The following is a 227686-nucleotide window of genomic DNA, read 5'->3' on the forward strand; positions in this document are numbered from 1 at the left end:
TGCATCACCTTGCAGACGGCGACTGGTTTTGTGTCGGCGAGGTTTCCGTGGACGCACTGGACCTGAACGCGCAGCTTCAAACGTTGCGCGAACAGGGATTCGCCCTCGAAAACAACCTGCGTTGCAAAATTGTCCTGCCCGCCAGTCAGGTGCGCTTTCTTGCCGTGGAGTCCGCAGCGGATGACCCTGCGCTCCTAAACCAGCGTGTTCAAGCGGCGTTGTCAGAAGCCACACCCTATGCTCTGGACGAACTGGTTTATGATACAGCCATAGACGGCCCCAAAACCCATATCGCGGCGGTTGCCAGGCAGACGCTGCAAGAGGCGCAGACCTTCGCAGTCGAACACGGATTTATTCCTGTTCAATTCACAGCCCCAACCGATGAGCAGGAATATCCAGCAGAACCCCAGTTTTCCTTGGAAGTTCCAGCTCAGGTGGACGCAAAAGAGGAAAGCAAGCCAGAGGAATCCGGGGCACATCCTGTCCATGCGATCGCCGCGTCTTCTGTACCTGCCGATTTCCGTTCAGCCCCTTCCCCTAAGCCACAAGGCTACCGTGTCTTTTCGCGCAGTACATCGCTCGGTGGGTATGCGTTGCCTATCGGCGCTGCTGTTTTTGTGGGTGCTGCGTTGATAGCCTGGGCTTTGATCGCACCCGATGGGGACAATTCCCCTGAAGTCGTGACCGCGCAGACCGAGGAAACGCCATCAGATCCGGTGCTGCTGCCTGAAAAAGTCACAGCGCCAGATACGGTTGCCTTGGAAACGCCCCCAACGAACCCGCCAACGCAAGCCGAAGACAACGAACCCGACCTATCCCCAACGGATGCCGCGATTCTGGAGGCGTTGAAAGTCGCGCCGACGATCGTCGAACAAGTGGCACGGGACCCCGACCCTGAGCCTGTTCAAAAACATGCCGGTGCGCGAATTGTAACCCCCGAACCGTTGGCAGAGCCTGCTCTTGAGCCGGATGAAAGCCAGTCCAACGAATTTTATCTGACATCAATTGACAGGTCTGATCTGTCGCGTGATGCGCTCGCCTTGCCAGCGGTCAGCAGTTTTGACACTGACACTGCGTTCGTTCCCGTAGCGCCGATAACCGAGCGCGAAGACCCGGAAACGCAGTTTGACCTTGATGATCGAGGGCTCGTGACCGCGACGGCCGACGGCACGCTAAACCCGGACGGCGTGGTTGTTTATCTTGGACGCCCAACCAAGGTGCCGCCTGAAGCCCCCGTTCGCTTTGAAGAAGAACCTATTCTCGAGGATACGAGCGCGCGTTTGGCTCTACTTCGACCCAAGCCCAGACCCGCCGATCTGATTGAACGCTTTGAACGCCAGCAGCTAGGCGGACGCACACGTGAAGAACTGGCCAGCGTAAGACCGAAGCTGCGACCCAAGTCCGTACAGGACCGGCCGCAGGTTGACGAAACACCCACGGCGCTGGCCGTGGTGCGCGTGCCTCGGCCCAAGCCCCGCCCCGCCGGGCTGACACTTAAGCCGCAGACCTCCACCGCCAAGCTGGGCTCGACTGCGGCGGTCCCTCAAAAAGGTGACGAGGCGGGTTCGTTCCAGGCGAAGTCTGTTGCGCCCAAAATACCATCATCTGCATCGGTCGCGCGGCAAGCAACTATCGACAACGCGATCAATCTGCGAAAGCTGAACCTGATCGGCGTTTATGGCACACCGTCAAATCGGCGGGCACTGGTCCGGCTGCCAAGCGGACGCTACAAGAAACTGAAAGTCGGAGATCGCATTGACGGCGGCAACGTGATCGCCATCAGCGACAGCGAGTTGCGATACCAGAAACGAGGCCAGAACGTCACGCTAAGAATGCCGCGAAGTTGACGGGAACGTGGTCAGAGGCAAGTGTGATCCACCACCTCTGACCGGCTTTAAACACCAACCTTAAGCTGCTGAAATCTCGCCGCTTTCGATCTGTTCGCGCTCGATGGATTCAAACAACGCCTGAAAGTTGCCTTCCCCGAAACCATCATCGCCTTTTCGCTGGATAAACTCGAAAAAGATCGGGCCGATTACGGTTTTCGAGAAGATCTGCAGCAAAATTCTGGTTTCGCCGCCGTCCAACACGCCCTCACCGTCGATAAGGATGCCGTGCTTCATCATTCGGTCCAGAGGTTCCTCGTGATCGGCAACCCGTTCCGTGGACATGTTGTAGTAGGCTTCGTTCGGGCCGGGCATAAACTTCAAGCCCTTTTCCGCTATCGCGTCTGTCGAGGCATAGATGTCCTCGCTCCCGACCGCGATATGCTGAATGCCTTCGCCCTTGTATTTTTTCAGATACGAGACGATCTGCCCTGTCTCACCCCGGTCTTCATTGATCGGAATGCGAATTCGCCCACAAGGAGACGTCAAGGCACGGCTGTAGAGGCCCGTGAACTTGCCCTGAATGTCAAAAAAGCGGATTTCGCGGAAATTGAACAAGTCGCCGTAGAACTTGAACCACTTGTCCATGTTGCCCTTGTAGACGTTGTGCGTCAGGTGATCGAGGTAATAGAACCCATCTCCCCGAGGTTTGGACCGCTTGGTCCAAGTGAATTCGCGGTTGTAGGGCGAAGTGTCGTAGTACTGGTCAATGAAATAGATCAGCGACCCACCGATTCCCTTGATGGCAGGGACGTCCATTGTTTTGTCGTCGGCATCGTAAGGCTCTGCCCCTTTGGACACCGCGTGCTCATACGCTTTTTGGGCATCCACCACGCGCCACCCCATCGAAGGGGCGCAGGGGCCGTGCTCAGCCACAAATTTCGCGGCAAAGCTATTTTCGTCCGCATTCAGAATATAGGTCACATCCCCTTGCTGCCACAGTTCGACGGCTGGTCTGTCCTTGTGGTGACCGATCAGTTCAAACCCCATTTTGGCAAACAGATCGCGCAGCTCCTGAGGGTCTGGGTGGGCGAATTCGACAAACTCGAACCCGTCAGTTCCGGCGGGGTTTTCTGGGCTGATGACAGATTTCGGGGCGTTGTGCGGGAAGGGTCCCATGGCGCGTCTCCGTAAAACAGGAATTTCTTTGCTGATTCCAAAATACGCCTTATCCAACGCTGTTTCTGCGCATTGTTTTCGTGTAACCTAACAGCAGGCGCGCAATTTGCGCACCCCTTGGACAAACCGTGGAGATTTTCCGCATATGCTGGATTCGACTGATACTCGCCTGTTGTCCGCCCTGCAGAAGAATGCACACCTGACCGCGCACCAGTTGGGTGAAATGCTGAACCTGTCACCCAGTCAGGCTGGACGCCGACGGCAAAGGCTGGAGGCCGAAGGCTATATCACTGGCTACGCGGCCAGATTGGACCCGCTAAAGCTGGGGCTTCAGGTTCAGGGCTTCATTCAGGTTCATCTGGGCACGCACGGCCCGGAACAGTCCGAGGGCTTTGCCCGCATGGTCGACACCCGCCCCGAGATCACCAGCGCCTGGACGATGACTGGAGAAGCGGATTATTTGCTCCATGTTTATTGCGACGATCTATCCGCCCTCAATCGCTTGCTTCATCAGGTAATACTGCCGCATCCTGCAGTGGCGAGGGTTCAAAGCCAGATCGTTATGGACCAACTCAAGCGCGACGCGCCCCTGCCCACCTGACCCGAGCAAGAGGACAAACATGGACAACTTCCTTTATCAGGCGACGATCTATCTGGCTGCCGCTGTGATCGCTGTGCCGCTGTCGGCGCGCCTGGGGTTGGGCTCTGTTCTTGGTTATCTTGCTGCAGGCATCGTCATTGGGCCAATGTTCGGTCTGGTCGGTGCCGAAACCGAAAGCCTACAGCATGTGGCAGAGTTCGGCGTGGTCATGATGCTGTTCCTGATCGGGCTGGAACTCGAGCCTCGGGCGCTGTGGGATATGCGCGACAGGCTCTTGGGGCTGGGTGGTTTGCAAGTACTGCTTTCGACCGCGGTGATCGCCTGTGTTGCCATTTACGCAAACCACCCGTGGTCGGTAGCTTTGGCCGTCGGGCTGACATTGTCGCTATCATCGACCGCAATCGTGTTGCAGACGTTATCCGAGAAGGGACTGATGCAAACCAACGGTGGCCGAGCCACCTTTTCCGTGCTTTTGACACAGGACATCGCGGTCATTCCCATTCTCGCGCTGCTGCCGCTATTGGCCCTGCCTGCCCTTCCGCATTTCGAGGACGACGGCTCCATCGATCGCGGAGTCAAAGACCTGCACGACACAGCCCATCGCAGCCTTTCGCTGGTTGAAGGGCTGCCCGGCTGGGCCGTAACGCTGGTTACCATAGGCGCGATTGCGTTTGTCATTCTTGCCGGGGTCTATCTGACACGCCCGCTATTCCGCTTTATCCACGCGACACGACTGCGCGAGATGTATACCGCACTTGCCCTGATGATCGTGGTTGGTATTTCGTTCCTGATGACGCTTGTTGGCCTTTCGCCTGCTCTGGGAGCGTTTCTGGCGGGCGTCGTGCTGGCCAGCTCGGAATTCCGGCACGAAATGGAAAGCGATCTGGAACCATTCAAGGGGCTGTTCCTTGGTCTGTTCTTCATCACGGTCGGCGCTGGCATTGATATCGCCTATTTCTTCAACGATCCGCTCGATCTGATCGGGCTGGCCTTGTTGGTCATTCTTGCCAAAGGGATCATCCTTTATCTGGTTGGCCGCGCTTTCAAACTGCGCGGTCGTGACCATTGGTTATTCACACTTGGATTGGCGCAGGCTGGCGAGTTCGGCTTTGTTCTTCTCGCCTTTTCGACCCAGCAGAACGTGATCCCGCCTGACCTGTCGCAAAAGCTGTTGATGATCATCGCATTGACGATGCTGATAACCCCGCTTTTGTTCATCATCTTCGACCTGCTCTCACGTCGGATCGGAGAAGGCGCGCCGGTGCCGGAACCGGATGAGATCGACGAAAAAGGTCCAGTAATTATTGCGGGTATCGGTCGCTTTGGTCAGATTGTGAACCGACTGGTTCGCGCCAGCGGGTTCAAGACGATCGTCCTGGATCATGACATCGAAACGGTTCAACTTATGCGTCGGTTTGGGGTCAAGGGCTTTTTGGGCGACCCAACCCGCCCCGAGCTTCTGCGGGCAGCTGGCCTTGAAAAAGCGGCGGTTCTTGTTGCTGCTATGGATGATCCCAAACAAGTGACACGCCTTGTCAGCTTCGCCCGACGTCAGCGACCCGATCTGCACATCGTAGCACGCGCACATGATCGCACACACGTATACGAGCTGTATCAGGCAGGCGCTGATGACATCGTGCGCGAGATGTTCGACGGCTCATTGCGGGCGGGTCGCTACGTGCTTGAGAACGTCGGCCTCAGTGAATATGAGGCGGCGCAGGCCGAACAGACCTTCTACCACCATGATCGGATGTCAGTCCGTGAACTTGCCGAGCTGTGGATTCCGGGAATGCCCACCGCCGAGAACAAGAAATATATCGAGCGCGCGCAGCAGCTTGAAAAGGATCTTGAGACCGAACTTCTGGAGCTTGCAGAAAAGCACGCCAAGAAATCCGCCTGACCCAAGCCGGATCAGGCCAACTAGATTATCCGTCCGAGACGCCAGCCTCAGCGAATGTCGCCATTCCAGAGTGGCAGGCTACGGCGCTTTTCAGGATGTTGATGGCAAGCGCGCCACCGGATCCCTCACCGAGACGCAGCCCCAGATTCAATATCGGCTTTTTGCCGAGGCGCTCAAGAACAGCGCCATGAGCGCCCTCGGCGCTCTGGTGCCCGGCAATCGCGTGATCCAGCGCTCCGTCAAAGGTTTTAGCCAAACAAGCGGCCGCCGCCGAACAGATGAACCCATCAAGTATGACCGGAATACGCAACACACGAGCCGCTGCAATCGCACCCGCCATGGCCGCAATTTCACGCCCCCCAAGTCTGCGCAGAATTTCCAGCCCATCCCCCGAACCGGAATGCAGGGCTACGCCCTGTGCTACGACACGGGTCTTGTTGGCGAGCCCGGCGTCATCGACACCGGTTCCGCGACCGGTCCAATCGGACGCGTCCCCACCAAACAACGCGCAGGAAATCGCGGCTGCCGGCGTTGTGTTGCCTATACCCATTTCGCCCACGACCAAAAGATCAGCCTTGGGATCAACGGCCGCCCAACCAGTTTGCAATGCCTGCAACAACTCGCCTTCGGACATGGCCGGTTCAACGGTAAAGTCCTTGGTCGGACGATCCAGATCCAGCGCGTGCACATTCATTGACGCCCCTGCCGACTTGGCGAGCTGGTTGATCGCTGCACCGCCGTGTTCAAAGTTCATGACCATTTGAACAGTCACTTCTGGCGGAAAAGCGGACACACCCTGTTGCGTGACGCCGTGATTTCCGGCGAACACGATGACCTGCGGCGAGGCGATGTGCGGACGCGCGTCCCCGCGCCATCCTGCATACCAGATCGCAAGATCCTCTAGCCTTCCCAGCGCTCCGGGTGGTTTCGTCAACTGGCCGTTGCGTTCAGCCGCGCCTTGCAACGCATCACTGTCGGGACCACGCGCTTGACCAAGAGCGTCACGGAAGGAATCAAGATCATTCAGTTCGGGCAGCATCCAAAGCCTCGTTGCATCACAGTGGTCCTGCGTGTTTAACCGAAGCGACCAAAGCAACAAGACCTAGAAAGGCGCGGGAGTGCTAAAAAACGACACCAAGCTCATTTCCCTATGGGATATCCCGCTTGCGCTGGTTCTGTTGACGCGCCTGCCGGTCCCTCGCTTGCCAGAACACGTCTTTGCGCGACAGGCAGAGTCCGTATGGGCCTTTCCGCTTGTGGGGCTGGTTGTCGGGTTCTTGGCTTGCGCTGTGGGTTGGGTTTCCGAGACCTCGAACCTGCCCACTATAGTCAGCGCCGTTCTGATCGTATCCATTCTGGTCATAGCCACGGGCGCGATGCACGAAGACGGTCTGGCCGACAGCGCCGATGGGTTTTGGGGAGGGTTCACTCGGGAACGCCGTCTGGAAATCATGAAGGACAGTCAGATCGGAACATATGGCGTCCTGACGCTGATATTGTCTCAGACCCTCAGGGTCGCCCTGATAGCCACGGTTCTGACAGCCGGAGGGTTTGCCGGTGTCCTCGCCGCCTGCATCGGATCACGTTCAGTCATGCCGGTATTGATGGCTGCGCTGCCGAATGCACGAAGCTCTGGCCTCAGCCACTCTGTCGGAGCCCCAGGTGCTGGTGCCGTTATTTTGGGGGTCGGTGTCGCTCTGGCACTTTCCCTTCTATTGGTTGGAGCGGCGGCCTTGGCCCCGGTTTTGGCGTGTGCCATCTCGACCGCAGCAGTCGCGGCTCTGGCCACAAGCAAGATCGGCGGACAGACTGGCGACGTGCTTGGCGCTGCTCAGCAACTATCTGAAATCGCATTTCTGCTGGCTCTGGCAGTTATTCTCTAGGACGCACCACCTGTTTCGATCCTAAGAGCCTCACCGCAGTGTTTGCAGTGCACCGCATCCGGGTCATGGCGGAACAGGCCACAGCTTGGGCATTTGTAGCGCACTTTCTGAGGCATGAAGATCGCTTGCGCCAGCCTAACGAACAGAGCCACGCCAACCACCATGATGAACACCGAAAACAACTTACCCCCCGGTGTCGCCAAGGTGATATCCCCGAACCCAGTGGTGGTCAGCGTCGCCATCGTGAAATACAGCGCGTCGATATACGCCGTTTGGCTGTTTTCAGGAATGAAAAAGACCAAAACCGCAGTCGAAGTCACGAACACGAAAACCAATAGGTTGATCGCGGCAATGACCGCGTCTTCATGTGTCCTGAAAAACTCGCTGTCGCGGCGTAAGTCTCTGAGCAGATGGTAAGAATGGATCAATCGCAACGCCCGCAAAATGCGGAGGAAAGCCAGATTCCCGGAAATGAAGGGATCCAGCATCAACGAAACGATCACGACCAGATCGGCAAGTGTATAAATCTTGAAAAATAGCTTCCAGCGATCTTTTGCGATCCACAAACGCGCGGAAAAGTCGGCAAGGATCAACAGCCCGATGACCATGCTTAGAATTGTAAGTCCCGGCCCATGTGGAACATGTGCGGTGGCGACAAAAAATACGATCGTCACCAGATCGAACAGGATTAACCCGTACCGAAACCAGACGGAAACTGGGTCGTGTCCGATGTAAAGATATTTGAGAGTCCGCTTTACCTTAGCCATGTACCCGCCTCTGTTTACAGGAAAATTAGCCGCAAATAGACAATTCACCAAGCGTTCGGGCACGAAAAAGGCCGCTCTGAATCCAGAGCGGCCTCAAATTTGTGTTCTGCAACGTCAGGCGGCTGCTGCGCGTGAGGTCAGAACTTCGTCCACTTGTTTGGCGGCCGAAACCTCTCCGGCACCGGAAACAGCGGCGACTTCGCGGGTCAGACGTTCCAGCGCGGCTTCATAAAGCTGGCGCTCGGAATAGCTCTGCTCGCGCTGATCGTCGGTGCGATGCAGGTCACGAACAACCTCGGCGATCGAGATCAGATCACCGGAATTGATCTTCTGTTCGTATTCCTGCGCGCGACGGGACCACATGGCGCGTTTCACCTTTGCCTTGCCCTTGAGTGTTTTCATCGCCTGGCTGATAACATCAGGCGAACTGAGCGACCGCAAACCGGACTCGGTTACCTTGTTGGTCGGAACCCGCAGGGTCATTTTGTCTTTTTCAAACGAGATAACGAACAGCTCGAGTGAATATCCCGCGACTTCCTGTTCTTCGATCGAAATGATCTGACCCACGCCATGCGCGGGGTAAACAACGTAATCGTTTGGGCGGAACTCAAGCTTTTTCGACTTAGACATACAGGTTCATCCTTAGTTACTGAGCGAAGGACAGACAAAAAAACACACCAGCCCGCGCCCATATTCGGCCCGGTCAGGCGGTCTATTTGTCACTAAATCAGAACTCCAAAGCGCACATACTTACGGAGCACATCCCCAACTCATTCATCATTCAGGTTCTGATTATATCACAATATTGAGGCCTGCGAAAGTCGCAGCCGACTTACAGCCAGCAATCCCCTTTGTGTCCAAGGGATTACGCCACCTTTTTGCATTTGACCAACCGGTTCAAAAACGCGAATCGGTCAACCGCCTTCGCCGGGCGCTTCAGAGAAATACTTCTCCATTTTACCTTCTTCACCGTCGCGTTCTTCTGCGCCGGGCAGAGGGTCTTTCTTGGTCACGATAACCGGCCACTGTTCCGAGAACTTCCGGTTGAACTCTACCCACTGATCCATTCCGGGCTCGGTATCGGGTCGAATTGCATCGGCAGGGCACTCAGGTTCGCAAACACCACAGTCGATACACTCGTCGGGGTGGATGACCAACGTGTTCTCACCTTCATAGAAACAATCGACCGGGCATACTTCGACGCAGTCGGTGTATTTGCAGGCGATGCAGTTTTCGGTGACAACATAGGTCATTGTGGACTTCCTGTTTGCGCTTTGGGCGTCTAGCTAAATCAGTATGGCCGGGTCTTCAAGATAAGATCAGCTATCTTGAGTGCGAGAAAGATCAAGCGCGCGCCGTTCTTTCTTTGTGGGACGACCTTTTCCCTCAAATCCGGGATTTCTGGGCGGAGCGTCCTGTTTTTCGGTCAAATCAGTATAAAGCGTTTGAGCCTCGGTGGCCGGGCCTCGCCGCTCACCCAGCAATTCAACACGGACCACCCGGACAATGCGACCCTGCGGAAAGGTTAGAACATCCCCAATCACAACTGATTGCGAAGGCTTCTGCACCCGATTTCCATTTAGTCGCACATGTCCGGCGCTGACCTGCTTGGCGGACAGGCTACGAGTCTTGAAGAACCGCGCCTGCCACAGCCATTTGTCGATCCGCAGCTTGGCATCCGCCATCCGCGTTTAGTTGCCGTCCTTCAGGCCCATAAGCGCCGCAGCGAATGGGTTATCGGGATCAATGGCTTTCTCTTTCTTGGGCGGACGGGCCGAGAAGGATTTCGCGCCTTGCGGCTTGCCGCCCTTCTTGCCTTGCGGCCTACGGTTATCCTGAGGCTTGCCACGCGGCTTGCCCTTGCCCTGCCCCTGCTCACGGCGAGGGCCACGGTTCTGCTGCCGCTGGCGACCCCATGTGAACGTGAAGAACACCTCAACTTCTGGCTCATCCGCAGCCTGAGCCTCGGCTGACGCCTCGGTGCTTTCGGTGGCCTCGGCTGGCGCCTCGGCGGGTGCGGCGACTTCGTCGGTGAGCGCTTCGGGGGCCGGGGTTTCCTCGGTTACGGGTTGCTCGGCCGCTTCCACCTCAGGCTGTTCAGCCAGCGCAGGCTTGATCTTTTCACGCTCGCCGCGTTCGGCCTTGTAGCCCAAGCCCTGCATCAGGTCCGCGAATTGTTCTAACGTCATACCGGTGATCGAAAGCATGTCGGGCTTGGCCTCAAACCCGCCTCGGCTGTCTTCGGCACGCAGCATATCGGCCAGACGTTCCAGCATGTCGATGCGGATCGAGCGTTCGCCGGCATCGCGGTAGCCGCTCATGGTGTCATAGCCCTGCGGGGCGTCCTTGGCGACGGGCACCGTGACCAGACCCGGGGGCGGTGCCTCGGGGAATTCCTGCAACCCGCTGGACAGCGCCCACAGCACCAGACGCAGGCGCGTGGGTGCGGGTTTCAGCAGCAGTGGCATGAAGATGGTGAACTGGCCAAACCGAATACCATGCTTGCGCAGCGCACCACGGGCGTCCTGATCCAGATCCTTGACCTCTTGCGCGACCTGTGCGCGGGGCAGAACGCCCAGAGCTTCAACCATGCGGAAGGCAAAGCCCTTGGCCAGACCGCTGAGTTCCTCGTCCCGCGACAGGTTCAGCAGCGGTTCAAACAGCGCGGCAACTTTGCGGTCGATGAAGTGCTGCAACCGGCGCTGCACTTTCTGTTCGACATCGGGGCCAGCGGCCTCATCCACAAACACCTCGACCATCGGCTTGAGAGGTTCAGCCCCGGCAACCAGCTTGCCGACGGCATATTCGCCCCACATCAGGCCACCTTGTTCGGTGAAATCAATTTCGGTATCGGGCGCGTTGTAGAAGCGGTCGGCGCGCAGATGGAATTGCGGCGCGAGAGCCTGCAAGGACGCCGATTTCAAGGCTTTCGCCTCGGTCCCCTGCGCGGCTTTGTCCGGGATAAACCGGAACCCTTCCAGACGACCGACGAATTCGCCTTCGACGGTCACTTCACCCTTGTCATTTACTTCGGCCAAAAGGGCCTCCTTCTGTTTGAGCCGCCGCAGCAAAACGGATGTGCGCCGGTCCACAAATCGTTGGGTCAGACGGTCATGCAGAGCGTCCGACAGCCTGTCTTCTACAGTGCGCGTTTCGCCACGCCAATGGGATTCGTCACGAACCCACCCGTTTCGTTGCGCAACATATGTCCAGGTGCGAATATATGCCAGCCGTTTGGACAGCGCATCAATATCCCCATCGGTTCGGTCGATCCGGCGGATTTGCCGCGCCATGAAGTCATCTGGGATCGATCCGCGTTCATGCAAGTGGCCGTAGATCACCTCAAGCAGGCTGGCATGTTCGGCATGGCTAATGCCGCGAAAATCGGGGATTCGGCACACATCCCACAGCAGACGGATAGATTGCGGGTCGCTGGCGCGGGCCATCACCTCGGTCACTTGCGAGAGCGACTTCAGCACGTTCAGGTCATCGGCGGGACGCGCTTTGAGCAGGTTTTCATTGTCCGGACTAACTTCAAGCGAGTCGATCAGTGCCTCAATCGAGCCGAACCGCAAAGCGGCATTCCGCCAGTTCAGCTTTTTCATCGGCGTAAAGCGGCTGTCCATGATCGCTTGCGCCACCCCCTCGTCCAGCGGCGGAGCCTCGCCGGTGACGCCAAAGGTGCCGTCCGACATGCCGCGTCCGGCCCGACCTGCGATCTGCGCCAGTTCATTCGGCGCCAAGGGCCGCATGCGCCGACCGTCGAATTTGGTCAGCGAGGAAAACGCCACATGGTTTACATCCAGGTTCAGCCCCATACCGATGGCGTCGGTGGCGACCAGATAGTCGACCTCGCCATTCTGATAGAGGTCCACCTGCGCGTTGCGTGTGCGCGGGCTGAGTGCCCCCATGACGACCGCCGCCCCGCCCTTTTGACGGCGCAGCAACTCCGCGATGGCATAGACGTTGTCGACCGAGAACCCGACGATGGCGCTGCGCGGGGGCATCCGGCTGATCTTTTTCGACCCGGCATACACCAGCTGAGACATCCTCTCGCGCCGCACAAACTGCGCCTCAGGCACAAGCGCTGCGATGGGTCCACGCATGGTGTCCGAGCCCAGAAACAACGTCTCATTGGTCCCACGCGACCGCAGCAGGCGGTCAGTGAAGACATGGCCACGCTCGGGGTCGGTACAAAGCTGGATTTCGTCGATGGCTACGAAGTCGGCCCCCATGCCCTCGGGCATCGCCTCGACCGTGCAGACCCAATATTGGGTGCGCGGCGGCACGATCCGTTCCTCGCCAGTGACCAACGCCACGACGGACGGTCCACGAATGGCGACGATCTTGTCATAAACCTCGCGCGCTAGCAGACGCAGCGGCAGGCCGATCACACCGGTCCGGTGTCCCAACATCCGCTCGATCGCGTAGTGGGTTTTACCTGTGTTGGTTGGGCCCAGTACGGCCACGATTCGGGATGACCCGCTCACTCTTGCCCCCTGCCCCGGCGCTTTAGAGGGCCGAGCCCTCGACCTGAGGCTTAAGTCGATTCACCGCATTGGTTACTTCTTCATGATGGGGATGTATAGCCAAGGCGCGTTCATAGGCCGCCAGCGCCTTGTCAGGCTTGCCGACAATTTCAAAAATCAGACCCAAGCCATAAATGGCCTCGTAATTATTCGGGTTCAAAGCGAGAGCTTGCCGTAAATCGGCCGCCGCCATGCCAAAGCGTTCGATGCCAAAAAACGCCGACGCGCGGACATGCCAACCCTCTGCGAATTCGGGCGCGTGATCGGTCAAGGCCGTCAGGTGGTCAATCGCGGCCTGCGTATCACCGTCGTCCAACGCCTCGCGTCCACGCTCTAACAGCAAATCGGCCGATGCGGACCCGGACAAAGCCCACAGCGCCTTGAGTTGGCGATCCAGCCCCGTCGCTTGTTCCGGCGTCGATTGTGCCAGTTGTTCCAGCAGTTCAGCCTCGTCCCTGGAATCTGCGGTCTGCGCAGCACAAGGAATGGAAAACGTGACTAGCAATGCAGTTGCCGCAACGATACCTTTGAGATTTGTGCAAGTAGTGATCATAACAGCGTTCAGTGTAGCGTAGCGCAAAGGGATGTCCATTCCTCGCGCTCAAATCAATGTGAGGAGAATCATGAGCGACACTCTGGAAAAAGCCGCAGCAGCGCTGAACGAAAAACTGGCCGACAGCGGTTTTGCAGCATCTGCCAAGTTTGCAATCGCGGATCTGGGCTCGATCGTACTGGACGGCAGCGGCGCACGCGTCAGCGACGAAGACACCGACGTAACGATGAGCGCGGATGCTGAAACTTTTGAACAAATCCTGAGCGGCGAACTGAACCCGACCGGTGCATTCATGTCCGGCAAACTCACTGTAGACGGCGACATGGGTATCGCCATGCAGTTGGCGTCGGCTCTGGCCTGATGAATCTGTTGCCGGCCCTTTTGTTTGAAGATGTGGCCGGCGCACCCCCCGGCGGTCAGGCTCATTGGCTGAACACCGCGGATGATACACGTATTCGGGTTGCGCATTGGACGCCCGAAGGTAATGCCTGCGGAACAGTCATGATGTTTCCGGGGCGAACCGAGTATATCGAGAAATACGGCGACGCAGCATCCGAATTCGTGGGGCGCGGGTTTGCTTTTCTTTCAATCGACTGGCGTGGACAGGGGCTGGCGGATCGACTGTTGGATGACCCTCGGGTTGGCCACGTTGACAAGTTCACCGACTATCAACAGGACGTGCGGGCCAGCCTTGAATTGGCGGAACATCTTGAGCTGCCACGGCCTTGGTACGTTATCGGACACTCGATGGGCGGCGCAATCGGACTGCGCGCCGTTTTTGAGAACGACTGCTTTGCAGCTTGCGCCTTTACTGGGCCCATGTGGGGGATTTTCTTTACGCCCCTGATGAAACCTCTCAGCCGATTGACGGCCTATTGGGGGCCACGTTTTGGCCTTGGGGAAAAGACGCCTCCGACCACGTCGCTAGAGAGTTACGTTTTATCGCAGCCCTTCGAGGGCAACGTTCTGACACGCGATCCTGGCATGTATAAAATGATGCAGGACCAGTTGATCGCCTATCCGGATCTGACCTTGGGCGCGCCTTCGACCATCTGGCTGCGCGAGGCACTGGAGGAGTGTTCGTGGCTCATGGCGCAAACCGCCCCTGCAATCCCATGCATGACTTTCCTCGGCAGCCATGAGCAGATCGTCGACCGCAAGGCGATCCGTGCGCGTATGGCGAATTGGCCCAGTGGAACGCTGGTCGAGATTCCAGATGGCGAACACGAAGTCCTAATGGAAGCGCCCGATATACGCGGGCCAGTATTCGACCAACTGGCAGCGCATTTCAAAGCTGCAAAAACCAATCCAAAGTCGGAACCGGCACTGTCAAGCTAAGACCCTGCTTGTGATCCTTGAGCGTCGCGCCTAGATGTTTGCAAATGCAGATTTTCGAGGTGATCCATGCGCGACCTTCCCTTTCCCGTCCGTGACGCAAATGCAGTCGGAGGAGCCGACAATCTTGGCGACCTGCCGGAATGGGACCTGACGGACCTTTACTGCTCTGAGGACGCGCCTGAACTGGCTGCCGATCTGGAATGGCTGGAGGGGGAATGTGCTTCTTTTGCCGCCGACTACGAAGGCAAGCTGGCCGATCTGGATGCCGACGGCTTGCTGCACTGCGTCCTGCGCAACGAAAAGATCAACGCGATTGCCGGGCGGATCATGTCCTTTGCCGGACTGCGCTATTACCAACTGACCACGGATGCCGAGCGTGCCAAATTCCTGTCGGACATGCAGGAAAAGATCACGATCTTCACAACTCCGCTGGTTTTCTTCACCCTGGAAATCAACCGTATCGACGACGATGTGCTGAAGACGCATTTCGGGTCGAACGCTGATCTGGCGCGATACGAGCCCGTATTCCGCCGTATCCGCGCGATGAAACCCTACCAACTGTCTGATGAGCTGGAAAAGTTCCTACATGACCTCGGTGTGGTCGGTGACGCGTGGGAACGTCTTTTCGACGAAACCATCGCCGGATTGACCTTTACGGTCGATGGCGAAGAACTAAACATCGAAGGCACTCTGAACTTCCTGACCGAGCAGGATCGCAGCAAGCGCGAAGCCGCCGCGCGAGAGCTGGCCTCGGTCTTTCAGGACAACATCAAAACCTTTGCCCGCGTTCACAACACACAGGCCAAGGAAAAGGAAATCGTGGACCGCTGGCGCAACATGCCGACCGCCCAAACCGGTCGCCACCTGTCGAACGATGTCGAACCCAAAGTGGTCGAGGCACTGCGCGAGGCGGTCGTGGCCGCCTACCCCAAGCTGAGTCATCGCTATTACGAGCTGAAACGCAAATGGCTGGGGCTGGACGTCATGCAGGTCTGGGACCGCAACGCGCCGCTGCCGATGGAAGATACGCGCGTCGTAGGCTGGGACGAGGCCGAGAAAACGGTGATGGATGCCTACAACGCCTTCGACCCCCGGATGGGCGAGATCGCAGCGCCCTTCTTCTCAAAAGGTTGGATTGATGCGGCGGTAAAACCGGGCAAAGCGCCGGGCGCGTTTGCGCATCCGACGGTGACGGACGTCCACCCTTACGTGATGCTGAACTATCTGGGTAAACCGCGCGATGTGATGACGCTTGCGCATGAGCTGGGCCACGGCGTGCATCAGGTACTGGCCGCGGATCAGGGTGAGATGCTGTCCTCGACCCCACTGACTCTGGCCGAGACAGCGTCGGTGTTCGGCGAAATGCTGACCTTCCGCAAAATGCTGGATCAGGCCGAAACGCCGGAACAGCGCAAGGTTCTGCTGGCCGGAAAAGTCGAGGACATGATCAACACGGTCGTCCGGCAGATCGCCTTCTACGACTTTGAATGCAAACTCCACGCCGCCCGGCGCGAGGGCGAACTGACCCCCGACGACATCAACGCCCTATGGATGAGCGTTCAAGCCGAAAGCCTTGGGCCGGCGTTTGAATTCATGGAAGGGTATGAGACCTTCTGGGCCTATATCCCGCATTTCGTCCACTCGCCCTTCTATGTCTACGCCTATGCGTTTGGCGATGGCTTGGTGAACGCGCTGTACTCGGTCTACGAAAGCGGATCAGAAGGGTTCGAGGATAAGTACTTTGAAATGCTGCGCGCCGGTGGATCAAAGCACCACAAGGACTTGCTGGCCCCGTTCGGGCTGGACGCCAGCGATCCCAAGTTCTGGGACAAAGGGCTAAGCATGATCTCGGGCTTCATCGACGAATTGGAAGCGATGGAAGGCTGATCACCTCTGATTTTTGGTTGTCAGAAAGACAGCGGCCACAATCAGCACTGCACCTGTGGCCGCGATCGGAGTGATCGCGGCCCCCAAGAAAATCGCCGCATTGATGAATGTGAACACGACCGAGGCTGCGAACATGAGTGTCGCGGTCAGGGTCGAGACGCGTGCTGCGGCCTCGTACCAAAGGTAATAGGCCAACGCGGTCGGCAGAACGCCAAGAAGGATAAGGAACAGCAAGTCCGTTGCTGTCGGCACTCGCATGGACAGCGCCGCCAACGGCAGCAATAGAAGTCCCGAGCACAAGAATATCCCGAACAGAAAATTCAGACGCTCACCAGTGGTTTTTGATGCCCTCATTGCCCGGCTGCTCGCGATCAGGAACACGGCCCAGCTCAAGCCCGCGCCTATTTCAAGGATATCGCCGAATAAAGGCTCCCCACCGCCCTGGAAGTCCCGAAAAACGGTCAGAAACACTCCCAAAATCGCCAAACACGTTGCCAGAACATCGGTTCGGGTAACGGGTGTTTCGGCGAAAAAATACAGAAACACCAATACGAAGAACGGTGCCGTGTTCTCTAGCACCATGGCATTTGCGGCCCCGGTATACTCCAGCCCGATATGAAAGAGGATGTAGTTGATAACGGTCGACAGGACTGCAAGCTGAAAATAGCGGTCGCGCCATCGGATCGACGCCGGAACTTTCAAAATACGCAACAGGCCGTAGATCGCCAGCGCCGCAATAAACAGGCGCGACACCGCGATCTGCATTCCACCAAGATCGTTGGTCAGAAACCGAACGATGACACTGTGCGTGCCCCACAGGAACGCCGCCATAAACCCCAGAAACAGCCCATTTTGCCATATTGACGGCTGTGCGCGGGTGTCGGCCAAGCTGTTCCTCCGGCGTTATTTGAGTTGGCTGTCTTTGGACCCGCGCCGATTGATCCCGGCGCGCGACTTGTAAGTCCCGTCACGCTCCTGCTGACAATCCAGACACAGTTTCACGCCCGGTATGGCGATCCGCCGCTTTTCAGGGATCGGTTCTTCGCACTCGGCGCAATGGGTCAGGCTTTGACCCACAGGGCTCTTTTGGGCCTGCATGCGGGCAAGCTCGTCTGAAATTGACGCCTCGATCTGTTCACTCACCGCGCCGTCGCGCGCCCAGCCACCAGCCATTTGCACCCTCCTGATCCGGTACCCGGCAGGTTAGTCCACTCAGGCAGCGGCGCGCAAGTCAGAGGGGTTCCGCGCCCTCGAAAACGCGGTCAATTACCACTTGCGTGCCGCGCGAGAATTCAAGTGGGCATGGGTAATCGGCACCGTCACGTACCGATCGGCTGAACGCTTCGACCTGCAGCTTATAGTGGTCATCCCCGGGAAAGCGCGTGACCTGCACTTCAAGACCGGGGCGATGCAATTCCACACGCGCCTCGCCAAATACCCGCGCGTTGAACGGGGCGGTCAGCCGTATGACCCCGCCTTCGCCATGAAATACCATCTCTTGGTGTGGGTGCATTCGGATGGAGACATAGCTGGAATAGGTGAAACCCGGGAACTGCGCGCGAATTTCGGTGAAGGCATCAATACCGTCTTCCCAACGGATCGCGGACTGCACCGAAACGGGCTCCTGCCCCGTCGCAAACCGAGCACTTCCGATCACGTAGACGCCGATATCGCGCAGGCCACCGCCGCCAGTCTCGGCCCGATTTCGGATATTTCCTGTGTCGGTGCGGTTGTCGAAACTGAACGCGCCGGTCACATGCGCCAGCTTACCGATCGCGCCCTCCGCAATGAGTTTGCGCGTGAACTGCCACTGCGGGTGATGCACGATCATATACGCCTCTGCCGCCAGCAACCCTGTTTGGTCGCGTTTGGCGATCAACGTGTCAAATTCAGCGGCCTGCATCGTCATCGGCTTTTCGCACAGCACATGCTTTCCAGCTTCAAGCGCCTTCAAGCTCCATTCAACGTGCAGATGATTGGGCAGCGGGATATAGACCGCTTCGATGTTCGGATCACCCAGCAACGCCTCATAGTCATCATAGATTTTCAAGTCGGGGCAAAACGCCTGAAACGGCTCGGCCTTTTCCGCGCTCGACGTGGCAAGCCCCGCCAAACGCGAACCATTCGCTGCATGGATCGCCGGAGCCATATGGCGACGCGCAAAGTTGGCGGCGCCCAAAACGCCCCATTGAACAGATTTTTGCATGTGTCTCCTCCCAACCCAAACGCGGCCTTTTGCTGCGTGTCCAAACCTCTTTATCAACCAGTGGACGCTAAGTCAGGCTTTTCTCGGCAGGCATTCTCCGTAACCTATCCGCCAATAAAGAGAGGGAGAGCAAATGCGCAAATTCTTGAAATGGGTCGGTATCCTGATCGCCGTCACGGTATTTGTGGGGGCGTTGGTTTTCTTCGTATTTCTGCCACCCTACATCGAAGCAGAACGAAACAGTGTCATCGCGCACGGCCCTTACAACGTGACGGATGATGCCGCCGCATTGCACGAGACCCTCATCGTCGGTGATCTTCACGCCGACCCTTTGCTGTGGAGCCGGGACCTGACCGAGCGTGGCACGCGCGGACAGGTCGACATCCCGCGCCTTATCGAAGGAAACGTGGCCTTGCAGGTTTTCACCGCTGTGACGAAATCTCCGGCGGGTCAGAACTACGAAGCCAACTCCGCGGACTCGTTTGACAACATCACCCTTCTGGCCGTGGGTCAGTTGTGGCCGCTGCGTACCTGGAACAGTCTGAAAGAGCGCGCGATTTATCAGGCAGAAAAGCTCCACCAGTTCGAGGCCGCGTCCGACGGTCAGCTCAAAGTCGTTAAAACACGCGGTGATCTGGAAGACGTGCTTGAGGCGCGCGCCGAAGGCAAGCCAATCGTGGGCGGCATTCTGGGCATCGAAGGTGGTCACCCATTGGAAGGTGACCTGTCCAATCTGAAAGAGATTTTTGACGCCGGGCATCGGGTATTCGGGCTGCACCACTTTTTCGACAACGAACTGGGTTCCTCACTTCACGGTCAGACAAAAACCGGACTGTCTGATTTCGGGCGCGAGGTTGTGGCAGAGCTGGCGGCAATGCCCGTGGTGATCGACCTTGCGCATTCCAGCCCGCAGGTCGCGCGTGACGTGATCGCGATGACAGACGTGCCCCTGATCGTCAGCCACGGTGGGTTGCATGGGTTCTGCCCCGTCAAACGGAACTATCCCGACGATCTGATGCTGGAGATTGCCGCCACCGGGGGCGTCATCGGCATGGGATACTGGGCGGACGTCACCTGTGGGGACATCACGCCAACCGGCATCGCCAAGATGATCAAGGCCGCCGTCGAAACGGTTGGCGAAGATCATGTTTCGCTTGGGTCAGATTATGACGGGTCAGTCGAGACCGCGTTTGACACATCCGAACTGGCGGCCCTGACCTCGGCGCTTTTGACCGAGGGATTGACCGAGGATCAAATCCGTAAAGTGATGGGCAAGAACATGGTGCGCGTGTTCAGGCAACAGCTCGCCCAGTAACAAAAAAAGCCCGCCGGTTTCGGCGGGCTTTACCAGAATTGGGGTGGTTTACACCGTACCCAACATTCCCTTTTCACGCGCGAGATCGCGCATCTTTTTCTGCAGCTTTTCAAACGCGCGCACCTCAATCTGACGAATGCGTTCGCGGCTGACATTGTACTGCGTGCTCAGCTCTTCCAGCGTGACAACCTGATCCATGAGACGGCGCTGGGTCAGAATGTCCTTCTCACGGTCATTCAGAACTTCCAAGGCAGCGGCCAGCAGTTCGCGCCGTGCGTCCAGCTCATCCCGCGCCTCGTAGTCGCCAGCTTGGTCGGCATCCTCATCCTCAAGCCAATCCTGCCACTGCATAGTGCCTTCGCCCTCGGACCCAACCGTCGCGTTGAGCGAGGCATCGCCACCGGACATCCGGCGGTTCATGCTGATCACTTCCTCTTCGGTCACGCCCAGATCATTGGCGATCTGTGTCACGTTTTCGGGGCGCAAGTCGCCCTCCTCCAACGCGCCGATACGAGCTTTGGCCTTGCGCAGGTTGAAAAACAGCTTTTTCTGCGCCGAGGTCGTGCCCAGTTTCACCAGAGACCAGGACCGCAGGATATATTCCTGGATCGAAGCGCGAATCCACCACATCGCATAGGTCGCCAGACGGAAGCCCTTTTCCGGGTCAAACCGCTTGACCGCCTGCATCAGGCCCACATTGGCCTCCGAGATCACCTCGGCCTGGGGCAAGCCATAGCCGCGATAGCCCATAGCGATCTTGGCCGCCAGTCGCAGGTGCGATGTGACCATTTTATGCGCAGAATCAGTATCTTGCTCCTCCACCCAACGCTTGGCGAGCATGTATTCTTCTTCCGGCTCCAGCAGAGGAAACTTGCGAATTTCCTGCATATAGCGGTTCAGTCCGCCTTCCGGCGTCGGCGCGGGGAGATTTGCGTAATTTGCCATGTTTCATGTCCCTCCGACAAATGTTTAATTCGTTAACATAGGATATGGGAGGTCATCCCGATCCATTCAAGAGGTACCGTTAACAGTTTGGAATTAACAATCGATAAAGGAAAGATAAGAACGCGTTACTCACAATGGTTTGCACATTATGACAGTGGCGCGCGAAGCCGATCAATCAGATTTTCCATGTCTTTGGGCAAATTTGCCTCAAACCGCATGGATTCGCCTGTGACCGGGTGCTCGAAACCCAAAACTGCAGCGTGAAGCGACTGTCTGGGAAAGGCGCGCACCGCCTCGGCGGTTTCTGGAAGAAAGGCTTTTGCAGCCAGCTTACGCTTGCCACCATAGACCGGGTCGCCGACCAAACCGTGCCCCGCATGCGCCAAATGAACCCGGATTTGATGTGTGCGACCTGTTTCCAGCCAACATTCGATCAAGGCCAGCCCCGCAGGAGAGCCAAAGGTCTCAACGACGCGCGCCCGTGTCACCGCATGCCTGCCACCATGAAACAACACAGCCTGCCGTTGCCGGTCCGTCTTGTGGCGGGCAAGTTGCGTGGTCAGACGCATGACGTTTCCGGGCTCAAAACTAACCCCTTTGACCCCGCGCAGCCTGGGGTCGTTCGCGTCCGGCACGCCGTAACAGATGGCGCGGTAGTACCTTTCGACCGTATGCGCCTCAAACTGGGCGGCCAAACCGTGATGCGCTGCATCTGATTTAGCAACGACCAACAAGCCACTGGTTTCTTTATCTATTCGGTGAACAATGCCGGGGCGCTTCACACCGCCGACGCCAGACAAATCCGATCCGCAATGATGCAGCAGCGCGTTCACAAGCGTCCCGCTCGGAGACCCCGGCGCCGGATGAACCACCATCCCCGCCGGTTTATTGATGACGATCAGATCGTCGTCCTCGAACACAACATCCAAGGGAATATCTTCGGGCCCGATATGGCTGTCCTCGGCTTTTGCAACGGTGACTGTGACCACCGCCCCTTCTTTGACCTTGGCCTTTGGGTCCGTGACCTGAGTACCGTCAATCAGAACAGCACCGTCTTCGATCAAACGCGCCAACCGTGTGCGCGAAAGGCTTTCCTCGGCTGGCACATCACGCGAAAGCGCCTTATCAAGGCGTGACGGCGGATCAGCCGCGATGTGAAATTCAATCTGGCGAGTGCCCATGACTGTCCCTTCCGAACCCCAAGAACCGCTGGAAACGCCGCAGATCAGATTGTTGCGGCGGATGGTCATGCTGCTGACCGCGGTGATGATTGGCGGCGTTCTAGTGACATTCGCCCTGATTGTCATCCGGCTAACTGATCGAACCCCTACCCTACCCGATCAGGTTGAACTGCCGGACGGCGCGAAAGCGCAAGCGGTGACAATCGGTAGTAACTGGTACGCCGTGGTCACTGATGACAACCGAATACTGATCTTTGACAAAACAACAGGCCGTCAGCGGCAGGAAATTGTGATCGAGTAGTCAGAGCCTAACCTTCCAAAGCCATTCGGAACACGATTTCGGACGCTTTGCGAAATGCTTCATATTCCTCGGGTGTATCCCTGCGGAATCGGGCATCCTCAGCACTCAGCCCGACCGGATTGAACAATCGAGGGCGATCGGGGAAGAATTCCTTCTGAAAGGCCACGTCCTCCTGGGCCATTAAGTCATCCAGCCACGCCCTTTCGTCAGGCTCCAATACGTCGTAGCGGCGCAACATGACCGGGTCCGAAACTGACATCCGCCTTAACTGACGGCCTTTCTTTCGCCCTATTGCGCGCGCAACGATGCCAAATGCCTCGCTTGCTGCGCGTGATTGCGACGGATTTGACAGTTTGTCATTCAATAGGTCGTCAGGCGCCGATACGCCGATCCGGGACAGAAAATCACTCTCCACGCTTCCGCGGATCATTTCCGAGCGGTCGTACAGCAGCGGCACAACGGTCACACCGGGAAATGCCTCGCGAATCTGGGCTGTTTTGGCCGAAAAACTCAGTTTCGAGGGCTGCTGCTCAATCTGCGATAGCTGCGATTTAATGTAGCTTGAGCCACCGTGCGCCAATCGCCCGTTCTTGGCCCGCTGTTTGTAATCGGCCTCAAAAAAATCCGAATAGCGACGGCAGTAAAACGTGATCTTCATCTCGCGCGCCGGGATGTCAGCAAAAACCTCGGCCAACCTGTTGAGATCACACCCATAGAACATCTCTGACGAAACAAGGCATGTCTGATCAGAATGCGCGTCAAACTCGCTGGTCATGGACGCGCGGAACGGGTCCATCGGCTGATTGGTCTGGTTGATGTGAAAAGCAATAATGTTGTGACTGCTCGCCAAACGAGAACTACCTTCCAGACGGCGGCGACCAGCCTCCATGTAGTGGAGGCCAACGTCCGACAAGGCGGCACCATTTTTCCTAAGAAAACCCTGAAGCGCCGTCGAACCGGTTTTCGGCATCCCCAAGTGCAGCCAAAGCATTAGCGGGCTCCTGTTCGTGATAAATTGACAGTCATTCTGTCTGACTGGCCGTGAAGCCCGCAGTCATTTTTTGCATTAAGTCCTGCATTTCAGGGTCGTCGCGCAGGGTTGCGATTTGCTGTCGGTGCAGATCGCAGGACATGTGGTGCAGGCGCGCGGTCTCCGTGTCTGACAGCAATTCGTAGTAGTGGTCGCGCTTCCGATCCAACACTGCGTCGATCGAGGTGTCCGTCTTGGCGTTCTGGTTCATCATATTCCAGTAGTCCATCCCAAGGCTTTCACCCAGGTGGTGCGCACGCCCACGCAATTTCTTGACCAGATAACTTTCACATGACTTCAACGCGTAGTGGTTCACCTGAACCAGATCATAACCCACCGAGTCCCGCGCTGATCGCCAACTGCTTGTGAAATAGCGGTCCGGCATCGGCTGGCCCGAGCCGTTGTACCAGTGACACTCCTCCATCGTCTCAACTGTGGGGCGCTTGGGTCTATGCACGCCAAGCATTCCCCACAAACCCTGCTGGAACATCGTTTTTATACCCCAAGCCTGGGGCGGACGGTGCATTCTGACCTGCGCGGCTTGGCGAAATTGTTCGGATAAAAAACGATCTTCGTATCGAACCACCCCAGCGTTTCCAAACAGGCGCCAAGTCATTGAAATGGTTTTCGCATCCGGTATTGCATCGGTCAGCGCGCGCAGCGTGTTGTCGCCGGTTTTCACATTGATAAGTTCGTCCGCATCGATAACGATGACCCAGTCCTGCGGCCGGGCGATCTCCATCTTCAAGAACTTTTTGTACGCGCGTTTTTGCGGGCTGGCCTGCCGCCCCGAATTATTGTCAATGTGGGTAACGATCCCCCGTTCGTCCAAGCGCTGAAACAAGGCGTCTGTGCCGTCGGTGCAGTCATTGGTCATCACCACGATCTGATCCACGCCAATTGCCCGATTATGCGCGACCCATTCCAATACAAACGGCCCCTCATTCTTCATCGGGGTTACACTGATATATCTGGGGTCTGCACTGATCATAAGCTGCTGCTCTGTTCGTTTCTTGTCACCGCTGAACTACCAGAGGTTTCGTTTGGATTTTGGAAATAAATTACGTTCATTTGTCAAAGCCACCAAGGGGAAGTCCAGCCTTTTCAACCGCCCGCGCGTTTCAGTTGATTGGAAAATCGGTTGAAACTGGGGCACAGGTCTCGGGCCTTTTGCAAATAGACGCGCGCCTTCTCTTTGTCTCCGCGTTGCAGCAGAAGCCGACCGGCCTCGCCCTGAATTGCTGCGGTGTCATCATCGATGTCTGCGGCCTGCAGGATTTGGTTCTGCCCCTGCTCAACAGCTTCGTTTTGCACAAGAAACTGCCCCATCGCAAATATCAAAAACGGGTTATTCGGGTCGCAAGCCAGTGCATCCGCCACGGCCAGACGCGCCGATCCTGTATCGCCTTCGGCGGCATAAAATTCGGACAGGCGCTTGTGGTAAAGGGGATTGTCCGGAACCTTGGCCAAGACTTTGCGGGTTATATCGACAGCTTGCGCTGTAGACATTTCCCCCATGTGCACCTTCAGTTTGGCAGAAAAACTCTGAACCCGCGGATCGTGATCCGGGATCTCGGTCATGCGCATGAGATCTATGTGCAGTTGCTCCAATCGGGACGGAGCAGACAACAGCCTGCGCGCCTTTTGGTCCAGAGACAATTCTGACCAGTCCAAAAGTAGAAAATCAAAGTTACAGGGGAGCCGCTTCAGTACTTTGCTCTGCGCTACATGCAAATTAGTACTGAAACGAGGCCGACGGATCACCTTTTGCAAAGACCAGTCAGCGGGGGGGAACAGGCGCAGAGAAATCTGATCGCGATACAGAAGTCGAGATCCAAAGACCAAAACATCTGGTCGAATGGATTTGGCCCAAAACGCCTGGCTGAACGCTTGACCTGCCTGCCAACGCTTGCGTTTCTCACCCAGCGCTGCTGCCTTCAGCGCCCCGGACACCGCGTAGTCCTCGGGCCAAACATGGGGGTTGTCCATCACCACACCTGTAAGCTCGACAACCCGATCCCACTGGCCGCCATAAAACAGGTTTAACGCCTGAAGCAGAGGCATGAAGGCATTGTCAGCCCCTGCGTCCAGAAGGCTCTCACCCATCTCGACGGCCTCGTCGGTTCGATCCTCACCGTTTAGGCGGTTGATGTGAAACAGCAGCTTGGCGTAGATATGAGCCGCCTCAGACAGGTTCAAAAATCCGCCTAAACCGCCTTTCAGCCTGTCGATCGCAGCTTCGTTGGCTTGATGGATCTCACCCTCGGTCAAGACATCTCGGAACACCTTTCGTTGCTGCCCGGAAATCCGCGCAGCAGCCATCGAAAAGGCGGATATCACCGGCGCAATAACATGATCCGCCCGGGACATTGTGAACAGTTCCAGAAAGTCGCGTTTCGCGCGCGTCATGCCAGACAGGTCCGCGACATCCGACATTTGCAACAAATTCGGGTATCGCTTTTGAAACCGTGAAATCAACTCGGGCTGATCCGAAAACATAATCGCGGTCTGCCCCGCATTTTTGTCGAGATGCGCCTCGTAAAGTTCTTCAATCTCGATCTTGGCGGGCCAGGTCGCATGCTTCCAAGGCAACCCGTTTAAAATGTCGCCGCGACGGATGTGATATGCGGCCACCCCGCGCCCCGACAACATACTGTCCGCGCGGTCCATGATGGATCGAATTTCATCCGTAAACCCGATCCGGTGAATAAAGTCGTGGTACCTTGGGCGGATCGCCTCAATATCTTCCCAAGGAAAGGCCAAAACCTCAAACCCTTCCTCAACCAGAACCGAGCGCCCGGATTCCAGGTGCGCCTTCAAGCGGTCCGGAGAGCTGTCCCCCAGAAAAGACCAAACCGGCACAGCATCCCGTGTCAGCTTGTCAAACTTCTTAGGGTTCAGGAAATGCGTGTTCATCCAGCCCTTGCTGAACAGTTCGCCCGGATTGCCGAGTTCCGGCGCGTCCGCGCCCTTTGGAAACCAGTTCACCTTGTAGGTAGTGCCATAGTCTTCGGCCAGGCGAATACATGTCAGCATCATCAGCAACCGGGCGCCCATTCGGTCCTTGCGCTGACCGATAAAGACCCCCTTGTCGACACTCATGAGGAGTCCTTTTCGGCTTGCGCCATAGCCATTCGGCGCAACCTACGGAACCTCTGGCGCGCCTGCGGCACCAGAACAGGGTGACGGTCTGCGCCCATCGCCTCAATTCCGCGCATATACATGGGCAGACGTCGGCGCGCGCGCATCAATTTGTAGTAGTCACCCGGTTCCAACGTGCCATTCATAGCCCCCAACATAACGGGCTTGAGGATATCCAGCTTGCGCAGCATCGGCGCCGCGAAGTGGTTCGAGAACCAGGTCTTGAGCAAGACAACATTCTCACCTTGCAGACGCTGAACCTGTAGCTTGTCCAGATCAAAATAGGGATCGTAGAATACATACGCTCTGCGCGCGACCCCTACGGTCTGCGCTGCGTCGCCATAGGGCAAATCCCAATCCTGCACCCGACCAAACCGGTATCTGGTTTCCCAAGGAACCAACCTTTCGTCCAGCGTGGTCTGAGGGTTGAACGCAACCACGTTCGAGCCGGGTGCGACCTTAGAGAACGTCAAGGCACCGAAACCTCCCATCGATGCTCCGGCGAACACGACATTTTGGTATTGGTCAAAGAACCCTGCGGCAGCCTTGTCTTCAAAATACGAGATGATCTCAGGATCCCGATACCATGCCTTGGTGCGCGCAAAGACGCCCATATGGGACCATCCTTCATCGCGAAAGAACTTCCACCCCCATGGTTCGCGCGCAAATGAAAGGTCGTTGGCATTGGCAATGTTGTCGAAGCTGACCACCAACTGAGCCGCTGAACGCCGGTGAAAGAGGACGGAATGTCTTTCCAACTTGTCCAGAAATCCAGTTCCATCACCACCGGGGTAAAGCTCGACAAACCAAGGGGGTGCGGGGTCTGTCAGTATGCGTTCATATCCCGTCTTGCGATCGGGGTGATCCGGTTGCAGTTGGTCTTTGGAAAGCTCATCTGCCATGACGGTTATATCAAGTTATCCGCCAGCCAAACGCGAAAGTTCACCCAGTCAGGCCGCATCTTGATTTCGGCGACCTTAGCCCGATGCCAGTCGCAGGCTTGCTCGTGCAGGCGCTTGAGCTCGGCATCTGCCTTCAACTCGTCCAGCAAGGGCGCGGCGCGGCGCGCTGTCGGCAGGATGGACTGGTCCATTTCCTTGTTTACGTTCATGTCCTGCCAATAGGATTGGCCCTGATCCACCAGAATATGATTGGTCCGCCCTCGGTCGCGTTTTACCAAGAAACCGTCCATTGACCGAACCGAATAGTGATGCAAGCGCCCCAGCGAATGGTCGAACTTGCGCCATGCCCGCCAGCCAACCTTGTCCGCTGGGAACAGGTTTCCACCCGCGTCAGACCACGCAATATCCGCGGCTTGTTCTTCGTCGAACCCTTTCGGGCGATGCGGTCCAAATCGGTTGAATTTCCCATTGTTCCGAAACAGCGTCTTCAGACCGGAGGCCCGGCCAGAGTGATAGGGAAACGGCTGATCCCCCATTGGAAAGGCTTCGGTCACCGGCTTGTCTTCAAAGCTGATGTTGCCAGAGCTGCCAAACAGTTTCCACGCGAACGAAATTGCATCCACTGGCTGACCGGCTCTTTGTTCAACTTCGGCGATCAACGCGCCAAAGCTGTTGTCGCCACACTTAATGTTCCAGAACTCATCAACATCCATGCAAAGCAACCAGCCAGATTCCTTCACTCTGGGCTGGCGCCGCGCGCGCCAAAGCATCTGGTGCTGAGGGTTCCCGCCATCCTTCACTTCATTCGGGACATGTGTCGCAAGTCCAAGGTCTTGCAATCTGCGCGCGATGTCGTCCGTGCCATCTTCACAGTTGTTGGTAAAGATCAGAAAGTGGTCAACACCGATGCTTTTGTGGAATGCCACCCATTCCAGCATATAGGGACCTTCGTTCTTCATAGTTGTGAAAACGGTAACGGCCTGAGACATTTGCACCTTTCCCGAGCAATCCTTTCACCCGTCATACACATCCACGCGAATATGCGCGAGATGCGAAATCGAGGTATCGGCAATACAAACAGAACTGGTGCAACCCTACACGCACAGACAAGAATAGATTGTAAACGCCGAACTACAGCATGATACGTGTCAGGTCGCCTACATTGGGGCGCTGCAGATGCTCGCCGGAAGAAAAGGAAAAAACGCACCGCGCCACGACGATCACAGGGTACCGCAACCCTCGCTGCGCAGCCCTTGCAACCCTAAAAGAGGCTCCTTGCCATAGGCAGCCCAGCTCAGATGGCTGCATCTACCGTGGTATTCTGCGCGAAGGGAATACTTGATTGTTGCAAGGGGTAAATGCGTTGACCACCAACTTAAAGTGAATACCCGGTAAACTGATTAGAGCTGGAAAACGCATCATAAATCGCTCTTTTATGGCGCTCTGAAACATCAATATCCTGACGAAATCCTGCCTTTGCCTTAGCCTTTAAATCAAGGTTAAAACCAAGCATTTCTCCAACTGCACTTAACTCTTCGGATAAGTTTTCGTACTTCAAAATCTTATCGACGATTAGGGCGCCATGCTTGTCTGTATATTTTCCAGTATCCACAGGAAACTTTTTCATTTCGACATAGTCATTCCAAGATAAATTCTCGTTACCGGAATTATGGTCCGGGCTGTTCTTAATCATGCTGTAGTGACTTATGCACTTATCCAATGGCTCTCGTTCAACGCAAAAAACAAAATAATCGCTGAATGTACGGCTCCCTACTATTTTCTTAACGTCGGCCGCGCCCATATGGTTCCGAAATCTTTTAGTAAAAATACCAAACTTCTTGAATTCAAAATTCTGCGCTTTGTGACCAGATACGACCGGAAAAATTGGTGTTGCAACGTCACTCTCTCCCAGAACTTTATTCAAATCGACTTCGATAGAAGTTCCCGCAGTCTTGACTGTCTTAATGAAAATAAATTTGAATTTGTGAGAGATTATCATTTACTTTTTAGCCCTTACCGGCAAGCCAAGATTACCTTTCCCTTTAAGCAATTCTGCTACTTTTGGAAAGGCGGCTTACAAGAACACGATCTGTATGAGTTGCTATTCACGGTTCGCCGCTGGCTACCATGCGCCGAGTGTTGACACCACCCAGCCAAAACGTTTTCGACGAACTATTTTGGCCCGAAATTCGTCTTACCTAAGGCTTTCAGCCAAAACCTCTTTCCGCTGAACCAAAGCCTCAGCCAAATCCTGCGCTCCGCCCCCGCACGATCTCTTACTTACCGATGATATCTTGATAGATATTGGGTACCGCGACTCTTACCGCGTAGCTCCTACTTCTATAAAAGAGCCGTTTGGCGCCAGCAAAGCACCTCAGAAGGCTGCATCTACCGTAATATTAGGTGATTAGAACTGCTGGACATGAAGTAGTTGGTGCGGTCGAGAAGACTCGAACTTCCACGGGAGTTACCCCACAGCGACCTCAACGCTGCGCGTCTACCAATTCCGCCACGACCGCACTGCCCATGACTTAGTAGAGGCGCGTATAGACGGTGCGGAACGGGATGTGAAGAGGCAAAAACACGCCGGATTGAATTCCTTTTCAGCTTTCATATCTGTACCACAGATATCCTGTTGCCGACGTCGCCCGGAGCCGAACCATGACCACGCCAGATCAGCGCCCCATCATCCAAATCGATATCGTTTCTGATGTCGTATGCCCTTGGTGTGTAGTTGGTTTCCGGCAGCTCGATCTTGCCTTGCAACAGGAAAACGTGCTGGCGCAGCTCAGGTGGCACCCGTTCGAGCTGAACCCCACCATGCCACCAGAGGGACAGAACCTGCGCGAACATATTGTCGAGAAATACGGCTCGACCGCAGAGCAAAGCCAACAGGCGCGCGACCGGCTGACCCAGATCGGAACCGGGCTGGGCTTTGACTTCAGGTTTCACGACGACAGCAGAATGGTTAACACATTTGCAGCGCACCAGTTGCTGGACTGGGCCGAAACACAGGGCCGCCAGCATCCGCTGAAGATGGAATTGTTCAAAGCCTACTTCACCGATCAACGCGATGTCTCGGACATTGAGGTTTTGCTGGAGGCCGTCGAAGCGGTCGGCCTGGGCCGGGCCGCCGCGCAGCAGGCTCTGGCATCCGGCGCACATGTAGCACCCGTCCGCCAGAAACAACAGTTCTGGACCAGTCGAGGAATTTCAGGCGTACCCTCAATGGTTTTCGGCGGCAAATACCTTCTGACCGGTGCGCAGGGAACCGATACATACGTTCAGATACTTAAGCGCTGTCTGGCTGAAGCCGCCTAAACCCTTTTCCAATTTGTCCACGCACGGTAAGAGGCCCGCATGGAGTGGAAAATCACAGACGGTTTGACCGACTATGACGAGGCTGTTGCCTTTATGGAATCGCGTGTGGCGGCCATTGCTGCGGGCGAGGCTGATGAGTGTGTCTGGCTGTTGGAGCATCCCCCCTTATATACGGCCGGCACATCCGCGAAAATCGAGGATCTGACGGACCCTGACCGCTTTCCGGTTTATGAAAGCAAGCGCGGTGGAGAATACACCTATCACGGCCCCGGCCAGCGCGTTGCCTATGTCATGCTCGACCTGAACAAGCGCGGCAAAGATGTCCGACGCTTTGTCAAACAGCTCGAAGAATGGGTGATCGCGTCCCTCGCTGAATTCAACGTTCAAGGCGAAATCCGAGACGGGCGCGTCGGTGTCTGGGTGCGGCGGGATGACAAACCGCTGACTGCCACTGGGCAACCCGCCGAAGACAAGGTGGCCGCCATCGGCCTGCGTCTTCGCAAATGGGTCAGCTTCCACGGAATCTCGATCAATGTCGAACCTGACCTCGACCATTTTACCGGGATCGTACCCTGCGGCATCTCGGAATACGGGGTCACGTCGCTCGTGGATTTGGGTTTGCCGGTGACCATGGCGGATGTGGACTCAGCGTTGCGAAAAACCTTCACCGAGGTGTTCGACTCGGTCTCGGCCTGACCGAAATCGAATCGACGTTGCGTACAATTTAATCAACAATAACGCAGATTTGACCGTTTCTGTTTCCCAAAAGACCCACAATTCGACGGTAAGCCGGGTATGTTTGGGCCAAATTCATCTAAAATTAATTCTTGGGGATACAGGATAGCCGATTGGGGGTATTATATATTCACCGTTCTAGAGTGAGTGGTGTGTTAAACCGGTACTCGTGGGTCAACCGCGAAACGGAAAAGTCTTTTATAGAGTGTCTGCCGTTCCGACTCCAAATCGGAACGGCAATTCTATTTAGTGGCCTCCAAACAGACGCGCCTATCCGCCACCGCACTTTCTTTCCGCTCCAGCCTTAGGACGAGGGTAGGCAAAACGCCGGCCCCACAGCCCACACAACCGAGGCAATATCGTCCACCGCTGCGACGCATGTCGTAGACAAAGCGCGACACGACTCAACCAAGCGCGGTTTTGATCTTTTCGGCATGTTCCGCGATGAGGTCAAAGTCACCCATTTTCCCCGGCGCACGGACCGAGACCCCTTCGTGGCGTGGCAGAACATGGAAATGCAGGTGAAAGACCTCCTGCCCGCCTGCAGCTTCGTTGAACTGCTGGACGGTTACACCATCTGCGTCAAATGCCTTGACCACCGCCTTAGCGAGTTTCTGAACTGTGGCGGTGACAGAGGCCAACTGTTGGGGTGATGCATCCAGGATATTTCGGCAAGGGGTCTTAGGGATCACCAGAAGATGCCCATCCGCGCGCGGCATAATATCCATGAATGCAAGTGTTTCATCGTCCTCGTAGACGCGGGTCGCGGGAATTTCCCCACGCAATATCTTGGCAAAGATGTTCTCTGGGTCATAGGCGGTCATATCAGCTCTCCGATTGCGGTGTTGACTACAGTTCTGCGGCCCGACCCTCGAAGGGTCAAGTCGAGAAACAACACAGAAATTCCGGCCTTGAAATTCCGCTGCCAGTTCCCAGATTGACGATGAATTTGAATGGAAACGCGCGGGTCATGCCTCTACCCGCGACAATTAATCTTGATCCAGATCAAACTCGACCATTGAAGGCACCCTCTCCACATTCTAAAACCAGCAGGAATCCCGCGCGCCGGAGAGGTCCGGCTGCGCGGTAGAATTGTAACAGGAGGCACCTAATGGCAGACGCAGCCATTCATGGTCACGATCATGAAGACCAGCGAGGGTTCTTTACCCGCTGGTTCATGTCGACCAACCACAAGGACATCGGGATTCTCTACCTGATCTTCTCGGCGCTGGCCGGGTTTATCTCGGTAGCGATGACCGTCTACATGCGGCTCGAGCTGATGCACCCCGGTGTGCAGTATATGTGCCTTGAAGGGTTCATGGCGGACCCATGTACCCCGAACGGTCACCTGTGGAACGTTATGATCACCTATCACGGTGTTCTGATGATGTTCTTCGTGGTCATCCCTGCCCTGTTTGGCGGATTTGGCAACTATTTCATGCCGTTGCAGATCGGTGCGCCGGATATGGCGTTCCCGCGGATGAACAACCTGTCCTTCTGGCTTTATGTTGCCGGTACCTCTCTGGGTGTGGCCTCGCTGCTGAGCCCCGGTGGCAACGACCAGCTCGGTTCCGGCGTTGGCTGGGTGCTTTACCCGCCGCTGTCCACGACCGAGGGCGGCATGTCCATGGACCTTGCGATCTTTGCCGTTCACGTTTCGGGCGCCTCCTCGATCCTTGGCGCGATCAACATGATCACCACCTTCCTGAACATGCGTGCCCCGGGCATGACCCTGTTCAAGGTGCCGCTGTTCAGCTGGTCGATCTTCGTCACCTCGTGGCTGATTCTTCTGTCGCTGCCGGTTCTGGCGGGCGCGATCACCATGCTGCTGATGGACCGCAACTTTGGTTTCACCTTCTTTGATCCGGCTGGTGGCGGCGATCCGATCCTGTATCAGCACATCCTGTGGTTCTTCGGCCACCCGGAAGTGTATATCGTGATCCTGCCCGGTTTCGGCATCATCAGCCACGTGATTGCCACCTTCGCGCGCAAGCCGATCTTCGGTTACCTGCCGATGGTCTGGGCGATCATCGCGATTGGTGTTCTGGGCTTCGTCGTGTGGGCACACCACATGTACACCGTTGGCATGTCGCTGCGTCAGCAGGCGTACTTCATGCTGGCCACGATGGTCATCGCGGTGCCAACCGGCGTTAAGGTCTTTTCGTGGATCGCAACCATGTGGGGCGGCTCGATCGAGTTCAAAACCCCGATGCTGTTTGCCTTCGGCTTCCTGTTCCTGTTCACCGTTGGCGGTGTGACTGGCGTTGTGCTGTCGCAAGCCGGTGTGGACCGTGCCTATCACGACACCTACTACGTCGTTGCGCACTTCCACTATGTGATGAGCTTGGGCGCAGTCTTCGCGATCTTTGCCGGAGTGTACTTCTACTTCTCGAAGATGACCGGTCGTCAGTACTCGGAATTCTGGGGCAAGGTACACTTCTGGCTGTTCTTCATCGGCGCCAACCTGACCTTCTTCCCGCAGCACTTCCTGGGTCGTCAGGGCATGCCGCGCCGCTATATCGACTATCCCGAAGCGTTCGCTCAGTGGAACTTCGTGTCGTCGATTGGTGCGTTCATCTCGTTCGCCTCGTTCCTGCTGTTCTTCGGCATCGTGATCTACGCCCTGCTGCGCGGCGCGAAAGAAACACGTCCGAACCCGTGGAACGAATATGCGGATACGCTGGAATGGACCCTGCCCACACCGCCGCCCGAACATACGTTCGAGCAGCTGCCCAAGCAGGAAGACTGGGATAAAGGCCACGCGCACTGATCCCCTTTCGATACCCTAAGAAAACCCCGCCCAACTCGGCGGGGTTTTTTCTTTGCTCGCTTCCCTCGATGAGAAATTCGCCAGAACAGTCAAAATGCGCTATTCTATTTAGGGCACACATCCGGCAACCCGGAGGGGTAAGATGCCCGAAATTGATTTTTGGTATTCCATTGGCAGCACTTACAGCTTCCTGACGATCATGCGAATTGACGATTGGTGCGCCGAGAATGGCGTCTCAGTGACGTGGCGCCCATTCAATGTGCGCACAGTTATGTCCAAACAGCAGAACATCCCGTTTGCTGGCAAACCTGTTAAGTCGGAATACATGTGGCGCGATATCGAACGTCGGGCAGCCAAGTATCATATTCACGCCCAACTGCCCGCGCCCTACCCCATCTCAGACCTCGCACTCGCGAACCAGATAGCGCTTTTGGGCTTGCAGGATGGCTGGGGCAAGGATTTCACTCAGAACCTATACCGCATTTGGTTTGAAGACGGGGTCGAGGCCGGCAGCGAGGCGGCTCAATCCGAGGCTTTGTTGCGATGCCAGCAAGATCCTCGCCTGACACTGGCTCGCGCACGAAGCCCCGATGCGGTAACGGCTCTGGAATTCCAGACCGACCGAGCAACCCGGCTTGGAGTATTTGGCGCGCCCAGCCTCGTCGTCCGCGGCGAGGTTTTCTGGGGCGACGACCGGCTCGACGACGCGCTGTCCTGGGCGCGCGTCGGTCATGTTGTTTGATCATTTACCTTCGACTTCGAGAACCCGTACGCTATTTTCCGAACATGCCATACCAATGGACTCAAACCTCTGGCTCAGAGCTGGAACTGCGACTTTGGCCGCACAACTCATTGCCGCCGCGATGGGCTGTGCGCGTGGTGTTGTCGGTCTTTTTGTTCGGCCTCATACCCTTGATGGCGGTGCTGGGGTCCGCGCTGCTGTGGGGGCTGCTGCCATTTTTGTTGCTGACGGTGCTGGGCCTGTGGCTTGCACTCCAGTCGAATTATCGGTCGCGCAGCGTTTTTGAAGTATTCACCCTGACCGGGACGCAAGCACGCCTGGTCCATCATCATCCCGGCCGAGGTCAGCAAGAATGGACCTGCAACCGATACTGGGCGCGGCCAGCAATGCACAAGCAAGGCGGTCCAGTCCCCAACTACGTCACTCTGACCGGAGACGGGCGCGAAGTCGAAATTGGTGCATTTCTGACCGAGGAGGAGCGGATCGCCCTGTTTGACGACCTAACAAAAAAACTGCGCGAACCAGTCGCGCAGTAAATATTCCAAGGCTTAAACTGTGTCAGCAGCCGCCAGCAGAGGCCGAGCAGAGCTGATCCTTGACCATCGGGCCAACTTTTCCAAAATCCATCTGGCCAGTGTAACGCGCTTTTAGTTCGCCCATCACTTTGCCCATATCGCGGATCGACCCAGCCCCGGTCGCGGAAATTGCCGTTTGGATGGCCTGAGATACCTCATCATCATCCAGTTGCTTGGGCAAAAACTCCTCGATCACCTCGACTTCACGAAGTTCCCGCTCAGCGAGGTCAAGCCGCCCGCCTTCTTCATAGGCCCGAGCACTTTCCTTGCGCTGCTTGGTCATTTTGCCAAGGATTTCAAGAACCTCGGCATCGCCGCAGCCCTTCGCCTCTTCGTTGTCAGAGGCGCGTGACGCGATGTCACGATCCTTGATTGCGGCATTAATCAGCCGCAGCGTCGACAAACGCTCGGCATCCTTATCTTTCATTGCTTGCTTCAGGGCAGAGTTCACCCTTGATCGCATATCCATATGATCTGTCCATCCCCATGGAAAAGGAACCACGACCATATATAAACAAAAAGCGTGATACAACAGGGAACGAATACAGCTAACCCATTGATTTTCCAAAATAGCCCAAAATTTGAACAGGCTTGACCCAAGCGCCCAACCCCCTTAGGTATGCGCCGATTTACCCTGCAGGAGAGTCGCCCAATGGCACAGAACCCCCCGACCAAGCCCACCGCATGTCTGGCATTGGCCGATGGAACACTGTTCTACGGAATGGGCTTCGGCGCTACCGGACAGACCGTAGCGGAACTGTGCTTCAACACCGCCATGACAGGCTATCAGGAAATCATGACCGACCCGTCCTATGCGGGGCAGATCGTGACCTTCACTTTCCCGCATATCGGCAACGTCGGAGTGAACCCCGAAGATGACGAAACCAACGATCCGGTTGCGGCTGGCATGGTTGTTAAATGGGATCCGACCGATGCTTCAAACTGGCGCTCTGCTGAGGAGTTGAAATCCTGGCTGGCGCGTCGCGGTCGTATCGCGATCGGCGGCGTTGACACACGCCGCCTGACCCGCGCTATCCGCCAACAAGGTGCGCCGCACGTTGCACTGGCCCATGACCCCGAGGGCAATTTCGATATTGAGGCGCTGGTTGCTGCCGCACGCGGGTTCTCAGGTTTGGAAGGGATGGACCTGGCCAAAGAAGTTACTTGCGCGCAAAGCTACCGTTGGGACGAGATGCGGTGGGCATGGCCCGATGGCTACACACGCCAGGAAGCCCCTGCTCACAAGGTTGTCGCCGTCGATTTCGGCGCAAAGCGAAATATCCTGCGGTGTCTGGCAACAGCCGGATGCGATGTGACCGTTCTGCCAGCGACAGCGACTGCAGCCGAAGTTTTGGCGCACAATCCCGACGGGGTATTCCTGTCCAATGGCCCCGGCGATCCGGCGGCAACCGGCGAGTACGCCGTGCCGATGATCAAGGAAGTTCTGAATACGACCGACCTGCCGGTCTTTGGCATCTGCCTCGGTCACCAGATGTTGGCATTGGCGCTAGGTGGCCAGACGGTCAAAATGAACCACGGTCACCATGGTGCGAACCACCCGGTAAAAGACCTTGAGACTGGAAAGGTCGAAATAACCTCGATGAATCACGGTTTTGCCGTCGATGCGCAGTCCCTGCCCGAGGGCATAGTGGAAACGCATCGCTCGTTGTTCGACGGATCGAACTGCGGAATTCGCATGACGGATCGTCCGGTCTATTCGGTGCAATACCACCCCGAGGCTTCGCCTGGTCCACAAGACAGCTTTTACCTGTTCCAGCGCTTTGCCGAGGCTATGGCAAGCAATAAGGCGCAAGCGTAAACGCTTTCACGCCTAAAGTTAACGGGCTGTTAACCTTAATTGATCAACCCTGACGCCGGTAAAACGTGTCAGGGTTTTTTCATGGTCGAGCTGAACCAGCGGCGCTTTGTGCACGCCCCGCCGATATCTGCGCAGGTCAGAAAACCTCTGGGCGCCTGCCTGATTGATCGTGGCCTGATCACGCAAGCGCAGCTCGACTCTGCCCTAGATCTAAGGTCCGGACAGGATGCTCCGCTGGGTGAGATCCTTGTGGCGAAAGGATGGGTGAGCCGCCAGGATGTGATGAACGCGCTTGCCGACCAAAATCATCTTCAGTTCGCTGACCTAACGAATTTACCCCCTTCCGAAGAACTGTGTTCCATCAAGCCAGTCAGCTTTTGGCTTGAGCACAACGTCGTCCCCTGGATGCGTGTCGGGCCAATCCTGCTGGTCGCGACCGCACGGCCCGACCGCTTTGCCACCGTTCGAGAACATCTGAATGACGCTGATTTTACTGCCGTACCCGTTCTTGCCGCGCCCAACGAGATAGACCGCGCGATTGCAGCCACCTTTGCGTCAACCCTTGCGGCCGCTGCCGAGACGCGCGTGAGCGAAAGGCACAGTTGCCGAACCTGGACGCCCCGCGCACGTGCCGGACCTACGGCGGTACTGATTGGCGTGGCCGCCCTGTTCATCTGCTTTCCAGATGCGGGTCTTTTGTTGCTTTTGACGGCCGCAATAGGTTCGTTGATCCTTTTCTTTGGGCTTCGCCTGTGCGGACTGATCGCTTTTCTGGTTCATCAAACCATGCGCAATACAAGTGACCGCCACGTTTTGCCCGACCCGCTGCCCTGCGTGTCGATCATGGTTCCTTTGTTCAAGGAAAAGGAAATCGCCAACGCCCTGATACAAAGGTTACAACGCCTGACGTACCCAAAGGCACTGTTGGATGTCATTCTGGTACTGGAAGAAACTGACGAGGTGACGCGCACAGTTTTGGCCAACGTGGACCTACCCTCGTGGATCAGAACTATAGAGGTGCCCGCGCTGAATGGGCTGACCACCAAACCCAGAGCCATGAATTACGCGTTGGATTTTTGCCGAGGGGACATTTTGGGCGTGTGGGACGCCGAAGATGCGCCTCAGCCCGATCAGATCGAACGGGTGGTGGCGCACTTCGCCAACGCGGACAAAGACGTTGTCTGCCTTCAGGGGGTGCTGGACTATTACAACCCGCGCACCAACTGGAGGTCGCGCTGCTTTACAATCGAATATAACAGTTGGTTCCGCGTTCTGCTGCAAGGCATCGCGCGCATGGGCCTTGTGGTGCCGCTGGGAGGTACGACATTTTTCTTCCGGCGTGACAAGCTGTTAGAGCTGGGTGGATGGGACGCCCACAATGTTACGGAAGATGCCGATCTTGGCGTCCGGTTAAGCCGTGCGGGATACCGCGCCGAGATGGTGGATACCACAACATTCGAGGAGGCCAATTTCCGCGCCTGGCCTTGGGTGAAGCAGCGTTCTCGCTGGCTCAAGGGGTTCATGGTCACATATCTCGTTCACATGCGCGCCCCGGTTCGGCTGTGGCAAGAGCTCGGGTTTCTGAAATTCCTGGGCTTTCAGGCGTTCTTTCTAGACACAATCGGGCAGTTTCTGCTGGCTCCGGCGCTTTGGGTGTTCTGGCTTACTGCCCTTGGGGTCAACAGTCCCCTGGACGCATTGATGCCGCACGGCATCATGGTTTGGCTGATTTACCTGTTTATGGCGGCAGAACTCACAAACCTCGTTGTGGGCATTCTAGCGGTCTGCGCGCGCGAGCGGCGGTTCCTTGTACCTTGGGTGCCGACCATGCCGCTGTATTTTCCACTTGGAGTCGCAGCAGCGTACAAAGCCCTGTGGGAATTGATCGGAAACCCGTTTTTCTGGGACAAAACCCAGCACGGTCAGGCCAGCGAAGAGAATACCCCTTGATGGGGCTCAGTTTTCTCGGCGCACAGCGTCCTGTTTAAGGCGGGTCATGAAAGCAACCGAGATATGCTCTTTCAGAGCTTGTGCCGCTGCGACCTCATCACGGGCGGCAATCGCTTCAACGATGCCCTTGTGTTCGCTCTGAGCAATTTCACCGCGCCCTTGCACGGCCAAAGAAGTCGTCGCCATCAAAGCCATCGTTCGGTGTACCAGATCCAGTTGCTGAACCAGATATCGGTTGTGCGAGGCCAGGTGGATCTGTTCGTGAAAACGGCGGTTGGCACGAGACAGCGCCGTCGGGTCGTCTACCAAAGCGTCGTCTGCCGCCACCATGTCCTGCAGAACCTTGATTTCTTCCTCGGTCGCGTGTTTTGCCGCCAGGCTTGCCGCCAGACCTTCCAACTCGCGTCGCACCACGTAAAGCTCGGCCATCTGGTTGTGGTCCAGCGAGGCCACGATCAACGACCGCCCGTCCCGTTCCAGCAGCGACTGCGTTTCCAGACGTTGCAGAGCTTCGCGGATCGGCGTCCGGGATACCCCGAACCGTTCCGCCAGTTCGCTTTCAACTAACCGGTCGCCGGGTTTGTAAACCCCGACGTCGATCGCTTCCAATATTAGGCTGTAGGCGTCCCTGTTGGACTGTTTGGACTGGGGCATTGGATGGTTCGTCTCCTCGTTCGGACCTGTCTATCCGTCTCAGCCCCCACCAATCAAGTGCAGCATTGAAAACGAGTTCACAGCGGCCTAAACCCTAGGCATGGTCAAACCTGCTTTTGTTCACGTCACCCAATGGGTGTTCGACCTCGACAATACACTGTACCCGCCCCATATGCGCCTGTTCGATCAGATCGAGGTGCTGATGACCGACTACGTGGTGCAGGCCATTGGCGTGGACCGGGCCGAGGCGGATCGGCTGCGTTCGCAGTACTGGCGTCAATATGGCACGACGCTGGCGGGTTTGATGGCAGAGCATGATCTGGACCCCGATCCATACCTGCATGCCGTACATCAAGTGGACACGAGCCACATGGACCCCGATGCAGAACTGGCGGATCACATACGTTCGCTACCCGGCCGACGGATTGTTTATACAAACGGCAGCGCACCATACGCGGAACGTGTGCTTGAGGCCCGCGGCCTGAGCGGACTTTTCGACGCGATTTATGGCGTTGAACATGCAGGCTACCGCCCAAAACCGGAAAAAGCCGCGTTTGAAGCGATTTTTCAGCAGGATGGCATCGACACGACCAAGGCGGCCATGTTCGAGGATGATCCCCGCAATCTGGCGGCTCCGCACGAAATGGGAATGCGCACTGTCCACGTCGCGCCCGAGCCGCACAAAGCCGACCACATCCACCATCACACGGACGATCTGACCGCGTTTCTCGCCCGGCTGCGATAGGCTGTCGCACTGCGACGTTCTGCACATTTTGCAGGTGCAGCATCGCCCCTATATGCGCCTCAGCGACGAACAGAATCGGAGATATCCATGAGCGCGATCGAGGCCCCTCGGCGCCTGCCAATCTGGCAGCGCCTATTGTTTGCAATTCCCCTGTTTGGCTGGATGGCCAAAGACGCCGCCCATGGCGAGGCCGAAGATTGGGGCTATACCGCCTTGGCGATCTTCAGCATGTGGGGCTGTTCGGCCCTTTTGTTCGGTCTGCCGGGCCTCTACATCCCTGCCGTGATGATGGTGCCGGTAATGTTCCTGATCCTCATCCTCATTTCACGAGGCTGAGACACGGGACAGGATGTCACTTGGCGCGTGCCTTGGAACCGCACTAGGTTCTGCCCAAGATACGGAGACCGAGGCCATGACTGACAGCTGTGACATCCTGATTTCCGGCGGCGGGATCGCCGGGTTGACTGCTGCGGCAGCCTTTGGGACCGCCGGATTCGACGTAGTATGCGTCGACCCCGCCCCACCTATTACCGAACGCGATGTCGACGGGTCTGACATGCGGACCACGGCGTTTCTGCAGCCCGCGCGTGGGCTGCTTGAACAGTGCGGGCTGTGGGAGAAACTGGCCCCACATGCGGCCCCTCTGCAGATCATGCGTATCGTGGATGCAGGCGGCGACGTTCCTGAACCGCGCGTTGTACGAGACTTTGACGCCGCCGACATTTCGGATCAGCCGTTCGGGTGGAACCTGCCGAACTGGTTACTTCGCCGCGAGATGGTGAACCGTCTGGCCGAACTTCCAAATGTCGATTTCCGTCCCGGCACCGGAACCGTCAGCCTTTTCACGCGCACGGCTCACGCCCGTGTTGGTCTGAGTGATGGCAGCCGCGTTTCCTGCAAACTTGTTGTGGCCGCCGATGGGCGCGGCTCTCCGATGCGCGAAGCAGCCGGAATTTCTGTACAAACAACGCGTTACGGGCAAAAGGCGTTGGCCTTTGCGGTTACGCACCCCATTCCGCACGACAACATCTCGACCGAGATTCACCGTTCCGGCGGTCCCTTCACACTGGTCCCCCTTCCAGACTGGCAGGGCCAACCTTCGTCCGCAGTCGTGTGGATGGAGCGTGGACCGCGCGCCGTTGAATTGCTGAACACCGAACCACAGGCGTTTGAGGCCGCCATGACCGAACGCTCTTGCGGATTGTTCGGGCCGCTCAAACTCGCGTCACGGCGAACCATATGGCCGATCATCAGCCAGTCGGCGGAACGTCTGTCCGGGGAAAGGATCGCTTTGATGGCCGAGGCCGCGCATGTCGTGCCGCCTATCGGCGCGCAAGGTTTGAACATGTCGCTGGGCGATCTGCGCAGCCTGCTGGACCATGCACAGGCACGGCCGGACGGTCTGGGTGACACGCAAATGCTGGATGCCTACCACAAAGCCCGCCACACCGAGATCGCGATGAGGGTCAAAGGCATCGACCTTCTCAACCGCGCCTCCATGATCGAAACGCGCCCGCTGAGAGATGCGCGGGCGATGGGTCTGAATGCCCTCTATTCCTTGCCGCCGGTGCGCAAGACACTGATGCAGATGGGTCTTGGCGTGCGCTGAAGCCCGGCGCTTATAGAACCTGATCCAGAACACGCCTCAAACGGGCAATCGTTCCATCAACGTCATAGAGCTTGTCCAGGCCAAACAGACCCAGCCGGAAAGTGCTGAAACCTTCTGGTTCATCACATTGCAGTGGAACACCGGCTGCAATCTGCATGCCCAAGGCAGCAAATTTCTTACCGTTTTGAACTTCGGGATCGGCAGTATAGCTGACCACAACGCCCGGCGCGCCAAAGCCGTCTGCGGCGACTGACATCACGCCTTTGTCCTGTAGCATCGCGCGAACACCGTCCCCCAACGCCCATTGCGCATCGCGCAGCTTTTCAAACCCATAGTCTTTGGTTTCAACCATCGTATCGTGGAAATCGCGCAATGCGTCCGTCGGCATTGTGGCGTGATAGGCATGTCCACCGGATTCATAGGCCTCCATGATCTGACGCCATTTCTTTAGATCAATCGCAAAGCTGTCGGACGATGTTTCGTTCAGCCGCCCTTCCGCGCGTTCTGACATCATGACCAAACCGGCGCAAGGCGACGCGCTCCAGCCTTTTTGCGGAGCCGAGATCAAAACATCAACGCCAGTAGCCTTCATATCGACCCAGGCGCACCCGGACGCGATGCAGTCTAGAACCATCAACGCACCAACTTCATGAGCGGCACTGGCCATCGCCGTCACATACTCATCGGGCAGAATGACACCCGCCGACGTTTCCACATGGGGCGCAAAAACCACTTCGGGCCGCTGTTCACGAATGGCCGAGACAACCTCCTCAATCGGGGCTGGGGCAAAAGGCGAAGGGCTGGAGTTCCCCACCTGCCGAGCCTTGAGCACCGTCGCTGACGCCGTCAGACCACCAGTCTCGATGATCTGGCTCCACCGATAAGAGAACCACCCATTCCGAACAACCAGCACATTCTTGTCGCGCGCGAACTGGCGAGCAACGGCTTCCATCCCGAAAGTACCCCCGCCGGGAATAATCGCGACGGCATCCGCGTTGTAGACGTCTTTCAACATCCCCGAAATACCACGCATAATCTGTTGAAATTGGACAGACATGTGATTCAAGGACCGATCCGTGAAAACGACCGAGAACTCCTCGAGCCCGTTGGGATCAACGGTATCCAATAGCGCTGGCATGATTTGTCCTTTCAAATTGTGTCGGCGACCAGGGGAATGAAACCATCCTCGACAGGCCACCCCCTTACTTTCGCCACTTGACCCCAGGGAAGGTGGTAACATCAACAGAAAATTCACCCTTACCGCACGGAAATTGCCCGATAAACAACGCCAAGCAGGGCCAGCGACCTTTACACTGTTACGTGTTTCTGACCAGATAAGCTCACTTTATAGAAGAAAGGTATTTTTGGACGTGACGGCACAAAAACGGATAAGTTTTCAGGTTGTACGTGACGAGGTTAAAAGGCGGATCGAAACGCGTGTGTGGCCACAAGGCTCATTGCTGCCTACCGAAACGCAACTCGCAGAAGAATTTAGTTGTGCGCGCGCCACTGTGAACCGTGCTTTGCGCGAACTGGCTGAACAAGGGTTCGTCGAGAGAAAGCGCAAAAGTGGAACGCGCGTCAAGAAAGAGCCCAGCAAGCACGCGAAACTTGAGTTTTCTCTGGCGCGACAGACGGTTGAAAACCAGAACTCCACCTACCGCTACTCACTGGTGGAAAGAAACGTCGAGACAAGCCCCGGCTGGCTGGCGTCGCAACTTGGCGTTTCGCCCGACGTACCGGTCCTGCATGTTATTTGTATGCACTACGCAGATAACCGCCCGTTTCAGCTGGAAGAACGCTGGATCAACATCAACGCCGTTCCAGAGGTTGAGCACGCCGATTTGGGCACGCACGGCCCGCATGAGTGGTTATTGAGCGCCGCGCCATTCACCGAAGCCGAAGTCGCATTCAGTGCAGTTTCGGCAGACAGTCGCCTTGCCGAATTCATGGGAACAACGGCCGGGGCGTCGATGATCCAGCTCGAACGCACCACTTGGAAAGATGGGCAACCGATGACCTTTGCGCGGATGACCCATCATCCGGGGTATTGCATCCGCACAAAATACTGACCTATCCGATTGGTCCGGGCAGGCGTTCTTCACTCAGAAGAACGTTTGCTTCCACGTCTCCGGCACCGGGCAAGGTCATGATCCGCCGTCGCAGAACACGTTCAAAGTCCGCCAAATCGCGCGCGACGACCCGTAGGCGGTAATCATACAGCCCCAGAACATGCTCGACTGTTTGGACTTCGGGGATCGCGCTTACCGCGCGTTCAAAGTCCTCAAGACTGACCTGCCCTTTGCGTGCCAATTTAACCCCAAGGAACACGGTCACGCCAAAACCCAGCGCTTCTGCGTTCAAACGCAGACGACGCCCCTTTATCACTCCGGCGTCTTCTAACCTGCGAATCCGGCGCCACGTCGCAGGTTGCGATAATCCCAGCTTGCGCCCCAACGCCCCTGCGCTTTGCGATGCCTCTTGCACCAAAGCGCGGAGGATTTTGCGGTCGATCTCATCCAATTCGGTCATACCGGAAGAACCACTTCGCTTTTGACGCGCGCGATGTGCATCAGAGCCTCGATATCCGCGATATGCGGCAGGGTCAGAATCTGATCCCGGTAGAGCTGCTGATAATGGGACATATCTCGCGCCAGTACCGACAAGCGAACGTCCACCCGGCCAAGAAAGGTCTGAATCTCAATGACCTCGGCGACCTGACGTGCGGCTGCTGTGAACTCGTCAAATGCGCGGGGTTGCGTTTTATCCAGCGTGACCCGGAGCGACACCTCCACAGCATATCCAAGCGCGGCCCAATCGATGACGGCCTCCTGCCCTTCGATCACGCCGGCTTCCTGCATCTTCTCTATGCGACGCCAACACAGGCTTGCGCTAATGCGGCTGCGTTCGGCCAATTCCGCAGTGGACAAGCTGGGATCAGATTGAAAGTGGCGCAGGATTCGCCGATCTATGTCATCAAGCATGATTTTTCGCAATTATTGCTATCGAGCGAATAAATTCTCACAAACTAAGCGGAATAACAAGGGAAACGCTATCGCCATCCCTAAAGATGACAAGTAGAACCGTCGCCAAGTTAAACAGAAAGGACCAGCGACATGCGCGTCTATTACGATCGCGATTGCGACATCAACCTGATCAAAGACAAGAAAGTGGCCATCCTGGGCTACGGCAGCCAAGGCCACGCCCACGCACTGAACCTGCGTGACTCGGGCGCCAAAAACCTGGTCGTCGCGCTGCGCGAAGGCTCGGCCTCGGCCAAGAAAGCCGAAGCCGAAGGTCTGACCGTGATGGGCATCGCCGAAGCCGCTGCTTGGTGTGACGTCATCATGTTCACCATGCCCGACGAACTGCAGGCCGAAACTTACAAGAAATACGTGCATGACAACATCAAGCCCGGCTCGGCCATCGCCTTCGCCCACGGCCTGAACGTCCACTTTGGCCTGATCGAGCCGAAAGAAGGCGTCGACGTCATCATGATGGCCCCCAAAGGCCCAGGTCACACCGTGCGCGGCGAATATGTCAAAGGCGGCGGCGTTCCCTGCCTGGTTGCCGTGGACAACGACGCGACCGGCAAGGCGCTGGAAATTGGTCTGTCCTACTGCTCGGCCATCGGTGGCGGTCGCTCGGGCATCATCGAAACCAACTTCCGCGAAGAGTGCGAAACCGACCTGTTCGGCGAACAGGCTGTTCTGTGCGGCGGTCTGGTTGAGCTGATCCGCTGCGGCTTTGAAACGCTGGTCGAGGCAGGCTATGCGCCTGAGATGGCTTATTTCGAGTGTCTGCACGAAGTGAAACTGATCGTTGACCTGATCTATGAAGGCGGCATCGCGAACATGGATTACTCGATCTCGAACACCGCTGAGTACGGTCAGTACGTCACCGGCCCGCGTATCCTGAAATACGACGAGACCAAAGCGCGTATGAAAGAGGTTCTGAACGACATCCAGCAGGGTAAATTCGTTCGTGACTTCATGCTGGAAAACGCCGTTGGCCAGCCGACCATCAAAGCGTCGCGCCGCGCGAATGACGAGCACATGATCGAGGAAACCGGTGCCAAACTGCGCGCCATGATGCCTTGGATCTCGGCCGGCAAAATGGTCGATAAGGAAAAGAACTAATCCTTTTGGGATAGTGCGAAAGGGCGGCCCACGGGTCGCCTTTTTTGTCGGGGCCGGAGGGCGCAAATGGTCGATCAACCCACATCCCGCGACTGGAGCGGCGTATTCTCCCTCGGCCTGATCTGGGGCGGCACATTCATGGTCGTCGCCATGGCGCTTGAGGGGTACGGCCCGATCACTGTCGCAACCGCCCGCACCACTTTGGGCGCGGTGACATTGCTGGGGCTGATGGCCGTCACAAAACGACAATTGCCGGGATTTTCCGTGGAGCTGTGGTGGTCGATAGTGATCATCGGCATCCTGTCCTCGGCCCTGCCCTTCCTGCTGCTGAGTTGGGGTCAGCAATATGTACCATCAGCCTTTGCCGGCCTGTCGATGGCCGCGATTCCCCTGATGGTTCTGCCGCTGGCGCATTTCTTCTCGGATGAGCCAATGAATGCACGACGGTTCCTGGGGGTCTGCCTGGGGTTTTCTGGCGCGCTGGTGCTGATCGGACCGGGATTGGCGCAAATCGGACAAGGCACTGAACCCTTGGCGCAATTGGCCTGCGTCAGCGCCGCACTGTGCTACGCCTGCGCGTCCATTTTCACACGACGGTGCCCACCGATTGACCCTGTGGTTCTGGCTGCCCTGACACTATTGGTTGGCGCGATCATATTGCTTCCCATCATGCTGATGACCGAAGGGCTACCGGCTTGGGAAGGCGCTCGGCCAAGCCTCGCCATCATCGCACTGGGCCTCGTGCCAACGGCGCTCGCCACATTGCTGCGCGTTTCAATCATTCGCAGTGCGGGATCGGTCTTTCTGACGCTGGTGAATTACCAAGTGCCGATCTGGTCGATGGTTTTTGGCGCATGGATTCTGTCCGAAGCGCTGCCACTTCGGTTCTTTGTCGCCCTTGCCATGATCCTGACGGGATTGGCGATCAGCCAGTGGTTCAGCCTGCGCAAGATGTTGTTCGGCCGTTAACCTGCGACGGCCTCAACTTCCGCGACAATACCATCCACAACTTGCGTCAACAGGGCGTCATCCTCACACTCTGCCATAACGCGGATCAGAGGCTCAGTACCGGACTTGCGGATCAGCAAACGACCTTGCCCGTTCAAACGCGCCTCGGCGTCTGCGATCGCTGCTTGAACGCTTGCGACTTCAAGCGGAGTTTGCCCGTCTGCGTAACGCACGTTTTTCAGCAATTGCGGAACGGTCTCAAACTGGACCGAAAGCTCTGACGCCTTGCGACCGGATTGAACCATTTCAGCAAGGAAATGCAGCCCAGCCATCAGACCGTCGCCGGTCGTAGCATAGTCGCTCATGACGATGTGGCCGGATTGCTCGCCACCCAGATTGAACCCGCCTTCGCGCATCCGCTCAACCACATAACGGTCACCGACCGCCGTTCGCTCCAACCGCAAACCCTGAGAGGTGAGATGCCTCTCCAACCCGAGGTTGGACATGACGGTCGCAACCAAAGCGCCGCCCCGCAGCAGGTCCGACTTGGCCCAGCACGTAGCGAGCAGAGCCATCAATTGGTCACCGTCAGCCACCTGCCCGTGCTCATCAATCATGACAACGCGATCAGCATCACCATCGAGGCATATCCCAACGTCCGCGCCATGTGCCACCACCGTTTCGGCGGCCAGCCGGGGCTTTGTTGAACCGCAATTCAAGTTGATGTTCTTACCGTCGGGCGTGACGCCGACCGGAATGACTTCGGCCCCCAGCTCCCATAGAACTTCGGGGGCGGTTCGGTGCGCTGCGCCGTTGGCGCAGTCAACCACAACTTTTAGCCCATCCAGACGCAAATCGCGGGGCAGCGACGACTTAACACGTTCACCATAGCGAAAACGCGCGTCATCTACTCGCCTGGCACGCCCGATGTTCTGCGCTTGCGCGGGCCTTACCCCTTCTTCGATCAACTTCTCGATCTCAACCTCTGCCTGATCGGACAACTTGAACCCGTCAGGCCCAAAGAACTTGATCCCGTTGTCCTCGGCCGGATTGTGACTGGCTGAAATCATAACGCCCAGATCAGCGCGCATCGACCGAGTCATCAGGCCCACGGCAGGCGTAGGAACTGGTCCCAACAGCAACACGTTCATACCTGTCGAGGTCAGACCCGCGGTCAGTGCGTTTTCCAGCATGTACCCTGACAGCCGAGTATCTTTTCCAATTACAACGCGGTGCGCGCGGGACTGGTCCCTGCGAAAATACCGCCCGGCCGCTGCTCCGATACGTAGAGCCATCTCAGCGGTTATCGGATGCGTGTTCGCGGTGCCCCGCACCCCGTCGGTTCCGAACAACTTACGCATAGATGTCACTCCGTAATTTCTTGCCTGTAGATGGCTTACCGGACGGCGGCCCAAAGACGCAAGGCTTGAGCCGTCTCGATGACGTCATGAACCCGCAGGATCTGTACCCCTTGTGCCAGACCTGCCAACCCAACCGCAATCGACCCCGGCGCACGGGCGTCCTTGCGCGTCTCTTTGCCGATCTGACCGATAAAGCCCTTGCGTGATACACCCAACAGGATCGGGCAACCCAGCCCGTGAAACAGGCTAAGGTTTTGAAGCAGCGTCAGGTTATGGGCCTCAGACTTGCCAAACCCGATCCCCGGGTCAACCAGAACCTTGCTTCGATCCAGCCCTAAACCCTCAAGATAAGCCACTTGGTTCTCTAGAAAATCATACACGTCCAGCAGCACGTCGTCATAGGTGGGATTATCCTGCATCGTGGCCGGATCGCCCTGCATATGCATCACGCAAACCGGCGCACCGACCTCGGCACAAAACGGGGCCAGTTGCGGATCAAAAGTAAAACCCGAGACATCGTTGATCAGCCCCGCGCCAGCCTCCCACGCGACCTTTGCAACAGCAGATTTGCGCGTGTCGATGGAAATCAGCGCGCTCGTTTCAGCCCGAATTGCCCTGATCAGAGGTTCAGTCCGCGCGATTTCCTCGGCTTCTGGCACAAAAGAGGCACCGGGTCGCGTCGATTCACCGCCGATATCCAGAATACTTGCGTCATGGGCGACCATGGCACGGGCAGCCGCCTGCGCCGCGTGGACCGAGTTGTGCACCCCACCGTCCGAAAAACTGTCTGGTGTGGCGTTCAGGATGCCCATGATCTGCGGACGGTCCATCGCCAGACCTGCAACCGGCTGGTGTGGCCTCGTCAAGCGATCCAAAACCTGATCGGGCACTTCGGCTGCGGGCAGGACTATAGGCGCATCCGTGCGGCTTAGCCGTTCCACATGAGAAAACCAAATCTGCTGCCCGGCCAAGGCCACTGCCCCATCGGGACGAGCCGGTCCGTGCTGAACCAGAGGTCGGTAGTACGCTGTCACAGTCGGGCCTGATCCACGGGTACTGCACGTAACGGGGTTTTTGGCGCTTCGGGCAAATCGCCGCCAATCACCATCATCTCGCTTGCCTCGAAGGTCGCGGCGAACCACGCAGCCAATGCAACCGCATCAGACGGAGCCGCAGACGGTCCATCCACCGCATCCAGAACAATCTTGGACGGTGCCCAAACGCAGATTTGGCCGTTCTTCATCGCCCAGTCCAACTCGGTTCGGGTCGAAACGACGACGCAACGGTGATCACGCGCAGCCAGCACCCACGCATTCTGTTCGATGGCAAGAAGGTCGATCCGGCGCTGTGTCATCGCGTGCCCTGTTTGCGAAACCGCTATATCCGCAGCGCCAACACACAGGATCAACGGACGTTTGCGGTTTTCCAGCTGATCAATCCAACCAGTCAGATTTTCAGATGCTATGGCCTCGTTCGACAGGAATACTAGCCGGGGATGCGGGCGTTCTTCCTCGACCAGATCATGGTGAACCATGTCCCGACCACGCACGATCTCGACACCCAAAGCCCCCGGTCCTCGATCAAGTTTTTCTATTCTAACAAAAGCTCTTACAGCCTGAGGTTCAAGCAAAATCCGTTCCGCAATTCGATCGGCCAGAGTCTCCAACAGGTTCAGACGCTCGGCGGCCAGTTCGTAGGCGATCGCCTCAGTCACACGGTCATAGGACAGAATCCGGTCAACATCATCGTCAATAGGATCCGTCAGAGGGCGCACTTCGACCACGATGTTAAAACAGATGCGCTGCGTCGTCCCGCGTTCTGCCTGAAACGCGCCGATCTCAACCTCGACAATATGGTCGCGCAGGGAAATGCGGTCCAATGGCCCCCGAGTGGCAGTTGCCTCGGACCTCTCAGAGGGGTGCGCAAAAGCAAGACGGATTTCGGAACTCATGCAACGGACCTTTTCGGACTTTTGGGACAGGTTTACCCAAATTAGACGATGCAGGCGCGTATAACACCGCAACAAACGCCTTTCTAGTCGTCGAATGCGGCGTCAGGTGACACGGAACCAGCTCATCATGCCCGAAGCCGCATGCCCAAGCATATGACAATGCAGCAGCCAGTCCCCCGGATTATCGGCCACCAGTGCAATTTGGCGGGTTTGCCCACGCTCAACCAAAACAGTATCGCGCCACGGGCCCAAAGTTCCGTCCTGAAGGATCAGGCGAAAATGGTGACCGTGTAGGTGCATGGCGTGCGGAAACGCAGTCTCGTTGACGAACTCAATCCTATGAGTAGTTCCCTTTTGAGCATCCAGAAACGGCTCTGCCGGTCGCTCGGCATCGCCGTTTAACGCCCAGAACCGCCCGAGTTGAGCCAATTCCTGCCCCGAAAGCTCTGACTCACCGATCCTTGCCGATTCCAGCCAACGCATCGCGCCGCCCTGCATCTCCATTCGATGCAACGGCACATTTTCCGCCGAGGCGTCGGGCATCTGGTTCGGGACCAATGGGGTAATTCCGGCTCGTGCAGTTTTCGACGGGCCGGTCACGTCGAACCGAACCAGCCCATAGCTACCGTCCCTTTCAAAACTCACGAGGTTCGCAACTGCGGAAGACTCTGCCCGGACATCCACGATCAGGTCCGCCCTCTGCGCCGGCGCCAAGGGAAACCTGTCGTTGACCTCTAACGGAACCTCTAACGGCATACCGTCAAGCGCAACAATCCAACCGCTCAGTCCATCCAGTCCAAGATCAAATATTCGAGCATTGGAGGCATTGATCAGGCGCAAACGCAGCCTTTCACCACCGCCTACCGAATAGACAGGATCAAACCGGCCATTGACAGAAACCAGGTTGCCCAGTCGTCCCGCGTGGCTCAGGTCATGACCATTCCCAAAATCGTCCATGATTTGCGCGGTTTCAGGGTCCAACCGCCAATCATCCAACATCAAGGTCAGATCACGGTCAATGTCCGGCGCGACTGCTTCTTCAACGATCAACGGCCCGTACAGCCCCCGCGCGACCTGCTCCATCGAGCGATTATGCGCATGATACCAATATGTTCCGGCATCCGGCACCTTGAAATCATAGTCAAAATGAGAGCCCGTCGGAACAACGTCCTGAGTCAGGCCCGGGACCCCGTCCATTGCGTTGTCGATGCGAATCCCGTGCCAATGCACGGTCGTCGGTTGCGGCAAAGTGTTCGACAATCTTCGCTGAACCCGCGCGCCTTGCGACACCCGGATTTCCGGGCCAGGCACCTGACCGCCATATGTCCAGACGCGGGTTTCAGAAAACCCGTCCGGGGCGATTTGTTGCGCCGCTTCCTTGGCGACAAGCGCAGGGTAAGAAGCCCACCCAAGATTAGGCAGAGCGACCGCCGCTGCTGTCGTTTGCATGAATTGTCTGCGGTTCAAAGTCATTGCGGGCCTCCCGGCCCGCAACATAAGGCAAAAAACACCCCGCGCCAGTAAGCTTCCAGCGCGGGTGCGTCAGTTAGTTGCTCGCTGTCCGATAGTTGTGACGATAGAAAATGTGCACACCAATGCGCGCCGTTTCCTTGTACACACGCGACCAGGAAGGACGAACCGCGGTGGTGTGATAGTGCGTAGCACCTTCGGTCATGTCGTTCACAACACCGTCAATGGCCGCCCGCGCAACTTTCGATACGCGTTCATAGGCCTTTTTCTCGTTGATCACTTCCTTGAGGCCATCGCAGGTGTAGGTGAACTGGCATTGGTACTTCTTGCCTGTTCCCTGCTTGATCACGCCACACAGAGAATCTGGAAAGCGGCTGCTTTTGACCCTGTTCAGGATCACTTCAGCCACGGCGAACTGGCCGCGAACACTTTCGCCACGCGCCTCAAAGTACAGCGCCTCGGCCAGGCATTTAAAGTGTTCATCCCCGGTTGCGGCCGGAAGTTTATCCAGCCAATCCTTGGAATAGGACATTTTCATCGGTTCATCCGATTTTCGCGGCTTGAACAGATTTAGGTATTCACGGAAATTCTGACCGGGCGGTTCGCTCCGCGTCACAAGTTCACGCTTGGCAGTATCAGTGGATTCCCTCTCAGCGACGGAAACACTTGGCAGCACGGTTGCTGCCAATGTGGCAACAGCCATTATGTATCGTAGCATCAGATAACCTCGCACAGGCACGTTCCGCGCCATACCCTCCCCCGGCGGGCGCGACGAGCCTGATACCGAATTGAATCGGAAACGTCCAGTTTTCGTGCAATGGCAAGTGGAAAATCGCCGTTACGTCAAAAATGATCGACGACGGCGCTCTTTGTTTCCTACTAATCCTAGCGGAAAGGGTGAGTGTCAACCCCCAAGTCTGGACGAAATCGCTAATTGTGCGGCAGCCAGCCGAGCGACCGGAACGCGGAACGGAGAACAGGACACATAGTCGAATCCCAGCTCTCGGCAGATGGCGATTGATTCGGGGTTGCCCCCGTGTTCACCGCAAACCGACAAAGTCACGTCCGGTTGGGCCTGCCTGCCACGCTCGGAGCCCAGTCTCAGCAGTTCGCCTACGCCATCCGGGTCAAGCACATGAAACGGGTCTTCGGCAAAGACGCCCTGCCGGACGTAAGCGGACATAAAGCGCCCGGCGTCATCTCGGGAAAGACCGTAGGTCATCTGGGTCAGATCGTTTGTCCCGAAGCTCAGGAACGAGGTCTGCGGCGCGATCTCGTCCGCTCGCAGACACGCGCGCGGTGTTTCGACCATGACACCCAGACGGTATTCAAACTCCTGCCCTTGCTCGGATGCGACCGAGGCCGCGACGGAATCAATACGGGATTTCACAAGCTCGACCTCACGCTTGGCCGAAACCAGCGGGATCATCACCTCTGGCACGACGGGTGCACCGTTTTTGCTGGCCTCAAGCGTCGCCTCAAAGATCGCACGCGCCTGCATGTCGTAGATTTCAGGGACTGTGACACCCAGACGAACCCCGCGCAGACCCAGCATCGGGTTGTATTCGGTCATAGCCGCAACACGACGCTCGACATCTGAGACCGGCAGGTCCAAAGCCTCGGCCAATTCGCGTTGCCCACCGCGCGTTGTTGGCAAAAACTCGTGCAAGGGCGGGTCAAACAGGCGGATGCAGACAGGCTGCCCCTCCATGATACGGAAAAGCTGAACAAAGTCCTCTCGCTGCATCGGCAACAGCCGTTCCAGCACCGCAGCGCGCCCGGATGACGTTTGTGCAAAGATCATTTCGCGCATCACGATCAGACGGCCCGGGTCAAAGAACATATGCTCGGTCCGGCACAGGCCGATCCCCTGCGCCAAGAAATTGCGCGCAGTTTGCGCGTCGGCGGGCGTATCAGCGTTTGCGCGGATTGCGATGTCACGTTCGGCATCGGCCCAGCCCATGAGGGTTTGGAAGCAATCGTCCAAAGCAGCCTCTAGCATGGCCGGTTGCCCCGCCAGAACTTGCCCGGACGAACCGTCGATTGTCAGGATGTCGCCGGTTTTGAACGCACGCCCATCCGGGGCCGTCAGCAACTTTTTCTTGGTCTGGAACCGCATCTCTGACGCGCCGACAATACAAGGCAACCCCAATCCGCGCCCGATAACCGCGGCGTGGCTGGTCATCCCACCCTTTTCCGTCAGAACGGCCACGGCTGCATGCATCCCACGCACGTCCTCGGGCGAGGTTTCGCGGCGGACCAAAATACAAGGCTCTCCTCGGGCCGCGCTCGCCTGCGCTTCGGCAGCGGTAAACACGATCTTGCCTGTCGCAGCGCCGGGGCTGGCGGCGATGCCGGTTGTAAGAACATCCCGTCGCGCTTCTGGGTGAACCTGACGGTGCAGCAATTCGTTCAAAGAGTGCGGATCGACCCGCATTACCGCCTCTTGCGGTGGGATAATGCCATCTTCAGCCAGACGCACGGCAATGCGCATCGCAGCCCTCGCGCTGCGCTGGACGCGGACGCCATCCAGAATATGAATATGGCCGTTCTCGATGACGAACTCGACCTGCATTTCCTCGCGCAACTTGATACGCATCAGTGCAGCATGGGTTTTGAGCTCTGCAAAAGCCTCGGGCGCAACGTCCTCTAGCGATTTCCCACGTGGGTCTTTTTCGAGGTAGAGCGCAGCGACACCCTCGCCCAAAGCGTCCCTGCCCTGACTCTGGCTTAGATAGCGGCCGGTTAACTGCGGCAAACCGGTCGTCGGATCAACAAGTTGCAGCACACCTGACCCGCACTCACCCTGCCCAACCCCCGGGATCATTTCCTGAATGACCAGCCCCAGTCCAGCGTCCGCTGGCGCACCTTTGGCCTGGCGCAGAAGACGCGCCGATGTTCCATCCCATGCACGGGCCATCGACCGCAAAACCGCAACCAACTGCTCGCCCCGGTCTTGCGGGAAGGCTTCGTCTGTTTCGTCCTCGTATGCGCGCAGCGACTGCCTTAGACCTTCGCGACCGTCAGCGTCGATATCGTCGAACACATCAGCGTCCAGACGCGCAACGTGCACGGCATAGCTTTGAACAAAGCGCAAATACAGCGCCGCCGCTGCTTCGACGCCCATTGAATCCGAAAGATCAACATAGCGGGCGTCATTCATCCCGATGTTCAGGATCGCCCCTGGCCCACCCCAATCAGGGTCTTCAGAACTGGGCCGCACACACAAAAGCGCCGATTGATCGAATTGCTCGAGTATTGACTCGATATCGGGAACCTGCCCATTGGCGATCTGTTGAACGGCATCAAACGACAGGGCCACCGTGCGCGGCACCGGCAGGTCCAGACGGACAAGGCGTTGCAGACATTTCGCCCGGCCACCATGTGTCGTGGTGGCGACAGGCGCGGTCGAAGTAATAAGCGTGGTATGCGGGTTATTCTGCACTGCGGCACCTTTCAAACTGACCGCAGCATAAGCCCATGCAATGTTGACGCAAGCGCGTTCTGGTCAGCCTTCGATCTTGGTCAAATCCGCGACACTAGAACACACCTGCCTGATCTGGCTCAGCAGGTTCAGACGGTTACGCCGCAGAATTTCATTGTCGGTATTGACCTGCACATCCTCAAAGAACGCATCCACAGGACCGCGCAGGGCCGCCATCGTCGTCATGGCCAGCGGGTAATCTTCTGCCTTCAGCGCGGCGTTGATCTTGGACTGCGCCGCTTCCAAAGCTGCAAACAAGGCCGTTTCGCTGTCAGTCTCTGCGAATTTCACATCAGCGCCATAAGAGTATTCGACGCCATCCTTTTCCTCAGCCTGAGTAAGGATGTTGTTGGCGCGCTTGAAGCCCTGAACAAGGTTTTCGCCATCCTCGGTCGCGATCACCTCATTCAGTGCACGAGCGCGTTTGACCAACAGGTTTAGGTCATCATTGCCTTCCATCGCGATACAGGCGTCGATGATGTCATGACGAATGCCCTCATCGCGCAAGAAAACTTTGAGGCGGTCGTGGAAGAAAGAGAGGAGATCAACCGAAGTGTCGGGAATCTTCTGTTCCAGTTTTAGGAACTCGGGGGTCGAGATTTCACCCAACTTGTCTTTCACAGTTCGGAACGCCGCGCCAAATACGCCGTGATCTGCGATCTCATCCAACAGCTCCTTGACGTTTTCCGCAGGCAAAGTGTCATTCATCGCAGCCTCGGCCCGAACAAGCTGCGCGTCAAAGTAGCGATCCAATTTCAGACGCAAGTCATTCGTCAATACCAACCGAATTACGCCCAACGCAGCACGGCGCAGCGCAAACGGGTCCTTGGAACCAGTTGGCTTTTCGTCAATCGCCCAGAACCCGGTCAGCGTGTCCAGCTTGTCCGCAAGCGCCACGGTAACAGATACAGGTGCCGTCGGCACATCGTCCGACGGACCCAAGGGAGAATAGTGCTCCTCACTGGCCTGCCCCACTTCGGACGGAAGCTCAGCGGCCTCGGCGTAGTAGCGACCCATCAAGCCTTGAAGCTCGGGGAATTCAAACACCATTTCCGAAGACAGGTCGGCCTTGCACCCCTGCGCCGCCATCATCGCCAAAGCAGGGTCTGCGTTTACGGCCGGGGCCAATTCATGCGCCAGTTCAGCAATACGCGCCACACGTTCGCCTTGCGATCCCAGCTTTGCGTGGAAAGTCACAGAATTCAGTTTGTCCACCCACGGCTTGAAGCCATCTGCCTTGACGATGCGCAGGTCGTTCTCCCAAAAGAACTTTGCGTCCGCCAAACGCGCCGACAACACCTTTTGGTTCCCCGCCAGAATGGTTGCGCCGTTGTCAGAGGTTTCACGGTTGGCGACCGTGATAAAACGTTCAATCCGTCCTGTCTTTGGGTTGCGCACCGAGAAGAACTTTTGATGCTCTTTCATCGAGGTCTGCAGCACCTCGGGCGGCAGGTCCAGAAACTCGTCGTCGATCTTGCCCATCAAAACCACCGGCCATTCGACCAGTCCCGCGACCTCGGCCAGCAGACCCTTGTCTTCAACGACTTCCAGCCCTGCTGCAAAAGCCATATTGTGGGCATCGTTCCAAATATGCTCGGCCCGGTCAGCCGGGTTCAGCACCACGAAAGCGCGTTTCAACTTGGCGGCGTAGTCATCAAACGAAGTGACCGAGAACCGATCGGGCGCCATGAACCGGTGGCCGCCCGTTTTATCACCGGATTTGATCCCCTCAATTTCCAGCGGAACGACCTGCGCACCGGTCTCGTCGCTGAGGATGCACAGGATCGAGTGCAAAGGCCGCACCCAGCGCAATGGGCCACTGCCCCAGCGCATTGATTTGGGCCACGGGAAATTGCGGATCGTGGCTTCAAGAACCTCGGCCACAATCTCGGCCGCTGGACGACCCGTTTTTTCAATAGTGGCGAAGTAGACCGCCCCTTTGGGGGTTTCACGCTCCTCCAGCTGGTCGCGGGAAAGCCCCGCGCCGCGCAGAAAACCTTCGATTGCCTTGTCCGGCGCGCCAACTTTCGGGCCTTTACGCTCTTCCCGGATGGTCGGGCTTTCCGCCAGTAGCCCGTCCACCGCAAGGGTCAGGCGCCGCGGCGTGGTCAGGGCTGCGGCCCCGGCATAGGTCAGACCGGCCTCGACCAGACCGTCGGTGATCCGCTTTTTCAGATCTTCACCAGCGCGGGTTTGCATACGCGCGGGGATCTCTTCAGAAAACAGTTCGATCAGCAGGTCGGGCATTGTCGGTCCTTAGAAATTGACGATCGTCTGGATGACGATGGCATTGGCGATATCCACAAAGAAGGCGGATACAAGGGGCAGCACGATAAAGGCAATAGGTGAAGGGCCATATCTCTTGGTCACGGCGGTCATATTTGCAATTGCGGTGGGTGTCGCGCCCAAAGCAAAGCCACCGAACCCGGCTGCCAGAACTGCCGCGCGGTAGTTGCTGCCCATCACCGGGAATAGCACCCAGATCACGAATACAACGGCAAATATGGTCTGCGCGGCCATGATCACAACGATAGCAAGCCCCAGTTCGGCAATGGTCCACAACTGCAAGCTCATGAGCGACATGGCCAGAAACGCGCCCAACGAAAACTCGGAAATCAGCGCGAGCGACGGTGTGCGCGCCACTGGCGGAGCGGATGGGGTCAGTACGGACCGCAGGTTGGCGATGACGATGCCCATGATCAGGCAAGGCACGAATAGCGGAAGCCGCAACCCAGCGGCCGTAATCGCCTCGTTCAGCATGTATCCAAGGACAATCGCGATATTCAGGTAAAGCATCACCCGCATGATCGTCAGATGGTCAATCTTAGAAGCGGCTTCACTCGGGCTTTCCGGCAGCCCAACCGTGTGCTCTTCGCCCGGACGATCCGGTGTCAGCCCCCTCCCCTCGATCAACAAACGCGCGATTGGGCCGCCGACCAATGCCGCAAGAACCAGACCCAAGGTGGCCACTGCTACGCCAAGTTCGGTCGCTCCGGCCAATCCGGTTACAGCGCCCACTTCTGGCGCCCAAGCTATGGCTGTTCCGTGCCCTCCGATCAGAGCGGCCGAGCCGAACAACACGCCAGCTTGCGCTGGATACCCGAATGTCACCGCTCCGACCGCGCCGACGATGTTTTGGGCAATGATCGTCACCAGCGTCAAAACCAAAAGCAAAACCAGCGGCTTGCCGCCTGATATTAAGTCAGAAAACCGAGCATTCAGGCCGATACCCGCGAAAAAAACCACCAACAGGAAATCTCGCGCCGCCAGGTCGAACGTCAACTCGAAACCGAAAACCAGATACAGAAATAAAAAGAAAACCGCCGCCAACAGGCCGCCCGTTACAGGCTCGGGGATATTGAACTGACGCAGGACAGCCGTTCGCGCATTAATCTCAGCACCGATGAGATAGACGGCGAACCCCAGAGTTGCCGTCAGAAAGCTTGGAATTTCCAGCATTTCCTCAGTCATTGCGATCATTCCTGCGGCCTTGGTGGGCACTCCTCGCCCACTACGGTTCCGTCATAGGCCTTTTCCCCGCAGTTGTTCAGCGCGTGCCAGACATATCCTTTGCCGTCTTTGGTAATGGCGACGATGCGATCAACACCGTAGTGAATGTTTTTAACGCCGACAAACGCTTGCGCCTGTCCGGAGTCCAAAGCGTCCGCCACCGCCGCAGCGTCATAGCAATCAAACCAGCGCGGAGCCGTCAGCGGTTCGGGGTTCTCTATCGGTATAAACCCCGCCAAGTCAGTCACCGCCAGATTCGTTTCAAAACACGCACGATAGCGAATTGGCGAGCTGTCAGCGTCTATCGCTTGAAACGCGGAATATGGGATCGCGACGGGTGCCTGGTCTTCTGCGGCCAACAAAGTCACGTCCTCGCCCGCTTTGGGCTCTACGGAATAGTAGAACCCATACACCTGAAGATAGTACATGGCCGCGCCCGCAAGAGCAGCGGACACAAGCAGAAGGATGGCAAGCAGTTTTCCGGTCATAGTTCCCACATCCTGATCACGCGGCCTCTTTCAAACTTGCGAAAAATGCGACAGGTTTCAATCCAGTACAGGTTAAGTTTAGGCATACGGAATGGATCCCACCCTTGCAGCCGGATTTTTCGGCGCGTTGTTCGCGATCATGAACCCGATCACCAACCTGCCCGTCTTTCTGAGCGTGACAGATGGCCTGTCGCCCACCGATCAGAGAAAGGTCGCGACCAAGACCGCGCTTTATTGCCTGATACTGGGTGGAGCGTTCGCCGCGATAGGCAATAAAACCCTTGGTCTTTTCGGCATCAGCGTGGACGACCTGCGCGTCGCGGGCGGACTGGTCGTCCTCATGATCGGGCTGAACATGCTGAGCGGCACCGAAAGCACCACCCATCACGGCACGGAAGGGGAAAAGCAATCCTACCCCGAACCCGACACCGTGGCTTTTTATCCGCTGGCCTTCCCCATTCTCGTTGGCCCCGGCACGATCACGACGCTGATCCTGTACGCTCACCACGTTTCCAAACCAGTTGACGCCATGATCTACTCGGGCGTTTTCCTGGCGGTGCTGTTCTTGCTGTTCATCACCTTCTGGAACGCCTCGGCGCTGGCCAAACGGCTGTCTGCGAATGCGCGTGTGATCATGAGCCGTTTCATGGGCATGATCCTGTCTGCCATTGCCATCGGGATGATCGCAGACGGCCTGAAGGTTCTGTTGCCCGGATTGGCCTGAACGCCCCATCAGCCCCCGAACCCGGCGGCCTCGGTCAATACAAACGCATCGGCGCATTGCTTGGCCAGAGCTCGAACACGACCGATATAGGCTTGACGTTCTGTCACAGAAATCACGCCACGGGCATCCAACAGATTGAACAAGTGGCTGGCCTTTATGCACTGGTCATAGGCCGGGTGCGCCATCACGATACGCTTGCCGGTTTTCGGGTCGTCATGTTCCTGAGCAAGAATGTTGGCGCATTCGGCCTCTGCCTCCTCAAACTGACGCAGCAACACTTCGGTATTGGCAACGTCAAAGTTCCAGCGGGCGTATTCTTCCTCGGTCTGCTTGAAAATATCGCCGTATTTCAACAGGCTGGGGGACTGTGGGTCATTGAACGGCATGTCCATGACATGGTCGATGCCCAGCACATACATGGCCAGACGCTCCAACCCATAGGTCAGCTCGCCCGAGACCGGCGCACAGTCATGTCCGCCGACCTGTTGGAAATAGGTGAACTGGCTGACTTCCATACCGTCACACCAGACTTCCCAGCCCAGACCCCACGCGCCCAAAGTCGGGCTTTCCCAGTCATCCTCGACGAACCGGATGTCATGCAGATCCATGTCGATCCCGATCGCCTCTAGCGACCCCAGATAAAGATCCTGCAGGTCCGGCGGGCTGGGTTTGATCAGCACCTGATACTGATAGTAGTGCTGCAACCGGTTCGGGTTCTCACCGTAACGCCCGTCCGTCGGACGGCGCGAGGGCTGCACATAGGCGGCTGCCCAAGCCTTTGACCCCAACGCGCGCAGAGTGGTCGCCGGGTGGAACGTACCTGCGCCAACCTCCATGTCGTAGGGCTGTAGAATGGCACATCCTTTCGAGGCCCAATAGGTCTGAAGCCGCAGGATTATCTCCTGAAAAGAGCGAGGTGCACTGGACTGTTCGGTCATGACATTCCCTTTGGGCGACGACGCGCCCGGTTCCGATGGGTTTTGCCCTTCCTATGCAAGGGGCAAAGGGGCGTCAACGTCCCAGTGCGCTTTGGCTGTCACTGCACCGCCACACTGGAAATTCCCCGTAATCGGGGCATAGCGTTTAGCCCCTCAAATCGCGTATTCTGACCGAAAGATAAAACACCGCGGACACGGGCAGACAATGACACGCATATTCACTGCAATTCTGTTTCTATTCTTCTTTGGCGTGCGCGCCGTATTTGCCCAACAAGACGCTGGCGTCTGGGTTCAGGTTGAGGCGCAGCCCTCGCTGCGTGAGGCCCAGGAACGGGCGCAGGCTTACGCCAACGTCCTGCCGGATGTAAACGGGTTTCGCCTTAACTCTGGCTGGTATGCCATTGTAATTGGGCCGTATTTGCAAAGTGACGCCGAACAAGTCCTCCGGGTCTATCGCGCCGAAGGGCAGATCCCCGCAGACAGCTATATCGCATTCTCAAATTCCCTTGAGCAGCAGTTCTGGCCCGTCGGAGTCAATATTCTGGATCGCGGGGTCGTGACCCCTCCGGTCGAGTCTGCGCCCGAGCAGCCTGTAACCGGGCTGACGCCGCAAGTATCTGATGAAAGCCGCGCGCAAGCCCTTCAAAGTGAACGCTTGTTGACTTCTCAGGACCGAAAAGACCTGCAAACTGCACTGCAGGCTGCGGGGTTCTACAACTCGACAATCGATGGCGCATTTGGTCCCGGCACCCGCCGGTCCATGAGCGATTGGCAGCGTTTCAACGGCTATGATGCAACGGGCGTGCTAACCACTGCTCAGCGGCAAGCATTGATAGACGACTTCAATGCCCCCCTGATCAGCGTTGGAATGAAGCGCTATTCTGACCCGCAAGCCGGGATTGTTTTGGACTTGCCGCTGAGCGCGGTTGCATTTGACCGGTATGAGGCTCCATTCGTTCATTTCAACGGCACGTCAAGTTTGGATGCCAAAGTATTGCTGATCAGTCAGAACGGAAGCAAAGCCACACTGCGCGCACTTTACGAAGTCATGCAATCACTTGAGATTGTTCCCTTGGATGGCCCAAGGCAGTTGCGCGGGGATAGCTTTACGCTTGAAGGGCGCGGCAACGGCGTTGTCTCCTATACCGAAGCGCAATTGAAAGACGGGGCGATCAAGGGCTTTACGCTCGTCTGGCCCGACGGGGACGAGGCGCGCCGCGCGCGCGTACTTGCGGCTATGAAGGCCAGCTTCGCCACAAACAGCGCGGTTCTGGACCCCGCAGTTGGTGAAAACGCAGGGCAACGCATCGACCTTGTATCTGGGTTGCAGGTCCGTAAGCCACGCCTCTCTCGATCTGGGTTCTTTGCCGATGCCAAGGGTACAGTTCTTACGGTCGCCGAAGCGGTCGACAGTTGCGCACGCGTGACACTGGACGGCGATCAAGAGCTGCAAGTCGCCTGGACCGACATCGATCTCGGCGTTACGGTCCTACGCCCCAAAGTCGATCTGGCCCCTCTCAGTATTGCGGAATTCCGGGCGGGCACCCCTAGAATACAATCCGAAGTCGCGGTTTCCGGGTTCTCATACGAAGGCGCGTTGGGTGCGCCCACGTTGACATATGGCCAGATTGCCGACGTGCGCGGCCTGAACGGTGAAGAAGGCATAAAGCGCCTTGCATTGGCCGCTCAACCCGGCGACGCAGGCGGTCCGGTATTTGATGACAGCGGCCAAGTCGTTGGCATGCTGTTGCCAACTCCGTCCGAGGGACGCACGCTGCCCGCGTCGGTCAGCCTGGCCGCATCCGCGGATCGGCTGAATGAGGTTTTGGGCAAAGCCGGACTATCAGGCCAATCTGGTCAGGCAACAACACAAGTCACTCCCAACGAACTGAACCGCCGGGCAAATGGAATGACCGTGTTGGTTCATTGCTGGGACTAACCACACCTGCAAAAAACTCAGCGCCGCTTTTGCAAGCGGCGTTGTCGCTCTAAAGTATGTCTGGCGTGACCCGGATCAAAGTTGGGACGGGTGCGTCAAAAGCCGCGCGAACAGCATCCTGCAAATCTTCAAGATTTGACGGGGTCGCCGACAAAGCGCCGTAGGCTTGTGCCAGTTGGCAGAAATCAGGGTTGTGCGCAACGACGGCATTGGGTGCGATCTGACTGCGTATCATGCTGTCTTCGATCTCTTTTAATTTGCCATTGTCCCAAAGAATTATGGGCAGTGACAGTCCAAGTTCAACCGCCGCCCCCAGTTCCATCATTGTGTACTGAAACCCATAGTCCCCCGCGATCACAGCCGTTGGCTTTCCACGGCGGGCAACCGCGCCGCCGATCCCCGCCGGCAACGCATAACCCAGCGTGCCGAAACCCGTCGGGTGATGCCAATGGTAAGGATACGCCATGTCCCAAACTTCTTTGGCGACGTAGGCAAACTGGGTCATGTCCGAATAAATCATCGTGTCCGAGGGCATCGCCGCGCGCAGCGCGTCTATCACTGGAACGATACCCGGACGTTCGGCATCCACTTCGGCGCGCCAGCGGGCCCGCGCCTCGACCACTTCCTCAGCAGTCCAGCCCGTGGCAGGTTTCACGTGATCAACAGAGGCCCAAAGTGAATGCGCAAAACTCTCACCATCCGCTTGCAGCTTTACGGCTGCGCGATGGTGATCAGACAGCACCTTAGGATCGATATCCACCCGCACAAGGTTCGCTGTATGTCCTAGCCGATCTCGCCACAAATCGACCTCGCCAAGCTCGGCCCCGACCGCGATCACGAGATCGGCCGAGGCAATAATATCTGCGCTTCCCGGGCGCGTAAGCGCAGCGCCGAAATCCAGCGCATAGTCCAGCCCTGCCATACCGCGGCCAGCAAATGTCGTGAAACAAGCGGCACCCAACTGCGTCAAAATCTGCCGCCAGAGGTTTGATCGTGTCCCGCCACCCAAGATGAAAAGTGGCCGACGCGCGATATTGAGCATCGACAGAACCGACGCAACATCCGGCGGGAGAGCCTTTGTCCGCAGCCCCGACTGATTGGGAAAAGGCGCTGGGTCGGCCTCGGCTTCAAGCTGGGCTATCGGAACCTGAATGTGCTTGGGGCGAGGACGAGCCAGCTCGAACTCCTCGAATGCGCGCTCGATAAGCCCGTAGGCCGCCTGAGCGGTATTGGCTTGATGAGACCAGTCCGCCACCGTTTCAGCCGCAGCACGTTGGTCTTTCATCTGATGCAACTGGCCATGCAACGCCTGCGTTTCATCCAGACAGGACGAAATCACCAACATCGGAACCGAGTCCGTGAACCCCTGCCCCATCGGTGTCATGACATTGCACAAACCTGGTCCCGTAATCACATATGCCACTCCGGGCTTGCCCGTCGCGCGCGCATACCCGTCGGCCATAAAGCCAGCACCCTGCTCGTGCCGCGCCAAGACATGCGTTATGCCTGCCTCCTCGATGCCGCGGTACATCTCTTGGTTATGAACGCCGGGAATACCAAAGATAACATCGACACCACGGTCCTTGAGCATGTGGGAAATCTGAGCGCCAAGGGGTCTTTTCATCAACTTCTCCAGAATTGCGCCGTGAACAGGGCGTAGACAGCCAGCAGTTCCAGACGCCCGACCAACATTCCGATCGACAGCAGCCATTTCGCCGTATCACTTAGCCCCGAAAAATTCCCGGCGGGTCCGATCTGATCTCCGAGACCGGGGCCGACATTGGCCAGAGCGGTCGCAGCGCCTGAGACTGACGTGATAAAGTCCAAACCCGTCAACGCCAATGCCCAGGCCAAAACGCCCATCGACAGAACGAAGAACATGAAAAAGCTCATGACCGAGGTCAGGACATCCGTACCGATGGGACGCCCGCCGTAGAGAGGCATAAACACGCCGTGCGGTGATCGTATTCGGCGTATCTGCGTCTTTATTGATGCAAACAAAAGTTGATAGCGGAACACTTTGATCGAACATGCGGTCGATCCCGCGCAGCCACCGATCAGACCGATCAGAAAGAACACCATGACCGGAAAGCTACCCCATGTCATGTAATCGACGCTGGCATAGCCCGTGCCTGAAATGATCGACGTGATGTTAAACAGGGATTCCCGGAATGCCTGCTCCCAGTGGCGCGGGAAAACTGACAGTAGAAACACCGTCATGACAACGACGAGCACCAAAATGGTCGCAAGGAAAGCTCGGATCTGGCTGTCCTGCCACAAGGAACTGGTATTTCCGTTTGCAAGCTGCACATACCGAACGAAAGGCAGCGCGGCCAAGATCATAAACACCGATGCGGCGTATTCCGTCGGCCCGGAAAACGTGGCGAACGAGCCGTCGTAGTTTGAAAAACCACCTGTTGCGATCGTCGTCATCGCGTGGACAACGGCGTCAAAAAAGCTCATGCCGAATCCGGCGTACACAAGAACACAGACAAATGTCAGGAAGACATAGATCAGGGAAATCTGACCCGCGATCTCTTGCGCGCGCGGTAGAATTTTGCCCATCGTCTCAAAACCTTCCGAGCGGAAGATCTGCATGCCCCCGACCCGGAGTTCGGGCAGGAACACCATAGCGACAACGATGATCCCAATGCCGCCCAGCCACTGAAGGACACCGCGCCACAACAGTAAGCCCTGCGGCAGGTCATCCAATCCCGAAATCACGGTGGAACCTGTCGTGGTCAGCCCGGACATTGCTTCAAAATAGGCGTCCACAAAACGCAGTTCGGTTTCGCCGAACAAAAACGGTATCGCTCCAAAGAACGGGAGGGCGACCCAAACTCCGGTGGTGAGCAAAAAGGTCTGCCGAATGGTCAGCCCCTCGCCCACTCCGTTCGAGCAGCTCATGGCCAGAACCACGCCGGTCAGGATGGTTATGACACCGCTTTCAAGAAAAACCGGCCATTCGCCGCGACCTTCGATCAGGTCCGCAAGCAGCGGCAGCACCATGGTCGCCCCAAGAATGGCGACCAACAGGCCAATCACATATCCAACCGGGCGCATATCCGTCATGAGGCGCAGCGTTGGCGCGCCTGCACGACGGTGTCAAGCTATAGTCCGGTTTTACTTATCCGTTTTGCGAACCGGGGCAGGCATTGCCGGCGGCTTGGACGGAGACCTTGTACGCCGAACGGGAGCCGCAGGTTTTGGTGTTTCATCCTTTTTTGCGACTGTTTTGGTCGCTGCTTTGGGTTTTGCGGCACTTGCAGCCTTGGGCGCAACAGGCTTGGCCAAAGTGGGTGCTGCCTTAGCTTTGGTCGCGGCGGGCTTTGGTGCCGCTTTTTTCGGCGCTGCCTTGGCAACCGCAGGCGTCGCCTCGGCAGTCGCTGCAGGCTTGGTTTTTGCGGGTGCTGCTTTGGGCGCGGCAGGCTTTGGCGTTGTGGTCCGGCCCGCTCGTGTTGCTGGTTTGGGTGCTGGCGCTTTGGCGGTTGCAGGTTTGGCCGCTGGGCGTTTAGCGGCAGGTTTTGCGGCTGCGCTTGCCGGCTTTGCCTTGGCTGGCGTTGTTTTCGGCGCTGTCGGTGCAGCCGATTCGGGTTTCGGCTTGGCTGATGCGTTTGCCGTCACGACGGGCTTCGGTTTTGCGACCTGAACAGTCTTGGTTTTCGCGGCACGGACCGCAGGTTTGGCTTTTGGCTTGGGCTTCGCCTTCGGCTTTGCCGGTGCCGGAACCGACGACGACGCGTGCAGGGCATGCACCGAGGCAAAGGGCAAGTCCATCGCTGAACGCGCCAAAATTTGCATTATTTTCATCTGGTTACTAACCGCATAGCCAGCCATACGAATGGCAGCAGCCTGAAATTCCAGCGGTTGGGAAATCGGGTTCATAGGTAGTCTCTCCTCTGAAAAATATGCAGCTTACGAAAGAGAAAACCGCCCTGTCCGACCCGATTTCTCAGGCGGAATGAATTATTTTGCAGGCTAGGGCGTCGCACGTCTCAGCTTCCTTTGGAGTGGCAACGGCCTCTAAAAAGCGGAACATGCCACGGCTGCATTACGCACGAGTGTAGCTTGAAACACCGTGCGTTCGCAGCATTTTTTGCTGCACTGCGGCAGAAACCCGCCTCCAAACAGATTCTGAGACTTTTTTAACTCACCGCGAAGGTCACCCGACGTGGAAAAGGGTCGTGAACAACCGCGGGTCCAAGCTGGCTGCCACGAACGTCGGACCTTCGGTCAGGACTGACACAGCGTCGTGGCTGTGCAGACTTTCCTGATGGCTGGCAACAACGCGGAAGTCACCGACGTGATGATCCGCCAACAACTCGGCGCAGAATAACCGGGCCGCATCTTCGACAAAAATCGGATTGGCCGCGTTAAGCTCTGCGAATGCCTGCTCGTCTTCGCGCTTGACCATCACCTGAGTTTCAGTCGGAACTGCACGGCGGCACAGTTCGATCAGGTCTTCAAACCACAGGCAGTCTGCGTCGCAATCCACGACAACAGAAATCCGCGCGACCGAGCGCTGCGAGTGCGGCGTCGCCAGTTGTCCGCGCGTGGACCGAGCGTGCTCGCTCAGTTCCAGAGAACAGGGACAGGTCGAGGAATAGACGTAATCCAAGTGCATGATCTTCTGGCGCACGCCATTCTGCTCAACCAGTTCCAGCGCGATGTCGTAATACTGATAACCTTCAAGACCGGACCGCAGGCTTTTCACCTTGTCGGGATACGAGAACCGCATCTGAATCCGTGCATCAAAGCTGTCCAGATCAGTCATATAGTCGTCCAGCGCGGCCTCCATGACCTCAAAGCTGAACGTGCGCTCGGCATGTTTGTAGAAAGAGCGCATGATCCGGGACATGTTGATGCCCTTCTTCTCAGCATCAAGGCTGACCGTGCCGGTGACCGACGTCTCAAGTGTCAGGTCTTGGCCCTGTTTGCGGTGAAATCGGATCGGCAGGCGGAAGTTCGAGATACCGACATGCTGAATCTGCTGCTTCGCGCCACGGATCAGGCTGGACGGGCCGTTTTGAAGATCGGGCAGCGTGGCGCGATACTCGGGGTCAACCTTGAAATCCTCGGGGTATTCCCGAGACAGTGAGGGATAGTTCACCGGCACCAACCCCGGCACAAGACGCGCGATAGCGGGATCGAGCTGGCTGATCTCTGTCTCGGTCGCGGATTCCGCCCATTTGCGCAACACTTTCAGCGCGGCCGCAGCCTCGTCATGGTCGGGTGCATCGTTAATGTCGCGGGGGTGCACGTTCATCAGAGAGGGCTCCTCGGGTTGGTCGCCGGACTATATACAGCTTTGGCGTGTTTTCCAGTGTAACCGTATACGCACCAAAACGCAGCCCGGATCGATTTTCTGTGCAGGAAACAGGGTTTGCCCCCTGCACACTTATACGACATAGCGCAGGATATCAGCCCAGCAGCCCGCCTTATCGCTGAGAAACGTCCAATGCTTGCTTGATATCGGCAAGCAGGTCGCCTGCATCCTCAAGCCCGACTGAAAAGCGGATCAGGCCCGGTGTGATCCCCAACTCATCCTTTTGCGCATCGCTCAGGCGCTGATGGGTTGTCGTTGCAGGATGGGTTGCAATCGACTTTGCATCACCAAGGTTGTTGGAAATCACCGGGATCGCCATCGCGTTAAGGAAGGCAAACGCTGCCTCTTTCCCGCCCTTGATGTCCAGCGACAGAACAGTGCCGCCCTTGCCACCCAGTTGGGACTGAACCAAAGCGTTCTGCGCGTGCGTTTTAAGGCCAGGGTACAATGTGCGTTCTAGCGCGGGATGCCCTTCCAGCGCCTCGGCAATGATCTGCGCGGACTCGGCCTGCGCGTTGACCCGCAGAGCCATCGTTTCCAGACCTTTCAGCATTACCCACGCGTTGAACGGGCTGAGCGCGCCTCCGGTGTGTTTCAGATACGGCTCCACGGTTCCGCGAATAAAGTCCTTGGTCCCGATGATGACGCCGCCAAGCGCCCGCCCCTGCCCGTCGATATGCTTTGTCGCAGAATAAACCACCACATCCGCGCCCTGCTGGATCGCACGCGAGAAGACCGGGGTCGAAAAGACGTTATCAACGACGACGGTCGCGCCCACAGCGTGAGCGAGCTTGGCCACCGACGCGATGTCGATCACTTCGAGCGTCGGATTCGACATGGACTCGAAAAACACGGCCTTTGTGTCGGGACGGATCGCGGCCTTCCAAGCATCCAGGTCAGTGCCGTCGACAAAGGTTACCTCAACGCCAAAGCGGGTCAGGATGTTCTCAAGGATATAGAGACAGGAGCCAAACAGCGCCTTGGCCGAAACCACATGATCCCCGGCCTTCAACATCGACGTCAGCGCCGCGTTTACCGCAGCCATGCCAGAGGCGGTGGCAAATGCGTCTTCACCACCCTCAAGCGCGGCGATGCGCTGTTCAAACATGGATACGGTCGGATTGCCGTAGCGGGCATAAATGAACTCATCCGGGCCGGTTTCGATGAACCGCGCCTCGGCCTGTTCAGCGTTTTCATACACGAAGCCCTGCGTCAGAAATATCGCCTCGGACACTTCATTATATTGGCTGCGACGAATGCCGCCGTGGACGGCTTGGGTGCGTTTGTTCCAGCTCTCGCTCATGTCATTCCTCTCGGCCCTTGTCTGGCAAGGGCATCAAAAAAACCCCAGACGCGGTCAAGCGAAAGGGGCCTTTCATCCTGACCTTTTAGCGGTGTTGTTTAGCGTGGCCCGCAATCCGGTAACAAATCGCCACGTATTGCGTTGCGCATACGCCTCAGTTGCCAGCACGTCAACCCTGACGGGCGCGACGTCACGGTTCTGAAACTTTCCCTGCGCCGATGTGTCATAGCGTTGCGGCTAAACCGCACCACAACATCTTGCGCGATAACAAGCAGACGCGAATAGTCGGGTTCGACGCGGTGACGCTGCAACTTGCACTGCCCGACCACAAGAACTGTTGCCCTTCGTTCAGAAAGCCTCATGATCCTATCAACCTGAGGAGACATCATGATCGATCTGTATTTCTGGCCCACGCCAAATGGCTGGAAGGTATCCATCGCGCTGGAAGAGATGGACCTGCCATACACAACTCATCTGATCAATATCGGCAAGGGCGACCAATTCGACCCCGAGTTTCTGAAGATCGCTCCGAACAACCGAATGCCCGCAATTGTCGACCCGGACGGACCGGATGGCCAGCCAATCTCGGTTTTTGAAAGCGGTGCGATCCTGATGTATCTGGCCCGAAAGACCGGTCGGTTCTACGGAACCACCGAACGCGACCGTGTCGCGGTTGAGGAATGGCTGATGTGGCAGATGGGTGGCGTCGGACCAATGGCGGGTCAAGCGCATCATTTCCTGAAATACGCCCCTCAAATGGATCCACCGCAGGATCTGCCCTACGCGAAAGATCGTTACCGCACCGAGGTTGGGCGTCTGTACGCAGTGCTCGATCGTCGACTGGCTGAGAACGAGTTTGTTGCAGGTGATTTCTATTCCATCGCCGACATGTCGATTTGGGGATGGGCCAGCCTCTGGGAAGGACAACAGCAGGTGTTGGAAGATAAGCCGCACTTCACGCGCTGGCTTGAGACTGTCAGCGCACGTCCGGGCGTTCAGGCCGGGCGCGCTCTACATGCCGAATTGCGCGGTGACCACAGAAGCAAGCAGTCACAAGAGGTTTTGTTCAAGCGGTAAGCCAACCGAAGTCATCATTTGTTCATGGCTGTGGCGCGTCAGAACGCCCCTCTGCTGGTGAAACCGCACGTCGATAGAGATGCCACGTTGTGTGCCCAAGAATCGGAAGGGTGAACACCAGACCCAGAAACGCCGGAGCCATCGATAATAGCATAGTGACCGAGATGATTGCCGCCCAGCCCAGCATGACGACCGGGTTCTCTGTCACAACGCGAATGGAGGTCAGCATGGCGGACACAAAATTTGTCTCTCGATCAAGCAGCATGGGCATGGCAACAACCGTTACCGAGAACAGAACCCCAGACAAAAAGGCACCGACGCAAGTGCCAATGGCAAGAAAGGTCCATCCCTGCGGTGTGTAGAACACGACGTTTAAAAACCCTTCAAAATCCGAAAAGGAAGCATTCTGCAGGGTAATCGCCAGCCAAAGCCGTACCTGATAAATCCACACCCAGAAAATGAACAGGGTCACAAAGGCCATCCAGCCCATTTCACGCTTGCGCTGGTTGGCCATCACGCCGAGGATTTCAGACCAGCCGAAACTCTTGCCCTCCTGCAACCGGCGGGACATTTCATAGAGCCCGGCAGCCGCGAAAGGTGCAATCAGCGGAAAGCCTACGGCGGCAGGAATGATCATCCAGATTTTGCCAAGCCAAACCAGGCACCAAACAAATAAAAGCCCGAAAACCGCATAAAACAGGCCGAAGAATCCGCTCATAAAGGGGCGCGCTAGAAAATCGGAAAACCCCGCCTTCAGCGCCTCGGTGATATCCTCCGCTGTGATCTTGTTGACCTTGGGCATATCCTGCTGCTGCGGCGTCAGGTTGTCGGGTGGCGTGGAACCCTCGGTTTTGGTTGGCATGGCACGTTCCTCCCAAAGCGTGACGCCGCGCTGGTCCGCTTGCCAATCGACTTGGCGGCGAAACAGGCGTCCTCCGCACAAAAGTTTGCATCAGGCAAGGCGTGTGGGCAAGGCGGGAATATGGCCTCTAAGAGCGATGAGCACGTGCCTCCTCCCCCCGCACCAGCACATCCAGCATGCCCGAAATATCCTCAATCTCTTCCGCGATCACATGGGTCACCGAATGCGCCCGCTGCATCCGCCCCGTGACACGTAGCAACCGCCCCGAGATCACGGCGCGGCGAAAGCGTTCGTAGATCGCACGCCAGACCACCACGTTCACGATACCGGTCTCATCCTCAAGCGTCAGAAAGATCACCCCCTTGGCCGTCCCCGGCCTCTGCCGCAGGATCACCAGCCCGGCGACAGCAACCCGTGCGCCTTCGGGCGGGTCGTCCAACCGTTTGGCTGGAAGACAGGCAGGCGGGCGCGGCCAGTCTCGGTTTGAAACCGTGGGGCGAACAGGGGCAACAAGCATAAGAACAAAAATAGAACATACGGCTGGAAAGTCCAGACACGGCACGTCGAGTCGCAAATGAGGCTGGTCAGACCTAAATGCCTTCACTAAGGAAGAATTCGACAATCGAAAAAGGAAGACGCACGCAATGGCAAAGATCACCTATGTCGAGCATGGCGGTACCGAGCATACAGTCGAGGTCGCCAACGGACTGACCGTCATGGAAGGGGCTCGTGACAACAACATCCCCGGCATCGAGGCCGATTGCGGCGGCGCCTGCGCCTGTTCGACCTGCCACGTCTATATCCACCCCGACTGGGTCGAGAAGGTTCCAGCCAAGGACGACATGGAAGAGGACATGTTGGACTTTGCCTTTGAACCCGACCCTGCCCGCTCACGCCTGACCTGCCAAATCAAGGTCACGGATGCGCTGGACGGTCTGGTCGTGCAGATGCCCGAAAAGCAGATCTGATGCAGCCCAAAGCGCCGCGCCTGCCCGCTCGCCTGTGGCAAAGCGGGACTCGCGGCGCGCTGCTGGCGTCGAGCCTGTGGCTAATGGGTGCAGCGACCGACGCGATCGCAAACACGATAACGGCTGCCCACTTTACCGAACCGACAACGCGGTATCCACACGGTGTTCTGGGGGACAACGTAGAATACGGTGCGCTAGAGCTCATGGTTGACGGTGAAATATTAACCGTCTCCCTGCCGCTGGACCGCGTGTTTGAAGACCTTGCTCCCAGATTGGTGGACATTGATCTGGACGGCGCTCTCGAAGTGATGGTCGTCGAGTCACAGAATCAAACCGGCGCTCAGCTTGCGGTCTACAACGCGCTCGGCGAAAAAATCGCCGCCACACCCCATATCGGCACCCGTTTCCGCTGGCTCGCCCCAATCGGCGCAGCCGATCTGGACGGCGACGGCTATATCGAAATCGCCTATATCGACCGCCCCCATCTGGCCAAAACACTACGCATCGGGCGCTTCAAAGATGGCGCGCTCACCGAAATCGCATCACTCCCCGGCCTGACGAACCACAAGATCGGAGAGGATTTCATTTCTGGCGGTATCCGCGATTGCGACAACGGCCCCGAAATAATCGTCACCAGCGCCGACTGGAGCAGAATTATCAGCGTCACTTACAAAAACGGCTGGCACATGACCAACATCGGCCCCCTTAGAAAACGCAACGACCTGACGAAGGCGCTCACCTGCTGATCCGCCCTTCATCTGGCTAAAAATATCTCGGGGAGCCGCCATTGGCGGCGGGGCAGCGCCCCTCGACCTAACAATCAAGTCGGGCGCAGCCCGGCAATTTGACTACAACGCCCGCCAGCCGATATCACGGCGGAAAAATCCGCCGGGCCAGTCAATCCCGTCCACCATCTCATAGGCCCGGTCGCGGGCGTCCTGCAGTGTCTCGCCCCGTGTAGTCACATTCAACACCCGACCACCCGTCGCCAGAATTTGCCCATCCTCAGCTTTGGTCCCCGCATGAAAAACCATGTTCTTACTATCTTCAGGCAGCGCGTCCAAGCCGTTGATCACACTTCCCTTTTCATAAGACCCCGGATACCCGTTTGCCGCCATCACGACGGTGATCGCATGATCATCCGCCCAATTCACGCGCGCCTCTGCCAACCGCCCCTCGGCCGCAGCGTGCATGAGGTCCATTACCTGTGCTCCCAGGCGCATCATCAGCACCTGACACTCCGGGTCCCCAAAGCGCACGTTATATTCCACCAGCCTCGGTTTCCCGTCCTTGATCATCAGGCCCGCATAAAGCACACCCTGAAACGGAGTTCCGCGACGCTTCATCTCATCCATCGTCGGGCGCACGATTTCATCCATCGCGCGCGCCTCGATCTCGGCGCTTAGAACGGGTGCCGGAGAATACGCCCCCATTCCGCCTGTATTCGGGCCAGTATCACCTTCGCCAACGCGTTTGTGATCCTGCGCCGTGCCAACCGACAGGATGTTCTCACCGTCACAAAGCACAAACAGAGAAGCCTCCTCGCCCTCCATGAACTCTTCGATGACAACCTCAGCGCCTGCCCCGCCAAAAGCCCCACCGAACATATCATCGATCGCCTCCAGCGCGGTTTGCTCATCCATCGCGACGATCACGCCCTTTCCGGCGGCCAGACCATCGGCCTTGACCACAATCGGAGCGCCCTGCTCGCGGATATAGGCCTTGGCAGGATCGGCCTCGGTAAACCGCGCATAAGCCGCCGTCGGAGCCCTAGCGGCATCGCAAATCTCTTTGGTAAAGCTCTTGGACGCTTCCAGCCGTGCCGCCTCAGCCGAGGGACCAAAGACCAGAACGCCTGCCTCTCGCAACCGATCCGCGACACCGGCAGCCAGAGGCGCCTCGGGACCGACGATGACGAAATCAATCGCGTTTTCCTCGGCAAAGCTAACAACCGCGCCGCCGTTTTCGATATCCAACGCCGCACAGTTCGCAATCTGTGCGATTCCTGCATTCCCCGGAGCCACGATCAGTCGATCACATTTTGGGTTCTGCATCACCGCCCAGGCCAGGCTGTGCTCACGCCCCCCGCTTCCGAGAATAAGGATGTTCATAACTGCTCTCCGATCTGCTTGGCCTCGCCTGCCGCGCGTTCTAAGCTGGGCAGGCATTTGACACAAGGCGCTGAAATGTCCGACCTGCTTGACGACCCCATTCCCGGCCAAAACACCCCCGAATACACCGTTTCGGACATCTCAGGAGAGGTAAAGCGCACGCTGGAAGGCGCATTTGGCCGAATCCGTGTGCGCGGCGAGGTCGGGCGCGTTTTCAAGGCGCGCTCAGGCCATCTGTATTACGACATCAAGGATGACCGGAACGTGCTGGCCTGCACCACGTGGAAAGGCCAGATCTCGGGCTTGTCCGTGGTGCCGGAAGAAGGGCTTGAGGTCGTTGTCACCGGCCGCCTGACCGCATTCGGCGCGCAGTCGAAATACAACCTGAACGTCGATGAGGTCGCCGTCGCCGGGCAAGGCGCACTGATGGCGCTGCTGGAAAAACGCAAGAAACAACTTGAGGCCGAAGGGCTGTTCGCGCCCGAACGCAAGAAGCCCCTGCCCTACCTGCCGCAGATCATCGGCGTCGTGACATCCCCGTCTGGCGCGGTGATCCGCGATATCCTGCACCGCCTGCGCGACCGGTTCCCGCGCAAAGTGCTGATCTGGCCCGTCGCCGTGCAAGGATCAAACTGCGCGCCCGAGGTCGCCAATGCGATCAACGGTTTCAACCAACTGACGCCCGGAGGGGCCCTGCCGCGCCCCGACCTGATCATCGTCGCTCGCGGCGGTGGCTCGATCGAAGACCTTTGGGGCTTCAACGAAGAAGCCGTCGCACGAGCGGCAGCGGCGTCAGACATCCCGCTGATCTCGGCCGTGGGGCACGAATCCGATACAACACTGATCGACTTCGTCTCGGACCGACGCGCGCCCACTCCGACTGCTGCTGCCGAACTAGCGGTTCCCGTGCGTATGGAGCTGCTGGCCTGGACCGGCGAGCAAGGTGCGCGCTTGTCCCGTTCCGCCAGTGACGCGGTTCAACGCCGCGCCCAGCGTTTGCGCGACCTGTCACGCGCCTTGCCACGCCCGGACACTTTGTTGAACACCCCGCGCCAACGCCTTGATCTTGTTGCGGATAGGCTGGCCCCAGCGCTTGGCCGCAGTGTTCAGAACCGCCGTTTGCGTGTCGTGGAAATCTCGGCCCATCTGCGCCCCTCAACCCTGCGCAATCTGGTGGCAACGCGGCAAGAGGCTGTTCGTAACCTGTCCTCCCGGCTGTCCCTGCGGCCGATCCAACGCGAAATCGAAACACAGCGAAACAACGTCGCGCGACTGGCTGAACGCCTGACCAGCGCTCAGACCGCAAGGCTTGACCGGATGCGCCAGAATCTTGAGGCGACAGACCGGCTGCGCGAAACACTCAGCTACAAAGCGACGCTGGAAAGAGGCTATGCGGTGGTGCGCGCAGAAGGACATGTCCTGACGACAAAAGAACAGGCTGGACAGCACTCAGAATTCGAGATCGAGTTCGCGGATGGCACACTAAACACAAGTCAGGCAAACCCGTCGCGCTCCCCGCAAAAGAAGATTCCGACCAAGGACACGCCGGACCAAGGGTCACTGTTTTGACAGGGTGCTAAACGCCGACATCCGGACCGTAACAGACCATTTCTTCGTCGATCTCATCGGCCTCGTACAGCTCGGTTCGGTCCGGATTCCCCTCGAACTGAGCGATCAAACCGCTACTCGATTCCGTGAACAGCCAGCATTGCGGGTCCAGACGATCCTCATAGAGAAAACAAATTTGGCCACTTTGTTCGTACCAGACACCTTCCTTGCAGTCCCCGTCCAGAAAAGACCATATAACTCTGCGGTTTGGCAGGTAACGCTCAACCCCATAAATCTGCCCTTGAAACCCGTAGAACAGTGTTTTCCCACGGGTGTATGCGTCAAATTCCGAACCCGAAAGACCAGGTTCCGCGCCCACAACCGGACCGGACATTGCCATAAGAATCGCGATAGACCTCAGCATAAGATCATTTTGGCAGATGTGATGCAGCAACGCCAACTCTGCGCGCAACGCCATGTTTACCCAACGTAACCGGTTGAGCTATTGCCGGTTTCACGGCGACGCTGCTCAAAAACCAAAACACGGGGGAGCCACCAAATGACCGCCTTGTTCCTGATCGCCGCAGCTTGTGCGCTGGCCTATTTGCCTATGACGCCAAAACCCGCAAGTGGGCTGAGGTCTGTCCTGAAAACGCTATCGGTCGCATTCCTTGCAGTTATTGCAGCACTACAGGGTGCGCCCCTTCTGCTGATCGCAGCCCTGTCCTTCTGTGCCGTCGGTGATGCGTTGCTGTCCCGGGACTCCGATGCCACCTTCATGGCCGGTATAGGCGCCTTTGCTGCCGGGCATCTGGCCTATATCGCATTGTTTTTGTCCCATCCATCCGGTGAAACGGCTCTTATCTTCGAAAAGCCCGGCTTCTTCTGGTCCTTGATCATCTTGGGCGTCGTGGCCGCAACCTTGCTCGCCCCGCGCGCCGGAGAGTTAAAGGTGCCGGTCTTGGGATATATCCCAATTATCCTCGGCATGGGTCTGGCAGTACTGGCGGTGCCCGAGATCGGCCCTTTGCGTTGGGCATTGCCCGCAGCGATGGCCTTTATCGCGTCGGACCTGATCCTGGCGACGGAAAAGTTCCTACTGCCCCAAAATCATCCAAGCCTCCGCTTCACCCCTTACATGGTGTGGATATTGTATTGGGGCGCTCAGGCTGGGTTGCTGACTGCCTTTCTGTGACCCTTTGCAACTGGTTCAAATCCGCATTAGGTGAGAGGAACATCTGCGGAGACCAAAAATGGCGTTTTTCTCAAAGCTCAAGGACAAGCTGTTCAAATCCTCGTCCCGCCTCGAACAGGGGCTGGAAGCCATCGTCGAAGATGGCGGCGAAGAAACGACGGCCCCTGATCCAGTCATCCCCGAGCCGGAACCTCAGCCAGAACCCGTACCGGAGGTTCCGCAGCCGCAGCCTGAACCCCAGCCCGTCGAAGCCCCTGAGCCGGCCCCGGTCGATCCAATGCCAGCCCCCCCGCCGCCAGAGGCAGCTCCGTCCAAAGGTGTTCTGGCGCGCATGTTCAACCGGAACGAGGCCAAAACCGCAGTTCGCCGCACACTTGACGACGACATGCTGGAGCAACTCGAAGAACTGCTGATCGCCTCGGACATGGGCGTGGACACCGCCCTGCGCGTCACCTCGAACATGGCCGAAGGGCGTTTTGGCCGCAAACTTTCAACCCAAGAGATCAAGCAGCTTCTGGCACAGGAAGTCTCGCGCGTGATGGAACCTGTCGCCAAACCGCTGCCGATCTACCCCAAGCGCCCCCAGGTTGTGCTTGTGGTCGGCGTGAACGGATCCGGCAAGACCACAACAATCGGCAAACTCGCAAGCCAGTTCAAAGCAGCAGGCAAAAAGGTCGTGATTGCTGCGGGCGATACGTTCCGGGCAGCCGCTGTCGAACAGCTTCAGGTCTGGGGCGAACGCGCCGGGGTGCCGGTCCTTACCGCTCCCGAAGGATCTGACCCCGCCTCTCTCGCTTTTGACGCCCTCACACGCGCGCAAGAGGACGGAGCAGACCTGTTGATGATCGACACCGCTGGCCGCCTGCAAAACCGCGCCGACTTGATGCAGGAACTCGCCAAAATCGTGCGCGTCATCCGCAAAGTCGACGAGACCGCTCCGCACAACACCCTTTTGGTGCTGGACGCGACCACCGGGCAAAATGCGCTCAGCCAGGTCGAAACGTTCCGCAAGCTGGCCGATGTCTCGGGCCTTGTAATGACCAAACTGGATGGCACGGCCAAGGGCGGCGTCCTGGTGGCGCTCGCGGACAAGTTTGGCCTACCGATCCACGCGATCGGTGTCGGGGAACAGATAGACGACCTCGCCCCCTTCGACCCTGAAGAATTCGCCGCCGCGCTCACGGGTCTTGACCAAAGCTGATCCGCACCTTCATCTGGCCTAAAAATATCCTCGGGGGGTGTGGGGGGCAGACAGACCCCCAAAACAGTTCACCCGGCTCATCTGGTGGTGTCCATACCGCACTTCTGGTGTATCCGAAACACCCGAAGCATGTATCCGAAACACCCCGCGCACCCGGTCAGCCCTCCCCGCGCCCTCCCAGGAGGGACTGCAGACCATGTGACGCCCGGGCGAGGTCGTCGTCATAGACGTCAACATATTCGTCTTGAGTGAAGGCCACCGAGTGATGGCCCAGCATGGCCGAGACGAGTTTTGGTTGGGTGCCTGACGAAATCATGGCCGAGGCCACGAAATGGCGCAGCCCGTGCAACGGGGACGCTTTGGGCAGCCCCAGCCGGTTTCGGACCCGCCGCGCCCGGTTGGTCAGGGTGTCCAGTCGCAGGGGCGTCCCGTCGGGTTCAGGGAATAGCAACCCGTGTTCCTCCCAGACCGGCCCCGCCTTCAACTTCAACACCTTGAGCGCGGTCAACTGGTTTCGGAACAGTTCTTCCAAGTCGGGCGTCAGGGGCAAGGACCGCTGCGAATTGGCCGTCTTGGGCGGGTATATGACTCCGTCCCGGCCCAACGAACCGTTGACCGTGAACAACCGGCGATCAAAGTCGACATCCTGTATCCGCAGCGCCCCGACCTCTGACCGGCGCAGACCTGTCATGGCGATGGCCCGAACAACCATCCCGATGCCTGCCGCATCCAGCCCCTCTAGGTATCGGACCACGTCGTCGGGTTTGAACGGTGGTTTGCGTTTCCGAGGTGGCGCTTTTGGGTATCGCGCTGCCTTGACCACGTCGAAAGTGACGAGTCGGTGACGAATGGCGGTCTGGACCACACCCGAGACGATGGACCGAACCTGACCCAGGGTTTTGTGCGAGTACGGTCGGCCACTGGGCGTCCCCCGTCCGGCCAGCAACTCGGAATAGAGGTGTTCCACGTCCGAGGGCTGGAGGTCGCCCAACTCGATATCGCCAATCACGTTCTTGATGGCTTGGCCCTTGTGCCGATACCGGGCGCTGGTTTCGGGCCGATGTTCGCCGCTCGTCAACTGGTAGTCCAACCAGTCGTCCACCGCCTTGGACACCGTGGCCCGACTTGGTGTGACCCCGGCCTGTTGTTGGACGTCCCACTCCACTTTTTGGGCTTGGGCCTCTCGTTTGGTGGCGAATGTTTTGCTTTTGCGCTGCCGGATTCCGTTCCGGTCGCGCCATTCAAAAAAGACCCGGTACCTTACGGTGCCGAGCCTTGTGACCTTGGTTATGGAAGCCATATCGTGGCCCCCAGCGCCTTATTTGCCTTTTTCAAACCCCTTCGGGCCTTATCCAGAGCCAGCAGACATTCGGCGTCCACTTCATTACGCATCTGGTTGCCAATCGCTGTTTCAATATCGGTTAGCAGTTGGCGTGTCCGCTCGGACAGGTCGTGGGTTTCGTCCCGGATGTTCATTTTTCGGCCCCCTTCGCCGCTTCTCGTTGTCTGTATGTTGCCGCCTGACCTTTGCAGGAGGTCGAGCAGTATTTGGCCTCTGGCCGCTGTGGGAAAAACGGGTGTCCGCAATGGTCGCACCACTCGACCGGTCGCCGCGTCCTGATGGCTTCCAACAGGTCCAACACCATCTGCCCAGACGGGTAGTCGGCGTGAAGCCTGACGCCCCCGGGCAACGTGCCTTCGGCGCAGTCAAAGTGGACGGACAAGACCCCGGCTTTGATCAGGTCTGTGATAATCCGACCCAAATCCGCAGCCAGACGATCCCACAGGATCGCGTTGAAGTTGGATGGACCGGAGGTTCGGGGCTTGTGCCTCAACAACCCGGTCACGTTTAGGAGTATGGAGATACCGATCTAAAACCCAAGGGTTGGATATTGGTTTATTGGACACCGGGGCTATTTCTTGTTGGCTTTGATCAACAATAAACTATGCATCCTGCGTCTAAGCTCTGGACCAATAAATCCGAAATCTGCTCACTGGTGGTAAAGCGGACGCTCAGGCAGACTGCAGAAAACGGCTGCAGTGAGCCCGCAGTGGACGCACAAAAATTTCTGAAACGCGCGAGTTTTTATCTTTAGTCTTCCACTACATCCGTCTCCTCGTTAGTCCTCCACCAATCAGGCCGCCACTCAAAGTCGGCTGGATTTGAACTCCAGTCCATCCTACTTCGTTCCAAGTATCGACGGCTTCTCTCAAAGCGACGACGGGCCTCCGCTTCATCGTCTACGGGCACATAGTACTTGCAGTCGTGCGCTGCATTGATGTCAGTTTCGATACCTTGTTCAAAGCAGAAGATTTCCTTCTCGTACTTGCCCAAACCGCCTTTGCGACAAAGTAGGCAAGACAGCACTTTAATGTCTTTCTCAAACCGGGCTTCGACGCTGTTTTCAAAGTAGATGTCCACGTAATCCCAAGGCGCTATATGGCCGTCCGACCCAAGAAACTTAAAGAGCTTTGTGGCGCTCCATGATTTCATTCTTCGAAGTTCTTCGAACGTAGCCGTTTTTACGATTGTTTTGCCGCTCGCGTACGCAACAAATGCAGTTCCAGTCGCGCTACAGGCTTTCTTGCACAGAACGTCCTTTGGTTCGATGTCCCTAAGCCCGTAGGTTTTGGTGGAACCTTTATTGAGTGAGATGCCTTTTTTTAGTCGGCTAATATCAGCTTTATCAGACACCTCGACTTCTATAATCCGAAAACCACTCTTTATCTTCTCTTCTTCACAGCCGTGAGAGACCTTTATTTCCAAAAAGAGTACATCATCGTGCCTACTACTCGACAGCAGAACATCCGGTATGAAATCGGCATGACGCGTTTCCAGTGCAACTTTATCGAATGCACGTGTGACGTCCCATTTTTCGATCCCGCTATGTTGTCGACAGACATGCCCAAACTCCATTTTATTTCGGTTGCAAACATACGGGCGCTTGAACTCGATGTTGTAAGGTCTCCCGGCCGCCATAGCGTCCCGGATTGTTTCGTATAGTTGGGTCTTTGCTAGAAAGTGCAGGTAGGTTTCGTCTGTACAAGCAGGTGTTCGCGGACCGAAATGCTTAAAGTGATGCGCTCGAACTTTGCCCTTGTGGGGTACCATTTCACTGCCACATTCGATGCACTTAAACGGACCAAACGCGTATCTGTCGTTTGGATCAACTTCGCCGATTTCGACTATTGTGCCGGATGCACCCACGGCGAACAGCGTGCCCGGACTTGTCACTGGTGAACTGGGTATCATAAAGCAAGTTCAACTTCGAAAAATCGTCAGGGCGATACGTATATCGCGCGCCCTGAAACCGTTTGTTCATCATACGGAACGGCGATGTTTCCGCTCATTACAAAACCACCGACCTGAGACCCCGGCTGCCCTATGATTATCCCGTTTGCACCAACAGCGGCAGCTTGCTTTTTCAGTTCGTCCACCGCGTAGTCGACGGATCGCTGATCCGTCCATCCGTTAGCGCTGCTGGCGTTTACCAAGGCAATAACCTCGAAAGGAGTTTCCGGTGGCACGACATAAATCTGTATCTGATTTGCGTCGGTTGCTGGCCGTTGTTTGCCGGTGACTACGGCGGTTCCTTCGGCGCAACCAGCGATGGCCAAAAACGCTAGTATTCCAAACGCACTCTTTATTTTGGTCATATTCATTAAACTTTTCCTATGCTTTTGCGGGTCTCATTCGTCTAACGAACTGGCCTCTTCCATTAAGAAGTATCACCGTATGAGGTCACATATATTGTTGCACTTACTCAATAACTTTGTCTTTTGCGCCAAAGTTTTGTGATTGTCGGTCAGACACGCCCGAATCTTCACCGATAGCGCCTGACGAACGCGAATAGAAATTTGAAAACTCAACCTTGCCGCGGCTGCATTGACAGGCAGCAAAGTCCGCAACTCGTTCGTCGAAGCGCCTCGCATCGAACGGCTGTTTTAATGCAAGTTTTTCGATTCCGGGACAGTCAATTCGCGTTGTCGGGTCACGGGAAGCTATTTTGGGGCGCTCTCGGGTATTAATATAGCCTGAAAATCCGTCAGACCCGTCCCGATCCCCTCCGGTTGGCTTCCTTGGGTATCAGACGGTGTCGTCCCAGTGGTAGGGGAGTTCCGATTCACGGGGCAACACATCCGGCGCGGTCACTCCGTGCTTGGTCAGCCACTCGCGGATGGTGGTCCACTCGTCCTGTAGGCTCGGCTTCGAGCGCCATTCCTGCAGTTGTTCGAGTTTGCATTTGAGGTCAAAGGGGATAGTTCGGGGCCACTCGGTCATGGCTCATGTTCTACTTTTGTTCTAACTCAGGTCAAGTCACATTTTCGCGGATTACCCGAGTGCAAAATCCAGGATCACACACCCTATCGCGAACACGCATAGAAACAACGGACCCCAAGGAAAGGTCGCCTTGGGGGTCACTTGGATGTTGATTGTGATGTTGGGTTCATGGGCATCGGTTTCGGGCGTGTCCTTGGACCCGGGGAACTGGACTACGTTGGTCATGCCGCCAATGGGGTTAGGGACATAAGATAATACGTCTGTTGTGTTGGAAAGGATCACATCAACATAACTCCTGCGGCCAGTTGGTCTTCGGAAAGCTATTTTGGCACCAAATAACAAACGGTTGACCTATTTTCGCATGACCATTCCTTCCAACCCACTATTTCTGGCCTTGATGCTGCTGATTTGTTGGTGGGTTGAGTTTGTTCACGAGGGGGTACGCAGCAGCATCAGGGGGCGCACACTGCCGACTTCCCCCGAAACTCGGTGGTGTGTCGCCCCCATCCCGCGTGTCAATCTTCCTACTGAAATCGGTGGCTGTTATTTTGGGGTGCGGTCGCGACGAGTGGTTCCCAACGCCAAGCGCGCGGCTAGCGTGAAAACCCTCGGGGTTCCGGCCTACATTTGCTATGGCCATCCTCGGCACTCCGGGGGTTTTCAGACCCTCCCACGGCCCACCCGACCTTGTGTTCCGTTCAAGCGGGCTTTAACAAGCCGGGTATCGTTGGGGGGCAGACAGCCCCCCACCCTCTCCTCCCAACACAAAGATCCAAAACTTGAGCGACTGGCTGATCTCACTCGAAGGCACCGAAGCAGGCCACCAGCTCGCGCTGGGACTGGCTTTGATGGCGGCGTTCCTGCACGCGGTTTTCGGAGCGTTGCAAAAGGGCCGGCACGATCCTTGGCTGTCCCGCGGAGCTATCGACGCGTGCTACTGTCTGATGGCCGCGCCTTTTGCCTTTTTCGTGGTGCCGTGGCCAGAACCCTATATGTGGCCCATTTTCGCCGTCGTTTGGCTGATTCACATCATCTACAAAACACTACAGGCGATGGCCTATACCAAGGGCTCCTACACCGTCGTCTATCCGGTCGTCCGCGGAACTGGCCCACTATTCACCGTTATCGGAGCCTACCTTCTGTTCCGCGAGACCTTTACCGGCATCCAATGGCTGGGTGTCGCGGTGCTGCTGGCAGGAATATTTGGACTGGCAGCCTATAACTTCCGCTTTCTCGAAACCAACCGCGAAACGCTTGGGATCGCCCTGACGCTGGCAATCGCTACCGGATTGTTCGTAGCGCTTTACACAACGTACGACGCTTATGGCATACGCGCGACCGCCGACCCTTTCACCTTTTTGGCTTGGTTCTTCATGATCGACGGCGCCACCATGCCCTTTTATGCCTTCCTAAGATGGCGTGCGATGCCCCACCGGCCAGCGCTCGGTCCGTTGATGCTGCGTGGTTTGGCTGGCGGCATAATTGCCCCGCTGTCTTTTGGCGCCATCATGTTGGCCACAAGGCTGGACAAAGTCGGAGAGGCCGCCGTTCTTCGCGAAACCTCAACTGTATTCGCCGCCCTGATCGGCTGGCTTGTTCTCAAAGAAACCGTCGGACCAAGGCGGATCGCTTTAATGGCATTGATTGCATTGGGCGCCGTAATAGTTGAAATGGGCGGGTAAGCAGCAGGAAGCCGACATGACAGGTAAAAAAGAAATCAATCCGTTTCTGAAACAGGTGCTGGAACTTGGCCCACCCTTGGCTTTTTTCTTCATCTACCTGCGCCTGCGTGACGACAGTTTCCAGTTCGCGGGCACCGAGTATTCGGGCTTTATTGTCGCCACCATCATATTCGTCCCCCTGATGCTGACGGCAATGGCGGTCCTGTGGTACCTGACCGGGAAACTCAGCCGGATGCAGATTTTCACCGCCGTCATGGTCATTTTCTTCGGTGGCCTGACAGCCTGGTTCAACGACGAGCGGTTCTTCAAAATGAAAACCACGCTGGTCTACGGCTTTTTCTCGATCATCTTGGGCATTGGCCTGCTGCAGGGAAAATCATATCTGGCCTATGTCCTCGACGAGATGCTTCCCATGCGACACGAGGGCTGGATGATCCTGACCCGTCGCCTGTGCGGTTGTTTCGCCGTACTCGCTGTGGCTAACGAACTGGTCTGGCGGACCATGTCCACCGACCTCTGGGTCAAAATCGAAACCTTTGGGTTTCCGATCGCGTTGATGGTCTTCCTTATGCTCCAATTCAGCATGTTGCAAAGCTATATAGACGACCCAGATCACCAGTAAAACCCCTGCATCCTGCCCGATATTCCGATGCCAGATAGTCGCCTGACCCAAGGAAACTGATAAAATCCTTGGCTAAACGTCATAGCTGTGGAAAGTTGTGGGACCACTCACCATTGGCAGCCGGAGCACCACATCCACATGACCGCCATCCCAAACAGCGGCTTTCTGGCCGAGGCATCTGACAGGCTCAGGGCCATGCTGTCTGCTCAGGCGACGGAAATTTCGCTTGAACAGGGTGAGACGCTGTTTGAACAAGGCGACGAAGGAGACTCCCTTTACGCCCTCACTGAAGGCACGCTGGAAGTGTCTTTTCTAGCCATGAGTGGACGAAAACTGTCATTGAGCCTGATGAAGCCGGGCGAAATCTTCGGTGAAATCGCTCTGTTCGACAACGGGCCGCGCACCGCCACGATTGCGGCGGCCGAACCGTCCCGCGTTCTGCGCGTCCGGCGCAGCGACGTTATGAACCAGATCCGTCAGCATCCCGATCTTGCAGTCGATATGATCCGCCTCGCGGGATTGCGTATGCGCTGGATGGGGTCGCAAATGAATGAGCAGGTCTTTTTGCCAATGCCCATTCGCTTGGCGCGTAAGCTGCTGCACCTGTCCGACCTTCAGGACGACCCTGCCAAACGGATCACCCTGTCGCAGAGCGAGCTGGCCGAGTTCGTCGGCGCGACGCGGGAAGCGGTTTCCAAAACGATCTCAACCTGGAAGCGCGACAATGTGGTCGAGGCATCACGCGGCGGCCTGATGATCCATGACTTTGAGGCTCTGCGTGAATTGGCGGAATCCGATTTGATCTGATCCGTTGTGACCTGCTTCACATACGGCGGCGGCCCTTAAGACTATGGTCATAACTGTTACCGTAGGAGGTCAGAGAATCATCCCCGATATCTGTCCACTGACCTCTCCCTGTATCAGAGCCACGCGCCTTCCCCGGCGTGTGGCTCACTTCTTTGCGGAACAGAAAAAGGCCGGAGCAAACGCCCCGGCCCTCAAATCAGGAAAAGCTGTTCGTCACTCCTCGAGGCTTAGCGCCACAAAGCGCGGGTCACCGCCGCGACGCACCAAAAGCAGCAGGGATTTCCGCCCGGCCTCGCGCGCTTCTTCCATTCGCGCCTCAAGGTCTTCGACCGAACTTACCTTCTGCTGGCCTGCTTCCGTGATCAGGTCACCGGCCCGCAATCCCTTGGCATAGGCTTCCGAGGCTTCGTCGACCTCGGTCACCACCAAGCCTTCTGCGCCAGCGTCCAAGCCCAGATCGGTGCGCAGTTCATCCGTCAGCGGAGAAATCGTCAGGCCAAGAATATCAGCGTTTTCTTCAACCGGAGCTTCTGACGTTTCTTCTTCGCTTTGCTCGGACCGCTCAGCGTCTTCGCGCCGTCCCAGGGTCACCAGAACCGTCTGCGTTCCGCCATCTCGGTGAACGACCACGCGAACCGACTTACCCACGGTCGTTTCGCCAACCTGACGAACAAGGCCGCGCGTATCTTCAACCTCAACCCCATCGAAGCTGAGGATCACGTCACCGGCCAGCAATCCAGCGTCCTTTGCGGGTCCATCCGGCACGTCGCTGATCAAAGCGCCGCCCGGTTTGTCCAGCCCCATGGCTTCGGCCATATCTTCGGTCACGTCTTGAATGCGTACACCCAGCCAGCCTCGGCGAGTCTCACCAAACTCACGCAGTTGGTCCACGACCTTCACGACAACATTCGAGGCCATCGAAAACCCAATCCCGATCGAGCCACCATTGGGCGACAGGATGGCCGTATTCACACCGATCACCTCGCCGTCCATGTTGAACAACGGCCCGCCCGAGTTACCTCGGTTGATCGCCGCATCGGTCTGGATGTAGTCGTCATAGGAACCGCTCAGCGCACGGTTACGGGCCGAAACGATCCCGGCCGAAACCGAAAACCCCTGCCCCAAAGGGTTGCCCATCGCAATCACCCAGTCGCCCACGCGGGCGATATCGCTGTCACCAAATTTGACGTATTGCAGCGGCCCTGTTGCCTCGACCTTGAGCAGCGCAATATCGGTTTTGTCATCCGTACCAATCACCTTGGCGGGCAATTCCTTCTTGGGTTGACCGTCACCGGGAAAGAACTCGATCAAAATCTCATCCGCTTCGGCGATCACGTGATTGTTCGTCACAATGTAGCCGTCCTCAGAGATCACGAACCCCGAGCCCAGAGCATTGCTGCGTCGCGGAGCGTTCTCACCATTATTGTCCCGGTCCTGGAACTCACGGAAAAAATCCTCGAACGGCGAGCCCTCGGGCACGATACCTTGTGGGCCGGTCTGGTTCTCGATCAGGGTCGAGGTGGTGATGTTCACCACCGCCGGGCTGATCTTTTCCGCCAACGGCGCAAGGCTTTCCCCTCGCGCGAAAGCCACCGATGTCTGCGCCAGGATTATCAACATCCCTGCAAAAGCCAGCCACATCAGCCGCATGAAACTAACACTGTCGTCCGCCCGGACGGAAATACTGCGCGCTTGTGCCTGCACTTGGGTACTCCTTGTCGTCAATTCTTCGGGGATCGCGCATGAACGCCCCCTCTTACCAACCAATGTAGTCGGTTTGCGCAGCCCCGCAACTGAGGATCGCGGGGAAATCACTTGCATTTGAAACCGCTGAACTAAAAGCCGACCTGATACGCGCCCCACAGCAGGATAAAGCCACTGACCACGCAGAGCAGCCCTGCCAGCCGCCGCGCTTGTTCAGGCAGCGATCGCAACGCCTCCAGCATCCGTTCAATAAGCGAAGGGGCCAGCGCATAGGCCAGCCCCTCGACAATTAACACCAGCCCGAGGGCCAGAAGGATCATACCCATTACTGGGATGCCTGTCCTGTTGGTGACTTCAGATAGTTAAAGAACTCTGAATCCGGGCTCAGAACCATCGAGCTGTTGCTTCCGCCCAGCGCGCGCTCATAAGCGGAAAGAGACCGGTAGAACTCAAAGAACTCGGGGTCCTTGCCAAACGCTTCGGCGAAGATCGCGTTACGTTCGGCGTCGGCCTCACCGCGAATGATCTCGGCCTCACGGTTGGCGTCCGAAACCAGTTCGACCACGGTACGGTCAGCTTGCGCGCGCACACGCTGCGCCGCTTCGTTACCACGGGCGCGTTCGTCGGTGGCTTCACGTTCCCGTTCAGCTTTCATCCGGTCGAAGGTCGCCTCAAGGTTGGCTTGCGGCAGATCGGTCGCTTTCAGGCGCACGTCGATCACGTTGACGCCCAGCGCGCGGGCTTCGGCGATTGCGCTGTTGCGGATACGCAGCATCAGCGCCGCACGGTCCGAGCTCAGAATGTCACGGGACGAGACCGAACCCAGAACCTCACGCGTTTCAGCACGCAGGATACGGTCCAGACGATCTTCGGCGACAGGAATGCCACCTACACCGACGGCCTGACGGAATTGCTCCAGATCAGAAATCCGGTAACGCGCGAAGGCATCGACCACCAGACGACGGTCATCCAGAGGCGTGACCTCCAGCGGCTGTACGTCAATCGAAAGGATGCGGTCATCATAGCGGACAACGTCCTGAATCAACGGGATTTTGAACGCCAGTCCGGGTTCTTCTTTGACAGCGACCACGCGGCCGAACTGAAGGACCAGTGCGCGTTCACGTTCATCCACGATAAAAATCGAAGACAGACCGACCACGCCAATGATCACCAAGGCAATGAGGATAAGGGGTGATTTACGCATCAGTTGCTCTCCTCAGCCTGATTGCGGCGCAACTCGTTGAGCGGCAGGTAAGGCACGACGCCCTGCCCCTGCCCGGTCGAGTTTTCGTCCAAAATTATCTTGTCCACGTCGCCGAGAACTTGTTCCATCCGTTCCAGATACAGACGCTTGCGCGTCACGTCCGGCGCTTTGGAATATTCCTCAAGAACCGCGATAAAGCGGCTGGCTTCACCCTGTGCGCTGTTGATCTGCTGCGCGCGGTAGGCTTCGGCCTCTTCCAGAACCTGAGCGGCTTCACCACGTGCCTCCGCGAGAGCGCGGTTGGCATAGGCGTCGGCCACGTTCTGCAGACGGTCACGTTCCTGCGCGGCGGCCTGAACGTCGCGGAAGGCGGCAATCACGTCTTGCGGCGGGTCCGCCTTGTCAAAGTTGACGCGGATAATGTTCACGCCCGAGTCGTAGCTGTCCATCGTTGTCTGTATCAGTTCCTGCAGGCGTTCAGCAATGACACCACGGTCACGGTTCAGGATCGGCGCCAGCTCGCTTTGCGCAATAATCTCACGCATGGCCGATTCCGACACGGCGCGGATCGTCTGGCGTGGGTCGCGCAGGTTAAAGAGGAACTTGGCCGGGTCGTTGATGTTCCAGACGACCTGATAGTCGATGTCGACCACGTTTTCGTCGCCGGTCAGCATCAGGCCATCATCGCTGCCGCGCGTGCCACCCATATCTTCGGTTTGTTCGCGGGTTACCGGAATAACCTCAGCCGTTACGAAGGGCCAAGGCGCAAAGTTCAGACCCGGATTACCAACGGCCGAGAACTCACCCAAAAGCAGTTCAACCGACTGTTCTTCGGGTTTGACAGTATAGAAACTTGCTGCCCCCCACAGGACAGCACCGACCACAAGACCGATCAGGGCCGTCCCCTTGGTAAAGATGGGACCACCCCCGCCCGAGCCTTGACCGTTTCCGCCACGGCCAGAGCCGCCACGTCCGCCCATAAGGACACGCAGTTGTTCCTGACCTTTTTTCATCAACTCGTCGATCTCAGGGATTTGCGGGCCGTCGCCTTCGGGCGGGCGTTGCCCGTCCCCGTTGTTACCCCGATTTCCTCCGCCACCCGAGGAGCCTCCGCCCCCCCAGGGGCCACCGCTGTTGCCCGCCATATGTATATATTCCCTTGTATTGGACCGTGTGATCACGGCGTCCTTTGTAACTTGTGTGCGCGCGGTTGCAAATCAAGCAGTGCGCACGGGTTCCCGCATTGTCACCAGTTCCTCGGCCATAACCGGGTGAACTGCGACTGTCCTGTCAAAATCTTCCTTGGTTGCGCCCATTTTTACGGCAATTCCCGCAAGCTGGATCATCTCGCCCGCGCCCGGAGCGACAATGTGACAGCCCAGAACCTTGCGAGTCGCCTGACTGACGATCAGCTTCATCAATACCCGCTGCGTTCCACCTGCAAAGGCTTTCTGCATTGGCTTGAAGGACGTGGCATAGACTTCGATCGGTTCCTGCGTGGCGGCTTCTTCCTCGCTGAGGCCCACAGTCCCGAATTCCGGCTGCGTGAAAATCGCCGTTGGGATCAGCTCGTGATCTACCGGCGTCGGGTTACCTTTGAAGACCGTCTCGACGAATGCCATGCCTTCGCGGATCGCAACCGGAGTCAGGTTCACCCGGTCGGTCACATCGCCGATGGCATAGATCGAGGGAACACCTGTCTGGCTATAGTCATCAACGATGATCTCACCCTTGCGACCGCGTTCAACGCCCAGCGCCTCAAGGCCAAGCCCATCCGCATTGGGTGTGCGACCAGTTGCATACATAACGACGTCAAACTGATCTTCTGTACCATCTGTGGCTTTCACGCGGATCTTGTCGCCGTCTTTCGTCATCTCCAGCACATTGGTGCCCAAGCGCACATCAATACCGTTCTGCCGCATTTCTTCACAAATCAGACCACGGGCTTCTTCGTCAAAGCCCCGCAAGATTTGCGCGCCCCGGTAGAACTGAGTAGTTTTCACGCCCAACCCGTTCATGATCCCGGCAAATTCGCTGGCGATATAACCACCTCCGACAATCAGGATGCTTTCGGGCAGCTTCTCAAGATGGTAAATCTCGTTCGACGTGATCGCAAGGTCCGACCCCGGAAAATCCGGCACAACCGGGCGACCGCCAGTGGCAATCAGGATATGCTTGGCGGTCTTGCGAGTTCCGTCCGCCAATTCAACGGTATGCGGGTCCACGACCTGAGCACGCTGATCATAACTTTCGACGCCGTTGTTCTTCAGGATATTTCGGTAGATACCTTCCAGCCGGTCCAGTTCGGCTACCAGTTTATCGTGAAAGGTGTTCCAACCGAACGCACCGGGCTGAATGTCCCAACCATAAGCCTGCGCGTCCCCGACCATGCCAGAGAATTCACTTGCGAACACCATCAGCTTTTTCGGCACACACCCCCGAATGACACAAGTGCCGCCGTAGCGGTCCTCTTCCGCAAGCGCCACTTTTGCTCCGGTTTCTCCGGCCGCAACACGTGCTGCGCGGACCCCGCCCGAGCCTCCGCCGATAACGAATAGATCGTAGTCAAAGCTCATCGTGAGTTCCTTTGTCAGTCATGCCAAAATTCGTTGAGTATCTGGGATCGAATAACAAGCTTCCAACCCTTGGTGTTCAGAAAGTTTGCCGAAGTCTACGCGTTGCTGCACGACTTGGCCTCAGGTCTATTGTCATTCCGCGATATCTGCGAACAGGTTCTTGACGCTATCGGCAGGCTGATCCGTCTCAATCGTGCCTTCATTGATGTCCCGCAGTTCGACCCGTCCATCCCCAAAGCCGATCACGACCTTGTCACAGATATCGACAAACAGGCCGTTTTCCACGACACCGGGAACCTGGTTTAACACCATCGCCAGTTGGCGGGCGTTTCCGATCCGTTGCAGGTGCAGGTCCAGAACGTGGTTCCCTTCATCTGTTACAAACGGTGCTTTGTCGTTCATGCGAAGTACAGCCGACGTTCCCAGAACATCCATCGTGTCCAAAACCTCTTGGACAAGGGTCCGGGTTGTTTGCCATCCAAAGGGAATAACTTCGATCGGCAAGGGAAACGCACCCAGCGTTTCAACCTCTTTGCCGGCATCTGCAATCACCACCATCTGATCGCTGGCGGTCGCTACGATCTTTTCCTGCAAATGTGCGCCACCGCCGCCTTTGATCAGATTGAGCTCTCCGTCAAACTCGTCTGCGCCATCGATCGTCATGTCCAGCCACCCGGCCTGATCCAACGAAACGACCTCGATCCCGACCTCACGGGCCAGTTGTGCCGTACGGGTCGAGGTAGGGACGCCTTTGATCTTGAGCCCCTGCTGCACCCTCTCGCCCAATCGACGCACCATCCAAGCGGCGGTCGAACCGGTTCCAAGCCCCACACGCATACCGTCCTGCACCATGTCGGCAGCGCGTCGCGCAGCAACGTATTTGGCCTTGTCGATAGGCGGCAACTCTCCGATCATTGCGGCTTTTCCCTATTTTGCTGACGGACTTATACGGAATGACCACGGCAACTGCGAGAGCCAATTCACCCATTTGCCGGGCCAACATGTCGCGAAACTACGCGTTTCCGATGGGAAACGTCGCAATCGAGGCTTTGGCGAACGCTGCCGCGGTATACATAGGGTCCATGAAGAGCCCCTATCTACTGCACTACGCCCCTGACAACGCGTCGCTGGTCATTCGGCTGGCGCTGGAAGAAATGGGTCTTCCCTTTGAAACCGTACTTGTGGATCGCCGCCAGTGCGAACAGGACAGCCCAGCGTATCGGGCGCTGAACCCCAATGGCCTCATCCCGGTTCTGGAAACTCCGCAGGGACCGATTTTTGAAACGGCCGCAATCCTGCTTTGGCTGGCGGATACTCACTCTCAGCTTGCGCCAGCACCGCAGAGCCCTGATAGGGCCGCTTTTCTCAAATGGCTGTTTTTTGCATCAAATACGCTGCACGCTGACTTGCGAATTCTTTTCTACGCCGAGAAATACATAGAGGTCTCGCAGACCGAACCCTTGCGCGTCGGAATGCGCCAACGACTGCGCCACCATCTTCAACTTCTGGAAGCTACCGCGAAACAGGCGCCCGACTGGTTGCGGCCAGACAAACCGTCAGTTTTGACCTACTATCTCGCCTGCCAGATGCGCTGGATGGCCCTTTACCCAATCGATGCCGACCGTAGCTGGTATCACATTGATCATACGCCACATTTGCGCGAGATTCTGTTGCAGCTCGAAACCCGAGACGCAACACGCGCGGCCACCGCAGCCGAGGGGTTGGGAGTGACACCCTTTACCTCTCCGTCTTATGCTAACCCTCCAGAAGGCTCTGCTATCTGATATGTTTCTGTCTGTCTTCGATATGTTCAAAGTGGGCATCGGCCCGTCCTCGTCTCATACCATGGGGCCGATGGTTGCCGCAGCGCGGTTTCTGGACCTGATGCGGGCGTCTCCGTTTGAGTTCTCCGGCCTGCGTGGGTCGCTGCACGGTTCGCTGGCCTTCACAGGTGTGGGGCATGCAACGGACCGCGCGACGATATTGGGGCTGGCTGGGTTCGTTCCCGATACCTACGACCACGAAAAGGCCGAAGCCGTTCTGGTTGCGATCAAAGAGAGTCACAGCGTAACCCCCGAAGGATTGCCGACGCTGCAATTCGATCCCAAAACCGACCTGATCTTTGACTATGAAAACAACCTGCCCGGCCACGCAAACGGTATGGTTCTCATGGCCACGGACGCGCAGGGTGACGTGATTTTGCGGCAGGTCTATTACTCGATCGGGGGCGGCTTTGTCCTGACCGAAGAAGAACTGGCCGAGGGTAAAGCCACAGACGAGGGCGCGCCGGTTCCCTTCCCCTTCAAATCAGCGGTCGAGATGCTGGACATGGCAAAAGCCAGCGGCAAAAGCATCGCCGAGATGAAACGCGCCAACGAAATCGCGCGGGGATGTGCGGACAGTTTTGCCAAAGGCTCGGCCCGATTGTGGCAAGTCATGAACGACTGCATCGAGCGCGGCCTGACAACCGACGGCATCCTGCCCGGTGGCTTGAACGTGCGCCGCCGCGCCAAGGGTATCCACGACGCGCTTCAGGCCGAACGGGGCATGAACCTGAATGCTCCGCACACGATCAATGACTGGATGAGCGTCTACGCCATGGCCGTGAACGAGGAAAACGCCGCCGGAGGCCAGGTGGTCACAGCGCCGACAAACGGGGCGGCCGGAGTGCTTCCTGCCGTGTTGCGATACTACCTTGACCACGTGCCCGGCGCGTCTGAAACCCACATTGAGGATTTCCTTTTGACCGCCGCCGCCATTGGCGGGCTGGTGAAGTTCAACGCTTCGATCTCAGGGGCCGAGGCCGGATGTCAGGCTGAAGTCGGCAGCGCCTCGGCAATGGCCGCGGCAGGGCTGTGCGCCGTAATGGGGGGCACGCCTGAGCAAGTTGAAAACGCCGCCGAGATTGCGTTGGAGCACCACTTGGGCATGACTTGCGACCCGGTCGCCGGTCTGGTGCAGGTCCCCTGTATCGAACGAAACGGGCTGGGCGCGATCAAGGCCGTGTCTGCGGCGTCGCTGGCGTTGCGTGGAGACGGCCGGCATTTTGTGCCTCTGGATGCGGTGATCGAGACGATGCGTCAGACTGGGCACGACATGCACGAAAAATACAAAGAGACTTCTCTGGGCGGTCTGGCCGTGAACGTTCCAAATTGCTGACCAAGTGCAGGGCCAAGCCGGGACTCAACCCGCTTTCCCCCTTCGCCCAAAACCCGTAGCGTCGCGGTCATGACACAGGATCGTCCCCTCTTCGGCATCGTCTTGATGCTTGGTTTCTGCGTGCTCGCCCCGCTGGGGGACGCAATGGCCAAGCTGTTGGGTGAAACGACACCGGTCGCGATGCTGGTATTCGTGCGCTTTGCGGTTCAGGCAATGGTGCTTGTCCCTTTGACCGTTGCAACCAACCGCAACTGGCGGCTACGAGGGCGCGTCTTGCGGCTAACGGTCATTCGGACCGTTCTGCACATCATCGGCATCAGCGCAATGTTCAGCGCGCTGCAATTCCTGCCATTGGCGGATGCAGTTGCCATTGCATTCGTGATGCCCTTCATCATGCTGCTATTGGGCAAATATGTACTAGGTGAGGACGTCGGCCTGAGACGCCTTGCGGCCTGCATAGTGGGGTTCGCAGGCACCTTGCTTGTTATTCAGCCCAGCTTTGCCCAGGTCGGGGCGGCAGCACTGTTGCCTCTTGTCGTTGCCGTGGTCTTTGCGCTGTTCATGCTGGTCACGCGCCAGATCGCCAAAGAAACCGATCCAATCGCCCTTCAAGCGGTATCTGGCGTCATGGCAACAGCCATGTTGCTGCCCATTCTGCTATTCGGAACCGCTGCGGACATGCGGGAGCTTTCGTTGATTGTCCCGAACAGTGACAGCCATGTCTTGCTTGTTGCCATTGGGCTTTTGGGCACCGTGGCGCACTTGTTCATGACCTGGTCTTTGCGCTATGCGCCTTCGGCAACGCTGGCGCCTATGCAGTACTTGGAAATTCCGGTGGCAACCCTGTTCGGCTGGATGATTTTTCACGACTTGCCAGACGGAATTGCCGCGATCGGTATTGCGATCACCGTAGCTGCCGGGCTGTATGTCATTCTTCGCGAACGGGCCAGCGCCCGGTCTGCCCCGACAGAAACGCCTGCATGACCTGATCCAAAGCGGCTCGAGGCACCATCACCAGCAACCCCGGACAGTCCAAATGCAGCTCAACGCGGGACAAAGCTCGGTTGGATGTGCCGACCAGCCCGTTGGGTTCAAGCACCAGATCGTCGATTGGCCACTCCAGCCCTCGGCTTCTTCCCGTTACACGCTGAAATGGAAACAATGAGACTACGTCTCCGGGCGGTATCTCCAGCGCAATTCGGGGCGGGGCGTGAAACACGACTTCGCGCGCACCAAGCAGAACACATGGTCGATCCTGCCGCCGAACCAACCCATTAAGCACAGCTAGCTGGTGATCCAGACGCCGGCCCAGAAAACCAACCCCAAAGACCAGCGGCGCTTCGATATTGCGCAACGACTTGTCGAAATCCGTGCTGTCTTGTTCACGAATTGGAAACAGACGATCGACAGGAATTTGGTCCTTGTGGCGCGGTTCCAGCGAATCAAAATCACCAATAACCGCGTCCGGAATACGCCCGGCGTCCATCAGCGGGGCGGCCCCTCCGTCGGCGGCCACAACCGTCCTGGCGCGAATCAGCGCCAGCTCCAAATCTTCGGGGCCAATTTCGCCCCCTCCGACCAGCGCAATTGGCTCATCAGAGCGCACAATTGGTCTATTTTTACGAAGATTGATCATTTTTCCCGGATTTGGACACATTCAGACCACAAAATGATAGGTTTATAAGCGAAGTTTCGAACCAATAGACATGCCCGGACCTGGGCAGGCTGGTTCAGGTAGTTTGTAGAGGACGTGCGTCTGATGGTACAGAATAACAAGGTTTTGACCGTTTCCTACGGAACCTTCTCATGCACTTTGGAAGGTTTTGACGATTCGTTCGAGACGATGAAGGCGATCGCAGAGTACTTCCGCGACCTTGCGGCGGAGGATCGTTACTTCGGATCTGAACCACCTCAGCCAGACGCCGAGATGCTGGCCCGCATCGCGCAGCGTGACGCATCCAGACATGTCGAGGCACGCCAGAATGAAACGGGCTTGTTGCTTCGCGCAACCGAATCCGCCGCCGCACCGGCGACCATGGCCGTGAGCCAAACTCCTACCCCGGTCGAAGAACCAGCCATCAGCTCTCAGCCCGCACAAAGTCCTGCGACGTTCTTTGAAGATGCGGAACCGGTCGCGGACACATCTGCTCCTGCCGCTGACAGCATCGCTGCCAAGCTGCAACGGATTCGGGACGTTGTCTCACACACCGACGAAAACTCGGTCATCTATGCAGAGGATGAAGAAACAACCCTGATGAAAGAGGCCGCAGGCCCGTCGGACGCTGTTGCCGCCGCGTTTGAAGCAGGCAGCCTGAGCGCAACAGACCTTCAGGAAGAAAAAGAAGCTGACACACCCGCGCAGCCCGAAAACGAGCCGTTCCAATTCACGGCGCGTGAACCCGTTCTCGAAGACTATGAGACCGACGAAGCGGACGAACCCACGCCTGAAGCCGAGCCTGTGTCGCCGATTGAAGAATACGCCGAAACGGACGAGACGATCGAGCCAGATGCACCGGCCGCATTTGACGATGAGGCCGAGGAAGAAACACCTGATCCCGAAGTTCTGTTTTCGGAAGATGACGAAAACGCGGATGAGGAGATTCTCAACATCCTCAGTGACGATACTGAGAACGATGAGTCTGCTGAGCTTGAAGAAACCGTCGCCGACACCGAGGAAGGTATCCTGAGCGCTGAGGATGAAGAAAACCTGCTGCACGAGATTTCGGAAGTTGAAGCGTTTCTTGCAAATCGCGCGGCGGAACCTGCGCCCGATTCCGCAACGCCGGACCAAGATGTGACGCGTTTGATGGACAAGGCCGAGGTCCAAATGGACGATCCGGCGTCGAATTCGCAGCGGGAAACCTATTCTCACCTTCGCGCAGCAGTCGCCGCGACCGAGGCGGAACGCAAGGACAAGCCCAAAGCAGACGACGCCGAAGACGAATATCGCAATCTGACCTCGGCGGTCAGCCCTCGACGCCCTGAGATTCAGGTGACCAGCATGCGTCCTCAGTCTGACGCCCTGGCCCCTCTCAAGCTGGTTGCCGAGCAACGGATCGACAATCAGGACGAGGACGCAGGACCGGTGACACCGCGCCGTGTTCAGACCGAAGCCGAGAACCAGTTGGGCGAAGAAGGTGGCTTTGCAATGTTCGCGCAAGAGCAAGGCGCACAATCCCTGCCCGAACTTCTGGAGGCCGCAGCAGCGTATCTGTCGTTCATCGAAGGTCAGGAACAGTTTTCGCGCCCACAATTGATGAACAAGATTCGGTCGCTCAAGCAGGACGACTTCAACCGCGAGGAAAGCCTTCGTTCGTTCGGCCAGTTGCTGCGCGACGGTAAAATCGAAAAAGCCGGTGGCGGTCGGTTCGCGGCGTCCACTCAGATCGGCTACCGCCCCGATGACGAACGCGCCGCTGGCTAATTGCTACTGACCTCTGACACAAAGGGTCGGCGCAATGCGTCGGCCCTATTTTTGTGCGCTTTGCGATTTGGTACGACTGCGGCACATCGGAGCGACACACCAACTATGCTGCGCCGCAGAAAAGTGATACGATTGCCCTGTTTACGAATTGGATTGCAATAGTTCATTCAAACAGGAGTCGTGCCATGTATGAACTCCCGATACGACGACTTAGAATCTACGACAAACCGAAAATATTAAGTCACTACAGGAACTTGGATACAGAAGCCCTGGCCTCGCGTTTTGGCATGCCGGTCAATGCGGATTTCGTCCAAACATATCTTGCCGGAATGTTTGACTACCCTTCGCTGATCTACGGAGCATTTCCAGATTCCTGCCTTCGCGGGGTTGGCGAGCTTCGGACTGTGCCGGACAGCCCAAAAAACGTTGCAGAAGTAGCATTTACAGTCGAAACGCCGTGGCAGGATCGCGGGATAGGAGACGCCTTGCTGTCTCGAATCATAGCGGCGGCCCGAAACCGGGGGATTCGCGAGGTCCACATGCTTTGCTTGGCCACGAACCAGAAAATGCGCCGCCTCGCGACCAAGCACCATGCCGAACTCAAACTCATCACTGGACAGGTCGAGGCAACCCTGACGACCCCGTGGCCTTCACCTTTCAGCCTGGCCGAGGAAATTTCAGGCGAGTATCACGCCTTTGCGCGCGCGATCCTCACCTGGCCGCAGCTTGATGCCGGAAACAGACGGTGAAAAACGCCTAGTCCGAGGATTGATTGGGGTCCTCTTTGCCCACGCCTCTGAAAACGAATTTGAAAGGCAAGGCCCACAAAACGCCCAGAACCACATAAACCAGAAGTTCCAACCAGATCGGAGGACGGTCGAGCCAGTTCACGACCGTCACAACCGCCACGATGTAAGCAGGCAGCCCGACCAACAGCAATACCAGCGACCAGCGCCGACGGGCTTTGTAGCTAAGGCCGGGCTTCTTTTCGTCGACCATCAGTCGGCGAATGGGTCGGTCACCAGAATGGTGTCGTCCCGCTCCGGGCTGGTGGACAAGAGTGCGACGGGACACTCGATCAGTTCTTCTACCCGACGCACGTATTTGATCGCATTCGCCGGCAGGTCTGCCCAGCTCCGCGCGCCTTCCGTGGATTCGCTCCACCCTGGCATCTCTTCATAGATGGGAGTGCAACGCGCCTGCTGATCAGCCGCGGTTGGCAGGTAATCCAAATGCTCGCCGTCCAACTCGTACCCAGTGCAGATTTTTAGTGTTTCAAACCCGTCCAATACGTCGAGCTTGGTCAGCGAGATCCCGTTTACACCACTGGTCGCACAAGTTTGGCGTACAAGGCAGGCGTCAAACCACCCACAACGCCGCTTGCGGCCGGTGGTCGTGCCAAACTCGTGGCCGCGCTCTCCAAGGCGCTGACCGTCAGCGTCGTCCAACTCCGTCGGGAACGGACCTTCACCAACCCGAGTCGTATACGCTTTGACAATCCCCAAGACGAAATCGATCGAACCCGGCCCAATACCGACACCAGTGGCCGCCTGCCCCGCGATAACGTTAGAGGACGTCACAAACGGATAGGTTCCAAAGTCGATATCCAAGAGGGCGCCCTGAGCCCCCTCAAACAGGATTCGCTTACCTGCCTTGCGCTTTTCGTTCAGCACCTTCCAGACGGGTGCGGCGAAGGGTAGGATTTCAGACGCGATTTCCTTCAGCTCCGCAATCAATGCGTCGCGATCGACAGGCGCGATGCCCAGCCCTTTGCGCAACGGGTCATGGTGCTGCAACGCGCGATCCACCCGAGCTTCCAACGTGGCTTCATCCGCAAGATCGGCAACACGCACGGACCGGCGCCCCACTTTATCCTCGTATGCTGGACCAATGCCGCGACCGGTCGTTCCGATCTTCGTTCCCTTGCTGGCCGCTTCCTCGCGCGCGCGGTCAAGCTCACCATGGATCGGCAAAATCAACGGCGTGTTTTCGGCAATCATCAGTGTTTCAGGAGTGATCTCGACGCCCTGCGCCCGGACTGTTCCAATTTCTTTGATCAGGTGCCAAGGATCGAGAACAACGCCGTTCCCAATGACACTCAACTTACCGCCCCGTACAACGCCCGAGGGAAGCGCGTGCAGTTTATACACTTCGCCATCAATGACCAACGTATGGCCGGCATTATGCCCACCTTGAAAACGCGCGATCACATCTGCTCGCTCGCTGAGCCAGTCGACGATCTTGCCTTTTCCTTCGTCACCCCATTGGGCGCCGACAACAACCACATTGGCCATATCCGGTCCTTTAGCGCTGATTTATCAAACTCGGCTCGTATAACGATGTGACAGCCGCAGGGAAACCGGTAATTCGCCGCAGTTCAGAACCGCGCTACGCGCGGTGCCTCCGGCGGGGATATTTACGAGCCAGATGAAGTTCGGATCCCTTGTTCATCTGGCTGAAAATATCCCGGGGGAGTCGCCCGGAACGGGCGGCGGGGGCAGCGCCCCCTACGGCAGACCAGACAATACCACCGGCTGCCCGTGGGGTGTAGTCAAATAGGCTTCTCTCCAAGCAGCACTTATGTTCGCGAGTTCCCCGGACTGGGTGGCACCCTGCTCAGCCAGAAACTGTTCCAACGTATCCAGCCAAGCGCGGAAGTAATCGTCCCCACCGTTCAGTTCCCGATCCAATCTGTAGCGCTGCAGAGTTGCCGAAAACCGCGCGGCCCAGTCGGACCAATCCAATCGTCCAGCCTCGTTCAATGCGACTGTCATAGCAAAAATCTGAGCATGCCAGGGTTCGTCAAAGACTGGCTGTGGTGCTGATTGGTTATCGCTGTGGCTCATGTGGGCTCCAGGTAACTTTGCCAAAGGTCGAGAATGACCTCATCCCGCGGGTTTTCCGGGTTCGTCCATAGTTCAGACGCCAGAAAGACCACTGCGAATAGAGGCTCCGGCGCTTCTCCGAGGCCATGAGCGTTGGAGTCTGGAAATACGTGCGTGCCGTGCAAACGCAGAATCCGCCCCTCTGCCCCAGCCGCATAGCTCGGCAGCCTCGTGTGCCCGCCATCAACAAGTCGGTTCGCGCTAGGACGAACAGTTCGGACGCTTTGTCCCACTGTAAATTTCACCGGCACACCCGAGGCACGGTCTGCTGGGCCGCCTCTGGACAATGCGCCAGCGACAGCATCTGCTTGCAACATGCGCGACCTCAGCGGATGCAAGTCTTGTGGTGCGTCCCTACCGGCCAAGTCATCCACCGTCAGGACGCCCCGTTCAACCAGCAGATCGGCCAGCGCAGATATCCACTTTTCGTAGTAGGAAAACCGAGCGTAATCTTTGGGTGAAAGCCTTTCGCGCGCGTGCCGGGAGATGTCTATATTCCATTGCCCCAAGAACCCTGCGGCCAGAGTGACCGCCAAAGCGCGCCCGTGCCATTCTTGGGAAAAGACGGGGGCGTCTTCCCCATCTGGCAACACGGGACCGTCTCCAAACCGCCCGCCCATGTCGTGTGCGCGTGTCATGAGGGAACCCTGGGCAGTCCAGTGCCGATCATACTGTCTCGTGTCACCAGAGCGGCCAGTTCGTCCTCGTCCAGCCCTTCCGATCCGACAGGTCGCATAGGCAAGACAAGGTAGCGAATCTCGGCAGTCGAATCCCAAACACGCACAGCTGTTCCACTTGGCAGCACAACCCCGAACTCTGCCAGCACCTTTCGAGGCTCGCGCACCGTTCGGGCGCGATAGGCGTCAGATTTATACCAGCCGGGCGGAATACCAAGCAGCGGCCACGGATAACAACTGCACAACGTGCAAACGACCATGTTGTGCTGCTCGGGCGTATTTTCGACCACGACGATGTGCTCGCCCTGACGCCCATAGAAACCAAGCTCGGCGACGACTGGCGTTGCGTCCTCTAGCAAGGCTCGCTTGAATTCTGGATCTGTCCAAGCCTTCGCAACGACCCGTGCGCCGTTTTTTGGTCCTATCTTGTTTTGATAGGTGTCGATGATTTCATCCAACGCCGCCGGGTCGATCAGTCCCTTCCGGGTCAGAATCGTTTCCAGAGCCTTGACCCGCAGAGCGGGTTCGGGCGGCAGCAAGGCGTGTGGGTGGTCGTGATTATCGTGCGGCATAGCGGAAGGTTGCGCCACCATCTGCCAATCTGTCCAGCCCCTTTGGTGTGATCTGCCACATCAAGGCGTGTGATGAGAACTCGTGACTTGCCCCCGGAACCAAACTTGCATAAGTACCTCGCGATACACGTCACGCTGTACAGGACCACCATGGAAAACGTCGTTCTCATCATCCATCTTCTTCTGGCTCTGGGCCTGATCGCCGTTGTTCTGATGCAGCGGTCCGAAGGAGGTGGCCTCGGCATGGGTGGCGGCGGTGGCGGCGCCGTGAGTGGCCGTGCTGCGGCGACTGCGTTGGGTAAGGTCACATGGATTCTGGCCGCTTGCTTTATCGTCACGTCGATCACGCTGACTATTCTGGCGGCGCAGAAATCATCGGGAAGTTCGGTTATCGATCGTCTGGGCGTTCCGGCTCCGGCAGCGACCGAAGAAAGCGAAACAACGGTTCCCGAAGCGGATGATCTGCTGCCTCCGGCACAGGGCGACAACGCGCCGCTGATCCCGCAAGCCGACTGATCTACCAAACCTAGAAACCTGAAAGAGGACTGCAACAGCATCTTGCGGTTCTCTTGCGCTTTTGGCGCGAATCCTTTATACGTGAAGTCCCGTGATGCAGCGGTTTTTCGGAACCGCCGGGCAGCTTATTTTGACGTCTCACGGGAGCAGCCGAAAAACTATGGCGCGATTTATTTTCATCACTGGTGGTGTGGTTTCGTCCTTGGGAAAAGGACTGGCTTCGGCGGCTTTGGGCGCGCTGTTGCAGGCTCGGGGCTACTCGGTCCGGCTGCGCAAGCTGGACCCTTATCTGAACGTCGACCCCGGCACCATGTCGCCATTTGAGCATGGCGAAGTGTTCGTCACCGATGACGGGGCCGAGACCGATCTGGACCTTGGGCACTACGAACGGTTTACGGGCGTGGCCGCGCGCAAGACCGACTCGGTCAGCTCGGGGCGGATCTATTCCAACGTGTTGGAAAAAGAGCGCCGTGGCGATTACCTCGGCAAGACCATTCAGGTGATCCCGCACGTCACCAACGAGATCAAGGACTTCATCGCCATTGGCGAGGATGAGGTCGATTTCATGCTGTGTGAGATCGGCGGCACCGTAGGTGACATCGAAGGTCTGCCCTTCTTTGAAGCCATCCGTCAGTTCAGCCAGGACAAGCCGCGTGGCCAATGTATGTTCATGCACCTGACGCTGCTGCCCTACATCAAGGCGTCCGGTGAGTTGAAAACCAAGCCGACCCAGCACTCGGTCAAGGAACTGCGCTCGATTGGTCTGGCCCCCGATATTCTGGTCTGCCGGTCAGAAGGTCCGATCCCAAAGAAAGAACGCGAAAAGCTGGCCCTGTTCTGCAACGTGCGCCCTGACAGCGTTATCGCGGCGCAGGACCTGAGCACGATCTACGATGCGCCGCTGGCGTATCACAAGGAAGGTCTGGATCAGGCCGTTCTGGACGCCTTCCAGATCAGCCCTGCCCCGAAACCTGATCTGACGAAATGGGAAGACGTCAGCGACCGCATCCATAACGCCGAGGGCGAGGTGAAGGTCGCTATCGTCGGCAAATACACTCAGTTGGAAGATGCCTATAAGTCGATTGCCGAGGCTCTGACCCATGGCGGCATGGCCAACCGCGTCAAGGTCAAGGTCGAGTGGGTTGACGCCGAGGTGTTCGACACCGAAGACGCCGCGCCGCATCTGGAAGGCTTCCATGCCATCCTCGTCCCCGGCGGGTTCGGCGAGCGCGGCACGGAAGGCAAGATCAAGGCAGCGCAATACGCGCGTGAGCATAAGGTTCCCTATCTGGGTATCTGCCTTGGCATGCAGATGGCCGTTATCGAAGCCGCCCGGAACGCGGCTGGCATCAAAGAGGCGGGTTCCGAAGAATTCGACCACGAAGCAGGCAAAAAGCGTTTTGAACCCGTGGTTTATCACCTGAAGGAATGGGTTCAGGGCAACCACAAGGTGGAACGCAAGGTCGGTGATGACAAAGGCGGCACTATGCGACTGGGCGCATATGATGCGGTTCTGGCCGATGGCTCGAAAGTGGCCGAGGTTTACGGCGGCACCAACATCGAAGAGCGTCACCGCCACCGCTATGAGGTCGACATCAAATACCGCGAGCAGTTGGAAAAGGCCGGACTAAAATTCTCGGGCATGTCCCCTGACGGACGTCTGCCGGAAATCGTGGAATGGTCGGATCACCCGTGGTTCATCGGGGTGCAGTACCATCCGGAACTGAAATCGAAACCCTTCGATCCTCACCCCCTATTCCGTGATTTTGTGCGGGCCGCCAAAGACACCTCTCGTCTGGTCTGACATTCCTAACACTTCTGCGATTTAGCGGTCGGTGCGAAAAAACCTGTACGCACCGACCGTTTGCGCATTTAACTGTCCTCACCACGGCGACAGGAGGATGGTCATGGCAGATCAGGTCACGCGCGCAGAGACATTTGCAGCCTTGCACAAAAAGGGCGATCCGGTTGTACTCTATAACATCTGGGACGCTGGCAGTGCCGCTGCCGTAAGCGATGCTGGCGCCAAGGCTATTGCCACCGGAAGCGCGCCGGTTGCCATGGCGCAAGGTTACGCGGACGGGCAGAATATCCCCTTTGAATTGGCGCTGGAAAATGCGCGCAGGATCGTCGGCGCGGTGGACGTACCGGTAACAATGGACATCGAAGGAGCTTATGCCGAGGATACCGTGGGGATCGTCGTCAATGCTCAGCGCGCGTTGGAAACGGGCGTTGTCGGCTTTAACTTCGAGGATCAAGTCGTTGGTACGAATAAACTTTATGACATTGAAACGCAGGCCGCGCGGGTCGGGGCCATGCGCGAGGGCTGCGACGCTGCAGGTATCCCTGCATTCATAAATGCGCGCACGGACATATTCCTAAAGGCCCATCCGGACACACATGACAGGGCCATGTTGGACGAAGCAATGGCCCGCGCCGCAGCTTATGCAGACGCCGGTGCAAGCGGCTTTTTCGCCCCCGGCCTGAAGGATGAAGCTATGATTGCAGAATTGGTGGACTCAACCGATATGCCGCTCAATATCATTGCGTTGCCCGGAACTCCGGACAAGTCCACCCTCGCTTCTCTGGGTGTGGCGCGGATCAGCTATGGCCCGGTTCCGTACAGGAATATGCTGGCGTGGCTGCAGGAAAAGGCTAAAGAGGCTCTGAACTAAGATAACAGAATAAGGCAATTGGCCGATCCGCCGCAGGCGGACTTTTGACGATTTACGCCTATGACGTGTTGTCCACGCTTGGCGGTCTACAAAATATGGAATAACCTCGCACCATGTTGAAAAAGTTCTTTCAGGCTTTTCGCCCGCCGCAGCATGACAACCTTCCCGACCCGGACGCTGAACTGGCTTTGGGCGCACTTATGGTTCGCGTTGCGCAGGCAGATCGCGATTACAAACTGGAAGAAATCAGCCTGATCGACCGTATCCTGGCTCGCCTCTATCAGCACAACGCGATCGAGGCGGCCAAAGTTCGCGCCACTTGCGAAAAGCTGCACGCGGCGGCGCCCGAAACGGATACGTTCGGAAAACTGATCCGGGAAACCACCGACCTGCACGAACGCCTTGCCGCTCTTGACGCTCTTTGGGAGGTTGTGCTGGCCGACGGAAATTCGGATGAAGGTGAGATGAAAATCGTCGAAGAAGCTCGCATCGCAATGGGCCTGAGCTTCAAGGACAGTCAGACAGCGCGCGATCGGGTCCAAAGGCGCTTGGAAGAAACTTAGGCGGCCTCTATATCTTGCGCATGTTTAGTGATTTCCTGTCCCGGCTGACACAGCCACAGCCCGACCCGCTTGCCGATGATGATGCACGTCTGGCCTTGACCGCCCTGCTGGTGCGCATTGCCAGGTCCGACAATGATTATGCCGACAGCGAGATGTCGCGAATCGACCGTATCTCTGCCGAGCGTTATGGACTGTCGCCGTTTGAGGCCGCCGCGCTACGCGCCCGCGCCGAAGACCTTGAGGCCGAAGCCCCGGACACGGTTCGATTTACACGCGCGATCAAGGAAGCCGTTGCATATGACGACCGTCTGGCGGTGGTTCAGGCGCTGTGGTCGGTTGCGCTGGCCGACGGGCACCGCACGGGTGAGGAAGATTCCCTGCTTCGTTTGGTGGTGAGCTTGCTAGGGGTCAGCGATGTCGACTCGGCCCGGGCGCGGCAAAAGGCGGCCAAATCGTGATAGCCATGCTGGGCATGTACGACATGCCCGCGCTGCGATCCGCAAATGATCGCTTTTGGTCATTGATTCGCGAAAACCTGGGTTTTGGCCCCTCTCACCTTACCCGAGACGAAGATGTCTGGGACGTGTGGCAAAGTCCCGACCTGCTGTTCGCACAAACCTGTGGAATGCCCTACCGCACGCGACTGCACGGCGGGGTCAAGCTGGTTGGAACGCCGGATTATGGTTTGGACGGGTGCCCCCCGGGATATTATCGTTCGATCTTTGTTGCCCGGCGGGACGATCCACGCGGTCTGGACCAGCTTGTAAGCGGCACATTTGCCTTCAATGAGCCTTTGTCCCAGTCGGGCTGGGCTGCTCCGATGGTTCACCTGACCCACAACAGTCGATTGCCCGCGAAAGTTTTACAGACCGGAGGCCACGCGGTGTCGGCCCAGTATGTCGCGGAAGGACGCGCAGATTTCGCCTGTCTGGACGCTGTTACGTGGGAACTGCTCAAAGAGCATACCGACATTGGGGCCGCCCTGCGCGATGTTGCAGCGACGTCTGCGACACCGGCCTTGCCATACATAACGGCTGCGACACAAGATCCGCAGGCCATCGCACAGGCCGTTCGCGCCGCGATACGTTCGCTTGCCGAACAGGACCGAGATTTGCTGCATTTGCGGGGGCTGATTTCCATCCCTGCCACCGATTATTTGGCAGTTCCCAATCCTGTGCCCGCGGCCTCTGAACTGCTCAATACCTGACCGATTTGGCAACAACCTCTGGTCAATTTGGCGGTTTCTGACCCGGAACGCGTCATTTGCGCATTGCATTGCTCTGAAAATTAAGCCCTAGTACCGCACCGACACCAATAACACTCAGGGCTCCCGTGACAGATTCCACTCCGGTCATCGAGATCAAAAACCTACACAAGAGTTTCGGCAATCTTGAGGTGCTGAAAGGGGTGGATATTACGGCCAGACGCGGCGATGTCGTGTCCCTGATCGGCTCGTCCGGATCAGGCAAGTCCACCCTTCTGCGTTGCTGCAACCTGTTGGAGGACAGCCAACAGGGGGAAATCCTGTTCAAAGGTGAACCGGTGCGATGGGCGGGCAATCTGCATCACCGCCGCCCCGCCGATGCCAAGCAGGTCCTGCGTATCCGCACCAACCTGTCGATGGTTTTCCAGCAGTTCAATCTATGGGCCCACATGACGATTCTGCAAAACGTGATGGAAGCCCCCATCACCGTTTTGGGGCGCGACAAGGCCGAAGTCGAAGACAGTGCTCGAACGTACCTGGAGAAAGTAGGCATTGGCGACAAGTGTGATTCCTACCCTGCCCAGCTATCGGGCGGCCAGCAGCAGCGCGCAGCCATAGCCCGTGCGCTTTGCATGGAACCCGAAGCCCTGCTGTTCGACGAACCGACTTCGGCGCTGGACCCCGAACTTGAACAAGAGGTGATCAAGGTCATCAAGGATCTTGCCGCCGAGGGCCGGACCATGATCATTGTCACCCATGACATGAAAATGGCAGCCGATATTTCAAGCCACGTTGTTTTCCTTCACCAAGGCCTCATAGAAGAAGAAGGCTTGCCGGAAGACATCTTCACGACCCCTGAATCCGCACGGCTTCAGGGCTTTCTCTCCGCCACCAAGGCGGCATAATTTCAGGACAGAACCAACTGGGGAGATACCAATGAAAAACCTGATTCTGACCACAGCAGCACTGGCGCTGACCGCGGGCATCGCGATGGCTGACACCGTCCGCATGGGAACCGAGGGCGCCTACCCTCCGTATAACTTCATCAACGATGCCGGCGAAATCGACGGGTTCGAGCGTGAAGTAGGTGATGAGTTGTGCAAACGCGCCAATCTCGAGTGCGAATGGGTCAAGAACGATTGGGATTCGATCATCCCGAACCTGGTCTCGGGCAACTACGACACCATCATCGCGGGCATGTCGATCACGGATGAGCGCGACGAGGTTATCGACTTTACCCAGAACTACTTTCCGCCCACCGCATCGGCTTACGTAGCGGCCTCGGACGGCGTTGATCTGGACAGCGGTATCGTGGCGGCGCAAACCGCGACCATTCAGGCAGGTCACATTGCCGAAAGCGGTGCAACCCTGGTCGAGTTCGCGACTCCCGAAGAAACCATCGCTGCCGTCCGCAATGGCGAGGCCGATGCCGTTTTCGCCGACAAAGACTATCTGGCACCACTGGTTGAGGAATCGGCTGGCGAACTGATCTTCGTCGGACCTGACGTTCCGCTGGGCGGTGGCGTTGGCATGGGTCTGCGCGAAAGCGACGCCGAACTGCGCGGCAAGTTCGATGCGGCCATCACCTCGATGAAAGAGGACGGTAGCCTGAACGAACTGCTGGTCAAATGGTTCGGCGAAGGCGTTCCGACCTATGGTGCTGACGGTTCGATCGTAACCAACTAAGCCTTTTTGACACCGGTTCGGCGCTTTGTGCGCCGGACCACCCCGGTTTTGGACCGGGCCAGACGTTTGAAAGACGCCTAATGTTCTCCTACTGCGCTGATCCCGATACGCTCGGCACATTCCGATGGTTTTCCTGCTATCTGACCAACGGCGTGCATTGGTCTTTCTACCTGTCGTTTGTCAAAGTGCTGGCTCTGCTGGCGGTGACAGCCCCCGTAGCGCTGGGGTTCGGCTTCGCTGGTGCAATGGCCGCACGATCGCATTTCCTACCGCTCAGTTGGCTGGGAAAGGGGTATATCGCTATCGTGCGCGGCGTGCCGGACATCGCATTCTTTCTTTTCTTCGTGATCGCGCTTGATCAGGCGTTCGAGTGGACCAGACATCAGGTTTTGTGCCCGGATTGGTCAGAACCGGTAAGACAGGGCAACGATTTCCTCGTCTGTCAGGCTGCCAAACTGCCACTGGGCAGCGCGCCCGAATGGGTGCATGAGACATACGGGTTTTTCCTCGCCGTCATCACGTTTTCGATCGTGTTCGGGGCTTTTGCGGCCAACGTCCTGTTCGGTGGGATGCGGGCCGTGCCGCACGCCCAGTTGGAAACAGCCGCAGCTTACGGCCTGACCCCTCGTCAGACCTTTTGGCGCATCCTGGTGCCCCAGATGTGGGTCTACGCCCTGCCCGGCCTCTCAAACCTCTGGATGGTTCTGATCAAGGCGACGCCACTGCTGTTCTTGCTTGGCATCGAAGACATCGTCTATTGGGCCCGCGAACTTGGAGGCACCAAGACTTCGCGGTTCACCGATTACCCGCATGGCGACTGGCGCATGTGGTACTTCCTGTTCTTGCTGATCTTCTACCTTGGCATGACCCGGATTTCAGAGATCGGGCTTGAGAAACTGATGCGTCGCCTGTCTCACGGCCAAGCCACCTCTGGCGGAGAGCTGCTGCGCAAGGAGACGACCGCATGAGCTGCTTGCAAACCATTCAGGACTACGGCCTGCGCTCAATCGGAATTGGTGAACGCTTGCTTCCCAAAACCGACTTTACGCTGTGCGAGCATTTCACCCTGATCGGCTCGGGGATGATCTGGAATATCTATTTCGGGATTGTGGCTCTGACCACCGGCTTCTTTCTGGCAACGGCCGTGGCACTGGGCAAAGCGTCACCGAACAAATGGTTTCGCAAACCCTCGGAATGGTTCATCTTTATCTTCCGCGGCTCGCCCTTGTTCATCCAATTCTTCTTTGCGTACTTCCTGTTCCTGTCGCTGAAGAAGTCCTACCCGATGTTCGATGCGTTCACCTCGGCGTGGCTTGGGGCGCTGATCGTGCTGTTCCTGAACACGGCAGCCTATTCAGGCGAGATTTTCTACGGTGCCCTGCGATCCATTCCCAAAGGCGACATAGAAGCCGCCGATGCCTATGGCATGTCTGGCTGGTCCCGATTCCGCCGCATCATTTGGCCCACCATGCTGCGGCTCGCGTGGCCTGCCTACACGAACGAGGCGATCTTCCTGTTTCAGTCTACAACGCTGGTCTTTTTCTCGGCATTCCCGGCCTGGCAACAACGAGGCGACGCCCTGTATTACGCCAGCTATTTTGCGGACAAGACCTTTAACCCGTTCGTCCCCTACCCGATTCTGGCCTTTTACTTCATTCTGCTGACGCTGGTGATCGTCTGGGGATTCAGTCTGGTCAACAAACGACTGAACCGCCACCTGCCGACAGCACAAAAAGCCAAGCTGAGGTTCCGTCTGAACCTCGCCCGCTGACCCACCAGCGTTAGAAAACAACCAATGACGGGTTTGCAAAAGCAAGCCCGTTTTTCGTTCCGACACGGAATTTCAATACATTGCGCGGGGATATATTAGGGAGAAGTGGTACCGCCTCCCTGGCTTGAACAGGGGACCTCTGGATCCACAATCAAGTGCACTACCTTTTCCCCTATTACCCACACATTGCGATAAGGATATAAAAATAATGACTATAGCCTCGTTCTGAGTGCTCTGATTTCACCCCCCTTACCCCTGGTTTATCATTTTTGGAGTTGCCTCAAAGTTGCCTTGAGCGTATTTCTGAGGTCGACAGTCAAGTGTTCTGAAAACGAACCCCGCCCCGACTGCAATCGGAACGGGGTTCTTGACCCAGACGATGAAAGGACCATCGCCTATGTCTGCAAATGTAGTGCCCCTGCCCAAGTCGGAAGCCCAGCCCGAGGAGCCGCGCCGCTTCCGGTTCGGCAAGCAGACCCTCACCCGCGCGACCACGGTATTCGCCGACACCACCGGCGTCACGCTGCGTGACACCGACTTGCGCGGGTTCGTGTGCCGCAAACAGACCTCGGCGTGGATGCTGGGTGTCGAACGGAAGGTGCGGGGCAAGCTGTACCGCATCAGTATCGCCGAGTTCGCCCCGGCAACCAAACCCGGCACCATCGAAGCTGCCCGCGATAAAGCGCAGGCAATTATGGCTGAGTTGGCCGCAGGCACCTATCTCAGCCCAACCGACAGAGCGGCGATGGACGCACGTGAACGCGACCTCTTGGACTTGACAATCTACAGTGCGCCCACATTCCACGGGCAGGAAAACCCACACGTCCGGGCCTCCACCATCGAAAGCTACGGGTACGCCGTGAAACGGATGTTTCTCGCCGATGTAAGGATGAGCGACATTACGCCCGAGATGGTGCGGGACGAATACCGCCGCATGCTGGGCGTGACTTCCCCGGCCTCGGCGTCCAACGCACTGCGTTCGGTTCGGGCGCTGTGGCAGTCATGGGCCGACGCCCATCCCGCAGGACAGGAGCCATCTCCCAACCCGGTGAGCAAGCTGACAGGCAAGCGCAAGGCGGTTAAGCCCACACCTCCTCGCGAGGGTGCGCTTACACCGACTGAGCGCCCGCTGTGGTGGACAGAGGCCGAGCGTCTGGCGGTTCACCTCGGGCCGACTGGCACTCTGTATCGTGCCTTGCAGATGCTGTTCCTGACGGGTTGTCGCCGCGATGAAATCCTGCATCTGCGCTGGATGGAAGTCGGGGCCAATGTCATCACCATTCCCGCCGAGCGGATGAAGGCGGGCGTGGAACTCAAACGCCCGATAACGCCCGGAATGCGCTCCATCCTTGACGCCCAGCGCGGCGCGTCTGACGAATGGGTGTTCCCGGCAGTGCGGGGAAGTGGGCCAGCCCGCGACCCTCGCAAGGCCCTGAAACGCATCGGCGTCGGCGACATCACACCGCATGATCTGCGGCGGACCTACATTTCCACCGCTGAGATGATTGGCGTACCGAGTGTAGCGATTAAGATGCTGGTGGGTCATAGCACGGGTGACATCACCGAAGCCTATGCAAAATCTTTACGCCCCCAACTCCACGAATTTGCCGAGCGTATCGAGACCGGTCTGCTGTCATGACCCCCGACGACCTGACATCACGCGACCTAAAAATGATAGCGATGATAATGGCAATGGAGATGGCCAACAAACCCGACGCGAAGCAGCAAACGACGGCCGCGCTCATCAAGAACGCCGTCGCCGCTGCTGCTGCTGACAGTCGTTGGCATGTCGTTCGGCGACTCGTTGAGATAGCTCTCGAGCGATCCGACCCTGCTCGCCCGAAGGTGTCGGAACTTGAGTACACTGATCTGCTCGTGAGAGTAGCCCCCGTCTTTGCCGACATGTGGCCCCTCGAACCAACTCAGCGAAACTCTTTTATCCGAGAGTTTTGCAAGCTCACCGGACGGCGACTTGAAACGGCCCGCAGGTACCTACAAAAACGAAACAAAGGTCTTACACCCGGTAGGGCCCGTCTCGAAGTCGAAAGTTGGTCGCGTTTCAGCCCCTGAAAGACTTTGTTTTCCAAGTGCGCGCACTTGGAAAGCAAGACTGTAGCCACACGTGAAAAAATGGGAATATTGGGTGGCACCTTAAACGAATCGAAGGTGCTGAAATGTCCATTTATCCCGACACCCCGCCTGCCGACGCAGTAATGCTGACCGAGCATCAGAAGGCGGCGGAGCTTCAACTAAGCTTGTCCTTCTTGCGCAAGGACCGGCTGAGGGAACATCCAAAAATTCCATTCGTAAAGTTTGGCGGAGCGGTCCGCTATCACCGCGAGAACAACGCGCCGTTGAAATCCGACGCCGCGCAATGACGACCCCCGCCGAGAAACGCTTGGCGTCCGTATTGTCGGAGATGCACTATGGATGAGTTTCTGGAAAAACTGTTCACCCGGTCGGTCTACGATATCGGCCCCACAGAGAGCGTGTGCATTGGCGTTCAATACAAGAGCGGCGCATATGTCGCCCGCCCGTGGCCCTTCAGTATTCTGACCGGGGCGGACACGCATTTCTCCCTGCACTTGTTCGAATTCAACACGCCCACCACTGCGCATGACTTCCGGCGGCGCAAGGAACGCTGGACTGGGACGCCGCTGATCGGTCTGGACGACGTGGGCGAGGTGAAGAACGGCGTCCGGATCAAGGAGCCGCCGGTCAAGCCCACGCTCATCCTCGAAACTAAGCCGGGGTCCACGCAATGGGTTTACGCCCTGAACCGAATTGTGCGCGACCCTAGCGAGGTCGCCACGGTCCTGCGCAGCGCGTCCGAGGGCGGACTGACGGACCCGTGCGTGACCGACATCACGCGGATTTTCCGCTTACCCGGTTCTCTGCCGCCAAACAAGCAGGTGCCGGCCAAACTGGTCTATTCGGATTTTTCCCGGCGGTTCAATCCGGATGTTCTGGTCGAGAAGGCGTTCCAGGTGCCGCTGGTGCAGGAAACCGTCTCGGTCTTACGACACACAAACCGCGTAGACCTGGTGTTTTCACGCTCTGCCCGACTCCAGCCCAATCGCTTCGACCAAACTTCGAAAAACGGATCAGATCAAACAGACCTTTTCGGCCAGTTCGTCAATCAGTACGCGTTGGTTTTCACTGTAATCAACAGGAAGATCGATCAGGTGTACGCCACCTACTGCGAACGCTTGCTCAAAGGTGGGTACCAGATCCTCGGTTCGCTCCACCCGGTGGCCGGTCGCGCCATAGCTTCTGGCATATTGCACAAAATCAGGGTTGTTAAACTCCAGCCCCCAATCTTCAAACCCGGCGTGAGATTGCTTCCACCGGATCATCCCATACGAGCTGTCGTTCAGAATGGTCACAACCAGACTGAGGCCTTGGCGAACGGCCGTTTCAACCTCCTGACTATTCATCATAAATCCGCCGTCTCCACAAATCGCCATCACACGACGGTCAGGATAGAGCTTGGCTGCCATCATAGCTGAGGGTAGGCCGGCTCCCATTGTGGCCAGTGCATTATCCAGTAAAACGGTATTAGGTTGGTAAGCCTGATAATTGCGGGCATACCAAATTTTATAAATGCCGTTGTCCAACGCAATGATATCGCTGTCGCGCATGACCTTACGCGTGTCAGCCACAAATCGCTGTGGGATTACCGGGAACCGCGGATCATCTGCGCCTTCGGAGATGTGCACATCGGTTTCCTGTTTGACCCGCTCAAAGTAGCTGCGGTCAAAATCCAGTGGGCCACCAAGCTTTTTCCCCAGTCGTTCGATGGATTGCGCAAGATCGCCGACAACCTCGACCTGCGGGAAATAAACCTGGTCAACTTGCGCGGCCTTGTAGTTCACATGGATCACCTTGGTCCCGCCTTCTTTCATGAAGAATGGCGGTTTTTCCACGACGTCGTGACCCACATTGATAATCAGATCAGCGCGTTCGATCGCGCAGTGCAGATAGTCCCCATCGGATAAGGCTGCCGTTCCCAAAAACAGATCAGACCGCTCGTCGACCACGCCTTTACCCATCTGAGTGTCAAAGAAAGGAATCTGCGTGTCATTCACAAACTTACTAAGTGCGCTGCGAGCATGCTTTCGGTTGGCTCCCGCCCCCAACAAAAGCAAAGGCATTTCAGCCGAGCGGATCATCTCGGCCGCCTCATTCAGCACCGTGTCACCAGCCACGGCGTAGTAGCGCGGATGGGGTTGCAGGACCGGATCGGTGGTATCTTCGGCCGCTATATCCTCGGGAAGTTCCAATAGAACGGCGCCAGGACGCTCCTCTTGCGCGACACGAAACGCTTCGCGGATTAACGAGGGGATGGTGTTGCCGTGAACAATCTGCTTGGACATCTTGCAAATCGGGTCGAACAAACCCACCACATCAATGATTTGAAACTGGCCCTGTTTCGATTTCTTGATCGGCTTTTGGCCCGTGATCATGACCAACGGCATCCCACCCAGATGCGCGTAAGCTGCAGGCGTCGCAAAGTTCGTGGCACCAGGCCCAAGTGTCGCCATGCATACCCCAGCTTTACCCGTCAAACGCCCATAAGTCGCCGCCATGAATGCCGCTCCTTGTTCGTGGCGAGTAAGAACAAGTTCAATTTTGGACCTTCTCAAAGACTCCAGCACGTCAAGGTTTTCCTCGCCCGGGACAGCGAAAACATACTCAACACCTTCAGCCTTCAGCGCTGCGACCAGGAAATCCGAGGCTTTGGTAAAGGAGGTTGCGGTTTGGTCAAAAGCGGACATGTGCTCTCCTAATATCACAGTGGATCCGTTGGTCAGGCCTGAGATGCAGGTGAAAATCTATTCCTTCCCAATTAGGGTCGGTTCGCTCGGTTTTCGCCGGTTTGCGGCTACTGGAAATCAAAAAACAAAGCATCCATCTCTACCCATCGACCGTTTTCCAATACAGCACGCGCGAGACAGGGCTTCAACAGCCGTAGCAACCGACAATGTCGTGTTGCAAGCAGGCCATCGAACTCCGCGTTAGACCAAATACTACTGACAAGACATCCGCAATTATCGAACAGTATTTGTTCGAACCTCTGACGCGAGCATGGCGTCGCAGCGGTGCCGCCAATACAGGACGATTTCCTTGCTTACGTCGATCCTTCAACGTGCAAAAAAATCTTCACTACTCGGGGCGACAATGGGAACTGAACATACAGCATCACCGCCAATCAAGTAGCCCCACGGCTGGTTTTGAATTATTTTTCTGGGATCGATTTTGCATGGAAGAAGGCTACTAAACCCCTCCCCGCAACAAGATGTTTTTTTCGGCAAGACGGCACAAGTTATTCGTCTTTTTCATAGACAATAAATGGCGTTTTTTTAGCCACCTTGTCGTACAGAACTCGACCTGCGTAGTTGAATTCTTGAGTTGTCCAGTAGGTGGTTGGAACACCGTCCTGCTTGGCGATCTGGAAGACAGAGTCGATCAGAGCTCGACCAACGCCTTTTCCCCTGACCTTTGGATCAGTGAAAAGATCCATAAGATAACACGTATCCTCCACCGACCACATGAACCTATGGTAGAGATAGTGCGCTAATCCAACCGGTTTTCCGTCCAACTCAGCGATCAGACAATTGTATTCGCCTGCATCCGTTGACAACAGTCTATTGAAGGAAACCTCATAGACTTCTTCTGGGACAGAGGTCTCGTAGAAATCCAAGTATGCTGTCCACAGTCGGCGCCACTGTTCGTTGTCTCGCAATTCGAGCGGACGGATAGTTAAGCCTTCTGGCATGGATGGTTTCTCCTTGTTTTTTTATGCGTTCAATCGAGATCGCGTAATACAGTCAAATGAGCTAATGCCCGACATCCACTCGGTCATGTAAAAGTGGAATGTCCTTATCCACCGCCTCGCCCAACTCCTGGGCGTATCGATGGCCTGAATAAACCGCTGCCGCAATTATCGCCGGAGCGTCACAATCACCAATACGACGAAGGCTAAACTTCAAGTCCTCAAAACTCATCCGCCCTAGCAATCCGCTGTAGAGGCCATCATTTGGCTTCCGAGCAGTAACCATAACAATATTGGCAACCGGAACGGTCACACTTGGCCCACCATAGGTGCACTCCAACTCTGCGATTTCGCCATCGAAATGCTTGAGCGACTTTGACGGCAGGACCTCAACCCCCAATCGAAGCAGATGCGTTCGGATGCGCCAACGTTCGGACGTTTTTTCGGCCCAGTCAGAAACACTGTCAGATGGTGTAACCAGCGTGACGGCATTTCCCTGAGCCCGTATTTTCTCAGCGATAACGCTGGCCATGTAGTAGCCGTCCCCATCGAAAACGAGCGTCGGTCCATCGGGAAGCTTTCCATCCATGATGTCATCGGGGGTGAAAACGCGACTTAGGACGGCTCCTTCTGCGACCGGGACAAAACGTTCTTCGTCAAAATAATCCTTCCGCCAGGTCGCGCCGGTTGCGATCGCAACGTGGTCAGCATCAACAGCCAAGATATCGTCAACTGTCAGCGGGCTTTCACGGTAGATTTCAACGTTGGGCATCTCGATCAATTGCTGCTCGCGATAATCTTTGACGCGAATGTACTCGCTCATTCCAGGCAGAGCCGCTTCGCGAGAGACCCTGCCACCCAACTCACGAGTAGCTTCTGCCAATTGAACATCATACCCACGCACGCCAAGTGCCCGTGCTGCTTCCAGTCCAGCAGCGCCTGCCCCTACGATCAGAACGCGTGCATCTGAGGGTTTCTCACGAATGATTTCAGGGTGCCATCCTTTGCGCCACTCCTCCCCCATTGTTGGGTTCTGAGTGCATCGAATAGGTACCCCTATCGAGTCACTGGCGTAACAAACATTGCATCCGATACACTCGCGGATCGAGGACAAGCGCCCTTCCTCAATCTTTTTGGGAAGGTATGGATCAGCAATCGACGGGCGCGCAGCCCCAATGAAATCCGTAATCCCCCGCCTGACTTGCGAGACCATGGTATCCGGCGACGTGAAACGACCAACGGTCACGACGGGCTTGTCCGTCACGGATTTGACCCAATGCATGTAAGGTTCAAGTGCGGCCTCTTTGGTAAAACGGGACACACCCATCTCGACAGAGTAATCTGCGATGTTGATATCCCACAAATCCGGCAGGTCAGAGAGCATCTCAAACATCTCTCGTCGCTCACCATAGATTGGCTGGCCATCCTCGCCGATCTCTTCGTCTGCCGAGAACCGAACGGCCACAGCGCACCGGTCGCCAACGGCGTCTTTGGTTTCCTGAATTAACTCCCGAGTAAGTCGCACCCTGTTTTCTAAGCTGCCACCATATTCGTCGCTGCGCGTGTTCACGCGCGGATGTAGAAAGTTCGAGATCAGGTATCCGTGCGTTGCGTAAACATAGACAACGTCAAAACCCGCGTCTCGTGCCCTTATAGCGGCCTTTCGATGCCAGCGGCGTAAATCCCGGATGTCCTGCTTGTCCATTGCGCGTGTCTGAAAAGGGTGCCCTTTCGCATTGGGGCGACTGTCTACATCCATGCTCGGCAAGCGGGAAAACAAGTTGTTCGAGTTGGCGCCTCCGTACCAAAGCTCAGCCCCTGCAAGGCTACCGTATTCGTGAACCGCATCGGTCATAAGCGCATGCGCCCGAACATCACTGTCATCCCAAAGCGACGCATAAGGGTGCGGCAGGTCGTCAGATGATGGATGGATAGAGTTGTATTCCGTGCATATGACGCCCCATCCGCCTTGCGCCTTCACTTTGCGCATCGCGGCAAGTGTGCGCGGGTATTGCCAGCCCATACCGGTACAGTGTGGTACCTGATAAAACCGATTTGGCGCAGTAACCGGCCCGATTTGGACTGGTTCGAAAAGGATGTCGTAGCGAGAGTCCCTACCCATATTTTTAGCCTTATTTAGCTGCGTCATTCGCTGGATGATTTTTTTTGAAGTTTCCGGTTTGAGAGCCGTTCTGTTTCAATCACCGTTGTTGAACACGGGCATTCGAAAGTGATCCGGGTAGACCTTGGAAAGGAAGGCGGTGATGTGATCCCGGGCAACAGAACGTTGAAAATTCTCGGGGTAAGTCAAAAGCTCTAGCCAGATTCCGTCGTAAAGAGCCTCGAGTATGTTGGCGACTTGCGTTGGCGGGATATCGTCGTATCCACCGTCCTCAGAAATTTCGGAACACAGGCGCAGCGCGATATTGTACCGCTCCTGGTCGATGTCATTGATAAGATTGCGGTAGACTTTGCGCCGCCCTGCCTCTCCAAAAAACGCAAACCAAACGGCTAGTTTCTTTGGAGTGCAAATTTGGGGGTGAAAATGCGCATCGACGATAGCCAACAGCTTTTCTGGCGCTGACAAGCCTGCGCTATCGAAGGCTTCCAACCACTGTTCGTGGTGTTCGTTGGCGAGAAACAGCAGCGTTTCTTCGAGCAATTTTTGTTTGCTTTTGAAGTGGAAGTTGACGATGCCGAGCGACAGACCTGCAATCTCGGTCACGGTGGACATAGTCGTTCCGCCAATTCCGTTCTGAGCAATCGAGTCGATTGTAGCGTCGATGAGTTGCTGACGCCTCACCTCTTTGGACTCGGTACGTCGTCGCCCCTCAGGGTTTGTTTTTTCGATTGGCGATTGTCTCACCCGAATGCATCCCATCAACTAAAGCAGTTCATCGGTTTTGCCTTCCCCCAACAGCCATTTTCATCCAGCCAGTGAGGATTTGACATCTAAAGGTTATATGTCATTGATTGAATGATCATTCAATGATGAAGGGAAAATGATGTGAAAACAATCCCCATGTTCGCAACCGTCGAACTAAAGTTCCGACCAAAACGTGAAAAGCGGGTCGTGTACCATAGAAATAACCCTGCGATGCAAAGCCCCCAGAGGCTCAATGCGATCCTCAATGGCCACCCACGCTGCATCGGCCTGCAATTGATCCCTAAACTCGATAACTGCCATAAGCGAATGATCACGCTGCTCGTCGGTATCGTAGCCACTTGTGGGGTTGCGTATACACAAAGGCGTCCCGTTCGTGGCTAGACCTGTCGTGACCAAATGTTCGACAAACGCGCTCCAAGCTTGCTCGAAGGCGTCGAATTCGACGGTTGGCTTCAAATCAAATTGGTTCAACAGTCTTGGCATTCGTCACAAACCTTACGGCAAAGCATCGTCAGCCAAACTTATGCAATTCCCCCCGCAAGGCAAGCGCGAGGCCCATAGATGATCCGCAACGAAAACCCCGTCATCGCGAACAGTCTGTGGTCAGCAACTGCAGCTTATCCGACCGAGTACCCCCAACTCGTTGGCGAACAGAAATCGGACGTGACTGTGATTGGAGCAGGGTTCACCGGGCTTTCGGCAGCGATTCATTTAGCCGAGCAAGGCGTCAACGTTATTCTGGTCGATGCGCAGCACCCAGGATGGGGAGCGTCGGGACGCAATGGCGGCCAAGTCAACGTGGGCCTAAAAGACGGGCCGACGGGCATCAAAGCAAAGTTTGGAGATTTCAGGGGAACCAGAATGATCCAAATGGCCGGTGACGCTGGCGACCTTGTGTTTGACTTAGTGGACCGGTACGACATTGAGTGCGATGCAAAGCGCCCTGGCTGGCTGCGCGCCGCTCATACCCACAAAACACTCAGGGAATTGCACAAGCTAGCCGAGGATTGGGACAAATACGGCGGGGGCATGAGACAGCTTGATCAAAGCGAAATGAAACGTCTTACCGGGACCGAAACCTACCTTGGTGGTGTTCTGGATCGCCGCGGTGGTGTTTTGCACCCGCTGAATTATGCACTTGGACTGGCTGAAGCAGGTCGCCGCAATGGCGTGCAAATCTTCGGCGAAACGCCTGCCAATCAGATTAAATCCGAAGCCGGCCGCTTTCGCGTCGAAACTCCCAAAGGAGCTGTCATCTCAGAAAAAGTGCTGATCTGCACGAACGCCTATTCTGGAGATCTGCATCCGCGGTTGGCTAAATCAGTTTTACCCGTTCGCTCGGTTCAGGTAGCCACGTCGCCCCTGTCCGACAATGTCCGCCAGTCAATTCTGCCAGAAGGCAACGCTTTGTCAGACGCACGACGCCTACTTCTCTATTTCAGGCAAGATGCCGACGGTCGCTTTCTGATGGGAGGTCGCGGCACCTACAACGACAAGTCCACTCTCAAACAAATTGAGCGGTTGAAACGCATTTCTGTCGAACTTTTCCCCCAATTGTCCAGAGTTCAGTGGGAATACGAATGGGGTGGCTTTGTCGCTTTGACAAAAGATCATTATCCACACCTGCATGAGATCACTCCGGGGGTTATGACAGGTCTGGGATACAATGGGCGCGGCGTAGCCATCGCCACGGCAATGGGGCGTGTCCTTGCCAAATGGGCAACAGGAACCAAAGCGGACGAGCTGGAATTTCCGGTTACTCTCCTCAAACCACTGCCCTTCTCATTCGCGAAAGAAACTCTTGTCGAAGCAGAAATCCTACGCCTTAAACTCTTAGACAAGTTGGGCCTTTAGTGAGCTGGCAAACAGCGCCGACTACCGGTTTTTAGAGAAGAAGCGAAAGGTCAACGCGATAGCGGCCAAAGAGAGACCTGAGCCGTACCCAATCCAAACTCCATTGGGGCCGAACCCAAGCCAAAAGCCCAGCGCATATCCAAGCGGCAATGCAAAAACCCAATAGGCAATCAGGGTAATAGCAACAGGAACGTGATTGTCCATCATGCCCCGGAAAGCGCCTAGCATCGTTCCTTGCACACCATCTGCAACCTGCATTGCCGCAATCACAAGGAACATCGATATCGCGAGAGAAACGACCTCTGGGTCATCTGACAGGCTGTTTGCCAAAGGGGCACGGCCAAACAAAATACCAGTCACGACAACGGCCATCCAACCAACGACCACCAACAACGAAGCCAACACAATCGGCTTCAACCTTTCTCTTTCATCGGCACCAATTGCCTGAGCTACGCGTATCGAAATCGCAATCGAAACGCCTAACGGCACCATGTAAATGACGTCACTGACCGCGGAAACGATTTGATGCGCGGCGAGCGCGGCGGCGCTGAACCAACCAAGCATAAGGCCGGCAACTGCGTAAGCGGCCCCCTCCCCCAGATAACCAACGGATATAATGAAGCCTTCTTTGATCTGCGCTTTGACCTCGGACCAGTCGAAAATCTTGGCCCTCAAGAAACCTCTCTTTCTTTTCCACACTCGCAAAATCACGAGCGCCATGATCAACGGCACTATCTGAGACAACAGACTTGCCATCCCGGCGCCGAGGAGACCCAGACCCGGCCAGCCACCAACTCCATGGATCAAAACATAGTTTGAAGGGATGTTGAAACCGACCGCAAGAAACGCAAGACCAACTCCAATCCACGGACGGTCCATGGCGTCAAAAAGAGCCTTCAGAGTATAGAAAACCGTAAAGGGCACCAAAAGTAGGCACATCGCGATCCAGTACCCACCTATTAGACTGACCACTTCAGGCGGCTGCCCAATCCAAGAAAGAGCAGGCTTAAGGCAGATCATTGCAACAGCGCCAACTGACCCCACGACCAGGGCAACAAAAATCCCGGCGCTTGTCGCTGCTGCCAGCCCTTGGTCACTCGTTTTCCCAAAAGCTTCTGCCATGCGCACCCCAATTGCGGACACAAAGCCGTAGAGCGCTGAATAGAAAATAATCAGCACCGAGGCCGTAATTGAGACCGCCGCCAAAGGAAGCGTTCCCAACGGGGCCACCATCACTGTGTCAACGACACCAATCAAAGCAGCAGCAGCAAGAGAAATGACGATCGGGAGAGCAAGCCGCGCAAGGTAACGCGCCTCTTTTATAATGGCGCCCCAGGATGGCCGAGGCCGCTTCGATATCCGCACTCGCGTCATATTGTGGGGCCTTTCAGTCGAAATTGACTAAGCCGTATCTCCAAGTAATTCTGGAACCAATCGAACAAGGCATCCCCAGGCAGCTTGCTCCGCCTGCTTTCGGCTCAGGCCTTCCGGAGCGAGATGCAATCGTTGCCAATAGCCATCCGTCAATGTCTCCATCCATTCAGCCATTTGATCTGCTGAAATAGCGTCGTCTGCTGAGAGCAGTTCATTCCAGATCAATCTCAAAGTCTCTCTTCGACGTGTCTCAAAATGCTCGGCAACTTCGTCATACTGCAGTTGAAATCGAAGCTCGCCCCAAAATGCATACCAAAGGGGCAAGACATCGGGACCACAGGCTTCCGGGTGGAAGTCAGCTTTTATCAAAGCCCTTATCTTTTCGGCCGGCTTGTCCCCTGCTAGCTCTAAAGAAGCTGTCCAGTGCTTTTCGTAACGCTGGTAAAGGTCGCGCAAAGTTTCTGTCAGAAGACCTAGTTTTGACTTGAAGTAAAACGCCGCGACACCCTGAGAAAGCCCAGCCTCAGACGCGACCGTTGCAAGCGTCGTTTTTGCTAGTCCATGGGTCAATATAGAGCGGCAAGCCGCGTCCAGCAGCTGCCGGCGACGACGATCTGCGTTCTCCTTCCGCTCTTTGCGAGGACGTTTCCGCTCAGCTTCGACCAATTGTCGCTCCTCCTACGAATGCAGCCATCTACAGCGCGCAAAAAAGATGCGTCAATAGCTTGAAATTTATTTGAGCGCTCAAATAAACTTTACGAACGCGCACCCGATCTGTAAACGGAAGAGAAAGGGATGGAACAATTTGACGGTTGATAACAGATACGATGTGATTGTGGCTGGCGCTGGTCACAACGGATTAACCGCCGCCGCCTATTTGGCGCGCGCTGGCATGCGTGTTTTGGTGGTCGAAAAGAACGACTGGATCGGTGGCGCGGCAGTCAGCCGGTCGTTACACGAGGGTTGGACATACTCGAACTGCTCATACGTTTGTTCCCTCCTGCGGCGCGAGATTGCTAGGGACCTCGAGCTACCAAAATACGGTCTTCAGGTTATTCCGTATGAAGGCGGCGCGAGCTTCACGCGCGATGGGGATTACTTCGCCTACTATTCCGACCACAACGCTCTGAAGCGTGAGATGGAACGTCATTCTGAAAATGATGCCGACGCCTATCGCCGCTATTCGCAAGCCATCATGCGGCAATGCCGTTTTATCCGTCCGTTTTTACTTCGGGACGCACCGGACCCCGCTTCTCTCCATCCGCGCGATCTCGGCGAACTGGCATACCTCGTAAAAAAAGCACATGGGCTGGGTAATCGGGAGCTTGGTGAAACGCTGAAATTCTGGACAATGTCCATTGGTGACTTTCTAGATGAACACTTCGAAAACGACCTGATTAAAGCCCATTTGGCAGGTTCAGGTATTATCGGAACCGGCCTCGGAGTGTACTCGCCCGGGACGGCCTACGTACTTCTTCATCACTACATGGGGGACATTGATGGCGGCATCGGTGCTTGGGGTTTCGCGCGCGGCGGGATGGGCGCGATCTCGAATGCGATTGCTGCCTCATTCAAAGAGCACGGGGGTACGATCCATACGGGTTCGGGGGTTGAGAAAATCCTCAGTAAAGACGGCCGCGTTGAAGGCGTGGCTCTTGAAGACGGCAAGGTTTTTTATGCCCCTGTCGTTGCCTCCAATATGGATATCAAACGCACTGTTCTGCACCATATTGACGCGGCCGAGTTACCGGATGACTTCACCAAGGCGGTGCGAAACTTCAAAATCCGTGGGTCTTCGGCTAAACTCAACATCGCTCTTGACCGCTTTCCAAATTTCCCTGCAGCACCCGAGCACACCAGCTTTCTCAGGGGTGATTTGCATGTGTCGCAGAGCCTCCTTGAACTTGAAAAGGCCTATGATGATTGGAAAGTCGGGCGCTGGTCGGAAAAGCCTTATATCGACATGCTCATCCCCAGCCAGATTGATCCGACTATGGCGCCAACAGGTGCCCACATGATGACGGTTTTCGTCCAATATGCTCCTTATGATCTAGAAGTCGACGGCGTTAGATCCGCAGAGAATTGGGATGAAAAGCAGCGCAGCGCGATGGCAGAAACTGTACTCGACCAGATGTCTGTGGCCTGTCCCGATATTCGCGAGCGCGTCGTTCATATGGAAGTGCGTTCACCATTGGAAATCGAGCGCGAGGTCGGTCTAACAGAGGGCAACATTTTCCAAGGCGAACTAACTTTTGATCAGCTTTTCTTCAATCGGCCCGTCCCGGGTTGGTCGCAGTACAATTTACCAATCAAGGGGCTTTATTTGTGCGGGTCGTCCGCTCATCCCGGCGGTGGGGTTATGGGAGCCCCAGGTGCAAACGCTGCCCGGGCTATTCTCAGGAAAGAAACACGACATGGCCGAATGAAGGGGTATGCCGCATGAGCCAATTTGATGCGATTGTTATTGGCGGCGGTGTAAACGGCCTGATTGCCGGAACACTACTTAGTAGACGCGGCAAGAATGTCTGTATAATCGAGAAATCCGACAGGTTCGGCGGCATGGCGTCTTATTCTGTGGACGGCGGCCCGACTCTCGCCCACTCGCTTTACAACCTGAGCTCGCGGGCCTTGGGTGATGTCGGCATAGATACTCAACACCCTGTCCTGTCCGGTAAACCTGTCTCCACAGTCTCTCTGTCTGAGGATGGGCGGCACATCGTCTTCAAGAACGACGGCGTGTACTGGAGCGACGGGACGAAACATCCGGAATCAGATGCCTGGTCCGTTCTGACACGCCAGTTAATTACGTATGGAGACCTTTTGCGCCAACTCGCCGAGGCTCCACCTCCTGGGGGTCAAAAGGCCATCCTTTCCAGGGGTGGACTCAACGAGTTTTTGCGCCTGGCAAAACTGGGCATAGGCCTGAAAAAGCTGGGTAAATCTGAAATGCGGCGTTTCCTGCAGATTGTCTTATCCAATGTCCAAGACATTGTCATAGATGACCTTTCGGGAGGACCGGTGGCTGGAATGCTTGCTGCTGATGCAATCTGGGGGACAGCCACCGGTCCAAGATCTCCGGGCACGGTGTTCAATTTGATCTATCGTTTCGGTCACGGAGGGACCATCACTCAACCAGCAGGCGGGATGTGCGCGTTAACCGACTTGATGGTGGAAGCTGCACAAAAGGCAGGTTGCCTGCTTATGCCGGACACTGAAGTATCCCGCATTCTGTTGGATAACGATGCAGTCTCTGGAGTGGAAGCCACTGATGGACGAACCATTGCGGCACCCATTGTGCTCAGCAACCTTGCCCCAAAACTAACAAGCCGAATGACCGGCCCATCTGCCTTTGACATCGAAACGATGCGGCGAGTGCGAAATATACGGGCGCGTGGAACAACGGCAAAGGTCAATCTACGGCTAAGGGATGGCTCCGCCCTACCCGGCCTGAGCGACGAGTTGGCTCAAGAACGTCTTATCTATGCTCCCTCTGTGGAATACGTCGAAGCTGCGTTCAATCCGGCCAAGTATCGTCAAATGTCCAAAGCACCTGTGATTGAAGCCTTCAAAGTGCAGACAGCCGACGGGGCAAGCTGGCTGTCAACCATTGTGCAATATGCGCCATCTGACCTTGAAGGCGGCTGGACCGAGACTGCAAAGGAACAGCTGGCGCAAATTACAGTTGAAACTCTTAGCCGCGCCCTGCCCGGCTTGGGTGATCAAATTGCAGGTAGACAGGTTATAACACCGGATCAAATCGAAAGCGCAACCGGAGCGCCCGGCGGGCACTGGCACCATGCAGAAATGTCTTTGGACCAGCTCCTGACACTTCGGCCCGCGAACGGGATGTCCAGATACTCCATGGGGCCGAAAGGGCTGTTCCAATGCGGTGCAGCAACGCACCCCGGTGGTGATGTCATGGGTCTCGCTGGTCGCAATGCGGCGCTGGCGACACTAGAGGCTCAGCCATGAGCATCTTTACCGATCCAAAACTCGGTTTGATACCCGGGCCGTTTCACAAAAAACTCGAAGAGCAAAATCGCGCACAAAATTGGTACGATTGGGCCGGCTATGCTGCCCCAGGTCTGCTGGACAGTGTCGAGTTCGAGTACTTCGCGCTGCGAAATCAGGCATCCTTGTTCGACATCTCGCCAATGCACAAATACCGATTGACCGGGCCAGACACGACCGCGATGCTCAATCGCCTCGTGACTCGGGACGTCCGAAAAATCAGCGTTGGTCGCGTGGGGTACGCAGTCTGGTGTGATGAAGAGGGTATGGTCATCGATGACGGAACTCTTTTCCATCTTGGCGACAACGATTGGCGCCTTTGCTGTCAGGAACAAATGCTGACTTGGTTGCTAGATGCTGCATGGGGGTTTGACGTTTCAGTCGTTGACGAAACTCACAGTGTTGCTGGACTTTCGCTGCAAGGGCCGACCTCTTACGCAGTTTTGGAAGCCGCTGGTTTAGATGTCAGCAAGCTGAAGCCATTCGATCTCGCCCAAATTGACCACAGTCTCATGATCTCGCGGACGGGTTTTACCGGTGATTTAGGTTACGAGCTCTGGTGCGACTGGGGCAAGGCAGAAGCGCTTTGGGACAGAATTTGGAAAGGTGGCGAACATCAGGGACTGCGCGCCATTGGATACGAAGCTGTAAACTTGGCCCGCATCGAAGCCGGTTTTCTGACCGCAGGTGTGGATTTTCAACCGGTTCATGCTACCGAACGGTTGCACCGAGGCCAAACACCATTCGAACTTGGTCTGGGCCGGCTAGTCGACTTCAACAAAGGTCATTTCAATGGCCGGCGAGAGCTGCTGTCCAAGCGAGAGGCTCCAAAAAGCCTCCTCATGCGTTTCGATGTTGAAGGTTTCAAGCCCTCAGAAGGGTCATTGATCTACAACCGACGCAAAAAAGAAATTGGACACATAACGTCCGGAATATGGTCGCCGACCGCCAAGCGCAACATTGCGTTGGCCCATGTCCGTATGCCGGATGCTGGTCGGTCATCCGGCTGGAAGGCCGAGATTTACACTCTGCAAGAAGGCAAATGGCGCACCAGGATGGCGCGCCTCACACCTGTCACCAAAGCCTTTTTCGCACCGCCCCGCGCGCGTGCTACGCCACCGGCTCGTACCTAAAGGAGAAGCAGACGTGAACACCCTAGGTAATACACCAACCGACGGCGACCTTGTCGCTTGGGATCGCGACCATCACCTACATCCTTGGGCCGGAACCGACGGCTTTGGGTCCGACGAGTACATGCGGGTAAATACAGCGGATGGTATCTACCTTTGGGATGCTGCCGGGAAGCGATATATTGATGGCCCTGGCGGAATGTGGTGCACACAGATTGGATATGGGCGTCAAGAGATGGCCGATACCATTTCTCAACAGGTTATGAAGATGCCCTACGCGTCGCCGTGGTCGTTTACGACCGAACCCGCGGCCGTTTTGGCGCGAATGATCGCCGAACGTACACCAGGCGATCTGAACACGGTGCACTTCACGACCGGTGGGTCTACGGCCGTTGACACCGCACTGCGGACCGCACTTTTCATGAACAAACGGCTTGGCCGACCGGAGAAGAGGATCGTGATCAGCCGGGAGAAAGGCTACCATGGATCTACCTTTCTCGCCGCGACTGTCACTGGGAAAGAACGTTTCGAAACGAGCTTTGAGAAAGCTCAGGATCTGGTGCGTTTCCTTCCAGACGTGAATCCCTACCACCGGCCAGAAGGCATGAGTGTTGATGCCTGGTGCGACGCCAAAGTTGCTGACCTTGAGAGCCTGATTGCTGAGGTAGGTGCCGACCGTGTTGCCGCCTTTATCGCTGAACCGATCCTGTGTTCCGGTGGCGTGATCGTTCCACCTCCGGGTTATCATAAGCGCACGCTCGAAATTTGCCGGGCAAACGACATTCTTTACATTTCGGATGAAGTCGTAACCGGATTTGGAAGGCTGGGTCATTGGTTCGCCTCAGAAGAGGTCTTTGGCATCGTCCCTGACATTATCACTTGCGCAAAAGGTTTAACCTCGGGCTATCTGCCGCTAGGTGCCTGCGTAATCTCGGACGCAGTAATGAAACGCATTTCAGACGCACCGGGCGACGATGTTTTCTACAACGGCTACACATACTCCGGGCACCCTGTGAGCTGCGCGGCTGCCATTAAAAATATTGAAATCATGGAGCGTGAGGACATTCTAGGACACGTTCAACGCGTCACACCGCATTTCCAGGACCGCCTAAATCAAATAAAGGAAAAGTTTCCGATAGTTGGGGATGTGCGCGGTCACGGGCTCCTCGGGTGCATAGAATGTCGCCCTGAACTGAACGTCGAGAGTTATGAAGCGCATGTGAAGTTTGGACAGAAACTGGACGATGCGTGCGAGGAGATGGGACTCCTCTTGCGACCATTTGGAAACATGGCCGTGTTCTCGCCCCCTCTGATCATAACTCTGTCGCAGATAGACGAAATGTTCGACATCATGGAAGCTGGTATGGCGCAGGTCAGCAAGGACTACGACGCATAACGGTCATCGCGCCCATTCAAAGTTCCAGTCAGATCAGGCAGGTTTCCGACCACGGATGTGATGCGGGCAATGCTCTCCGGTTTTCAACACTGGCTGCATAGCGTCCCAGATCTCGATCTGATGTTCAATAAACTCCGCACCATGACGAGCTTCCCAGTCGACTCGGTTTGGCCCGGTCAATTCCTCCAGCTCAGTAGCTGATACCTGAGCATACCAAGCGTTGCGGTTGACTAACTCTACGTCTTCAAAGCCAGCCAGCTCCATAGCAGCGCGGTACTTAGAGGGCGACGCCATCTGAAACTCCAAGGCTTCCATCTTTACGTAGTGCGCCATTTCCGGTGACATCTCACCATCATGATTGGTCAGCCAGTCAGAAGCAGCGAAATGACCGCCTGGTTTGAGCACACGATAAGCTTCCGCAGCCATCGTTACCTTGTCGGGGATGTGGATGATCGAGTCCTTCGAAAACACAACGTCAAAAGTACCATCTTCGAATGGCATTGGACCTGGAGTGACCTGTATGATTTCGACCTTTCCCTCCAGATCCGCCTGCCTAACTCGCTCTTTCGCAGTCGCGCAAACCGGGGCTTCTACATCAATCCCCGTAACTCTAGCGGCGCTGAACTCCCTTGCCATCAACACTGCGATCGCCCCAGATCCGCATCCTATATCAAGGATATGCTTATCTTTCAGATCAACCCCTTCAACAACACGAGCAACTTCTTCAGGGCCTCCCGGTGAAAGAAATCCCTCCCCCCAAAGCTCCTCCAGAAAGCTAATTGCCTGTTGGTCATATAGGATTTCGTCTGACATAGGATTCCCCCGCATCTGATTGTCAGTCAGTCACTGTAGTGAAACCTTTTCTCTCATCTCAGACAAGCTTTATCGCGAAATCGCAGGTCGAAGATTCAGCTATAATTGAATGATCATTCAGTCAGTAGACATCAAGTAATTTGACTGGTATTCGGAGATAAGAACGCCTAAAAGGATTTTCTCGCAATGGCTGACACCCTACCGACGCATGCCCAAACCGTGATTATTGGTGGGGGGTCGATCGGCGCGAACACGGCCTATCACTTGACTAAGCTCGGCCATACCGATGTTGTCGTTCTGGAACAGGGACAACTGACATCAGGGACCACTTGGCATGCCGCCGGCCTGATCGTAGCTGGCCTCCTTAAATCCGAAGCTGAGTGCGCTATCTACACGCACGGTCGAGACCTTTATGCGAACCTAGAGAAGGAAACCGGTATATCCACAGGTTTCCGCGACGTTGGATATCTGCAGATTGCAACCAATGAAGAACGCCTGCATGAGATGCGCCGCGTCGCCGCCTTCATGCGGCGTTTTGGGATAAACAACCACGAAGTCTCAGTGAAGGAAGCGCAGGATATGTTCCCTATAGGGGACCTATCAGACGTCGTTGGAGCATTCCTCATTCCGGAGGATGGTCGGGCCAACCCGGTGGACGTGACAATGTCTCTGACCAAGGGAGCCAAAAACAGAGGCGCACGTTTCTTCGAAGGTGTGCGGGTTGAAGAGATTTTAGCCAGGAACGGCACCGCGACAGGAGTCCGCACCGCGAACGGTCATACCATAACAGCCGAAAACGTTGTGATCTGCGGTGGCATGTGGTCTCGCCAACTTGGTGCAAAACACGGTGTAAATCTACCGCTCCAGGCGGCTGAACACTACTACCTGATAACGGAAAGTATCCCGGGCCTACCTCGCGATCTACCCGTTCTCGAAGACCCTTCCACCTTCACTTATTACCGTGAAGAAGTCGGCGGGATGATGTTAGGGCTTTTTGAGCCCTGCGCTGCGGCTTGGAAGCTCGATAGTATCCCGGATGAATGGCAATTCGGAGAGATTGAACCAGACTGGGAACGTGTTGGGCCCGACCTGGAGAAAGCCTATTCGCGCGTGCCTGACACCATGAACTACGGTGTCAAAAAACTATTCTGCGGTCCTGAGAGCTTTACGCCTGATCTTGCGCCGCTTGTTGGCCCGACGCCTGAACTGCGCAATCTCTGGGTTGCATGTGGGATGAACTCACTTGGCATCCTGAATGGCGCGGGTACGGGAATGGTTTTGGCCCATTGGATGGTGGACGGCTTGCCGCCCATCGATGTTACCGGCATCAACGTCAATCGCTTTTCCCGTGAAATGGCGACACCGGCCTTTCGACGCGACAGAACACCTGAGTTGCTGGGAAAGCTCTTTGGACAGCACTACCACAATGAGAACTACAAAACGGCCAGAAACGTTAAGCGTTCAGTGCTCTATGACCGTCTCAAAGCGGCCGGAGCATTTTTCGCCGACGGAAATGGTTGGGAACAACCTGATTGGTTTGCTCCGACGCCCGAAGAGGCCAAGGTCGAGAACTATAGTTGGTATCGCCAAAATTGGTTTGAATGGCACGCTGAAGAACACCGGACAGCACGCGAGGATGTCATCGTAATGGACATGACATCAATGGCGTGTTTCAGCGTCGAAGGACCGGGTGCCTGCGCCCTACTCTCTCGCCTTTCTTGCAATGACGTTGATGTTGAACCCGGTCGTGTCGTCTACACAGCCTGGGTAAATGAACGGGGTGGTTTTGAGGCTGACCTTACAGTTACCCGGCTATCCGATCAGAGATACTGGGTCATCGTAGGAGAAAACTCGGCGGGTCATACCGAGATGCGCATGCGACGGCACATCTTGGACGACGAGAACGTAGTTATAACCGACATCACCGCAGGGCGCTGCCAAATCAACGTTCACGGCCCCAAGTCGCGCGAACTACTGTGCAGAATATCCGGAGCCGATTTGTCGGACGAAGGTTTTCCCTTCATGACGGCGCGTGAAATCGACATCGGATATGCCGTAGTCATGGCCTATCGCGTGACGTTTATTGGAGAACTCGGCTGGGAGCTTCACGTACCCGCCACTCAGGCCGTGCAGACCTACGATCTGATTATGGAAGCAGGTCGAGATCTGGGTGTTCGCAATGCTGGAATGCAAACTCTCAACTCCCTACGGCTAGAGAAGGCTTATCGTGATTTCGGAATTGACGTGGACAACACGGACAACCCAATTGAGGCCGGGCTTGGTTTTGCCGTCAAATTGGACAAACCTGGTGGCTTCATCGGCAGGGAAGCACTCGCCGCGATCAATGCGAAAGGCACGCCCAACAACCGGATGTTGCAGTTCCTACTAAAAGTCCCAGAGCCTCTCATGTACGGCAATGAGATGATTTATCTAAACGGCAATGAAGTCGGATATATTCAAGTTGGCGGATATGGACACACGCTCGGCGCTGCTGTCGGCATTGGTTTTGCCGAGATTGACGAACCGTTGACCGCGGACATAGTCGCTACGGGGCATTGGCAGATCGAAATTGCTGACGAGAAGTATGATGCAACCGCCTCGCTCAAACCGCTTTATGACCCCGGCATGCAAAAGATAAAGTGTTGAAGCGGCCGTTCGTTGCTTTTCCTCAGACCGGGAAGTGTTTTGGGAAAAACCGCGACAGCGAAAGCATGCAAACATCCCTGAATTCCCGACGATCAGCCACTTTGGGATACAACATCAAGCTTAGCCACGCCCCATCAGACATCGCCTCTACAGCACGGGCTGTTTTTTCCGGATCGAGATCGTCGTAACTACCTTCGGTAATCAATTCACCGCACAGGCGCAAAATTCGATCATATCTTTCGTTGTCATATTTATTATGGATCTTCAGATAATTAGGCCGGTACTTTGCCTGCCCCCAGAAAGCAAACCAGACAGCCAAGCGCTTGTGGGTGCAGATACTTTTGTCAAAATCCGCTCGAATGATGGCTGCCAGCCGATGTGCGGCTGTAGGTTCCGCATCGTCGTAAGACTTTAGCCAATTCTCATAATGCTCTTTTGCAAGGAAACCCAACGCAGCGTCATACAGTGCTTCCTTGCTGTCGAAGTGATAGTTCACAACGCCATGAGACAGATTGGCAGTTTCGGTCACATGTTTGAGCGTCGTGTCAGAAAACCCACGCTTAGAGATCGAGTCGATGGCCGCCATTATCAACTGCAAGCGACGAACTTCAGGAGGTTCGGTGCGTCGTTTTTTCTGAAGCTCATGCGTCTCCAATTTAACTCTCCTCTCTTTCGGCCATTTGCCTGTCCAGCAAATCCGCTCTCTGTTGTCGGAACATAATTATTGCTGCGATGGCAACGCAAATAGCAATCACAAGAATCATGATGGTTGCTAGCGCGTTGATGTCCGGCCTGAGGCCCAGTCGAATGCGTGAAAAGATCAAAATTGGCAAGGTATTTGCGCCAGGGCCAGTAACAAAACTTGCTATAACCAAATCATCGAGAGACAGCGTGAATGCCAGCAACCATCCCGAAATTAGTGCCGGCGTCAGCTGTGGGATCGTTATAGCCGTCAGAACTTTGAACGGTTTTGCGCCAAGATCGGCGGCCGCTTCTTCCAGTGTTTGCCCCACACCGGTTAAGCGTGCCTGAATTGTCACCGCCACATAGGCCATAGAAAAGGTAATATGCGCGATTGTAATCGTCGCAAAACCACGCTCTGCAGGCCATCCGATCACCTGGTTCAGAGAGATGAAGAAAACCAGCAAAGACAATCCGGTTATCACTTCAGGCATCACCAAGGGCGCGACCAACATCCCTCCGAACAAAGTCCGCCCCTTAAACCGGCCAAAGCGCACCATAGCAAGACCTGCCAAGGTGCCAAGCGCTGTGGCAAATGTAGCGTTCACAATGGCAATCTGAAGACTGAGTGAAACAGCACTCCAAACTTCGGCAGATTGAAAAAGCTCCTTGTACCAGCGTAACGACCATCCACCCCAAACTGGTACCAGCTTGGAGTAGTTGAATGAGTAAACAACCAACAGGATCATTGGGATGTAAAAGAATGCCAGTCCCAAGGTCAGCATGATGGTTAAGAAACGGGAGCGTTTGGCGTACATCTATTGCTCCTCCGCTGCTTTCCCTTGGTAGTGCTGGAAAACCATGATTGGCAGCACCAGTATGAACAGCAAAACAATCGCAACTGCGGCGGCCACTGGCCAATCGCTGTTTCTAGAGAACTCATTGTAGAGAACCCGCCCAATCATCTGCACGTTGCCGCCACCTAACAGATCGGGGATAACGTATTCGCCGGTCGCAGGGATGAAGACCAGCAGTGAACCAGCGACAATTCCAGGCATCGTCAGAGGTAATGTGATTTTGAAGAAAGTGTTCGTTGGTTTGGAACCAAGGTCGGCGGCTGCCTCGTTTAGGCTGTTGTCCAGCTTCTCCATATTCGCGTACAGCGGCAGGATCATGAACGGCATATAGGTATAGACGATCCCGATATAGACGGCGAATTCCGTGTAAAGCATGCGGATCGGCTCATCGATCACCCCCAGCGCTATCAGAAGGTTGTTGATCGTGCCTTGATCCGCAAGCAGGCCCATCCACGAATAGACCCGCAACAAGAAAGACGTCCAAAACGGAAGAATGATTGCAAACAACAAGAGCGGCTTCGCGACCGGCCCCGATCGTACAATTGCATAGGCAATAGGGTAGCCAAACAAGAGGCACAAGAACGTACACGTTACTGAAATCTTGAGTGAATTTACGTAAGTGTCAAAGTACAGGCTGTCTTCCCAGATGTAGACAAAATTGTCGAAGACTAGGCGGATTGTCATGATCCCGTCACCTGTCCACTCAATTAAACTTGTGAATGGCGGGCTCGCAATCGCCAGCTCAGCTAAGCTTATCTTTGCGACAATGAAGAACGGTGCCAGAAAGAATACAAGTAACCAGAAGAACGGTATGACAGTGACGATCTGACGCCATCTGTTCTGGATACGCCGCATCACTAAACGGATCATGGGTTGTCGTTCAACCTGCGGCGGTTCGAACATATCCTCGGTGAAATCCGTCATGAGTGGAGCAACATGGCGCTAGACGGATCCCAGCTGATATTCACCTTGTCTTCCCAGGTTAATCGCTGCGCAGCATGCGTCGGACGTGACTGGTTGGGCTGAGTGACGTCGAAGATTTCGCCATTGGGAAGCCTTACCTTGTAGATCGATGTCTCTCCCAAATACCCAACATCGTCGATAACGGCCGCTGTCTGGTTCGCGCCCTCAGCAATTGCATCAGATTTCTCAAGTCGAATTTTCTCGGGCCTCAGCGCAACCCAAATCTTGCTGCCAGCCTTAACAGAATGACCGTGATCAATATAAACTTCGCAGAACTCGGTTTCGACCCGAACATGGTCGGCCCCATCCTCGGTCACCCTGCCCTCAAAAATATTTGCTGATCCGATAAAGTCAGCCACAAAGCGGGATTCTGGAAACTCGTAGATCTCTGTCGGAGTTCCAATCTGTTTGAAGCGACCCGCGTCCATAACCGCCATTCGCGAAGACAGGGTCATTGCTTCTTCCTGATCGTGAGTCACGACGATGAACGTGACGCCGACCTTGTCCTGAATGTTGGCAAGCTCAAACTGCGTTTGCTTGCGCAGTTTTTTGTCCAAAGCAGCCAAAGGTTCATCCAAGAGCAGCAGCTTTGGACGTTTGACTAGGGCCCGCGCCAAGGCAACACGCTGGCGTTGCCCACCGGACAATTGTTTAGGTTTTCTCTTTTTGAAATCTTCCAACTCAACAAGCTTGAGGATGTCGTGAACTCTGTCCGCAATGTCTAGCTTGGGGACATGGTCTTGCTCCAACCCGAAAGCCACGTTTTTTTCGACGGTCATATGCGGAAACAGCGCATAGCTTTGGAACATCATATTGGTCGGACGTTCGTAGGCTGGCACATCGGCCATATCGACTCCGTCGATAGTGATTGTGCCACTGTTCAATTCCTCAAACCCAGCAAGCATTCGAAGCAGTGTCGACTTTCCACATCCAGATCCGCCTAAAAGGCAGAATAACTCTCCTTTGTAGATATCCAGATCAACATTGTCGACAGCGGTCACTGCACCATATTTCTTGGTTACGCCTCTGATTTTGACCAAAGGTTGCTGCTCTTTTTGATCAAGCCGTGGTTCTGGGCTGACAGCCGTGGAAACAGTCAATTTGGGCCTCTTAGTCTGCCAGTCGGGATCCGGGGATTCAGTAGCGAACCGGTCAGGTCCGCTACTGAATTTGCCAGTATGGGTGGATTTAGTTTCCGGCCTTAAAGTCAGTCCAGGTACGTGTCTGCAAGCGCTCGACCTTGGGAGGAAGAACGGCGGTCGTGTACATCTTGGCAACCTGATCCGATGTTGGGAACGCGGCTGGGCTGGAAGTTACAGCCTCATCGACCATCGGCTTGGCAGTCAGGTTGGCGGTCGCGTACCATGTGAAGTTACTATCATTAGCCGCAACCTCGGGGCGCATCATATAGTTCAGGAAAAGATGTGCGTCTTCTTTGTTCGCGGCGTCTTCAGGGATCAGCCATCCATCTATCCAAAGCTGCGCTGTACGATCACCTTCGGGCAGGAAGAAGTCTAGCACGACACCAGTGTCGGCTTCAACTGCGCCAGACATGGCAAGGAGACCATCAGGGCCCCATGTGGTTGAGACACAGAACTCTTTCTGGGGCATCCGTTGATAAGCATAGTTATCGAAGGTTTTGATGTATGGCCTGATTTCCGCCAGCATCTCTCCAACCTTCTCATAGTCTTCCTTGTTTGTGGAGTTCGCATCCAGGCCCATATGCGCCAAAGCCATCGGAATGATGTCGCCTGGGGAATCCAGGAATGAAACGCCGCACTTGGACAACTCTTTCATGTGAACAGGATCGAAAACCATATCCATCGATCCTATGGGGGCATCTGGATACGTCTCTTTCACCAATTCTTCGTTGTACGTGACGCCGTGCGTTCCCCACATATATGGAATGAAGTGTTGGTTGCCTGGATCCCATTCACTTGACAACTGCTCCATGATTGCGGGGTCGATGTGCTTGATATTGTCCAGCTTCGACATATCCAGCGGCGCAACAATACCCGCTTTTATCAATCGAGCCGTATCACTGCCGGCATGACTAACCACATCATATCCGCTGTTTCCCGCTAGTAGCTTCGCATCAATTGCTTCGGCAGAGTCATACGGATCATAAATAACCTTAATACCGTATTCTTTTTCGAAGTTCTCGATTGTGTCTTCAGCGATGTACTCTCCCCAATTCGTAACCTTCAACACACGCTCTTGCGCGTAAGCCGATCCCGAAACTGCAGTAGTAGTTGCCGCTATAACTGTAATTCCGGCGATTTTCCTGATTGAGTTCATAACTTCGCTTCCTCTCCCTGAGTGGTGGCTGAATTTGTCTTGCCTTATTTGCTAGTCTGTCTTCTCGAATGATCGCGCCTGCGTTGCGGGCGCGATCACCAAGCACCCCATTCTCCCAAGTCGCTATATTTTTATCTGACTGGTCATTCAGAACGGTAGTCCGCTGAATTCTGCACTGTCAAGCTTGGCTGAATGAATTTTGATCATATCGCTACATATCACTGGTTTTGTATCTGATTTGAGCAGGTAAATCGAAAACCATCGACCAAGGAAACCTCACGGGCGTGACTAGCAGCACATTTTTGAATGATCATTCAGTCAGAAAAAGTTGACGAGCAACTCAATTTAAGCGACACCTACACTCAGTCGAAGAGTGGCGGATCCAGCAAGGCAAAATTTTCAATCTTGGACACTGTCCCCACCTGAGACCCTAACTGACCAAACCAAAACTATGCGGGTTGCTCCGATGCGCGACGAAGCCAGAAACACAGAAATTCCCGCCAATTGGGACCGTCGCGGGTTGCCCGGCTGGTGCTATCACAGCAACGCCCTTCTTGAACTCGAGAAGAGCGAACTTTTCAAAACGCATTGGCAAATCGCGTGCCACGTTTCGGATGTTCCGGAACCCGGTAATTTTCTGTGTTTTGACATGTGCGGTGAACGCGCCCTGATCTTGAAGGACAGCAACTCGGACATCCGCGCGTTTCTAAACGTTTGTCGTCACCGCGGCTCTCGGCTGGTCTCGAAAGAGCAAGGAAAATGTGCAAACGCTCTAGTTTGCCCATTTCACGGCTGGGTTTACAATCTTGATGGAACGTTACGCGGCGCCGCCCGTCCGGAGTCGTTCCCCGATCTAGACAAGCACGAGTTTGGCCTGAAAGAGATTGAAATGGAAATCTGGCAGGGTTTTGTCTTTGTCCGTTTCAAACCTGGACCCCAGCCATCAGTAGCCGAACTGCTAGCCCCGATTGAACAGGAAGTCTCTGCCTACAAAATGGCCGAACATGTCCCGACGGACGGAATCTGGACCGAGGAGACTCCTGTAAACTGGAAATCGATCAGAGATGTCGACAACGAAGGGTATCATGTCCCGCTCGCGCACCCTGCCCTTCAGGATTTATATGGTTCGACCTATTCAGACGAACCATATGTCGACGGCGTCTCACGCTCCGATGGAAGATTCACTCCGACGAAGGGCCGCAGGTGGGCTGTTCGCAACTACAAGAAATTCACTAGACCACAGCCTCACCTGCCGGAACACTTGCACAAAACTTGGCTTTACTACGGCATTTTTCCAAATGCGGTAATAGCCGTCACACCTGAGACGACCCTCTTTTATCAAGAGTTTCCGATCACGACGGATAAATCCATTCTACGGAGCGCGACATACCGAAACTCGAACGAAGACCGCCAACAAAGAGCGGCACGCTACCTTGCCGCTCGGATTGATCGAGAGACAGTGGAAGAAGATATTCAGCTCACGATATGGTCCAACGAAGCCATGGCTTCAGAGGCGTTCGAGGGCTTCTATCTTTCTGATCTCGAGTACGGCGTACGCTCCCATCATGACCATCTCAGGAAAATTCTTCCAATCTACAACTCTGAATCAGCACCTGGAGAAGATGAAGTCGCCGCGTTGAATGATGCGATGTCAGCTGAGCCGAAATCGTGACGAAAGGTATATTCAAAGTGGAGGAAGCAGAAGCTCAAAGGCAGTTCCTGGCAACGACTGTCGGAACGCCTGGTTCTGGTGCCACAAGATATGCAGCTGCGATGTATTTCTTTAAGAACGGAAAGCTTTCTGCCGAGATGCTGGAAATCTACCGAAGATGCAGCAAGTTTGACACGGAGGATCCGCTCGATCTGGCTAGATACGAGGGCGTTTCAATTCCAGAATTCGTTTGCAATCTATGCTCAAGAACTAACGAATGACTTCTCGCGCGCAAATGAACAATTCCTTAGACAATTCAGATCCTTGTAAATTCTCACGATGCTGAGAAAGCCAAAAACCTACTCCGAACATTGTCTCACAGGCCACTTAAAGTGTTGGAGCGAAAACATTGAAAGTTTATGACTTTGACGTCGTTGTCGTTGGTGCCGGAGCAGCAGGAATTGCAGCTACTCGTGCTCTCGAATCGGCGGGACTCTCAGTAGTCTGCATCGAGGCATCCAACCGCGTCGGGGGGCGCGCGCACACGGACACGGAAATCTTTGGCGTCCCGTTCGACGTGGGAGCGCATTGGATGCACACCGAACATGCAAACGCTCTGAAAGCTCCGGGTCTAGCACTTGGTCTTGATCTCTATGCGGCCCCGGACAACGCGGTGACGTATGGCTTGGAGGATGACGCTGTTCTGTGGGACGAGGTCGACGAAATTCATAGCGCGATAAAAGAAGCGGCGCGCATCGATGCAGAAATTGAAGCAAGTACCGGAATTCCAACAGACCGGTCCTTGGCAGACATTTGGCATAACAAAGGGCATTGGTCATTTACGGCAGCGATGACATTCGCGTTGTCAATTGCCAGAGATTTGCCGGATACATCTCTGCGAGACATCAGTGCCTGGGAGGGCGGAGACGATTGGTTTTGCCGCGAAGGCTTCGGACACCTCATTGCATGCACCGCAAAGGGGCTGCCAATTAAATTGGCCACTCCGGTCACAGAAATAAAATCTCTCACTGAAGGCGTGCAGATAACTACGGCCACTGGCAAGATCAAAGCTCGAACCGTAGTTGTTACAGTTTCCGTCGGCGTCTTAGCCGAAGACATCATCCACTTTGATCCCCCGCTAGAATCCGACCGACGCTCAGCGCTCGAGCTCATCACTATGGGAGACTACAATCACGCTGGCCTCCTTTTCCGCCCCGGAGCTTTGCCAGTGCAACCGGATACTTGGCTGACATACCACTTAGAACCCGACGCCAAAGGGGTAGCCCGTGGAGGTGGTTTTCTTTGCGACATCTCAAACACCGGTTTAACTAGCTTTGAAAGTTCTGGCAGCTTTTCCAAAGATTTGCAGGATGCGGGATCTGAAAGCGCCATAGAACATGCGCTCGAAACACTGGTTGGCTTCTTCGGCACGACAGTCAGAAAAGCCTTCATCAAAGGCCACGCCACCGCTTGGCGAAATGAACCTTATGTGCGTGGTTCTTACGCTGGAGCCAGACCAGGAGGCCACGACAAACGCGCTGTCTTACGACAGTCTCATGCTGAGCGGGTGCACTTCGCCGGTGAAGCGACACATCCTAACCAACAATGCTCGGTCAGCGGAGCCCACCTAGAAGGATTAAGGGCCGCGGAAGATGTGTTGGCGCAGTTAAGCTGAACACCTGGCGATCAATTTGCTCCAGCACTGGAACAATCTAAGAATTTCAAGCAAACCTTTCGACAAAATTCACAAGGCTAAACTCAGCTTTCGCGTGCTCTGCGGTCAATTCAGATCAAACTATCCAATCAATGAGAGATGATAAGCGGTTGAAAGTTTTGGGCGAACACCAAGCGGCTGTGTTTCAGCGGGGTGGCACTATGGGGTAAGATACTCTCTTTTGATTAGTTTTCTTGGATGCCCAGTAAGGAACGAAACCAGACTAAGTGTCACAGAATGTCTGTGTCTGCTCTGCAGACGAAGCCGCCATTCACTGCATTGCTTTGAAGATGCCCCGAGATCGCATCGCAGGTTTTCAAAAGATGACAATGCCCGAGCGTTGTTTTAACCTTGCTTTATGAGAGCTCGCCTTGCCGTGATCTTGATGGCCGACCTGGTCGGCTATACGTCCGCAATGGAGGCGGATCAGTCACTCGCAATCGGGCTGATCCGCGAACTTCGGGATAAACTACTGGAACCAGAGGCCGTACGAAGAGGCGGCGAGATACTGAAGCGTATGGGTGATGGATGGATAATTGCCTTTCCTTCAGTGTCAGCGGCAATCGAAACCGCTCAATTTGTGCAACTTTCATTGGTCGACCATGAGAAAATCAGGCTTAGGATGGCAGCTCATCTCGGGGAGATCGTTCAAGACGAGGCCGACATTTATGGCGCCGGTATAAACATCACCGCACGCCTGCAAACCGAAGCACCACCCGGTGGTGTGATGATCTCCGAAGACCTTAGGCGGCAGTTGGACAAAAAGTTCTCAGCGGGTTTCAGCGATGCTGGTACGTTCGATTTAAAGAACCTTGCTCTTCCTGTGAATGGGTTTCAATGGCGGCCCGCCACGCAGCGTGAAATAGAACATACCGAGTTGCCTTCTATTGCAGTCGAGCCGGTCACAAGTGCTCCCGAAACGAGAGAGACGCTTGAGGTTTGTGCTGACCTGCAGGAGCAATTGGTTCACAGTCTTTCGCGTCGCACTGGTGTGCGTGTAATTGCAACAGATTCAACATCCGAGACCAAAGCAACTTACAGCCTGAGGTGCAGGTTGCGCTGCCGGGAGACCGAAGCAAGGATCTCGTCCAGCCTTACCCGCTTGGGAGATGGACAGGTAACTTGGTCGCGCTTCTTAAACGGAAGTTCAGAGGATTTGTTTGAATTAAGCGATCGGGCTGCAGAACAGCTCTCAAACGATTTACGTCTGCAGATCAACGCATTTGACGGTGACCGACTGAGCGACATTCCAGACGATCAACTGAGTCCAAGTGAGTTGAGATCCCGAGCGGCAATGCTGTTTTATCGTGCCACCATCGAGGACTATAATCATGCGGGTAAATTGCTTGAGCGCGCGCTTCGACTTGATCCCGAGAACGGATCCGGGCTTGCGATGTGGTGTGAAGCCAAACTGTACCCCTTGGAAGCATGCTATCGCGAGCCTGACCCTGATCTGCGCACGCGGATCATCGAGTCTTCGAACAAGGCTGTACAGGCAGCTCCTCGCTCCGACTATTGCTGGTACACGAGGGCACAGGTGCGTGCGCGCCTCGCGCGTGATCTGCATGGTGCGAGGAAGGACATTGATAGAATTTTCCGTCTGAACCCTAGCTACGTGTTGGGCATGGAGGCAAGCGGTTACACCGAAGTTATTGCCGGTAACTGGGAAGCTGCACGGAACAGTTTGGTGGGGGCTGTGAGTCGTTCCAAAGAGGATCCGTTTCTGCCATACCGGCTTTATCCCCTTTCCATTGCCCACATGATGGCAGGTGATAAGCAACTCGCGATCGAAGCTATTTCAGACGCAACTGAAATGCGTCCCTACTGCAGACACTTCTGGTTAGTTAAGGCGTGGATACTCAAGAAGTCGGGAATGCAGTCCAAAGCGGAAACTGCTGCAGAACGTGCTAAAGCGCTGTCTGAAAAAGCGGATATCCTGGCACAAAACCTTCATCTGCCTGAACCGATTAGAGAGGCTATAGGGTTGCCAGGTGATCCGATCCAAGCTTAGAGGCCTAAATGGGTTACAATAGCGTAGACTTATGATCGAATGGTAGACATGTAAGACGTTCCCGCCTTTCGATATTCTGCCAAGACCCAACCTGAAGCGCGCTAACTACTTTCACCTCGGGCGATGATATGCGTTATTTCTCAGGGTCGCTTTGGGCTCGGTGCGGTCATTCGCTCGATTCAGTTGACCGTCTGCATTGCGGGACACACCGGAAATTCGTAAATGGCTGGATTCCGCAGCCTACTCGATCAGCATGTGGATCTCAGCACGTACATCGGAGTTGCAAAATCCTGTTCTTCGGCCAAAGCTCGGAAACAACCTTAGTAGAGTTGAAGGAAACCCCATGGCTAATCTGGGCACACGTCCGATCAGGACGCGCGACGACATAGCTGAGTTCGAAGCCGAGATGACGCTCGACGTACGGTTGCCCGAGCAAAGCATCTTGGAGGTCTTTGAAAACAGTGCTGAGCGTGATCCCGATGCTGTTGCACTGACGATGTTGATGACCGGAGCACCAGATGAGCAGCCTCGTCGTGTCACCTACGGCCAGCTACTTGGGCAGATCCGGCGCGCAGCAAATCTTTTTGCCGAGATTGGAGGGGAGGCACCGGGCGTGGCGTATATGTTGCCCGCTTTGGTTGAAACACACGTCACGCTTTGGGGCGCAGAAACGGCTGGTTACGCTGTGCCCATAAACTTTCTTTTGCAGCCTGAGAGCATAGCAGAGCTTATCAAAGCGTCGGGGGCGAAAATCCTCGTTACTCTTGGCCCACACCCACAACTCGACATCTGGCAGAAAGCTTTGGCATTGAGGGAGCAAATCCCGGACCTCGTGCTGGTACGCGTTTCTCCCCCGGGTACGCCTGCTGAAGCCGGGGTGATTGACCTCACCGAGGCATTGTCTGACCAACCACAGGATCACCTGGCATTTGGGAAGGCCCGGAGCGGTTCTGATCTGGCGGCCTATTTTCACACCGGGGGTACAACGGGCGTTCCAAAGCTTGTTGCACACACGCATCGCAGTCAATTGGTTGCAGCTTTCGGGGGCGCAGCTATGTGTGGTTTTCGTTCGGATGATGTTTTTACGGCCACGTTCCCGCTTTTCCACGTCGCCGGCACGATTGTGGGCGGGCTCAGCTGTTTCATGGCAGGCGTAGAGCTGCTTGTGATGACGCCCGCGGGTTTGCGTAATCCATCGGTGGTCGAAAGCTTCTGGCGGCTTGTCGCAGATCACAAAGTCACGATTGTCGGAGGTGTTCCAACCGCGATTGGGGCGATCCTGCAGACACCGATTGGTGATAATGACGTCTCGGGCGTGCGGGCGGGTGCAACCGGCGCATCACTGCTTCCACCCGCCGTCGGGCAACGCTTCAAGGAGGTCACGGGCTGCACTTTGTTCGAAATTCTTGGCATGACAGAAGCGTCCGGACTGATCAGTATCGACCCACTGGGTGGTTCTGGCACTGCGGGCTCAGTGGGTTGGGCGTTGCCATACACAAGTGTCGACGTTCTGAAGCTGGAAAGCGATGGCCGTCTGGGAGAGGAATGCGAGGTCGGCGAAATTGGTGTAATTGCAATTACAGGCTCCCACGTGTCTCCAGGATACAGCGAGCCGAGCTTCAACACTGGGGTATTCGACGAGGGTGTCCTAAACTCGGGCGACTTGGGATACAAAGACGCTGATGGCTGCCTGTACGTTGCTGGCCGTTCGAAAGACCTCATTATTAGAAGCGGTCATAATATAGATCCGGCCATGATCGAAAACGCGATGAGCACCCATCCCGCTGTCGCGTTGGCCGCTGCGGTCGGGATGCCTGATCCTTATGCCGGAGAACTGCCCATGTGCTTTGTTCAGGTCCACACACCGGATGATGTTACGGTCGAGGAACTCATGGAACATGCTCGGCAGACCATCGACGAAAGACCGGCATGGCCCAAAATCATTGAAATTGTTGATGAGATTCCCCTGACGTCCGTGGGCAAGATTTTCAAACCCAGCCTGCGATGCGATGCTGCAAAGCTGGTCGTGAAAAATCTGCTTCGTGACGAACTTCAGGTGTCTGATGCCGATGTGCAGGTGGAGGCTGGAGGGCCACGCGGGCTTTGCGTGACGGTGAAACTGAATGATGCAAACACGACGTCCGGACCTCTTGTTGAGCAAAAGCTCAAGGATTTCCTGTTCGAGACGCGCATTGTGGGAGGATCGTAAAACGCGCTCGTCCTCGCTGCGCGAGTTTCCGATCGCAAAATTTATTGCACCGCGGACGCCCATTGTGCGAGCCTCTTAAACGATCGTATTGTTCGGGGAGGGCAAAATGGCGGTTCCGTTGGGTGTGATATCGGTCTTCGTCGGTCTGGCAATATGGGCGGGTCTGGCTGTTCATGCGGTCATGAAGAGAAAGTTCGTGCCCGTACTTCTCTTTGGCATTCTGCTGATGCTGTACTTGAACGCCGGATACGTCATTTACGGCCCCGCGGCCTCCATAGCTAACTTTGTCGGTATCTATGACGTGTTGATCAATTTGGGACTGAGCGATCCGGTGAGTGCCGCTGCCGTCTCCACGTGCCCAGACAATTCCTGCTCTGTCTGGGGCAACACATTCACAAACCATCCTGCGTGGGGCGTTGCCTTTTATGATCGTTTTGCGAATGGACCAGAGCTGAGATCGGCTCTGCTGCTTGGGCATGTCGTCTGCAATTCCATTGTTTTTGTGCTGATGCACGTACAAATGTTCTTTCCCGGTGGTCGGGGGGCGAACCACGCGATCCTCGGGCGCATCAGCTTTGGGATACTGACAGTTGGTGTTGGTTGCGCTGCGATACTCGCGGCCCAACACGGTCCTGTTGGAGAGTACGGCGGGGCCCTGTCGACATCGGGCTTTTTCTCAATGTCTATCTTCGTCTATGCCACCGCTGTTATGGGAATACTGGCAATAAGACGACAGGATACAGCCCAGCACCGTATCTGGATGTGGCGCTTTGTTGGTTCGATGTGGGGATCATTCTGGTTGTTTCGTGTTCTACTTTTTGTCATCGATCCGCTGTTTCGCGACATCGAAGCCCTCGCGATCCAGATTTGCATTTGGGGATCGGCGCCGGCTGGCATTTTGATTGCTGAGATGGTTCGAAGACGAGTCGATGAACGGGATGAAATCGCACCAGTCGTAGCTGAATAGGCTTTTTGTGCATCATCAGATTCACGTATGGCGATCCATAAGCACCATTCGAGACGGTCTCAAAAAGAGGCTGCTTAGGGCTCAACGAGGTCATTCGACCGTTTTTGTCTGATGACGGCTAAGCGCCGCTAAGCGGTCTTTCGGCAGCAGACAGTCGAACTTTCTTCATTTAGTGAACGCTCTGCACGATAACAGTCGCTGGCGATAATAGTCCGCTGTTACCGTGCTTCGAACATAACTACCGCCCAGCTATGCCGTGTAAGGCACAAGTATTCGCAATTCATGCCGAATTACGATATATAAAATAAATACTTGCCACGTTGCACCTTCACCTTCTGAGAACAGAGGAGTCAAATATGCCAACACCTCTCTTCAAGCCAGGTCATTCTGGCAATCCCGGCGGGCGACCCAAGCTGGACCCCGAGACAAGAAAGTTGATCCAGTCGAACGGCGAGGTCGCGGTGAAACGCATGAGCGACCTTTTGTCGATGGACGAGCTTTTCAATCGCATAGATGGGAACGGTGAATTTGTATCGGGAAAACTCTCTGGCAAAGAACAAATCGCCCTGTTAGCCCTAGCTCAGGACCGAGCATTTGGACGCGCTGATGGCGTTAGCATCACACACACCCACAGCGGAACTGTCGGTATGAGCATCAATCCGAGACAGCGGCTCAAAGATATCAGCCACCGCCTGCCAGAAAGATTGGCTCAGCAAAAGGTGATCGATTCAAAACCCGATGACGACGAGTAGTGTCCAACCATCACATAGCTGCTGTCTAAGTTGGAGGTTTGGGTTTGTATGCACAGGTCAATCGCTTGCGCGCGACAACTTAGGATTGACCCACCAATTTTGTGCGTTCGGTCCCTTCCGGTGGCATAGTGATCGTCGGCGCATGACACATCGCATCGGGAGAGTTTGGTAACCCTTGGTCTATAGCGCCGCAAGAAGTGCGGCTAGAAATCCAATCATTTCGTGTAGCGTAGTTGCCTTGGAGTTGCCTTTAGGTGAACGTCCCTACGATACTCAAGTGGCCTAACCACGTAAAATAATGAAATTTAAATATAAAATTGGTACCGCCTCCCTGGCTTGAACAGGGGACCTCTGGATCCACAATCCAGCGCTCTAACCAACTGAGCTAAGGCGGCACTCGTGAGGGGCGATTTACCGAACGCGCCCGGGGATTGCAAGAGGATTAAAGCCGAATTTTCCAGCTTTGTTCGACAAGATCGACACCGAAGGAATGGACCGGTTTGCTGTCCATCAATTGCCAGCCTGTCGCCTTGTAAAGCGCACAGGCGGCGCGATGGCTTTCGTGCGTCCACAGTGACATCTGGCTGAATCCAACGGTGCGAGCGTGGTCGATACATGTGTGCAACAGGCGTTTGCCCAGCCCCATTCCCCGCGCCTCGGGCACGAGGAAGAACAGGCGTAGTTTTGCGGTGTTCTCGTCCAGTCTGACGCAGAAAATGCTGCCTAAACGCTGACCTTCTTGTTCGGCGATCCAACCACACTCGACCTCGGGATCACGGGTCGCCACGAAATCTTCAAGGATCTGTTGAACCAGCCGCGCAAAGGACTTGTCGAACCCTTCATCGCGCTCGTAAAGGATTCCATGCTGTTCAACCAGCCACGGCACATCCGACGCGCGAAAGGGTCTGATTTGTGCATTGCTCATACCGTATCTGACCGCATCAGCGTCTTGATTCTCAACCCTTTGCGCGATAGCACGAATGCTCATCCCCGGAGGCGCAAATGGGCATCAATACCGAACGAGACATTCAGGCCAACCTGCAAATCGGCCCGACCGACCAAGGCATGGTGCGCCTGTTCATCGAAGCCGACGGTTTGGAAATCCCGATGGATTTTGACCCGGAAGAAGCCGAAGAGATTGCGGATGAAATCCGTGCGGCTGCTCAGGCCGCGCGCGCGGTAAAAGACTGATCCGTCACAGCCTCGGGTCGCGCAGAGTGTGCAACCTGCGGGCAGCATCGGTCGCGAATTTCTGAATCATTTTCTTACGGCGCGCCGGGGCAATCTTGTCCTCGGGTGCCATGCGCACAATCTCGGCGTCATAGGCATCCGCGATAATCAAGCCGGTTTCCGCAGGAAGCAGCTCGGTCGGAAAATCGGTGTCCACGGCCCAGAAAAACCGGTCGCACCATTCCAGATAACCCTGCCATTTGGAATCCGACTGATAATCTGCCCTACTGGACTTGCATTCAATCACCCACAGTTCGCCCTTGGGCCCCAATCCCATGACATCGACCCGCAGTCCGCGCGACGGCACGAATTCCTCGACAGACACAAACCCATGCGCGCTGAGGTGACGCGCAACGCCGCGCGCAAGTCTTTGTCCGGGCTGTAGGTCCAATGTCATTTGCCAAATGTGAACAATTAGCGAACAAAAATCAACCCGCGCACCCTTGCGCATCCGGTCGCCAAACCCTAGTTAGACGCTTGGCGGGTTCTGCCCTTCTTGTGACAGGTAGCATTCTGGTGGCCTTAAGCAATTCCGAGGGGGCTGGCTCTGTTCAGGTCCTGGCCTGATTACCTGGCGCCCACCTGTACAAACAGGTCCTCGGGAATCACACCGCACGGTTGTCTGGCGGTCCCGCCACATTTTCCACGATTTGATTATTTCCCCGTGGGGGCATCCTGACGCACAACAGCAGGCTCAAAGTTGTGCACGACCGGAGAGCCACGGCGTGGGCCACCGGGTTTTTCAGCCATGCTCATGATCTTGTAAGCAAATTGCACACCGGCAAAGACGATGCCGTTCATGAACCAGATCATCAACAGAGCGATCAGGCCGACATCTGATCCGGTGATGAGACTACGCAGGTTGGCCACATTAAACACCAGCAACACCCCGACAAACACCGCCGAGATCACAAACCCCCAAGCAACCTGAGTAATGTACAGACGGATCAGTTTGGGCATAACGGGCCTCCTTACGCTCTGACATTCAGGCTAGCGCATGTGAGGCCCGGGTAAAGGCGTCAGAATGCCTCGGGCTGGGCTTCGCGGGCCATGTGATCCAACACCGCGTTGACGAATTTCGGCTCTTTGCCTTCAGGGAAGAAAGCACGGGCCACGTCCACAAATTCGGTGATCACAACTTTGGGCGGCGTATCGCTTTGGGTCAGTTCCGCGCCTGCCGCGCGGAAGACCGCACGCAGGGTCGGGTCAATCCGTGCGATCGGCCATTTGGCCACCAGCGCACGGTCGGTCATCTGGTCGATCGGAGCCTGATAGTTCACAGCATCCTCGACCAGTTTGCGAAACACCGAGGTGTTACCTTCCAGCATTTCGTCACCCTCATAGACAGCGCCGAACCGATGATCCAGAAACTCGTTCACAACCTGTTCGGTTGTCTGGCCCGACTGCTCCATCTGGAACAGCGCCTGCACAGCATAGAGGCGTGCGGCGGATTTCATCAGGCGTTTCTGGTTGGCCGGTTTCGGCGCGTCTGTCTGGGTCATGCTGTCGTGGATCCGTTGCTATCGCCCGCCACTAGGATGGACTCGGACGGGGGCTTGAAGCCCACGCCCTTATTGGAAGAGCCCCACTTACGGCTGAGCGCGATCAGATGCAAGGCCGCAGCAGCAGCTCCGCCGCCTTTATTCATCTTTTCGGGGTTGGCGCGAACCTCGGCCTGCTCGTCATTCTCGACGGTCAGGATGCCGTTGCCAATCAACAGACCTTGCAGGCCCATGAGTTGAATGGCGCGGCTGGAATCGTTGCAGACGGTTTCGTAATGCGTGGTCTCGCCGCGAATAACGCAACCCAGCGCGACGTAGCCGTCGTAGTTGCACTGACGGTCGGCCAAGGCGATGGTCGTCGGGATTTCCAGCGCACCCGGCACCTCGACCACGTCGCAAGTTCCGCCTGCGGCCTCAATCTCGGCCTTGGCACCAGCGACCATATTGTCCGCAATGGCGCGATAGAACGGGGCCACCACCAGCAGCAGTTTCACTGGCTTGTCAAAGGTCGGGGTCGGCAGGACGCCGTGTTTGTCTTGTTCAGCCACGATCAGTCTTCCTTGAGGATAGAGCGGGTGCCGACGATGGACAGGCCAAAGGCGTCGAGCCCCAGATATACGGTTTCCGGCGAGTCGGTCAGAAGCACCAGTTCCTGAATACCCATCTTGGACAGGATCTGTGCGCCAAGACCGGTTTGTTTGATGGTGCGCGGGCCTTCGTCCTCAGCCGCATAAAGCGAATTACGCGGCTGCCGGAACAGGCAGACCACTCCCCGGCCCTCTTGGGCGATCTTTTCCATCGCGCGGGGCAGCTCGCGTGACGACTTGGGGCCAAGGCCCAGAATGTCGGGCGCTTCGTGCAGCGCGTGGGTTCGGGTCAGGACAGGTTCAGAGGTTGTGATGTCACCCTTGATCATAACAACATGCTCGATGCCATGGGTCTGGTCGGTGAAGATCCGCATCTCCCATTCGCCGCCATATTCTGAATTGACGATTTCACGCGACGTCTCGACAACCAGATTGTCATTGCGGGAACGATACGCGATCAGATCGCTGATCGTGCCAATCTTCATGTCGTGTTCTTTGGCAAACTCGACCAGATCAGGCAGGCGCGCCATAGTGCCGTCGGCCTTCATAATCTCGCAAATCACGCCCGACGGGTTCAGCCCGGCCAAGCGCGAAATATCAACGGCGGCCTCGGTATGACCCGCGCGCACCAGCACCCCACCACGTTTGGCACGCAGAGGGAAGATGTGGCCGGGGGTGGCTATCTGCGCCATCGTGTTCTGTTCGTTGATCGCGGTCGCCACGGTCAACGCGCGGTCGGCGGCAGAGATGCCGGTCGATACGCCCTCTCGCGCTTCGATGGACACGGTAAACGCCGTTTCATGGCGCGACGAGTTGTTCACGGCCATCATCGGCAAACCCAGCGCATCCACTCGTTCGGCTGTCATCGGCAGGCAGATCAGCCCGCGCCCATGTGTGGCCATAAAGTTGATCGCCTCGGCATCTGCGAATTCGGCGGGGATGACCAGATCGCCCTCGTTCTCGCGATCTTCGTGATCGACCAGAATGTACATCCGGCCTTTGCGTGCCTCGATGATGATCTCTTCGATCGGGCTGATCGCATCACGCAGTTGCGCCTCGACGGGTCCGGGGGTTTCAAAGCTCATAAGGCAGCCTTTCGCAGAGCAAGTTTGCACGGTTGGATAGACCACCCCGCGCCCAAAGGCCAGCCCGCAGGCAGCAAGGTTCGATCAGAACGCGACGTAGATGTGCGGCTTAGGACATCTCGGCCAAGCGCGCCACATAGCGGGCCAGCGTGTCAATCTCCAGATTGACCCGATCACCAACGGACACGTCGCCCCAAGTCGTCACTTCCTTGGTGTGAGGAATGAAGTTAATGCCAAAGTCGCACCCGTCCACATCGTTGACGGTCAAAGAGGTTCCATTCAGGGCCACTGATCCCTTGGGGGCGATGAACCGTGCAAGATTCTTGGGCGCGCGAAGGGTCACGCGGGTGCTGTCGCCTTCATCCTCCAAGCCCACAACCTCTGCCACGCCGTCGACATGCCCCGAGACGATATGGCCGCCCAGCTCATCGCCGACTTTGAGGGCGCGTTCCAAGTTTACCCGCTTGCCCAACTGCCAACTATCTAGGTTGGTCTTTGATACGGTCTCGGCGCTGATCTGCACGTCATACCAGTCATCGCCCAGCGCGATCACGGTCAGGCAAACACCGTCGCTGGCGATCGAGGCACCGATATCAATGCCCGACGTATCATAGGCCGTTTTGATCCGCGCCCGCAGATCGCCCTGCTGGTCCAGCTCGGTGACAGTGCCGACATCCGTAACGATCCCAGTGAACATTGATTAACCCTCAGCTTCTAATCTTTGACCAGATTTCCTTGCCGAGGTAAGCGTATCCGCGGTGTTGGGCAAGCCCCGCCTTGCCGCGAATGATACAAACAGGCATAAATTCCGCACCGAAAAACACGAGCAGCATCAATGCCACTTCACACCTCGCGCTCGCACCCACGTGTGTTCCTGTTTCTTCAGGGACCTCACGGACCGTTCTTCAACGCCTTGGGGCGCACGTTGCGGGCGTCAGGCGCTGAAGTCTGGCGCGTTGGCTTTAATGCAGGCGACGCCGCGTTCTGGTCTCACCGAGGTAGCTATATCCCCTATCTCGACCCGCTGGAGGATTGGCCCAAACGATTTGCCGACCTTGTCCACGAACTTAGAGTAACCGACATCGTTTTGTATGGGGACACGCGCCCGGTTCACGCCCGCGCCGTCGAGATTGCCAGCGAACTAAACATCACTGTCCACGTTTTCGAGGAAGGGTATCTGCGCCCGTGGTGGGTGACCTACGAGCGTTCGGGCTCGAACGGCAACTCGCGTCTGATGAAACTGGAAGTCGCGCAGATGGAGCAGGCCTTGGATCGGTCTGAAACACCCAAACCACCGCCGCCATCACATTGGGGCGACATGCGGCAGCATATCTTCTACGGCGCGCTTTATCACTGGTTCGTTCTGTTTCTCAATCGGCGCTATCGAAACTTCAAACGTCACCGAGAGCTGCCGGTAGCAAAGGAATTCAGGTTATATTTCAAACGCCTGATGCTTATGCCGTTTCACAGGTTGCAGCGCCGGTGGGCAACCATGCAGGCACGGAAAAGCGGATTGCCGTATCATCTGGTGCTCTTGCAGTTGGGTCATGATAGTTCGGTACAGTTTCACTCGAACTACTCATGCATGTCCGAATTTCTGGAGCAGGCGATCAAGGGTTTTGCCGAGGGTGCCCCTTCGCATCATCGGCTTGTCATAAAAGAACATCCGCTGGAAAACCACCGTGAGCCCTTGAAACGAAAATCCCGCCAGATTGCCAAGGAATACGGGGTCGCGGACCGGGTGCATTTTGTCCCCGGCGGAAAACTGGCCAGGCTATTGGATGATGCCAATTCAGCGGTCACGATAAATTCCACCGCTGGTCAGCAGGTCTTGTGGCGCGGCATCCCTTTGCGCACTTTTGGAAGATCGGTCTACGACAAACCGGAATTTGTTTCCCGGCAACCCATCGCCGAATTCTTTGCCAATCCGACACCGCCTGCTCATGAAGCCTACCAAGTGTATCGGGATTTTCTGTTGAAGACCTGCCAAATTCCGGGCGGGTTTTATTCCAGACATGGCCGCAGGCAACTGCTGCGCCGTGTGGCTGACATGATGCTAAGCCATCAAGACCCATTTTGCTCGGTTCTGCACACGAAAGAGACTCAGACGCCACAGTTGAGAATAGTGGAGGGAATCGAACAGGTTGATACTGGAAGTCGTCGCGGGAAAGAGATAGCCTAGCGCAAACAAAAGAAGACTGAGGATATTCGGCAGTGCAGAGCTTTCCAATCCAATGGATACGGGGGGTTTCCCTCGTGGCCGCGCTTGGCCTTCTGGCCGCGTGCCAACTTCCAAAGTCTGGCCCCAACAAGAACGAAATTCTGGCTGGCTCCGTCGAAAATGGCGGAAACGCATTTGTCGTAGAAGTCGACGACCGCGTTGCACAGGCGACCTCTGCAATTCCTCAGTTTGGCTTCCCTCCCTCCCTTCAAAGCGCGCAGAGTTTGGCCGCAGACACGGTTCGTCCGGGCGATGTGTTGGGACTTACCGTTTGGGAAAACGTCGATGATGGCCTGCTGGCCGGGGAAACGGGGTCGGCGACTGCACTGAATGAAGTTCAGGTCGACAGCGATGGGTTCATCTTTGTCCCCTACGCTGGTCGCGTTCGTGCTGCGGGGAACACGCCGGAACAACTGCGCATGCTGATCACGGAGCAGCTTCGCGACCAGACGCCCGATCCACAGGTTGAGGTGCGGCGCATTGCTGGCGATGGATCAACCGTTTCGCTGACTGGCACCATCGGTGCACCCGGAATTTATCCGATTGAACGGCCCACCCGTACGCTGGCTGGAATGCTGTCTCAGGCGGGCGGTGTTTCTGTTGGCTCTGACATCGCGCTGGTAACACTCATTCGTGGCAACGAACGTGGAACGGTGTGGTACGAAGACCTGTTCAGCAATCCCCGTCTGGACGTTGCCCTGCGGGGTGGTGACCGAATTCTGGTTGAAGCCGACGCGAGATCCTACATTGCTCTGGGCGCGACCGGAGGGCAATCGCGTGTCGCGTTCGACAGTCAGGATCTGTCCGCACTTGAGGCGCTTGCTCAGGTTGGCGGCTTGCTGTCCCTGTCGTCTGATCCAACCGGTATTTTCGTCCTGAGAAAAGAGCGGCAGGACATCGCGCGCTCGGTCATGGGGCGCGCGAACCTGCAAGGCGATCAGCGCATGATCTACCTGTTGAACCTGACGGCCCCGAATGGCTTGTTCATAGCCCGGGACTTTGTGATCCGCGATGATGACACAATCTATGTGACCGAGGCTCCGTACGCACAATGGAGCAAGTCTATCTCTCTGATCGCGGGCGGACTGACACCTTTCGCTAACGTTGCCACGCTTACGGGCGGGTGATGTATTCCGACACAGCTGCCGGGTCCGAACGCCGCCGATTGTTCGTCTACAATGGTGGTTTTCTGACCCAGCGACGTGTCCGACGCATTTTGGGACTCGCCGGTTATGATATTCGCGTGGGCCTACCCAAAGACGGCGATATGGTCGGGGTTTGGGGCAACAGCCCGACGGCACATCGTGGGCTGAGTATCGCGGAAAAGTACGATGCTCCGATGCTACGAGTTGAGGATGCCTTCCTGCGCTCGCTGCACCCCGGACGCGGCGGAGAGGCACCTCTTGGTCTTCTGCTCGATCGAAACGGGGTACATTTCGACGCAACGAATACGTCGGGGCTCGAAACACTTCTGAACACGCACCCTCTGGACGACACGGCCCTTTTGAATCGGGCCCGTGGCGGGATAGAGCAACTGAAAGAGCTGCACCTCAGCAAGTATTCAGCATTTGACACGACCCTTAAGCCTCCAAACCCCGGATATGTTCTGGTTGTGGATCAGGCCTCTGATGACGCATCCGTTTTGGCCAGCAACGGCGACCACGCCCGGTTTCGTGAGATGCTGGTCATGGCGCAAGAAGAAAACCCCGGCGCGCGCGTTTTGATCAAGACCCACCCTGAAACCATCGAAGGGCATCGCGCAGGATACTATTCGGATCACGATCAATCCGACCGCGTCTCGATACTGAGTGAACCAATCAGCCCCTGGGCCTTACTGGAGGGAGCGGTCGGCGTTTACACCCTATCGTCCCAATTCGGTTTCGAGGCGATCCTTGCGGGGCACAAACCGCGCGTTTTCGGACAGCCTTTCTATGCTGGCTGGGGATTGACGCAAGACGAGGCTTACCTTCCCCACCGTCAGCGCACCCTGACCCGCGCGCAGTTGTTTGCGGCGGCAATGATCCTCTATCCAACATGGTACGACCCCTTTCGGGATCAGTTGTGTGAACTGGAAACCATTCTCGACACACTTGAGGCACAAACTCGCGCGTGGCGACAGGATCACAAGGGTTGGACGGCTTCTGGCATGCGCCTTTGGAAACGCAGGCATTTGCAGAAAATGTTCGGACGCGAAAAGAAAGTTCTGTTCACGTCGGATATCCCTGCGCCCTCTGATCGACCGCATATGGTCTGGGCCAATCGCTCCAGAGACGCCGGGGACGTGGTGCGGGTCGAAGATGGTTTTCTTCGCTCGCGAGGGCTGGGCGCGCGTCTCGTGCCGCCACTGTCATTGGCGACCGACACGCTGGGTATTTACTACGACCCCACCCGCCCAAGCCAGCTTGAGGAAATGATTGCACGCCGCGAAACATTGCGACCGGATCAAGAGCTTCGCGTCGAAAGGCTGATTTCGCGCATCGTTTCGACCCAAGTCAGCAAATACAATACCGGGGGAACTGGCCCATCGATCCCGGAAGGGCACCGGATATTAGTGCCCGGACAAGTTGAAGACGACGCATCGATCCAGTTGGGAACAAGCAATATACGCACCAACCTTGATCTGTTGCGCGCTGTTCGCGAGGCGAACCCAGACGCGGTCATCGTCTACAAGCCACACCCAGATGTCGAAGCGCGTCTGCGCACGGGCGAAATAGACACCGACGGCCTTGCAGACATCGTGGCGGTCGACACGAACCCTGCTGCGATGCTTTCACAGGTGCATGAGGTCTGGACGATGACCTCGCTGCTGGGGTTCGAGGCACTGTTGCGCGGCGTCAGCGTAACAACCCTTGGCGGACCTTTCTACGCTGGCTGGGGGCTTACTCGTGACCTCGGAACGGTCCCTGCACGGCGTGGCGCACGCCCTTCTCTATCGGGTCTGACGCACGCCGCTCTTATTGACTATCCGCGCTATATGGACCCCATCACAGGGCAAGCATGCCCCGTCGAAGTTGCCGTGCAACGACTGGCAGAAGGCTACGGATCAGCCGGCAGCCACCCCCTTCGCCTATTGTCAAAGTTACAGGGTGTGTTTGCCACACATGCACATCTTTGGCGACGTTAACGCAGTGACCGCGCCCAGCGGTGCAGCACATCCGGCCCGATTGCGCGTGTCTCGATCAGCTCGAACCGCGGGGCGGTTTCCAACGTTTCAAGCCCAAGCGAACCGATAGCGGACAGACCTTCCGCGCCTATGGTCAGACCAGCAGTGTACCCCACCAGTTCGTCCACCAAGTCCTCTGCCAGCAAAGACGACGCCAACGCCGCACCGCCTTCACAGTACACTCGTGTCAGACCCGCCTGCCCCAACTGCTGCAACAGGTCAAAGGCGTCAATCTGGTGATCCTTCAAAGCACAGGGAATCAAAGTCGCGCCCACCCCCTCCCATGCCCGGGCACGCTCGGCATCCGGCGAAGGACCGTGGCAAAGCCACAGCGGGATTTTCGCAGCAGTTCTCGCAAGTTGACCGATCAACGGGATGTCAAGATGACGCGAGACGACAACCCGGACGGGCTGCGCCTCAATTCCAAGGTCCCGGACGGTCAAAGATGGATCGTCCGCGCGCGCAGTTCCAGCACCAACCATCACCGCATCGTGTCGCGCGCGCATGGCGTGAACGTCGCGCCTTGCCTTGGGGCCAGTTATCCATTGGCTGTGACCGGTGGCAGTTGCGATCCGTCCGTCAAAACTGCTGGCCAGTTTAAGCGTGACAAAGGGGCGGCCCTGCTCGGTCTTCAAAAAGAAGCCTGCGTGATCACGGGCAGCTTTATCCGCAAGAACGCCGGTTGTGACCTCAATCCCTGCGTCGCGCAGCAATACAAAACCCTGTCCTGCCACGCGCGGATCACTGTCTTCGATCGCGGAAACGACGCGTGACACCCCGGCGGCAATCAACGCTTCTGCACAGGGAGGAGTCTTGCCGTGATGCGCACATGGTTCAAGCGACACATAGGCCGTTGCCCCGCGCGCAGCTTCTCCGGCTTGGGCCAGAGCCTCTGTCTCACCATGGGGGCGGCCTCCGGGCTGAGTCCAGCCGCGACCGACAATCCGACCTTCACGCACAATGACACACCCGACTGCCGGGTTGGGCCAACACGTCCCCTGCCCGCGCTGACCTAAAGACAAAGCCAGCGCCATATATCGCTTATCTGTTTCGCTCACTCGTCCGAAGAAGGTTGCGGCGGTCGCAATTCGTGGACAAATTCCTCGAAATCATCGGCCGCCTGGAAATTCTTGTACACGCTTGCAAAGCGAACATAAGCCACGGTGTCGATCCGCGCCAGAGCTTCCATGACGATCTCGCCGATCTTGCTAGAGGGGATGTCGGTCTCACCCATGCTTTCCAGCCGACGCACAATGCCTGAAATCATCTGGTCGATCCGGTCCGGGTCAATGGGGCGCTTTTGCATCGAGATGCGAATGGACCGCTCAAGTTTATCCCGGTCGAAGTCTTCACGCTTTCCGTTGGTTTTGATCACCACCAGATCGCGCAACTGCACACGTTCGTAGGTTGTGAAACGTCCACCACAAGCCGGGCAAAACCGACGCCTGCGGATCGCAACGTGATCTTCTGCCGGACGTGAATCTTTCACCTGAGTGTCGATATTTCCGCAAAACGGGCAGCGCATCCGCCGTCTCCTCGTCCCTATTCCGCCTCTTTTTGTAAGTACTATGGCTTACTTATCCACAACTATAGGGCAGCCGCTAGGGTTTGGGTAGTCGGAAATTTTCACCGCAACATAAAGGGTTCAAGAGAAATGCGCCGCCACTCTGCGGTTGTGTGACATCACGCGGTGTTCAAACAGGTAAATTCCCTGCCAAGTCCCAAGCAAGGGTTTCCCGGCCGACACCGGAATGCTTAAGGAAACAGGCAGCAAGGCTGCCTTGATATGCGCCGGCATATCGTCTGGTCCTTCATAAGTGTGACGCAGGTAAGCCATTGACGGGTGATCAGACGGTGGCACCAACCTTTCAAAAAATGCCTTTAAATCCGTCTGAACCTCTGGGTCCGCATTTTCCTGAATGGCAAGGGAACAAGATGTGTGTTTTACAAACAAAGTCAGCAACCCGTCGCCAGCGACCGAAGCCAGCCAGTTGCGCACGTCGGAAGTGAATTCGTACAACCCTGGACCATGCGTCGAAATAGAAAACTCGGTCAGCATCTGGTGGTTCACTTCACGTCAATTCAGGAAGGGGCGAACGTTGCAACGCCCATTTGCACCCTGCACGGACATGCTGTCACCGGGGTTGAAACCCGATGAAATAAAGCTGCCCTGCTGGGCAACACCACCCTCGGGCGGCAGTGTCGAGAATTGAACCGACGTCCGCCTTCCTGTCGCCTCACTTGGGCCATAGCCACGCACAACGTAAATTCGATCCTGCCAGCCTGCACCCAGCGTCCTGCGCGCAAAATCAGCAGCCGCACACCAATATCCATCCACATCCCGGCGCGACCGAGGGATCACCTCGAAAACTGTGCTGTTCAGGGCAACTGTCTGGAACCCGTTCCGGGCAGCAACCGCCGAAATCGGCGAACTCAGCAAGATCGCGGCGGACACCGCCAAAGTCACAACCTTTTTCATATCAATACTCTTTCCTGTTTCGAGGTGAATTTTGAAATAGTATACTTCTTTGACGGGCAAAGCCGGTTCACAATCAATTCAGACGCCCCCCAGTATCGCGTGAACACGCTCTGGAACAGGGTAAACAGAACCCAAGGCTCGCAGAACCGGGCACACGGCGATGCAAAGCGATACATGATCAAGGTTTGAATGTGCCGGGGAGCCTCAGGTCGTCTGCGCGACAGTTTAGCTGGGCTCTGACCTCATCCCCAAAAGGTACCAACCCGACAACGCGCTGAAAATAGATTGTTCCTGAATGCAGGTCTTGCCGAATTCTGCCAACCTTTTACGATTACAAGTCAGACGACTTGGAACTAAGCCATGATATCTGGGCGTTTGCTCGGGTGATAATTTTCTCTGATTGCGTAAAAATAGATATGGAAGTTGATATTACTCGCATCCACCTCTTGACCAGAATGCTTGAAGAACAAGCAAACGATCCGGCCATTGTTGATCAGGTTCTGGAAAAAAGCGGCCTCGATCGCAAAGACATCTCGCCGTCGGCCTCAACCTACAGCGCACACAAAGAGGCGCTGTTTGTGCGTTTCGCCTGCGATGCACTGGCGGATACCACTTTCGCGGCCCGGGCAGGGATGCAGTACAAGTCCTCATCCAGCCTGACAGCGTATATCAGTAAGTACTCGCGCGACCTGAAGCAGGTACTGGAAAACACGTCGCGCTTTCACGGGATCATAGACCCGGCGGTGATATTCAGCCTTCGTGTCGCCGGTAACTTTGCAGCGATCGAAGCGGAATGGAAAGATGCCAGCTATGCCCGCTATCACAGGCGCACCGAGTTCTTGCTTTTCGCAGGCCTCGCACGGCTACGCGATCTGACCCAAACGGACTTCTTCCCAATTGAAATGCGCTTCCAGCATGAGGTTGGTCAAAATCAAAGCAAATACCAAAGGTTGGCCGGTTTCCCGGTTCTTTTCGGTGCCGAAAGACTGGAAATCGTTCTCGCGCTGTCCTCACTGGACCTTCCGGTCCCAACCTATGATCCAAAGCTGCGTGAGCACCTGTTGGAGTACGGAGACCGCGTGATCGCCGAAAAGCGGCAGCCTAAACAAAAGCTGCGCGCTCAGGTCGAAGGGCTTATTACGCGCTCTTTGCCGGGCGCGATCATTCAATCCGAAGACGCGGCAGCCAACTTGGGGCTAAGTTCGCGCACATTCGCGCGGCGGCTAAAGGACGAAGGAACCAGTTACCGCGAAATCGTTGAAGACCTGAGATGTGATCTGGCCCAGACGTTTATCACCAACGGCATGCCCCTGGCAGAGATCGCTTTTTCACTGGGCTACGCAGACCAACCGGCATTTTCCACGGCGTTCAAACGGTGGACCGGTCAAGCCCCCAGCGCGTTCCGAAGCAGATTGGACGTGTCGACCAGAGCCTGAGACCGGGGGTCATTGGCGCGAACACCTCGCCCCGGCCCGTCCCATGAGTGGACAAGCGCGATATAAATCCGCCGCCGCCCTGTGACTTGCGAGTTCTCGCCAAATTGAGTTTTGAACAAGACATCGTGTTGGCGATGGATGGCTAAAGAAAAAGGCGCCCATGCGAGGCGCCTTTTTTGATCACTGATCCAGGAAGGATCGCAGCTTGCGCGATCTGCTGGGATGTTTCAGTTTCCGCAGCGCTTTCGCCTCGATCTGACGAATACGTTCGCGGGTCACGCTGAACTGCTGGCCCACTTCTTCCAGCGTGTGATCGGTGTTCATGCCAATGCCGAACCGCATCCGCAGCACCCGCTCCTCACGCGGGGTCAGCGAGGCCAGAACCCGTGTGGTCGTTTCCTTGAGGTTTTCCTGAATGGCGCTGTCCAAAGGCAGCACGGCATTCTTGTCCTCGATGAAATCGCCAAGCTGGCTGTCTTCCTCGTCGCCAATCGGCGTCTCGAGGCTAATCGGTTCCTTGGCGATCTTCATCACCTTGCGGACCTTCTCAAGCGGCATTTGCAGCTTTTCGGCCAGTTCCTCGGGCGTCGGCTCGCGGCCGATCTCGTGCAACATCTGACGGCCGGTCCGAACCAACTTGTTGATCGTCTCGATCATATGGACCGGAATACGGATGGTCCGCGCCTGATCCGCGATGCTCCGCGTGATCGCCTGACGAATCCACCAGGTCGCATAGGTCGAGAACTTGTACCCGCGGCGGTATTCAAACTTGTCCACCGCCTTCATGAGGCCGATGTTACCTTCCTGAATAAGATCAAGGAATTGCAGGCCGCGGTTCGTGTACTTTTTGGCGATCGAGATCACCAGGCGCAGGTTGGCTTCGACCATTTCCTTCTTGGCCTGCCGCGCCTCTTTCTCACCCTTCTGAACCTGCTGCACGATGCGGCGGAATTCGGGGATGTCGAGACCGACATACTGACCGACCTGAGCCATATCGTTGCGCAGTTCCTCGACCTTGGCAGTCGAGCGTTCGATGAACATCTGCCAACCACGGCCCGGCTTTTCAGCCATTTCGGCCAGCCAGTTCGGGTCCAGCTCGCGGCCGCGATACGCTTCGATGAACTCGCGGCGGTTGATCCGTGCCTGATCAGCCAGTTTTACCATCGCGCTGTCCAGCGACATGACGCGGCGGTTGATGCCATATAGCTGGTCGATCAGAGCTTCGATACGGTTGTTATGCAGGTGAAGGCCGTTCACCAGCTCCACGATCTCGGCGCGGAGCTTCTGATAGGTTTCTTCGTCCTTTTCGCTGAACGAGCCGTCTTCGTTCAGGGTGGCCGAAATCCGGCTGTCCTGCATTTCCGACAGCATCGAGAAGTCGGTCGAGATACGCTCCAGCGTGGTCAGAACCTGATCCTTCAGCGCGGCTTCCATCGCGGCCAGCGACATGTTGGCCTGATCGTCGTCGTCATCGTCGTCGTCGTTGTTCAGCGGGTTGCCGTCAGCATCCAGCTCGGGGCCGGTATCTTTGGCAGGCTTCGCCGCCTGCACGTTCGAGGTATCGACAACCGGTTCCTCGACATCACCGTCTTCGTCCATCTGGTTGCCGAAGGTGGCCTCCAGATCAATGACGTCGCGCAGCAGAATGTCTTCGGACAGCAATTCGTCATGCCAGATGGTGATCGCCTGGAAGGTCAGCGGGCTTTCGCACAGGCCGGCGATCATCGTGTTCCGACCGGCTTCGATCCGCTTAGCGATGGCGATCTCACCTTCGCGGCTCAGCAGTTCGACCGAACCCATCTCGCGCAGGTACATGCGAACCGGGTCGTCGGTGCGGTCCAGCTTTTCGGTTGCCGCCCCCGAAAGAGCAACTTCGCGGTTGCTTTCCGTCGTAGTCAGCTCGGTCGAGCCTTTGTTTTCTTCTTCTTCAGCTTCTTCATCTTCGATGATGTTGATGCCCATCTCGGACAGCATCGACATCACGTCCTCGATCTGTTCCGAGCTGACCTGATCAGGCGGCAGCACCTGATTGAGCTGGTCGTAGGTGATGTAGCCTTTCTCGCGGGCCTCGGCGATCATCTTCTTGACCTGAGCTTGGCTCATGTCCAGCGAGATCTCCTGTTCCTGCTCGTCGGATTTGCGGTCTTCGTTCGTATCCTTGGCGGCCATTCAATGCTCCTGCAGGGATGGGTGATTCGTTTCAGCCGAATCATTAGCGCGTAGAAGTGATTCGGCCACCCGTTTACCTGTTTTTCTTTTCCAGTGCCTTACGAAAACACCACTTTACCGGCGTTTTCGCTCGAAATTGATTCCGGACATGATTGCTTTGAAGGCGTCTTTCTCGTCTCGATTGATTCGCGCGCCATTGTCGGCCACGTCGAAAATCGCCCTGTCTTCATTCTGACTGCGGCTTGTGCGGTTACGCTCTTCGGCGGCCTGAGCCAGCCGATATGTCAGCGCCTCATCCGGCAGTTCAGACAATTCCTCCTCGGCTTCGGCAATCTCTGCGTCCAACCCCCTGAGAGCTTTGATTTTCGCGAGTTCCTCGGCCAGCGTCATCTCGGCCTTTTCAACGTCGCCCGGTTTGAACACACAGGGGATCACTGCGACATGGCGAAGGCGCAGCAGGTTTTCAAGGGCATCCGGCCCCAAAGTTTCGGCAATGTGGTCTTTCAGGTTATCGGGATCATCAATCGCATGACGCAGGATCGCATCGCGCAGGGCGGCATGATCGAGGTCACGACACTCCATCTCCTCCAGCTGATGTTCAAACTGCACAACGACCTGAGGGTTTAGCGCGGCGATCGCCAAGATCGCACCTTCGCGCAGTTGGATTTCCGCGTTCTCTGACGATGCAAGGAATGAGGCGCGCGCGCCCGGGGTTGCTGCCGGTTTTGGCTGCCACTTGCCGCGCGGCTGCCATTGGCGGTTCTGCGATTGGCGCTGCGGGCGGAATAGCTGCCAGCGCAGATCTTTGATTTCTTGTCCGTAATGCGAGCGGATCGACGGATCGCGGATCAGCTTGATCTTGTCGCGCAGCACCTTGTCCAACCCAGCTTTGCGTTCCGGGCTATCGAACACTTTGCCCTCGGTCTCGCGCTGCCACAGCAGTTTGACCATGGGGATCGCGCCCTCCAACACCGCCTGCACAGCCCCCGGCCCTTCGGCACGCAGCAGGTCGTCGGGGTCTTTGCCTTCGGGCATCAGGGCAAAGCGCAGGGATTTTCCGGCCTCCAGCAACGGCAAGGCCAAATCAACCGCCCGCATCGCGGCACGCAGACCCGCTGTGTCACCATCCAACGCGATGATCGGTTCATCGGAAATACGCCAGAGCAGTTGCAACTGATGCTCTGTAATCGCCGTCCCCAAGGGCGCGACGGATGCGCCGAACCCGGCCTCGGCCAGTGCGATCACATCCATATACCCTTCGGCCACGATCAGAGGCTGCCCCTTCCCTGCCGCTTGCCGCGCGGGGCCGTGATTGTAGAGGTTGCGGCCCTTGTCGAACAGCTCAGTCTCGGGCGAGTTCAGATATTTGGCGTTGTCATTGGGGTCCATCGCCCGACCGCCGAAGGCAATGCAGCGACCACGCGGGTCGCGGATCGGGAACATGATCCGGTTACGGAACGTGTCGTAAGGTTTTTTACCTTTATTCGACGGTTTCGCCAGACCCGCCCCAAGGATCAAGTCCTCTGCGACGTTCTTACCCGTCAGGTGATCCCACAGCGCCTGCCATCCATCTGGGGCAAAGCCGATCTCCCACCGATCCAGCGCCTGGGCGTCCAATCCCCTGCCGGTCAGGTAATCTCGCGCGGCACCCCCTGCCCCGGTCTTGAGTTGCAGCCGGAAGAACTGCACCGCCTGCTCCATCACTTCAGCCAGTTGCGCGCGGCGGTCCTGTTTTTCCTGCGCCTTGGGGTCGCGCTGCGGCATCGGCATCCCGGCTTCGCGCGCCAGAATCTCGACTGCTTCGATGAATGAGACATTCTCGGTCTCTTTCACAAAGCTGATCGCATCGCCTTTGGCGTGACAGCCGAAGCAGTAATAGAACCCTTTCTGGTCATCCACATGGAACGAGGCTGTCTTCTCATGGTGAAACGGGCACGGCGCCCACATGTCACCCTTGCCCTGATTTGACTTGCGCTGATCCCACATGACCTTGCGGCCAACGACCTGAGACAGGCTGAGGCGCGTGCGCAGTTCATCGAGAAATCCGGGGGGCAAAGACATGGATCAAACCTGACAGAAATGAAAACGCGCGCCAAGGGGATGACACGCGTTTGTCCACAGCGAATTGTTGAACTTGTGGATTATTGCTGCAAACACAGCTCCAGCCATGCGGCAGCAAGATCCTTCTTGCGGATATCGCGCATCTTCTGCTCATAGACCCACGGCGTGATAAGCGGGATTGCTGCGTTGTAGTTATCCGGCCATGTCGGGCTTGAGGCAGCAACAGCATCCGGCACGTCCCGCTCTTTCACCCTATCAAGTCGCGCTTGCTGAATGGCTGCGACAACGTCGGCTTGGTATTGGCAATCTTGTTTCTTGGCCTCCTGAGCCGCCAAGGGTGTGGCCGCTAGCAAGGCCACTATTGCTATTCGCAACACGGTAGTCTCCCGGATTCGATTCCTTCTGGCCAGCTTACCCGCCCCCGGGCACCCCTGCCATCGTCCATTTGCACCCGTCCGGGATACACCCTGAAATTACAAGGGCGGCCGAATATGCAGCCGACCGCCCCAATTGCGCATGCGTCAGAGACCCTTGGCCCGGTAACTTTTGGAAACGCGATCAATGGCCACGATATAAGCGGCCGTTCGCAAATCCTCGACATCGTCGCGGCTGTGCCAGACTTCGCGCATGGACTGGTAGGCTATGCGCATCGTGTCATCCAGACCCGAACGTACCAGCTCCAGCTCGTCCGCACCTTTCAGATACTTGGTCTTGAAGCCCGGCGTCATGGACCACGCATCCCCCAGATAGCGATCCAATCGTTCAAGCTCGCTGACGATAAGCTCATGCCGCGCTTCTTCTTGTCGGCGTTGCATTCGACCGAAACGGATATGACTGAGGTTCTTGACCCACTCAAAATAGGAAACGGTCACACCTCCGGCATTGGCGTACATGTCCGGTATGATAACGACACCCTTCTTGCGCAGAATTTCGTCTGCTCCGGCTGTAACAGGCCCATTCGCCGCCTCGATGATCAAAGGAGCATGTATTCGATCAGCGTTGGACAGATTGATGACCCCTTCCAGCGCAGCAGGGATCAGGATGTCGCACTCTGCTTCCAGAACCGCCGCACCGTCTGCCGAATGGGTTGCGTCCGGGTAGTCGCTTACGCCGCCGTGTTTGACGATCCACTGCCGAACGGATTCGACGTCTATGCCGTCGGGGTTATAGAGTGCTCCGTCCCACTCGATGATCCCGACAATGCGGCTGCCGTCCTCCTCGCTCAGGAACTTGGCGGCGTGGTAACCCACGTTCCCCAGCCCTTGCACGACAATGCGCTTGCCATCCAACTTTCCGGACAGGTTCGCCTTTTGGACGTCCTCAGGATGACGGAAAAATTCGCGCAGAGCGTACTGGATACCACGGCCCGTCGCTTCGACCCGCCCGGCGATTCCCCCGGCATTGAGCGGTTTGCCAGTCACGCAGGCGCGTGAGTTGATATCCGTGGTGTTCATGCGGGCGTATTGATCCGCCATCCAAGCCATCTCACGCTCACCCGTGCCCATGTCTGGCGCCGGGACGTTCTGCGAGGGGTTGATCAGGTCGCGTTTCGCCAGCTCATAGGCGAACCGGCGGGTGATCTGCTCAAGCTCATGTTCTTCATATTGGCGAGGATCAATACACAACCCACCCTTGGACCCGCCAAAAGGCGTTTCAACCAGCGCGCACTTATACGTCATCAAGGCGGCCAGCGCCTCGACCTCGTCCTGATTCACGGCCAAGGCATAGCGAATGCCACCCTTCACCGGCTCCATATGCTCCGAATGGACCGACCGGTAACCTGTGAACGTATGGATATCGCCACGAAGCCGCACCCCGAAACGGACGGTATATGTGGCGTTGCAAACCCGGATCTTTTCTTCAAGCCCCGGAGGTAAATCCATCAGGGACGCTGCCCTGTTGAACATCAGGTCTACACTCTCGCGAAAACTGGGTTCTTTTGTGGCCGTCATTTAAACCTCCGTGCCAAAGAACGACTGGCGTCCTGACGTTTTGTCGCACCCCTTTCGTAAACGATCAATATTTAAGCAAAAATAAAACATCAAAATCTCCGCAATTTTTCGTGCCCCGACCGAGTCGCCGTTTTCAAACACTGCTCAGAATTGTTCCCAGTCTGAACACAGAGGCCGCCAGAAAACTCTGATTATCCCCTCTCCGCCCGGAAAAGGGCCCAATCCAAGGCTTTTTCGCCCAAATCCCGCCACGTTTCGGCGCTAATTTTCTCGCGTTAACATTTCCTTAGCAGAAGTGAGCTTCTGTTCAGCGAGGTCAGAAAATGATTAAGCGCGCTATTCTCAGCGGAATTGGAAGATTTGGACTAAACACTTCAACGACCCGCACGTTCGCTAAATGCGAAGACGGGACGTTCACTATTTTTGTGCTATTGGGTTTCATTATTATTTTCGCCACCACCGGAATTGGTGTCGATGTCATGAACTATGAGCGTGACCGCGCCAATTTGCAGTCAACGCTGGACCGTGCAGTGCTTGCCGCCGCTGACCTTGACCAGAAACTTCCCGCCAAGGACGTCGTTGCTTCGTATTTGGAAAAAGCAGGGCTGGAAGGGAAGCTCGTTGGTGAACCCATCGTAATCGAAGGGCTGGGGTCCAAGACGGTGTCCGCCGTCGCCGAAACAAAGGTCAAAACTCACTTCATGAGCTTTTCGGGCGTCGACTCTTTGACGGCCCGCGCTGCCAGCACAGCGGAAGAAGCAGTCGGTGCCGTGGAAATCTCGTTGGTGCTCGATATGTCAGGGTCGATGAACGAAGATTCGGCCGAGGCAGGGAAAACCAAGATCCAGGTGCTCCGGGATGCCGCCAAGCAGTTTGTGACGCTGATGCTGCAGAAGCAGGACGCAGACAGGGTCTCGATGTCGATCATCCCCTACGCGACCCAAGTGAACGCCGGAGAGGAAATTCTGGGCAAATTCACTAATGTCACTTCCGAACACAGCTACTCTCACTGCCTGAACTTTTCGTCGACACAGTTCAACAATGCGGCGCTGGACCCGGATGCATCCTTCCAGCGCACAGCACATTTCGACCCCTTCCGGTACACAAACGGGGCCGAGCAGTTCCCCAAGTACCCGGTCTGCCCAGTTCGCACCGGAAGTGAGATTACGGCCGTAACCGACGATGTTGATGTCCTGCATGACAGCATTGACGCGCTGACTGCGAAAGGTAACACGTCGATTGATGTCGGTATGAAATGGGGATCCGCCATGCTGGATCCTCAGTTTCGCAGTGTTATCGAAAGTCTCTCCGAGGATGGCAGCGTCCCTGCAAAGTTCAACACCCGTCCACTGAGCTATGACGATGACGTTCTGAAGATCGTCATTGTCATGACAGACGGAAAGAACACCACCCAATACATGTTGAACTCCAACTATCGCAGCGGTCGATCGAACGTCTGGTACAATCCCGAATACGACAGAGGCAACGGCAAGAAAGGCGAATACAGTGTTCGCTATAGGCGAAACCCTGATCGCTGGGTCTGGATGCAGCACACCGAGCGTAAGGGCAGCTATGTGACCGCTGATCACCCGTTCGGAAATCCCCCGAACGAGAACACCTCAAATCAGGAAATCGGTACATCTGAACGCCTATCCTATCCAGAGTTGTTCAACCTTGCGTCCACCTGGTGGAATGCAAAGAACAACTATTACTGGCAGAATGACCACGAAAACAACTGGCACTACGGAATTCGGTCGTCGGTGGGTTCGTCCACAAAGAATACGCGCACCAAAAACATCTGCGGCGCGGCCAAGAACAAGGGCGTGATCGTTTACGGAATTGCCTTTGAAGCGCCAACTGAGGGTCTGACAACCATCAAAAACTGCGCGAGTTCGGACAGTCACGTCTACGAAGTGGACGAGTTTGACGATCCCGAGGGCATCTCTTTGGAAGAGGCATTTGCATCCATCGCTTCTTCGATCAAGAAACTGAGGTTGACGCAATGATACTCAAACCGCTGGCAAGGTTGCTGAAGTTCCGAAAAGCTGAGACCGGTACAGTGACGGTTGAATTCGTCCTGATTTTTCCGGCCTTCCTGTTCTTCATTCTCAGCGCCGTTGAGTATTCGCTTGTCACGTTGCAGCAGGCGATGCTTGAACGCGCGGTCGATCAGTCCGTTCGGGATATTCGTCTGGGGACAGGAACCAGCATGACCCATGATCAGATCAAGGACTCAATCTGCAACAAAACCATCATGGTCCGCGAGTGTGACAAGAACCTGCGCCTTGAGATGATCATCCAGAACGCATTCGTAGGAGTTGACCTGCCGCCAGAAGCTGACTGCACAGACAACTCGGAAGAAGTGAAGCCAGTGCGCCAGTTCAAGCAGGGCCAATCGAACGAGCTTATGATCCTACGCGCCTGCGCGAGGATCGATCCTGTGTTTCCGACCTCCTCCATGGGGCGCGCGCTGGCTGACGAAACCGGGCAGATCGCGTTGACCGCCACAACCGCATTCGTACAGGAGCCTTGATAGACCGATGTCTCTTACCGCGATGTTGAGAAAATTTTTCACCCGAACCGCACGCGATGAAAGCGGGCTGCTCACGGTCGAAGCTGTTCTGATTTTCCCTATGATGCTGTGGACCGTCACGGGGGCTTTCACGTTTTTTGACGGATTTCGCCAAAGCGCGTCGAACTTGAAGGCAGCCTATACGATTGGCGACCTTATTTCACGCGAAACACAAACGATAACCGACACTTATATCGACTCGCTTCACGAACTGACATTGCGCATGGTCAACAACGGTTCAGAAATGAAGCTACGTGTGTCGCTTATCGTTTTTGATGAAGAAGATGACCGGCACTACGTAAGGTGGTCAACGCAACGCGGCTTCGACGAAGTTTGGGATGACGGCAACATCGAAAATATGCGGACAAGCCTGCCGCCGATGCCGGATCAGGACACGCTGATTATTGTTGAGACATCCAACAAGTATGATCCCGTCTTCGGATCAGGTTGGGTCTCCGACGACTATACTTTCCAGAACTTTGTGTTTACGCGGCCTCGTTTTACCAACGAGATCGCTGCCGACGTCTGATTCAAGTCCTGTCTGCGATCATGGCAGACAGCATTTCCGACATGAACTTGGTTTCCGCCGCGGCGGTCATTCCACCTATGCCGACACGTTGCCCAAGACGCCACCACAGCCCCGGTGCCCAGGCGTTTTCTTGTTTGGTGCGGGTGCGAACAAGAAACCCGTTGGACGGTTTGAAAGCGAACACACCGCGATCAATGGCTTCAATGTCCTGAACCCGTGCTATCACCCTGCCCGTTCCGGTTCGCAGCTCTGTTTGCGTCAATTCGATCCAGTCATCCGTCGCGTACCACATACGATAGGCAAGCCAAAAAGCGGCTGCTCCGACGACAAACAGGAATACTTGCCACACGGGTTCCGGCGGCGTTGCCATAGCCACGTACAACACCATTGCACCGACCACAGCCAACATGCCGACGCCCAGCCATCGTCTGGGTGTCGACGCCTTTACCTTGGCCAGAACTTCTTGCTGCATGTCCATCCCCTGCTTGGTTTGGACCGGGTGTAGCGGCTTTCCACGGCAAACAACAGAGGGGGCGTCACTGCGAATTTTTGCACACTGTACGTGCCCGACCGCAAATTGACGCTGATTGCGCACAGATTACATGATCAGCGAAGTATCAGGAGGCTGCAATGTCACTAAGACCAACCTTGGAAACCCGAAAATCCGTACCAACAATGGAGGGCGCAGGCGTCAAACTGCATCGCGCGTTCGGGTTTCAGGATCCGTCCGAACTTGACCCGTTTCTTCTGTTTGACGATTTTCGGAACGAGCGCCCGCAGGACTATCAGGCTGGATTCCCATGGCACCCTCATCGGGGCATAGAAACGATCACGTATGTCTTGTCTGGAACGGTTGAGCACTCGGACTCACTGGGAAATTCCGGAACGCTGGGCGCAGGTGACGTGCAGTGGATGACCGCTGGCTCGGGAATCCTTCACCAAGAGATGCCAAAAGGGAACGCGGTGGGTCAGATGCACGGGTTTCAACTGTGGGGCAACTTGCCGTCTGACCAGAAAATGACGGCTCCGCGGTATCAGGATGTTCAAAGCCAAGACATCCCCGAGATCACGGATGACGATGGAACAACAGTTCGTGTGATTGTCGGCGAGTTCTGGGGAAAGACCGGTCCGGTAGACGGTATCGCCGCCGATCCGCAGTATCTTGATATTCAGATTCCAGCCGGTGTGAAAAAGACATTTCGCATCGACACCTACCGCAGGGCATTTGCCTATGTTTTTCAGGGGCAAGCCGCATTTGCGGATGCATCTCAACCCACCGGTGTTCTGCTAGAGAAGGAAGTCGCGGGGCAAGAGGTCAATATCCGCGATATGTCAGGCGACCGGACACTGGTTCGTTTCGGAACCGGAGATGAGATCACGGTTCAGGCCGGTCCCGAAGGTGTGCGGTTTCTGCTGATTTCCGGCGCACCGATAGATGAACCGGTCGCGTGGCATGGGCCGATTGTGATGAACACTCAGGCCGAGCTTGAGCAGGCATTCCGAGAGTTGCGCAATGGCACCTTCATTCAGCCCGCTCATTGATCACGCGGTCACTGACCGTCGGACCATGTCCCAGTAGACTCGCTCGACCTCATCCAGGGAAAGGCGTCCGCCTGCGCGATACCATGTCATCACGCCGTTCAGCATGGCAATGACGGCCAATGTTGCGATTTTCGTGTCCGTGATCGCGAACAAACCTGCCGCCTGCCCCTGCTGGAGGATAGTTTCGAGCGAGTCTTCGTAATCGCGCCGCAATGCCTCGATCTCCGTGAAGTTGTCGGGGGTCAGGTTGCGCAATTCCATATAGGCGATGAAAACTTCGTCGGGCCGTTCAAGGTGAAAGCGTATGTGGAAACCGACAAACCGGCGCAGGGCTTCCTCTGCGTTTTCAGGTTTGTCCAAGTTGGCGTAGGTCGAAAGCAGATCTTTCATGTGGTCGTACATCAACCGGTATAGCAGACTCTGCTTGTCCGGGGTGTAGTTATACAATGCCCCTGCCTGCACGCCGACATCCGCCGCAATCTGACGCATGGAAACCGCTGCATAGCCATGTCGCGCGAACAGTTTGAGTGCTGCTTTGCGAATACGAGGGCCGGTAATATCGGAATGTGAACCTTGTGTGCGTGCCATATCTCAACAGTATAAGAACGTTTGTTCAGATAGAACCCTCCTTGAACGAACACTTCAAAAGGTGCATCACGGGATCACGGATTACCTATGGGGCTAGCATGAAACCGTTGCCACTACTGATCTTGATGCTCTGCTGTGCAGCTTGTGCTGATTTTTCAGAACTGGACGACAGCGAACCGGCCAGCTTGAAATCGGCACGCTACCCCAAACTGATACCTTTGCAGGAAAACCTGGGGCCACCAATAGACCCGGTCAACGAAGCGTCCGAGGTTGAAGAAGACCTGACAGCGCGACGCGATGAGCTGCAGAAAAAGGCGGATCGGCTGCAAAGCGAACAAATCAACTGACCAAGTGTTTGTCGTGGCGCACCACGCATTGCACCCTTTCGCCGAACCCGCTAAGGCAGCGTTGAACGGGCGAAACCCGTCATTCAAGAATTTCGAGCGGAAAGGAACCCACGGGATGACACAGGCGCTGCGGCTGGGAATTGCGGGCTTGGGAACAGTCGGCGTGGGCGTCGTCAAGATCGTGCGCCGTCATGCGGACCTGTTGCAGGCACGAACAGGACGCGCAGTGGAAATCGTGGCTGTGTCCGCACGAGATGCAAGCAAGGACCGTGGCGTCAATCTTTCCGACTACGGCTGGGAAACCGACCCGGTCGCTTTGGCCAAGCGCGATGATATCGACGTGTTTGTCGAATTGATGGGCGGCGAAAACGGCCCTGCCAAAGCCTCGGTCGAGGCTGCGCTGGCAAGCGGCAAAGATGTGGTCACCGCGAACAAGGCGCTGTTGGCAATCCATGGTCAGGAACTGGCGGAAAAGGCCGAGGCCGCTGGCCGGGTCATTCGTTTTGAAGCCGCCGTCGCAGGTGGCATTCCGGTCATCAAGTCCCTGACCGAAGGGCTTGCTGGCAACGAGATCACCCGCGTGATGGGGGTGATGAACGGTACGTGCAACTATATCCTGACGCGAATGCAGTCGCAGGAACTCGGCTATAACGCTCTGTTCGAGGAATGCGCGCAGTTGGGATATCTTGAGGCCGATCCAAATCTGGACGTTGGCGGCATCGACGCCGCGCACAAACTGGCCCTGCTGTCTTCGATCGCCTTTGGCACCAAGCCGAACTTCGACGGGATCGAGATCGAAGGCATCCAGCAAATCAGCCTCGACGACATTCATCAGGCAGATGACATGGGATACCGGATCAAGCTGTTGGGCGTCGCACAGCGAACCGCGCGCGGGCTGGAACAGCGGATGCAGCCCTGTCTGGTGCCCAGCGGCTCACCTTTGGGACAGCTCGAAGGCGGGACGAACATGGTCGTGATCGAAGGCGACGCGGTGGAACAGGTTGTCCTGCGCGGCCCCGGCGCTGGCGAAGGACCAACGGCCAGTGCAGTGATGGGAGATATCTGCGATCTGGCGCGCGGACTGCAAATTCCGACGTTTGGACGCCCTGCCACATCGCTTCAGAATGCGGCCCCGGCGATTACGGGCCTGCCTGCGCCTTATTACCTGCGTCTTGCGTTGCTCGACAAACCCGGTGCGCTGGCCAAAGTTGCCGCTATTCTGGGTGATGCCGGTGTGTCCATCGACCGGATGCGTCAATACGGACATTCAGAAAGCACCGCGCCTGTTTTGATCGTCACGCACAAAACGACCCGAGCCACGCTCGACGTTGCGCTGGAAGGGTTCCGCGAGACTGACGTTGTTGCCGGAGAGCCCGTTGCGCTGCGGATTGAAGAAGTTTGACCCTTGCGACCTGCACAAGACGCAGGATATGCCCTAGAAAACGCCCATACTGAGCTAAGGATACTGAAAAATGAGTGCTGCCAAGATTGATTTCAACGACCGCCTGCTGTCACTGGGCCTTGCACGGGTGGCAGAACAGGCTGCACTCGCGTCGGCATCTTTGGTGGGGCGTGGGGATGAAAAGGCCGCAGATCAGGCCGCTGTGAACGCCATGCGCGAACAGTTGAACCTGCTGGACATCGCGGGTGTCGTTGTCATCGGTGAGGGCGAACGCGACGAAGCACCGATGCTGTATATCGGCGAAGAGGTTGGCACCGGCAACGGCCCCGGCGTTGATATCGCGCTGGACCCGCTGGAAGGCACCACACTGACCGCCAAGGACATGCCCAACGCGCTGACCGTTATCGCTATGGGTCCGCGTGGTTCAATGCTGCACGCGCCTGACGTCTACATGGACAAGCTGGCCGTTGGACCGGGCTTCCCCGAGGGTGTCGTCAACCTGGACATGAGCCCGCGTGAACGGGTTGAGGCGCTGGCCAAGGCAAAGGGGTGTGAGCCTGCCGACATTACCGTCTGCATTCTTGAGCGCCCCCGTCATGAGGCAATGATCGCCGAGGTGCGCGAAACCGGCGCGTCGATCCGTCTGATCACCGACGGTGACGTTGCTGGCGTGATGCACTGCGCCGAAAGCGAAGTAACCGGCATCGACATGTATATGGGTCAAGGCGGCGCGCCCGAAGGTGTGCTGGCTGCTGCCGCTCTGAAATGCATGGGCGGTCAGATTTTTGGCCGCCTGCTGTTCCGCAACGATGACGAACGTGGACGTGCGGCCAAGGCGGGCATCACCGATCTGGACCGCGTTTATGCTCGGGATGAGATGGTAACGGCAGACGTAATCTTTGCCGCAACCGGCGTGACCGGCGGCTCACTGCTGCCGCGTATCAAACGCGAGCCGGGCTGGGTTGAGACAACCACCCTGCTGATGCGGTCGAAAACCGGATCGGTCCGGCGCATGTCCTACCGCACGCCGATGTGGTCGCACGACAACGCCTAATCGGGTGCGCAAGTCGATCCATAAAGACACAAAGGCCGGGTCCGAGAGGGTCCGGCCTTGGCATATCAGGGGCAGGTCATGAGCTTTCTAGGGGTTGAACAGTCATTGTCCGGGCGGCGCTGGGTCGGACCCTCGGCAGATGTGGAACGCGCGACCGAGATGTTGGTGCAACAGGCGGGTCTGCCACGTGCGGTCTGTCAGGTTCTGGCACGGCGTGGAGTTCCCGCAATGGAGGCCACCGGGTTTCTGGACCCCAAGCTGAAGGAGCTGCTGCCCGATCCGCGCGCGATGAAGGATATGGAGGTCGCCGCCACTCGTTTTCTGACGGCGGTGCGCACCAAGCAGCGGATTGCCGTTTTTGCCGACTACGACGTGGATGGCGGAAGCTCGGCAGCTTTGTTGCTGGTCTGGCTGCGGCAGATGGGGCTTCAGGCAACGCTTTATGTCCCCGACCGGATTGACGAGGGCTATGGCCCCAACGTGCCCGCGATGCAGGAACTTGCCGCCCATCACGACCTGATCATCTGCGTCGATTGCGGCACGCTCAGCCATGAACCGATTGCGGCGGCTAAAGGCGCGGATGTGATTGTGCTGGATCACCATTTGGGCGGCGAGACCCTGCCCGATTGCGTGGCTGTGGTGAACCCGAACCGGCAGGATGAAAGCGGCGATCTGGGTTACCTCTGCGCGGCTGGTGTCGTCTTTCTGATGCTGGTCGAGGCCGGGCGGCAACTGCGCGAGGCCGGGGCCAAGGGGCCGGACCTGATCTCTCTGCTGGATCTGGTGGCGTTGGCGACTGTGGCGGATGTGGCCCCTCTGATCGGGGCGAACCGGGCGCTTGTGCGGCAAGGGTTGAAGGTGATGGCCCAGCGGCAGCGGCCCGGTCTGGTGGCCTTGTCGGATGTGGCGCGGATGGATTCGGCGCCCAACAGCTATCATCTGGGGTTCCTGCTGGGTCCGCGCGTGAATGCCGGCGGGCGGATCGGTCAGGCCGATCTTGGCGCGCGGCTGCTCAGCACCGAATCGGTACACGAGGCCGAGGCGCTGTCGCAGCGGCTGAACGAATTGAATACCGAACGTCGCGATATTGAAAACGCCGTTCGTGCCGCCGCCATGGAACAGGCCGAAGAACGCGGATTGGATGCGCCTTTGGTGTGGGCGGCGGGTGAAGGCTGGCATCCGGGCGTCGTCGGCATCGTCGCCTCGCGCCTGAAAGAGGCCGCGAACCGCCCCGCCATCGTGATCGGCTTTGACGGGGATGAGGGCAAAGGATCGGGCCGTTCGGTCTCGGGTATCGATCTGGGGGCCTCGATTCAGCGCTTAGCGGCCGAGGGTCTGCTGGTCAAAGGCGGCGGGCACAAGATGGCCGCCGGGCTGACCGTAAAGCGCGATCAATTGGAGCCGGCTATGGCGCGGCTGTCCGAGTTGCTGGCCAAACAAGGCGCGGGCGAAGGCGGTCCGGCTGACCTGAAACTGGAAGGCACATTGATGCCGGGCGCGGCCACGGTGGACTTGATCGAACAAATCGAAAAAGCAGGCCCGTTCGGGGCCAGCGCCCCTGCCCCACGCTATGCCCTGCCCGACCTGCAGGTACGCTTTGCCAAGCGTGTGGGCGAATCACATCTGAAACTGTCATTATCCGATGGCGTGGGCGCAGGGCTCGACGCAATCGCCTTTGGCGCGTTCGACGGGCCGATGGGTGAAAAGCTGTCCAACCACGGCGGCGCGCGGTTCCATTTCGCCGGACGGCTTGAGGTCAACACATGGGGCGGACGGCAATCCGTGCAGCTCAGGCTAGAGGACGCGGCCGAGGCCCATTAGCCCCGCGCCCGGCTCTGCCAAAAAACTTTCACATCCCTGCATTTTTCGGCTTGCGGGGGTGATAGGTAAACCGTAAAAGGCGCTCCACAAGCTAACGTGGCCCGTTCGTCTATCGGTTAGGACGCCAGGTTTTCAACCTGGAAAGAGGGGTTCGATTCCCCTACGGGCTACCACTTGTGCTTGTATCGCCTAAAAGGCCCGTTCGTCTATCGGTTAGGACGCCAGGTTTTCAACCTGGAAAGAGGGGTTCGATTCCCCTACGGGCTACCACTTCCTTACACTCCGAATTTCTCGCGGCACAGGTCTTGGATCTGACCCCATGTGGACTTGAACTCCGGCGTGTTTTCAGCCGCGTAGTGGAAATTCTTCATCAAACCCGTCAGTTGGGTAAAGACCTGCCGCACCTCTGCCTTGTCGGTGAATTCCGCGCTGGATTGCGTCACACCGTAGACCAGCTTGAATGTCATCTTCTGCCGCTCAAGAGGCACGGTCGCATCCACCTTATCGAACGCATCTTGCTGCAGGTACACCATGTCCACGAACAGCGCCTTTTGCTGAGTGACAAAGTCCTCAATCGTGACGCCCTCTTCGCCCGTCACCTGCATCATCTGGTCGACCTGCTCGCCCTTTTCGATCAAAGCCAGAAGATCACGAACCTTCCCGGTCCACCCTGCTTCGGCGTTGGCATCATACCAGTCAGACAATTGATCCAGATACCGTGACCAGCTGAGCATTGGGTCCACCGCTGGATAGAATCGTTTATAGGCCCGCTCGGACGACAGGCCGAGGAAGCATTTCACCGTGGACAGGGTCGACTGCGTGACCGGTTCGTCAAAGTTGCCGCCAGCAGGTGAGACTGTCCCGATCAGGGTCAGGCTGCCCAGATCGCCGTCATTGGTCTTCAATGCGCCCGCGCGTTCGTACAACCCTTTGATCGAGCTTTCCAAATAGGCGGGAAACCCTTCTTCGCCCGGAATCTCTTCCAGCTTGCCGGACGTCTCACGCATGGCCTGCGCCCAGCGGCTTGTACTGTCGGCGATCAACAGAACATCATACCCCATCTGGCGGTAATACTCGCCCAGAGTGATGCCGGTGAAAATCGACGCCTCGCGCGCAGCGACGGGCATGGACGACGTGTTACAGATGATGATCGTCCGGTCCATGAGGCTGCCACCCGAGGTCGGGTCGGTCATCTTTGGGAATTCGCTAATGGTTTCAACCACCTCACCCGCACGCTCGCCGCAGGCGACGACGATGACGATGTCCACCTTGGCGTTTCGGGCGATCAGGTTCTGCAAAACTGTCTTACCAGCACCAAACGGTCCCGGAATACAGGCGGTTCCACCCCGGGCAATGGGGAAGAACGTGTCGATCAGGCGCTGAGATGTCAGGACCGGCTCGGTTGGATACAGCCTCTCGGACAGTGCGCGTTTCAGAACGCCCTCGGGCAATGGACGTCGCACCGGCCATTTCTGTGAGAGGGTCAGAGTATGCTCTCCGCCTTGTTCGTCCTCAAGCCGCGCCACGATATCGTGGATCGTGGCCGCGCCCTTCTGGACCCAGACAACTTTATAGTCGCCAACCCAGTTGAACGGCAGCATGATCTTATGTTCAAACCTGCCCTCGGGCACCGTTCCGATACTGTCCCCAGCTTGAACGGTATCGCCAACCTTGACAGTCGGTGAGAACGACCACTTGGCCTGATCATCCAACGGAGCCACGTCCGCACCGCGCGGCAGGAAGGTGCCGAACTCGGACGCGACTTTCGGCAAAGGGGATTGCAGGCCGTCAAACACCTGACCCAACAATCCCGGCCCCAGTTCGACCGACAGCAACTGGCCCGATTGTTCGACCGGATCGCCCACAGCGACGCCATCCGTGCTTTCATAGACCTGCACGTCCGCCGTATCCCCGCGAACGCGCAGAACTTCGGCTTTCAGGCGTTCCTGACGACCTCCGGGGCCGAGGCGTGTCGGCAGGATAAAGACGACCTCGTTTTTGACCAACTGACCGGGGTGACCTTCTGCGTCCGGTTTTGCTTCGATCTGAACCAGCCCCTCCTGGACCGAGACAACACGGGCGGTGGCGGTTTGAGTGGATGGAGTTGGGGCGGTCATGCGTAAGCTCCCTCAAAGTCGATATCGGCGACATCAGCCATGGCCTGTTGCGCCAGTTTTTCAAATCGTGCTGCCGCCTCCTGTGCGCTGCTTTGCGCCCAGCGGTCGAAAATATTCCAGATCAGCACATAGATCGCCACGGCCTCAAAATCGAAAAGATGCCGTGCGGCGTGGCGCTTTAACTGTTTGTGACTTATCGACAAAAGCAGTCTTTCCAGCCCCAGCGGATCCTTGGATTCCAGCAACTGACGAGCCTCTTTGATCCAGGGCATGGCTGCATCCAACCCGAAACCGGGATCATTCCAATGTGCGGGGATATGGCGGCTCCATCGTCCGAAACCAAAGGATGTGGCAGGCGGGGCCTCTCCCCGATCCCGAAGTCGTAACGCGGCAACGACGGTCCGCAAGTCCATCCGTTCGATAAGCAGCTTTTTCAATGTCGGTTGCGGGATGTCATCCAACGCCGTCTTGCAACGCTCAATCGCCTGATCGTCCGTGACGCCCATGTCGTAATCGTTCCAGTTCAGAGCGTGCTCTAACACGCGCAGAACCCGCGCATCTTCGGGTGCCAACGCCTTTAACCGGCGATCCAGCCGCAGTCGTGACAGAGGCGGCTGCTTGGCAACAAACAACCGTTCCGAGCCGGGCAAACTGCTGATCAGCGCGATATAGGCGTCCGGGTCCGACATGTCAGCGGATCACACCTTCCAGCACGGCGCGGAATCTGGGTTGCAGATGCTCCATCAACAGCGAGGCTACGGCTTTGTCGGTAAGGTCCAGCACGACGCCCTGTTCTTCGGCCTGAATTCGGATGCCATCCTGCGTATCGTCTGACGCATGCAATTCGACTTGTTCCCGTAGCATTTCGGCTGTCAAACCCAGCACATACTTGGTCAATTTGCCGGACTGGATATCGTCGGCGTTCTGCTTGATATCTTCCTGAGTGGCCACTTTCGCGGGCAGGATCACCTGCACTTTACCGTCCAGCTTGGCACCTGCTGCGGCCCGCCCTACAACCTCAAGGATCATCTGTTTCAGCATCTCAGGATCGGCCATTTCCTTGGTGACAAGGCGCTCGACATCCTTGCGGAAGCGGTCGGTCAGACCGGCTTTCATGGTCAACACGGCATCGCGCATCGCGGTGTTCAGCGCCTCTTCTCCAGCGGCGCGGTAATTGTCCGAGTCGGCGCGGGCTTTCTTCTGATGCGCCTCAGCCTCGCGCTTGGCATCTGCGAGGATCTTGGCGGCCTCAGCCTTAGCCTCGGCGCGCAACTTCTCGGCCTCTGCCTGACCTGCGGCAACCCCATCGTTTCGTAGCTTGTCGATCAGGGCATCAACACCGTGAGAGATCATGCCATCCTGTGCCATCAGCTAATCCCCGCGCTGATGACCAATGCGAATACGAAGGCGAAAACGCCAAATCCTTCGATGATCGCCGCCGGAGCAAGCGCCAAGCCGAAGATTTCAGGTTTCTCTTTCGTTGCATTGATCGCCGCGGCGCAGGCCCGACCCTGCCAGATACCGCAATACATAAGCGCGATGCCCGACAGGATACCGATCCCAAACAGCCCGCCTGCATTTTCGGGCGTCACCTCGCGGTTCAGGGTAAACATGATGACGATACCGTAGATCACCATCGTAGACGGGAATGCCGAGACACCGACGAACCGACCATAGCCGCCTTCGGTTTCCGTCATCGCGCCGATGCTGGCCTGCCCAGCGATGGCGCACCCAATGGCGCTTGCCGCCGCGCCCAACGCCATTGGCGCGTAGATACCCAGCCAACCCAATGTCAATACAAGCTCATTCATTCCTGTACCTCCTTGCGGGCGAACGGGCGAAAGACAATGCCTTCATCCGGCAGACCCCATTTAAAGAATTCGATGTAATTGAGACGTAATCCGTGAACGACGCCGCTCATCATCGCGAGGGCGAAGTTCAGAATATGGCCGACGATCAGGATCAGCAGGCCGAAAAGAATGCCCGGCCCCTTCATCGCCTGCATCACCGAAACAGCCAGATCATTGAACGTGATCGCAAGCGACGCCGAGGCCAGCCCCAGCGCAAACAGCCGCATATAGCTGAGCACATCGCCAAAGGCACCCATCGCACCGGCAAGGCTTTGCAGCCCGTCAATCAAGCGCCACAGCCAATCGATTGGTTTGCGGGCCACCCGCTCACTTGAGAACAGGACGATCGCCAGAACACCCGCAGCCAATACAGCCGACCCCGGCACCATCGACCCGCCCTTCATATAGCTGAGCCACAGGATAAATCCGCCGATCAAAGCACCGATCCAGCCGAGGTTTGCAATGGCCCTCCGCTGCCCCCACGCCGCGCGCGCGGCCAAAGCATTGGCCAACACCAGATGCAATACGCCCACCACGATCGAAATCATCATCATCGCGCCAAAGTTGTTGAGGTCCAGTATCTTAAGCTTGGCCCAAACCGTGCCTTCGGTCGGTGATGCACCGAAATAACTTCCGACCAGCACCCCATAGACAATCGTGGCACCGGAAATGATTACTCCATATTGGCGCCATGACCTTTCACCTGGCGTTTTACCCATCCGTTTCCAGAACGCCAGCAGGCCCAACAGAATGACCGCTCCGTACCCAGCATCCGCCACGATCATGGCAAAGAAAAACGCGAACGAGGCCGCGACGATGATGCTTGGGTCCCAGTCCTTGTACCCCGGCACCTGATAGAACAGGGCAAGGTCGACTGCCGCGCTTCGGTTTTCCGGTTGCTCCAGCAGGGTCGGCGGATTGTCATCCGATCCCGGTTCTTCGATCAGAACAGCGGCGTCCTTGGATTTGGCCATGTCCAGCACAGCCTCGATGCGGTCCTCGGGCACCCAGCCCTGCAATGCGAACATCGCCTCCGCATCGCGGACCTTCTGGGTCGCATGGGCCAGTTCCGCAGCACTTTCTGCCGCTGACAGGTTCCGACGCATCAGGGTCAGATAGCGAGTCTGGGCAACCCGTTCGGCCTCAAGCGCTTCAATCGCGATCTCAGCCTCCTCTAATTGCGCTTCCAATTCGTGAATCGGCAAAGACCCGGTGTGAGTACGCGGCACCGGCAAGATGTCATCGCCCGGATCATCGGGCGCAATCAGAACGGCGTAAATATACCGATGGTCCTCCTGCAAAATCGCCCAAGGCAGATTGATGTCCGACAATGCCTCGCGATGTTTCAGGGGAAGCTGGTAGAACCACAGCCGATTGCCCGCCAGCACATCGGTCGGCGGGAAATCCAGATCCCCCCAAGGGCGTACCCGCGCGATCCGGTAGGCCAGAAAATCCCGGCGATCCGTCATATCGCGGGTGCGCTGCATCAGGTCCAGCACATCGCGAACGAACTGATCCATCTCAAACGCGGGATCACGTTGTATCTGTCGGCGCGGCTCAGGCACATCCGTCAGGAACCGCAGCGCCTTATACGCATGACGCGCCCCGCGTTCGCTGATCTTTTCCGGCTCGGCTGGCGGAGGAGCAAGCGGCAGCACATGCATACAGCCAAGCTCTTGCAGCGCCTCCAGCGTGTCGCCCTTCTGCGCGGCTGGGCCAACGAGGGACAGTTTTTTCAGCCGCGCGACGCTCATGTCAGCGCCTCCTGCGCATGTTTGCGCTTAGAGATTTTCGAGCGCACGACCGCCTGCATCTGCTCATCGCTCAGATAGATGCGGATTTTTTTGATATTGGCCTTGGCACGCGGGATCAGAACCTTCTCAAACAAGTTCACCCGCTGCGTGATCGTGGCCACGGCCTTGTCAAAAATGCGCACGCGTTCCTCGGCGACTTTGACGCGCAGGCGGGCTTCGATCATGTCGTGCAGCAAGCTGGCGGCGGCATCGACCCAATGGGGCTTTGCCAACACCGAATAGGGCCGCACCGAAACCTCGATCCGGTCCAGATCGGGCATCTTGACGCCGACCACGTTGACCTCTTTCAACTGATAGTCTTTCAGCTCGACCAGCCCATCCAGATCGACCCCCTGCTGCGCCAGCATCGGCAGTTTTTCCCCGACCTGCTGCGCCAGATCATGCACCTCTTGCTGCAGGCGTTGCACGTCTTCGCGCGCCTTGGCGCGTTCCGCCATCAATTGCTGGCGCTTGAGGTCCAGCGACGGCAGGAACCGCTCATAGCTTTTCAGCTGTGTCTGCTGGCGGGCCAGCGACGATTTATTCAGCTGCAACCGCGCCATCGGTATCCTTTGGGAAATACTTGTCGACCAAAGCCTGCTTCATCAGCAATTGCTCGGGCTGGAAACACTCGGCCAGTGTCTTCCACCCCAGATCCAGCGCGTCCTCAAGCGGGATCGAGACATTGATATCCATGAACCGCGCCCGGAACAGAGCACCGAATTTCAGCAACTGGTGATCGTAATCCGATAGATCAAACGCCATCGCCTGTTTCTGCGCAGCATCGCGGCTTTCGGAATAGAACCGGATCATCGTATTCATGATCTGCCCGTGATCTTCGCGCGTGGTTTTACCGATCACATTCTGCTTGAGGCGTGAAAGGCTACCGAACGGGTCAATCACCCCAGAATGCAGGTAAAACTGCCCCTCGGTGATATAGCCCGTGTTGTCGGGCACGGGGTGGGTCACGTCATTGCCGGGCATCGTCGTCACAGTCAGAACCGTGACCGAGCCGCCCTTGGCGTAGTCGCACGCTTTCTCATACCGCCGCGCCAGTTGGGAATAGAGATCGCCCATATAACCGCGTTGCGAGGGTACGCGTTCCTGACTGATCCCCACCTCTTTCATCGCGTCGGCATAGGCGGTCATGTCGGTCAGCAGGACCAGCACGCGCTTGCCTTCCTCAACCGCGAATTTCTCGGCCACAGCCAGCGCCATATCAGGCACCAGCAACCGTTCGACCAGCGGATCCATCGCCTGATTGACGAACATCACCGTGCGCGAGAACACACCTGCATCCTCAAACGACGTACGGAACGTGTGGTAATCGTCAAAGATCAGCCCCAGCCCGCCAAAGACCACGATATCAGCGTCCGCCTGAATACCGATCCGGCTGAGGAAGGCGTTGAAAGGCTCGCCCGAGACAGAAAAGATCGGGATTTTCTGGCTTTCGACCAGCGTGTTGAACACATCGATCATCGGCACATCGGTGCGGATCATCTTGTTGGGCACCGCCCGTTCCGAAGGGTTCACCGTCGGCCCGCCAATGTCGATCCGTGGCTCGGACGATAGGTCTGGCCCGCCGTCAATAGCCACCCCTGCCCCATCAAAGACGCGGCCCAGAATGTTGGCCGAATAGGGTGTCTGCATCGGGTGGCCCAAAAAGGTCGCCGTCGCCTCGGTCGAGATGCCCTTGGTGCCCGAGAACACCTGCAAGGTCACCACGTCTCGGTCGATGAAGATTGCCTGAGCCAACGTTTTGTGGCCGTCGACCGTTTCAATCACGGCTAGGTCGTTGAACCGAACCGCGGCATCGGCTTCGCCATCCAGCGGCACCCTGACTTTGATTGTGTCCCCGACAATTTCCAGAACACGCGTGTACTTTAAAAGACTTTGGGACATCACTTATCCTCAGTCATCTAAAAGAAATTTATTGAAGCCACGACGCCGGGCAAAATCCCCCAAAACGAGTGAATCCACGGTCAGCTTACAAAGAATCAAGCACTTGGCAAGAAAAGATGTAGTTCAGTCTCGCCTCAGCCTCAATCCCAGAAAACACTACGTGGCTACACCAGACTATCCCAAAAAACATTTAAATAACAATTTATTAACTCACGGTAACTTCAAGTACTAAAAAATTAGTTTGACAGCAAAGCTGGAAATCGCTGATGCTGATCGCTATCCGGTCCGCGCCGGATCACATAATCTTTGGGAGGAGACAGATGCGGAGACATCTACTTTCCGCAGTGGCGGCGGCGGCCGTCATTGCGGGGCACGGTACTGCTTGGGCCGACGAAGCCGCAGCGCAACGTTGGATTGACGACGAATTCCAGCCATCGACCCTGTCGAAAGACGAACAGATGGGTGAAATGAAATGGTTCATCGAAGCTGCACAGCCCTACGCCGGCATGGAAATCAACGTCCTGTCCGAGGGTATCCCAACCCATTCCTACGAGTCCGAGGTTCTGACCAAGGCGTTCGAGGAAATCACCGGCATCAAGGTCAACCACCAGATCCTCGGTGAGGGTGAAGTGGTTCAGGCTGTACAAACACAGATGCAGACCGGACGGAACCTGTATGACGGCTATGTCAACGACAGTGACCTGATCGGCACCCACTCGCGTCTGCAATTGGCCTATCCGCTGACCGACATGATGGAAGGCGACTGGGCAGCGACAACCTCGCCGACGCTGGATCTTGGTGACTTCATGGGCATTCAGTTTACTACCGGTCCCGATGGCAAGCTGTATCAGCTGCCCGACCAGCAGTTCGCAAACCTCTACTGGTTCCGCAAGGACTGGTTCGATGACGAAGCGAACAAGGCGGCTTTCAAAGAAAAGTACGGCTATGATCTTGGCGTTCCGGTCAACTGGTCCGCATACGAAGACATCGCCGAGTTCTTCACCAATGACGTGAAAGAAGTCGACGGCGTCGCGATCTATGGACACATGGACTACGGCAAGCGCGCACCTGACCTGGGCTGGCGCATGACCGACGCCTGGCTGTCGATGGCCGGTGCCGGTGACGTGGGCGAGCCGAACGGTGTCCCTGTCGACGAATGGGGCATCCGCATGGAAGCGGGCACCTGTAACCCCGTCGGCGCGTCGGTGTCGCGCGGTGGTGCGGCCAATGGCCCGGCTGCGGTATATGCGATCCGTAAGTGGGATGAGTGGCTGCGGAACTATGCGCCTCCGGGTGCGGCGTCCTATGACTTCTACCAATCGCTGCCAGCACTCAGCCAAGGCAACGTGGCCCAGCAGATCTTCTGGTACACCGCCTTTACCGCCGACATGGTGAAGCCGAAATCCGAAGGCAACAACACCGTGGATGACGAAGGTACACCGCTGTGGCGGATGGCGCCCAGCCCGCACGGTCCCTATTGGGAAGAGGGCCAGAAGGTTGGCTATCAGGACGTTGGGTCGTGGACCTTCCTGAAATCGACGCCTGAAGATCGTGCTCAGGCGGCGTGGCTCTATGCCCAGTTCGTGACGTCCAAGACTGTCGATGTGAAGAAGTCCCACGTGGGTCTGACCTTCATCCGCGACAGCTCGGTCAACCACGAGTCGTTCACCGAACGCGCACCCAAGCTGGGTGGTCTGGTCGAGTTTTACCGCTCGCCCGACCGTGTGGCATGGTCGCCGACCGGCATCAACGTGCCGGACTATCCGAAGCTGGCCCAAATCTGGTGGCAGCAGATCGGTGACGTGAACTCGGGCGCGTTCACCCCGCAAGAGGCGATGGACCGTCTGGCCGAAGAAATGGACATCACCATGGCCCGGATGCAGGCCGCAGATGAAAGCGCCGGTGTCTACGGCGGCTGTGGTCCGCGTCTGAACGAGCCGCAGGACCCCGCTTTCTGGCTAGAGAAGGCCGGTTCGCCCAAGGCCAAGCTTGAGAACGAAAAGCCGCAAGGCCAGACCGTCAACTATGACGAACTGGTTCAGCGCTGGCAGTCTCAGTAAACGCAACACCGTAAGCCGGGCTCAAGCCCGGCCTACCCCCGGACTACCCCGCGAGATTCCCCGATGATCGAACTTCAAGACGCCACCAAACGGGTTGGCAACGTCATCCACATCAAGCCCACAAACCTGACCCTGCAGACCGGCCATTTCAATGTGCTGCTGGGTGCGACAGGATCGGGCAAGACCTCTCTGATCAAGATGATGGCCGGGCTGGATCCGATTGCATCGGGCAAAGTCCTGATGGACGGGCAGGACGTGACACGGCTGAACACGCAAAAGCGGCAGATCAGCTTGGTGCACCAGTTCTTTGTGAACTACCCGCATATGACCGTTTTCGACAACATCGCCTCGCCGCTGCGCGTGGCGGGCATGGCAAAATCCGAGATCGAAGGCCGTGTTGAAGAAGCCGCCGACCTGCTGCAACTGCGCCCCATGCTGAACCGCCGTCCGCACGAGCTGTCGGGCGGGCAGCAGCAACGCACCGCTCTGGCCCGCGCCATTGCCAAGGAAAGTCGCGCGGTGTTTCTGGACGAACCTCTGGCCAACCTCGACTACAAACTGCGCGAAGAACTGCGTGAACAACTGCCCGATTTGTTCGCCGGACGCGGCGCGGTGGTGGTCTATGCCACATCTGAACCCGAAGAGGCGCTGCTGCTGGGTGGCTATACCGCGCTGATGGAAGACGGCCGTGTCACGCAATTCGGTCCCACCGCCGACATTTACCGCAACCCCGAAAACATCGCCGCAGCCCGCGTCTTCTCGGACCCCCCGATTAACGTGGCACGCATCTCGGTTTCAGGCGCACAAGCGCAACTTGCCGGGGGCGGTGGCTGGGCTGTCTCAAACATCGCTGACGGAGATTACATGGTCGCCGTGCGCCCGCACCGGGTGACCCCATTCCGCACCTCGGACGCCGATGTCGAATTGACGGGCCGCGTGATCGTGACCGAGCTGTCGGGGTCGGACTCCAGTGCACATTTCCAACATGGGAACGACGCCTGGGTGTCACTGGCGGCAGGCGTTCACCCCTATCAAGTTGGTGAAGATCACAGTTTCTACATGAATCCAGCGCATTGCCGGTATTTCAGCCAAGACGGGACAAGGGTGGTCTAATGGCGCAGATCAAACTTTCAAACCTCAAGCACAGCTATATGCCCGCGCCGAAAGGCCCAGAGGACTACGCGCTGAAGGAAATTGATGTGACATGGCGCGATGGCGGTGCCTATGCCCTGCTGGGTCCGTCCGGTTGCGGCAAGTCAACTCTGCTGAACATCATTTCGGGCCTGCTGACCCCGTCCGAGGGTCAGATTCTGTTCGACGGTCAGGATGTCACCGCCCTGCCCCCCGATCAACGTAACATCGCGCAGGTGTTCCAGTTCCCGGTGATCTACGACACGATGACCGTTGGCGAAAATCTGGCCTTTCCGCTGAAAAACCGGGGCGTGGAGGCCGCAACGATCAAGCGCCGTGTCGGTGAGATCGCCGAGATGCTGGATGTCACGGATATGCTGAACACGCGCGCCAGCGGCCTGAGCCCTGATAACAAGCAGAAAATCTCGATGGGGCGCGGATTGGTCCGGGATGACGTGAACGCGGTGATGTTTGACGAACCGCTGACCGTGATCGACCCCCATCTGAAATGGAAACTGCGGTCCAAGCTGAAAGAGCTGCACCAGCGCGTCAAAGCGACGATGATCTACGTGACCCACGACCAGACCGAGGCGCTGACCTTCGCCGACGAAGTCGTTGTCATGCAAGAAGGCGAAGTGGTTCAGATCGGCACTCCGGTTGAACTGTTCGAGCGCCCTCAGCACACATTTGTCGGCCACTTCATCGGATCACCCGGTATGAATGTCCTGCCCTGTGAGGCCAAAGGCGACCGTGCGCTGTTTGAAGGCCACGAGGTCATGCTGGAAGGCCCAACCAGCGGCGACGGAGGCCGCACCGATCTGGGTATCCGCCCGGAATATGTGGGCTTTGGCGACACCGGTATTCCAGCACATGTCACCAAGGTCGCGGACATCGGACGTCACTATGTGGTCAGCGCGATGGTCGGCAACACCGCGTTAAAGGCCGTGACCGAACACACCGTGCCCGAACCCGGATCACAGGTCTTCCTGCAATTCAAACCTGAACAATCCCGCGTCTACCGCGACGGCTGGATCGCAACCGAGGAGCGGGCGCAATGAGAACGGAAAACCAGAAGGCATGGTTCTTTGTCCTGCCCGTTCTGGCGCTGGTCGCATTCAACGCGCTGGTGCCGATGATGACGGTGGTCAACTATTCGGTGCAGGAAACCTTTGGGAACAACCAGTTCTTCTGGGAAGGGCTGGGCTGGTTCGAGCAAATCCTCCGCTCGGACCGGTTCCAAGCGGCCCTCGGTCGGCAGTTCCTCTTTACCTTCCTGATCCTGCTGATCGAGGTGCCGCTGGGCATCATCGTGGCCCTGTCCATGCCCCGCAAAGGCTTCTGGGTGCCGGTCTGTCTGGTGCTGATGGCCCTGCCGATGCTGATCCCGTGGAACGTTGTGGGATCCATGTGGAACATCTTCACCCTGCCGAAAATCGGGCTGATGGGATATTTCCTGAATGACGTTCTGGGCATCAACTATGACATGACGCAACAGCCCCTGTCGGCTTGGATCACTGTCATCGTTATGGATGTCTGGCACTGGACCTCGCTTGTGGTGCTGCTGTGCTATGCGGGCCTCGTGTCGATCCCGGACGCCTACTACCAAGCCGCCAAGATCGACGGTGCCAGCCCGTGGTCGGTGTTCCGCTATATCCAACTGCCCAAGATGAAAACCGTCCTGACCATCGCCGTTCTGCTGCGCTTTATGGACAGTTTCAACATCTATACCGAGCCCTTCGTTCTGACCGGTGGCGGCCCCGGCAACTCGACCACACTGCTGTCGATCGACCTTGTGAAGATCGCGCTGGGACAGTTCGACCTTGGCCCGGCGGCCGCGATGAGCCTGATCTATTTCGCCATCACGCTGCTGGTCTCGTGGCTCTTTTATACTCTGATGACAAAGGATGACGCGCAATGAAGAAGCGGTCCCTTATCCCGATCCTCTATATCGCGTTCCTGATGCTTCCGATCTATTGGCTGGTGGCGATGTCCTTCAAGACCACGAACGAGATCCTGTCGGGCTTTTCCCTGTTTCCCCAGACGTTTACGTTGGACAATTACATCACGATCTTCACCGATCCGACGTGGTACTGGGGGTACATCAACTCGATCACCTATGTGACTTTGAACACAGTGCTTTCGGTCTGCGTTGCCCTGCCTGCGGCCTATGCGTTCTCGCGCTATCGGTTCCTGGGCGACAAGCAGTTGTTCTTCTGGCTGCTGACCAACCGGATGGCTCCGGCAGCGGTTTTCGCGCTGCCGTTCTTTCAGCTCTACTCGTCGATCCACCTGTTCGACACCTATCTGGCCGTGGCGCTGGCGCATACGCTGTTCAACGTGCCGTTGGCGGTCTGGATTCTGGAGGGCTTCATGCGCGGCATCCCCAAGGAACTGGACGAGACCGCCTATGTCGATGGCTATTCTTTCCCGCGTTTCTTCGTGACGATCTTCCTGCCCAATATCAAAGCAGGCGTGGGCGTGGCGGCCTTCTTCTGCTTCATGTTCTCGTGGGTCGAGATGCTACTGGCCAAAACCCTGACCGCGGTCGAGGCCAAGCCCATCGCCGCCGTGATGACCCGCACCGCCTCCAGCGCAGGGTATGAGCTGGGCTTGCTGGCCGCTGCCGGGACGCTGACCATCATCCCCGGCGCCATCGTCATCTGGTTTGTCCGCAACTACATCGCGCGCGGTTTCGCGATGGGCCGTGTGTGAGGTTCGATATGCGTAAACTACTTCTTGCCCTCCCCTTCCTGCCTTCAACCGCCCTAGCCCAAGCCAAAGCCGGCTGGGGCAATGTCGGGCAGGAGGAAGAGAAAGGGTTTTCCTGGACGGACCCCCTGTGGCCCGATTTCTGGATGGCATGGACCCCGGCGACACTGGCCGTGTTTGTGGGCATCTTTTCGGCTATTGCGCTGATCGGTGTTCTCGAAGTCACCAAGTTCCGCGACGGGATTGAACGGCGGGGCGTACTGGGCCTGACGACCACACTGGGGGATCGGCTGTTTATCACTCTGCTTGGATCAGCTTACATCTTCCTTGCCTGGCTGGGGTTGGTGGGCCAGCCCGTCTGGACACCGCTATTCCTGTCCATCGGCTGGGGCTTCTTCGTTTTCTGGAAAGTTTAGGCTTTGCGAAACAGCGAAAGGATGCTTGTCTGTCAGGCATACTAAAAAATGCGACACGAAAGACCGATGCGAAAGAAAAAGACAACAAACCTGCTGACCGAAGTCGAACTGGAGTTCATGAACGAGCTTTGGGCGCTGGGTCAGGGCTCGGTCCGTGACGTGCTTGATCGCCTGCCACCAGAACGAAATCTCGCGTATACATCCGGCGCGACCATCCTGCGCATTCTCGATGAAAAAGGGTTCGTCGAAAGCCGCAAGGACGGAAAGACGCTGATCTATACACCGCTTCTGGAGAAAGACAGGTATCAGGCACGGTCGCTGCAGAACCTGTCACGAACTCTGTTCGACGACACACCTGCCACGCTGGTTGCGCGTCTGGTGGATGACGCGGGCCTCAGCGAAGCCGATCTTGAGGAAATTCGGGCACTGGTAGAAAGGAGACTGCAAAATGACAGCAGTTAAACCGGTTCTCGACACCTATCTCGAATTGAACCTCGTCTTGGCGCTGGCTGCTCTTGTTTGGCTGGCGGTCCGAGCGGCACTTGCAAGAACAAGTTTGCAATATGGGTTCGTCACGCAGCTTCGGGCGCTCAAAGCCCTTTGCCTGTGCGTCGTCCTCAGCCCTATTTTGGCTATGGGCGTTTTTGCGCTAGCCGCCCAGATATCTGCCCGAGGCGCGGTTGCCATCGGAGATATCGCAGTCGCAGCCTACTTGCGCGGCGAAATCGCAATGCCTGCCACACAGTTTGAATCTCTGTTGAATACGCGTCAACGCTGGGCCGATCTGGTGCTGTCCGGTGAATATCCGCTTGTGTCTGCTGCGCTGGTTCTTTTGGCCATTGTCTCAGCGGGTTACACGCTGCGCATCGCTTATGATGCATGGGCGATCCGAGGCACGATAAACAACAGCTTCCTGTGGCGTAGGTCATCCAAGGTAGATATCCGTTTGTCGGACCGGATCACTGTCCCCTTTGCAGTACGCGGATTGCGCAGGCGTCATGTCGTTATACCCAGCCATCTTCTTGATACCCCACGCGAATTGCGGTTCGCGCTGGCGCATGAGTTGCAACACGTGCGCGCCGGTGATGTCGAATGGGAACTGGGTTTCGAGCTGTTGCGCCCGCTTCTATTCTGGAACCCGGCCTATGTGTTTTTGAAATACCAGTTTGACCGGCTTCGCGAGCTTGCCTGCGATCAATCCGTCGTTGCCCGTCGCGGTATCGACGCACGGGATTATACCGCTTGTCTGCTGGACTATTGCGCAAAGAGTATTGCTCTGCGCAGCCCGCGTGTTCTGAACGTCGCACTGGTCACCGGCGGCAAGGCAAAACGCGTACTGCGCCAACGCGTAGTCGCACTGGCCGAAGCACCAACAATCCAGTCGTCGATGCCTTTCCTGTTCCTCGGCCTGACAATCGTGTTTGCAATCGTCCTGGGGCTGGCCGCTGCTTCGGTGCGGCAGACCGAGGATTGGAGCCATGACCGCCTCATGTTATCGACGGTTGTGAACCTCGAACGGCTGGAAGCACGCAATCAGAGCAACTGAGCGACTTACCACCCACGCCGTCCAAACAGCGCCTGTAGCCTGTTTTGCCCTGCGAAGGGATCGACGGGCTGAGGGGCGGATAGCCGCGACACAACTCGGCGGACCAAGAGCAAACAGACTGTCGCAAAGATCACCCCACCCAGCGCCTGCCCCAGCAGCACTCCGGGCGCGCCCGCGACATAGCCGCCTGCAACAGCAAATGGCCAGGTGCCCAGCGTGTGCCGCCCCCAGTTGACCCAGGTTGAATAGACAGGGTGGCCAAGGTTGTTGAAACTGGCGTTCGAGACGAAAATCACTCCGTTGAAAAAGGACGCAAGCGCCAAAGGGCCGCAGAACAGGTAGATCAAGGCGCGTGTTTCTCCCTGCGCCTGAAACAGATCCGCGATTGGAGCGCGCAGAAGGAATAGCGTGGCTGCCATCAAACAGACATACACGGCGGTGAATTTAATTCCGGACCAGAAGGCTTCTTTAACCCGATCATAGCTCCCGGCCCCGAAGTTCTGCCCGACGATTGGACCGATCGCCCCTGAAAGCGCAAAGACGACTGAAAACGCGACCGGCATCAAGCGCCCTATGACGGCCATTCCAGCAACGGCATCTGTCCCGAATTGCGCTATCTCGCGGACGACGATTGCGTTGCCAACTGGGGTTGCAATGTTGGTCAACACGGCCGGAACTGCAATCGCGCGGACAGAGCGAAAGTCTCGGGCCACCTGCCGCAAGGACGGTCGGGCAAACCCTCGGTGTACGCTCACCGCTGGCTTGAGCGCGGCAATCAACATACACACCCGGGCGATCACCGAAGCGATGGCGGCACCGTCCAGCCCCAGCCCTAGCGCAAAGATAAGGATCGGATCCAATACGGCATTTGTCACTCCGCCATAGATCGTCGCCATCATCGAGCGGCGCGCGTCTCCGTGCGCCCGCAAAACCGCCATTCCTGCCATGGCCAATGCCATGACCCACATCGTCGGCAGAATAATCGAGACGTACCGGACAGCCAGGCGCAACACCTCACCTTCAGCGCCCAGCGCTGAAAGAAGAAAGTTTACATTAAACAATACGATAGCGGATACGATTAAACCAAACAGAACGCCCAGCGTTGCAACGCTGGTGCCAAAATGCCCAGCACGGTCAGGCTGTCCCGCCCCCAGTTCACGTGCGACCAACGCTCCGGCGGCGATCGAAAGTCCGACGTTGATGGAGTTTGTGAAAAACAGCAAAGTTCCCGCATACCCCACAGCCGCGGCCAGTGCGTCGTTGCCGAGCATCGAAATGAACACCATGTCCACGAAGTCGACGGCAAAGATCGCCATCAGCCCGATACTTGTCGTCAGCGACATACGGGTCACGTGCCGCATCAGGCTTCCGGTTAGAAAAACAGCCTTGCCTGACGATCCTGATTGCATTTGACTTCCTGCCCCTCGCTTGCAACCGCAATCTGCCAGTGCGCGCGACCGATCAGCAACAGCAAAATTCAACGCATTGGCCTGTGCGCCGCATCAGCCGTTTTGGGATTATGCCGCTAGCCCTGTCAAATGGTCAGCGAGACGCAAGGAAAGCTGGACGATCGTAAAGGTCGGGTTCGCATGGCCGCTTGTTGCGAAAACCCCAGACCCTGCCACAAATAGATTTGGGGCACCGTGCACCTTGCAGTTGGCATCGACAACGCCGGTTTCAGATGTAAGTGACATCCGCGCACCGCCCATGTGATGACTGGAATAGTCGAAATCCAGTTCGTCCAATTCTGCGCGATTCCACAATGTTGGCTCAACGCGCATCCGACCCAACCCGTTGCGGATCAAAAACCTCGCCGCCTCTCCGGTTGAGGCACGCAGAGTTTCGATATCTCTGTCCGTCAACTGCAGATTCAACCCCACGAGTTCTAATCCAAAGCGATCACGATCATTGGTCAACACCAACCGGCTCGCCATGTTGGGCTCTTGTTCACCAATCACACTGGAACCGCCCGTCAGGAAGTAGTCCTCATTGAATTCCAGGTTCTGTATGAACCGGTCGCTACCAGCTTCGTCTTCGCTCATGGGGCGTGGCTTCAAAGGCTCAAGGCGAACTGCAGAATTTAGCCACCCGTTGCTCAGCATTTGGTCCTCGCTCGGGCTCAGGACAAGTTCCGGGCGCGCACGGCGACGCAGGCGCTCGAACTCCCAGGTCGGAGAATGCGAATATAGGCGTTTGGTGATGAAATACCGGCCGTTGTGAACGGTCGGGTGCTCCATGAAACAGCGCCCTACCATATCGTTCTGGTTGCCAAACCGGTTCTCGTTTCTGGCGTTAAGGCTCAGAAGCATTCGGCAATTTTCTATTCCGCCCATGGCAAAGACAAACTGCGCCGCCTTGGCCTTCCCTTTACCCTCTCCATAGTTGCGGAAATGGGCTTGGGAAATCCTGCCGGTATCGCCATCGACGGTAAAATCGACAACATTGGCGCACAGGACCAGATCGATATTTTCAGCACTCTCAAGATCGCCCAGGTAAAAGCTTCCAAACCGCACAGGATCAATGTTTCGGACTTCGTAGAAAGGCCGGTCTGAGCTGAACCTTTGCGCCACGCTGTCGATCGTTCCTGTCGCATCCGCCGGTTTCCGAATTTCTGACCCGAAACTGCCGGTTTGCAAAACGTGCGCGGCCTCGTCTTGATACGGCTCTAGGTCTTCAAATCGGATGGGCCAGCCACTTAGGGGAACATCTTCGCGCGGCAGGAAATCCGAGCGGTCCAACAAAACGCATTGTCCACCCCAATGCCCCGTCGTACCACCCAGCGCCCGCAGCCGAGGCGCAGACAGCGGATAGTAATCGACCCCAAGATTTTCCCCTTCGTAGAGATCCTGCGATTCTGAGGTTACTTCCTGACCTCCGGCTTCCAGCACAAGCACTCGACGACCCGCGTTTGCCAGCTTGAACGCCAGCGTGATACCCGCAGGGCCAGCCCCGATAATGCAGCAATCATATATGTCGTCGAGCGCCGGAACCTCGTCGCGGGCATCAAAGATCATGTCGACAGCTCGCTCTCTAGATCGTTCTCGTCCAGCAGCCACCCCTCAGAGAAGATCAACTTTGGGTCTTCAACACCGGGAAGTGGATTGTCCTGCAATCGCATGAACCCGATCCGCAAGATCGGAGGAACCACAACCAGGGCCGTAAAAAAACCTAGAACGTGCCGTCTTTTCATAGCCTACCTTTAAAAACCATTGCCAAAGCAAACTTGTACCAATTCAAATCCAGGCGGCCCCTCAATCAAGCGGACACAAAGGACGCCTTGCACAAAATTCTACCGAGGACTTCTATCAAATTGCAAATCCAAATAATCACTGGTTGTTTTTCGCGAGTGCTATATCATCTTTGATCAGATTGCGTATTTTTATTGGTTTTGATCAATCGGTCTTAGGGTCAACAAGTTGTCATGCAGAGATTGTCCTTAGAAGAAGCAAGCTCTCGGGAATGGGATGTCGTGATCGCGGGTTCCAGTTTCGCTGCAATGTTTTTTGGCTGCGGTCTCCCTGATGAACTGGACGTTTTGTACGTCGAAAAAGGGGCCGACTACTCACATAACGACCAATTGGAACGTGGGTGGGCCGTGCGAGAGAATTTCACGCAGCGAAACTACTCGGGTGAGCACAAGAACTGGGTCGCGTTCTCGCTGTTTGGTGGAAATTCAAACTATTGGTGGGGAAACGCTCCGCGTCTTCATCCGGACGATTTCAGTCTGAATAGCAAATTTGGCGTCGGTAGAGATTGGCCGTTCCTGTACGAAGATATTGAACCGTTCTGGGAAAAGGCAGAAGACATAATCCAAGTTGCTGGCGGTGAGTGCGAACACATCCTACCCCGCCGCAAACCCTTTCCCTATCCTGGACATATACCTTCGCGCGCCGACGAAGCCTTGCGCGCCTCAAGCTCGCTGTGGGTTCCATTGCCTACAGGCATTTCAAACGGCGGTTCTCGTCCGGTATGCTGCACAAACGGCGTCTGCAGGATTTGCCCTGTGGGCGCCAAGTTCACAGTATTGAACGGCCTTGAGGCGCTCAACGCTGCCGGTTCACATGTCCTGCTGGATACCGAAGTCCGCGCGGTCGACATCGAAGGCGGAAAGGCACGCGCTGTCCGCGTAAGAGGTGCGGATGGCTCAGAAGCACGGCTGCGCGCAAATACTGTTGCCCTTGGAACAAACGGTATATTTAACTCTGCCATCCTGAAACGTTCGGGTGTGCAGAACAGCGCTTTAGGTAAATACCTGCACGAACAGGCCGTCATTGACGTCCATGTTGATACAGCCAATATCAAGTCGTTCTACGGCGGAACCTCTGAAACGGGTCACGGGTATCACTTCTATCACGAAATAGATCGAAGTTCCGCAGCGGCGGTTCTGATGGAAACTGTTAATGCGCCCGTGTCGATCCGACCGGAACAGGGAAAATGGGCCAACCGCATTCACTTCCGTATGGTCGCCGAAGACATCCCGCAGGCGGAAAATCAGGTCATCCTTGAGGATGACGAACCCATCATTGAATGGCATGGCTACACCGACTACGCAAAACTCGGTTTGGATAGGGCAAAGGCCGGGCTGGTGGACATCATACCCGACACGATTGAGAACGTGGCAGTTTCTCCACTCCTGGGATCAGAGGCCCATATTCAAGGCACCCATCGCATGGGGTCATCACCGGACGACTCTGTCGTGGACGAAAAGATGAGATTACATGGCGCTGCAAACGTGTTTGTTCTGGGGGCCGGGTCTTTCCCATCATGCTCACCAGCCAATCCCACTTTGACAATATGTGCATTGTCGCTCCTTGCATCGGAGGCCGTAGCATGAAGCTTTCACGTCGCAGAATTCTAGCTTTGGGTGCGGGGGCCGTCGGCGTTGGGGTCGCATATCGTGCTATCAAAGGTCACGGGATTGCCGCTCATGCGTTGGACGTGATCAGAACGGTTTACGGCCAGGACATGGCGCAACAAAGTGCCGCCAGTGAATTCGCGCAAGCCTACGAAGAATTTGTCCTTGAGAAAGGCGCGCAAGGCCGGATGTTGGATATGGTATATTGGTCTGGTCTGGATGACGCGCCTTACGTAGAAGACTATCTCAGCCGGATCGACAAGAGCGTGATCGACAAGTTCGCAACGTCCACTAATGTAATCAAGGCCGCCGAGGAAGGTGTACCGCTTGAGTTCTTCACGGTTTTCGATCCCTTCCAAACGCCATGCATGAACCAACTTGGTGCTTATGTCGTCTCATAGCGGCTGTCTCTGACTGATTGCCGGACACAAGGTAGAGCCCCGGTCGAGCCAACCGTAAGGCGCACAGCTATTGGCCTGTTTCCCTAAACCGAAGTGCACTATATTGAAGTGAGAGACAGCATCGTGGCGTGGGGAAAGCCTTTGTTTATTGATAAATGCTTAAAAGGTTTGGCAATCACTTGTCTGGCGCTGTCACTGTCAGGTGGTCCCATCAGCGCGGGCATTTCAGTTGATTGGACGGACCTACCCGACCCGACCGTGCAGGTGTTTGAAGATCCCTATCGCGACCTTAGCCCTGAACAACTCGACGATGTGCTGTACACCGTGCGGCTGCGCGGCAGGCTGCAACAGGATAGTGGCAGCCCGGAGGAGCGTCAGAAATGGCAAGAACTCCTGAATGAGACCGAAGACGCACTAGCGGCTGAGGGCATAGACATTGACTGGCTTCTTGATCAACGTCAGGTCGTGATGGAGCGCCGGGAAAAAGCCGGAACAGCGGGTAATCCACTATTCGATGGAAAAACGATTACCGTTGCCGGATTTGCCATCCCTGCACCCCCGGACGCGGACGGCATCCAAGTCGCCTACCTGGTTCCCGAGCGGGGCATGTGCAGCCATATGCCCCCTCCCCCTCCGAACCAAATGATCCGGGTGCGCCTGCATGGCGATTGGACCCCGGCCTATGTCCACGAACCTGTTCGCTTGACTGGGCAACTGAAAATTGATCCCACCGATCATCAAATGGTCGTTGTAGACGGCCTTATGCCGATGCGCGCGACCTTTCTGTTGGATGCCGAGCGGGTAGAAACTCTGGAAAATCGAGAGGATCGCCTGGAGTGGAGCGAAAGCGTAGCGGACAAAATTCGCGCCGCTGGTCAACGCAAAACCGGTGGGCAACCAGCATCTGACTGAAACACTGGAACCCCACCTTCACATGAGCGGTCTGATATCCTCAACGCAGTTCCGACACGGATTTTTGTAGCGCCACTATCATCTCATCGCGTTTCTGGGAAAGTTCGACTGGAGTCTTACCCCGTGCTGCAGCGTGAATACCGTCGGTCAACTGCTGCTTGATGTCATCGGTCAAATGAATTTGCCCCAGATCGTCCCACCAACCGTTGAATGTTCCCGAAAAATGCTCGCAGAACGCTGAAAGGCCGCCCTCGCCTGCCCCAAGGTTGAACAGCATCGTCGGCCCCATCGCGGCCCACCTCAAGCCCGGCCCGGCCCAAACCGCCTTATCGACATCCTCGACCGAGGCCACGCCAGACACAACCAGATGAATCGCCTCGCGCCAGATCGCGGCCTGTAGTCGGTTGGCAACGTGTCCGGGCACCTCTTTCTTGACGCGTATCGTGGTTTTGCCAAGACTTTCGTAAAAGTTCTGGGCCGCTGCGACTACACCGGGCGCTGTCTTGTCGTTGCCCAGCACCTCAACCAGCGGAATCAAATGCGGTGGGTTGAACGGATGCCCCAAAACAAACCGAGAAGGATCAGCCCAGCCGGGCTGCATCTGCCCAAGGGTCAGCCCCGAGGCGGAACTGGCAACAATGGCCTGCGGTTCAAGCGCGGGCTCGATCAAGGCAAAAGTTGCATGCTTGATATTCAGTCGCTCTGGCACGTTCTCCTGAACGAAACCCGCACCTTCGACGGCTTGGGCAGCGGATTGAGGAAACTCGATCGCGTCGGGGTTCCCGTTCTTCACTAGGCCAAGTTCGGTCATCGCAGCCCACGCCGTATCAATATAGGCGCGCACTTTGGCTTCAGTGGATGGATCAGGGTCAAACAATGAGACCGATCGACCCGAGGCCAGAAACAGCGCGGCCCAACTCGCGCCGATCACACCCCCACCAAGACAGGCCGTATGTTGTATATCCATCAGAACATTCCCGGGTTTAACGGAGAAGCCGCAGTCATGCCGCCATCCACTGTAAACATCTGACCAGTCGCAAAACCCGCTTCGTCGGAAGCAAGCCAAACCGCCATACTTGCGATATCCTCTGGCCTGCCGAACCTTCGGGTTGCGTGCCGCGCCAACGCATCCCGGCGTGCGGCGTCGGGGTCTTTTGCCAGATCGAACCCGGCATCCAACATGCCTGTCTCGATCCAACCGGGACAAATCGCGTTGCAGCGTAGTCGCGGCCCGTGATCGACAGCAATTGACCGCGTCAACCCATGCACAAAAGCCTTGGATGCGTTGTACAGGGCCATCGAAGGGTCCGCGACCATTCCGGATATCGAACCGATGTTGATGATCGAGCCTCCGTCCGACATCTGCGGAATGAACGCTCTGCAAAGGTTAAATACGCCTTTGCAGTTTGTGCCGACCACTGCGTCCCAATCGCTGTCCAGACTATCGACCACCGTCTTTTCGACCTGCACGCCAGCGTTGTTCACAAGGATGTCTAACCCTGCGCACGAGCTGGTCAATTTCTCAACGGCCGCCACGTCTGTGACATCCAGTGACACCCAAGCGACATCGTCCGCCAAACCTTCCGGCCTTGGCCCACGGCCGCATGTCGTTACCATGGCCCCTTCAAGCACAAACGCATCAACTATTCCCCGACCGATCCCCTGGCGACCTCCGGTCACGAGTGCTGTTTTCCCTGCCAACCGCATCAGTGCGCCACCATCTTCATAGCGGTCGGCACATCTTTGGCGTCAGAGAACGCGCTGGCCACGACGACTGGTTGGCTCATAGCTTCATCTGCTGAACCTGCGCGCTCAGCCCTCCGTCTAAAACCCAAAGCTGGCCACTGGCATAGCGTGCCTCGTCCGAGGCCAGCCAGTTGACCAGATTGGCGATATCTTCGGGCGTGCCGTAACTGCGCATGGGGTGAACGTCCCGAACGGCCTGCTGCAACTGGTCAATGGACTGACCGCCCCCGCCGGACCCTTCGCCCGCAAAGAAACTTTGCAGCATGGGCGTATCAACATAACCCGGACATATTGCGTTGACGCGAATTCCTTCGGGTCCGTGATCGCAGGCCATCGCCCTTGTCAGCGCATGTACCGCCCCTTTGGTTGCGCAATATGCGGCAAGGCCGGGATCCGCGATAAACCCGTCATAGCTGCCGAAATTGATGATCGAGGCAGTTGCCCCTTGCGCCGCCTTGCGCAACAGCGGCAGCGCGTGCTTGGCGGCCAGAAAAGTCCCTGTCACATTCACCGCGAACGAGAGGTTCCATTCCTCCAGCGTTGTCTCCTCGATGGTCTTTTCAATCTCGATACCGGCCGCGTTGACAAGCACATCAAGCTGCCCTGCCTCGCGCCCGACTTGCGCCATCGCCGCAACCACATCGGCCTCTCTCGTGACGTCCAGCTTCACAAAGATGCTGCCATCGTCATCATGGGCGGCAAGCGACCCCTCTGGCGTCAAGTCAGCGACATAGACCCGCGCACCTTCCCGCAGGAACCGAGCCACGATTGCCCGCCCGATACCGCCACGCCCGCCTGTAACAAGTGCGGTTTTCCCCTTGAGCATCATTCAGAGTTCTCCTTCAACGGCGGATACCGATACCGTTTGGCGGCCACGGTCCAATCCATGTGATTGCGCACATATTCCTGCGAGGCATCGCGTGGCGGATTGTAATCCCACGTCTCGCCCGCCCCTGCTTCCATCGCCGCATGAAGGGCACGACGAGATTTCTGCGTGGCGATCACGTCGGCGCGCAGTCTCTCGCTATCCCAACGCTCCGCAACCTCGGCCGCGAATTGCTTGGCATGCGACGCATAGGCGGGACTAGCGGCCACGTTGGTCTTTTCGTGCAGATCCAGCGCCAGATCATAAAGCTGCGGCGGGTCCGGGTCGCAATGAATGTACTTCAGCGCCCCTCTGCGGATCATGAAAACCGGGTATGGCGTCATCTCGGCGCAGTATTCGCCAATGGCTTCGTCCACCGGGTCATACTCTCCACGCGCAAGAGGTAACAGCGACCGGCCGTCCACAGGCTCTCCGAACATGTCCGGCGTTCCACCGGCAATGTCCACGAAGGTTGGCAGCAGGTCCACAAGTGAACAGGCATTGCCAGCCACACCCTGAACAAGGCCCGGCCCGGCCATGATCAACGGCACGCGGGCCGAGTGTTCAAAGAAGTTCATTTTATACCATAGGCCTCGTTCCCCCAGCATGTCACCGTGATCCGCAGTCACGACGACCAAAGTATTGTCTAGCTCATCAATATCTTTCAGCGCGCGCACCATTGCCCCGACCTTGCTGTCGAAATAGCTGACATTTGCCAAATACGCGCGACGTGCCCGTTGGATTTCCTCTTGGGTCAGAGGGACATAGCTTGCCTCGATCCCATCCATTACGCGGCGCGAGAACGGGTCCTGTTCGTCCGGAGTGAGCGTAGCCTGCGGCATCGGCACATCGGCGTCGGAATACAGGTTCCACCACTCTGGCTTTGCAACATAGGGGTCATGAGGATGAATGAAGCTGGCCACCAGACAAAAGGGCGCGTCATACCCGCCTGCGCGCTCTCGCCCGCGGTCGATCAGCCAACGGCGGGCCGCGAACTCAACCTCGTCATCGTAATCCGTCTGGAAGGTTGCGATTGCCTCGCCACTTTCCTTGACCGTCTGCATGTTGTGATACCATTTGTCGATCCGCTCGTCCGTTGCTTCCCAGTCCGGCGTCCAGGCAAAATCGGCGGGGTAGATGTCGGTCGTAACCCGATCCTGAAACCCGTGCTTCTGGTCTGGTCCGACAAAATGCATCTTACCGGAAAGACACGTCCTGTATCCCAGCGACATAAGGTAATGCGCAAAGGTCGGGACCGAGGCGCGAAACTCGCTGGCATTGTCATAGGCCGCAATCCGGCTGATCAGTTGCCCGGACATGAAAGCAAAGCGCGATGGAGCGCAAAGCGGCGAGTTGCAGTAGGCCGCATCAAACCGCATACCACGCTGCGCCAACGCATCAATATGCGGAGTTTTCACCGTTGGGTGCCCGTATGCACCGCAAAAATGGGGCGCCAACTGATCGGCCATGATCACAACGATGTTGGGCCTGTTCACGGCGCGGCCTTCGCGTAAGCATCAAGCACCAAGCCGTGAAAGTGGTGAACGGCATGTTCCGACTTACCCGAACCACTGGGGTCGTGAACGATACGGCCCTGCGTGAAAGCCGGAGTGCTCATCCCACGCTGGACGCTTTCAACGATGTCGATGTCTTCGCGTTGCAGAACCTCATCCAGGTAGCGGATCGCCTCTAATTCGGCCTCATCAGGCTGGGGTGTTTCCAAATAGAAATCATAGGTTTCCAGCGTCCGATCCGGGCCAATCGGGATGATGTTCAGCACGATCATCGACGATCGCCCAGGGTACCGCATCAGGCAGGTCGTGGGCCACAGCCACCAAACCGCGTGCGTCCGCACGGTTGCGTTGGACACGTCATAGGCGGTGTTGCTGCATTTACCGGCTTCGGCCATATGGCTGGAATAAATGCCGTAGGTCGTCACCTTGTAGGTGTCCATATCGACCAGATCGCAGAAATCCTTGTGGGCAGTCGGGCAGTGGTAACATTCCAGAAAGTTGTCGACGACATTCTTCCAGTTCGACTTGATGTCATAGGTCAGCCGGTGCCCAAATGTCAGGTCTTCGATATCCGGTGCCCAGTGGCGTATCTCGGTCTGTAGATCGCCCGAAACTTCGGCCAGAGGACGCGCGTCGTTATCGAGGTTCACAAACACGAAGCCCGCGAATTCCTCGACCTGAACCTGATCCAGACAGATGTCCGACGTGCTGAAACCCGTCAGGTTTTCGGTTTCCGGAGCGCGGACAAGCTGTCCGTCCAGCTTGTAAACCCACGCATGGTACGGGCACATGATCCGAGTGGTCTCGCCCTCGCCAGACAACAGGTGATGCGCACGATGTTTGCACACATTGTAGAAAGCGCGGAGCGTCCCCTCGCGGTCGCGAACGACGGCAATCGGGCGGTTCGCAATCTCAACCGTCACAAAAGACCCCGGCGTCCGCAGCTTTTCGACATGGCACACCCATTGCCACGTCTTGGCGAGGATTTCGTTCAAATCCACCCGGTGCCAGGCCGGATCAACGTAGGCTTCGGCCTTCAATGAGCTGGTGTTGAAAGGGTCAGGGCTGAACCCATCGGAAATTCGGGCGAATTGTTCTTTGGAGGGAAGCTCACTCATCGGCAACTCCACAAACTGGGCCGAACGTGGACCCGGTGACAGAATGGTAGAGTGTATGATCCGCTGAAATCCGACGATCGGCTTAACTTTTCTCGCCGTCAGTTTAACAATTCACGCCATATTGCAAAAGTTAACTTACCCGACTTGAGGCTTGCGATACATGGGCCAGGCACGAAACTCAAACGGCACACGACCTTCGATCCTGTCCTGACTTGGGGACAACCCAAACCGTTCTTTATATGAGCGGCTGAAATGGACGAGGCTCGAAAAACCGGACGCCACGGCGACCTCGGCGATCGGCATATCAGTCTGCGTGACCAACCCCCGCGCCCGATCCAGTCTTATGTCCCGGTAATAAAGAGCCGGTGTCTTCTTAATGTACGTCGCAAACAATCGGTCAAGTTGACGCTGTGAAAGGCCGGCTGCCTTGCTGATCTGAGGAACCGATAACGGTTCTTCCAGATTAGCTTCCATCGTCTGGATCGCCGCTCGCAGCTTTGCCGGAATGGTTGTGCCCAAGGGTTCGTTGACTTCGGGCTGCTGCAAATCCGCCGCCCCCCTCAACCTGTCATGAAAAACATACCTTGCGGCTGCATTCGCCAGGGCGCTGCCGTGAAAATTCAGCAGGATTTGCAGTGCGAAATCGACGGTCGCGGTACCTCCGCAACACGTCACGCGATTGCCATCAAGGACGAACAGGTTTTCAACGACCGCCACGTCAGGAAACAGTTCCTGAAAGGCGTCGATATGCTCGTAATGTACCGTCGCTCTCTTACCCTTGAGAAGCCCGGCCTGCGCAAGGATGAACGCCCCCGTATCCAACGCGCCCAGAATGGCACCACCGCGCGCCCAGTGTCGCAGAGCATTTCCGATCCTTGCGGTCACGTGTTTCTCAGGCGTCCAACTGGACGAAACGACAACCACGTCGAATTCCCTGTTAATCACTTGATCCAAGGCGAGCGTATTGATGCCCGCTCCGTTGCTGGAAACGCAATAACCGCCTGCTTCTGAACCGAACTCCCACCTGAAATATTGCTTTCCGTCCAAATAGTTCGCTGCACGGAAGGGATCAATGAACCCCATGGTGGCGGCCATATTGAAACTTGGCGCAACCAGAACAAGCAATCGGGTTTCAGACTTCTCGGACTTGGACATTCGACAGCAACCTCTCGACGAGACTCTGGCTGCAACAAGATAGCTTTTGGGTGCCCGGCGCAAGCAAAGCCTCCAGCGCCCCTAAGAATACCGGAACGCCCCGCCCTTGACCTAAGAGTTGACGTCCTTGTCCGCCGTACAAACTTGGACGTTCAAACCAGAACCAGGCTACCTTTCATTGAATGCACGATCCATAGTCAACTGGACAGGCTTCAACAGGTAAGCCAGCATCGTCTGCTCGCCGGTTGTCATTTCAGCAACGACTGTCATTCCTGCTTGCAAGGGACGTGACAAACCGCCTGTGCCCACCTTGGAGTTGTCCAAGACAATTGAAGCTCGAAAGTAGGTTTCACCTGTTTTCTCGTCCGTCAACGGCACCGGGTACACAGATTTCAAACGCCCCTCGGCTTTACCAAAACGACGTGCATCATAGGTGTCTACGCTGATTGAAACGGGTTGATCGGTTTTGACATGACCCACCTCAGAATTCGGGATGCGAACTTCAACGACAAGTTCGTTCCGGGTCGGCAAAAGTTCAAAAAGCGTTTCGCCTGGCGCTATGACTTCACCAGGATTGGGATAAACAACCGCCTGAACGATGCCTCGTGTTGGCGCAACTATGCGCGTATCGTCCAACTTTGCGTTCACTATCTCAAGAGAGATTTCCAGTTGGCGGCGCTCACGCTCCAACTCGGAAATACGGCTCAGCATCTCATCATGTAGCGCCAGCGTCTCCTGCTTCATGGAAGCCTCGGCCAGAACCCGCGCGCTATGCGCTTCAGCCAGCCGAACCTGCGCGTCCGAAGCAACGGCACGCACAACGCCGACTTCATCTTCCTCCTCAAGAAAGTCACTCAGCGACTTCAGCCCTTGCGCCTTCAACTTTGCATAACGCGCCAAACCCTCTTCTTTTTTGGCGAGTCGCTGCTGCGCAGAGACGGCAGCGGCTTTCAGTATTTCCAACATTTCCCCTTGCCGCTGAACCGAGACTTTGTGGATCTTCTGACTTTCGGAATAGAGCCTCAATTTCGCGGACGCCATGAACATGCCTTCTTGCTCAAGCGCCGCAAAATCCGCCTCTTTCAGATTTTCGGAACCGTTCAAGACACTCAGGATCGTGTTGGCGTTGAGCAATTCTTGCTCAACAGCAGAGAGTTGCGCAGCGCTCACGTCACGCTCTTGCGTGAGATCGGGATGATCTAACTGGACCAACACATCTCCGGCTTCGACGATTTGACCATTGTGCACATAAACTTCACTAACGATCCCGCCATGCATGGTTTCGATTTTCAGATATTCTCCAAACGGCATGATCGTACCAGGGGCACGTGTAATTTGTGGAACGTTGGTCCACCCCGCAAGGACAACCAGACTGCAGACCAATCCCGAAATTGTCAGCGCCAGAAACGCTGCGAACTTCGGGCGTTTTACGCGGTGCCTGCGTGCGGCCTGAACCGATGATCCTGTTTTGGAGTTTTTTTTGAGAAAAGGCATCACGACTGTCCCCCGAGCGTTTTTAACACTGCTTGTAGCTTCTTGCGCCCAACCTCACCGGTCGCATTCACGGCAACCCGGTCGCCGTTCAGGTAGATGAAGCGGTCGGCGATTTGGATGAATGAGCGATCAGCCGTCGAAATCACAACGGTTCTATGCCCCCTCTGGGCGCGAACCCACTCTTTGAAACGTTCACGTTTGTGGTCAGACAATCCATTCGTGGGCTCTGAAAACAAGTACACCGAAGAACGCCGCAGAATGCTGCGCGCGATCGTAAGGGATTTAAGCGTCTCGTCCGACATTCGAGCAAGAACCGCGTCCGTCAGCCGCGTATTGATGCCATCCGAAAAATGCTCGGCCCCACAAGACAGACCCATTTTCGTCAGTGACGCCTCAATTTCAGGATCGCTTGCGCCAATGTCAGCCAGCCGGAGGTTTTGGGCGATAGTTCCGTAAAATAGTGAATCATCACTGATCGAGTAGGAAACGGACTTGCGCAATTCATCCTTGGCGATCTGGCGAATGTCGATGCCGTCATGCTCAATAGACCCGGCCAAGGGAGATTGAAGGCCGTGGATAAGATCAAGGACGGCAGTACGACTAGCGGCGTCGCTGCTCATGATCAGGACGATTTCTCCCGGCGCACAGTCAAAGCTGACTTGCGACAGGACCGGCGCACTCAAAGGGTCAGGTCGAAAGTTTACAGACGAGAAACCAATTGCGCCGGTCAGCGTTTTGAGGTGAGTCTTTTCAAGGCCAAGCTCCATTTCCTCGTGCAGAGCAAGCACGCGATTGGCCTGATCGCGGCTGTTTCTGTACGCCAATACCTGCGGAAAACTGGAGTACAGAGACTGGAGCGGCATCAGGACTTTGGAAACGAGTGCAATAGAAGCAATCAGAGCACCAAAGCTCAGGCTTCCATTGATCGCCCCATGTGCGCACAGGATAATAGCACCTGTAATGGCCAACGCAGTAACCGATTGCGCAAGTGATTGACAGAACGCTTGAAATTGCCGCGCCCGCCGCACGGTACCTTCGGCTGCTTGAACCAACGGCTGGCTGCGTTGCGCCCAACGGTGCGCCATACCCAGATTAACAAGAGCCCGCTGATGAAAAATAGCATCTTGAATTGCTGACTGACTGGCAGCCACTGCCAAAGCAGAGTCGCGATCCAGCCGTTGTTGCAGCGGTATCGTGACAAAGCCAAGCAGCCCTAGAAACACAGCAAGCCCCAAGGACAAAAACGCCACTGGTGGCGCCAAATAAAGCAATACCAGAAAGAAAATTACAACGAATGGCAGATCAAGCAGGGCCGTCATGACCTGACCTGTAAAGAGGTCTCGCAACGCCTCAAACTGCCGGAACCGCGAAAGCTGTTGAGTGACTTCGGACTTTTGCAATTGAGCCAGAGGCAAAACCATCAACTTGCGAAACAGCGCGATCATCAACTGACGCTCACCGCGCCAACCGATATAGGCCAGCGCCTTGGTACGCGCGTGTCTAAATGCAACATCTGAGACCACGACAAGCACCGCGCCTATGGTCAGTGAGATAAGCAGATTGGCGGATCCAGCAGGGATGACCTTGTCATAGATTGCCATGATCAACAAAGGGGGCAACAGACCCAGAATGTTTGACAAAAACGATGAAGACAGCAGCCAGGGCATCATGGGCCGCAACTCTTGAAACGCATTCTGGACGGTCGCTGGCTGCTGTTCCGCGTGTCCTCCGACAGCGCGATCGATGTGAATGACCGTACAGAGATTGCCCCCCGGCCCCATATACCGCAGATCAGGGTTTTGGCTCTCGCTTACCTGCAGATATGCGCCAACCTTGCGCAACGCCAAATAGCAGGAACCATCATCGGAAATGACCATAGCGGGACAGTCCTGATCCGTGAGTTCCCGTTCACGGCATCTTTTGGTCGAGAATGGTAATTTCAAGTTTTCAAGGGCACCACAGATATCCTCAAGGCTCAGCTCCTCGGACAGATGAGGCAATGCTTCGCTGAGTGTCGATTTGCTGTTTCTCCACCCAACAGAGATCAGCAACTGGTGCAGCAGTTGACTCGCGGTCAGCGTATTTACAACGGTCATGCTACCCCCTTGTACAGTAGTTCAGCTTCGGCTCGCTCAGATGCAGCGTCGGCTGCCCAATCTGCCAGTTCATCTTTGTTTTCCGCACGCAACCGGATGGATTTACTACCCAATCGCATCATCCTAGGGTCAGGGCTGACCATGATGATTGTGGGTCGGTCAGGCATAGACGCCAGGTAGTCGGCAAGCGCCTGACGCTCGGGCGTGTCCAGAACAGAGGTCGGCTCGCTCAGCAGCAATATTCGCGGACGTATCGCCAAGGCCCGTGTCAGAGCGATCAACTGTCTGTTAACCGGGTTCTTCTCGAAGGCGCCGCCCGAACTGAGCCTTGTGTTGTATCCCATTGGTAGGCGATGGATACGCTTCTCCAACCCTAGTGCTGCGGCTACGTTTTTTGCGCGCTCGGTCATTTCCGCATCACCGAATGCGCTCAGATTTTCCAACAATGTGCCCGAAAGGATTGCGGGCTCGGCTTCAAGCACGACCAGAGCCGACTGCCCTTTTTGGTGCGCCCGCTGTGAAGCCGGTAGCCCGTCGATCAGGATCTCACCCTTGTCTGGGTTTTGTTGGCCGGAAACCGCATCAAAAAAAGCGTCCACCATCCAACTTTCCTCTGCCTTAACCAGAACGGTCTCGGACCTGGAAACTCTGAAACTCACCTCCGACAATGACCGGCCTTCTTCGCCTTGTCGCTTCAGGGACAAGTTGGAAACGGTTACCTGCGCAGACCCTCATCATCAGCGGCGATGACACGGCTTTGTCGGATGGTGGGCCAGTTGATTTGCAAGGGTGGGATTTGAGCCTGCTGGAAATCTCACCCCCGCCGGGATTTGAAGGGACAATAAACGCGGAAATAAATATTTCAGATAAAGGGTTTAATGGCGCTCAAGTGACGTCTGTCAACTCGTTCTTGCTGGAAGTGGGGCAAACCAATGGGTTAGCGAAGGGCACGATGCCAGACGAAATGGAACCTGTTTCTCTGGCCCCCGATACGGCGCAGGACACATGCCATGCTTGGGATATGGATCAAACGAGTCAAAAGGAGGCCGAGGATACAGACGTCATGACAGAGGAGGTTCTCAGCAGCCACGACGCCCAGATTTCCTGTATCGACACGGACAGCTATGAGCGCGCGGACTGGTAATCACCACATTCGTTGATCAGAAAACAGACCGCGTCGGCACCCCCCTTCCTGAGCGAGCAGTTCATTCGCTAGGGTTCCGGGGATCATTGGCCTTTCAAATAAATTCGCTGGAGCCTTCGGCATCCGAACATCACCTACCCACCGTGTCTATCCGATACACCGTTTTCTGACGGGACTATTATTCGGCTTCTCGATTAGGACGAAAAACAGGGCGCGGCGGTATCAATCGGCATCGTCCTGCATCGCAGCCAACTCGCCCAGAGTGACGGGTTTCAAAGGCGGTCTGATCCTGAAATAGCCAGTCTGATCCTGCGAGACCCCGTTTGCCTGAGACAGAAGTTCTGTGACCGTCAAACCGCAAAACCGGCCCTGACATGGCCCCATTCCAGCGCGCCCGAACGCTTTTGCCTGGTTTGGCCCAAGGCACCCCAAACGCGCGTAGGACCGAATGTCCTCTGCCGTGATCTCTTCGCACCGGCAGATGATAGTGCTGTCATCCGGCGACAACACCTGTGCGCTTGGGGGGTATGCTGTATCCAGAAACGGACGCACTGCAGTCTCAAGATCAAGTGCACGACGCAAGGGTTGGGCCAGCCTGTCCCTTTCCGTCGCAGACAATCGTTGCATCTGCTCGGCAAGCCTAAGCGCTGCAAAGCGCCCGGTCAGTTCTGCGGCTTTTGCGCCGCTGATCCCCGCGCCGTCGCCGGCAATGTAAATGCCCGATACGGCGCTTTCCCCCCACATATCGATATGGGGCCGGAAACAGCGCTGCTGGGCATCCCAACTATGGGCGATTCCGACTGAGCGCGCGGCCTGCGTGTTAGGAACCACCCCGTGATGCAAGAGCACCATTTCGCAACCGATGTTGACGTGTCGTCCCCTGTGTCGGAAACGGACAGCTTCGGCCCGATCACTGCCCACGATGGAAATGTCGGAAGCGTCTGTATAGCGCGGAACACGTGCCCGGCGCAGCTGTTTCAGCAGGCCAGCGCCCTTGACCAGATACCGCCACCCGCGCAACGCACCCAAGCTGTGCCGAAGCGCGTTACGCATTGCGGTTCGGGTCTCTATCAATGCGACAGGCGGCGTTCCCGCGCGGACCATCTGAGCTGCAACCAGGTACAACAACGGCCCGTTTCCAACCAAAACCGCATTTTGAACCAACACCCCGGATTGTTTCAGAAGGATTTGCCCCGCCCCTGCCGTCATCACTCCGGGCAAAGTCCATCCGGGCAGTGGCATGGGTCGCTCCAACGCACCGGTTGCCAGCAGAACCTTCGGCGCACGAAGTGTAGCGGCGCGGCCAGACTGCGTGTACGAGAGCTCAAAGCCGCCTTCTATGGCCCAGACCGTCGCCGCCCGAATGTGTTCAATACCGGCAACGTGCAACCCGGTGGCAAGAGCTGCGCCACAGGTGTAATCCGGCCCAAGTATGTTGCGGCGAATTTCCGAGGCCCGCTCGACATCGCGGTAAATCTGTCCACCTGCGCGGGGCTGTTCATCAAGAATGGCAACCCGCAATCCAAATTCGGCGGCCTGCGCTGCAGCGGCCATTCCCGCAGGACCAGCGCCGACGATAGCCAGATCAAATTCGGGCATTGGACCTCACTTGTCCGGGCAAGGTGATCCGAAGGCCATCGGCTACTTCGCTCATGCAGGCTTGGCGCGTCACGCCATCAATTTCCACCAGACACTCATAGCAAGCGCCCATCATGCAAAACGGACCGCGCGGAGAGCCAGAGACCGGGGTTCGCCGAAACACATCTATGCCAGCGCACAACAGCGCCGCGGCGAGGTTCATTCCTTCCGGCAAGGTCAGCTCGACCTCATCCACGAATACGACAACCTGCGCAGCTTGTTCAGACTCAAGAAAAACGGGCTTCACCAAACACCTCCAGATCAGGGGCAGATGCCGTTCCGTCAAACCAGTCAGGCAACAGCCGCGCGTGGGCCGCAGCCAACGTGATGCCGCTATGGCATGTCGCAAGAAACGCACCGGGCATCTTGGCGCTTTGCTGGTAGATCGGCAATCCATCCGGGGTCAGAACCCGCAACGCGCCCCAGCTTCGGACAAGCTGCGCGCGCGCGAGGATCGGATACGCGGCAATTGCCTCGGCCGCCAGCCCTGACAGGCCACGCCGCGTCACGCGATCATCAAGACCCGTTTGTTCGTTGGTAGCGCCTATCTGTATTCCGCCTTCATCCACCTGCCTTGCGATGATCGACGGGCGATTGATGATCCGAGGCAGCTTTTCCGTGATCAGCACCTGCCCCCTCTCTGGGCGCACTGACGCGGAGAATCCCATTTTGGGCCCAAGCTGCGCAGCGCCAAGACCTGCGGCCAAGACAACCTTGTCAGCCTCAAAAACCTCTCCGTCCTCGCATGTGATCAGGAAAGAGCCAGGCTTATCGACGTCAACAACCGTTCGCCCCGTCATGACCTGCCCACCCAATTGGCGCACATCGATCGCCAGCGCCTTCAACAGCTTCAAGGGATTAACATGACCGTCCTGATGATGGAGTATGGCGCCGATAACCTTTGGGCCGATATGCGGTTCTTCCTTACGCAGCGCATTGTGCCCCATGACCTCGTACGGGTAATCGCCGTCCAGCGCGCTGCGAATATGCTCGTAGTCCCGAACTGTCGCCTCAAGTGTCTGTTCGGAGAAATGGAAGTCGAACCCTCCGCGTTGCTCGAGCCGAAGGTCGAGCCCCGTGGCCTCGCCAAGTTCACCGGCAAACTCTGACCAAAGTGCCGCCGAGCGCTGAGACCAACGTGCGTAACGGGGTTGCTTTAACCCCTTGCCCTGCACGCAAACCAGGCCAAAATTTCCACGGCTCGCGCGGAAAGACCCATCATCCCCGTCGAGAACCGCAACACTACGCCCGCGTTTTAGCAGCCCCCACGCCACCGAGAGGCCCACAACGCCCCCCCCGATAACAGCATAATCGGTTCCCATGGACCTGCCTTATTAATGAACAGCCCACAAAGTTTAATCTGCCCTTCGGGGAAGTCCAAACCGAATTTCGTTTCGCGACGACGCCATGTTCGAAGTGAAAGCCGACAAGCAGCGCCTCAATCAGCCGACGAGCTTGATCAAGCCGCGTTGGTTTTTCCGGTAAACGCACGCGCAATCGAACCGCTTCCGCCCTCAAAGATGGGGAATTCAACGAAAAACTCAGTGCCGACGCCAACTGTGCTGTAATAATCTATCGTTCCGCCGAACTGTTCGACAATCTCTTTGGAAATGTTCATCCCAAGGCCGGTGCCTCCGGCGTGGCGTTCGTCCGACGAGTCAATTTGTGAAAACCGGTCGAATACCTTGTCCCGGCAGCCGGCAGGAATACCGACGCCTTGGTCCTTGACGAAAATGCGAACACGCGGTCCGATCCTTTTGAACCCAACGGTCACTGTTCCGCCTTCAAACGAAAACTTGGCGGCATTGGATATCATGTTGGTCAAAACCTGCATCAGACGCGAGGCGTCGCCCCTTATCATCAGGTCCTGATCCTCTTGCTCATCCTCCACAATCTCGACGTTATGCGCGCTGGCAAATCCGAGGTTGCAGGCGATCGCCTCTTGAACCAGCGGACGAACGTCGATTGCCGTCTTGCGAATGACCATCTCACCGGCTTCCATTTTCTGGATGTCCAGAACGTCGTTGATCAAAGACGACAGCCGCTCGCTGTTCTTGCTCGCCAGCTCGATAAGGTTCTGCATTTTCTCGGGAACTTCACCCATCGCGCCGGAATTTATCAGATCCAATGACCCCTTGATTGACGTAAGGGGCGTCCGCAGTTCATGGCTAACTGTGGAAATGAACTGGGTCTTCGCGATGTAGGCGGCTTTTGTACGCTCATGTTCTTCTTTCAACTTTTCGAGCTGCTCCAAGTTTTTCCGGTACAGCTTTAGAAAAACCAGTGAGCAGTCGATCAGAAAGTACATCACGAACACGACTGTGAAAAAATGCAGCCACAAATCGGACGAAAGATCGGGTTGTTCTACCCATATATCCTTTACGACAATCACCATGAACGAGACCCCGTACATGGCAAGACGAACAATCATCGCCCAAACGAATTGGTGGTTGTTCATTGCAGCAAAAAGAGCTGCGGCAAACAGGAAAAACAACGGGGTAAAATGACCGCCCGTCGGCTGTTCAAGCGCGACCGAAACGGCATACAGGCAAATTGCGGTGGAACTCAGGATCGTATTCAGCAGGATCCACGCGACCATCATGGCTATGGCTTTGCGTTCGTCCGGGTTCAGGCGGGCAACTCGTTTTGCAAGGTACAAGTCCTGCGCTTCACAGATCAGGATCGTACCGTAGAACAAAATGGCATTGAGGGGCTCGAAGAAGAAACCTGTGAGAATGGTGGTGGCCAGAAAAATCGCCTGCCGCTGCCACAACAGCGCAAAGCTCATGGCAGTGTAGTCTTTAATGTTTTGTAGCAACTGATCTTTGGGTTCCCCTGGGTCCCGGACCTGTTGCGTTGCTTCGATGACCGTCATCCCGTCGTCTTCATTGCTTTGCCTCTTGGCAACTTCTAGCCAAACAATGAGGACGCAGTTGGTCGGAAATAGGTTCACAGTTTGGCGACTTTCTTTCGCCAGGCTATCAATTGTCGCATTGCCTAAAATCCGAGCCCATCGAAATCTGACCGCATTGTTTCCAGAAAGTAGGTCAATCAATTGGCTCTGCATCCACGAACTCATTGCTTATTTACACTTTTTCCACGTAAATGAACCTGTAGACCGGCGAAAAGCAAAGAGGGGCAGCGCCTTGAACGCCATTGGAAAGAGGAAAACGAAACAATTCGACGTCACGCCGGTTTCTGCCAACCTCGCAGAAAAGCCAGTGACGTTGCTTCAGTTCGCAAAATCGGCTGGGCGCAATATGCTTGAAGTCATTCCGGCCGAGACATTGCGGCAGACTTATGTTCGTGGACCGCTGAACATCCACTACATCTGCGACCCGGAAATGGTCACAGAGCTTCTTGTCGGCAAAGGCCGGTCTTTTCCGAAGGCAAAGTTCACAAAAGACATCATCGGATCAGCGGTGGGCAACGGTCTGATCCTTTCTGAGGGTGAAAAATGGCGCAAACAGCGACACAGGTACTCTCCTTTGTTTGCGGCAAGAAACCTGCCGGTTCTGTCCCGGCACTTCGCTGAAACTGGCATTGAAGTGGCGGAGTCCATTGCAGAAAACGAAGGCCCTGTCGACGTCGCGCAAATAGCCCCTGCGTCAACACTGACCAATATTTCAAGGGTCATCTTCTCAGGAAATGAAGAAGTCAGCGCTGATCAAATCCGCGTCGGGCTAATCGCTTACTTCAACTATATTTCGGATCTTTCCCTGTTTGACCTGCTTGGGTTTCCAAAGTGGCTTCCGCGGAAAAAGTGGCTCAGCAGCAAGGCTCCGGTCACTGACATGCGAGATCTGGCGCGGCAAGTTATTGAATTGCGTCGGTCTGAAAACCGTGACGAACCTGAAGATTTTCTTGATCTGATGATTGATGCGCTCAAGTCGGACTTTGAGGACGCCGAAACAACGGTCGACAACCTGTTGACCTTTGTTGTTGCCGGCCACGAAACTTCGGCCAACGCGCTGGCATGGGGGTATTACCTGCTGGCATTGAACCCCGACATGCAAAACCGAATACGCCAGGAAATTCGATCTGTATGCCCCCAAGGAAAGCTGGAGTTTTCGCATCTCGAGCACCTGCCATTACTACGGGCCCACATCAAGGAAACCCTGCGGCTGTACCCTTCGGCGGCCTTCTTTGCCCGAGATGCGTCCGACGCGATCGAGGTCAAGGACGTCAAAATCGAAAAGGGGGACGCGCTGTTTTTCCCGGTCTACTCGCTGCACCGGAATGAAAAGCTGTGGGACGAACCCTCGCAATATCGTCCGGACCGATTTCTTGGCGCACCTCCTCCGCGAGGGCAATATATCCCGTTCGGAGCAGGGCCGCGAATTTGCATCGGCGCTCAATATGCCGAGACAGAGATCATGATCTTGATGGCTTCGGTACTGCGGCGCATTCACTTTTCCTTGTCCGACGTTCAAATTCCTGAACCGATCCTGACATTTACAATGCGCACGAGCGGTCCTTTGATTTTGAACGCCGAGAAAGCGCCAGCATGAGCCTGACGATCACAGGACCGTCTGTGTTGGCGTATTATTTTCGCGCCAAATAGGTTTGGTTTCCGTACATCTCGCGCAGCACTGTATCGAATAGCCTCTTATGAGACTTCACTTTGCGCGATCCTGCGGCCTCGCAATGAAACAGAGGCTCAGCGTCGAAACCTTTTCTAAATGCCTGCTCGCGGCCGTTAACATTCTCAACCGCGCTGTTCATTGCTGCGAAGGCTCCAGCCTTAGAGATTGAGCGCATCGAAACTGGTGCGCCTATAACGGCCCTCATGGACCCTACCCCGCCTCTATCGCTGAGAACCTCAGCAAAAACAGAGTTAAGCTGGTCTTCCTTTGGAAGCATGGCTGCGCGGTCGCGCCCATGCGCGACAACAAGAAAGACGCCACTTCCCCTGTAGGAAAATACCGATTCAGCCTCTTTGGTGGCCAACTCTACGCTACGTCCCAAGTCGGTTATCGCGCGTCGAAAAGCTCCGAAATCGTTCAGGTCAAAGCGAAATTCTGCATCCTGTAGCTTTATCGCGACGGCGCAGGATTCAAACAGACGCCCCCTCGAAAGCTGCTCGACATAGTTGTCGAATTCTACATACCGCAAGAAACGACGCAGCCCGTCGATCGAAAGGGGGTCTTCAAAGCTGAATTGCTGGCTATAGTCCAACTCCTCGCGGAGATTTTTGACAGAGGCCGACGTCCTACGCGCTTTGATCCGCTCCTGCATCAAATGATGAGCCGCGTTCATGCGGCTGCGCAACTCGAAAAAGTCAAAGGGTTTGGTGATATAGTCGAAAGCACCCACCAAAAAGGCTTCTTCAACATATCTTCTGTCGCTCATTGCAGTCAGCATGATCGCAGGTGTATCCGCGTGCTCGGGAATGCTGCGAATACGGCGCAACAACTCGATGCCATTGGTGCCGGGCATTTGGATATCCAACAGAAAGCAATCGAACGCGGCATCACACGACTGGATCGTCTGCAGCGCTTCGTCGGCAGAGCTTGCCACTAGAATGTCGCAGTTTTCAACCTCTGACAGGGCTGCCTGAAGCAATTCCAGAATGCCTGGCTCGTCATCGACCGCCAACACTCTCATCGTGGCTTTCTGTAACGCGCGGCTTTCCAGCTTGCGTTGGAATTGCTCTTTTCCCGGATTTGAATGTTTCATAACTGGTGAACTACATTTGACCTGTGTAACGGCCCCAACCTAATGAGCGACTGGGACGAAACAGCGGCGAAAAGCGAGAAAAACCCCGCAAATGTTGTTCATTTCTTGACCTTATTTTGGCACCAACAGGCCAAAACGGGTTTACACAACATCAAGAAATCGGATTTTATCTATGAAATACAGAAGGTTACCTTCTTGATCGGCATCAAACTTCAACAATACCGAGCGAAACCAACAGCCCGATTTCGCCTTAAAGGTGAAGGCTGGCGCAAAAATCAGGACCGGGCGGCGCGCAATTCGCTGCGAGACTTTACCGTGTCAGTCTGAATCGTCTTTGATGTTGAACAGAACCGATTGGCTGACGCTTCCTTCGATCGAAAACTTGGCCCCGACCGGAGCAGCCCCTACCCCCAGACGTCGCGACCAGCGCGACCAGACAGCAGGCACAATCCCAAGTATCCTGGACGCCCCACACTCCTCGGCGTTCTCGGTCATACGATAAAACAGCTCTTGCTGAATGGCCATCCGGCGCGAGGATGGGACGCTGTCGGTGATAAAGAACCGTGACGCTTCCCAGACTTTCGGGTTCACCGGGGCTTCAAAGAACAAAACGTCCGTGGGCAAACTTGGCAGAATACCGTTCTGCGCATCCCGAAGCATATAGCTGTAGATTCCACAGCGCGCGGTGGTGGGCAAAAGGCGCACCCCTCCTAGAACCTCGCCGAACTCGTGCAACACGACCCAGCGACACGCGGGTGTATCGTATTGGTCGAATTCCATCCCGTCGACCTCGCCGATCTGCCAGTTCAGCCGGTCGATGAAGATATGCTTTCGAGTCTCAAGGTACTTTGCAAGCAGTGTCCCATGCTCGTGCATGTTGCGAAAACTCAGTGTCGTCGCTCGGATGCCCCCAAGTTTGCTTAGACGGTCGGACGACCTGCGTTTAAGCGCAAACAACTTTTGGCGCGCCGAAATTTTCGGCGCAGCCGGAATGTCATTTGCAGGTTCAAGCTCCGGAAAAACGCGGGACGCTGGATATGCCTGCTCGTACCTGAGTGGTCGGTCCATATTTTGCTCTTATTTTTGACACACTTATGCCAATAAGCTGAACGGCAAGTCCATAAGTTAGTGTCGCTCACCCTATGATTGAAGAGGATGTGTGACCAAATCACCTCCCATACCTTGGGTTGAGTATTCGCAAGACACCTATATCTGTTTTTGAGCGTTCATTTTGCGGCTAAAACCGGCAAAAAGCGTACACTTGATCGTACTCAAATCCTTGACAAAATTTCAATTTCTTCGCTGATCCACAAATTTTCGCGTCGCGTCACCTGCGGCAGTTCTCGAATAGGGCTCCTCAGCCCTCATCAGCGCAGCCGCACACCCCATAGTTTTCACGGAAAAGCTTACATCCAAGCCGTCCGCACCCTGAAAATGCCCAACACACGGAACAATGAAAAATGTAAGCCGGAACACATGGCCGCCCTTCCAGTGTCAATGTTTTGCCGTTTTTGTTCGACAGGCTGTCAGAACCTAGAAATCCACTCGCCAGCCGATCTTTGCCGGAAGTCTGCAATGCCCAAAGGTCGGTTCGGTGGCAAAACCTGGTGAATAGTTATGCGGATACTTGCTGTAGACGACGATCCAAGCATCCTAGAGTTGCTAATCTGTGTACTCGGGGCGTTCGGCTACGAAGATGTTGCGACCGCGCGAAGCGGACAAGAGGCACTAAAGGCGCTGTCGGAAACCGACCAGCCCTTTGACTGCCTTCTGCTGGATGTGCAAATGCCCGAGATGAACGGCATTGCGCTATGCGAAGAAGTGCGCAACTTGCCCGACTACAAATTTACTCCGATCATCATGGTCACCGCCATGGTGCAAAAGCAGTACATCGACGAAGCGTTTGAAGTTGGCGCAACCGACTACGTAACCAAGCCCTTTGAATTCGCGGACCTGAAACAACGGCTGTCCGATGCTTACAGGCTGGCTGCAGAGCGACGTGCGGCGATCGAAGTGCTTGAGGCGGACATTTACGCCGACAACGACTCTGAGGTTAACACCAACTTCAGCCTAAGCGACCCTCTCTATTTTGGGGATCTGGATGGCTGCATCGGACTGGCCGAGTTTGAAAACTACGTCGTTCAGCTTGCAACGATGCACTCCAGAACATCGAAAATCCTTGCCGTGAAAGTTGCGGACGTTGAGGATCTCTTTTCTTCAAGCACTTCCAGCGAGTTCCGCGAATTCCTGGCGTCGGCCGGAGCGGCACTTCTGTCCGTCAGCCAAGAAGGGCGCAATTTCGCGACCTATTGGGGGAACGGGGTCTTTTTGCTGATTCACGATAAGAAAAAGGGAATGGCTGCGCAGCAGTTGAATCACCGGCTGTCACAACTTCCGGCCGGTGAAACGCCAAGCATCCATTCTCCGACCAATTTCTCTTTCCAGGTCGGAAACGATGTTCCGCTGCTTGCACATTCCAAGATGGAAGCTTTGTTCCTGATCGACAAGGCGGTCGAATTGGCTGATATCCCACAAAGCCCAATAGCCCGCTTCGGCTAAATCGCCTGCATCTATTCTTGTAAACACTGGTGCGCTCGGAATTTCTGAGCGCACTTCAGCTTTTCCACGATCTATTTTCAAACGACCGTTCACCTTCGGACCGCTAAGCTCAAGCGCCCACGCCCCACCAGGTGCGCTTAACTTATTTATTTTGAACACTTTTTTGACGGGCACCAAAAATCCCAAAATACCATTCGGTAATATTTACAAATTGGCATATCGTTGACTAACAAGTCAGACGCCTACGTTGTTTTGAATATATTTACTGGGAGGTTTCTATGCTTCGATTGCGTTCCTGTTTGGTGACTTTGATTTCCCTGCCCGCCATTTCTTTTGCCGATGCGGTTCCAAGCAAACAGGCCGCTGAGGGCACGTTTGCGGAACGCCCCTTCTCGCCCTATGCCAATCGGACCTTTCCCGAGCGTCCGCTTTGGGGCGACACCCATTTGCACACTGGGCTTTCGTTGGACGCGGGCGCGTTCGGAAACACTCTGCTGCCTGACGAAGCATGGAGATTTGCTAAGGGTGAACAGGTAATTTCATCCACTGGTCAACCTGTCAGGTTGGCTCGACCGTTGGACTGGATGGTTCTGACGGACCACACCGACCTTATGGGTTTTGCTCCAGACTTGCAGGCGGGAAAACCCGGCGTCCTTTCTGACCCAAAGGGTTTGGAATGGTATGAAGGCTACAAGGCTGGCGGTGAAAACGCGGCCAAGGCAGCCTTTGATATTATTACGAATTTTTCGCAGATGACCCTGCCTGAAATCCTGCTGGAGTCCTACAGCCCCGGCGCTGACGCTTTTGCGTTCACGTGGGAACAGATTGTCATGGCGGCCGAGCGGCACAACGACCCCGGAAAATTTACGGCCTTCATTGGGTTTGAGTGGACGTCCGTGCCAAAGGGCTTCAACCTGCACAGGAACGTTATGCTGCGCGATGGCCCAATCCGCGCATTGCAGATGGTTCCGCCGGTAACCCAGCCTCCTTACGGGGATACGGACCCCAAAGCGCTGTACGCCTGGTTGGAAGAATATCAAGCGAAAACAGGTGGTCGGGCGGTTGCGTTCGCGCATAACGGCAACTTGTCCAATGGCTGGATGTTCCCGACCGAAGACACGTATCACGGTGGCAAAGTAGACGAAGAATACGTCAACAACCGCGCCAAATGGGAGCCGCACTACGAAGTCACGCAGATCAAGGGCGATGGCGAGGCTCACCCCTATCTAAGCCCGGATGACCCATTTGCCGATTATGAGAACTGGGATGTCGGCAATCTGGACATCACAGAGCTTAAGACCGAAGACATGCTGGCCGGCGAATACGCGCGCGAGGCACTGAAACGCGGTCTGGCTTTGGAAGAAAAGTTCGGCGTGAACCCCTACAAGTTCGGGATGGGCGGGGCAACGGACAGCCACACGTCACTGGCGACGGCCGAAGAAGAAAACTACTTCGGCAAATCGGTCAGCGCCGAACCCTCTGCCACGCGGGTGCTGCACCCGTTTGTCGAAAGCGAATTGGGTGCCTTTGAAGGACATACGCTTGTCGCGTCCGGCTATACCGCTGTGTGGGCGTCGGACAACACCCGCGCGGCTATTTTCGACGCCTTCAAGCGTCGAGAGACCTACGCAACCACGGGCCCGCGTATCGGTCTGCGCTTTTTCGGTGGCTGGGATTTTCAGGACGAGGACTTGCTGACCCGTCTTGTTGCTGATGTCGGGTACACCAAGGGCGTCCCGATGGGCAGTGACCTTCGACCGCGCGAGGGCGACGGTGCGCCAACTTTCCTGATCGGCGCGCTGCGTGACCCCATTGGCGCCAACCTTGATCGCGCGCAAGTTATCAAGGGTTGGCTGGACGCGGACGGTGAACTTCAAGAGAAAGTTTTCAATGTTGCCTGGTCCGGCGACCGGTCATTGGACGCGAGCGGGCAACTGCCAGAGGTTGGAAATACCGTCAATGTAGATACAGCAAGCTGGAGCAACACGATCGGCACGTCGGAACTGGTGACCGTTTGGACAGACCCCGAATTCGATCCGAGCCAAAGAGCCTTCTATTACGTCCGGGTTCTGGAAATACCGACTCCGCGCTGGGTGCTGTACGACAAGCTGCGCTTTGGCATTGATCTGCCGGAAGAAGCGCAATTGGTTCATCAGGAACGCGCGTATTCCTCGCCAATCTGGTACACACCAAGCGAGTGATCCGTCATTTCGGATGTCGCCGTTAAGATAAACGATAGACACGGCACGCTGAGTAACATCAAACTATCAAAGACAGAGCCGCTGGTCAGCATTGGCCGCGGCTCACGTTTTCCCTGAGAGAGCCCATGCGCATTTTTAAAGAACCACTGCTCCACTTTATTTTGATCGGGGGGGCAATTTTCGGATGGTTTTACCTTGTTTCACCTCAAGACGGTGAGGCAGAGCCAACTGAAACGATAGTTGTTGACGAACAAGACATTGATCTGCTGGCTGAACGGTTTTCAGACACTTGGAAAAGACCCCCGAACGAAGCAGAGCTAAGCGCCCTTGTTGACGCGACCGTGCGCGAAGAAGTTCTTGTAAGAGAGGCGCGCAAGCTCGGGCTCGACCGCGGAGATCAGGTTATCCGTGCGCGGTTGGCGCAAAAGATGGATTTTCTAACGAACGCGATCGCGTCATCGGCCGAGCCGGAAACCCAAGAATTACAAGCATTTCTGAACGAAAACTCCGAGCGTTTCACAACCCCTCGGCTGATCGCGCTGGATCAGGTGTTTTTAGGTGAATCACCCAGCTCTGGCGACGTTGCCGACGCGAAATCCCGATTGGAGGCCGGTGAAGACTGGTCGGGCATTGGCACACGAACTTTGCTTCCACGATCCCTGCCCTTGTCGTCAGCCCGATCCATTGATGCCAATTTTGGTAAACAATTCTCGGATTCCGTCGGTGCGCTTGCAACTGGGCAGTGGGCTGGTCCGATCCAGTCGGGGTATGGGCAACACTTGGTTCGTGTCACGGCGACCCAACCGGCCTCGCTGCCGCCGCTTGACCAAATTCGCGAAGCCGTTCTGCTGGAATGGCGCCGCGAGACCGGAGAAGAACTGTCACGCGCTCAGTACGAGAAGTTGGCCGCAAATTATCAGATCGTCGCACCGGGACAGGCAGAGGCCGAGGAATGAAGACCTTTCTCTATCTGTTATTCACCATCTGGGTCGCGTTTACCCCGAAGGTCGCGCACGCCCACGCATTGGATCCGGGCTATCTGGAACTTAGGCAGTTGACCCAGAACACCTGGCAGGTGCACTGGCGAAAGCCCGACGTCGTGGGCCGACCTATGAATATAGACGCCGTTTTCCCAAACTCATGTGAACCGGCACGGGGGCCGGAACCCACATCCGACAGTGTCGCATGGGTATCCACGTGGATCATGGAATGCGATACCGGTCTGGCAGGCAAACCCGTCTTGATCGAAGGGCTTGAAAAGCAACGAAATGACGTTCTGTTGCGCGTTCAGCCCCTTGACGCAGCCACAACTACGCTGCGCTTCACGCCCGACGTTTCTACGCTGATCATCCCGGAACAACCGACGACCAGTTCCGTTTTCTTCAGCTATTTCCAGCTTGGTTTCGATCATATTCTGGAGGGCTGGGATCATCTTCTGTTTGTTTTTGCTCTTTTCGTTCTGGTGCACGACAAATGGCGGCTGGTCGGAGCGGTCACAGCGTTCACTGTCGCACACTCGATCACGCTGGCCCTTGCGACTTTGGGCATCGTTCACGTCCCGGGCCCGCCGGTAGAAGCCGTCATCGCCTTGTCGATCGTATTCCTGGCGCTGGAAATACTCAGTCACACTGAGGGAAAACCAAGGTTGTCAGAACAGTACCCTTGGATCATTTGCTTTTGCTTCGGTCTCTTGCACGGGCTTGGATTTGCCGGGGCATTGGCTGAAATCGGTGTTCCGCCCCAAGACATTTTCACGGCGCTGCTTTCCTTCAACTTGGGCGTAGAGGCCGGCCAGCTTTTGTTCATAGCAGGGCTTGCGGCGATCATGTTGGCTTGGAGACTCACTACAAGGTTCGAACCCGCGAAAGTTGCTTCCATTGCTATGCCCGTTGCAGGCTACGCCATCGGTTGCGTTTCAATTTACTGGCTGGTCGAGCGTGTCAGCGGTTTTTGATGCCAAATGGGTCAATACATGATTGATTAAAGATCATTTCGGTTTCTTCATTCCGGTGATGTGCCCCGCTTTGGAACAATGGGCACCGCCACAACCGGCAGGGAAAGGGGGCAAAAATTGCGATTTTTGGTACGAGGACTGGTCGTCATCGGCGCAATAGCTCTGGTAGTCTTTGGCGTCGCCTGGCTATTTCTGTCATCTCCGTTCCTGTCTTCGGCGCGCTCGGCTATGGCCGCGCAAATTCTGTCCGAGAAAATCGGCCAAGACGTTAGCATCAAGGGCGACCTTCGCGTGGGGCTTGGCCCTCAACTGGAGGTTTCCGCCACAGAGGTCGTTCTTCCCGCTCGATCACTGGAGGGGACCGATTTCGCCAAGATTGATACGCTCGGCTTCCAACTGTCTGCGCGTGATCTGACCAAGGGCAAGCTCTCGGTTAGCAACGTGGTAGTGGACGGAGTTCATCTGAAGCTGATCTCGACCCAAGAGGGGGAAACATCGTGGCGCGCCAATTCCGGCCCCACAGACAAAGATACGTCACCTCGCAGTGGGACACCGGTCGCAATCTCTGATCTACTGGCAGACCCCCAGCTCAACATAAACAACATTTCAGTACTGTATCAGAGCGCGCAAAACGGCATGGACCTGGACTTGCGCATACCCGACCTGACATTGACATCCGGAAACGGTACGGCGGCGGCTTCTGCGACGGGGAACGGAACCCTGAACGGAGAGGCTTTTGACCTCCAACTCCTTTTCCCAAAAGAGGAACCATTTCAGCTAAGGGCCGACTTTGACCATGTTTCGATCACCGCCAACGAAGTTGAGACGGCGTCGGGGCTGACCGTGGAAACGAAAGCAGAAATCAATCAGTTTGGGCAACTCCTTGATATTTTGAAACTCAATCGCGTTCTTGAAGGCTCTGGCCAAGTAGGCGCGACTTTCAAGTCGTCCGAGGGGATCGCGCGGGTCGATGATCTTGATGTGGGGGTACAACTGGATGGCGGGCAAAGCCTTGAATTGACCGGTCAGATCGGTGAAATCGGAAACCCGGCCGATGTATCGTTGACGACTAAAATCCGACTTTACCCCAAGGGTGAAGACCCCGCCCCCGCTCAATCACGCTATGACCTGAAACTCATCGCTGTGGATATGGTCATGGACAGCGTTCCCGGCCAGGTGCCACAGCGACAGATGGTAATCCAGACCAACGGGTTCACGTTGGACACCGCAGGGGAAGGACCGCCGCCTGTCAAATTCTCTGAGGTATCTAGAACCCCGGACGGCACATTGCGAGTTGGCAATGTCAACTTGCGCATCGGAGACCCCTCAAACCCCTTTGTTATCCTGAACGGATCAGTCGGTGACGCTCTGCGCCTGCAGGAGGTTTCAGCAGAAGGGTTGCTGGACATTCCGGCCAGCAGCCTGATTTCGCCAGAGCTATTGGGCGCGGACGATCAACTCGGCAGGTTTTCAGGAGAGTTTTCCCTGACGGGCGGCATCGACCAGCTTACGCTTTCGGATTTGGACGGCCGCACGAGCGAGACTGAAATCTGGTCTCTGAACGTTGACGGTTCGGTAAAAAATGTTCTGAAGTTTGAAAATCTGGATCTGGGGATCGAAGTTGGCGTTCCATCTGGCGCGGACCTTTTGCAGGCGCTGTCGTTGGACCCTGTGGACACGGGGCAAGCGGGGTTTTCGATCAACCTGAGCAGCGACGGCGCGGACTGGAATGCTGAGGCGGACATCACTGTTGCGGACTCTGAGCTGTTGTTTTCAGCCACATTGGACGACGCGACCTCTGACCCTGTCATGAAGGGGCAAATCGAAAGCGACCTGATCCGAATAGACCAAATTCGCAGCATAGTCCTGGCAACCGCCCAGTTGAGAAAGCTCGGACTTTCCGACGAGGACAGTGTGGACGAGGCAACGGATACCTCAGACGCTGGCCCACTGAGGGATGTCACGCTCAAACCTATTGGCCGCTCAATCCTTCTTTCGGGAATGAACATGGATGTCGACATCGACCTGCGCCATATTGAAGGGGCCGAAGGCATAAGCAGTTTGCAAAGTGAAGTGACGCTCGACGAAAGTGAACTGAAAGCCGGACCTTTGAAATTTGAATACGGCGGGGCCAATTTCGATGTGAGTGGCCTTTTGGACCTGTCGAACGAAGACCATTTGCTAAACCTGACTGGTCAGGCCGGTGGCTGGCGGTTGGACGATATACTGCACAACCTGAACTTCAAAAAAGGCGCCAGCGGAACGATCTACGCAGATTTCAACGTGACTGGCGGGATCGACTCGGTCAAACATTTTGCCCAGTCAATGCGGGGCAACGCCACCGTATCCATGCGCAACGGGTCCATTGAAACCCAGCTTCTGGACCTTGCGGGTCTTGGATTGCTGCCTTGGGTCTTTACAAAAGAAAAACAGAAAGTTGCGCCAATCGTGTGTTTGCGCGCTCCGCTATCCATCGCAAGCGGGAATATCTCGACCAAACAAACCACGCTGGAAACCGATCAGGTTCAAATCGTCGTTTTCGGTGCGGTGGATATGAACAACAAGGCTTTGGACCTTAACCTGCAGCCCCGAAAAATCGGAGAGCCGCTGTCCCGCAGCCCGTGGCCTGTGACCGCCACCGGACCTCTGGCCAAGCCGAAGATCAAGGTCAAGGACGGGCCAAAACGACTAAAACGGTCTGACGGCGCTGATAAGATGCCCTCCAACCGCAAGCTGTGCGTGCCAGACATCCTGCAATTGCAATAGCGCAGCCAAGGACTGCGCTTTGCTTCAAAAGGAAGGGGCGCGAATGGATCGCGCCCCTTGATTTGTACTTATTGGATCAGACGAAGTTTTTGGATCGACCCTGCAATTGAAACAAACGAGTCGATGATCTCTTCACCCGTCACTTCGTAGTAGTGGGACGGAGACGATGCGCAGGCTTTGATCTCTGCTGCTGCTGTGTCCGACGTCTCGAAAGCGACTGCGTAGATCACGACATTGTTTGCCTTGGCCAGTTCACACTGCTGCTTGAACAGTTGCAGGTTGGTTACTTGCGACGAGGTGACTGTGGTGTCCCCGGCCGGACGTTCGACCAACTCGGTAAGACCGTTCTCAATTTCCACTTCATTCGTCGGCCGCACCTGTGGGCTGGTCCGCCCGTCCGTCATGATAACGATGTATTTCGACGAATCTTTCTCATCCCAATCCAGCGGACGGTTGGCGAATTCGGCGGGTATTTCGCCGGCCGCGCTAAGATGCGCAAATGCGTCTCTTGCCGCCGGGTCCAACAATGCCAGAGCATATTTCAGGCTGTAATTGGTGCCGGTGCCGTCAAACAGTCTCAGGTTGTCGATGAAGTTGTGCAGGATGCCTTCATTATTCTGCGCATAACGGATGCTCATTTCATCATCCGGGCACCAGCCCCAATTCTGGGTTGTTTCGTCGTAATCCCAGTTCACGAAATATGGCACCTGCTCGATAGACCCGGACGGCAGATTCGAGTTCATGAAATCCGAATACGTCATCTCAAGGCAAGACGAGACGTTGTTTGGGATCGTCTCAACATAGGCGTAAAACTCTGAGAACTGGAATTCCAGATCCACGTTGTTGAACTTTGTCGAACCCGTGATTTCCTCGCCAGCAATGCTGAAAAACGTCGTTGTTTGCTTGCCGCCCTTAATAGACGCACCCAACATTTTAGCTTTTTCAGGCAATGCCGGAGTCTTCGAGATGATGAATTCCTTCACGTAGTGATGATAGGTATCGACATCATCCTTGTTGAAAAGCTCGACGTCGTGACTTGGGTATCCTTCGATTTTAGCCGAGAAATTCGGCTCGTCACCGCCAGAAGTATCGAACCAGAACACAACGTTTGAAACGTCCTGCTCCCATTCCCGAAAATGGTTCGCTTCTGTAGTCGTGCCAAATCGTTCGCCGCCCAGGTATTCAAACATTGTCGAACCAGGGTTCGTCTGACCGGCAAACGGAATGATGCTGATCGAGGTCTGCTTGTCGGACTTTACGCCCGTGGTCGGGTCTTCATTCCGGCTCAAGCTTTTTGTAATAAAGGCTTTGGCGGCAGCTTGCATGAGTTCAACGCGATTGTTGTTCCCCATGCTTCCCGAAATATCCAGGACCATCGA

The 227686-nt window shown here is 56.4% G+C and carries 214 protein-coding genes, 4 tRNA genes and 1 riboswitch (2 of these 219 running past the window's edge); of the genes, 98 read left to right on the forward strand and 120 right to left on the reverse strand.

Annotation, left to right across the window (positions count from 1 at the left end):
• On the forward strand, positions 1-1847 hold the 3' portion of the coding sequence (locus tag ACR0B7_RS05335; protein WP_480681051.1) for a hypothetical protein. 1 nt of this gene lie to the left of the window's left edge; the window shows 1847 of its 1848 coding nt (coding positions 2-1848); only part of the start codon is in view: it crosses the left edge, with 2 bases visible at positions 1-2; it ends in the stop codon at positions 1845-1847.
• Positions 1848-1907: 60 nt separating this feature from the next.
• On the opposite strand, the gene hppD is transcribed toward ACR0B7_RS05335, so the two are convergent.
• A complete protein-coding gene (gene hppD / locus ACR0B7_RS05340; protein ID WP_170576518.1) occupies positions 1908-3005 on the reverse strand; it encodes a 4-hydroxyphenylpyruvate dioxygenase in 1098 nt (365 codons plus the stop codon).
• Positions 3006-3150: 145 nt separating this feature from the next.
• On the opposite strand from hppD, the gene ACR0B7_RS05345 reads away from it, so the two are divergent.
• Together ACR0B7_RS05345 and ACR0B7_RS05350 are read left to right on the forward strand one after the other, a co-directional pair.
• The gene (locus ACR0B7_RS05345; protein WP_170383813.1) at positions 3151-3606 is read left to right on the forward strand and encodes an Lrp/AsnC family transcriptional regulator; all 456 of its coding nucleotides are present in this window, start codon (positions 3151-3153) and stop codon (positions 3604-3606) included.
• A gap of 19 nt (positions 3607-3625) precedes the next feature.
• On the forward strand, positions 3626-5506 hold the full coding sequence (locus ACR0B7_RS05350) for a monovalent cation:proton antiporter-2 (CPA2) family protein (protein WP_170576519.1): 1881 nt from the start codon (positions 3626-3628) through the stop codon (positions 5504-5506).
• Positions 5507-5531: 25 nt separating this feature from the next.
• Here ACR0B7_RS05350 and cobT read toward each other — a convergent pair whose 3' ends face one another.
• Positions 5532-6545, reverse strand: coding sequence for a nicotinate-nucleotide--dimethylbenzimidazole phosphoribosyltransferase (gene cobT, locus ACR0B7_RS05355; protein ID WP_170482485.1), 1014 nt, complete (start codon positions 6543-6545; stop codon positions 5532-5534).
• A 79-nt stretch (positions 6546-6624) separates the two neighbouring features.
• Between cobT and cobS the strand changes: the two genes are divergently transcribed.
• On the forward strand, positions 6625-7389 hold the full coding sequence (gene cobS, locus ACR0B7_RS05360; RefSeq protein ID WP_170482488.1) for an adenosylcobinamide-GDP ribazoletransferase: 765 nt from the start codon (positions 6625-6627) through the stop codon (positions 7387-7389).
• Here the strand turns inward: cobS and ACR0B7_RS05365 are convergent.
• From ACR0B7_RS05365 to ACR0B7_RS05390, 6 genes are all read right to left on the reverse strand, one after another.
• A complete protein-coding gene (locus ACR0B7_RS05365; RefSeq protein WP_170482490.1) occupies positions 7386-8156 on the reverse strand; it encodes an ion channel in 771 nt (256 codons plus the stop codon). The genes cobS and ACR0B7_RS05365 overlap by 4 nt on opposite strands.
• 114 nt (positions 8157-8270) lie before the next feature.
• On the reverse strand, positions 8271-8786 hold the full coding sequence (locus tag ACR0B7_RS05370) for a CarD family transcriptional regulator (protein ID WP_170348382.1): 516 nt from the start codon (positions 8784-8786) through the stop codon (positions 8271-8273).
• 284 nt (positions 8787-9070) lie between these two features.
• On the reverse strand, positions 9071-9409 hold the full coding sequence (gene fdxA, locus ACR0B7_RS05375; protein ID WP_170383802.1) for a ferredoxin FdxA: 339 nt from the start codon (positions 9407-9409) through the stop codon (positions 9071-9073).
• A gap of 66 nt (positions 9410-9475) precedes the next feature.
• Positions 9476-9841: an RNA-binding S4 domain-containing protein gene (locus ACR0B7_RS05380; RefSeq protein ID WP_170383800.1), complete on the reverse strand. Its 366-nt coding sequence runs from the start codon at positions 9839-9841 to the stop codon at positions 9476-9478.
• A 6-nt stretch (positions 9842-9847) separates the two neighbouring features.
• Complete coding sequence (locus ACR0B7_RS05385) at positions 9848-12646, reverse strand: helicase-related protein (RefSeq protein WP_480681054.1); 2799 nt, start codon at positions 12644-12646, stop codon at positions 9848-9850.
• A gap of 22 nt (positions 12647-12668) precedes the next feature.
• Positions 12669-13277, reverse strand: a complete 609-nt coding sequence (locus ACR0B7_RS05390) for a tetratricopeptide repeat protein (protein ID WP_170482496.1) — start codon at positions 13275-13277, stop codon at positions 12669-12671.
• Between the two features lie 31 nt (positions 13278-13308).
• Here ACR0B7_RS05390 and ACR0B7_RS05395 point away from each other — a divergent pair, with 31 nt between their 5' ends.
• The 3 genes from ACR0B7_RS05395 to ACR0B7_RS05405 all read left to right on the forward strand — a co-directional run bounded on the left by ACR0B7_RS05395 (position 13309) and on the right by ACR0B7_RS05405 (position 16463).
• A complete protein-coding gene (locus tag ACR0B7_RS05395) occupies positions 13309-13599 on the forward strand; it encodes an SCP2 sterol-binding domain-containing protein (protein WP_170383793.1) in 291 nt (96 codons plus the stop codon).
• Positions 13599-14576 (forward strand): alpha/beta hydrolase, encoded by a 978-nt coding sequence (locus tag ACR0B7_RS05400; protein ID WP_170482499.1) that lies wholly within the window; start codon positions 13599-13601, stop codon positions 14574-14576. Before ACR0B7_RS05395 ends, ACR0B7_RS05400 begins: the two co-directional genes overlap by 1 nt.
• 66 nt (positions 14577-14642) lie before the next feature.
• On the forward strand, positions 14643-16463 hold the full coding sequence (locus tag ACR0B7_RS05405; RefSeq protein WP_170482502.1) for a M3 family oligoendopeptidase: 1821 nt from the start codon (positions 14643-14645) through the stop codon (positions 16461-16463).
• On the opposite strand, the gene ACR0B7_RS05410 is transcribed toward ACR0B7_RS05405, so the two are convergent.
• The 3 genes from ACR0B7_RS05410 to ACR0B7_RS05420 are packed head-to-tail and all read right to left on the reverse strand — an operon-like array spanning position 16464 to position 18669.
• Entirely contained in the window at positions 16464-17351 is an 888-nt protein-coding gene (locus ACR0B7_RS05410) for a DMT family transporter (protein WP_170482505.1), read from the reverse strand.
• Positions 17352-17366: 15 nt separating this feature from the next.
• Entirely contained in the window at positions 17367-17636 is a 270-nt protein-coding gene (locus tag ACR0B7_RS05415; protein WP_170482508.1) for a DksA/TraR family C4-type zinc finger protein, read from the reverse strand.
• Positions 17637-17694: 58 nt separating this feature from the next.
• Complete coding sequence (locus ACR0B7_RS05420; protein ID WP_170482511.1) at positions 17695-18669, reverse strand: Gfo/Idh/MocA family protein; 975 nt, start codon at positions 18667-18669, stop codon at positions 17695-17697.
• Between the two features lie 133 nt (positions 18670-18802).
• On the opposite strand from ACR0B7_RS05420, the gene ACR0B7_RS05425 reads away from it, so the two are divergent.
• Entirely contained in the window at positions 18803-19984 is a 1182-nt protein-coding gene (locus tag ACR0B7_RS05425; RefSeq protein WP_170482515.1) for a membrane dipeptidase, read from the forward strand.
• Between the two features lie 48 nt (positions 19985-20032).
• Here the strand turns inward: ACR0B7_RS05425 and rpoH are convergent, their stop codons facing one another.
• Positions 20033-20929, reverse strand: a complete 897-nt coding sequence (rpoH, locus tag ACR0B7_RS05430) for an RNA polymerase sigma factor RpoH (protein ID WP_170482518.1) — start codon at positions 20927-20929, stop codon at positions 20033-20035.
• A gap of 146 nt (positions 20930-21075) precedes the next feature.
• Positions 21076-22110 carry an RluA family pseudouridine synthase gene (locus tag ACR0B7_RS05435; RefSeq protein WP_170482522.1) on the reverse strand — a complete coding sequence of 345 codons (1035 nt, stop codon included), beginning with the start codon at positions 22108-22110 and terminating at the stop codon, positions 21076-21078.
• On the opposite strand from ACR0B7_RS05435, the gene ACR0B7_RS05440 reads away from it, so the two are divergent.
• Positions 22109-22411, forward strand: coding sequence for a DUF6476 family protein (locus tag ACR0B7_RS05440; RefSeq protein ID WP_170383774.1), 303 nt, complete (start codon positions 22109-22111; stop codon positions 22409-22411). The genes ACR0B7_RS05435 and ACR0B7_RS05440 overlap by 2 nt on opposite strands.
• 7 nt (positions 22412-22418) lie before the next feature.
• On the opposite strand, the gene ACR0B7_RS05445 is transcribed toward ACR0B7_RS05440, so the two are convergent.
• From ACR0B7_RS05445 to ACR0B7_RS05475, 7 genes are all read right to left on the reverse strand, one after another.
• Complete coding sequence (locus tag ACR0B7_RS05445) at positions 22419-23402, reverse strand: hypothetical protein (protein WP_170576521.1); 984 nt, start codon at positions 23400-23402, stop codon at positions 22419-22421.
• 31 nt (positions 23403-23433) lie between these two features.
• Entirely contained in the window at positions 23434-24432 is a 999-nt protein-coding gene (locus tag ACR0B7_RS05450; protein WP_170482530.1) for a glycosyltransferase family 2 protein, read from the reverse strand.
• Between the two features lie 113 nt (positions 24433-24545).
• Positions 24546-26543 (reverse strand): hypothetical protein, encoded by a 1998-nt coding sequence (locus ACR0B7_RS05455; protein WP_170482533.1) that lies wholly within the window; start codon positions 26541-26543, stop codon positions 24546-24548.
• A complete protein-coding gene (locus tag ACR0B7_RS05460) occupies positions 26540-27484 on the reverse strand; it encodes a hypothetical protein (RefSeq protein WP_170482536.1) in 945 nt (314 codons plus the stop codon). Before ACR0B7_RS05460 ends, ACR0B7_RS05455 begins: the two co-directional genes overlap by 4 nt.
• A 5-nt stretch (positions 27485-27489) precedes the next feature.
• Positions 27490-28473 carry a glycosyltransferase family 2 protein gene (locus tag ACR0B7_RS05465; protein ID WP_170482539.1) on the reverse strand — a complete coding sequence of 328 codons (984 nt, stop codon included), beginning with the start codon at positions 28471-28473 and terminating at the stop codon, positions 27490-27492.
• Between the two features lie 386 nt (positions 28474-28859).
• Complete coding sequence (locus tag ACR0B7_RS05470; RefSeq protein ID WP_170482541.1) at positions 28860-29483, reverse strand: hypothetical protein; 624 nt, start codon at positions 29481-29483, stop codon at positions 28860-28862.
• Positions 29484-29916: 433 nt separating this feature from the next.
• Positions 29917-30003 (reverse strand) — tRNA-Leu (locus ACR0B7_RS05475).
• A 142-nt stretch (positions 30004-30145) separates the two neighbouring features.
• Here ACR0B7_RS05475 and ACR0B7_RS05480 point away from each other — a divergent pair.
• Positions 30146-30805, forward strand: coding sequence for a DsbA family oxidoreductase (locus ACR0B7_RS05480; protein WP_170482544.1), 660 nt, complete (start codon positions 30146-30148; stop codon positions 30803-30805).
• A gap of 39 nt (positions 30806-30844) precedes the next feature.
• Complete coding sequence (lipB, locus tag ACR0B7_RS05485; protein ID WP_170576522.1) at positions 30845-31501, forward strand: lipoyl(octanoyl) transferase LipB; 657 nt, start codon at positions 30845-30847, stop codon at positions 31499-31501.
• 443 nt (positions 31502-31944) lie between these two features.
• On the opposite strand, the gene ACR0B7_RS05490 is transcribed toward lipB, so the two are convergent.
• Entirely contained in the window at positions 31945-32364 is a 420-nt protein-coding gene (locus ACR0B7_RS05490; RefSeq protein WP_170482550.1) for an HIT family protein, read from the reverse strand.
• A 287-nt stretch (positions 32365-32651) separates the two neighbouring features.
• Between ACR0B7_RS05490 and ctaD the strand changes: the two genes are divergently transcribed.
• The 3 genes from ctaD to ACR0B7_RS05505 all read left to right on the forward strand — a co-directional run bounded on the left by ctaD (position 32652) and on the right by ACR0B7_RS05505 (position 35588).
• Positions 32652-34310: a cytochrome c oxidase subunit I gene (ctaD, locus tag ACR0B7_RS05495; RefSeq protein WP_170482553.1), complete on the forward strand. Its 1659-nt coding sequence runs from the start codon at positions 32652-32654 to the stop codon at positions 34308-34310.
• 142 nt (positions 34311-34452) lie between these two features.
• A complete protein-coding gene (locus tag ACR0B7_RS05500; RefSeq protein WP_170576523.1) occupies positions 34453-35052 on the forward strand; it encodes a DsbA family protein in 600 nt (199 codons plus the stop codon).
• A 44-nt stretch (positions 35053-35096) separates the two neighbouring features.
• Positions 35097-35588 carry a DUF2244 domain-containing protein gene (locus tag ACR0B7_RS05505; RefSeq protein ID WP_170482556.1) on the forward strand — a complete coding sequence of 164 codons (492 nt, stop codon included), beginning with the start codon at positions 35097-35099 and terminating at the stop codon, positions 35586-35588.
• Between the two features lie 22 nt (positions 35589-35610).
• Here the strand turns inward: ACR0B7_RS05505 and ACR0B7_RS05510 are convergent, their stop codons facing one another.
• Positions 35611-36096, reverse strand: coding sequence for a GatB/YqeY domain-containing protein (locus ACR0B7_RS05510; RefSeq protein ID WP_170410286.1), 486 nt, complete (start codon positions 36094-36096; stop codon positions 35611-35613).
• Positions 36097-36279: 183 nt separating this feature from the next.
• Here ACR0B7_RS05510 and carA point away from each other — a divergent pair, with 183 nt between their 5' ends.
• Both carA and ACR0B7_RS05520 read left to right on the forward strand, forming a co-directional pair.
• The gene (gene carA / locus ACR0B7_RS05515) at positions 36280-37446 is read left to right on the forward strand and encodes a glutamine-hydrolyzing carbamoyl-phosphate synthase small subunit (RefSeq protein ID WP_170482559.1); all 1167 of its coding nucleotides are present in this window, start codon (positions 36280-36282) and stop codon (positions 37444-37446) included.
• Between the two features lie 81 nt (positions 37447-37527).
• The gene (locus ACR0B7_RS05520) at positions 37528-39396 is read left to right on the forward strand and encodes a glycosyltransferase (RefSeq protein ID WP_170482562.1); all 1869 of its coding nucleotides are present in this window, start codon (positions 37528-37530) and stop codon (positions 39394-39396) included.
• A 6-nt stretch (positions 39397-39402) separates the two neighbouring features.
• On the opposite strand, the gene ACR0B7_RS05525 is transcribed toward ACR0B7_RS05520, so the two are convergent.
• Entirely contained in the window at positions 39403-40050 is a 648-nt protein-coding gene (locus tag ACR0B7_RS05525; protein ID WP_170383741.1) for a GntR family transcriptional regulator, read from the reverse strand.
• A gap of 100 nt (positions 40051-40150) precedes the next feature.
• On the opposite strand from ACR0B7_RS05525, the gene ACR0B7_RS05530 reads away from it, so the two are divergent.
• The 3 genes from ACR0B7_RS05530 (at position 40151) to ACR0B7_RS05540 (ending at position 42404) form a co-directional block, all read left to right on the forward strand.
• On the forward strand, positions 40151-40795 hold the full coding sequence (locus ACR0B7_RS05530; protein ID WP_170482567.1) for a pyrimidine 5'-nucleotidase: 645 nt from the start codon (positions 40151-40153) through the stop codon (positions 40793-40795).
• Between the two features lie 87 nt (positions 40796-40882).
• Complete coding sequence (locus tag ACR0B7_RS05535) at positions 40883-41131, forward strand: hypothetical protein (RefSeq protein ID WP_170383737.1); 249 nt, start codon at positions 40883-40885, stop codon at positions 41129-41131.
• A 76-nt stretch (positions 41132-41207) separates the two neighbouring features.
• Entirely contained in the window at positions 41208-42404 is a 1197-nt protein-coding gene (locus ACR0B7_RS05540; RefSeq protein WP_170482569.1) for a UbiH/UbiF family hydroxylase, read from the forward strand.
• 10 nt (positions 42405-42414) lie between these two features.
• Here the strand turns inward: ACR0B7_RS05540 and ACR0B7_RS05545 are convergent, their stop codons facing one another.
• Positions 42415-43542: an aminotransferase class V-fold PLP-dependent enzyme gene (locus ACR0B7_RS05545; protein ID WP_170482574.1), complete on the reverse strand. Its 1128-nt coding sequence runs from the start codon at positions 43540-43542 to the stop codon at positions 42415-42417.
• Between the two features lie 301 nt (positions 43543-43843).
• Between ACR0B7_RS05545 and ACR0B7_RS05550 the strand changes: the two genes are divergently transcribed.
• On the forward strand, positions 43844-44476 hold the full coding sequence (locus ACR0B7_RS05550) for a GntR family transcriptional regulator (RefSeq protein ID WP_480681263.1): 633 nt from the start codon (positions 43844-43846) through the stop codon (positions 44474-44476).
• A gap of 1 nt (position 44477) precedes the next feature.
• Here ACR0B7_RS05550 and ACR0B7_RS05555 read toward each other — a convergent pair whose 3' ends face one another.
• Complete coding sequence (locus ACR0B7_RS05555; RefSeq protein WP_170383731.1) at positions 44478-44936, reverse strand: Lrp/AsnC family transcriptional regulator; 459 nt, start codon at positions 44934-44936, stop codon at positions 44478-44480.
• A complete protein-coding gene (locus tag ACR0B7_RS05560; protein ID WP_170383729.1) occupies positions 44933-45388 on the reverse strand; it encodes an Lrp/AsnC family transcriptional regulator in 456 nt (151 codons plus the stop codon). Before ACR0B7_RS05560 ends, ACR0B7_RS05555 begins: the two co-directional genes overlap by 4 nt.
• A 132-nt stretch (positions 45389-45520) precedes the next feature.
• Between ACR0B7_RS05560 and ilvC the strand changes: the two genes are divergently transcribed.
• Both ilvC and ACR0B7_RS05570 read left to right on the forward strand, forming a co-directional pair.
• Positions 45521-46543, forward strand: a complete 1023-nt coding sequence (ilvC, locus tag ACR0B7_RS05565; protein WP_170383727.1) for a ketol-acid reductoisomerase — start codon at positions 45521-45523, stop codon at positions 46541-46543.
• Positions 46544-46609: 66 nt separating this feature from the next.
• A complete protein-coding gene (locus ACR0B7_RS05570) occupies positions 46610-47512 on the forward strand; it encodes a DMT family transporter (RefSeq protein WP_170569078.1) in 903 nt (300 codons plus the stop codon).
• On the opposite strand, the gene glmM is transcribed toward ACR0B7_RS05570, so the two are convergent.
• The 9 genes from glmM to ACR0B7_RS05615 all read right to left on the reverse strand — a co-directional run bounded on the left by glmM (position 47509) and on the right by ACR0B7_RS05615 (position 59755).
• The gene (gene glmM, locus ACR0B7_RS05575) at positions 47509-48852 is read right to left on the reverse strand and encodes a phosphoglucosamine mutase (protein ID WP_170482583.1); all 1344 of its coding nucleotides are present in this window, start codon (positions 48850-48852) and stop codon (positions 47509-47511) included. The genes ACR0B7_RS05570 and glmM overlap by 4 nt on opposite strands.
• 35 nt (positions 48853-48887) lie before the next feature.
• Positions 48888-49886, reverse strand: a complete 999-nt coding sequence (folP, locus tag ACR0B7_RS05580; RefSeq protein WP_170576524.1) for a dihydropteroate synthase — start codon at positions 49884-49886, stop codon at positions 48888-48890.
• On the reverse strand, positions 49883-50803 hold the full coding sequence (locus ACR0B7_RS05585; RefSeq protein WP_170383719.1) for a dihydroneopterin aldolase: 921 nt from the start codon (positions 50801-50803) through the stop codon (positions 49883-49885). The genes folP and ACR0B7_RS05585 overlap by 4 nt, the downstream gene beginning before the upstream one ends.
• Before the next feature lie 102 nt (positions 50804-50905).
• Positions 50906-52276 carry a multicopper oxidase family protein gene (locus tag ACR0B7_RS05590; protein ID WP_170482590.1) on the reverse strand — a complete coding sequence of 457 codons (1371 nt, stop codon included), beginning with the start codon at positions 52274-52276 and terminating at the stop codon, positions 50906-50908.
• Positions 52277-52349: 73 nt separating this feature from the next.
• The gene (locus tag ACR0B7_RS05595) at positions 52350-52991 is read right to left on the reverse strand and encodes a cell wall hydrolase (protein ID WP_170383715.1); all 642 of its coding nucleotides are present in this window, start codon (positions 52989-52991) and stop codon (positions 52350-52352) included.
• Between the two features lie 186 nt (positions 52992-53177).
• Positions 53178-55718, reverse strand: coding sequence for a putative PEP-binding protein (locus tag ACR0B7_RS05600; protein ID WP_480681065.1), 2541 nt, complete (start codon positions 55716-55718; stop codon positions 53178-53180).
• A 63-nt stretch (positions 55719-55781) separates the two neighbouring features.
• Entirely contained in the window at positions 55782-58004 is a 2223-nt protein-coding gene (glyS, locus tag ACR0B7_RS05605) for a glycine--tRNA ligase subunit beta (protein ID WP_170482596.1), read from the reverse strand.
• Positions 58005-58013: 9 nt separating this feature from the next.
• Positions 58014-59228: a sodium/glutamate symporter gene (gene gltS, locus ACR0B7_RS05610; RefSeq protein WP_170482599.1), complete on the reverse strand. Its 1215-nt coding sequence runs from the start codon at positions 59226-59228 to the stop codon at positions 58014-58016.
• Positions 59229-59233: 5 nt separating this feature from the next.
• On the reverse strand, positions 59234-59755 hold the full coding sequence (locus tag ACR0B7_RS05615; protein ID WP_170569081.1) for a DUF6446 family protein: 522 nt from the start codon (positions 59753-59755) through the stop codon (positions 59234-59236).
• Positions 59756-59846: 91 nt separating this feature from the next.
• Between ACR0B7_RS05615 and ACR0B7_RS05620 the strand changes: the two genes are divergently transcribed.
• On the forward strand, positions 59847-60479 hold the full coding sequence (locus tag ACR0B7_RS05620) for a MarC family protein (RefSeq protein ID WP_170482605.1): 633 nt from the start codon (positions 59847-59849) through the stop codon (positions 60477-60479).
• Between the two features lie 8 nt (positions 60480-60487).
• Here ACR0B7_RS05620 and ACR0B7_RS05625 read toward each other — a convergent pair whose 3' ends face one another.
• Entirely contained in the window at positions 60488-61417 is a 930-nt protein-coding gene (locus ACR0B7_RS05625; protein WP_480681068.1) for a glycine--tRNA ligase subunit alpha, read from the reverse strand.
• A gap of 205 nt (positions 61418-61622) precedes the next feature.
• On the opposite strand from ACR0B7_RS05625, the gene ACR0B7_RS05630 reads away from it, so the two are divergent.
• Positions 61623-63356, forward strand: coding sequence for a peptidoglycan-binding protein (locus tag ACR0B7_RS05630; RefSeq protein ID WP_170482611.1), 1734 nt, complete (start codon positions 61623-61625; stop codon positions 63354-63356).
• Between the two features lie 49 nt (positions 63357-63405).
• Here ACR0B7_RS05630 and ACR0B7_RS05635 read toward each other — a convergent pair whose 3' ends face one another.
• A complete protein-coding gene (locus tag ACR0B7_RS05635) occupies positions 63406-64980 on the reverse strand; it encodes a thiamine pyrophosphate-binding protein (RefSeq protein ID WP_170569087.1) in 1575 nt (524 codons plus the stop codon).
• The gene (locus ACR0B7_RS05640; protein WP_170383697.1) at positions 64980-66428 is read right to left on the reverse strand and encodes a TrkH family potassium uptake protein; all 1449 of its coding nucleotides are present in this window, start codon (positions 66426-66428) and stop codon (positions 64980-64982) included. Before ACR0B7_RS05640 ends, ACR0B7_RS05635 begins: the two co-directional genes overlap by 1 nt.
• On the opposite strand from ACR0B7_RS05640, the gene ACR0B7_RS05645 reads away from it, so the two are divergent.
• Positions 66427-67005, forward strand: coding sequence for a hypothetical protein (locus tag ACR0B7_RS05645; RefSeq protein ID WP_480681071.1), 579 nt, complete (start codon positions 66427-66429; stop codon positions 67003-67005). The two genes, ACR0B7_RS05640 and ACR0B7_RS05645, sit on opposite strands and share 2 nt — an antisense overlap.
• 513 nt (positions 67006-67518) lie before the next feature.
• Here ACR0B7_RS05645 and folE2 read toward each other — a convergent pair.
• Together folE2 and metZ are read right to left on the reverse strand one after the other, a co-directional pair.
• Entirely contained in the window at positions 67519-68622 is a 1104-nt protein-coding gene (folE2, locus tag ACR0B7_RS05650; RefSeq protein WP_170482619.1) for a GTP cyclohydrolase FolE2, read from the reverse strand.
• A gap of 172 nt (positions 68623-68794) precedes the next feature.
• Complete coding sequence (metZ, locus tag ACR0B7_RS05655) at positions 68795-69985, reverse strand: O-succinylhomoserine sulfhydrylase (RefSeq protein ID WP_170482624.1); 1191 nt, start codon at positions 69983-69985, stop codon at positions 68795-68797.
• Positions 69986-70050: 65 nt separating this feature from the next.
• Positions 70051-70128, reverse strand: a riboswitch (SAM riboswitch).
• Between the two features lie 244 nt (positions 70129-70372).
• Between metZ and ACR0B7_RS05660 the strand changes: the two genes are divergently transcribed.
• A complete protein-coding gene (locus ACR0B7_RS05660; protein ID WP_170569090.1) occupies positions 70373-71062 on the forward strand; it encodes a glutathione S-transferase N-terminal domain-containing protein in 690 nt (229 codons plus the stop codon).
• 22 nt (positions 71063-71084) lie between these two features.
• Here ACR0B7_RS05660 and ACR0B7_RS05665 read toward each other — a convergent pair whose 3' ends face one another.
• Both ACR0B7_RS05665 and ACR0B7_RS05670 read right to left on the reverse strand, forming a co-directional pair.
• Complete coding sequence (locus tag ACR0B7_RS05665; protein ID WP_170482630.1) at positions 71085-71924, reverse strand: DUF2189 domain-containing protein; 840 nt, start codon at positions 71922-71924, stop codon at positions 71085-71087.
• A gap of 127 nt (positions 71925-72051) precedes the next feature.
• Positions 72052-72441 carry an OB-fold nucleic acid binding domain-containing protein gene (locus ACR0B7_RS05670; protein ID WP_170482632.1) on the reverse strand — a complete coding sequence of 130 codons (390 nt, stop codon included), beginning with the start codon at positions 72439-72441 and terminating at the stop codon, positions 72052-72054.
• Between the two features lie 127 nt (positions 72442-72568).
• On the opposite strand from ACR0B7_RS05670, the gene ACR0B7_RS05675 reads away from it, so the two are divergent.
• Positions 72569-72892 carry a 2Fe-2S iron-sulfur cluster-binding protein gene (locus ACR0B7_RS05675; protein ID WP_170482635.1) on the forward strand — a complete coding sequence of 108 codons (324 nt, stop codon included), beginning with the start codon at positions 72569-72571 and terminating at the stop codon, positions 72890-72892.
• A complete protein-coding gene (locus ACR0B7_RS05680; protein WP_480681074.1) occupies positions 72892-73638 on the forward strand; it encodes an FG-GAP repeat domain-containing protein in 747 nt (248 codons plus the stop codon). Before ACR0B7_RS05675 ends, ACR0B7_RS05680 begins: the two co-directional genes overlap by 1 nt.
• Positions 73639-73740: 102 nt before the next feature.
• Here ACR0B7_RS05680 and purD read toward each other — a convergent pair whose 3' ends face one another.
• Positions 73741-75003, reverse strand: a complete 1263-nt coding sequence (purD, locus tag ACR0B7_RS05685; RefSeq protein ID WP_170576526.1) for a phosphoribosylamine--glycine ligase — start codon at positions 75001-75003, stop codon at positions 73741-73743.
• 75 nt (positions 75004-75078) lie between these two features.
• Here purD and xseA point away from each other — a divergent pair, with 75 nt between their 5' ends.
• Complete coding sequence (xseA, locus tag ACR0B7_RS05690; protein ID WP_170482639.1) at positions 75079-76572, forward strand: exodeoxyribonuclease VII large subunit; 1494 nt, start codon at positions 75079-75081, stop codon at positions 76570-76572.
• 7 nt (positions 76573-76579) lie between these two features.
• Here the strand turns inward: xseA and ACR0B7_RS05695 are convergent, their stop codons facing one another.
• Entirely contained in the window at positions 76580-76951 is a 372-nt protein-coding gene (locus ACR0B7_RS05695) for a hypothetical protein (RefSeq protein WP_480681265.1), read from the reverse strand.
• Between the two features lie 159 nt (positions 76952-77110).
• Here ACR0B7_RS05695 and ACR0B7_RS05700 point away from each other — a divergent pair, with 159 nt between their 5' ends.
• Positions 77111-77746, forward strand: a complete 636-nt coding sequence (locus ACR0B7_RS05700; RefSeq protein ID WP_170482641.1) for a lysoplasmalogenase — start codon at positions 77111-77113, stop codon at positions 77744-77746.
• A gap of 58 nt (positions 77747-77804) precedes the next feature.
• The gene (gene ftsY, locus ACR0B7_RS05705) at positions 77805-78947 is read left to right on the forward strand and encodes a signal recognition particle-docking protein FtsY (RefSeq protein WP_170482644.1); all 1143 of its coding nucleotides are present in this window, start codon (positions 77805-77807) and stop codon (positions 78945-78947) included.
• 157 nt (positions 78948-79104) lie between these two features.
• On the opposite strand, the gene ACR0B7_RS05710 is transcribed toward ftsY, so the two are convergent.
• The 7 genes from ACR0B7_RS05710 to ACR0B7_RS05740 all read right to left on the reverse strand — a co-directional run bounded on the left by ACR0B7_RS05710 (position 79105) and on the right by ACR0B7_RS05740 (position 83454).
• Complete coding sequence (locus tag ACR0B7_RS05710) at positions 79105-80247, reverse strand: site-specific integrase (protein ID WP_170482647.1); 1143 nt, start codon at positions 80245-80247, stop codon at positions 79105-79107.
• Positions 80235-80423, reverse strand: a complete 189-nt coding sequence (locus tag ACR0B7_RS05715) for a hypothetical protein (RefSeq protein ID WP_170482650.1) — start codon at positions 80421-80423, stop codon at positions 80235-80237. Before ACR0B7_RS05715 ends, ACR0B7_RS05710 begins: the two co-directional genes overlap by 13 nt.
• On the reverse strand, positions 80420-80782 hold the full coding sequence (locus ACR0B7_RS05720; protein ID WP_170576527.1) for an ABC transporter permease: 363 nt from the start codon (positions 80780-80782) through the stop codon (positions 80420-80422). Before ACR0B7_RS05720 ends, ACR0B7_RS05715 begins: the two co-directional genes overlap by 4 nt.
• A 257-nt stretch (positions 80783-81039) precedes the next feature.
• A complete protein-coding gene (locus tag ACR0B7_RS05725; protein WP_480681078.1) occupies positions 81040-82200 on the reverse strand; it encodes a competence protein CoiA family protein in 1161 nt (386 codons plus the stop codon).
• 26 nt (positions 82201-82226) lie between these two features.
• The gene (locus ACR0B7_RS05730) at positions 82227-82610 is read right to left on the reverse strand and encodes a hypothetical protein (RefSeq protein WP_480681080.1); all 384 of its coding nucleotides are present in this window, start codon (positions 82608-82610) and stop codon (positions 82227-82229) included.
• Between the two features lie 424 nt (positions 82611-83034).
• Positions 83035-83229 (reverse strand): hypothetical protein, encoded by a 195-nt coding sequence (locus ACR0B7_RS05735; protein WP_170482656.1) that lies wholly within the window; start codon positions 83227-83229, stop codon positions 83035-83037.
• 51 nt (positions 83230-83280) lie between these two features.
• The gene (locus ACR0B7_RS05740) at positions 83281-83454 is read right to left on the reverse strand and encodes a hypothetical protein (protein WP_170482658.1); all 174 of its coding nucleotides are present in this window, start codon (positions 83452-83454) and stop codon (positions 83281-83283) included.
• Between the two features lie 554 nt (positions 83455-84008).
• Between ACR0B7_RS05740 and ACR0B7_RS05745 the strand changes: the two genes are divergently transcribed.
• From ACR0B7_RS05745 to ACR0B7_RS05755, 3 genes are all read left to right on the forward strand, one after another.
• A complete protein-coding gene (locus ACR0B7_RS05745) occupies positions 84009-84911 on the forward strand; it encodes a DMT family transporter (protein WP_170482663.1) in 903 nt (300 codons plus the stop codon).
• Between the two features lie 16 nt (positions 84912-84927).
• On the forward strand, positions 84928-85533 hold the full coding sequence (locus tag ACR0B7_RS05750) for an inner membrane-spanning protein YciB (protein WP_170482666.1): 606 nt from the start codon (positions 84928-84930) through the stop codon (positions 85531-85533).
• A gap of 138 nt (positions 85534-85671) precedes the next feature.
• Positions 85672-86340 (forward strand): Crp/Fnr family transcriptional regulator, encoded by a 669-nt coding sequence (locus ACR0B7_RS05755; RefSeq protein WP_170482670.1) that lies wholly within the window; start codon positions 85672-85674, stop codon positions 86338-86340.
• Positions 86341-86553: 213 nt separating this feature from the next.
• On the opposite strand, the gene ACR0B7_RS05760 is transcribed toward ACR0B7_RS05755, so the two are convergent.
• The 6 genes from ACR0B7_RS05760 to rpiA all read right to left on the reverse strand — a co-directional run bounded on the left by ACR0B7_RS05760 (position 86554) and on the right by rpiA (position 92739).
• Positions 86554-87990, reverse strand: coding sequence for a Do family serine endopeptidase (locus tag ACR0B7_RS05760; protein ID WP_480681267.1), 1437 nt, complete (start codon positions 87988-87990; stop codon positions 86554-86556).
• A 185-nt stretch (positions 87991-88175) separates the two neighbouring features.
• On the reverse strand, positions 88176-88370 hold the full coding sequence (locus ACR0B7_RS05765; RefSeq protein ID WP_170482677.1) for a DUF2065 domain-containing protein: 195 nt from the start codon (positions 88368-88370) through the stop codon (positions 88176-88178).
• Positions 88370-89248 carry a protease modulator HflC gene (gene hflC, locus ACR0B7_RS05770; RefSeq protein ID WP_170482680.1) on the reverse strand — a complete coding sequence of 293 codons (879 nt, stop codon included), beginning with the start codon at positions 89246-89248 and terminating at the stop codon, positions 88370-88372. Before hflC ends, ACR0B7_RS05765 begins: the two co-directional genes overlap by 1 nt.
• A complete protein-coding gene (hflK, locus tag ACR0B7_RS05775) occupies positions 89248-90393 on the reverse strand; it encodes an FtsH protease activity modulator HflK (RefSeq protein WP_170482684.1) in 1146 nt (381 codons plus the stop codon). Before hflK ends, hflC begins: the two co-directional genes overlap by 1 nt.
• A gap of 72 nt (positions 90394-90465) precedes the next feature.
• Positions 90466-91824 carry a glutathione-disulfide reductase gene (gor, locus tag ACR0B7_RS05780; RefSeq protein ID WP_170482687.1) on the reverse strand — a complete coding sequence of 453 codons (1359 nt, stop codon included), beginning with the start codon at positions 91822-91824 and terminating at the stop codon, positions 90466-90468.
• A 132-nt stretch (positions 91825-91956) separates the two neighbouring features.
• Positions 91957-92739: a ribose-5-phosphate isomerase RpiA gene (gene rpiA, locus ACR0B7_RS05785; RefSeq protein WP_170576530.1), complete on the reverse strand. Its 783-nt coding sequence runs from the start codon at positions 92737-92739 to the stop codon at positions 91957-91959.
• Between the two features lie 167 nt (positions 92740-92906).
• Here rpiA and ACR0B7_RS05790 point away from each other — a divergent pair, with 167 nt between their 5' ends.
• The 3 genes from ACR0B7_RS05790 to ACR0B7_RS05800 all read left to right on the forward strand — a co-directional run bounded on the left by ACR0B7_RS05790 (position 92907) and on the right by ACR0B7_RS05800 (position 95967).
• Positions 92907-93608, forward strand: coding sequence for a glutathione S-transferase family protein (locus ACR0B7_RS05790; protein ID WP_170569455.1), 702 nt, complete (start codon positions 92907-92909; stop codon positions 93606-93608).
• 1 nt (position 93609) lies between these two features.
• Positions 93610-94983 carry an L-serine ammonia-lyase gene (locus tag ACR0B7_RS05795; protein WP_170482693.1) on the forward strand — a complete coding sequence of 458 codons (1374 nt, stop codon included), beginning with the start codon at positions 93610-93612 and terminating at the stop codon, positions 94981-94983.
• A gap of 69 nt (positions 94984-95052) precedes the next feature.
• Entirely contained in the window at positions 95053-95967 is a 915-nt protein-coding gene (locus ACR0B7_RS05800; RefSeq protein WP_170482696.1) for a DMT family transporter, read from the forward strand.
• Here ACR0B7_RS05800 and ACR0B7_RS05805 read toward each other — a convergent pair.
• Complete coding sequence (locus ACR0B7_RS05805) at positions 95912-96619, reverse strand: thiamine diphosphokinase (protein ID WP_170482700.1); 708 nt, start codon at positions 96617-96619, stop codon at positions 95912-95914. The two genes, ACR0B7_RS05800 and ACR0B7_RS05805, sit on opposite strands and share 56 nt — an antisense overlap.
• A gap of 123 nt (positions 96620-96742) precedes the next feature.
• On the opposite strand from ACR0B7_RS05805, the gene ACR0B7_RS05810 reads away from it, so the two are divergent.
• Together ACR0B7_RS05810 and ACR0B7_RS05815 are read left to right on the forward strand one after the other, a co-directional pair.
• Positions 96743-98407 carry a hypothetical protein gene (locus ACR0B7_RS05810; RefSeq protein ID WP_170576531.1) on the forward strand — a complete coding sequence of 555 codons (1665 nt, stop codon included), beginning with the start codon at positions 96743-96745 and terminating at the stop codon, positions 98405-98407.
• A gap of 185 nt (positions 98408-98592) precedes the next feature.
• Positions 98593-99156: a GNAT family N-acetyltransferase gene (locus ACR0B7_RS05815; protein ID WP_170482707.1), complete on the forward strand. Its 564-nt coding sequence runs from the start codon at positions 98593-98595 to the stop codon at positions 99154-99156.
• Between the two features lie 7 nt (positions 99157-99163).
• Here ACR0B7_RS05815 and ACR0B7_RS05820 read toward each other — a convergent pair whose 3' ends face one another.
• The 5 genes from ACR0B7_RS05820 to nthA all read right to left on the reverse strand — a co-directional run bounded on the left by ACR0B7_RS05820 (position 99164) and on the right by nthA (position 102541).
• Entirely contained in the window at positions 99164-99406 is a 243-nt protein-coding gene (locus ACR0B7_RS05820; protein WP_170482711.1) for a DUF2842 domain-containing protein, read from the reverse strand.
• Positions 99406-100701: an adenylosuccinate synthase gene (locus ACR0B7_RS05825; RefSeq protein ID WP_170482714.1), complete on the reverse strand. Its 1296-nt coding sequence runs from the start codon at positions 100699-100701 to the stop codon at positions 99406-99408. The genes ACR0B7_RS05820 and ACR0B7_RS05825 overlap by 1 nt, the downstream gene beginning before the upstream one ends.
• A gap of 213 nt (positions 100702-100914) precedes the next feature.
• On the reverse strand, positions 100915-101253 hold the full coding sequence (locus ACR0B7_RS05830; protein WP_170482716.1) for a nitrile hydratase accessory protein: 339 nt from the start codon (positions 101251-101253) through the stop codon (positions 100915-100917).
• Positions 101250-101930, reverse strand: coding sequence for a nitrile hydratase subunit beta (nthB, locus tag ACR0B7_RS05835; protein WP_170482721.1), 681 nt, complete (start codon positions 101928-101930; stop codon positions 101250-101252). Before nthB ends, ACR0B7_RS05830 begins: the two co-directional genes overlap by 4 nt.
• Positions 101927-102541 carry a nitrile hydratase subunit alpha gene (nthA, locus tag ACR0B7_RS05840; protein ID WP_170569103.1) on the reverse strand — a complete coding sequence of 205 codons (615 nt, stop codon included), beginning with the start codon at positions 102539-102541 and terminating at the stop codon, positions 101927-101929. The genes nthB and nthA overlap by 4 nt, the downstream gene beginning before the upstream one ends.
• A gap of 150 nt (positions 102542-102691) precedes the next feature.
• Between nthA and secG the strand changes: the two genes are divergently transcribed.
• The 13 genes from secG (at position 102692) to ACR0B7_RS05905 (ending at position 113334) form a co-directional block, all read left to right on the forward strand.
• Positions 102692-103057 (forward strand): preprotein translocase subunit SecG, encoded by a 366-nt coding sequence (gene secG / locus ACR0B7_RS05845; protein ID WP_170384177.1) that lies wholly within the window; start codon positions 102692-102694, stop codon positions 103055-103057.
• Positions 103058-103217: 160 nt separating this feature from the next.
• On the forward strand, positions 103218-104861 hold the full coding sequence (locus ACR0B7_RS05850; protein WP_170482727.1) for a CTP synthase: 1644 nt from the start codon (positions 103218-103220) through the stop codon (positions 104859-104861).
• 103 nt (positions 104862-104964) lie between these two features.
• A complete protein-coding gene (locus ACR0B7_RS05855; RefSeq protein WP_170482731.1) occupies positions 104965-105732 on the forward strand; it encodes an isocitrate lyase/PEP mutase family protein in 768 nt (255 codons plus the stop codon).
• Positions 105733-105845: 113 nt separating this feature from the next.
• Positions 105846-106295 (forward strand): tellurite resistance TerB family protein, encoded by a 450-nt coding sequence (locus tag ACR0B7_RS05860; RefSeq protein ID WP_170383631.1) that lies wholly within the window; start codon positions 105846-105848, stop codon positions 106293-106295.
• Positions 106296-106315: 20 nt separating this feature from the next.
• Entirely contained in the window at positions 106316-106753 is a 438-nt protein-coding gene (locus ACR0B7_RS05865) for a tellurite resistance TerB family protein (RefSeq protein ID WP_170383629.1), read from the forward strand.
• Positions 106750-107502, forward strand: coding sequence for a PhnD/SsuA/transferrin family substrate-binding protein (locus ACR0B7_RS05870; RefSeq protein WP_170482735.1), 753 nt, complete (start codon positions 106750-106752; stop codon positions 107500-107502). Before ACR0B7_RS05865 ends, ACR0B7_RS05870 begins: the two co-directional genes overlap by 4 nt.
• A 125-nt stretch (positions 107503-107627) precedes the next feature.
• A complete protein-coding gene (locus ACR0B7_RS05875; RefSeq protein ID WP_170576532.1) occupies positions 107628-108404 on the forward strand; it encodes an amino acid ABC transporter ATP-binding protein in 777 nt (258 codons plus the stop codon).
• A gap of 31 nt (positions 108405-108435) precedes the next feature.
• Complete coding sequence (locus ACR0B7_RS05880) at positions 108436-109185, forward strand: transporter substrate-binding domain-containing protein (RefSeq protein ID WP_170383623.1); 750 nt, start codon at positions 108436-108438, stop codon at positions 109183-109185.
• Between the two features lie 80 nt (positions 109186-109265).
• Positions 109266-110153: an ABC transporter permease subunit gene (locus tag ACR0B7_RS05885; protein ID WP_170383621.1), complete on the forward strand. Its 888-nt coding sequence runs from the start codon at positions 109266-109268 to the stop codon at positions 110151-110153.
• Positions 110150-110956: an ABC transporter permease subunit gene (locus ACR0B7_RS05890; protein ID WP_170383619.1), complete on the forward strand. Its 807-nt coding sequence runs from the start codon at positions 110150-110152 to the stop codon at positions 110954-110956. The genes ACR0B7_RS05885 and ACR0B7_RS05890 overlap by 4 nt, the downstream gene beginning before the upstream one ends.
• Before the next feature lie 397 nt (positions 110957-111353).
• Positions 111354-112595, forward strand: a complete 1242-nt coding sequence (locus tag ACR0B7_RS05895; RefSeq protein WP_170482738.1) for a tyrosine-type recombinase/integrase — start codon at positions 111354-111356, stop codon at positions 112593-112595.
• Positions 112592-113026: a hypothetical protein gene (locus ACR0B7_RS05900; RefSeq protein WP_170482741.1), complete on the forward strand. Its 435-nt coding sequence runs from the start codon at positions 112592-112594 to the stop codon at positions 113024-113026. Before ACR0B7_RS05895 ends, ACR0B7_RS05900 begins: the two co-directional genes overlap by 4 nt.
• A 104-nt stretch (positions 113027-113130) precedes the next feature.
• Positions 113131-113334 (forward strand): hypothetical protein, encoded by a 204-nt coding sequence (locus ACR0B7_RS05905; protein ID WP_170549186.1) that lies wholly within the window; start codon positions 113131-113133, stop codon positions 113332-113334.
• A gap of 726 nt (positions 113335-114060) precedes the next feature.
• Here ACR0B7_RS05905 and ACR0B7_RS05910 read toward each other — a convergent pair.
• From ACR0B7_RS05910 to ACR0B7_RS05930, 5 genes are all read right to left on the reverse strand, one after another.
• Positions 114061-115734, reverse strand: coding sequence for an acetolactate synthase large subunit (locus ACR0B7_RS05910; RefSeq protein WP_170576533.1), 1674 nt, complete (start codon positions 115732-115734; stop codon positions 114061-114063).
• A gap of 548 nt (positions 115735-116282) precedes the next feature.
• Positions 116283-116735, reverse strand: coding sequence for a GNAT family N-acetyltransferase (locus ACR0B7_RS05915; RefSeq protein ID WP_170482750.1), 453 nt, complete (start codon positions 116733-116735; stop codon positions 116283-116285).
• A gap of 61 nt (positions 116736-116796) precedes the next feature.
• Complete coding sequence (locus ACR0B7_RS05920) at positions 116797-118854, reverse strand: oxidoreductase (RefSeq protein ID WP_170549168.1); 2058 nt, start codon at positions 118852-118854, stop codon at positions 116797-116799.
• Positions 118855-118929: 75 nt separating this feature from the next.
• Positions 118930-119598: a TetR family transcriptional regulator C-terminal domain-containing protein gene (locus ACR0B7_RS05925; RefSeq protein ID WP_371810595.1), complete on the reverse strand. Its 669-nt coding sequence runs from the start codon at positions 119596-119598 to the stop codon at positions 118930-118932.
• Between the two features lie 174 nt (positions 119599-119772).
• Positions 119773-120102, reverse strand: coding sequence for a hypothetical protein (locus tag ACR0B7_RS05930; RefSeq protein WP_170482760.1), 330 nt, complete (start codon positions 120100-120102; stop codon positions 119773-119775).
• Positions 120103-120180: 78 nt separating this feature from the next.
• Here ACR0B7_RS05930 and ACR0B7_RS05935 point away from each other — a divergent pair, with 78 nt between their 5' ends.
• Positions 120181-121473 carry an NAD(P)/FAD-dependent oxidoreductase gene (locus ACR0B7_RS05935; RefSeq protein WP_170482764.1) on the forward strand — a complete coding sequence of 431 codons (1293 nt, stop codon included), beginning with the start codon at positions 120181-120183 and terminating at the stop codon, positions 121471-121473.
• A 21-nt stretch (positions 121474-121494) separates the two neighbouring features.
• Here ACR0B7_RS05935 and ACR0B7_RS05940 read toward each other — a convergent pair whose 3' ends face one another.
• Both ACR0B7_RS05940 and ACR0B7_RS05945 read right to left on the reverse strand, forming a co-directional pair.
• A complete protein-coding gene (locus ACR0B7_RS05940) occupies positions 121495-122847 on the reverse strand; it encodes an MATE family efflux transporter (RefSeq protein ID WP_170482767.1) in 1353 nt (450 codons plus the stop codon).
• Between the two features lie 27 nt (positions 122848-122874).
• Positions 122875-123513: a TetR family transcriptional regulator C-terminal domain-containing protein gene (locus tag ACR0B7_RS05945; protein WP_170482771.1), complete on the reverse strand. Its 639-nt coding sequence runs from the start codon at positions 123511-123513 to the stop codon at positions 122875-122877.
• Positions 123514-123652: 139 nt separating this feature from the next.
• Between ACR0B7_RS05945 and ACR0B7_RS05950 the strand changes: the two genes are divergently transcribed.
• From ACR0B7_RS05950 to ACR0B7_RS05965, 4 genes are read left to right on the forward strand one after another with little or no spacing between them, the layout of a single operon-like run.
• On the forward strand, positions 123653-125290 hold the full coding sequence (locus ACR0B7_RS05950; protein ID WP_170482774.1) for a phytoene desaturase family protein: 1638 nt from the start codon (positions 123653-123655) through the stop codon (positions 125288-125290).
• Positions 125287-126819 carry a phytoene desaturase family protein gene (locus ACR0B7_RS05955; RefSeq protein WP_170482778.1) on the forward strand — a complete coding sequence of 511 codons (1533 nt, stop codon included), beginning with the start codon at positions 125287-125289 and terminating at the stop codon, positions 126817-126819. The genes ACR0B7_RS05950 and ACR0B7_RS05955 overlap by 4 nt, the downstream gene beginning before the upstream one ends.
• Positions 126816-127991 carry an aminomethyl transferase family protein gene (locus ACR0B7_RS05960; protein WP_170482781.1) on the forward strand — a complete coding sequence of 392 codons (1176 nt, stop codon included), beginning with the start codon at positions 126816-126818 and terminating at the stop codon, positions 127989-127991. The genes ACR0B7_RS05955 and ACR0B7_RS05960 overlap by 4 nt, the downstream gene beginning before the upstream one ends.
• 13 nt (positions 127992-128004) lie before the next feature.
• Complete coding sequence (locus tag ACR0B7_RS05965; protein ID WP_170482785.1) at positions 128005-129384, forward strand: aminotransferase; 1380 nt, start codon at positions 128005-128007, stop codon at positions 129382-129384.
• 33 nt (positions 129385-129417) lie between these two features.
• Here ACR0B7_RS05965 and ACR0B7_RS05970 read toward each other — a convergent pair whose 3' ends face one another.
• The gene (locus tag ACR0B7_RS05970) at positions 129418-130197 is read right to left on the reverse strand and encodes a class I SAM-dependent methyltransferase (protein ID WP_170482788.1); all 780 of its coding nucleotides are present in this window, start codon (positions 130195-130197) and stop codon (positions 129418-129420) included.
• Positions 130198-130383: 186 nt separating this feature from the next.
• Here ACR0B7_RS05970 and ACR0B7_RS05975 point away from each other — a divergent pair, with 186 nt between their 5' ends.
• Positions 130384-132843 (forward strand): GcvT family protein, encoded by a 2460-nt coding sequence (locus ACR0B7_RS05975; protein WP_170576534.1) that lies wholly within the window; start codon positions 130384-130386, stop codon positions 132841-132843.
• Between the two features lie 22 nt (positions 132844-132865).
• On the opposite strand, the gene ACR0B7_RS05980 is transcribed toward ACR0B7_RS05975, so the two are convergent.
• The 5 genes from ACR0B7_RS05980 to ACR0B7_RS06000 form a co-directional block, all read right to left on the reverse strand.
• Positions 132866-133498, reverse strand: a complete 633-nt coding sequence (locus tag ACR0B7_RS05980; RefSeq protein WP_170482795.1) for a TetR/AcrR family transcriptional regulator — start codon at positions 133496-133498, stop codon at positions 132866-132868.
• 1 nt (position 133499) lies between these two features.
• Complete coding sequence (locus tag ACR0B7_RS05985) at positions 133500-134342, reverse strand: ABC transporter permease subunit (protein WP_170482798.1); 843 nt, start codon at positions 134340-134342, stop codon at positions 133500-133502.
• Positions 134343-135251, reverse strand: a complete 909-nt coding sequence (locus tag ACR0B7_RS05990) for an ABC transporter permease subunit (RefSeq protein WP_371810599.1) — start codon at positions 135249-135251, stop codon at positions 134343-134345.
• Positions 135252-135301: 50 nt separating this feature from the next.
• Positions 135302-136444 (reverse strand): ABC transporter ATP-binding protein, encoded by a 1143-nt coding sequence (locus ACR0B7_RS05995; protein ID WP_170482804.1) that lies wholly within the window; start codon positions 136442-136444, stop codon positions 135302-135304.
• Between the two features lie 88 nt (positions 136445-136532).
• Positions 136533-137642, reverse strand: coding sequence for an extracellular solute-binding protein (locus ACR0B7_RS06000; RefSeq protein ID WP_170482807.1), 1110 nt, complete (start codon positions 137640-137642; stop codon positions 136533-136535).
• A gap of 466 nt (positions 137643-138108) precedes the next feature.
• On the opposite strand from ACR0B7_RS06000, the gene ACR0B7_RS06005 reads away from it, so the two are divergent.
• From ACR0B7_RS06005 to ACR0B7_RS06030, 6 genes are all read left to right on the forward strand, one after another.
• Positions 138109-139314 (forward strand): aromatic ring-hydroxylating oxygenase subunit alpha, encoded by a 1206-nt coding sequence (locus ACR0B7_RS06005; RefSeq protein ID WP_170482810.1) that lies wholly within the window; start codon positions 138109-138111, stop codon positions 139312-139314.
• Between the two features lie 388 nt (positions 139315-139702).
• Positions 139703-140968, forward strand: a complete 1266-nt coding sequence (locus ACR0B7_RS06010; RefSeq protein ID WP_170562713.1) for a flavin monoamine oxidase family protein — start codon at positions 139703-139705, stop codon at positions 140966-140968.
• 424 nt (positions 140969-141392) lie between these two features.
• Positions 141393-143018 (forward strand): hypothetical protein, encoded by a 1626-nt coding sequence (locus ACR0B7_RS06015; protein ID WP_170482816.1) that lies wholly within the window; start codon positions 141393-141395, stop codon positions 143016-143018.
• Between the two features lie 343 nt (positions 143019-143361).
• The gene (locus ACR0B7_RS06020; RefSeq protein ID WP_170576535.1) at positions 143362-145227 is read left to right on the forward strand and encodes an AMP-binding protein; all 1866 of its coding nucleotides are present in this window, start codon (positions 143362-143364) and stop codon (positions 145225-145227) included.
• A gap of 106 nt (positions 145228-145333) precedes the next feature.
• Positions 145334-146194, forward strand: coding sequence for a hypothetical protein (locus ACR0B7_RS06025; protein ID WP_170576536.1), 861 nt, complete (start codon positions 145334-145336; stop codon positions 146192-146194).
• A gap of 356 nt (positions 146195-146550) precedes the next feature.
• Positions 146551-146946 (forward strand): hypothetical protein, encoded by a 396-nt coding sequence (locus ACR0B7_RS06030; protein ID WP_170482826.1) that lies wholly within the window; start codon positions 146551-146553, stop codon positions 146944-146946.
• A gap of 318 nt (positions 146947-147264) precedes the next feature.
• On the opposite strand, the gene ACR0B7_RS06035 is transcribed toward ACR0B7_RS06030, so the two are convergent.
• Together ACR0B7_RS06035 and ACR0B7_RS06040 are read right to left on the reverse strand one after the other, a co-directional pair.
• Positions 147265-147341: transfer RNA gene (locus tag ACR0B7_RS06035), tRNA-His, on the reverse strand.
• Positions 147342-147388: 47 nt separating this feature from the next.
• On the reverse strand, positions 147389-147871 hold the full coding sequence (locus ACR0B7_RS06040; protein WP_170482830.1) for a GNAT family N-acetyltransferase: 483 nt from the start codon (positions 147869-147871) through the stop codon (positions 147389-147391).
• Between the two features lie 77 nt (positions 147872-147948).
• Here ACR0B7_RS06040 and ACR0B7_RS06045 point away from each other — a divergent pair, with 77 nt between their 5' ends.
• Positions 147949-148137, forward strand: coding sequence for a DUF6324 family protein (locus ACR0B7_RS06045; protein ID WP_170383615.1), 189 nt, complete (start codon positions 147949-147951; stop codon positions 148135-148137).
• A gap of 4 nt (positions 148138-148141) precedes the next feature.
• On the opposite strand, the gene ACR0B7_RS06050 is transcribed toward ACR0B7_RS06045, so the two are convergent.
• The 6 genes from ACR0B7_RS06050 to ACR0B7_RS06075 all read right to left on the reverse strand — a co-directional run bounded on the left by ACR0B7_RS06050 (position 148142) and on the right by ACR0B7_RS06075 (position 152047).
• Positions 148142-148573: an MmcB family DNA repair protein gene (locus ACR0B7_RS06050; protein WP_170383612.1), complete on the reverse strand. Its 432-nt coding sequence runs from the start codon at positions 148571-148573 to the stop codon at positions 148142-148144.
• 257 nt (positions 148574-148830) lie between these two features.
• Complete coding sequence (locus ACR0B7_RS06055) at positions 148831-149136, reverse strand: hypothetical protein (RefSeq protein ID WP_170482833.1); 306 nt, start codon at positions 149134-149136, stop codon at positions 148831-148833.
• A gap of 59 nt (positions 149137-149195) precedes the next feature.
• Positions 149196-149678, reverse strand: a complete 483-nt coding sequence (nusB, locus tag ACR0B7_RS06060; protein ID WP_170482835.1) for a transcription antitermination factor NusB — start codon at positions 149676-149678, stop codon at positions 149196-149198.
• Positions 149675-150226, reverse strand: a complete 552-nt coding sequence (locus tag ACR0B7_RS06065) for a 6,7-dimethyl-8-ribityllumazine synthase (RefSeq protein ID WP_170482840.1) — start codon at positions 150224-150226, stop codon at positions 149675-149677. The genes nusB and ACR0B7_RS06065 overlap by 4 nt, the downstream gene beginning before the upstream one ends.
• A 2-nt stretch (positions 150227-150228) precedes the next feature.
• Positions 150229-151350, reverse strand: a complete 1122-nt coding sequence (gene ribB, locus ACR0B7_RS06070; protein ID WP_170482843.1) for a 3,4-dihydroxy-2-butanone-4-phosphate synthase — start codon at positions 151348-151350, stop codon at positions 150229-150231.
• A 109-nt stretch (positions 151351-151459) separates the two neighbouring features.
• Positions 151460-152047, reverse strand: a complete 588-nt coding sequence (locus tag ACR0B7_RS06075) for a riboflavin synthase (RefSeq protein WP_170576537.1) — start codon at positions 152045-152047, stop codon at positions 151460-151462.
• A gap of 138 nt (positions 152048-152185) precedes the next feature.
• On the opposite strand from ACR0B7_RS06075, the gene ACR0B7_RS06080 reads away from it, so the two are divergent.
• Genes ACR0B7_RS06080 through ACR0B7_RS06090 form a run of 3 tightly spaced genes read left to right on the forward strand, consistent with a single transcriptional unit; the run spans position 152186 to position 156695 of the window.
• On the forward strand, positions 152186-153532 hold the full coding sequence (locus tag ACR0B7_RS06080) for a capsular biosynthesis protein (protein ID WP_170482845.1): 1347 nt from the start codon (positions 152186-152188) through the stop codon (positions 153530-153532).
• A 32-nt stretch (positions 153533-153564) separates the two neighbouring features.
• A complete protein-coding gene (locus ACR0B7_RS06085; RefSeq protein WP_170482848.1) occupies positions 153565-154698 on the forward strand; it encodes a polysaccharide biosynthesis/export family protein in 1134 nt (377 codons plus the stop codon).
• Positions 154698-156695 carry a capsular polysaccharide biosynthesis protein gene (locus tag ACR0B7_RS06090; protein ID WP_170482851.1) on the forward strand — a complete coding sequence of 666 codons (1998 nt, stop codon included), beginning with the start codon at positions 154698-154700 and terminating at the stop codon, positions 156693-156695. Before ACR0B7_RS06085 ends, ACR0B7_RS06090 begins: the two co-directional genes overlap by 1 nt.
• On the opposite strand, the gene ribD is transcribed toward ACR0B7_RS06090, so the two are convergent.
• The 4 genes from ribD to ACR0B7_RS06110 form a co-directional block, all read right to left on the reverse strand.
• Entirely contained in the window at positions 156692-157792 is a 1101-nt protein-coding gene (ribD, locus tag ACR0B7_RS06095) for a bifunctional diaminohydroxyphosphoribosylaminopyrimidine deaminase/5-amino-6-(5-phosphoribosylamino)uracil reductase RibD (protein WP_170576538.1), read from the reverse strand. The two genes, ACR0B7_RS06090 and ribD, sit on opposite strands and share 4 nt — an antisense overlap.
• Complete coding sequence (gene nrdR / locus ACR0B7_RS06100; RefSeq protein ID WP_170383592.1) at positions 157789-158259, reverse strand: transcriptional regulator NrdR; 471 nt, start codon at positions 158257-158259, stop codon at positions 157789-157791. The genes ribD and nrdR overlap by 4 nt, the downstream gene beginning before the upstream one ends.
• Positions 158260-158379: 120 nt before the next feature.
• A complete protein-coding gene (locus tag ACR0B7_RS06105) occupies positions 158380-158793 on the reverse strand; it encodes a secondary thiamine-phosphate synthase enzyme YjbQ (protein WP_170482857.1) in 414 nt (137 codons plus the stop codon).
• Between the two features lie 18 nt (positions 158794-158811).
• Positions 158812-159213 carry a hypothetical protein gene (locus tag ACR0B7_RS06110; RefSeq protein WP_170383590.1) on the reverse strand — a complete coding sequence of 134 codons (402 nt, stop codon included), beginning with the start codon at positions 159211-159213 and terminating at the stop codon, positions 158812-158814.
• Between the two features lie 455 nt (positions 159214-159668).
• On the opposite strand from ACR0B7_RS06110, the gene ACR0B7_RS06115 reads away from it, so the two are divergent.
• Positions 159669-160649, forward strand: a complete 981-nt coding sequence (locus ACR0B7_RS06115; protein WP_480681270.1) for a helix-turn-helix domain-containing protein — start codon at positions 159669-159671, stop codon at positions 160647-160649.
• Between the two features lie 180 nt (positions 160650-160829).
• On the opposite strand, the gene rpoD is transcribed toward ACR0B7_RS06115, so the two are convergent.
• The 4 genes from rpoD to ACR0B7_RS06135 form a co-directional block, all read right to left on the reverse strand.
• Positions 160830-162818: an RNA polymerase sigma factor RpoD gene (rpoD, locus tag ACR0B7_RS06120; RefSeq protein ID WP_170383586.1), complete on the reverse strand. Its 1989-nt coding sequence runs from the start codon at positions 162816-162818 to the stop codon at positions 160830-160832.
• A 114-nt stretch (positions 162819-162932) separates the two neighbouring features.
• Complete coding sequence (gene dnaG, locus ACR0B7_RS06125; RefSeq protein ID WP_170576539.1) at positions 162933-164879, reverse strand: DNA primase; 1947 nt, start codon at positions 164877-164879, stop codon at positions 162933-162935.
• A gap of 80 nt (positions 164880-164959) precedes the next feature.
• Positions 164960-165256, reverse strand: coding sequence for a hypothetical protein (locus ACR0B7_RS06130; RefSeq protein WP_170482866.1), 297 nt, complete (start codon positions 165254-165256; stop codon positions 164960-164962).
• Between the two features lie 144 nt (positions 165257-165400).
• Positions 165401-166831 carry a Glu/Leu/Phe/Val family dehydrogenase gene (locus ACR0B7_RS06135; protein ID WP_170410518.1) on the reverse strand — a complete coding sequence of 477 codons (1431 nt, stop codon included), beginning with the start codon at positions 166829-166831 and terminating at the stop codon, positions 165401-165403.
• A 323-nt stretch (positions 166832-167154) separates the two neighbouring features.
• Between ACR0B7_RS06135 and ACR0B7_RS06140 the strand changes: the two genes are divergently transcribed.
• The 3 genes from ACR0B7_RS06140 to ACR0B7_RS06150 are packed head-to-tail and all read left to right on the forward strand — an operon-like array spanning position 167155 to position 169932.
• Positions 167155-168837 (forward strand): pilus assembly protein TadG-related protein, encoded by a 1683-nt coding sequence (locus tag ACR0B7_RS06140; RefSeq protein ID WP_170482869.1) that lies wholly within the window; start codon positions 167155-167157, stop codon positions 168835-168837.
• The gene (locus tag ACR0B7_RS06145) at positions 168834-169364 is read left to right on the forward strand and encodes a TadE/TadG family type IV pilus assembly protein (protein WP_480681099.1); all 531 of its coding nucleotides are present in this window, start codon (positions 168834-168836) and stop codon (positions 169362-169364) included. Before ACR0B7_RS06140 ends, ACR0B7_RS06145 begins: the two co-directional genes overlap by 4 nt.
• 7 nt (positions 169365-169371) lie before the next feature.
• The gene (locus ACR0B7_RS06150; RefSeq protein ID WP_170482872.1) at positions 169372-169932 is read left to right on the forward strand and encodes a pilus assembly protein; all 561 of its coding nucleotides are present in this window, start codon (positions 169372-169374) and stop codon (positions 169930-169932) included.
• Position 169933: 1 nt separating this feature from the next.
• On the opposite strand, the gene ACR0B7_RS06155 is transcribed toward ACR0B7_RS06150, so the two are convergent.
• Positions 169934-170404 carry a hypothetical protein gene (locus tag ACR0B7_RS06155; protein ID WP_170482875.1) on the reverse strand — a complete coding sequence of 157 codons (471 nt, stop codon included), beginning with the start codon at positions 170402-170404 and terminating at the stop codon, positions 169934-169936.
• Positions 170405-170562: 158 nt separating this feature from the next.
• Between ACR0B7_RS06155 and ACR0B7_RS06160 the strand changes: the two genes are divergently transcribed.
• A complete protein-coding gene (locus ACR0B7_RS06160) occupies positions 170563-171474 on the forward strand; it encodes a pirin family protein (protein WP_170482878.1) in 912 nt (303 codons plus the stop codon).
• On the opposite strand, the gene ACR0B7_RS06165 is transcribed toward ACR0B7_RS06160, so the two are convergent.
• A complete protein-coding gene (locus ACR0B7_RS06165) occupies positions 171475-172062 on the reverse strand; it encodes a TetR/AcrR family transcriptional regulator (protein WP_170383568.1) in 588 nt (195 codons plus the stop codon).
• Between the two features lie 98 nt (positions 172063-172160).
• Here ACR0B7_RS06165 and ACR0B7_RS06170 point away from each other — a divergent pair, with 98 nt between their 5' ends.
• From ACR0B7_RS06170 to ACR0B7_RS06195, 6 genes are all read left to right on the forward strand, one after another.
• Positions 172161-172409 carry a hypothetical protein gene (locus tag ACR0B7_RS06170; RefSeq protein ID WP_170482881.1) on the forward strand — a complete coding sequence of 83 codons (249 nt, stop codon included), beginning with the start codon at positions 172161-172163 and terminating at the stop codon, positions 172407-172409.
• Between the two features lie 115 nt (positions 172410-172524).
• Entirely contained in the window at positions 172525-173811 is a 1287-nt protein-coding gene (locus tag ACR0B7_RS06175) for a homoserine dehydrogenase (RefSeq protein WP_170482884.1), read from the forward strand.
• 70 nt (positions 173812-173881) lie between these two features.
• Positions 173882-174865, forward strand: a complete 984-nt coding sequence (glpX, locus tag ACR0B7_RS06180) for a class II fructose-bisphosphatase (RefSeq protein WP_170383564.1) — start codon at positions 173882-173884, stop codon at positions 174863-174865.
• 78 nt (positions 174866-174943) lie between these two features.
• Positions 174944-176686: a single-stranded-DNA-specific exonuclease RecJ gene (gene recJ / locus ACR0B7_RS06185; protein ID WP_170569128.1), complete on the forward strand. Its 1743-nt coding sequence runs from the start codon at positions 174944-174946 to the stop codon at positions 176684-176686.
• 98 nt (positions 176687-176784) lie between these two features.
• A tRNA-Glu gene (locus ACR0B7_RS06190) sits at positions 176785-176859 on the forward strand.
• Positions 176860-176881: 22 nt separating this feature from the next.
• Positions 176882-176956, forward strand: a tRNA-Glu gene (locus ACR0B7_RS06195).
• 5 nt (positions 176957-176961) lie between these two features.
• Here ACR0B7_RS06195 and ACR0B7_RS06200 read toward each other — a convergent pair.
• The 7 genes from ACR0B7_RS06200 to ACR0B7_RS06230 are packed head-to-tail and all read right to left on the reverse strand — an operon-like array spanning position 176962 to position 184348.
• The gene (locus ACR0B7_RS06200; RefSeq protein WP_170482891.1) at positions 176962-178803 is read right to left on the reverse strand and encodes a V-type ATP synthase subunit A; all 1842 of its coding nucleotides are present in this window, start codon (positions 178801-178803) and stop codon (positions 176962-176964) included.
• On the reverse strand, positions 178800-179492 hold the full coding sequence (locus ACR0B7_RS06205) for a hypothetical protein (protein WP_170482895.1): 693 nt from the start codon (positions 179490-179492) through the stop codon (positions 178800-178802). Before ACR0B7_RS06205 ends, ACR0B7_RS06200 begins: the two co-directional genes overlap by 4 nt.
• A 1-nt stretch (position 179493) precedes the next feature.
• A complete protein-coding gene (locus ACR0B7_RS06210) occupies positions 179494-180171 on the reverse strand; it encodes a hypothetical protein (RefSeq protein WP_170410551.1) in 678 nt (225 codons plus the stop codon).
• Entirely contained in the window at positions 180171-180614 is a 444-nt protein-coding gene (locus ACR0B7_RS06215; RefSeq protein WP_170383554.1) for an ATP synthase subunit C, read from the reverse strand. The genes ACR0B7_RS06210 and ACR0B7_RS06215 overlap by 1 nt, the downstream gene beginning before the upstream one ends.
• A complete protein-coding gene (locus tag ACR0B7_RS06220) occupies positions 180611-182407 on the reverse strand; it encodes a V-type ATP synthase subunit I domain-containing protein (RefSeq protein ID WP_170482898.1) in 1797 nt (598 codons plus the stop codon). Before ACR0B7_RS06220 ends, ACR0B7_RS06215 begins: the two co-directional genes overlap by 4 nt.
• The gene (locus ACR0B7_RS06225; protein WP_170410557.1) at positions 182404-183009 is read right to left on the reverse strand and encodes a V-type ATP synthase subunit D; all 606 of its coding nucleotides are present in this window, start codon (positions 183007-183009) and stop codon (positions 182404-182406) included. Before ACR0B7_RS06225 ends, ACR0B7_RS06220 begins: the two co-directional genes overlap by 4 nt.
• Complete coding sequence (locus ACR0B7_RS06230) at positions 182987-184348, reverse strand: V-type ATP synthase subunit B (protein ID WP_170482901.1); 1362 nt, start codon at positions 184346-184348, stop codon at positions 182987-182989. Before ACR0B7_RS06230 ends, ACR0B7_RS06225 begins: the two co-directional genes overlap by 23 nt.
• A 320-nt stretch (positions 184349-184668) precedes the next feature.
• On the opposite strand from ACR0B7_RS06230, the gene ACR0B7_RS06235 reads away from it, so the two are divergent.
• From ACR0B7_RS06235 to ACR0B7_RS06270, 8 genes are all read left to right on the forward strand, one after another.
• The gene (locus ACR0B7_RS06235) at positions 184669-186408 is read left to right on the forward strand and encodes an ABC transporter substrate-binding protein (protein ID WP_170482903.1); all 1740 of its coding nucleotides are present in this window, start codon (positions 184669-184671) and stop codon (positions 186406-186408) included.
• Positions 186409-186471: 63 nt separating this feature from the next.
• Complete coding sequence (locus tag ACR0B7_RS06240) at positions 186472-187521, forward strand: ABC transporter ATP-binding protein (protein ID WP_170482905.1); 1050 nt, start codon at positions 186472-186474, stop codon at positions 187519-187521.
• Positions 187521-188597, forward strand: a complete 1077-nt coding sequence (locus tag ACR0B7_RS06245; protein WP_170482907.1) for an ABC transporter ATP-binding protein — start codon at positions 187521-187523, stop codon at positions 188595-188597. Before ACR0B7_RS06240 ends, ACR0B7_RS06245 begins: the two co-directional genes overlap by 1 nt.
• Positions 188594-189457: a carbohydrate ABC transporter permease gene (locus ACR0B7_RS06250; RefSeq protein WP_170383538.1), complete on the forward strand. Its 864-nt coding sequence runs from the start codon at positions 188594-188596 to the stop codon at positions 189455-189457. Before ACR0B7_RS06245 ends, ACR0B7_RS06250 begins: the two co-directional genes overlap by 4 nt.
• Positions 189454-190251, forward strand: a complete 798-nt coding sequence (locus tag ACR0B7_RS06255) for a carbohydrate ABC transporter permease (protein WP_170410573.1) — start codon at positions 189454-189456, stop codon at positions 190249-190251. The genes ACR0B7_RS06250 and ACR0B7_RS06255 overlap by 4 nt, the downstream gene beginning before the upstream one ends.
• Positions 190252-190259: 8 nt before the next feature.
• Positions 190260-190664, forward strand: coding sequence for a DUF2160 domain-containing protein (locus ACR0B7_RS06260; protein WP_170410577.1), 405 nt, complete (start codon positions 190260-190262; stop codon positions 190662-190664).
• A gap of 66 nt (positions 190665-190730) precedes the next feature.
• Positions 190731-191126, forward strand: a complete 396-nt coding sequence (locus tag ACR0B7_RS06265; protein WP_170383532.1) for a BlaI/MecI/CopY family transcriptional regulator — start codon at positions 190731-190733, stop codon at positions 191124-191126.
• Positions 191113-192210, forward strand: a complete 1098-nt coding sequence (locus ACR0B7_RS06270; protein WP_170482909.1) for a M56 family metallopeptidase — start codon at positions 191113-191115, stop codon at positions 192208-192210. The genes ACR0B7_RS06265 and ACR0B7_RS06270 overlap by 14 nt, the downstream gene beginning before the upstream one ends.
• A 5-nt stretch (positions 192211-192215) precedes the next feature.
• Here the strand turns inward: ACR0B7_RS06270 and ACR0B7_RS06275 are convergent, their stop codons facing one another.
• The 3 genes from ACR0B7_RS06275 to ACR0B7_RS06285 all read right to left on the reverse strand — a co-directional run bounded on the left by ACR0B7_RS06275 (position 192216) and on the right by ACR0B7_RS06285 (position 195400).
• Positions 192216-193619, reverse strand: a complete 1404-nt coding sequence (locus tag ACR0B7_RS06275; RefSeq protein WP_480681105.1) for an MATE family efflux transporter — start codon at positions 193617-193619, stop codon at positions 192216-192218.
• 108 nt (positions 193620-193727) lie between these two features.
• Entirely contained in the window at positions 193728-195224 is a 1497-nt protein-coding gene (locus ACR0B7_RS06280) for a GMC family oxidoreductase (RefSeq protein ID WP_170576540.1), read from the reverse strand.
• On the reverse strand, positions 195221-195400 hold the full coding sequence (locus ACR0B7_RS06285) for a hypothetical protein (RefSeq protein ID WP_170576541.1): 180 nt from the start codon (positions 195398-195400) through the stop codon (positions 195221-195223). The genes ACR0B7_RS06280 and ACR0B7_RS06285 overlap by 4 nt, the downstream gene beginning before the upstream one ends.
• 231 nt (positions 195401-195631) lie before the next feature.
• On the opposite strand from ACR0B7_RS06285, the gene ACR0B7_RS06290 reads away from it, so the two are divergent.
• From ACR0B7_RS06290 to ACR0B7_RS06300, 3 genes are all read left to right on the forward strand, one after another.
• Complete coding sequence (locus ACR0B7_RS06290; protein ID WP_170482913.1) at positions 195632-197044, forward strand: GMC family oxidoreductase; 1413 nt, start codon at positions 195632-195634, stop codon at positions 197042-197044.
• Positions 197041-197466: a hypothetical protein gene (locus ACR0B7_RS06295; protein WP_170482915.1), complete on the forward strand. Its 426-nt coding sequence runs from the start codon at positions 197041-197043 to the stop codon at positions 197464-197466. The genes ACR0B7_RS06290 and ACR0B7_RS06295 overlap by 4 nt, the downstream gene beginning before the upstream one ends.
• A gap of 141 nt (positions 197467-197607) precedes the next feature.
• A complete protein-coding gene (locus tag ACR0B7_RS06300; protein WP_480681108.1) occupies positions 197608-198378 on the forward strand; it encodes a DUF3299 domain-containing protein in 771 nt (256 codons plus the stop codon).
• 40 nt (positions 198379-198418) lie between these two features.
• On the opposite strand, the gene ACR0B7_RS06305 is transcribed toward ACR0B7_RS06300, so the two are convergent.
• The 9 genes from ACR0B7_RS06305 to ACR0B7_RS06345 form a co-directional block, all read right to left on the reverse strand.
• Complete coding sequence (locus ACR0B7_RS06305; RefSeq protein ID WP_170569134.1) at positions 198419-199345, reverse strand: 3-hydroxyacyl-CoA dehydrogenase NAD-binding domain-containing protein; 927 nt, start codon at positions 199343-199345, stop codon at positions 198419-198421.
• Positions 199345-200058, reverse strand: a complete 714-nt coding sequence (locus tag ACR0B7_RS06310) for an SDR family NAD(P)-dependent oxidoreductase (RefSeq protein WP_480681110.1) — start codon at positions 200056-200058, stop codon at positions 199345-199347. The genes ACR0B7_RS06305 and ACR0B7_RS06310 overlap by 1 nt, the downstream gene beginning before the upstream one ends.
• 103 nt (positions 200059-200161) lie before the next feature.
• Complete coding sequence (locus tag ACR0B7_RS06315) at positions 200162-200953, reverse strand: SDR family oxidoreductase (protein ID WP_170482921.1); 792 nt, start codon at positions 200951-200953, stop codon at positions 200162-200164.
• Entirely contained in the window at positions 200950-202485 is a 1536-nt protein-coding gene (gene betC, locus ACR0B7_RS06320) for a choline-sulfatase (protein WP_170482923.1), read from the reverse strand. The genes ACR0B7_RS06315 and betC overlap by 4 nt, the downstream gene beginning before the upstream one ends.
• Positions 202482-203621, reverse strand: coding sequence for a ring-hydroxylating oxygenase subunit alpha (locus ACR0B7_RS06325; protein ID WP_170482925.1), 1140 nt, complete (start codon positions 203619-203621; stop codon positions 202482-202484). The genes betC and ACR0B7_RS06325 overlap by 4 nt, the downstream gene beginning before the upstream one ends.
• 135 nt (positions 203622-203756) lie before the next feature.
• Positions 203757-204776 carry a GlxA family transcriptional regulator gene (locus tag ACR0B7_RS06330; protein WP_170576542.1) on the reverse strand — a complete coding sequence of 340 codons (1020 nt, stop codon included), beginning with the start codon at positions 204774-204776 and terminating at the stop codon, positions 203757-203759.
• A gap of 168 nt (positions 204777-204944) precedes the next feature.
• Entirely contained in the window at positions 204945-206270 is a 1326-nt protein-coding gene (locus tag ACR0B7_RS06335; RefSeq protein WP_170482930.1) for an HlyD family type I secretion periplasmic adaptor subunit, read from the reverse strand.
• A complete protein-coding gene (locus tag ACR0B7_RS06340) occupies positions 206270-208366 on the reverse strand; it encodes an ABC transporter transmembrane domain-containing protein (RefSeq protein ID WP_170482933.1) in 2097 nt (698 codons plus the stop codon). The genes ACR0B7_RS06335 and ACR0B7_RS06340 overlap by 1 nt, the downstream gene beginning before the upstream one ends.
• Positions 208363-208968 carry an ATP-binding cassette domain-containing protein gene (locus tag ACR0B7_RS06345; protein WP_170482935.1) on the reverse strand — a complete coding sequence of 202 codons (606 nt, stop codon included), beginning with the start codon at positions 208966-208968 and terminating at the stop codon, positions 208363-208365. Before ACR0B7_RS06345 ends, ACR0B7_RS06340 begins: the two co-directional genes overlap by 4 nt.
• Positions 208969-209033: 65 nt before the next feature.
• On the opposite strand from ACR0B7_RS06345, the gene ACR0B7_RS06350 reads away from it, so the two are divergent.
• Positions 209034-209510, forward strand: a complete 477-nt coding sequence (locus tag ACR0B7_RS06350; RefSeq protein WP_170576543.1) for a hypothetical protein — start codon at positions 209034-209036, stop codon at positions 209508-209510.
• Positions 209511-209732: 222 nt separating this feature from the next.
• Here the strand turns inward: ACR0B7_RS06350 and ACR0B7_RS06355 are convergent, their stop codons facing one another.
• From ACR0B7_RS06355 to ACR0B7_RS06370, 4 genes are all read right to left on the reverse strand, one after another.
• Complete coding sequence (locus ACR0B7_RS06355; protein ID WP_170569146.1) at positions 209733-211109, reverse strand: FAD/NAD(P)-dependent oxidoreductase; 1377 nt, start codon at positions 211107-211109, stop codon at positions 209733-209735.
• Complete coding sequence (locus ACR0B7_RS06360; protein WP_480681114.1) at positions 211096-211395, reverse strand: (2Fe-2S)-binding protein; 300 nt, start codon at positions 211393-211395, stop codon at positions 211096-211098. Before ACR0B7_RS06360 ends, ACR0B7_RS06355 begins: the two co-directional genes overlap by 14 nt.
• Entirely contained in the window at positions 211376-212470 is a 1095-nt protein-coding gene (locus ACR0B7_RS06365) for an FAD-dependent oxidoreductase (protein ID WP_170482944.1), read from the reverse strand. Before ACR0B7_RS06365 ends, ACR0B7_RS06360 begins: the two co-directional genes overlap by 20 nt.
• A gap of 137 nt (positions 212471-212607) precedes the next feature.
• Positions 212608-214023, reverse strand: a complete 1416-nt coding sequence (locus ACR0B7_RS06370; RefSeq protein WP_170482946.1) for a sensor histidine kinase — start codon at positions 214021-214023, stop codon at positions 212608-212610.
• 346 nt (positions 214024-214369) lie between these two features.
• Between ACR0B7_RS06370 and ACR0B7_RS06375 the strand changes: the two genes are divergently transcribed.
• Positions 214370-215659, forward strand: coding sequence for a cytochrome P450 (locus ACR0B7_RS06375; RefSeq protein WP_480681116.1), 1290 nt, complete (start codon positions 214370-214372; stop codon positions 215657-215659).
• 34 nt (positions 215660-215693) lie between these two features.
• On the opposite strand, the gene ACR0B7_RS06380 is transcribed toward ACR0B7_RS06375, so the two are convergent.
• Positions 215694-216827 (reverse strand): response regulator, encoded by a 1134-nt coding sequence (locus ACR0B7_RS06380; protein WP_170482950.1) that lies wholly within the window; start codon positions 216825-216827, stop codon positions 215694-215696.
• Between the two features lie 42 nt (positions 216828-216869).
• On the opposite strand from ACR0B7_RS06380, the gene ACR0B7_RS06385 reads away from it, so the two are divergent.
• Positions 216870-217154 carry a hypothetical protein gene (locus tag ACR0B7_RS06385; RefSeq protein WP_170482951.1) on the forward strand — a complete coding sequence of 95 codons (285 nt, stop codon included), beginning with the start codon at positions 216870-216872 and terminating at the stop codon, positions 217152-217154.
• Here the strand turns inward: ACR0B7_RS06385 and ACR0B7_RS06390 are convergent.
• Positions 217146-217895 (reverse strand): acyl-homoserine-lactone synthase, encoded by a 750-nt coding sequence (locus ACR0B7_RS06390; RefSeq protein ID WP_170410651.1) that lies wholly within the window; start codon positions 217893-217895, stop codon positions 217146-217148. The two genes, ACR0B7_RS06385 and ACR0B7_RS06390, sit on opposite strands and share 9 nt — an antisense overlap.
• A 549-nt stretch (positions 217896-218444) precedes the next feature.
• Here ACR0B7_RS06390 and ACR0B7_RS06395 point away from each other — a divergent pair.
• The 5 genes from ACR0B7_RS06395 to ACR0B7_RS06415 all read left to right on the forward strand — a co-directional run bounded on the left by ACR0B7_RS06395 (position 218445) and on the right by ACR0B7_RS06415 (position 226307).
• Complete coding sequence (locus ACR0B7_RS06395) at positions 218445-219386, forward strand: response regulator (RefSeq protein ID WP_170482952.1); 942 nt, start codon at positions 218445-218447, stop codon at positions 219384-219386.
• A 278-nt stretch (positions 219387-219664) separates the two neighbouring features.
• Positions 219665-221587 carry a DUF3604 domain-containing protein gene (locus ACR0B7_RS06400; RefSeq protein WP_170410654.1) on the forward strand — a complete coding sequence of 641 codons (1923 nt, stop codon included), beginning with the start codon at positions 219665-219667 and terminating at the stop codon, positions 221585-221587.
• Between the two features lie 125 nt (positions 221588-221712).
• Positions 221713-222543, forward strand: a complete 831-nt coding sequence (locus ACR0B7_RS06405) for a peptidyl-prolyl cis-trans isomerase (RefSeq protein WP_170482953.1) — start codon at positions 221713-221715, stop codon at positions 222541-222543.
• Positions 222540-223541 (forward strand): HupE/UreJ family protein, encoded by a 1002-nt coding sequence (locus ACR0B7_RS06410; RefSeq protein ID WP_170410660.1) that lies wholly within the window; start codon positions 222540-222542, stop codon positions 223539-223541. Before ACR0B7_RS06405 ends, ACR0B7_RS06410 begins: the two co-directional genes overlap by 4 nt.
• Before the next feature lie 117 nt (positions 223542-223658).
• Complete coding sequence (locus ACR0B7_RS06415; protein ID WP_170482954.1) at positions 223659-226307, forward strand: AsmA family protein; 2649 nt, start codon at positions 223659-223661, stop codon at positions 226305-226307.
• A 68-nt stretch (positions 226308-226375) separates the two neighbouring features.
• Here the strand turns inward: ACR0B7_RS06415 and ACR0B7_RS06420 are convergent, their stop codons facing one another.
• Positions 226376-227686, reverse strand: the 3' portion of a protein-coding gene (locus tag ACR0B7_RS06420; RefSeq protein WP_170482955.1) for a pilus assembly protein TadG-related protein. 459 nt of this gene lie beyond the right edge of the window; 1311 of the gene's 1770 nt are visible here — the last part of the coding sequence; its start codon lies beyond the right edge, outside the window — the gene reads right to left on this strand; it ends in the stop codon at positions 226376-226378.

It is taken from the genome of Ruegeria sp. BB6, from assembly GCF_056539385.1.

Excerpts from the sequence above, each read along its gene's own strand:
- hppD (WP_170576518.1), bottom strand. The coding sequence starts at position 3,005 with ATGGGACCCTTCCCGCACAACGCCCCGAAATCTGTCATCAGCCCAGAA.
- ACR0B7_RS05345 (WP_170383813.1), top strand. The coding sequence starts at position 3,151 with ATGCTGGATTCGACTGATACTCGCCTGTTGTCCGCCCTGCAGAAGAAT.
- ACR0B7_RS05350 (WP_170576519.1), top strand. The coding sequence starts at position 3,626 with ATGGACAACTTCCTTTATCAGGCGACGATCTATCTGGCTGCCGCTGTG.
- cobT (WP_170482485.1), bottom strand. The coding sequence starts at position 6,545 with ATGCTGCCCGAACTGAATGATCTTGATTCCTTCCGTGACGCTCTTGGT.
- ACR0B7_RS05365 (WP_170482490.1), bottom strand. The coding sequence starts at position 8,156 with ATGGCTAAGGTAAAGCGGACTCTCAAATATCTTTACATCGGACACGAC.
- ACR0B7_RS05370 (WP_170348382.1), bottom strand. The coding sequence starts at position 8,786 with ATGTCTAAGTCGAAAAAGCTTGAGTTCCGCCCAAACGATTACGTTGTT.
- fdxA (WP_170383802.1), bottom strand. The coding sequence starts at position 9,409 with ATGACCTATGTTGTCACCGAAAACTGCATCGCCTGCAAATACACCGAC.
- ACR0B7_RS05380 (WP_170383800.1), bottom strand. The coding sequence starts at position 9,841 with ATGGCGGATGCCAAGCTGCGGATCGACAAATGGCTGTGGCAGGCGCGG.
- ACR0B7_RS05390 (WP_170482496.1), bottom strand. The coding sequence starts at position 13,277 with ATGGACATCCCTTTGCGCTACGCTACACTGAACGCTGTTATGATCACT.
- ACR0B7_RS05395 (WP_170383793.1), top strand. The coding sequence starts at position 13,309 with ATGAGCGACACTCTGGAAAAAGCCGCAGCAGCGCTGAACGAAAAACTG.
- ACR0B7_RS05400 (WP_170482499.1), top strand. The coding sequence starts at position 13,599 with ATGAATCTGTTGCCGGCCCTTTTGTTTGAAGATGTGGCCGGCGCACCC.
- ACR0B7_RS05405 (WP_170482502.1), top strand. The coding sequence starts at position 14,643 with ATGCGCGACCTTCCCTTTCCCGTCCGTGACGCAAATGCAGTCGGAGGA.
- ACR0B7_RS05415 (WP_170482508.1), bottom strand. The coding sequence starts at position 17,636 with ATGGCTGGTGGCTGGGCGCGCGACGGCGCGGTGAGTGAACAGATCGAG.
- ACR0B7_RS05420 (WP_170482511.1), bottom strand. The coding sequence starts at position 18,669 with ATGCAAAAATCTGTTCAATGGGGCGTTTTGGGCGCCGCCAACTTTGCG.
- ACR0B7_RS05425 (WP_170482515.1), top strand. The coding sequence starts at position 18,803 with ATGCGCAAATTCTTGAAATGGGTCGGTATCCTGATCGCCGTCACGGTA.
- rpoH (WP_170482518.1), bottom strand. The coding sequence starts at position 20,929 with ATGGCAAATTACGCAAATCTCCCCGCGCCGACGCCGGAAGGCGGACTG.
- ACR0B7_RS05440 (WP_170383774.1), top strand. The coding sequence starts at position 22,109 with ATGACTGTCCCTTCCGAACCCCAAGAACCGCTGGAAACGCCGCAGATC.
- ACR0B7_RS05435 (WP_170482522.1), bottom strand. The coding sequence starts at position 22,110 with ATGGGCACTCGCCAGATTGAATTTCACATCGCGGCTGATCCGCCGTCA.
- ACR0B7_RS05445 (WP_170576521.1), bottom strand. The coding sequence starts at position 23,402 with ATGCTTTGGCTGCACTTGGGGATGCCGAAAACCGGTTCGACGGCGCTT.
- ACR0B7_RS05450 (WP_170482530.1), bottom strand. The coding sequence starts at position 24,432 with ATGATCAGTGCAGACCCCAGATATATCAGTGTAACCCCGATGAAGAAT.
- ACR0B7_RS05455 (WP_170482533.1), bottom strand. The coding sequence starts at position 26,543 with ATGAGTGTCGACAAGGGGGTCTTTATCGGTCAGCGCAAGGACCGAATG.
- ACR0B7_RS05460 (WP_170482536.1), bottom strand. The coding sequence starts at position 27,484 with ATGGCAGATGAGCTTTCCAAAGACCAACTGCAACCGGATCACCCCGAT.
- ACR0B7_RS05465 (WP_170482539.1), bottom strand. The coding sequence starts at position 28,473 with ATGTCTCAGGCCGTTACCGTTTTCACAACTATGAAGAACGAAGGTCCC.
- ACR0B7_RS05470 (WP_170482541.1), bottom strand. The coding sequence starts at position 29,483 with ATGATAATCTCTCACAAATTCAAATTTATTTTCATTAAGACAGTCAAG.
- ACR0B7_RS05480 (WP_170482544.1), top strand. The coding sequence starts at position 30,146 with ATGACCACGCCAGATCAGCGCCCCATCATCCAAATCGATATCGTTTCT.
- lipB (WP_170576522.1), top strand. The coding sequence starts at position 30,845 with ATGGAGTGGAAAATCACAGACGGTTTGACCGACTATGACGAGGCTGTT.
- ACR0B7_RS05490 (WP_170482550.1), bottom strand. The coding sequence starts at position 32,364 with ATGACCGCCTATGACCCAGAGAACATCTTTGCCAAGATATTGCGTGGG.
- ctaD (WP_170482553.1), top strand. The coding sequence starts at position 32,652 with ATGGCAGACGCAGCCATTCATGGTCACGATCATGAAGACCAGCGAGGG.
- ACR0B7_RS05500 (WP_170576523.1), top strand. The coding sequence starts at position 34,453 with ATGCCCGAAATTGATTTTTGGTATTCCATTGGCAGCACTTACAGCTTC.
- ACR0B7_RS05505 (WP_170482556.1), top strand. The coding sequence starts at position 35,097 with ATGCCATACCAATGGACTCAAACCTCTGGCTCAGAGCTGGAACTGCGA.
- ACR0B7_RS05510 (WP_170410286.1), bottom strand. The coding sequence starts at position 36,096 with ATGGATATGCGATCAAGGGTGAACTCTGCCCTGAAGCAAGCAATGAAA.
- carA (WP_170482559.1), top strand. The coding sequence starts at position 36,280 with ATGGCACAGAACCCCCCGACCAAGCCCACCGCATGTCTGGCATTGGCC.
- ACR0B7_RS05520 (WP_170482562.1), top strand. The coding sequence starts at position 37,528 with ATGGTCGAGCTGAACCAGCGGCGCTTTGTGCACGCCCCGCCGATATCT.
- ACR0B7_RS05525 (WP_170383741.1), bottom strand. The coding sequence starts at position 40,050 with ATGCCCCAGTCCAAACAGTCCAACAGGGACGCCTACAGCCTAATATTG.
- ACR0B7_RS05530 (WP_170482567.1), top strand. The coding sequence starts at position 40,151 with ATGGTCAAACCTGCTTTTGTTCACGTCACCCAATGGGTGTTCGACCTC.
- ACR0B7_RS05535 (WP_170383737.1), top strand. The coding sequence starts at position 40,883 with ATGAGCGCGATCGAGGCCCCTCGGCGCCTGCCAATCTGGCAGCGCCTA.
- ACR0B7_RS05540 (WP_170482569.1), top strand. The coding sequence starts at position 41,208 with ATGACTGACAGCTGTGACATCCTGATTTCCGGCGGCGGGATCGCCGGG.
- ACR0B7_RS05545 (WP_170482574.1), bottom strand. The coding sequence starts at position 43,542 with ATGCCAGCGCTATTGGATACCGTTGATCCCAACGGGCTCGAGGAGTTC.
- ACR0B7_RS05555 (WP_170383731.1), bottom strand. The coding sequence starts at position 44,936 with ATGACCGAATTGGATGAGATCGACCGCAAAATCCTCCGCGCTTTGGTG.
- ACR0B7_RS05560 (WP_170383729.1), bottom strand. The coding sequence starts at position 45,388 with ATGCTTGATGACATAGATCGGCGAATCCTGCGCCACTTTCAATCTGAT.
- ilvC (WP_170383727.1), top strand. The coding sequence starts at position 45,521 with ATGCGCGTCTATTACGATCGCGATTGCGACATCAACCTGATCAAAGAC.
- ACR0B7_RS05570 (WP_170569078.1), top strand. The coding sequence starts at position 46,610 with ATGGTCGATCAACCCACATCCCGCGACTGGAGCGGCGTATTCTCCCTC.
- glmM (WP_170482583.1), bottom strand. The coding sequence starts at position 48,852 with ATGCGTAAGTTGTTCGGAACCGACGGGGTGCGGGGCACCGCGAACACG.
- ACR0B7_RS05585 (WP_170383719.1), bottom strand. The coding sequence starts at position 50,803 with ATGAGTTCCGAAATCCGTCTTGCTTTTGCGCACCCCTCTGAGAGGTCC.
- ACR0B7_RS05590 (WP_170482590.1), bottom strand. The coding sequence starts at position 52,276 with ATGACTTTGAACCGCAGACAATTCATGCAAACGACAGCAGCGGCGGTC.
- ACR0B7_RS05595 (WP_170383715.1), bottom strand. The coding sequence starts at position 52,991 with ATGCTACGATACATAATGGCTGTTGCCACATTGGCAGCAACCGTGCTG.
- glyS (WP_170482596.1), bottom strand. The coding sequence starts at position 58,004 with ATGCCCGACCTGCTGATCGAACTGTTTTCTGAAGAGATCCCCGCGCGT.
- gltS (WP_170482599.1), bottom strand. The coding sequence starts at position 59,228 with ATGACTGAGGAAATGCTGGAAATTCCAAGCTTTCTGACGGCAACTCTG.
- ACR0B7_RS05615 (WP_170569081.1), bottom strand. The coding sequence starts at position 59,755 with ATGACCGGAAAACTGCTTGCCATCCTTCTGCTTGTGTCCGCTGCTCTT.
- ACR0B7_RS05620 (WP_170482605.1), top strand. The coding sequence starts at position 59,847 with ATGGATCCCACCCTTGCAGCCGGATTTTTCGGCGCGTTGTTCGCGATC.
- ACR0B7_RS05625 (WP_480681068.1), bottom strand. The coding sequence starts at position 61,417 with ATGACCGAACAGTCCAGTGCACCTCGCTCTTTTCAGGAGATAATCCTG.
- ACR0B7_RS05630 (WP_170482611.1), top strand. The coding sequence starts at position 61,623 with ATGACACGCATATTCACTGCAATTCTGTTTCTATTCTTCTTTGGCGTG.
- ACR0B7_RS05635 (WP_170569087.1), bottom strand. The coding sequence starts at position 64,980 with ATGAAAAGACCCCTTGGCGCTCAGATTTCCCACATGCTCAAGGACCGT.
- ACR0B7_RS05645 (WP_480681071.1), top strand. The coding sequence starts at position 66,427 with ATGAGGCGCAGCGTTGGCGCGCCTGCACGACGGTGTCAAGCTATAGTC.
- ACR0B7_RS05640 (WP_170383697.1), bottom strand. The coding sequence starts at position 66,428 with ATGACGGATATGCGCCCGGTTGGATATGTGATTGGCCTGTTGGTCGCC.
- folE2 (WP_170482619.1), bottom strand. The coding sequence starts at position 68,622 with ATGAACGTGCACCCCCGCGACATTAACGATGCACCCGACCATGACGAG.
- metZ (WP_170482624.1), bottom strand. The coding sequence starts at position 69,985 with ATGAGCGAGAGCTGGAACAAACGCACCCAAGCCGTCCACGGCGGCATT.
- ACR0B7_RS05660 (WP_170569090.1), top strand. The coding sequence starts at position 70,373 with ATGATCGATCTGTATTTCTGGCCCACGCCAAATGGCTGGAAGGTATCC.
- ACR0B7_RS05665 (WP_170482630.1), bottom strand. The coding sequence starts at position 71,924 with ATGCCAACCAAAACCGAGGGTTCCACGCCACCCGACAACCTGACGCCG.
- ACR0B7_RS05670 (WP_170482632.1), bottom strand. The coding sequence starts at position 72,441 with ATGCTTGTTGCCCCTGTTCGCCCCACGGTTTCAAACCGAGACTGGCCG.
- ACR0B7_RS05675 (WP_170482635.1), top strand. The coding sequence starts at position 72,569 with ATGGCAAAGATCACCTATGTCGAGCATGGCGGTACCGAGCATACAGTC.
- ACR0B7_RS05680 (WP_480681074.1), top strand. The coding sequence starts at position 72,892 with ATGCAGCCCAAAGCGCCGCGCCTGCCCGCTCGCCTGTGGCAAAGCGGG.
- purD (WP_170576526.1), bottom strand. The coding sequence starts at position 75,003 with ATGAACATCCTTATTCTCGGAAGCGGGGGGCGTGAGCACAGCCTGGCC.
- xseA (WP_170482639.1), top strand. The coding sequence starts at position 75,079 with ATGTCCGACCTGCTTGACGACCCCATTCCCGGCCAAAACACCCCCGAA.
- ACR0B7_RS05695 (WP_480681265.1), bottom strand. The coding sequence starts at position 76,951 with ATGGCAATGTCCGGTCCGGTTGTGGGCGCGGAACCTGGTCTTTCGGGT.
- ACR0B7_RS05700 (WP_170482641.1), top strand. The coding sequence starts at position 77,111 with ATGACCGCCTTGTTCCTGATCGCCGCAGCTTGTGCGCTGGCCTATTTG.
- ftsY (WP_170482644.1), top strand. The coding sequence starts at position 77,805 with ATGGCGTTTTTCTCAAAGCTCAAGGACAAGCTGTTCAAATCCTCGTCC.
- ACR0B7_RS05710 (WP_170482647.1), bottom strand. The coding sequence starts at position 80,247 with ATGGCTTCCATAACCAAGGTCACAAGGCTCGGCACCGTAAGGTACCGG.
- ACR0B7_RS05715 (WP_170482650.1), bottom strand. The coding sequence starts at position 80,423 with ATGAACATCCGGGACGAAACCCACGACCTGTCCGAGCGGACACGCCAA.
- ACR0B7_RS05725 (WP_480681078.1), bottom strand. The coding sequence starts at position 82,200 with ATGATACCCAGTTCACCAGTGACAAGTCCGGGCACGCTGTTCGCCGTG.
- ACR0B7_RS05730 (WP_480681080.1), bottom strand. The coding sequence starts at position 82,610 with ATGAATATGACCAAAATAAAGAGTGCGTTTGGAATACTAGCGTTTTTG.
- ACR0B7_RS05735 (WP_170482656.1), bottom strand. The coding sequence starts at position 83,229 with ATGACCGAGTGGCCCCGAACTATCCCCTTTGACCTCAAATGCAAACTC.
- ACR0B7_RS05740 (WP_170482658.1), bottom strand. The coding sequence starts at position 83,454 with ATGACCAACGTAGTCCAGTTCCCCGGGTCCAAGGACACGCCCGAAACC.
- ACR0B7_RS05750 (WP_170482666.1), top strand. The coding sequence starts at position 84,928 with ATGACAGGTAAAAAAGAAATCAATCCGTTTCTGAAACAGGTGCTGGAA.
- ACR0B7_RS05755 (WP_170482670.1), top strand. The coding sequence starts at position 85,672 with ATGACCGCCATCCCAAACAGCGGCTTTCTGGCCGAGGCATCTGACAGG.
- ACR0B7_RS05760 (WP_480681267.1), bottom strand. The coding sequence starts at position 87,990 with ATGCGGCTGATGTGGCTGGCTTTTGCAGGGATGTTGATAATCCTGGCG.
- ACR0B7_RS05765 (WP_170482677.1), bottom strand. The coding sequence starts at position 88,370 with ATGGGTATGATCCTTCTGGCCCTCGGGCTGGTGTTAATTGTCGAGGGG.
- hflC (WP_170482680.1), bottom strand. The coding sequence starts at position 89,248 with ATGCGTAAATCACCCCTTATCCTCATTGCCTTGGTGATCATTGGCGTG.
- hflK (WP_170482684.1), bottom strand. The coding sequence starts at position 90,393 with ATGGCGGGCAACAGCGGTGGCCCCTGGGGGGGCGGAGGCTCCTCGGGT.
- gor (WP_170482687.1), bottom strand. The coding sequence starts at position 91,824 with ATGAGCTTTGACTACGATCTATTCGTTATCGGCGGAGGCTCGGGCGGG.
- rpiA (WP_170576530.1), bottom strand. The coding sequence starts at position 92,739 with ATGATCGGAGAGTTGCCGCCTATCGACAAGGCCAAATACGTTGCTGCG.
- ACR0B7_RS05790 (WP_170569455.1), top strand. The coding sequence starts at position 92,907 with ATGAAGAGCCCCTATCTACTGCACTACGCCCCTGACAACGCGTCGCTG.
- ACR0B7_RS05795 (WP_170482693.1), top strand. The coding sequence starts at position 93,610 with ATGTTTCTGTCTGTCTTCGATATGTTCAAAGTGGGCATCGGCCCGTCC.
- ACR0B7_RS05800 (WP_170482696.1), top strand. The coding sequence starts at position 95,053 with ATGACACAGGATCGTCCCCTCTTCGGCATCGTCTTGATGCTTGGTTTC.
- ACR0B7_RS05805 (WP_170482700.1), bottom strand. The coding sequence starts at position 96,619 with ATGATCAATCTTCGTAAAAATAGACCAATTGTGCGCTCTGATGAGCCA.
- ACR0B7_RS05810 (WP_170576531.1), top strand. The coding sequence starts at position 96,743 with ATGGTACAGAATAACAAGGTTTTGACCGTTTCCTACGGAACCTTCTCA.
- ACR0B7_RS05815 (WP_170482707.1), top strand. The coding sequence starts at position 98,593 with ATGTATGAACTCCCGATACGACGACTTAGAATCTACGACAAACCGAAA.
- ACR0B7_RS05820 (WP_170482711.1), bottom strand. The coding sequence starts at position 99,406 with ATGGTCGACGAAAAGAAGCCCGGCCTTAGCTACAAAGCCCGTCGGCGC.
- ACR0B7_RS05825 (WP_170482714.1), bottom strand. The coding sequence starts at position 100,701 with ATGGCCAATGTGGTTGTTGTCGGCGCCCAATGGGGTGACGAAGGAAAA.
- ACR0B7_RS05830 (WP_170482716.1), bottom strand. The coding sequence starts at position 101,253 with ATGAGCCACAGCGATAACCAATCAGCACCACAGCCAGTCTTTGACGAA.
- nthB (WP_170482721.1), bottom strand. The coding sequence starts at position 101,930 with ATGACACGCGCACACGACATGGGCGGGCGGTTTGGAGACGGTCCCGTG.
- nthA (WP_170569103.1), bottom strand. The coding sequence starts at position 102,541 with ATGCCGCACGATAATCACGACCACCCACACGCCTTGCTGCCGCCCGAA.
- secG (WP_170384177.1), top strand. The coding sequence starts at position 102,692 with ATGGAAAACGTCGTTCTCATCATCCATCTTCTTCTGGCTCTGGGCCTG.
- ACR0B7_RS05850 (WP_170482727.1), top strand. The coding sequence starts at position 103,218 with ATGGCGCGATTTATTTTCATCACTGGTGGTGTGGTTTCGTCCTTGGGA.
- ACR0B7_RS05855 (WP_170482731.1), top strand. The coding sequence starts at position 104,965 with ATGGCAGATCAGGTCACGCGCGCAGAGACATTTGCAGCCTTGCACAAA.
- ACR0B7_RS05860 (WP_170383631.1), top strand. The coding sequence starts at position 105,846 with ATGTTGAAAAAGTTCTTTCAGGCTTTTCGCCCGCCGCAGCATGACAAC.
- ACR0B7_RS05865 (WP_170383629.1), top strand. The coding sequence starts at position 106,316 with ATGTTTAGTGATTTCCTGTCCCGGCTGACACAGCCACAGCCCGACCCG.
- ACR0B7_RS05880 (WP_170383623.1), top strand. The coding sequence starts at position 108,436 with ATGAAAAACCTGATTCTGACCACAGCAGCACTGGCGCTGACCGCGGGC.
- ACR0B7_RS05885 (WP_170383621.1), top strand. The coding sequence starts at position 109,266 with ATGTTCTCCTACTGCGCTGATCCCGATACGCTCGGCACATTCCGATGG.
- ACR0B7_RS05890 (WP_170383619.1), top strand. The coding sequence starts at position 110,150 with ATGAGCTGCTTGCAAACCATTCAGGACTACGGCCTGCGCTCAATCGGA.
- ACR0B7_RS05895 (WP_170482738.1), top strand. The coding sequence starts at position 111,354 with ATGTCTGCAAATGTAGTGCCCCTGCCCAAGTCGGAAGCCCAGCCCGAG.
- ACR0B7_RS05900 (WP_170482741.1), top strand. The coding sequence starts at position 112,592 with ATGACCCCCGACGACCTGACATCACGCGACCTAAAAATGATAGCGATG.
- ACR0B7_RS05905 (WP_170549186.1), top strand. The coding sequence starts at position 113,131 with ATGTCCATTTATCCCGACACCCCGCCTGCCGACGCAGTAATGCTGACC.
- ACR0B7_RS05910 (WP_170576533.1), bottom strand. The coding sequence starts at position 115,734 with ATGTCCGCTTTTGACCAAACCGCAACCTCCTTTACCAAAGCCTCGGAT.
- ACR0B7_RS05915 (WP_170482750.1), bottom strand. The coding sequence starts at position 116,735 with ATGCCAGAAGGCTTAACTATCCGTCCGCTCGAATTGCGAGACAACGAA.
- ACR0B7_RS05920 (WP_170549168.1), bottom strand. The coding sequence starts at position 118,854 with ATGGGTAGGGACTCTCGCTACGACATCCTTTTCGAACCAGTCCAAATC.
- ACR0B7_RS05930 (WP_170482760.1), bottom strand. The coding sequence starts at position 120,102 with ATGCCAAGACTGTTGAACCAATTTGATTTGAAGCCAACCGTCGAATTC.
- ACR0B7_RS05935 (WP_170482764.1), top strand. The coding sequence starts at position 120,181 with ATGATCCGCAACGAAAACCCCGTCATCGCGAACAGTCTGTGGTCAGCA.
- ACR0B7_RS05940 (WP_170482767.1), bottom strand. The coding sequence starts at position 122,847 with ATGACGCGAGTGCGGATATCGAAGCGGCCTCGGCCATCCTGGGGCGCC.
- ACR0B7_RS05955 (WP_170482778.1), top strand. The coding sequence starts at position 125,287 with ATGAGCCAATTTGATGCGATTGTTATTGGCGGCGGTGTAAACGGCCTG.
- ACR0B7_RS05960 (WP_170482781.1), top strand. The coding sequence starts at position 126,816 with ATGAGCATCTTTACCGATCCAAAACTCGGTTTGATACCCGGGCCGTTT.
- ACR0B7_RS05970 (WP_170482788.1), bottom strand. The coding sequence starts at position 130,197 with ATGTCAGACGAAATCCTATATGACCAACAGGCAATTAGCTTTCTGGAG.
- ACR0B7_RS05975 (WP_170576534.1), top strand. The coding sequence starts at position 130,384 with ATGGCTGACACCCTACCGACGCATGCCCAAACCGTGATTATTGGTGGG.
- ACR0B7_RS05985 (WP_170482798.1), bottom strand. The coding sequence starts at position 134,342 with ATGTACGCCAAACGCTCCCGTTTCTTAACCATCATGCTGACCTTGGGA.
- ACR0B7_RS05990 (WP_371810599.1), bottom strand. The coding sequence starts at position 135,251 with ATGATCCGTTTAGTGATGCGGCGTATCCAGAACAGATGGCGTCAGATC.
- ACR0B7_RS06000 (WP_170482807.1), bottom strand. The coding sequence starts at position 137,642 with ATGAACTCAATCAGGAAAATCGCCGGAATTACAGTTATAGCGGCAACT.
- ACR0B7_RS06005 (WP_170482810.1), top strand. The coding sequence starts at position 138,109 with ATGCGCGACGAAGCCAGAAACACAGAAATTCCCGCCAATTGGGACCGT.
- ACR0B7_RS06015 (WP_170482816.1), top strand. The coding sequence starts at position 141,393 with ATGGCCGACCTGGTCGGCTATACGTCCGCAATGGAGGCGGATCAGTCA.
- ACR0B7_RS06020 (WP_170576535.1), top strand. The coding sequence starts at position 143,362 with ATGGCTAATCTGGGCACACGTCCGATCAGGACGCGCGACGACATAGCT.
- ACR0B7_RS06025 (WP_170576536.1), top strand. The coding sequence starts at position 145,334 with ATGGCGGTTCCGTTGGGTGTGATATCGGTCTTCGTCGGTCTGGCAATA.
- ACR0B7_RS06030 (WP_170482826.1), top strand. The coding sequence starts at position 146,551 with ATGCCAACACCTCTCTTCAAGCCAGGTCATTCTGGCAATCCCGGCGGG.
- ACR0B7_RS06040 (WP_170482830.1), bottom strand. The coding sequence starts at position 147,871 with ATGAGCAATGCACAAATCAGACCCTTTCGCGCGTCGGATGTGCCGTGG.
- ACR0B7_RS06045 (WP_170383615.1), top strand. The coding sequence starts at position 147,949 with ATGGGCATCAATACCGAACGAGACATTCAGGCCAACCTGCAAATCGGC.
- ACR0B7_RS06050 (WP_170383612.1), bottom strand. The coding sequence starts at position 148,573 with ATGACATTGGACCTACAGCCCGGACAAAGACTTGCGCGCGGCGTTGCG.
- ACR0B7_RS06055 (WP_170482833.1), bottom strand. The coding sequence starts at position 149,136 with ATGCCCAAACTGATCCGTCTGTACATTACTCAGGTTGCTTGGGGGTTT.
- nusB (WP_170482835.1), bottom strand. The coding sequence starts at position 149,678 with ATGACCCAGACAGACGCGCCGAAACCGGCCAACCAGAAACGCCTGATG.
- ribB (WP_170482843.1), bottom strand. The coding sequence starts at position 151,350 with ATGAGCTTTGAAACCCCCGGACCCGTCGAGGCGCAACTGCGTGATGCG.
- ACR0B7_RS06075 (WP_170576537.1), bottom strand. The coding sequence starts at position 152,047 with ATGTTCACTGGGATCGTTACGGATGTCGGCACTGTCACCGAGCTGGAC.
- ACR0B7_RS06080 (WP_170482845.1), top strand. The coding sequence starts at position 152,186 with ATGCCACTTCACACCTCGCGCTCGCACCCACGTGTGTTCCTGTTTCTT.
- ACR0B7_RS06090 (WP_170482851.1), top strand. The coding sequence starts at position 154,698 with ATGTATTCCGACACAGCTGCCGGGTCCGAACGCCGCCGATTGTTCGTC.
- nrdR (WP_170383592.1), bottom strand. The coding sequence starts at position 158,259 with ATGCGCTGCCCGTTTTGCGGAAATATCGACACTCAGGTGAAAGATTCA.
- ACR0B7_RS06105 (WP_170482857.1), bottom strand. The coding sequence starts at position 158,793 with ATGCTGACCGAGTTTTCTATTTCGACGCATGGTCCAGGGTTGTACGAA.
- ACR0B7_RS06110 (WP_170383590.1), bottom strand. The coding sequence starts at position 159,213 with ATGAAAAAGGTTGTGACTTTGGCGGTGTCCGCCGCGATCTTGCTGAGT.
- ACR0B7_RS06115 (WP_480681270.1), top strand. The coding sequence starts at position 159,669 with ATGCTTGAAGAACAAGCAAACGATCCGGCCATTGTTGATCAGGTTCTG.
- rpoD (WP_170383586.1), bottom strand. The coding sequence starts at position 162,818 with ATGGCCGCCAAGGATACGAACGAAGACCGCAAATCCGACGAGCAGGAA.
- dnaG (WP_170576539.1), bottom strand. The coding sequence starts at position 164,879 with ATGTCTTTGCCCCCCGGATTTCTCGATGAACTGCGCACGCGCCTCAGC.
- ACR0B7_RS06135 (WP_170410518.1), bottom strand. The coding sequence starts at position 166,831 with ATGACGGCCACAAAAGAACCCAGTTTTCGCGAGAGTGTAGACCTGATG.
- ACR0B7_RS06140 (WP_170482869.1), top strand. The coding sequence starts at position 167,155 with ATGATTAAGCGCGCTATTCTCAGCGGAATTGGAAGATTTGGACTAAAC.
- ACR0B7_RS06145 (WP_480681099.1), top strand. The coding sequence starts at position 168,834 with ATGATACTCAAACCGCTGGCAAGGTTGCTGAAGTTCCGAAAAGCTGAG.
- ACR0B7_RS06150 (WP_170482872.1), top strand. The coding sequence starts at position 169,372 with ATGTCTCTTACCGCGATGTTGAGAAAATTTTTCACCCGAACCGCACGC.
- ACR0B7_RS06155 (WP_170482875.1), bottom strand. The coding sequence starts at position 170,404 with ATGCAGCAAGAAGTTCTGGCCAAGGTAAAGGCGTCGACACCCAGACGA.
- ACR0B7_RS06160 (WP_170482878.1), top strand. The coding sequence starts at position 170,563 with ATGTCACTAAGACCAACCTTGGAAACCCGAAAATCCGTACCAACAATG.
- ACR0B7_RS06165 (WP_170383568.1), bottom strand. The coding sequence starts at position 172,062 with ATGGCACGCACACAAGGTTCACATTCCGATATTACCGGCCCTCGTATT.
- ACR0B7_RS06170 (WP_170482881.1), top strand. The coding sequence starts at position 172,161 with ATGAAACCGTTGCCACTACTGATCTTGATGCTCTGCTGTGCAGCTTGT.
- ACR0B7_RS06175 (WP_170482884.1), top strand. The coding sequence starts at position 172,525 with ATGACACAGGCGCTGCGGCTGGGAATTGCGGGCTTGGGAACAGTCGGC.
- glpX (WP_170383564.1), top strand. The coding sequence starts at position 173,882 with ATGAGTGCTGCCAAGATTGATTTCAACGACCGCCTGCTGTCACTGGGC.
- recJ (WP_170569128.1), top strand. The coding sequence starts at position 174,944 with ATGAGCTTTCTAGGGGTTGAACAGTCATTGTCCGGGCGGCGCTGGGTC.
- ACR0B7_RS06200 (WP_170482891.1), bottom strand. The coding sequence starts at position 178,803 with ATGACCGCCCCAACTCCATCCACTCAAACCGCCACCGCCCGTGTTGTC.
- ACR0B7_RS06205 (WP_170482895.1), bottom strand. The coding sequence starts at position 179,492 with ATGTCGGACCCGGACGCCTATATCGCGCTGATCAGCAGTTTGCCCGGC.
- ACR0B7_RS06210 (WP_170410551.1), bottom strand. The coding sequence starts at position 180,171 with ATGGCACAGGATGGCATGATCTCTCACGGTGTTGATGCCCTGATCGAC.
- ACR0B7_RS06215 (WP_170383554.1), bottom strand. The coding sequence starts at position 180,614 with ATGAATGAGCTTGTATTGACATTGGGTTGGCTGGGTATCTACGCGCCA.
- ACR0B7_RS06220 (WP_170482898.1), bottom strand. The coding sequence starts at position 182,407 with ATGAGCGTCGCGCGGCTGAAAAAACTGTCCCTCGTTGGCCCAGCCGCG.
- ACR0B7_RS06225 (WP_170410557.1), bottom strand. The coding sequence starts at position 183,009 with ATGGCGCGGTTGCAGCTGAATAAATCGTCGCTGGCCCGCCAGCAGACA.
- ACR0B7_RS06230 (WP_170482901.1), bottom strand. The coding sequence starts at position 184,348 with ATGTCCCAAAGTCTTTTAAAGTACACGCGTGTTCTGGAAATTGTCGGG.
- ACR0B7_RS06235 (WP_170482903.1), top strand. The coding sequence starts at position 184,669 with ATGCGGAGACATCTACTTTCCGCAGTGGCGGCGGCGGCCGTCATTGCG.
- ACR0B7_RS06240 (WP_170482905.1), top strand. The coding sequence starts at position 186,472 with ATGATCGAACTTCAAGACGCCACCAAACGGGTTGGCAACGTCATCCAC.
- ACR0B7_RS06245 (WP_170482907.1), top strand. The coding sequence starts at position 187,521 with ATGGCGCAGATCAAACTTTCAAACCTCAAGCACAGCTATATGCCCGCG.
- ACR0B7_RS06250 (WP_170383538.1), top strand. The coding sequence starts at position 188,594 with ATGAGAACGGAAAACCAGAAGGCATGGTTCTTTGTCCTGCCCGTTCTG.
- ACR0B7_RS06255 (WP_170410573.1), top strand. The coding sequence starts at position 189,454 with ATGAAGAAGCGGTCCCTTATCCCGATCCTCTATATCGCGTTCCTGATG.
- ACR0B7_RS06260 (WP_170410577.1), top strand. The coding sequence starts at position 190,260 with ATGCGTAAACTACTTCTTGCCCTCCCCTTCCTGCCTTCAACCGCCCTA.
- ACR0B7_RS06265 (WP_170383532.1), top strand. The coding sequence starts at position 190,731 with ATGCGAAAGAAAAAGACAACAAACCTGCTGACCGAAGTCGAACTGGAG.
- ACR0B7_RS06270 (WP_170482909.1), top strand. The coding sequence starts at position 191,113 with ATGACAGCAGTTAAACCGGTTCTCGACACCTATCTCGAATTGAACCTC.
- ACR0B7_RS06275 (WP_480681105.1), bottom strand. The coding sequence starts at position 193,619 with ATGCAATCAGGATCGTCAGGCAAGGCTGTTTTTCTAACCGGAAGCCTG.
- ACR0B7_RS06280 (WP_170576540.1), bottom strand. The coding sequence starts at position 195,224 with ATGATCTTTGATGCCCGCGACGAGGTTCCGGCGCTCGACGACATATAT.
- ACR0B7_RS06285 (WP_170576541.1), bottom strand. The coding sequence starts at position 195,400 with ATGAAAAGACGGCACGTTCTAGGTTTTTTTACGGCCCTGGTTGTGGTT.
- ACR0B7_RS06290 (WP_170482913.1), top strand. The coding sequence starts at position 195,632 with ATGCAGAGATTGTCCTTAGAAGAAGCAAGCTCTCGGGAATGGGATGTC.
- ACR0B7_RS06295 (WP_170482915.1), top strand. The coding sequence starts at position 197,041 with ATGAAGCTTTCACGTCGCAGAATTCTAGCTTTGGGTGCGGGGGCCGTC.
- ACR0B7_RS06305 (WP_170569134.1), bottom strand. The coding sequence starts at position 199,345 with ATGGATATACAACATACGGCCTGTCTTGGTGGGGGTGTGATCGGCGCG.
- ACR0B7_RS06315 (WP_170482921.1), bottom strand. The coding sequence starts at position 200,953 with ATGATGCTCAAGGGGAAAACCGCACTTGTTACAGGCGGGCGTGGCGGT.
- ACR0B7_RS06325 (WP_170482925.1), bottom strand. The coding sequence starts at position 203,621 with ATGAGTGAGCTTCCCTCCAAAGAACAATTCGCCCGAATTTCCGATGGG.
- ACR0B7_RS06330 (WP_170576542.1), bottom strand. The coding sequence starts at position 204,776 with ATGTCCAAGTCCGAGAAGTCTGAAACCCGATTGCTTGTTCTGGTTGCG.
- ACR0B7_RS06335 (WP_170482930.1), bottom strand. The coding sequence starts at position 206,270 with ATGCCTTTTCTCAAAAAAAACTCCAAAACAGGATCATCGGTTCAGGCC.
- ACR0B7_RS06340 (WP_170482933.1), bottom strand. The coding sequence starts at position 208,366 with ATGACCGTTGTAAATACGCTGACCGCGAGTCAACTGCTGCACCAGTTG.
- ACR0B7_RS06345 (WP_170482935.1), bottom strand. The coding sequence starts at position 208,968 with ATGGTGGACGCTTTTTTTGATGCGGTTTCCGGCCAACAAAACCCAGAC.
- ACR0B7_RS06350 (WP_170576543.1), top strand. The coding sequence starts at position 209,034 with ATGACCGGCCTTCTTCGCCTTGTCGCTTCAGGGACAAGTTGGAAACGG.
- ACR0B7_RS06355 (WP_170569146.1), bottom strand. The coding sequence starts at position 211,109 with ATGCCCGAATTTGATCTGGCTATCGTCGGCGCTGGTCCTGCGGGAATG.
- ACR0B7_RS06365 (WP_170482944.1), bottom strand. The coding sequence starts at position 212,470 with ATGGGAACCGATTATGCTGTTATCGGGGGGGGCGTTGTGGGCCTCTCG.
- ACR0B7_RS06370 (WP_170482946.1), bottom strand. The coding sequence starts at position 214,023 with ATGACGGTCATCGAAGCAACGCAACAGGTCCGGGACCCAGGGGAACCC.
- ACR0B7_RS06380 (WP_170482950.1), bottom strand. The coding sequence starts at position 216,827 with ATGAAACATTCAAATCCGGGAAAAGAGCAATTCCAACGCAAGCTGGAA.
- ACR0B7_RS06385 (WP_170482951.1), top strand. The coding sequence starts at position 216,870 with ATGAGCGACTGGGACGAAACAGCGGCGAAAAGCGAGAAAAACCCCGCA.
- ACR0B7_RS06390 (WP_170410651.1), bottom strand. The coding sequence starts at position 217,895 with ATGGACCGACCACTCAGGTACGAGCAGGCATATCCAGCGTCCCGCGTT.
- ACR0B7_RS06395 (WP_170482952.1), top strand. The coding sequence starts at position 218,445 with ATGCGGATACTTGCTGTAGACGACGATCCAAGCATCCTAGAGTTGCTA.
- ACR0B7_RS06400 (WP_170410654.1), top strand. The coding sequence starts at position 219,665 with ATGCTTCGATTGCGTTCCTGTTTGGTGACTTTGATTTCCCTGCCCGCC.
- ACR0B7_RS06405 (WP_170482953.1), top strand. The coding sequence starts at position 221,713 with ATGCGCATTTTTAAAGAACCACTGCTCCACTTTATTTTGATCGGGGGG.
- ACR0B7_RS06410 (WP_170410660.1), top strand. The coding sequence starts at position 222,540 with ATGAAGACCTTTCTCTATCTGTTATTCACCATCTGGGTCGCGTTTACC.